The organism is Georgenia daeguensis (assembly GCF_039537705.1).
GTDB classification, from domain to species: domain Bacteria; phylum Actinomycetota; class Actinomycetes; order Actinomycetales; family Actinomycetaceae; genus Georgenia; species Georgenia daeguensis.
Genome location: NZ_BAABBA010000001.1, coordinates 110,754 through 339,211, shown reverse-complemented (window position 1 = coordinate 339,211; position 228,458 = coordinate 110,754). Strand labels below are relative to the sequence as shown.

Here is a 228,458-nt window from a genome sequence, read left to right as displayed (position 1 = left end):
GCCGTCGTGGCGCACTTGAAGTGGATGCGCTCCATGATGCCCTCGAGCTTGCTGGTCACCTCGGAGAAGGTCAGCGGCTCCCGGGAGGCGTTCTGCGCCATCTCCAGCGCGGAGGTCGCCACGCCGCCGGCGTTCGCGGCCTTGCCGGGCCCGAAGAGCACGTGCGAGGACTGGAAGATCTCGACGGCGTCCGGCGTGCTGGGCATGTTCGCCCCCTCGGCGACGACAGCGACCCCGTTCTTCACGAGGGCCTCCGCGCCGTGGTGGTCGAGCTCGTTCTGGGTGGCGCACGGGAGCGCGACGGTGCACGGCACGTCCCACACGCGCCCGCCCTGCACCAGGCGGGAGCCGGGGCGGCGCTCGACGTAGTCGGACACGCGGCCGCGCTCGACCTCCTTGACCTGCTTGAGCAGCTCGAGGTCGATGCCCGCCTCGTCGACGACGTAGCCGGAGGAGTCGGAGACGGTCACCACGGTGGCGCCGAGCTCCTGCGCCTTCTCGACGGCGTAGATGGCCACGTTGCCGCTGCCGGAGACGACGACCCGCTGGCCCTCCATCGCCTGCCCGGCCGTCTGCAGCATGCGGTCGGCGAAGATCACGACGCCGTACCCGGTGGCCTCGGTGCGGCCGCGGGAGCCGCCCCACGGCACGCCCTTGCCGGTGAGGACGCCCATCTCGGCCCGGTTGGTCAGGCGCTTGTACTGGCCGTAGAGGTAGCCGATCTCGCGCCCGCCGACGCCGATGTCCCCGGCGGGGACGTCGGTGTGCTCGCCGATGTGGCGGTGCAGCTCGCTCATGAACGCCTGGCAGAACCGCATGATCTCGCCGTCGCTGCGGCCGTGCGGGTCGAAGTCGGAGCCGCCCTTGCCGCCGCCGATGCCGCGGCCGGTGAGGGAGTTCTTGAAGATCTGCTCGAAGCCGAGGAACTTGATGATCCCCAGGTTCACGCTCGGGTGGAAGCGCAGGCCGCCCTTGTACGGGCCGAGCGCGGAGTTGAACTGCACCCGGAAGCCGCGGTTGACCTGGACGCTGCCGGAGTCGTCGACCCAGGGAACCCGGAACATGATCTGGCGCTCGGGCTCCACGATCCGGCTGATGATGGCGTGCTCGCGGTACTCGGGGTGCTTCTCGATCACGGGGTCGAGGGACTCGAAGACCTCGCGGACGGCCTGGTGGAACTCCGGCTCGCCGTGGTTGCGGCGGATGACCCGGTCGTAGACATCCTGAAGCTCAGGCAGCATGGTGATCTCTCTCGTGAGTGCCCGGCGGTCAGCCGAAGTAGGCGGGCAGGGTGGCGGACGAGGCCTGCCGGAGCTCGTCCACGGGCAGGGTGAAGGCGCCGGCGACGGCGAGCGCGGCCGAGCCGGTGGTGCCGAGCAGCGCGGCGGGCACGCCGTGGTCGGCGGCGAGCTGCTCCAGGCGGGCCGCGTCCGCGGGGGCGACGGCGACGATCGCCCGCGCCCCGGACTCGGCGAACAGCAGGGTGGCGAGGTCGACGCCGTCACGCTCGGCGACCCCGGTCAGGTCCAGGTCGGCGCCGACGCCGAAGCGGGTGACGGCGTCGACGAGGGCCTGGGCCAGCCCCCCGGTGGACAGGTCGTGCGCGGCGCGGGCGGTCCCGTCCGCGGCCGCGAGGAGCACCTCGGCCAGCGCACGCTCGGCGTCGAGGTCCACCCGCGGCGGCAGGCCGCCGAGGTGGTGGTGCACGACGTCGGCCCAGGCCGAGCCGTCCAGCTCGAGCGCTGTCGTGCCGAGGAGGTAGACGGCGAGGCCCTCCTCGGTCCAGCCCGACGGCGTGGCGCGGGCGACGTCGTCGAGGACGCCGAGCACGCCCACCACGGGGGTGGGGTTGATGGAGGAGTCGATCCGGCCGGGCTCGCCCGTGCCGTTGTACAGCGAGACGTTGCCGCCGGTGACGGGCACGCCGAGCTCCCGGCAGGCGTCGGCCAGACCGGTGACGGCCTCGACGAGCTGCCACATCGAGTCGGGGTCCTCGGGCGAGCCGAAGTTGAGGCAGTCGGTCACCGCGAGGGGACGGGCGCCGACGGTGGCGACGTTGCGGTACGCCTCCGCGAGCGCCTGCCTCGCACCGGTGCGCGGGTCGAGCTTGGTGAAGCGGCCGTTGGCGTCGGTGGACAGCGCGACCCCGAGGCCGGTGGTCTCGTCGACGCGGACCACGCCGGCGTCGTCGGGCTGCGCCAGCGCGGTGTTGCCCTGGACGTAGCGGTCGTACTGGTCCGTGACCCACGACTTGGACGCGAGGTTCGGGGAGGCGACCAGCTGCAGGACCTGCTCGCGCAGGGTCTCGCCGTCGGCGGGGCGGGGCAGGTGCCGGGCGGAGGCGGCGTCGTCGTTGAGCTCGTCCTGCCACGCGGGGCGGGCGTACGGGCGGTCGTAGACCGGGCCCTCGTGGGCGACGGTGCGCGGGTCGACGTCGACGATGCGGTGGCCGTGGTGGTCGATCGTGAGCCGGCCGGTGCCGGTGACCTCGCCGATGACGGCCGTCTCGACGTCCCACTTCGCGGTGATCTCGAGGAACCGGTCGAGCTTGTCGGGAGCGACGACGGCCATCATCCGCTCCTGCGACTCGCTCATGAGGATCTCGCCGGCGGTCAGGGTCGGGTCGCGCAGCAGCACCTTCTCGAGGTCGACGTGCATGCCGCCGTCGCCGTTGGAGGCCAGCTCCGAGGTGGCGCAGGAGATCCCGGCGGCCCCCAGGTCCTGGATGCCCTCGACGACGTCGGCCGCGTACAGCTCGAGGCAGCACTCGATGAGGACCTTCTCCATGAAGGGGTCGCCCACCTGCACGCTGGGGCGCTTGCTCGGCATCCCGCCCTCGAAGGTCTCCGAGGCGAGGATGGAGGCGCCCCCGATGCCGTCGCCGCCGGTGCGGGCACCGAAGAGCACCACCTTGTTGCCGGCGCCGGAGGCGTTGGCGAGGTGGATGTCCTCGTGGCGCAGCACACCGAGGCACAGCGCGTTGACAAGCGGGTTGCCCTGGTAGGAGGGGTCGAACTCGGTCTCGCCGCCGATGTTGGGCAGGCCGAGGCAGTTGCCGTAGCCGCCGACGCCGGCGACGACGCCGTGCACCACGCGGGCCGTGTCCGGGTGGTCGACGGCGCCGAAGCGGAGCTGGTCCATGACCGCCACCGGGCGGGCGCCCATGGAGATGATGTCGCGGACGATGCCGCCGACGCCGGTGGCCGCGCCCTGGTACGGCTCGACGTAGCTCGGGTGGTTGTGGGACTCGACCTTGAAGGTCACGGCCCAGCCCTGACCGATGTCGACGACGCCGGCGTTCTCGCCGATGCCGACGAGCAGGTGCTCGCGCATGGCGTCGGTGGTCTTCTCGCCGAACTGGCGCAGATGGGTCTTGGAGGACTTGTACGAGCAGTGCTCGGACCACATCACCGAGTACATCGCGAGCTCGGCCGCGGTCGGGCGCCGCCCGAGGAGGTCGACGATGCGCCGGTACTCGTCGGGCTTGAGCCCGAGCTCACGGAACGGCAGCGCGACGTCCGGCGTCGATGCGGCGTGCTCGACGGTGTCCGGCAGGTGCTCGGCCACGTCAGTCATGTCTCCTCCGCGTTCTCGTCCCACTTCCTGCCCGCACAGGCTACCTACGTCGCGAACACGGTCCCTCCGGCGTCCAGACGGAGAACGCTCCGCACCGGCAGGCTCGGGGCGGGCCGCGGGCGCGCGACGTCGTCCGTCGGCCCGAGCAAGAAGCCTTGTGCCGGCCAACCGTGTTTGAACCTTATTGCTGGGCACAGGACCGCTTGCTCGGCGGGGGCGGGCCGGCGCGGGGGCAGGGCGCGGCGCACCGGCAGGCCCGCCCGGCGCCCGCCCGCGCGGCCGTGGGAAGCGCGCGTGCCGGCGCGAAATGTGACCAACGTATCCCGCACGATCCACGCCGGTTGTCGGGTTACGTTGGGCGGGTGCTGCCCGAGATCACCGCGCCGGTGGACCTGTGCCTGCCGTCCGGTGCGCTCAACCCCGCGGCGGTGGGCTGGTCGCGGCGGCCGCTGCACCGGGCGAACCTCCGGGTGCGTGCCGACCAGCGCGGCATGCTCGGGGACCCGCTGGGGCGGGCGACGATGTGGAGCCGCACGAAACGGTGGGAGTACTGGTGCGTCATCACGCCCAGCCACGTCGTCAGCGTGAACGTCTCCTCCCTCAACTACGCGGGCGTGCACCAGGTCTGGGTGCTCGACCGCGCCACGGGCGAGGAGGTCGACTGCTGGGCCACCGCGCCGCTCGGGCGGGACGTGCGCATGCCCAGCTCCTGCGGCGGGGGCCCGGTCCGCGCCCGGGCGGGACGGGTCGCGATCGCGCTCGACCCGGTCGACGGGGACGGCCAGCGCCCGGGTGCCCGGCTCCGGGGCGTGACCCCGCGGGTGCGGTTCGACCTGACCGTCGAGGCCCCGCCCGGCCACGAGTGCCTCGCCGTCGTGGTGCCGTGGAACGAGCGCCAGTTCCAGTACACGGTCAAGGACGTGGCCCTGCCGGTCTCCGGCACGCTGTGGGTCGACGACGTCGAGATCGCCGTCGACGCCGAGGCGCCGTCCTGGGCGGTGCAGGACTTCGGGCGCGGGCGCTGGCCCTACTCGGTGACGTGGAACTGGGGCACGGGCTCCGGCGTCGTCGACGGCGTCGTCACGGGCCTCCAGCTCGGCGGCAAGTGGACCGACGGGACCGGCGCGACCGAGAACGCCCTCACCCTCGACGGGCGGGTGCACTACCTGGGCGAGGACCTCTCGTGGGCGTACGACGTCAGCGACCGGACGGCCCCGTGGTTCGTCACCGGCCCGCGCGTGCAGGTGCGGCTCCAGCCCTTCCACGAGCGCGTCTCCAGCATGCGCCTGGGCGTGATCTCCTCCCAGACGCACCAGTGCTTCGGGACGTGGTCGGGCTGGGTGGTGGACGACGGCGGCACCCGCCGGGCCGTCGACGGCCTGGTCGGCTTCGCCGAGGACGTCGTGAACCGCTGGTGACGGACGTCGCCCGCCTGTGACGGCATCTTCCGCCGCTGACCCCGCGGTTCGGCTTTCGCCGCGTGGCCGGGCGGAGTTTGATCGGGGCATGAGGACGGTCGACATCGTTCCGAACCCGCTCTCGAGGCTCGCCGCGGCCCTGGACGAGGTCTCCGCCCGGCGCCTGGAGGCGGGCGCCGGGCGTATTCGCCGGGTCCTGGGCGAGCGCACGGTGTGGAACGTCTCCGCCACGGACACCGGAGGGGTCGGCGAGCTGCTCCACGCGATCCTTCCCTACGCCGCCGGCGCCAGGGTCCGTGTCGGCTGGTTCACGCTCGACGGCGACGCCGACTTCTTCGCCCTCGCCACCCGGCTGGGTCACGCGCTGCACGGACGGGCCCGCCACGGCGACGGGATCGGGCCCGACGAGCGCGGCGCCTACGAGCGGTGCCTGGCCGCGAACCTCGCCGAGGTGGCGGACCAGCTGAGCCCGGGCGACGTCGTCGTCCTGCACGACCCGGCGACCGCGGGCCTGGCCCCCGAGCTGCGGCGCCACGGGGTGCACGTGGTGTGGCGCTGCCACGTGGGCGCGGACGTGCCCGGGGAGATCTCGGAGCGGGCGTGGGCGTTCGTCGAGCCCTACCTCGACCAGGCCGAACGGGTGGTGCTGACGCGCGCGGTGTACCGGCCCGGGTTCCTGGCGCCGGACGGTGTCCGCGTCATCTCACCCTCCATCGACCCGCTCTCACCGAAGAACCGCGACCTCGACCGCCAGCAGGTCGAGGAGCTCCTCCGCAGCCGGGGCATCCACGGGGACGACGGGCCGGCCGGCGCCGAGGCGGAGGACGTCATGCTCGCCGGCGGGCCCGTGCCCGCCTCGGCCCGCGTGGTCCTCCAGCTCTCCCGCTGGGACCGGCTCAAGGACATGAACGGGCTGCTCGTGGCCTTCGACGAGGCGTTCGAGGAGCTGCCCGAGGACGTCCACCTCCTGCTGGCCGGGGCCGAGGTCGACGAGCGCGACGCCGAGGGCGCGGAGGTCCTGAGCGACTGCCTGGAGATCTGGCGCGGGCTGGGCGAGGACGTACGGAGGCGGACCCACCTCGCCTGCCTGCCCACGACCCGCCCCGGCGACGCGCTGCTGGTCAACGCCGTCCAGCGCCGGGCCACGGTGGTGGTGCAGAAGAGCCTGGCGGAGGGGTTCGGGCTCAGCGTCGCCGAGGCGCTGTGGAAGGGGCGTCCGGTGGTCGCCACGGCGGTCGGTGGCATCCAGGACCAGATCACCCACGAGGAGAACGGGCTGCTCGTGCCGGATCCGACCGACCTCGACGGGCTGATGCGGCACGTCTCGCGGCTCCTCGCGGAGCCGGCCTACGCGGAGCAGCTGGGCGCCGAGGCCCACGACCGGGTGCGCCGCGAGGGCCTGTCCGACCGGCACCTCCTGGACTGGGGCGACCTGCTGGCCGACCTGATCGACTGACGCTCAGGCCGCGGGCGCCGCGCCGACGCTCAGGCCGCGGGCACCTCGACGGAGGCTCCGGCCGCGCGCGGCGCCCGCTCCGCACGCCTGGCCCGCTCGTTGAGGGCGAGGACCGCGAGGAACGGCACGACGCAGCCGACGACCATGGAGAGCACCATGCCCACCGTGTCGGTGGCCACGAAGGGGGCGACGACGGCCGGCAGGTAGGCGGTGGCCTCGGCCCCGGTGGCGCCCACCACGAGGCCGCCGAGGGCGGACGAGCCGAGCGCGACGGCGAAGACCTTCCGGTCCGCGAAGATGAACGGGTAGGAGGCCTCCACGAACGTGCCGAAGCCGAAGTTGACAGCGGCCCCGGACGCCGCGAGCGCCCGCTCCCCGGAGGTCCGGGGGCGCACGACGTTGGCGAGGGTGATCCCCAGGCTGACCATCACCAGGGACACCATGTCGACGGCGCCGAAGAAGCTGTGCCCCTTCTCGCCCATCTCCAGGAGCACGAGCGGCAGGATCGCCGCGTGGTACACCCCGCCCATGATGGCCGGCCACATCACCAGCCCGGCCACCGCGCCGGCGAGCAGCGGGTTGAAGGCCACGAGCGCCTCGATCCCGCCCTTGACGCCCTCGCCGACGGCGTTGGTCACCGGGGCGAGCAGCAGGAACACCACCAGCCCGCCGACCAGCCCGGAGACGCCGCCGGCCACGATGTTCGCCGTCGTGACGGGGAAGCGGTGCGCGAGCGTCCAGCGCAGCAGGTACGCCACGACGACACCGGCCAGGATGCCGCCGACGAGCCCGCCGACGATGCCGCCCTCCGTGGACAGCACGCCGGCGACGGCGCCCGCGACCAGCCCGACCTCGCCGAGCCCGGACACCCGCCGGGCCGCCACGGCGGCCACGACGACCGGCAGGCCCGCGATGAGCGCGTCGAAGACGGGTCCCAGGGCCTCCAGGCCGGGGATCTTGCCGATGGCGAGCAGGAGCGCGAGCGCGATGAAGGCGGGCAGGGAGCCGACCATGATGCCGCGCAGCGAGATGCGCCGCCAGGGCGAGCCCCCGCCGTCGGAGGTCTCGGCCGTCCCGAGCACGGGGCGGTAGCGCACGCCCCAGTGACGGGCGAGGCCGGCCACGTAGGAGACCGCTCGCGTGGTGCTGGTGGACCCGGTGGTCCCGGAGGCGGCGACGAGCCGCAGCCCGAGCGCCTGCGCGGCGGCGATGGAGGTGCCGCCGGTGCCGGCAGCGGGGAGGCTGGCCTCGACCGCGGCGCGCGTGACGGCGGCGTTGACGCCCTCGGGATCGGCGCTGACGAGCACCAGCGCGTCGAGGCCGCCACCGGCGACGGTCCGGGCGAGCTCGGCGTCCAGGGCGCGGGCCGCCTCGTTCACCTCGGCGAGGGTTCCCGTGGCCGTGACCGCGACGGTGCCGTCCTGCAGCGTGTAGAGGCGGGCCGGGGTGTCCTGCCCGGCGCCGTCCATCGACGTGCCGACCGCGACCAGCTGGACCGCCGTCACCTCCATGCCGGCCGCGGCCGCCTGGCGCCGCACCTGCTCGACGAGCGCCACCGGGTCGTCGCCGCCGTGGCTGTACAGGTTGCCCCCCGAGGAACCGACGACGGCGATCCGTCGGGTGGTCGTGGGCGCGGCGGCGGGGCGGGGAGGCATGCGGGCTCCAGCGGGCGGAGGGGCGTGGACCCGCGAAGGGTAGACGCCCGGCCGGAGTGCGTGCCGTCCGGGCCCACCGTGGGCGTGAGCGGGACCACTCGCAGCACAACCCCCCGCCGCGTGGGGAGCCCCCTAACGGAGGCCCGGCACCCCCCTCACCTGCCCCCGCGCGCGCCACCCCCATTGACCCCTCCCGCGCCGCGCTCCGATACTTTTTTCGCCGCAGGCCGCGACGACGCGCGCCTCCCATCCCTCCCGACCCGCCCGGCGCGCCAGCCAGGGTCGACCCGCGGTCGGAGGTGCACGTCGTGAGACCCACCCGACTGGCTCTGCCGGGCGCCGCAGCGGCGCTCCTGATCGTTCCCCTCGTCGGAGTCGGCCCGAGCGTCGCGGACGGCCACGACGACGACCACGACGAGGTCACGCTCGAGGACCGCACGGTCCTGGTGAGGACCCTCGACAACCCCCGGGGCATCACCGTCGACCGCAGCGGCGACGTCTTCGTCGCCCAGGCCGGCGAGGGCCGTGGCAGGGACGGACGCGCACCCTGCTTCCCCGGCCCGGAGGGGGACGTCGTCTGCCTCGGCGCGACCGGAGAGATCACCGAGCTCCACATGCGCGGCCACACCGGGCGGCTGAGGACCACCACGGACGTCGTCAAGGGCCTCCCGTCGATCGCCGCCAGGGCGGACGGCAGCGCGGCGATCGGGCCCTCCGACGTCGACTTCGACCGGAACCGCCTCTTCGCCACCATCGGGCTCGGCGCCGACCCGGCCGTGCGCGACCGGATGCCGGCCGCCTACCGGGACCTGGCGGACAAGCTCGCCACGGTGCACAGGTTCGACCTCAGGCGCGGCACCGCCACGAAGGTGGCCGACATCGGCGACTACGAGCGCACCACGAACCCCGAGAAGGACGACTTCGACACCAACCCGAACTCGCTCGTCTCCGACCGACGCGGGCACGTGGTGGTCGACGCGGGCGGCAACGCGCTGCTCCACGTCGACAACGACGGCGACATCTCCACGACCTTCGTCTTCCCGAAGGAGGCCGCGGTCAGCTCGCCCATGGGCCGCATCAGGCCCGACGCCGTGCCGACCACCGTGGTCAAGGGTCCGGACGACGCGTACTACGTCAGCCAGCTCACGGGCTTCCCGTTCGTCAAGGGGACCGCGACGGTCTGGCGCTTCGAGCGCGGGGAGGACCCAGAGGTCTTCGCCGACGGGTTCACGAACGTGATCGACCTCGCGTTCACCGACGACGAGGACCTGCTGGTGCTCGAGATCGCCACGAACGGCCTGGCCTCCGGTGACCCGAAGGGTGCGCTGCACTGGGTCGACGGCGACGACACCGACGACCGCAAGGTCCTCACCACCAACCTGACGCTGCCCGGCGGTCTCGCCCTCGACGGCGACCACGTGTACGTCTCGAACAAGTCCGCCATGGCGAACGTCGGGGAGGTGCTCCGCTTCACGCTCGACGACTGAGGAGGGACCGGGCGCCCGACGCCTGGCGACGGCGGCGGCCGCGCCGCCGCCGTCCTCCGCACCCGGTACCGCGGCGCGGCAGCCACCGAGGCATCCCCGCCGCGGTGCCGGCCTTTCCGCGACGCGGACCTCGCGTCAGGACGACGCCCTCCCCCGGGCGACCTGCCGGACGTCACGAGCTCGTCAGCGAGCGCGGTCCGTCTCGAGCAGGCGCAGCCAGACCTCGCTCGTCGTCGGGTAGGCGGGCACCGCGTGCCACAGCCGCGCGAGCGGGACCTCGCCGACGACGGCGATGGTGGCGGCGTGCAGCAGTTCGGAGACGCCCTGGCCGACGAACGTGGCGCCCAGGACCACGTCGCGCTCGTCGTCGAGAACCAGCTCCGCCCAGCCGGCGTAGTCGTCGGCGAGCAGCGACGCGCCCGCGATCTCGCCGAGGTCCTGATGGACCACGCGCACCGGCCTGCCGCGGCCACGGGCCTCGTCCGCGCGCAGCCCCACCTGCGCCACCTGCGGGTCGGTGAAGACCACCTGCGGGACGGCCACGTGGTCGGCGGTCGCGGCGTAGCGGCTCCACGGCTCCGCCGGACCGGGCAGGTGGCCGGCCGCCCGCGCGGCGAGGGCGTCGCCGACCACCCGGCCCGCGTACTTGCCCTGGTGGGTGAGCGGCGCGCGCCCGGTGACGTCCCCCGCGGCGTAGAGCCAGCCCCCGGCGACGGCGAGGACGCGGCCGGAGTCGTCGACCTCCAGGGCCTCGCCGTCGCCGACCCCCAGGGTGGTGAGGCCCAGGCCGGCGGTCCGGGGACGCCGGCCGGCGGCGACGAGGAGCTCGTCGGCAGCCAGGGTGGTGCCGTCGTCGAGCTCGACCCGCACCTCGCCGTCCGGCCCGTCCGGCCGGTCCACGGCGACCGCGCTCACGCCGCTGCGCACGTCCACGCCGGCGTCCGCGAGCCCTGACCCGACGAGCTCGGCCACGGGCTCGGGGAACGCGCCCAGCACCCGGCTGCGAGCCAGCAGCACGACCTGGGCGCCGAGCCGGGCGTACGCCTGGGAGAGCTCCGAGCCGGCGACGCCGGCACCCAGCACGATCAGCCGGCCCGGCACCTCGCGGGCGCTCGTCGCGTCGCGCGTGGTCCAGTGCCGGGTGGTGCCCAGCCCCTCCACGGGCGGGGTCGCCGGCTCCGAGCCGGTGGCGATGACGACGCCGTGGCGGGCCCTGAGGACCCGCTCGCCGCCGTCGGGCAGGGTGATCGTCACCTGCCGCTCCCCCGCGACCCGGCCGGCGCCGCGGACCAGCTCCAGCCCGGCACCGTCCGCCCACTCGACCTGGCTGGAGTCGTCCCAGCCGTGGGTGAAGGTCGTCCGCCGGCGCAGCACCGCGGCGGGGTCGAGGGTGCCCGTCACCGCCTGGGCCGCGCCGTCGACGCGGCGTGCGGCGGCGACCGCCTGCCCGGGGCGCAGCAGCGCCTTGGACGGCATGCAGGCGTAGTAGGAGCACTCCCCGCCCACCAGGCCGGACTCGACGAGCACCACCTCCAGCCCGCCGCGGTGCGCGTAGTCGGCGGCGTTCTCCCCGGTGGACCCGCCGCCGATCACGACGACGTCCACCTCCTGCGTGGTTGCCATGGGGTGAGCCTCGCCCGGGGTGATGCTCGCCGCAACCGAGCCCGCAGCGGCCGCGCGCCCGGGGTCTGCCGCGCCGGGCGTGAGACGATCACCGCGGGCCGCGCCCGGCGCACCACCCGCGCGGCGGCGGCCGAACCCCACTGACGCTAGGACCGCCGTGCCGTACGAGACCATCACCGCGAACCCGCTGCGCCGGGCGGACCGAGCCCCCGCCCCGCGGACCCTGGTCGACGTCTTCGCGGCCACCGTGGCGGCGCACCCGGACGCGATCGCGATGGACGACGGCGACGAGGAGCTGACCTACGCGGCCCTGGCGCAGAACGTGCACGCGCGGGCGGCGCGCCTCGCCGCCGCCGGGGTGGGCCGCGGGGACCGGGTGGGCGTGCGCGTCACCTCGGGCACGGTCGACCTCTACCTGTCCATCCTCGCCGTCCTGCACGCCGGCGCGGCCTACGTCCCGGTCGACGCCGACGACCCCGACGAGCGGGCCGACCTGGTGTTCGGCGAGGCGCAGGTCCGCCTCGTCGTCGGCGACGACGGAGCCCTCGCCCGTCCCGACGGCACCCCGGCGAACCCGCCCGGCCCGTTCCCCGCCCAGGCCCCGCCCGCGCCGGAGCTCGACGACGACGCCTGGATCATCTTCACCTCCGGCTCCACGGGCAGGCCCAAGGGCGTGGCCGTCTCCCACCGCAGCGCCGCCGCCCTCGTCGACGCCGAGCACCGGCTCTTCCTCCAGCACGCCCCGCTCGGCCCCGACGACCGCGTCCTCGCCGGCCTGTCCGTCGCCTTCGACGCCTCCTGCGAGGAGATGTGGCTCGCCTGGCGCAACGGCGCCACCCTCGTCCCCGCGCCGCGCGCGCTCGTGCGCTCCGGCACCGACCTCGGCCCCTGGCTGGTGGAGCGGGACCTCACCGTCGTCTCGACCGTGCCCACCCTGGCCGGGATGTGGCCGGTGGAGACCCTCGACTCGGTGCGGCTGCTGATCTTCGGCGGCGAGGCGGTCCCGCCCGAGCTCGCCACCCGCCTGTGGCGCCCGGGGCGCGAGCTGTGGAACACCTACGGCCCCACCGAGGCGACCGTCATCGCGTGCGGCGCCCAGCTCCTCCCCGGCGAGCCCGTGCGGATCGGGCTGCCGATCGACGGCTGGGACCTCGCCGTCGTCGGCCCGGACGGCCGGGAGGTGCCGGACGGCGCCACCGGCGAGCTGATCATCGGCGGGGTGGGCCTGGCCCGGTACCTCGACCCGGAGCTCGACGCCACCAAGTTCGCGCCCATGCCCACGCTCGGCTGGGAGCGCGCGTACCGCTCCGGCGACCTCGTGGTGCGTGACGAGGCGGGCCTGCTCTTCGTCGGGCGCGCCGACGACCAGGTCAAGGTCAACGGGCGGCGCATCGAGCTCGGCGAGGTCGACGCGGCGCTGCTGGGCCTCGACGGGGTGGCCGCGGCGGCCTCCGCGGTGCGGCGCACCGAGTCCGGCAGCACGCTCCTGGTCGGCTACGTCGTGCCCGCCGACCCCGACGGGGCGGACACCACCGCCCTGGCGGACGCCCTGCGCGAGGCGCTGCCGGAGTCGATGGTCCCGCTGCTCGCCGTCGTCGACCACATCCCGACCCGGACCTCCGGCAAGGTCGACCGCGACGCGCTGCCCTGGCCGCTGCCCGGCCTGCAGGAGCAGGCGTCCACGCTGACCGGGACCGCGGCCTGGGTGGGCGAGCAGTGGCAGCGGGTCATCGGGGTGCGCCCCACCGACCCCGCAGACGACTTCTTCGCCCGCGGCGGCAGCTCGCTGACCGCGGCCCAGCTCGTCTCGGCGGTGCGCTCGCTGTACCCCGAGGTCACGGTCGCGCAGGTCTACGGGCACCCGACCGTCGGCGCGCTCGCGGCGTACCTCGACGAGCGCTGGCCGGACGTCGCCCGTGCGCGTGAGGCGGGTACCGGCGACGGCGCGGGCACCGGCGGAAGGGGCCCCGAAGGCGCCCCCACCGGTGCGGCCGGCCGCCCCGGCCCGGCGGGTGCCGCCCGGCGCACCGTCCGGCCGGTCCCGGCCCGGAGCCAGCTCGTGCAGCTGCTCGCCCTCGTGCCCCTGCGCACCGCCGTCGCGCTGCGCTGGCTCACGGCGCTGGCCGCCGTCAACAACGTCCTCGCCGCCGCGTGGGGGGTGCCGTGGGCGGCCCCGGTGCCCTGGTGGTGGGTCCTCGCGGGCTGGGTGCTCACCGTCTCGCCGGTGGGCCGGATGGGCCTCAGCGCCCTCGTGGCGCGGGTGCTGCTCGCCGGGCTGCGACCCGGCACCTACCCCCGCGGCGGCGGCGTGCACCTCCGGCTGTGGGCGGCCGAGCGGTTCGCCGACGGCTTCGGCGCCGTGACCCCCGCGACCGCGCCCTACATCGGCCTGTACGCCCGGGCGCTGGGGGCGAAGGTGGGCCGCGAGGTCGAGCTGCACGCCGCCCCGCCCGTCACCGGGATGCTCACGCTCGGCCGCGGCTGCGCCGTCGAGCCGGAGGTGGACCTCTCCGGCCACTGGGTTGACGGCGACGTCGTCCACGTCGGCCGCGTCACCGTCGGCCCCGGCGCGACGGTCGGCGCGCGCAGCGTGCTCTACCCCGGCGCCCGGGTGGGCGCCGGCACGGACGTCGCGGCCGGCTCCGCGGTCCACGGCCGCACCGACGAGGACGCGTACTGGGCCGGCTCGCCAGCCCGCCGCGTCCACGCGGCCCGCCACCCGTGGCCGGCCGAGCGGCCCGCGAGGCCCGGACGCTGGACGTTCGCCTTCGGCGTCGCCGGGGCCGTGACCGGCGCGCTGCCGGTCCTCGTCGTCGCCGCCGCGATGGTCGTGGTCGGCCTGGCTGTGCGCGAGGCGCCGACCTTCGGCTCCGCCGTCGCGCCCGCGCTGGCTGCGGGGCTGGCGGCCACGGTTCTGGCGTTCGTCGGTTACGCCGCGGTGGTCGTCGTGGTGGTCCGGCTGCTCGGCCTCGGGCTGCGCGACGGCTACCACCCCGTGCACTCCCGCGTCGGCTGGCAGGCGTGGTGCACCGAGCGTGTCATGGACTCGGCCCGCACCGTGCTCTTCCCGATCTACTCCTCCGTGCTCACGCCCGCCTGGCTGCGGCTGCTCGGCGCGCAGGTGGGCCGGGACGTCGAGGCCTCCACCGTCGTCGGGATCCCGAAGATGATGCGGATCAAGGACGGGGCGTTCCTCGCCGACGACACCATGGTCGGCGGCTACGAGCTGGGCGGCGGATGGCTGCGGGTGGCCCGCGCGAAGGTCGGCCGCCGGGCCTTCCTCGGCAACTCGGGCATGACCGCACCGGGACGCACCGTGCCGAAGAACGGCCTCGTCGCCGTGCTCTCCGCCGCCCCGCACAAGGTCCGGGCCGGGTCGAGCTACATCGGCAGCCCGCCGGTCCTGCTGCCGCGGGCCGCCACGCTGGACGACGGCGAGCGCACCTACTCCCCGCCCGCGCGGCTGCGCCGGGCGCGGGCGTTCGTCGAGGCCTGCCGGGTGGTGCCGGTGCTCGTGCTGGGCACCCTGGCGCTGGCCGCGTTCCTCGGCCTGCAGGCGCTCGTCCTCGCGCTCGGCTGGGGGGCCGCGGCCGCGCTGGGCGGCGTCGTGCTGCTGGCGACCGGGGCGGTCGCCGGGATCGTCACCATCGTGGCGAAGTGGCTGCTCGTGGGGCGCATCCGGGCGGGCGAGCACCCGCTGTGGAGCTCGTTCGTGTGGCGCGGGGAGCTGGCCGACACCTTCACCGAGTACGTCGCGGCCCCGCTGCTGGCGGACGCCGTCGCCGGTACCGTCGCCCTGGTGTGGTGGCTGCGGGGGATGGGGGCGCGCATCGGGCGCGGCGTGTGGTGCCAGACGTACTGGCTGCCCGAGGCGGATCTCGTCCGGCTGGGCGACGGCGCCTCCGTGGGCCCGGGCTGCGTGGTCCAGACGCACCTCTTCCACGACCGCATCATGAGCCTGGACACCGTCACGCTCGGCGACGGCGCCACCCTCGGCCCGCACGGGGTGATCCTCCCCGCGGCCTCGCTCGGCGAGCACAGCGTCGTCGGCCCGTCCTCGCTCGTCATGCGCGGGGAGGCCGTGCCCGCGGGCACCCGGTGGGTGGGCAACCCGATCTCCCCGTGGCGCGAGACCGCCGCGGCGGGCGCCGCTTCCGCCGACGGGCGGGCCACCTCGTGAGGGCGCGCGACCCGTACCGGCCCGCGCACGGCAGCGACGCGTTCCACGTCGAGCACTACGACCTCGACCTGACCTACCGGGTGGCCGCGAACCGGCTCTCCGGCACCGCGACCCTGCGGCTGCGCACCCTCGAGCAGCTCTCCGAGATCTCCCTGGACCTCAACGGCTTCACGGTGGAGAGCGTCGCCGTGGCCGGCGCCCGGCTGGGGCGGTACCGCCACCGCGCCCGCAAGCTCGTGGTCAAGCTGGCCGAGGACGCAGCCGCCGGGGCCGAGCTGCAGGTGAGCGTGCGCTACAGCGGCAACCCCAGGCCGGTGCCCAGCCCGTGGGGCCCGCTCGGCTGGGAGGAGCTCGAGGACGGGGCGCTGGTCGCCAGCCAGCCCACCGGGGCGTCGTCGTGGTTCCCGTGCAACGACCACCCGGCCGACAAGGCGACGTACCGCACGTGCCTGACCGTCGACTCCCCCTACTTCGTGCTCGCCCACGGCGAGCTGACGGGCCGGCGGGTCCGGGCCGCGACCACCACGTGGGTCTACGAGGAGCGTCACCCCACCTCGGCCTACCTGGCCACCGTGCAGGTCGGCCCGTACGAGGAGCTGTCCCTGGGTGCCTCCCCCGTGCCCCAGCGCGCGGTGCTGCCGCCGTCGCTGAAGAAGCTGGCCCGGCGGCGGCTGGCCCACCACGGGAAGATCATGCGGACCTTCACCAGGCTGTTCGGCCCGTACCCGTTCGCCGGCTACGCGCTCGTGGTCACGGCCGACGACCTCGAGATCCCGGTGGAGGCGCAGGGCGTCTCGATCTTCGGGGCGAACCACCTCACGGACGACGACGGCGAGCGGCTCGTCCCGCACGAGCTCGCCCACCAGTGGTTCGGCAACTCCGTCTCGGTGAGCTCCTGGCAGCACATCTGGCTCAACGAGGGGTTCGCCTGCTACGCCGAGTGGCTGTGGTCCGAGGCAGCCGGTGAGGCGAGCGCCGCCGACCTCGCCCGCACCTGGCACGCCCGGCTGACCACGCTCGCGCAGGACCTCGTGCTCGCCGACCCGGGGCCGGAGAACATCTTCGACGACCGCGTGTACAAGCGCGGAGCGCTCACCCTGCACGCCCTGCGCTCCGCCCTCGGCGACGAGACGTTCTTCGACCTCGTGCGCGACTGGACCGCCCGGCACCGCTACGGCGCCGTGGACACCGACGACTTCCGGGACCTGGTGGAGGAGCACGCCGCACGCGCGGGCGGCGAGCCGCTCGCCGCCCGGTCGGCGGCCCTGCTCACCCGCTGGCTCGACTCGGCCGAGCTGCCCGCCCTGTAGGTCGGTCACGCTGCGAGTCGGCAGCGCGGGTCAGCCGCCCGGGGTCGGCAGCACGGGGCCGGCCGCCCGCGTCGGCACCACGGGGTCGGCAGCACGGGTCGGCCGCACCCTCAGCAGCACCCGTCCGAGCCGGCCCTTCGCCGGAGCGCCCGGAGCACCGGTCCGGGCGCCAGCCCGGCGCGTCGTCCGGCCGCCCGCGGCGCCGTGACCGCCGCCCCTCGAGCCAGCGCCTGCAGGGCGCGGGCGGTCCCGAGGGCCAGCGGTCGCCCGTGCCCCGGCGCCAGCACCCGGGGGTTCAGGGCCGCGAGCGCCTCCACCGACCGCTGCGCCGCCGCACGGTCCCACGTGGTCAGCCAGGGCGGCCCCGCGAGGCGCCGTCGGCCGGTGACAGCCCCCACCACGGAGCTCAGGTCCACGGTCAGCACCGCGTCGCCGGAGATCAGGACGCCGTCGCCCCGGCGCAGGTACGCGACGTGGCCGGGGGTGTGACCGGGCGTGGGGACGTACTCCCAGTCCGGCAGCCCTGGCACCGCACCGGAGGCGGCCAGCGGGCGCACGACGTCGGTGATGTCGCCGGCCGCCTCGACGGCCGCACGCCGCCGCGCGGGCAGCACGTTCATCAGCGGGACGACCACCCACCTGTCCAGCGGCATCGAGCGCTCCGGCAGGTACCGTCCCGCCGCCATCACGACCTCGTCGGCGTGGGCGTAGACCGGCACCTCCCAGCTGCGGGCGAGCGCCCCAGCCGCGCCGGAGTGGTCGGGGTGCAGGTGGGTCAGGAGGATCGCCGTCGGCCTCACGTCCGGCCCGAGCAACCGCCCGGCCGCCGCCTCGATCGCCGGTGCGCTGGCGCGCCAGCCGGCGTCGACCAGCACCCAGGTGCCGCCGCCCGAGCGCACGAGGTAGGCGTTCGAGGCCGCGACGCCCCGCCCGAGGGTGAGCATGTGGACCCCGGGGGCGATCTCCCGCGGGACGTGCCGGGCCATGGCACCACCTCCCCGCACCATGGTGCGTGCGGCGCGGGCTCACGACCAGGGGCGAACGTCCTCCCCGCTGCCGGCCGGGCCTGAGCCGGCCCCGGCGAGCACGGCCGCACCGTCGTGGACGCGCACCGCGAGGCCGGCGACGCCGACGACCGCCACCGCACCCACCGCACCCACTTCACCGTCCCCCAGGTCGGCGACGGCGACGGCAACGCCGCCGTCGGACGCACCCACGGCGGGGGCGTCGAGGGGTGCGCCCACCGTGGTCACGGGGACGGTCAGGGTGAAAGACGAGGGGGCGAGCTCGAGGCCGGCACCGAGCGCCTTGAGCACGGCCTCCTTGCGCGCCCACGTCCGGGCCAGGTCCGCGGGCCGCTCCCCCGCCCGCAAGCGCGAGTGCCGTTCCCGCTCGGCCGCCGAGAGGACGACGTCGGCCACCGGCGCCGCGCCGACGGCAGCGACCGACTCGACGTCCACCCCGACCGGCAGCTCCGCCGTCGCCACCGCGACCAGCGGCCCGGACCTGCTGACGCTGACGTGCCACGGGGCGCCCGCGAGCACCCGTACCTGCCCGTGCGGGTCGCCGCACCGGGGGCAGCGGGCAACGAGGGGCACCTGGTCCGGGGGAAGACCGAGCCGCTGGCCGAGCACCGCACGCAGCAGCCGGCGTCCCGCGACGAACTCGGCCGCCCGTCCGGGCGGGAGCGTGGCCGCCCGGGTCCGTTCGGCGTCGTCGAGCCAGGCGAGCGGCGGCAGGACTGTGGGCCGCGGGAGCAGCCACACGTCGACCTCCGCCCGTCCCATGCCTCCATCCTGCCGGTCCACGTCGCCGGCGACTGCGCCAGCGCTGCCAGCGGCGGCGGCAGCAGCGGCGGCGGCAGCGGCCGCAGCACCGGCGGCGGCCGCACGCCCCCACCGGTAAGTGCTCCTGGGCAGACGAAGTGGTTCCAGGCCCACTCGATCTGCTCAGGAGCACTTATGGCTCACCTCCGACTCGGCGCCCCGCGCCCAGGCAGCTGCTCGGCGGGGACCGACCGAGGCGTGCGCCGGCCGGGCCGAGGGTGACCCTCAGTCCGCCGAGGCAGGCTCCGCGAGCCCCGCACGCTGCTGCCCGGCGTGCAGCACCTTCTCGTTGATCGGCTCCTGCCCGACCGCGCGGCGCCGCCGGAAGTACTCGCGGGCCTCGTCCTGGCGCTCCTTCTCCACGCCGGTGGCGATGGTCGCGCGCAGGTGGCCTGCGGAGTATCCGAAGGCGTCGACGAGGTCCACCGCGTGCGGGCGCAGCCGCACCAGCAGCCGGTCGACGTAGCTCGTCACCGTCCGGGCCCGCTGGGCGGAGATGCGCCCGTTCATGAGGTACCAGGCCAGGTTCTTCTCGATCAGGGTCAGGCCGAACAGGTCGCGCAGGGTGGTGAGCACCTCGCGGGTCCGCTCGTCGCGCACCTGGGGCAGGGCGGCGGTGAAGGCCTCCCACTGCAGCAGCTCCGCGTGGGCGCGTGCGGCCTCGATGAGATCGTGCTGGTGGGCGTTGAACAGCGCGGCCGCCTCCACGGGCGAGGCCTTGCGGGCGGGCCGCAGCGCGCCGGCGATCTCCTCGACCATGGCCTCGACGCGGTCCTCGAGCAGCTCGCGCTGGGTGTCGGCCGCACGCAAGTGCCCGGCCGAGCGGGCCCGGGAGCCGGTGTCCCGGATGGACTGCGCGGCGCGGCGCAGCGGAGTGCGGTGCAGCGTCATGTCCGCGGCGCGGGCGGCGACGTACCGGGCGGCGCCGGCGATGTCGACCTTCGCCATCTCCTTGCCGTAGTCGGTGAGCAGCCGCTTGCCGACGAGCTGGAGCAGCACGTTGTTGTCGCCCTCGAACGTGACGTAGACGTCCATGTCCTGACGCAGGCCCACGAGCCGGTTCTCGGCCATGAAGCCGGCGCCGCCGCAGGCCTCGCGCGCCTCCTGGAGCGTCTCGAGCGCCAGCCAGGTCGTCAGCGGCTTGGCGGCCGCGGCGAGCGTCTCGAGGTCCTGGCGGTCCTCGTCGGTGTCGTGGTGCCCGGCGAAGATGCCGTGGAAGCGCTCGAGGAGCTCGGCCTGCGCGAACGTGGCGGCGTACGTCCGGGCGAGCAGGGGCAGCAGGCGGCGCTGGTGCTGCTGGTAGTCCAGCAGCACCACCTCGGCGTGCTCGTCGGCGCCGGTGAACTGCCGCCGTTCGTCGCCGTAGCGGACCGCGATCGCGAGCGCCATCTTCGAGACGCCGACGGCGGCGCCGGAGAGGGACACCCGGCCCTGGACGAGCGTGCCGAGCATGGTGAAGAACCGCCGGCCGGGGCTCTCGATCGGCGAGGAGTAGGTGCCGTCCGCCGCGACGTCGCCGTACCGGTTGAGCAGGTTGGTCCGCGGCACCCGCACGTGGTCGAACCACAAGCGGCCGTTGTCGACGCCGTTGAGGCCGCCCTTGTGGCCGTCGTCCTCCCCCGCCACGCCCGGCAGGAAGCGCAGCCCGCCGTCGCCGTCGTCCTCGCGCAGCGGGACGTAGAAGGCGTGGACCCCGTGGTTGACGCCCCGCGTGATTAGCTGGGCGAAGACGACGGCGGCGCGCCCGTGCAGGGCGGCGTTGCCGATGTACTCCTTGCGCGCGGCCGTGATCGGCGTGTGGACCACGAACTCCTCGGTCTGCGCGTCATACGTCGCCGTGGTGGCGATCGAGGAGACGTCGGAGCCGTGACCGATCTCCGTCATCGCGAAGCAGCCGGGCACGGACAGGTCCATGATCCCGGGCAGGAAGCGGCGGTGGTGCTCCTCGCTGCCGAGGTGCAGCACGGCGGCGCCGAACAGCCCCCACTGGACGCCGCCCTTGATCTGCAGCGAGGGGTCCGCCACCGCGAGCTCCTCGAAGCCGGCGATGTTCCCGCCCGGGTCGTCCTGGCCGCCGAGCTCGGCCGGGAAGGCGCGCAGCACCTCGCCGGTCTCCACGAGCCGGTGCAGCTGGCGCAGAACGCGCTCGCGGTGCTCCGCCGTCGGCAGCCCCTCGATCTTCTGCAGCTCGGGGTCGAGGGCGAGGTCACGGGCCCGGCGGCGCAGCTCCCACCAGCGCCCGTCGAGCAGGCGCCCAAGGGCGTTGACGTCGAGGCGCTCGGCCGGGGTGCGGACAGCGCCCGGGCTGGGCACCGGTGCCGACGGCGCCGCGGGGGTGACGGGGCCGGGGCGGCGGGCGGGCGAGGTCGTGGTCATCGGGGTCTCCGTCTCACGTCGTCGTGCTCGGTCTGTGGTGGTCGTGGTGGTCGGCCGGTCGTGGTGGTCGGCCGGTCGTGGGGTCAGCCGCCCCGGCTCTGCCGTGCCCTGCGCAGGACGCCGACGGCGCCGTCCCAGAGCCAGTCGGACAGGTGCATGGCCAGCGCCTGGCGCGGCACCCGGCCGACGCCGCGCGCGTCGGCGGCGTCGGCCTCGTCGGGGCGGTCCCCCAGCCAGAGGTCGACGGCACCGCGGACGAGACCGACCACGCCGGCGGCCCACAGGCGGGCGGCGACCAGCGTCGACTCCTCCACCGGGCCGGCGTCGCGGTCCTCGCCCCGCAGGGCCGGCAGCACGGCCTCGGCGACGAGGTCGGCCACCTCGGCGACGAACCCGCGCACCTCGCCCGCGGTTGCCTCGGGCCGGGTCACGAAGGCGTAGACGTGCGGGGAGGCGTCGACCATCTCCAGGTAGACGCCGACCATGGCGGAGATCCGCTCCCGCGGTCCGCCGGCCCGCGCGGCCGCCTCCTCGAGCGCGTCCCGCATGCGGCCGAGGACCGCCTGCCCCACCGCCACCTGGAGGCCGGTCTTGTCGACGAAGTACCGGTAGAGGATCGACTTCGAGGTCCCGATCTCCGTGGCGAGGTCGTCCATGGACAGGTCCGGCCCGCGGTGGTGCACGGCGCGGCGGGCCGCGCGGACGAGCTCGTCACGCCGGGCCGCCCGGTGGTCCGCCCACCGGGTGGCGCGACCGTCCGGGGCGGCGTCGATGTCCGGGGCATCGCCCGGGGAGGTGACTGACATCACGATACCGACGGTATCAGGTACTCTGAGTATCGCAATGACCGTTCCGCCCAGAGACCTTGGTCCCGAGCGGGCCGGCAGACATCCTTCCGCCGAGCAGGAAGAGGACGACGACGTGACCTCCACCCCCACCACCCCCGGCGCCCGCGCCGCGATCATCGGGTCCAACCGGATCCCGTTCGCGCGGGCCGGCAGCGCCTACGCCGGCGCCTCCAACAAGGACATGCTCACCGCCACCCTCGAGGGCCTCGTGGCCCGCTTCGGCCTGGCCGGCGAGCGGCTCGACGAGGTCGCGGCCGGGGCGGTGCTGAAGCACTCGCGGGACTTCAACCTCACCCGCGAGAGCGTCCTGGGCTCCTCCCTCGACCCCCGCACGCCCGCCTACGACGTGCAGCGCGCCTGCGGCACCGGCCTCGAGGCGATCATCGGCGTCGCCAACAAGATCGCGCTGGGCCAGGCCCAGGTCGGCGTCGGCGGCGGCGTGGACTCGACGTCGGACGCCCCGATCGTCGTCTCCGACCGGCTCCGCAAGGCGCTGATCCAGGCCAGCCGGGCCAAGACCCTGCCGGACCGCGTCAAGGCCTTCGCGTCGCTGCGCCCGCGCGACCTCGCCCCCGTGGCACCCGACGTGGCCGAGCCGCGCACCGGGCTCAGCATGGGCGAGCACCAGGCGCTGACCACCGCGCGCTGGGGCATCACCCGGGAGGACCAGGACGCCCTGGCGCTCGCCTCCCACCAGAACCTCGCCGCCGCGTACGAGCGCGGCTTCTTCGAGGACCTCATGACCCCGTACCGGCGCCTGACCCGCGACGAGTCGCTGCGCGCGGACACCTCGCTGGAGAAGCTCGCCAAGCTCAAGCCGGTCTTCGGCAAGAACGCCGCCCCGGGCGGCCCGGCACCCTCGATGACCGCGGGGAACTCCACGCCGCTGTCCGACGGCGCCTCCGCGGTGCTCCTCGCCTCCGACGAGTGGGCCGCCGAGCGTGGGCTCCCCGTGCTCGCGCACGTCGTCGACGCCCAGGTGGCGGCGACCGACTTCGTCGGCGGCCAGGAGGGTCTGCTCATGGCCGGCGCCTACGCGATCCCCACGCTGCTGCGGCGCAACGGCATGAGCCTGGCCGACTTCGACCTCGTGGAGATCCACGAGGCCTTCGCGGCCACCGTGCTCGCGACCCTGGCCGCGCTCGAGGACGAGGACTTCTGCCGGACCCGCCTCGGCCTCGACGGCGCCCTCGGCAGCGTGGACCGCGCCCGCCTGAACGTCACGGGCTCCTCGCTCGCCGCGGGCCACCCCTTCGCCGCCACCGGCGGCCGCATCGCCGGCACCCTGGCCAAGCTCCTCTGCGAGCGCGGCGGCTCCGAGGTCCGGCCCGGGCAGAAGGCGCGCGGCCTCATCTCGGTCTGTGCGGCGGGCGGCCAGGCCGTCACGATGATCCTGGAGGCGGCGTGAGCGACACCTACCTCGAGCTGGTCAACGGCGGCCTGCCCGCCACGGTCGCCAAGAAGCTCGGCCTGCCCCGGCCCGCACGCCTACGGCGGACCGACCCCTCCGCCGTCGACAGGCCCCTGACGCCCGGACCGGTCCTCGTCCTCTCGGACGCCGGCGCCGCCGCCGAGGCGGACACCGTCGCGCAGGACCTGCTCGCCTGGGACCTGGACGTGCGGCGCGACCCGCGCCTGAGCGACCACGAGCGGTGGGGCGCCGTCGTCGTCGTCCTGACCGGCGTGACGCATCCCACCGACCTTGCGACACCGACCCTCGAGCTCGGCTCGGTGCTGCGCGGGCTCGCCCCGGGCGGGCGGGTCGTGACCCTCTCGCGCACCGCGCCGGCCGCCGTCGCGAGCCCTTCCGGCGACGCCGGCACCGACGTTCCGGCGGCGCTCGCCGCCGCACGGCTCGGCGTGGACGGCCTCGTCCGGTCCGTGGCCAAGGAGCTCCGGGCGGGCGCCACCGCGAACGGGCTCGTGCTGGGCGACGACGTGGGCGTCGGGGCGCCGTCCGTGCGCGGCGGGCTGCGGTTCCTCCTCTCCGCCCGCTCGGCGTTCGTCGACGGCCAGCTCCTGCAGGTCGGCACCGACGGCGGCAGCGAGCCCGCCGACTGGGAACGCCCGCTGGCCGGGGCGGTCGCCGTCGTCACGGGCGCCGCCCGCGGCATCGGCGCGGCCGTCGCCCGGGTGCTGGCCCGCGACGGCGCCCACGTCCTCGGCGTGGACGTGCCCGCCGCCGGGGACGCGCTCAGCGCCGTCATGAACGAGGTGGCCGGTGTGGCGCTGCAGCTCGACATCACCGCGGAGGACGCCGCCGAGCGCATCCTCGCCGTCGCTCGCACCCGCTACGGGCACCTGGACATCGTGGTGCACAACGCCGGCATCCTGCGGGACAAGCTGCTCGCCAACATGACGGCGGACCGCTTCGACGACCTGCTCGCCGTCAACATCGCCGCCCCGCTGCGGATGAACGAGACGTTCGCGGAGCCTGGCGTCCTGGGCGGGGACGGCGCCGCGCCCCGGATCATCTCGCTCGCGTCGACCTCGGGGATCGCGGGAAACCGCGGCCAGACCAACTACGCCGCCGCGAAGGCCGGGATCATCGGCATGACCCGCGCGCTCGCCGGGCCGGTCGGCCGGTCGGGCGGCACGGTCAACGCCGTCGCGCCGGGCTTCATCGAGACGGACATGACGGCGAAGATCCCGCCGGTGCCGCGGCAGATCGCCCGCTGGGGCAGCTCGCTGCAGCAGGGCGGCAAGCCGGTGGACGTCGCCGAGGCGATCGCATTCCTCGCCTCCCCGCAGGCCGGGGGCATCAACGGGCAGACCCTTCGGGTGTGCGGCCAGATGCTGGTGGGGCAGTGACGGCGGGCCCGCGCAAGGGTACGCCGATCGTCCGCCGCGCGGGCGCCGACCTGGCGCACACCGAGCCCGCCGGCGGCCCGCCGTCGGGCTACCGCGAGGAGGTCGTGCACGCGATGCCGTCCCTCCGGCGGCTCTACGCGAAGGCCCTGGGCCGCCTGCGCACCATGGTGATGGCGCGGCCGGTCGCGCGCGGTCTGCCCCAGGTCGTCCTGCGCGTCGACGGGGTCCGCGGCGACCCCGCCGGGCTGTCGGAGTACCAGCACCTCGTGGGCGAGCCCGGGACGGACGCGCTCCCGGCCGGGTACGTCCACGTGCTCGCCTTCCCGCTGGCGATGGCCGTGATGGTGCGCGAGGACTTCCCGCTCCCGGTGCTCGGTCTGGTCCACGTGGGCAACCGTGTGGACTGCCAGCGGCAGCTCACGCTCGACGACGCCGTCACGGTCCGGGCGTGGGCGCAGGACGCCCGCGAGCACGCGAGAGGGACGACGGTCGACCTCGTGGTCGAGGTGACCGACGCGTCCGGCCGGCTGGCGTGGCGGGGGGTGTCCACCTACCTGGCCAAGGGCCGCCCGCCGCGCGGGCTGGCCGTGGCGCCCGCCCGCGAGCGCGGCGACCGGCCCGATCCGCCGACGGTGCCGACGGCGGTCTGGCGCCTCGCCGGCGACGTCGGGGTGCGCTACGCGGAGGTGTCCGGGGACCGCAACCCGATCCACGTCTCGCGGGTGGGCGCGCGGCTCTTCGGGTTCCGCCGGCCCATCGCGCACGGGATGTACACGGCCGCGCGGGCGCTGGCCGCCGCGCCGCCCGCGCTGCGGCAGGCGCCGTTCACCTGGTCGGTGGAGTTCGCCAAGCCGGTTCTCCTGCCGGCCACGGTCGCGTTCGCGGCGTCCCCCGTCGGGACCGGCACGGGCGCGGGCGCGGTCACCGGCACCGGCACCGGCACCGGCACCGGCACGACCTTCGCGGTCTGGAGCCCGCGCTCGGGAGCGGTCCACCTGACGGGCACGGTCGTCGCCCGCTGACGGGCCCGGTTCCGGCGGCACGAGGGCTGGGGCCGCGTCCTCGTACCACGCCCGTGGACGCTCGCTCCCGGCGCGGTCGGCGGCGTTCCACCGTCGTGCCGCCGGACTTATCCACCGGCGTTACCCACAGGGTTGTGCACATACGCACAACTGCGCCGATACACCTGTGGACGCGGCACGCGCCGGGACTTTCGTACCTGGGCGCCGTCACCGGCCGCGCGTGACGATGATCTCCAGCGCCGAGAGAGCGATCTCCACGGCTGAGGGTGCGCGCCGCGCGAGGGAGCGGACGGAGGAGCCATGACCGCCGTCGTCGACAGGCGGATCGTCCAGGACGACGTGCGGCAGTGGCGCGGTCTGGTCGTCGTCGGCGCCTGGGCGGCGCTGGCGAGCGTGGTCCTGATCGTCGTGCAGATCGTCGTCTACCTGCTGTGGCCGCCCCCGGAGACGACAGTGGGGTTCTTCGAGCTGCTCGCCGACGCCCCGCTCCTGGGGGTGCTCTCGCTCGACGCGCTGTACATCGTGAGCAACCTCCTCGCCTACCTGATCTACCTCGCGCTCGCCGTCCCGCTCTGGCGGGTCAGCCGGTCCGCCGTCGTGGTGGCGCTGGCGTTCGGCACGCTCGGCATGGCGGCGTACATGTCCTCCCCGCGCCCGGTCGAGATGCTGACGCTCGCGCAGGCCTATGCGACCGCCGACCCGGCCGAGCAGACGGCGCTGCTCGCCACCGGCGACGGCATGGTGGCGACGTGGACGGGCACCGCGTTCGACGTCTACTACTTCTTCAACCTCGTGACGCTGCTCGTCCTGGCCCTGCTGATGTACCGCAGCACGGTGTTCACCCGCGCCACCGCGGTCTGGGGCCTGGTCGCGGCGGCCCTCATGGCCGTGCCGTCGAACTTCGGCGTCGTCGGCCTGGCGTTTGCCCTCGCGTCGCTGGTGCCGTGGGCCGTCTTCGCGGTGCTGGTCGCCCGCCGCCTGACCCGGCTGGCGGGCGAGCGGCAGCGTCCGTCGCGCCGGGCGGCAGCGCTCAGAGGCAGGTAAGAATCCGGCGCCGCAGGGTCTTGCGCTTGACGCAGCGTCAACTGCCAGGCTGGTCCTGCCCGCGACGGACGGAGGACACCGTGGAGTGGACGATCCACCAGGTCACCCGGATCACCGGCACGACCAGCCGGACGCTGCGCCACTACGGGCAGATCGGACTGCTGGAGCCCTCCCGCACTGGTCACGGCGGCCTGCGGTACTACGACGAGGACGCGCTCGTGCGGCTGCAGCGCATCCTGCTGCTGCGCGAGCTCGGGCTCGGCCTGCCCACCATCGGGGAGGTCCTCGCCGGCGGGCAGGGCGTCGCCGAGGCCCTGCGCACCCACCTGGCGCTGCTGGAACAGCAGCGGGACCGGGTGGAGCGCCAGCTCGCCTCGGTCAGAAGCACCATCGAGAAGAAGGAGAGAGGTGAACCGCTCGTGGCGGAGGAGATGTTCGACGGTTTCGACCACACCCGGTACAAGGCCGAGGTGGAGGAGCGCTGGGGCGCGGACGCGTACGCGGCGGGCGACCACTGGTGGCGCGGAATGAGCGAGGACGAGCGCCGGGCGTGGCAGAACCGCGCCGCGGGGCTGGGCGCCGGCTGGACGGCCGCCGCGGCCGGTGGGCTCGCCCCCGACGGCGACGAGGCGCAGGCACTCGCGCGGCGTCACGTCGAGTGGCTCGCCGGCATCCCCGGCACGCCGCGCAACGGCTCCGGCGGGCCGGCGAGGGAGTACGTCGTCGGTCTCGGCGAGATGTACGTCGCCGACCCCCGGTTCGGCGCGAACTACGGCGGCGCCGAGGGGGCGGCCTTCGTGCGGGACGCGCTCCGGGTCTACGCCGACCGCCACCTGTAGGCAGCGGCGACCCGCCGGCCTCAGGCGTCGCCCGCCCGCCCGCTGACCGCTGTCACCCGGGGCGGGGCACGCGGCACGGGCGGGGCCGGCAGGAACGTACGCTCGCTCCATGCCGGCCTCCCTGCACGTCTCGGGGTTCGGCGCGTCCCACGGGGTGCGCCGGCTCTTCTCCGACCTCACCGTGACCATCGCCCCCGGTGACGTGTGGGGGCTCGTCGGCGCGAACGGCGCCGGCAAGTCCACCCTGCTCACCGCGCTGGCCGGCCTGCCCTCGCAGGCCGACCTCGAGGGCAGCGCCACGCTCGCGCCCCCGCACGCGAGCGTCGGCTACCTCGCGCAGGAGCCGGAGCGGCGCCCGGGCGAGACCGTGCTGGAGCTGCTGCACCGGCGGACCGGGGTCGGTGCGGCGACGGCGGAGCTCGACCGCGCCGCGACGGCGATGGCCGAGCGGCACGACGACGCCGCGGTGGCCGACGCCTACGCCGTCGCCCTCGAGCGTTGGCTGGCCCTCGGCGGCGCCGACCTGGACGACCGGGCCGCGGCCGCGGCGGCGGACGTCGGGCTGGGCGTCCCGCTCGACGCGCTGACCACCACGCTCTCCGGCGGGGAGGCCGCCCGCGTCGGCCTCGCCGCCCTCGTGCTCTCCCGGTTCGACGTCCTCCTGCTCGACGAGCCGACCAACGACCTCGACCTGGCGGGCCTGGACCGTCTCGAGCGGTTCGTCGCCGAGACCCGCGCGCCGCTCGTCGTCGTCAGCCACGACCGGGAGTTCCTCGCCCGCACGGTCACCGGGATCATCGAGCTGGACCTCGCCCAGCAGCAGGTCGCCGTCTACGACGGCGGGTACGACGCCTACCTCGCCGAGCGCGAGCTGGCCCGGCTCCGGGCCCGGGAGGCCTACGAGGAGTACGCGGGCAAGGTCGCGGGCCTCAAGGACCGCGTGCAGACGCAGAAGTCCTGGGTGGACAAGGGCGTGCGCAACGCCCGCAAGAAGGCCGCCCGGGAGCCGGACAAGCACATCAAGGCCCACGCCGTCGCCGTCTCGGAGAAGCAGGCCGCCAAGGTCAGCCAGTCGCGGCGGGCGATCGAACGCCTCGAGAGGGAGCAGGTCGAGGAGCCCCGCAAGGAGTGGGAGCTGCAGATGTCGATCGCCCGGGCGCCCCGCTCGGGCACGGTGGTGGCGGTGCTCGACGGCGCGGTCGTGCGCCGCGGCGGCTTCACGCTCGGGCCGGTCACCACGCAGGTCGGCTACGGCGACCGCGTGGTCGTCACCGGCGCGAACGGCTCGGGCAAGTCCACGCTGCTCGCCCTGCTGCTGGAGCGGCTCGCGCCCGACGAGGGGCGGGCGGCGCTGGGAGCCGGCGTCGCCGTCGGCGAGGTCGACCAGGCGCGGGCGATGTTCGACGAGCCGGTGCCGGTGGCCGCGACCTTCGGTCGGCTGCTGCCGGACTGGAGCGAGGCGGACGTGCGCACCCTGCTCGCGAAGTTCGGGCTCGGCGGCGAGCACGCCGTGCGCCCGGCGGCGTCCCTCTCCCCCGGCGAGCGGACCCGGGCGGCCCTGGCGCTGCTGCAGGCGCGCGGCACGAACCTGCTGGTGCTCGACGAGCCGACCAACCATCTCGACCTGCCCGCGATCCTCCAGCTCGAGCAGGCGATCGAGTCTTTCCCGGGCACCGTCCTGCTCGTCACGCACGACCGGCGCATGCTCGCCGGGGTGCGCGCGACCCGCCGCTGGCAGCTGGCCGGCGGGCAGCTCACCGAGCGTCCGGTGTGACGGGTCGCCCTCGCGCACGCGTCACATCCGTGCGGCCTCCGTCGTGAGGTGTCGGTCAGCGCGGTAGCGCCGTCAGTCCTCCACCTTCACCGCGGAGATCTCGAACTCGAGGTTGATCTTCTCCGAGACGAGCACACCGCCGGTGTCGAGCGCGACCTGCCACTCCAGGCCCCAGTCACGGCGGTTGACCCGCCGCGTGCCCTCGAAGCCCGCGCGCAGCCTGCCCTCGGCGTCACGGTGCACGCCCGTGGCCTCCAGCGGGATGGCGACCTGCTTGGTCACGTCGCGGATCGTCAGGTCCCCCACCACCATGTAGGCGTTGTCCTCGACCTCGTCGATGGTGGTGCTGCGGAAGACGATGTCCGGGAACCGCTCGGCGTCGAAGAAGTCAGGGCTGCGCAGGTGCTCGTCACGCTGGGCGTTGCGGGTGTCGACGCTGGCGGCCTTCAGCGTCACCACGACGGAGGACTTCGAGGGGTCTCCCGCCTCGACGTGGATGCGACCGTCGACGTCGTTGAACGCCCCTCGGACCTTGGTCACCATCGCGTGCCGTGCGGAGAAGCCGATCCGTGTGTGGCTGGGGTCGAAGACCCACTCACCGCTCAGGGACGTGTCGAGATCGGTCATCGTTGCTCCTTCTCGGGGCCGGGGGCGCCCGCCTGCGGGAATTCTTGCACGCAGATGCGGCCGACGAAGGACGGTTGGCGACCGTAGACTGCCGTGCGCAGGGCGACCACCGGTCGCCGCCCACCACCACAAGGACGTGGTCACCATGCGGATCTCCGTTCCCCGCGAGGTCAAGGACACCGAGCTGCGCGTCGCCATGACCCCTTCCGGCGTCGACCAGCTGGTCCGGGCGGGGCACGAGGTGTACGTCGAGGCCGGCGCCGGCACGGGCTCCGCGATCCCCGACGGGGACTACACCGCCGCGGGCGCCACGGTGCTGCCGGGCCCGGACGAGACGTGGGAGGCCGCCGACCTGGTCCTGAAGGTCAAGGAGCCGGTGCCGGAGGAGTACCACCGCATGCGGGAGGGGCAGACCCTCTTCACGTTCCTCCACCTGGCGGCGGACCGGCGCCTGACGGAGGAGCTGCTCACCCGCAAGGTCACGGCGGTCGCCTACGAGACGGTCGAGCTGCCCGACGGCAGCCTGCCGCTGCTGGCGCCCATGAGCGAGGTCGCCGGCCGGCTGGCGCCCATGGTGGGCGCCCACACCCTGCTGAGCTCCGAGGGCGGGCGCGGGGTGCTCCTGGGCGGCGTCTCGGGCGTCTACGCCGCGAAGGTGGTCGTCATCGGCGCCGGGGTGGCCGGGATGAATGCGGCCGCGATCGCGATCGGCATGCAGGCGGAGGTGCTGCTGCTGGACAAGGACCTCGCCAAGCTCCGCCACGCCGACGCGATCTACCAGGGCCACTGCCAGACCGTCGCGTCCAACGCCTACGAGATCGACCGGGCGATCGCGGACGCCGACCTCGTCATCGGCGCGGTCCTCGTGCGCGGGGCGCGGGCGCCGAAGCTGGTCACGGACGAGCAGGTGAGCCGGATGAGGCCGGGGGCCGTGGTGGTCGACATCGCGATCGACCAGGGCGGGTGCTTCGAGGGCGCGCGGCCCACCACGCACAGCGACCCCACGTACCGGGTGCACGACGTCGTGTACTACTGCGTGGCCAACATGCCGGGCGCCGTGCCGCACACCTCGACCTACGCCCTGACCAACGTCACGGTGCCCTACGCTCTCGAGCTCGCCGGGCGCGGGTGGCGCGACGCCATGCGCGCGGACCCGGCGCTCGCCCGGGGGCTGAACACCCATGACGGGACGGTCGTGTGCGCGCCGGTCGCCGCGGCGCACGGGCTGGACGCGACGCCGCTGGCGGAGGTGCTGGACCGGCCCCCCGTGCGCGCCACGAACTCCGGTCAGCGGTCCGCGTGACCGGCCCGGTCAGGCGTTGACGAGGGAGCCGATCACCGAGGTGAACAGCTTCAGGCCGTCGGTCCCGGCGCGCGGCGCCCCGCCCATGTCCGGGCCGAAGCCCGGCTCGACGGCGTGCTCCGGGTGCGGCATGAGGCCCACGACGTTGCCGCGCTCGTTGCTCACGCCGGCGATGTCGCGCAGCGACCCGTTGGGGTTGAGCCCCTCGTAGCGGAAGACGACCTGCCCCTCGCCCTCGAGGCGGTCGAGCGTGGCGTCGTCGGCGACGAAGCCGCCCTCGCCGTTCTTGAGCGGGACGGTGATGACCTGGCCGGCCTTGAGGTCCGAGGTCCAGGCCGTGGAGTCGTTGACCACGCGCAGCTGCTGGTCGCGGCAGATGAAGCGCTGGTGGTCGTTGCGGATCAGCGCGCCGGGCAGCAGGTGCGCCTCGCACAGGATCTGGAAGCCGTTGCAGATGCCGAGCACCGGCAGGCCGCCGCGGGCCGCGTCGACCACCTCGGTCATCACGGGGGCGAAGCGAGCGATGGCGCCGCAGCGCAGGTAGTCGCCGTAGGAGAAGCCGCCGGGCAGGATGACCGCGTCGACGCCGTGCAGGTCCGCGTCCGCGTGCCAGAGCGAGACCGGCTCGGCGCCCGCGAGACGCACCGCGCGGGCGGCGTCGCGGTCGTCGAGGGTGCCGGGGAAGGTGACGACGCCGATCCGGGCGCCCGCGGCGGACATCAGCGGGCCCCGTCCGCGTCGTAGACGCCCACGACGTCCTCGATGATCGGGTTCGACAGGGCGGTCTCGGCCGCCTGCCGCGCCGCGGCGAGCAGCTCGTCGGTGACCTCGCCCTCGACGCTCAGCTCGAAGCGCTTGCCCTGACGCACCCCGGTGAACTGCTCCAGGCCGAGACGGGGCAGCGCCCCGGCGACCGCCTTGCCCTGGGGGTCGAGGATCTCCGGCTTGGGCATGACCTCGACGACGATGCGTCCCATGTGTGAACTCCTCGGGGTGGACGACGGCGATGCCAGGGTAGCCGCTGCGGGCGCGGTCCTGCCGGGGGCGTCCGCCGCCCGGGCGGCGTCCGCCGGGCCGCCCGCTATCCCTCGCGCCGGCGGTTTCACGCGTCAGGGCAGGCGGGCGACGGCGCCCGTGACCAGGTCCCAGAACCGCCGCACGTCGAGGTCGGTGGCCACGAGGTGGTCGAGATCACGCCCCTGGCGGCCCTGCAGGTCGGTCACCGTCATGCCGCGGGTGTGCTGCCCGTGCAGCTCGACGTCCACGTGGCCGGGACGGACGGTGACGAGGTCCGGGGCGACCGCCCGCACGAGGGCGCAGACGTCGTGGACGGGCGGGGAGTCGAAGCCCTGCTTGGCGCGGTACGCGGGCCCGAAGAAGTTCAGCATGTCGACGACGAACCCGCCGGCCCGCGTCCCCATGGCCCGGAACCGCTCGTGGACGTCGGGGGTGGCGAGCGCCTGGTGCGTCAGGTCGAGGCCGACCATGGTCACCCGCCACGGGGCCGAGAACACGACGTGCGCCGCCTCGGGGTCGGTGTAGATGTTGAACTCGGCGGCCGGCGTGACGTTGCCCTTGGTGTACCCGCCGCCCATGAGCACCACCTCCGCCACCCGCTCCGCGATGGCCGGCTCGCGCCGCAGAGCGGTGGCGATGTTGGTCAGCGGCCCGGTGGGCACCAGCGTCAGGGTGCCGGGCTCGGCCGCCATGACCGTCTCGACGATGACGTCGACCCCGTGCCGCGGGTCCAGCGGCAGCGTCGGCTCGGGCAGCACCGGCCCGTCGAGTCCGCTCGCCCCGTGGGTCTCGGGATCGGTGATCACCGCGCCCGTCACCAGGGGCCGGTCGCAGCCGGCCGCCACCACGGTGCCCTCCAGGCCGGCGACCGTGGCGACCGCGAGCGCGTTGCGGGTGACCTTCTCCAGGGTCTGGTTGCCGCCGACCGTGGTGATCGCGGCGATCTCGACGCCCGGCAGACCGGCGGCGACGAGGATGGCGAGGGCGTCGTCGTGGCCGGGGTCGACGTCCAGCAGCACCCGCACGGGCGCCTCGCCGCCGTCGGTCCGCAGCGCGGGGACGGGGGTCATGCGAGCACCTCGTCGGTCGTGGTGAGGCGGATCTGCGGGGCGTAGAGGGCCATCGCGTCCAGGGCCCGGCGGTGGTTCTCCTCGCTCGACCCGGCGCAGGCGTCCGTCACGACCTCGACCTCGGCGCCACCGTCGGCCGCGGCGAGGGCGGTCGAGAGCACGCAGCAGTCGGTGGCGGCGCCGGCGAGCAGCAGGCGGGGCGTGGGGCCGGTGACCGCGCGCAGACCCTCGGTCCACTTGCCGAAGGTGGGTTCGGTGACGACGGCGGCGGGCAGGTCACGCAGCGCCGGGACCACCTCGTAGAGGGGGTCGGCGTCGGGCACGCGGGCGAAGGGCCACAGGCGGTAGTACTCCGCCCAGGAGCCGGCCGGCCGCGCGGGGGCCACGAACCGGGTCACCACCACCCGGCCGGCGTGCGCCGCGGCGAGGCGGCGGACCGGCTCGACGATCGCGTCGAAGTCTGGGGCGGCCCAGGGGCTCGGCGGCTCGGCGAAGATGCGCTGGGGGTCGATCACGACCAGCCAGGGCCGGCCGGCGTCGTCGGTCGTCACCGTCCGACGCTACCGCGGCAGGCACGCCCGACGACGGTCGCGACCCGCCCGCCGGACGACGGCGAGGCCGGCTCGCCGGACGCCGAGGACCGCCCTCCGCAGGGGTCAGACGCGGTACTGGGTGGCCAGGGGGCAGGCCCACACGTCCAGGCCGGCGCGGCCGACGTTGTTGATGTACTTCGTGACGGCCACGTAGGACTGCCCGATGGAGGTCTCCGTGTAGCGGACCCCGAGCTTCTCGCAGTACTCGCGGACGATCGGCGCCACCTTGCGCAGGTGCGGGCGCGCCATGGACGGGAAGAGGTGGTGCTCCACCTGGAAGTTCAGGCCGCCCATGAAGGTGTCGACCCAGCGGCCGCCGGTGACGTTGCGGCTCATCAGCACCTGGCGCCGGAGGAAGTCGATCTTGACGTCGGGCGGGACGATGGGCATGCCGATGTGGTTGGGGGCGAAGGACAGGCCCATGTACATCCCGAAGACGGCCAGCTGGATACCGATGAACGCGGCCGCCTTGCCCGGGGACAGGACGAGGAAGACCAGCGCGAAGTAGCTGACGAGGCGCACGGTGATGAAGGACAGCTCCACCCAGCGGCGCTTGACCTCACCGCGGGAGACCACGCGCTTGACGCCCTGGACGTGGAGGTTGACGCCCTCGAGGAGCAGCAGCGGGTAGAAGAAGTACCCCTGCTTGGTCGCCAGCCAGCGGGTCACCGGGTTGGTGCGGGCCTGCGCGGCCTGCGGGGTGAACGCGAGGACGCCCGGCGCGATGTCGGGGTCGGCGTCGAGCTTGTTCGGGGCGGCGTGGTGCTTGTTGTGCTTGCGGTTCCACCAGCCGTGGCCCATGCCGGCGAAGAGGTTGATGACGATGAGGGAGACCCACTCGTTCCACTTCCCGGACACGAAGATCTGCCGGTGTGCGGCGTCGTGGCCGAGGAAGGCGATCTGGGTCATCAGGAGCGCGAGGACGACGGCGGTCACCATCTGCCACCACGAGTTCCCGATCCAGACGAACACGGCCGCCAGTGCCAGCCCGGCGAGGGTGAGCCCGATCAGCTTGGACCAGTAGTAGCCGTAGCGGCGCCGCATCAGGCCGGCCTGCTGGACGATCGCGGTCAGCGCCGTGAAGTCGCTGAGCTGCCGCTCACGGGCGGCCCCGGGGCGACGGCGGGGGCTGTCGTCGTCGCGGCGTTCGCCGGCCTGGCGCACTGCTGGTCCGGGGGTGGGCGAGGAGTGGTCGAGGGTCTGGCTCATGGCCGCCACCTGGGGTCTGGAGGGGGCACGACCGGGGGCCGTACTGGAGACCTGACGTGGTCACCGTTCGTCAGTGTGGCACGGATGCCGTGAGGGCGACACCCGAAACCTACGGTTTCGTAGGTTCCACCGCGTGTCGTCGGTGTGTCGCCGCTCCGCGGCCGTCGCGGCGTGCCGCGGACGGGCGGGTCGCTCAGGCGGCGAAGGAGCTTCCCGTGAGCTGCTCGTACGCCTCGACGTACCGGTCGCGGGTGCGCCGGACCACCTCGTCGGGCAGCGGCGGCGGGGGCACGTCCGCCTGACGGTCCCAGCCCGACTCGGGCGAGGTGAGCCAGTCGCGGACGAACTGCTTGTCGTAGCTGACCTGGGCGCGGCCCGGCTCCCAGTCGTCCGCCGGCCAGAAGCGCGAGGAGTCGGGGGTGAGGACCTCGTCGCCGAGGACCACGGCCGGCTCCCCCGGCAGCGGCGACGCGCCGAACTCGAGCTTGGTGTCGGCCAGGATGATGCCGCGGTCGGCGGCGATCGCGGCGGCCCTGTCGTAGACCGCCAGGGTGCGGTCCCGCAGCTGGGCGGCGAGGTCGGCGCCCACCCGGGAGGCCATCTCCTCGAACGTGATGTTCTCGTCGTGCTCGCCCACCTCGGCCTTGGCCGCCGGGGTGAACAGCGGCTCGGGCAGGCGGTCCCCGTCCCGCAGCCCCGGGGGCAGCGGCTGGGCGGCGACGGCGGAGGTCGCGCGGTACTCCTGGAGGCCGGAGCCGGTGAGGTAGCCGCGGACCACGCACTCGATCGGGTACATGCGCAGCTGGCGGCACACCATCGCCCGGCCGGCCACCTCGGCCGGGACGTCGGTGGAGACCACGTGGTTGGGGACGATGTCGGCGAGCTGGTCGAACCACCACAGGCTCATGGCCGTGAGGATCTTCCCCTTGTCGGGGATGGTCGTGGGCAGCACGTGGTCGTAGGCGCTGATGCGGTCGGACGCCACGACGAGGACGACGTCGCCGCCCGCGGCGGCCCTGGCGTCCGCGGGGACGTAGAGGTCACGAACCTTGCCGGAGTAGGTGTGCGTCCAGCCCGCGAGGTAGGGGGCCGAGCCGTCGTGGGTGCTCATGGCGCTCATCCTCGCAGGAGCCGCGGCCGGTCGGGGGGTGCCGTCCCACCGGGCGGTACATGATGTGCGCCATGGCCGAGGAGCTGCACGTCGAGGAGTTCGTCCACCTGGTCGACCTGTCCCACGACCGCGTGCTGATCGCCTGGGGCGGCTTCGCCTTCCGCCGCCCGGAGGGCGGTCGCTGGCGGATCGCCGACGACGAGGAGCTCCCCGCGCTGGTAGGGCGGCGCACCTCCATCGGCAGCGGCGCCGAGCCGTTCGGCCCGGCCACGGTCCAGGTGCTCGCCGGCGGCTCCGTCGTCGCCGAGGCCTCGACGGCGGATCGCACGTGGGTGTGGCTCACCGGGCTCCAGCCCGACACCGAGTACCGCTACCGCGTCGTCGTCGACGGCCGGGAGTGGGCCGCCGGGGAGCGTCGGGACTGGGTGCCCAGCGGCCGCGGCGGGTACGACCTCGCCGCGGCCGGGCGCAGCTACGACCTGCGCTTCCGCACCTGGCCGGACCCGGAGGCGGAGACGCCGCCCGTCCGCTTCGTCGCGATCGGGGACTTCGGCGTCGGGATCCGCTCGGACTCCGAGTCCAGCCGCCGGCAGCGGCGGGTCGCGGAGGTCCTCGACCGGCTCGTCGAGGCCCACGACGTCCGCTTCGTCGTCTCCCTCGGCGACAACATCTACCGCGGCGAGCAGGGGCAGGTCGACGAGGAGGGCGGCGGCGAGGACGACGAGTGGTACTCGAGCTTCTTCCAGCCGTACCGCTACGCGATCGCCCGGGTGCCCGTCTTCCCCGCGATCGGGAACCACGACACCGCCGACACCGAGAGCAGCGACGACCGCAGGCAGATGGAGGACAACTTCCACGTCCACGAGCGGTTCCGCGACGAGGCCGGCCGGGCGTCCGTCGGACCGGGGCTCTTCTACCGGCTGCGCTACGGCCGGGACCTCGAGCTCGTCTGCCTCGACACCTCGCACGACGGCGAGGACCCCGCGGTGCACCGGTACTTCCAGGCGGCCGACCACAGCGAGTTCCTCCGTGCCTCCTTCGCCGGCCCCCACCGGCGGTGGGTCGTGCCCTTCTCGCACCACCCCGTGTACTGCGCGGGACCGTCGCACACCAACGACGAGGAGATGCGCCGGGACCTGCTGCCGTACTTCGACGCGGCCGGGGTGCGGCTGGTGCTGGCCGGTCACGAGCACAACTTCCAGGTCAGCGAGATGGACGGCCGGACCTACGTGATCTCCGGCGCGGGCGGCCAGCTCCGCGAGGGCGTGCCCGGGGACTTCACCGGCGCCGGCACCACCGCGTGGGCCGCGCAGGCGCACCTGGTGCTGGTCGAGATCGACGGCGCCGAGGCCCGGCTCACACCGATCGCCGCCCTCCTCCCGGACGGCACGCCGCACGCGATGACGGCGCTGGACCCCCACGACCAGCTGGTCGAGCCGCCGTTCGTGGTGCGTGCCGACCCCGCGTAGGCGCGGCAACTGGTGGCACGGGGAAGCCACAGCAAGGGGCGAGCGCGTACCGTTCTGGCGTCACAGACCCGCGCCCCCGGCTACTGGAGGAAGAAAGCATGGCAAGCGAGAAGCCCGTCGGCACCGCCGACATCGGCGTGACCGGCCTGGCGGTCATGGGCTCGAACCTGGCCCGGAACTTCGCCCGCCACGGCTACAAGGTGGCCGTCCACAACCGCTCCTACGCCAAGACCGAGAAGCTCGTCGCCGACCACGGCGACGACGGCGTGTTCGTCCCCTCCGAGTCGGTCGAGGACTTCGTCGCGTCCCTCTCGAAGCCGCGCGTCGCCGTGATCATGGTCAAGGCCGGCGCCGGCACCGACGCCGTCATCGACCAGCTCGCCGAGCACATGGAGCCCGGCGACATCATCGTCGACGCCGGCAACGCGCACTTCCCCGACACCATCCGGCGCGAGAACGCGCTGCGGGAGCGGGGCCTGCACTTCGTCGGCTCCGGCGTCTCCGGCGGCGAGGAGGGCGCCCTGAACGGGCCGTCCATCATGCCCGGCGGCACCAAGGAGTCCTACGACCGCCTCGGCCCCATGCTCGAGGACATCTCCGCCAAGGTCGACGGCGTGCCCTGCTGCACGTACGTCGGGCCCGACGGCGCCGGCCACTTCGTGAAGATGGTGCACAACGGCATCGAGTACGCCGACATGCAGCTCATCGCCGAGGCCTACGACCTCCTCCGGCAGGGCCTCGGCGCCTCCGCCGAGGAGATCGGCGACATCTTCGCCGAGTGGAACAAGGGCGACCTCGAGTCCTTCCTCATCGAGATCTCCGCGGACGTGCTCAGGCACAAGGACCCGCAGACCGGCAAGGCGTTCGTCGACATCGTGCTCGACCGCGCCGAGCAGAAGGGCACCGGCCGCTGGACCGTGCAGAACGCGCTCGACCTGGGCGTGCCGGTTACCGGCATCGCCGAGGCCACGTTCGCCCGCGCCCTCTCCGGCTCCGTCCCCCAGCGCGAGGCCGCCCGCGGCGTCCTGCCCGCGGAGGCCGGCACCTGGAACGTCACGGACCGCGACGCCTTCGTCGAGGACGTGCGCCAGGCCCTGTACGCCTCGAAGGTGGTGGCCTACTCGCAGGGGTTCGACCAGATCACCGCGGCCAGCGAGGAGAACGGCTGGGGCATCGACCGTGGCGCCATGGCCCGGATCTGGCGCGGTGGCTGCATCATCCGCGCCCGTTTCCTCAACCGCATCACCGAGGCCTACGAGCGCACGCCTGACCTGCCGCTGCTGCTGGCCGACCCGTACTTCACCGAGGCCGTGGGCAACGGCGTGGCCGCGTGGCGGCGCATCGTCTCCCAGGCGGCGCTCAACGGCGTCCCGACGCCGGTGTTCGCCTCGTCGCTGAGCTACTACGACGGGATCCGGGCCGAGCGCCTGCCCGCCGCGCTCATCCAGGGCCAGCGCGACTTCTTCGGCGCGCACACCTACCAGCGCGTCGACGGCGAGGGCGTCTTCCACACCCTGTGGTCCGGGGACCGCTCGGAGGAGAAGCAGTCCTGACACCAGCGTCACCCGCCGGGCGGTAGCGCCCGGGCACGACGGCGGCCGGTCACCCTCGCGGGTGGCCGGCCGCCGTCGTCGTCGTCAGCGGCCCGCGGCGATGTCCGTGCGGTGCTGGGAGCCCGGCAGGTCGATGCGCCCGACGCCGGCGTAGGCCGCGTCGCGGGCGGCGGGGAGGTCGGCCCCGACGCCGACGACGCTCAGCACCCGGCCGCCGGAGCTGACCAGGGTCCCCTCGCCGTCCAGCGCGGTGCCGGCGTGCAGCACGTGGACGCCCGGAAGCTCCTCGGCCGCGTCGACCCCGGAGATGGGGTCGCCCTTGCGGACCTGCCCGGGGTAGCCGTGGGCCGCGACGACGACGGTCACGGCGGCGTCGGAGCTCCACCGCGGCGGCTCCACCTCGCCCAGCCGCCCGGTGGCGGCCGCGTGGAGAAGCTCCCCGAGCGGGGACGCGAGCCGGGCCAGGACCACCTGGGTCTCGGGGTCGCCGAACCGGACGTTGAACTCGATGACGCGCAGGCCGCGCGAGGTGAGCGCGAGCCCGCAGTAGAGCACGCCCGTGAACGGCGTGCCGAGCCGGGCCATCTCGCGCACGACGGGGCGCGCCACGCGCTCGAGCACCTGCTCGGTGAGGTCCTGCGGCGCCCACGGCAGCGGCGAGTAGGCGCCCATCCCGCCGGTGTTGGGGCCGGCGTCGCCGTCGGCCAGGCGCTTGAAGTCCTGCGCCGGCTCGAGCGGCAGGACGTCGGTTCCGTCCGAGAGGCAGAACAGGGAGATCTCGGGGCCGTCGAGGAACTCCTCGACGACGACGGCCGGGGCGCCGTGCGTCACCGCGTCGCCGCCGTCCTTGGTGAGGCACGCCCGGGCGTGGGCGAGGGCGGCGTCCCGGTCGTCGGTGACGACGACGCCCTTGCCGGCGGCCAGGCCGTCGTCCTTGATGACGTAGGGCGGCCCGAACGCGTCGACCGCGGCGGCGACCTCCTCGAGCGTCGTGCAGACGTGAGCCAGCGCCGTCGGCACCTCGGCCGCGGCCATGACCTCCTTCGCGAAGGCCTTGGACCCCTCGAGGCGCGCCGCCGCGCGGGTGGGCCCGAAGCACGGGACCCCGGCCTCGCGCACGGCGTCGACCACCCCCGCGACGAGCGGCGCCTCCGGCCCGACGACGACGAGGTCGGCACCGGTCTCGCGCGCCGCCGCCGCCACCGCGGCGCCGTCGAGGATGTCGAGGGGCAGCGCACGCCCGAGGTGCGCCGTGCCCGGGTTGCCGGGGGCGACCACCAGCTCGGTCGCCGGGTCCAGGGTCAGGGCACGGGCCAGGGCGTGCTCGCGCGCACCGGAGCCGATCAGCAGGATCCTCACGCGCAGAGGGTAACCACCCGCGGCCCGCTCCTCCCGCCCCGCCCACCCGCCGGGCACCTGCCTGCCCCGACGCCGGCATGCCACCGGCGACCGATCGTCTTTTTCACGGAATTGTCCTCGCCTAATCTGGTGAGGGAGCATTCCTACCGAACGAAGGGCACCACCATGGCCGTCGAGGACGTCACGATCACCAGCACGAAGGCCGACGCGGGCGGTGGCTGCGCCTGCGGCTGCGGGCACGACGAGTCCGTCCCGGCGCTGGACGTGCGGGCAGTGCCGCACGCCATCCGTCACGCCACCGTCTTCGGGGCGCTGGGCGCGATCGCCCCCGGCTTCGCGCTCGACCTCGTGGCCCCGCACGACCCGAAGCCGCTGCTGGCCCAGATCGAGCAGCGTGAGCCCGGCGCCTTCGATGTGCGCTACCTCGAGAGCGGCCCGGAGGCCTGGACGCTGCGGCTCACCCGCCGCTGACAGACCGGCGGGCCCACCAACCGGCGGGCGACGATCAGACGCAGCGAGGTCGAGGAGATGGCGCGGATCGCGACCATCTCCTCGACCTCGTTGCGCGCTGCGACGGTCTCGCGCTCGCCCGCACACACCCGACGAGGCGCCGTCACCGGCCGCGCCCCCGCCCGCCCGCAGCAGGTAGGGGCGCGGTCGGTTCTGCTACTTCCCGAGTCGCTCGCGCAGCGCGGCGAGCTGGTCGGTCATCGCGTCGGGCAGGCGCGCGCCGAACTGGCTGAAGTACTCCTCGGTGAGGTCGGCCTCGGCGGACCAGCTCTCCGGGTCGACGGCGAAGAGCTCGCGCAGTTGGGTGTCGGTGACATCCAGCCCGTCCAGGTTGAGGTCCTCGGCGCGCGGCAGGCGGCCGGTCGGGGCGTCGACGGCGTCGATCTCACCGTTGACGCGGCGCAGCGCCCACTCCAGCACGCGCGAGTTCTCGCCGAAGCCCGGCCAGAGGTACGACCCGTCGGAACCCTTGCGGAACCAGTTCACCTGGAAGATGCGCGGCGCCTTGTCGCCGAGCTTCTCCCCCATCTCGAGCCAGTGGCCCCAGTAGTCGGCCATGTTGTAGCCGCAGAACGGGAGCATCGCGAACGGGTCGCGCCGGAGCGCGCCGACGGCACCCTCGGCCGCGGCGGTCTGCTCGGAGGACACCGTGGCGCCGATGAACACGCCGTGCTCCCAGTCGTAGGCCTCGGAGACCAGCGGGACGTTGGAGGCGCGGCGGCCGCCGAAGAGGATGACGTCGATCGGCACGCCGCCGAGGGCCTCCCACTCCGGGGCGATCGAGGGCGCCTGGTCGGCCCGGACGGTGAAGCGCGAGTTCGGGTGGGCGGCCGGCGTCTCGCTCTCCGGCGTCCAGTCGTTGCCGCGCCAGTCGACGAGGTGGTCGGGCACCTCGTCGGTCAGGCCCTCCCACCACACGTCGCCGTCGTCGGTCAGGGCGACGTTGGTGAAGATGACGTCGTGACCCAGGGCCGCGATCGCCGTCGGGTTGGTGGACTCACCGGTCCCCGGGGCGACGCCGAAGAAGCCGGCCTCGGGGTTGATGGCGTACAGGCGCCCGTCCGGGCCGGGGCGCATCCAGGCGATGTCGTCGCCGATCGTCTCGACCTTCCAGCCCGGGATGGTCGGGCGGAGCATGGCGAGGTTCGTCTTGCCGCAGGCGGAGGGGAACGCGGCAGCGAGGTGGTAGACGCGCTCGTCCGGGCCGGTCAGCTTGAGGATCAGCATGTGCTCGGCCATCCAGCCCTCGTCCCGCCCCAGGACGGAGGCGATGCGCAGGGCGTAGCACTTCTTGCCCAGCAGGGCGTTGCCGCCGTAGCCAGAGCCGTAGGACCAGATCTCGCGGGTCTCGGGGAAGTGCACGATGTACTTCTCGTCGTTGCACGGCCAGGCGACGTCGTCGCGGGCGTTCCCCTGGGCGTCCACGAGCGGGTAGCCCACCGAGTGCACGGCCGGCACCCAGTCGGCACCGGCGTCGATCTGCGCGAGGGCCTCGGCACCCATGCGGGTCATGACGCGCATGGAGACGACGACGTACGGGGAGTCGGTCAGCTCGACGCCCACGCGGGAGATCGGGCCGCCGACCGGGCCCATCGAGAAAGGCACCACGTACATGGTGCGGCCACGCATGGAGCCGTCGAAGACGCCGCGCAGCTCGGCGCGCATGGCGCCCGGCTCGGCCCAGTTGTTCGTCGGGCCGGCGTCGATCTCCTTCTCCGAGCAGATGAACGTGCGGGACTCCACGCGGGCGACGTCGGAGGGCTCGGAGCGCGCGAGGTAGCTGTTCGGCCGCTTCTCCTCGTTCAGCCTGATGAAGGTGCCGGCCTCGACCAGCTCGGCCGCGAAACGGTCGTACTCCTCCTGGGAGCCGTCGCAGACGTAGATGCGCTCGGGCTTGGTGAGTGCGGCGGTCTCCTGGACCCAGCCGTACAGGGCGGGGTCGTCGATCTCCAGGCCGTCGATCTTCACAGTGGCGCGCGCGGTGTCCGTCATCGTCATCCTGCTGTCCTCCGAGGTGTCCTGCGGGCGCTGCTCCACGCCCTGTTTCCACTCTGCGCCCATCGGAGGACTCCTCTCAAGCCAAGATAGATGTAAAAAGTGCGAAAGTTTCGCTACTGTCAATCCATGTCGCTGGAGAACTCCGACCAGACAACCAGACCGGCAGCAGATCCGCTCGTTCTCGGGCGTCGCATCCGCCACGCCCGTACCGCGCGGGGCATGACGCTGCGCGAGCTCGCGTCCGCCGTCGGCTCCACGACCAGCCAGCTCTCCCTGGTGGAGAACGGACGCCGGGAGCCGCGGCTCTCCCTCCTCACGGCCATCGCGGAGACCCTCGGGACCACCGCCGCGGACCTCCTCACGCCCGCTCCGCCGCCGGACCGCCGCGCCGCCCTGGAGATCGCCCTCGAGCAGGCGCAGCGGGGTCCGCTGTTCGCCTCTCTGGGCGCGCCCGCGGTGCGTCCGGGTCGTCGGCTGCCGCTGGACGCGCTGGAGTCGCTCGTGGCCCTGCACGCCGAGCTGGAGCGCCGGGCGCGGGCGACGATCGCGACGCCCGAGGAGGCGCGCCGGATCAACACCGAGCTGCGCCTGGAGATGCAGTCGCACGACAACTACGTGCCCGAGATCGAGACGCTCGCCGAGGAGCAGGTCCGCGCGGTCGGGTACACGGGCGGGGCGCTGACGCACCACATGGTGGCGCAGATGGCCGAGCGGCTCGGGTTCACGATCATCCACGTCGACGACCTGCCGCACTCCACCCGCACCGTCACCGACCTGGAGAACGGGCGGATCTACCTGCCGCCCGCGTCGATCCCTGGCGGGTACGGGCTGCGCTCGCTCGCGCTGCAGGCGATGGCCCACCGGCTGTTCGGGCACCAACGTCCCGCCTCCTACGGTGACTTCCTCCGTCAGCGCCAGCAGATCGCCTACTTCACGGCGTGCTGCCTGGTCCCGCGGTTCGCGGCCCAGACCTTCCTCGAGGGCAAGAAGGCGGAGAAGGACCTGGCGATGGAGGACTTCCGCGACGCGTTCGGCATCACGCACCACTCGGCGGCGCAGCGCTTCACCAACCTCGCCACCGCGCTGATGGGCATCCCCACCCACTTCATCCGGGCCAACGACGACGGCGCGATGTACCGCGGCTACGCCAACGACGGCGTGCCCCTGCCGGCCGACGCCACGGGCGCGATCGAGGGCCAGCCCCTGTGCCGGCGCTGGGCCGCCCGCTCGGCGTTCGCGCGGCGCAACCGCTCCACGGAGTACTTCCAGTACACGGACACCCCCGCGGGCACCTACTGGTGCAGCACGCAGACCGGGTCGGGCCGGGACAGCGAGTTCTCCATCACCCTCGGCGTGCCCTTCGCCCACGCGAAATGGTTCCGTGGACGCGAGACGACCCGGCGGGCTGCGTCCTCGTGCCCGGACGAGTCGTGCTGCCGGCGGCCCGCGGAGGCCGTGGCCGCCCGCTGGCAGGACAGGTCCTGGCCGAGCGCGGCGATGCACGCCCACGTCCTGAGCCCCTTGCCCGCCGGGACGTTCCCCGGGGTGGACGACGTCGAGCTCTACGACTTCCTGGAGCGCCACGCCCCGACGGCGGACTGAGCGTCAGCCGCGCTGGGTCCGGGCGATCCGGTCCAGCAGCTCCTCCAGCGCGCTCTCGAACTCCTCGTCGGAGCGGTCCTGCGACAGCTCCGGCTCGAGCCGCCTGATGGTCGGGTAGTCCGCGAGCTCGAGGTCGGAGCTGCTGGCGTTCGGGTCCCCCTCGTCGAGCGGCTCGCCGGGCACCGTGGAGCCGCCGAGCTGGCTCGCCTCCAGGAGCAGGTGGCCGATGAGGAAGCTGGAGAACGCCCGGTACGCCGCCGCGGCCGCCTCGTCACCGAAGCCCTGCCGGGTCAGCACGGCGAGGAAGTCCTCCACCACGTCGAGGCTGCGCAGAGGCGGACGCAGCCAGGGGGCGGCCGGGTGCCGGGTGGCGATGAGGGGGAAGACCTGCGGGTGGGCGTGCGCCACGCGGCGGACCTCATGCGCGAGCCACTGCAGGTAGGCCTGCCAGCCGTCGACGGCCGACACGGGCGTCTGGGGCGTGAGGCGCAGCCCGTCGGTGAGGTGTTCCACGATCGCCTCGAGGAGGTCCTCCCGGCCGTTGACGTACCGGTAGAGGGACATCGCCTCCACCCCCAGCAGCGATCCGAGGCGGCGCATGCTCAGCGCCTGCAGGCCCTCGTCGTCGACGACGCGCAGCGCCTCGAGGACGATGCGCTCGCGGCTGAGCCGCGGCCGGGAACCCAGGTCGGTGGGAGCCGTGTCCTTCATGGGTGGTGTCGTCTCTGTTGGGAGCGTGCCCGAGCTCCCAGTCTAGGCGGCGCTCCCGGGCCCCGCCCGGCGGCCCTGGGCCCCCGCGAACGCCTGGCGATCACCCGTTCCCCCGGGGGCACCCATGCCCTTACACTGTAAACAGTGCGACCACCGCGCGACATCGAGGCCAGTCGGTGTGAATTCTCCGGGAGTGACCCATGGACGACCGAACTTTGAGCATCGGTTCCGACCGTGCGTCCTCGGCCGCCCGCGGTCAGGGGGCGACGTCGTTCGCGGAGTCGGTGCCTCCCGCGCTGACCCCGCCGGACGGGATGTCGCTCGAGCCGACCGTCGTCCTCGCCTCGACCGGCGAGGAGCAGCAGGCATGGTCCGGCTCCGCCGCCGTGCTGACCACGGGCGAGCGCACACGCCTCGTCCTGGCCGGTGAGGTCGACGCGAGCATGAACGACGAGCTGGCGACCTGCACCACCGAGATCACCCGGCTCAACGGGCCGCTCGACGTCGACGTCCGGAACGTCACCTTCATGGACTCCTCCGTGCTCGCCGTCCTCGCCCGCCTGACGCAGCGGCTCAGCGCGCCCGTGCGTGTGATCGGGGCGTCCGAGTCGGTGCGGTTCCTGCTCGAGCTCACCCACCTGAGCGAGGTCGTCGAGCTGCACGACGACTTCCCGGAGGCCGACGGCGCCGCCGACGGACCGCGGGAGACCGGCAGCCCCGCCTGACGCAGGCTAACCCGCGCCGGCCCGGCGCGCGCGGCGCTGGAGCCGACGACGAGGCGCCGCCGGCGAACCGGCGGCGCCTCCACGCGCTGAGGGACGCGCTCGTCTCAGCCGATCTCAGTCAAGAAGGTCGTGGCGGACGATGGTGGCGTCCCGGTCGGGCCCGACGCCGACCGAGGAGATCCGGCACCCGCTCATCTCCTCGATCGCGAGCACGTAGCGCTGGGCGCTCGGCGGCAGGTCCTCGAAGGTGCGGGCGCCGCTGATGTCCTCGGTCCAGCCCTCGAGCTCCTCGTAGATCGGAACCGCGTGGTGGAACGAGGACTGGTCGGCCGGCATCTCGTCGTGGCGGACGCCGTCGACGTCGTAGGCGACGCAGACCGGGATCCTCTCGAGGCCGGTGAGGACGTCGAGCTTGGTCATGACCAGGTCGGTGAGCCCGTTGACCCGCGAGGCGTAGCGGGCGACGACGGCGTCGTACCAGCCCGTGCGGCGCGGCCGCCCGGTCGTGGTGCCGTACTCCCCGCCGACCGAGCGCAGCCGCTCGCCCATGTCGTCGTGCAGCTCGGTGGGGAACGGACCCTCGCCCACGCGGGTGGTGTAGGCCTTGAGGACGCCGACCACCCGGTCGATGCGCGTGGGCCCGATGCCGGAGCCGGTGCAGGCCCCGGCCGCCGTCGCGGAGGAGGAGGTGACGAACGGGTAGGTGCCGTGGTCGACGTCGAGCATCGTGGCCTGCCCGGCCTCGAAGACGATGGTCTGCCCCTCGTCGAGGGCCCGGTTGAGCACGAGGGAGGAGTCGGCGACCATCGGGCGCACGCGCTCGGCGTAGGAGAGCAGCTCCTCGGTGATCTCGTCGACGTCGACCGCCCGGCGGTTGAAGACCTTCACGAGGAGCTGGTTCTTCTGCGCGAGGGCGCCCTCGACCTTCTGGCGCAGGATCGAGGCGTCGAAGAGGTCCTGGATCCGCAGGCCCACCCGGCTCATCTTGTCCGCGTACGTCGGCCCGATCCCGCGGCCGGTGGTGCCGATCTGCCGCTTGCCGAGGAAGCGCTCGGTGACCTTGTCGAGCGTGCGGTTGTAGGACGGGATGATGTGCGCGTTTGCCGAGACGAGCAGCTTGGAGGTGTCCACGCCGCGCGCCTCGAGGCCGTCGATCTCCTGGAAGAGGACCTCGAGGTCCACGACGACGCCGTTGCCGATCACGGGCACGCACCCGGGCGAGAGGATCCCCGAGGGCAGGAGGTGCAGCGCGTACTTCTCGTCCCCGACCACCACCGTGTGACCGGCGTTGTTCCCGCCGTTGAACTTCACGACGTAGTCGACGCGCGAGCTGAGCTGGTCGGTCGCCTTGCCCTTGCCCTCGTCGCCCCACTGCGCCCCGACGACCACCACGGCTGGCATCTCGCTGAATCCTCTCGCTGCTCCCGACGCCGGTCGGCGCCCCCACGAGGCTACAGCGCGCCCGCGGAACGAGCCCTTTCGTCCACGACCGGGCCGGACGCCACGCGCTCCGGCCCGCGTCCGGGCCGTGGCCGTCTCCGGGGGCCGTGCCCGTGCGCGGGCCGTGTCCGTGTCCGTGTCCGCGCCGTGTACTGGATCGCGGTCGTCGTCCCGATTTGTCTGAATTGTGACGCCGGGGTGCGCCCGCGTTCGTCCCGGGTTACCGTCGGACACGTCCGAAGCCGCCCGTCCGAAGCGCCGCGGCACCCCCGGAGGAAGACACGCATGATCGAGATCTCGGCATCCGCAACCTCGGCGGCCGTGACCATAGAGGGAGATCTCGATCTCGCCGAACGAGAGCGGTTCCCCGAGGTCACCGCCCGGGTCAGCGGCCTGCGCCGTCAGCTGCTCGTTCTGGACCTGTGCCGGGTGACGTTCATGGACTCGACCGGTGCGGCCTTCCTCATGGCGTTGGCGGACGCGTCCGCCAGGCGCGGCGGGGCGACGGTGCTGCGCGGGGCGAGCGAGCGGGAGCTGTTCGTGCTCGAGGTGTGCGGGGCGCTCGACATGTTCCGCATCGACGACCAGCACCGGTGCAACGTCCAGAGGGGCAAGCTCTCCGCCTGACCCGCCTCGGTCGGGTGGACCGCGAGAGCCCAGGCTGGGCCGGCCGGGGCCTGCCGACGCGAGCGTCGGAGGGGTCAGTCCCCCGACGCCTCCGCGCCCGGGTTCCCCGGCCTGCCGTTCTCTGACCTGACACCCTCGACCTTGCCGGGCTCCAGGCGCAGGCGCGCCCAGACAACCTTCCCGCCGCCGGCGGGCCGCCATCCCCAGTCCGCCAGCCGGTCGACGATGTGCATGCCGAACCCACCGACGCGCGAGGCGTGGTGCTCACGGGTCACCGGAGGTGCCGGGTTCGCGTCCTCGACCTCCATGCGCAGGCCGTCGCCGGTGGCCTGCAGCCGCAGCCCGATCCGCCCCCAGCCGTGCATGACCGCGTTGGCCATCAGCTCCGAGATGACGAGCTCGGCCGCGCCGACGTCGGTGATGCCCCAGGCCTCGCAGGCCCGGCGCACGGCGTGGCGGGCGCGACCGATGGAGGCGGCGTCGGCCGGCAGCTGCCAGCGACGACGACGGGGGGCTGCGCCGTCGTGGTTCTCGTCATGGCCGCCGGGGACGCGGATGACGACGACGGCGACGTCGTCCTCGGGCGCGTCGGCCAGCTGGAGGAGCTCCTCCCCCACGCCGGCCGCGTCGGGGGCGTGCACGGCGGAGGAGAGCTCGACCAGCGCCTCGAGGCCCTCGCGCATGCCACGGTCGCGTCGCTCGACCAGGCCGTCGGTGTAGAAGACGAGGACGTCACCGGGCAGCACCTCGGCCCGGGCGGTGGCGCGGCCGCTTCCGCCGAACCCGATGAGAGGGCCGCCCGCGCCGTCGAGCGTGGTGACCTCCTCGCCGCGGACCAGCAGGGCGGGCAGGTGGCCAGCGCGGGAGTAGGCCAGGTCCCACGCGTCCTCGCCCCGCCGGGACAGGGTGGCGTAGACCAGGGAGGCGGTGCGGGGGATGCGCATGCCCGTGACGAGGCTGTCCACCCGACCCAGCACGGTGCCCGGGTCCACCAGCTCCTGGGCGTAGGCGCGCACGACGGAGCGGAGCTGCCCCATGGCGGCGGCCGCCTCCACGTCGTGACCGACGACGTCGCCGATGACCACCGCGACGGTCTCCTCGTCGAGGTGCACCACGTCGTACCAGTCGCCGCCCACCTGGGCGTGCTCGACGTTGGGCGCGTAGTACGTCCAGACGTCCAGGCCCGGCACGTCCGCCTGCTCGGGCAGCATCGAGCGCTGGAGCGTCTCGGCCAGGGTGTGCTCGCGCACGTACAGCTGGGCGTTGTCCATGGCCATGCCGACCCGGCGCGCCACCAGCTCGAGGACGGTCCCGACCTCGTCGGGCAGGATCGCGATCGCCTCCTCCCCCACCCCGAGGTCCGGCACGCCGGAGATGCGCGCGGCCGTGGGCCCGCGGTGCGGGAGGGCGACGAACAGCGCGAGCGTGCGCTGACGCCCGAGGACCGGCAGGACCAGGACGCTGCCCTCGGCGCTGGGCATCTCGTCAAGCCGGGGGCGCAGCCGCTCCAGGAGCTCGGCGGTGACGGTGCCCGGCACCCCGGTCTCGCCCGGCTCGAGCCGCACCGTGCGCATCGTGGTGCCCTCGAGGAGGTCGAGCACGGGGTCCTGGGCGAGATCCTCGGCGGAGACGCGGCGACGGCGGACGTCGGGGTGGTCGACGATCGCCTCGACCTCCTCGAGCTCGCGCCCGAGGACGAAGAAGCCGCTCCACGCCACCACCTGGCGGGTGACGAGGTCGGCGATGGCACGCAGCACGTCGGCGGAGTCGGGCTCCTGGAGGAGGTCCGAGACCCGGGCGACGATGCTCAGGGCCAGCCGTGCCCGACGTTCGATGTCGAGGCGGACCTGCTCGAGCTTGGCGTTCTCGACCTGGGCCGAGACGTCGCGGACGACCGCGGCCCACAGCTTCCAGTCCGAGGCCGGCACGTCCAGCGGGCTCAGGTCGAGCTCGGCCCACAGCCGCCTGCCGTCCGCCCTGCCCACCAGGGCCGTCACCCGCGTCGCGCGGCCGCCGGCGAACGCCTCCGCGAGCTCGCGGGCGCCCTTCTCGTCGATGCCGGTGAGCCGGAGAAGCTCCGATCCGCCCTGGAGGAGGCGGGTGCGGCTGATGCCCGACAGCTCCACGGCGGCGTCGTTCGCCATCAGCACCCGCCAGGACCCGTCGGCGTGCTGGGCGACGACGATCACGCCGTCGGGGAGCTGGCGCAGCACGGTCAGGGCTGCGTTGGCGGCCAGCAGGTCACCCGTCGGTTCGGGGGCAGGCAGAACGAGGGCGTCGTCCTCTCCGACACCTGCGGTCGGTGGGGCGGAATTGCCCATCAGCGTCTCCGATCGTCTAGCGTTCCCTACGATGCCCCGCGAACCGGCGGGACGCACATGTTGACCGTCATGCGGCGAGAGGATGAGCGGTGCACGAGGTGACGCAGGAACCACCCCGCCCGGAGAAGGGTGCCGGCACCACCCCGGTGACGTCCGAGACCGGGTCGGTCCACGTGATGGTCTCACGGGAACGGACACGACTCGTCCTCTCGGGCGAGGTCGACGCCACCCTCGGCGCGGACCTGTCGGAGGCGGTGACCGACGCGGAGCGGGTCGGCCTGCCCGTCGAGATCGACGCGCGCCACGTCACGTTCATGGACTCCTCCGGGGTCTCGATGCTGGCCCGCCTCGCCCACCGCACGCCCGGGCGCCTGACGCTCATCCAGCCGCCCGACGTCGTGCGGTTCCTCCTCGAGGTCACCCGTATCGGCGAGGTCGTCGACGTGCTCGACGCCGACCCCGGCTTCCCGGCCGAGTCGACCCCGGAGCCCGACCCGGCCGCCTGACCTGCGCCCCGCCGTCGTCGCGCGGCCGTGACGGCTCTCCTCCCGCGGAGGTGAGCGAAGGGCCCGGCTCCCTCGCGGGATGCCGGGCCCTCGCCCTTCGCCTCTGGCGTCAGGCCATCTTCTGGCCGGCCGAGCGCAGCTGCTGGCACGCCTCGACGACGCGCTGGGCCATGCCGGCCTCAGCGGCCTTGCCCCAGGCGCGGGGGTCGTACTGCTTCTTGTTGCCGACCTCGCCGTCGATCTTCAGCACGCCGTCGTAGTTCTTGAACATGTGGTCCACCACCGGGCGGGTGAAGGCGTACTGCGTGTCGGTGTCGATGTTCATCTTGATGACGCCGTTGTCGACGGCGAGAGCGATCTCCTCGGCGGTCGAGCCCGAGCCGCCGTGGAAGACGAGGTCGAACGGGCTGTCCTTGCCGACCTCCTTGCCCACGACCTCCTGGATCTGGCCCAGGAGCTCCGGGCGCAGCTTGACAGCGCCGGGCTTGTAGACGCCGTGGACGTTGCCGAAGGTCAGGGCGGTGAGGTAACGGCCCTTCTCGCCCGTGCCGAGGGCGCGCACGGTGGCGAGGCCGTCCTCGGGCGTGGTGTAGAGCTTCTCGTTGATCTCGGCCTCGTGGCCGTCCTCCTCGCCGCCGACGACGCCGATCTCGATCTCGAGGATCGTGCGCGCCTTCTGGGAGAGCTCGAGGAGCTCCTCGGCGATGACGAGGTTCTCGTCCAGCGGCACGGTGGAGCCGTCGAACATGTGCGACTGGAAGGTGGGGAGCTGGCCGGCGGCGACCTCCTCGGCCTCCAGGGCGAGGAGCGGCTTCACCCAGGAGTCGAGGTTCTCCTTGACGCAGTGGTCGGTGTGGAGCGCGACGGTGATCCCGTAGCCGTTCGCGACCTCCTTGGCGTAGGCGGCCAGCGCGCGCGTGCCCGCGACGCGGTCCTTCACGGTGGAGCCGGAGGCGTACTCGCCGCCACCGACGGAGACCTGGAGGATGCCGTCGCTCTCGGCCTCGGCGAAGCCGCGCAGCGCCGCGGTGATCGTCTGCGACGAGGTGATGTTGATGGCGGGGTACGCGAAGCGGCCGGCCTTCGCGCGGTCGATCATCTCGGCGTAGGACTCGGGGGTTGCGATGGGCACGTGGGTCTCCTGTGCTCGACGAATCGGTACGGGCTCGATCATTCCATCTCCCCCGGCCGTTACCTAAGCCTGTCGTCCCGGGTGAGCGCCCTCACACCACGGGCTCAGAGAGCCTGTCGTCCCGGGTGAGCGCCCGCACACCGTGGCTCAGATCGGGTTCCCCGCCGAGTCGGTCGGCCGGGCGTGCTGGAGCATCCAGGCGTGCATGGCGACGGCGGCCGCCGCGCCGGCGTTGATGGAGCGGGTGGAGCCGTGCTGGCTGATGTGGAGGATCGCCTCGCAGCCGGCCCGCGCCTCGGCGGACAGCCCGGTGGACTCCGACCCGAACACCATGAGCGCCTCGCGGGGCAGCTCACGCCCCTCGATCGGCACGGAGCCGGGAACGTTGTCGATGCCGAGCACCGGCAGCCCGCGCTCGGCGGCCCAGGCGAGCAGGGCGGCGACGTCGCCGTGGTGGCGCAGATGCTGGTACCGGTCGGTGACCATGGCGCCGCGCCGGTTCCAGCGGCGCCGCCCGACGATGTGCACCTCGGCGACGGCGAAGGCGTTGGCCGTGCGCACCACGGAGCCGATGTTCATGTCGTGCGCGAAGTTCTCGATCGCGACGTGCAACGGGTGCCGCCGGGTGTCGATGTCCGCGACGATCGCCTCGACGGTCCAGTACCGGTAGCGGTCGACCACGTTACGGCGGTCGCCGTCGCGCAGGAGCTCGGGGTCGTAACGCGGGTCGTCGGGCCAGGCGTCCGGGCCTCCGGGCCACGGCCCGACGCCGACCTCCCCCACTCCGTCGGCGCTCGTCCCGTCGGCCTTGGCGGCCGTCACTGGTTCATGAGCTGTCACTGGTTCATGAGGACGACGGCGACGCCCGCCACGACCACCACCGCGGCCGTGATGAGAAGGGCGACCGGCATCGGGTGCCGCTGGGCGAACGGGATCGTGCCGGGGAAGGCAGCCTCGACCTCGCGGGGCGAGAGCGGGCGCTCAGTGCGGGTGGGGGTGATGCCGAGCGAGCCGGCGAGCGCCGCCACGTCCTGCGGGTCCCAAATGTCCGAGCGGACCAGCAGGAGCCGGCGGCCGGCGCGGTCGCGCACCAGCGTGGTGAGGTAGGTGCCGCGGTCCGCGCCGCCGACCGGCCGGAACGGGAACAGCAGCACCTGCCCCACGTCCGCGAGGGCGAAGGAAGTTCTGCCGAGGAGGCGAGTGCGTTCCAGGCGAAGCGGGGTGACCACGATCCTCGACCGGCGCAGGTGCAGTGCCAGGACCAGCGCGCACAGCGCCAGCAGGACGCCCACGACCGCCAGGCCGGGCAGTCCCCGGCGCAGGACCGAGAACGCGGCCGCGGCCAGGAAGACCGGCGAGATGGCACCGGCCGAGCGCCACAGCTGGCTCCGGCTCGGCCGGAGCACCGCTGTGCCGTCCGGTCCGCGCCGCAGCTGCGTCACCTGCTGGGCACGGCCGGAACCCGCGAACGGACCGGCGCCGGGGAACTGCTGCCCGGCGTAGCCGTAGTGGTGCTGCTGCGCGGCGTACCCGTAGGACTCCCCCGCGAGTGGGCCGACGGGGTCGTACGACGCCGCCGGGCCGTGCTCCCCCGCGGGCCGGCCGCTGCGACCGGGCACGTAGGCCCCGTAGCCGGACGGCGGCTGCGCCGTCGGGTCCGGCGTTCCGGCACCACTCATCATTTTCCTCCCTCGGCGGTCCGGTGAACGGTAGCGCGACGTGAACTCTTCCTGCGGGGAAATCGGCTTCGTTCCGCAGCTGCCACGGTTGCATCAGTTGACGCGCGGCTCCGTCTTCGGCCGTGCAGGCGCCGCCGACCGCCCTGGGGCCGTTCCAGCCACGCTCGGTAAGGTCAGGCCCTGGAAGGCCCGGGTGCGACGCCCGGACCGAGCGGACCGGGAGATGCGATGAGCGGGCAGATCGAGAACTGGTTGACGGACATGGACGGGGTGCTCGTCCACGAGGGGCTGGCGCTGCCCGGTGCCGCCGACTTCATCGCGCGGCTCACCGAGCTCGAGCGTCCGTACCTGGTGCTGACCAACAACTCGATCTTCACCCCGCGGGACCTCTCGGCCCGCCTCGCAGCCTCCGGCTTCAGCGTCCCGGAGGAGCGCATCTGGACGTCGGCGCTCGCCACGGCGACGTTCGTGTCCCAGCAGATGCCGGGCGGACGGGCCTACGTGATCGGCGAGGCCGGCCTGACGACGGCGCTGCACGAGAGCGGCTACATCCTCACCGACACGAACCCCGACTACGTGATTCTCGGCGAGACCCGTACCTACTCCTTCTCCGCGATAACCCGGGCCATCCGGCTGATCCGCGACGGTGCGCGCTTCATCGCGACGAACCCCGACCCGACCGGCCCCTCCAGCGAGGGGCCGCTCCCGGCGACGGGCGCCGTCGCCGCCATGATCACCAAGGCGACCGGGCGCAATCCTTACTTCATCGGGAAGCCGAACCCGGTGATGATCCGGGCCGCCCTCAACCGCATCGACGCCCACTCGGAGAACACGGCGATGGTCGGGGACCGCATGGACACCGACATCCTGGCCGGCATGGAGGCCGGGCTGCGCACCTACCTCGTGCTGACCGGCTCGACGACGGAGTCCGACGTCGAGAAGTACCCCTTCCGTCCCAGCGAGGTGCGAGCGTCCATCGCGGACCTGGTCGACCTCGTCTGACACGGGACCGCGCGACCCAGCCCGTCGGCACAACGCGGCCCAGCCCGCCGGCACAACGCGGCCCAGCCCGCCAGCACAACGCGGCCCGGCGCGGCCCGGCGCGGCCCGGCGCGGCCCAGTGCGCCGAGCGCCAGGCGTGCCGGGACCTGGGCTCGCCGTGGCGTGCCGCCCCGCGTCAGTCCAGGCCGAGGTCGGCGAGCCCGAGGGCGGCCAGGTAGGGCACGCCTGCCGCGGACTCGATGGCCTCGCGCGCGCCGGTGTCACGGTCGACGACGACCGCGACGGCCGCGACCTCCGCGCCCGCCTCGCGCAGCGCCTCGATGGCCGTCAGCGGGCTGCCTCCGGTGGTGGAGGTGTCCTCGAGCACGACGACCCGTCGGCCTGCGACGTCGGGCCCCTCGACCCGCCGGCGCATGCCGTGGCCCTTGGCCTCCTTGCGCACGACGAAGGCGTCGACGTCCAGGCCGCGCGACGCGGCGGCGTGGAGGATCGCCGTCGCCACAGGGTCCGCCCCCATGGTCAACCCGCCGACGGCGTCGATCTCACCGGCACCGAAGCCGGCCTCCTCGAGCATGTCCAGCATCACGTGCCCGATCAGCGGAGCGGCCGCGTGGTGCAGGGTCGCGCGGCGCATGTCCACGTAGAAGTCGGAGGTCAGGCCGGAGGCGAGCGTCACCTCGCCGCGGACGACGGCCAGCTCGCGGACCAGCTGCGCCAGGTGGGCGCGCGGGGTGTCGTTGGGGGTGCTCACGGCCGCCAGCCTAACGGCGCCGAAGAGCCGGGCCAGCACCGGGATCGGTCAGAACGGCGGTTCGTCGGCGCACTCCCATCCCTCTCGAGGCAGGGCAGTCACTCGCCCGTCAGGAGTCCGGCGGTACCGATGCCCGCTGGGGGTGGTCCAGATCAGCTCGCCGGGGGCGGGCTGCTCGACCCGAAAAGCCCCGCTGGACTTCCCTGAGTGATCCCGCTCGCACATGGACGCCAGGTTCCACGCCGCGGTGGGGCCGCCGTTGAGCCAGGACAGCGTGTGGTCCAGCTGGCAGGACCGGGCGGGAACTGAGCACCCGGGCGCCACGCAGGTGCCGTCTCGTTCGCGCACCAGGCGGGCCAGATCTGCCGGGGGCCGGTAGACGGTCCGCCCCACGTCCAGCACCGTATCCGTGAACGGGTCGACGACGATCCGCCGCCAGGTCCCGCCCGCTGCGAGTGCGCGGGCGACCTCCGGGGTGACCGGACCGACGCCGTCGATGTACGCCACCGGTTCGTCCGGCTCGTCACCGAAGGTGTCCATCGGGTGCGGCGCTCGGACCGGGGCTCCGCACGAGCCCCCGTCCTCGCCCAACCCGCCGGCGCCGCCCAGCCCGCCGACTCCGCCCAGCCCACCGGCACCACCCTGGCCCCGGGCCCCAGCCTCCCCGACGCCAGCGGTGCCGCTGGTGCCGTGCCGGTCAGCGCCGACCGCCACGAGGGAGGCCCCGCAGCAGCCCGTCCGCGCTGCCTCGGGGTCAACGTCCGCCGGGAGTGCCACAGCGAGCGGGACGGTGACGTTGATCTTGACCCGGTCGGACAGGGCAAAGGTGCCCGTCGGCCCCGAGGGGCCAGGCGCCGGGCCGATCCGTCCTGCCGCCAGCGTCGCGGCCGACATCGCGATCAGGGCGTCGAACCGTAGCTGGTCCGCGGATCGCGCGTCGCCGGCGGCGCGCCCCGCCACCGCAGCGGCCTGCAGGGTCGCGTCCAGGACCACGAGCTCGTGTGCCGGCCCGACAACGTGGACCGAGGCCGTCCCGTCCACCCCCGGCTGCAGGTGCGTCACGTGCCGCTTCACCGCCGCCCGCCGCTCCCGGTCGCGCGCATCCTGCGGCGACGCCTGGACCAGCGCGGCGTTGATGTCGCGCTGCAGCTGCGGATGTGTGCGCCGCGGCGCCCCCGGCAGCACCGCGTCCTGCACTCCCCACGCCACCGGACCGGGCTGACCCGACAGCGCAGTGACGATCATCGCGGCCTTGCGCGCATCGATCTGGCCGGCCGCCAGCGCCTCGCCTGTCGGGGCCAGCACCCCGGTGAACGCCTCCCCCAGGTCAACCAGCTTGGCCGCCTCGGCGCGCGTCACCCCGAGCCGCATCGCGAGCTCGTCCGCCGCGAAGTCGAGCTCCTTCACCGAACGACGAGTCACGAGGCGGCCGTGCATCGAGTCGCGCCCGGCCAGCGCGGCAGCTGCTCGCGCCGCGCCCGCCGCCGCGGCCGCCTCGACCCGCTTGAATGCGGCGACGACCTCTACCGCGGCGTAGTCATCGACCTCTCCGGGGTCCACCGACAGCAGCAGCTCCATCAGCTCACCGTCCGGCAAAGCCCCGCCGAGCAGCCCCGCAGTCTCCTCCTCCCGGGACAACGCCGCGCCGACAGGCCCCTCGGCCGCCGCACCGACGCTTCCGTGCCGACCGCACCCGGCACCCAGCCGACACCACAGGCACCGCTCCGGGCCTGGACCTACGTCGTCCTCCTGGCCAGTCCCGCCAGCCACCGAATCATCTTCGATCATGTGTTCGAACATAGACGTGGCCGCTGACATTCGCCGTCCCACCTCCCCGCGGTGTGGACCGGGCGTCATCCGGCGCACGTGTGGACGACGACGAACGGCCGTCGAGGCAGCAGCCGGGATCAGGCGATCGCGCGCCCGCTGGTGGCGGGCCCGGCCACCGCGCGCACGAGCCGGCGCGGCGCGAGCCGCAGCGCCACGCCCGCCGCGGCGTAGCGCAGCGACGGCGTGACGATGACCTGCCCTCGCCGGACCGCGCGCAGGGCGTCCGAGGCGACCTTGTCGACGCCGACCCAGGCGGCGCGCGGCCACGTCGAGGCGTCGAGGCCGGCGTTGGCGTGGAACTCGGTACGCACCAGCCCGGGGCACAGCACGGTGGCGGTCACCCCCGTGCCGTCGAGCTCGCCCGCGAGCGCCTCGGTGAAGGTCACGACCCACGCCTTGTGGGCCGCGTAGGTGCCCATCGTGGTGAAGGCGGACATCGAGGAGACGTTCAGGAGGGCACCCCGGCCGCGGCCGACCATTGCCTCGGCGGCGGCCTTCGAGAGCACGAGCACCGAGCGGACCATGACGTCCAACGCCCGCTCCTCGCGGGCCAGGTCCCCGCCCAGCATGTGCTGCCCCAGCCCGAAGCCCGCGTTGTTGACCAGCAGTCCCACGGGCCGGCGCTCCTGGCGGAGCCGGGCCACGACGTCGTCACACCCCTCCGGCGTCGCCAGGTCGGCGGGCAGCACCTCGACGTCCACCCCCGCCGCCGAGCGGATCTGGTGCGCGACCTTCTCGAGCCGGTCGGCGGTGCGGGCGACGAGCACGAGGTGGTGCCGGGCGGCGGCGAGCTGCCACGCCAGCTCGAGTCCGATCCCCGAGGTAGCGCCGGTGACGAGGGCTGTTCCCATGCGGCCAGGGTAGGGGCCGCCACCGGTAGCGTTCTCGTCCATGAGGCTGGCGACGTGGAACGTGAACTCCATCCGGACGAGGGTCGACCGGGTGCTGGCGTTCCTCGAGCGGTCCGGGACCGACGTGCTCGCCATGCAGGAGACCAAGTGCCGGGAGGACCAGTTCCCCCACCTCGCCTTCCAGGCAGCCGGTTACGAGGTGGTCCACCACGGGTTCAACCAGTGGAACGGCGTCGCCGTCGCCTCCCGCGTGGGAATCTCCGACGTCCAGACCGCCTTCGAGGGCATGCCCACCTGGGGCGACCCGGCCGGCGCCGAGGCCCGGGCGCTCGGCGTCACCTGCGACGGCGTGCGCGTGTGGAGCCTGTACGTGCCCAACGGCCGGGTGCTGCACGACCCGCACTACGAGTACAAGCTCCAGTGGCTCGCCGCGCTGCGCGAGGCCGCGGGGACGTGGCTGCGGTCCGACCCCGACGCGCGGATCGCGCTGGTGGGCGACTGGAACATCGCGCCGCGGGACGAGGACGTCTGGGACATGTCCGTCTTCGACGGCGCCACGCACGTCTCCCCGCCCGAGCGCGAGGCCTTCCGTGCGTTCGAGGACGTGGGGTTCATCGAGGTGACGCGGCCGTACGTGGACCAGTACACGTACTGGGACTACCAGCGGCTGCGCTTCCCGCGGAACGAGGGCATGCGGATCGACTTCGTGCAGGCGTCCCCGCAGCTCGCCGCGAACGTTGTGGGCGCGCGGATCGACCGCGACGAACGCAAGGGCAAGGGCGCCTCCGACCACGTGCCGGTGATCGTGGACGTCGACTGAGATGAGCGGCAACCAGCTCCCCGACGCTCCCCCACCGGCCGACCGGCCCCAGGGCCCGTGGCCGGTGGAGGCTCCGTGGGCCGCGCCGGGCGGAGCGGCGCACGCCCCGCACACGGTCCCGGACAGCGGCGACGACCCGCACGCGCTCACGGGGAGCGGCCCCGGCCCGCGCGCGCTCCCCGACGGCGCGTACGCCCCGCGCACCTGGCATGCCCCGCCCGCGGACCCCGGCCACGCCGCGCGCAACGGCCGTGCCGGGCGCGCGCTCCCGAGCACTGGGTATGCCGCACGCACGGGCCGCCCCGCCGCCGGCCTCACCCGCACCGATCCGGTCAGCGTGGCCGCGCTGATCACCGGGGTGCTGCCCACCGGCCCGGTGGCGGCGGTGCTCGGCGTCCTCGGCATCCGCCGGACCGGCCGCGGCCGTCGTCCCGGGCGGCCGCTCGCCGTCGTCGGCCTCGTCCTGGGGCTCGCCTGGACGGTGGTCGCCGTGGCGGCAGGCGCGAGCCTGCTGCGCGGGCCGGCGCTCGACGGCGACGTCCCCGACCCCGTCGGGATGGCGTCGGCGCACCTGCGGGAGGGCAACTGCGTGCGCAACCTGCCCGCGAGCGGAGAGGTGCGCCGCGTGAGCCTCGTGCCGTGCGCCGACCCGCACACGGCCCAGGTCATCCATGTGGGCGCGCTGACCCAGGAGGCCGCCCGGCCGGAGGACGGGTACGAGGAGGGCCGCCTGCTGTGCCAGGACGCCTCGGCGGCGAGGGACACACAGGGGGCCGACGTCGACGTCGTCACCCTCGTGCCGGCGTCCGGCACCACGCCGGTGGTGTGCCTGGTCGAGTGGCCGACGCCGGTGCAGACGGACCTGGTGAACTGACCGCGGAGGTCCGTGACCGGCGCGGGAGCCGCACGAGAGAGGCGTCGGTAGGGTTTCCGGCATGACGTCTTCGTGGGGACAGGGCGGACCGGGCGGTCCGCAGCACATGCCCGGACCCGCGCAGACGGCACTGCCCTTCGGGCAGTACTTCGGTTCCGGCCAGCCGCACAACTCCCTGCCGCCGCGCCCCGTCTCGACGACGGCGGGCCGTGCCGTCGGCATCGCGGGGATCCCGGTCGGGGTGTTCCTCGGGCCGATGGGCGTCGCGCTGGGGATCATCTCGTTCCTGCAGGCTCGACGCGGCAACGGTCCGACCGGCTACGGCATCGCCGCGATGATCGTGGGCGGGCTGTCCACGCTGGCCCTGACGCTGTTCATCCTCGCCGCCACGGCGGCCGCGCTGTCCACCGTCGGCCCGGACCAGCGCCCCGAGGGCTCGGGGAGCGGGAGCGAGGTGCCGATCGGCTCCATGGCGGTGGGTGAGTGCGCCCTCGAGGCCGACGCCGCCCAGCCCGTCGTCACGCTGATCGACTGCGCCGAGTGGCACCAGGCCGAGGTGTACGCCGAGGTCGACCTCGGCGACGGCCCTTACCCCGGCGAGGACGCCGTCGTCGAGGCATCCGAGACGCTCTGCGTCGACGCGGCCAACGCCTTGATCCCGCCCTCCGCCGACGTCACGGACATCGCCGTGTCCGTCGTGGTGCCCGACTCCGCCGCCTGGGACGAGGGCGTCACGTTCGCCCGGTGCGTCGCGCTGGATCTCTCCGGACGCAACATGGTGGGCAGCATCACCGAGGGCACGCTGCAGACCCGCTGACCACCCGCCGCACCGCCCCGCGCCGGTGAGACGTCACCTCGAAGCTGGCAGCTCACCGGCTGGGGCGGCGGGTCACCGGGAGGGGCGGTGCCTCACCGCGAGGCGCGGTGACTCACCGCGAGGCGCCGGCGGCGAGGATGTCGTCGGTCAGCCGCGGCCACACCTGGGCCGCCCACTCGCCGAAGGGCTTAGCTCCGAGGAACGCGGTGGCCAGCCCGGCGTCGGGATCGACCCACAAGAAGCTGCCGCGCTGACCGAAATGGCCGAACGTGCGCGGGGAGGAGGTCGACCCCGTCCAGTGCGGCGACTTGTGGTCGCGGATCTCGAAGCCGAGCCCCCAGTCGTTGTTCTCCTGGCGTCCGAAGCCTGGGAGCACGCCGGAGAGCCCGGCGAAGACGACGGTGGTCGCCTCGGCGAAGAGCTCTGGTCCGACAAGGGTCGGCCGCAGCAGCTCGCGCCCGAGCACGCCGAGGTCGTCGGCGCTGCCGGTGGCCCCGGCGGCGGGCGAGCCCTCCATGAGGACCGTCGACATGCCGAGCGGCTCGATCACGGTCTCCTCCACCCACACGCCGAAGTCCCGTCCGACGGCGTCCTCGACGTGCTCGGCGAGGAGCTCGATCCCGAGGTTGGAGTACACGCGGCGCCGCCCGGGCGCGGACAGCGTGGCGCCCGAGTCGAACGGGACGCCCGAGGCGTGGGCGAGGAGATGGCGGACGGTGGCCCCCTCGGGGCCGGCCGGGTCGTCGAGGCGGACCATGCCGCGCTCGACGGCGACCAGGGTCGCCGTCGCCGAGAGCAGCTTGGTCACCGACGCCCAGGCGAACGACGTCGCGGTCTCGCCGTAGGTGTTGAGGACGCCGTCCGCGTCGCTCACCACCACGCCGACGGGGAAGTCCAGGTCCTGCAGCGATCGGAAGATGTCCACCGATCCAGCCTGCCACGGACGGGTGAACGGGTCGGCGAGTGGTCATCGCCGCGCTTCCGTGTGGCCACCACGGCCGCCGTCCAGTAACCGGACGGGCGGTTCGGTGAGCCGCTCTCCTGCAGCGGCCGATGGCGTGACTCCGTCAGGGTCTGCCGGACGAAGGCACGCCACTGCCGGGCGGACCGGGGCAGGGGAGCCCGCGCGCGTGGGCGAGCGCCCGACGCCGGCCGCCGCACCCCGGTCCAGCCACCACGGCTCAGCCACCGCGGTGCAGCCACCGCCGGCTCAGCCGACCGGCTGCTCCGCCCGGACCGTGAGCACGAGGCCCTGCTCCGCGTGACCGCCCTCGCCGAACGCCGCGGCGGCCTCGAGCTCGGGCCGGTCGACCACGACGGTGTCGCCGTCGTGCACCTGCGCGCCGAGCAGCATCTTCGCCAGCTGGTCGCCGATCTCGCGCTGGACGAGGCGGCGCAGCGGCCGGGCACCGTACGCAGGGTCGAACCCCTCGAGCGCCAGCCACTCGCGAGCCGCGTCGGTGACCTCCAGGCGCACCCGGCGGTCGGAGAGCCGGCGGGCCAGCCGGTCCACCTGCAGGTCGACGATCGAGCCGAGCTCGTCCACCGTGAGCGCGTCGAAGAGGACGATGTCGTCCAGGCGGTTGAGGAACTCCGGCTTGAAGTTCGCCCGCACCGCCTGCATGACCGCCTCCCGCTTCGCCTCCTCCGGCAGCGACTGGTCCACGAGGAACTGCGAGCCGAGGTTCGAGGTCAGCACGAGGATGGTGTTGCGGAAGTCCACCGTGCGGCCCTGGCCGTCGGTGAGGCGGCCGTCGTCGAGCACCTGGAGGAGGATGTCGAAGACCTCGGGGTGGGCCTTCTCCACCTCGTCCAGCAGCACCACCGAGTAGGGCCGGCGACGCACGGACTCCGTGAGCTGGCCGCCCTCCTCGTAGCCGACGTACCCCGGAGGGGCTCCGACGAGCCGGGCCACCGAGTGCTTCTCGGAGTACTCCGACATGTCGATGCGGATCATCGCCCGCTCGTCGTCGAAGAGGAAGTCCGCCAGGGACTTCGCCAGCTCGGTCTTGCCCACGCCGGTGGGCCCGAGGAACAGGAACGACCCGGTCGGCCGGTCGGGGTCGGAGACGCCGGCACGGCTGCGCCGGACCGCGTCCGAGACGGACCGCACGGCGTTGCGCTGGCCGATGAGGCGCTGGCCGATGACGTCCTCCATGTGCAGCAGCTTCTCCGTCTCGCCCTGGAGCAGGCGCCCCACGGGGATGCCGGTCCACGCGCCCACGACCTCGGCGACCTCCTCCGCGGAGACGCGGTCGGCGATCATCGGGGCCTGCCGCTCGCTCTCCTTGGCCTGCGCCTCGGCGGCCTCGGCCTCGGCGATCTCCCGCTCGACCGCGGGGATCTCGCCGTAGAGCAGCCGGGAGGCGCGCTCGAGGTCGGCCTCGCGCTGGGCCTTCTCGGCCTCGGTGCGCAGGGCGTCCAGGCGGGACTTCAGGTCACCGACGCGGTTGTGGCCGGCCTTCTCCTGCTCCCACCGCGCGGTGAGCGAGGCGAGCGCCTCCGAGCGGTCGGCCAGCTCGGCGCGGAGCTTCTCGAGCCGCTCCTGGGCGGCGTCGTCGTCGGCGTCCTCGGACTCGGTGAGGTAGGCCTCCTCCATCTTCAGGCGGTCCACCTGCCGTCGCAGCACGTCGATCTCCTCCGGGGAGGAGTCGAGCTCCATGCGCAGCCGCGAGGCGGCCTCGTCCACGAGGTCGATGGCCTTGTCGGGCAGCTGACGGCCGGTGATGTAGCGGTCCGAGAGCGTCGCGGCGGCCACCAGGGCGCCGTCGGAGATCGTCACCTGGTGGTGCGCCTCGTACTTCGGGGCGATGCCGCGCAGGATCGCGACCGTGTCCTCCACCGAGGGCTCGCCGACGAAGACCTGCTGGAAGCGGCGCTCGAGCGCCGGGTCCTTCTCGATGCGCTCGCGGTACTCGTCCAGGGTGGTGGCGCCGACCAGGCGCAGCTCGCCGCGCGCGAGCATGGGCTTGAGCATGTTGCCGGCGTCCATGGAGCCCTCGGCCGCGCCGGCGCCGACGACGGTGTGCAGCTCGTCAATGAAGGTGACAATCTCGCCGTCGGAGTCCTTGATCTCCTGCAGTACGGCCTTGAGGCGCTCCTCGAACTCGCCGCGGTACTTCGCGCCGGCCACCATGCCGGCGAGGTCGAGCGCGATGAGGCGCTTGCCGCGGAGGGACTCGGGGACGTCGCCGTCGACGATGCGCTGGGCGAGACCCTCGACGACGGCGGTCTTGCCGACGCCGGGCTCGCCGATGAGGACCGGGTTGTTCTTGGTGCGCCGGGACAGCACCTGGACGACGCGGCGGATCTCGGCGTCACGGCCGATGACGGGGTCGAGCTTGCCGTCGCGGGCCGCCGCGGTGAGGTCGTTGCCGTACTTCTCCAGGGCCTTGAACGTCCCCTCCGGGTCCGGCGAGGTGACCTTGGCGGAGCCACGGACGCTCGGCAGCGCGGCGAGCAGGCCCTCCCGGTCAGCGCCGGCGGAGCGCAGGATCTCCCCGGCAGGGCTGGTCGAGGACGCGAGCGCGATCAGCAGGTGCTCGGTGGAGACGTACTCGTCGCCGAGCGCCTTGGCCTCGTTCCCGGCGTCGGTGATCATCGTCATCGTCGGGCGGGAGGTCTGCGGCTGGGCGACGGAGGCTCCCGACGCGCCGGGCAGGGTGGCGAGCGCGGCCTTCACCCGCTGCGTGATCGCGGCGCGGTCCGCGCCGACGGCGTCGAGCAGGGCGACGGCGACCCCGCCCTCCTGCTCGAGCAGGGCGGCGAGGACGTGGACCGGCTCGAGCTGCGGGTTGCCCGCGGTCGAGGCGGCCTGGATCGCGGAGGCGATCGCCTCCTGCGACTTGGTGGTCAGCTTGGTGTCCATGGGACCTCCGGGGTTGGTTCAAGGGTGCTGCCGATCTCAACCGCGACAAAGTTGAGTCTATTCCGCTCAAGGCTGGTGTCCACCGCACGAGCAGCTGAGTCACCGACCGGCGGGGGCCGGCCGCCGGACCGGGACGTTCGCCCCTGTCGGGCGCCGTGCCGGGCGTGCTCCACTGGGAGCGGAGGCCTCTGCGATGGGCGTCGGCACGCGTCACGAGCGGCGGGGCACCCGCCCTGCGACGCGTCCGCGCGGCCCGGAGCGGCGCGGCCCGGAGCTGCCCGGCCCGGACCTGCGCGGCCCGGAGCTGCGCGGCCCGGCGGCCGGCCGCGCACAGCGCGATCGCCCCGCAGGCGAGCGCGGCCGCGACGCCTGGGCCGACAACCTCAAGACCCTGCTGGTGGCCGGGGTCATCCTGGCCCACGCGATCATCGCCTGGACCGGCGTGGGCAACTGGGTCCTCACGGTGACGCCGGTGCGCGACCCGCTCCTGACGCTCCTCCTGCTCGTCTCGCTGGTCGGCAACCTCTTCGGCATGGCGACCTTCTTCTGGATCGCCGGCATGTACTCCCCACCGTCGCTGCGGCGCAAGGGGCCACGCAGGTTCGTCGCCGACCGCGCCGTCCGGCTCGGCGTCCCGCTGGTGTTCTTCGTCATCGTCCTCGCACCCTTCGTCGAGTACGTCGACTCCTCCAACGCCGACTGGAGCGGCGGGTTCTGGGCGCTGGCGCTGACCGTGGTCTGGGTCCCGCCGCTGAGCGGCCAGCTGCTGCCGCCCGCCTGGGGGCCCACGTGGTTCCTCGCCGTGCTGCTGCTGCTCTCCGCGGCCTACGCCCTGGTTCGTCGCGTCGTCCCGGCTCCTCACCGCGCCTCGGATGCACCGCCGGCTCCCGCCCTGCGCGGGCGGTACCTGGCCGCGGCGGCGGTGGTCGTCGCGGCGGCGAGCTACCTGGTCCGCCTGGCGGTGCCGCTCGGTGACGAGTGGTTCCGGCTGCCTGTCGCCCAGGCGCCGGCCTGGGTGGTCGGCTTCACCCTGGGCGTGCTCGGCGCCGAGCGCGGCTGGTTCCACGACGGCGCGCTCGCCCGCCGCGCCGGCCGGGTCGCGTGGGCCACCGCCGGGGCGACGGCGCTCATGGTCGCCGCCGCCTCTGCCGCCGGGTCCAACCTGGCGCTCTTCGCGGGCGGCGGCACCTGGCAGTCGCTCCTCGCCGCGACGCTCGAGGGCGTCCTGACCGTGACGGTGCCGGTCTGGCTCGTCGACGTGTTCCGGCGGCGGCTCGACCACCAGGGCCCGGTCGCGCGGCGGGCGGGCCGCGCCGCCTTCGCCGCGTTCGTCCTGCACCAGCCGATCCTCGTGGCTCTGGCGCTCGGCTCGGAACGGCTGGCATGGCCGCCGGAGCTCGCGTTCGCGGCCGTCGCGGCGACCGCGGTGGTCGCCTCCTTCGGCCTCGGCGCGCTCGCCGTGCGCCTGCCGGGCGTCTCGAGGGTCGTGTGACGCCGCCCGGCGGGCCGAAGGTCTCGGTTCTCGGGCGCGGGCCGGTCGTAGCGTCGGAGATGGACGACGACGTCGGCGACCTCCGGCGTCGAGGCACCGACTGCGAGGTCATCGTGAACGCAGGGCCGTGGAGCAGCGGGGGGTCGAGGACTCTCTCGACGACCGGCAGACGCCCCGGGGGCGCCCCGCCCGGCACGCTGCGACGCCTGCGGGTGCCGGCCACCGCCGTCGGCCTCCTCACCCTGCTCACCGGGTGCGCGAACGCCACCTCCGCCGGCGGGGCGGGCCCGGACCACCGGGGCGAGATCGACCTCGTCCTGCCCGACCTCGGCGCCACCACCGTCCTCGGCATCCCCGGCACCACGGTGCTCTGGCTCGGCCTCGTGGTGTGCGCGCTGGGCCTCGCCTCGGGGCTGGTCGCCTCCGTCCAGCTGCGCCGCCTGCCGGACCACCCGTCCATGCGCGAGATCGCCGATCTGATCTACACCACGTGCAAGGCCTACCTCGTCCAGCAGGGACGCTTCCTCGTCCTGCTGTGGACGTTCATCGCCGCGGTGATCGTCACCTACTTCGGCGTCCTGGTCGCCATGCCGTGGGGCAAGGTGGCGATCGTCGTCGCGTTCAGCCTCGTGGGGATGGCGGGGTCCTACTCGGTGGCCTGGTTCGGGATCCGGGTGAACACCCTCGCCAACTCGCGCACCGCGTTCGCCTCCCTCGCCGGACGGCCGCTGCCCGTGCACCGCATCCCGATGAAGTCCGGCATGTCGATCGGCATGGTCCTCATCAGCCTCGAGCTCGGCACGATGCTGATCATCCTGCTGCTCCTGCCCGCCGACGTCGCCGGGGCCTGCTTCATCGGGTTCGCCATCGGCGAGTCCCTCGGCGCGGCGGTCCTGCGCATCGCCGGCGGGATCTTCACCAAGATCGCCGACATCGGTTCGGACCTGATGAAGATCGCGTTCAAGATCAAGGAGGACGACGCCCGCAACCCCGGCGTGATCGCCGACTGCACCGGCGACAACGCCGGCGACTCCGTGGGTCCGAGCGCCGACGGCTTCGAGACGTACGGCGTCACGGGCGTCGCCCTGGTGACGTTCGTGCTGCTGGCCGTGGAGGACCCGGCGCTGCAGGCGAGCCTGCTGGTGTGGATCTTCACCGTGCGGATCGCCATGGTCGTCACCTCCGGCCTCGCCTACCTCGTCAACGACGCCGTCACCCGGGCGAAGTTCTTCCGCGCCGACCGGCTCAACTTCGAGACACCGCTCACCGCCCTGATGCGGCTGACCTCGGTGCTGTCGGTGGCCGCGACGTTCGCGGTGGCCTGGGCGGTCCTGGCGCAGAGCACCCCTGACGGCCTGTGGTGGAAGCTCGCGACCATCGTCTCCTTCGGCACCGTGGCCGGAGCGCTCATCCCCGACCTGGTGCGGGCGTTCACCTCCACCGGCAGCCGGCATGTGCGCGAGATCGTCAAGAGCTCGCGCCAGGGCGGGGCGTCGCTGAACATCCTCTCCGGCCTCGTCGCCGGCAACTTCTCCGCGTTCTGGCTCGGGATCGTCGTCGTCGCGCTCACCGGCGGCGCGTACCTGGTGAGCCTGCAGGGCCTGGACGCGCTCATGCTGGCCCCCGCGGTCTTCGCGTTCGGGCTGGTGGCGTTCGGCTTCCTGAGCCTGGGCCCGGTGACCATCGCGGTCGACTCCTACGGGCCCGTCACCGACAACGCCCAGAGCGTCTACGAGCTGTCGATGATCGAGGAGATCGACGGCGTCGAGGAGGAGATCCGCCGCGAGCACGGGTTCGAGGTCCGGTGGGAGCGCGGCAAGCAGATGCTCGAGGAGAACGACGGCGCCGGCAACACCTTCAAGGCCACCGCCAAGCCCGTCCTGATCGGCACGGCCGTCGTCGGCGCCACGACGATGATCTTCTCCATCATCATGGCGCTCACGGACGGCCTGACCAGGGACCTGGACAAGCTCTCCCTCATGCACCCGCCGTTCCTGCTCGGGATCGTCACCGGAGGCTCGGTCATCTACTGGTTCACCGGCGCCTCCATCCAGGCCGTGACCACCGGGGCCTACCGGGCGCTGGAGTTCATCCGCCGCACCATCCGGATCGACGAGGGCGCCACCCGGGCGTCCGCCGAGGACTCGCGCCGCGTGGTGGAGATCTGCACCCAGTACGCCCAGAAGGGCATGCTCAACATGTTCCTCGGGGTGTTCTTCGCGACGCTGGCCTTCGCGTTCGTCGAGCCCTACTTCTTCATCGGCTACCTCATCTCGATCGCCGTCTTCGGCCTGTACCAGGCGATCTTCATGGCCAACGCGGGCGGGGCGTGGGACAACGCCAAGAAGATCGTCGAGGTCGACCTGCACGCCAAGGGCACGGCGCTGCACGACGCGACCATCGTGGGGGACACGGTCGGTGACCCGTTCAAGGACACCTCCTCGGTGGCGCTGAACCCGGTCATCAAGTTCACGACCCTGTTCGGGCTGCTCGCCGTCGAGCTGGCCGTCTCGCTGACCGCGCAGGGCCGGCAGACCCTGGTGCTGGCGCTCGCCGCGGTCTTCTTCGCGATCATGGTGGTCTTCGTGCTGCGCTCCTTCTACGGCATGCGCATCCGCACCTCCCTCGCCGACGACGCGGGACCGGCGGTCGAGGAGACGGACGGTGCCTCCCCCGGCGCGGGGCACGCCGCGCCGGCCGACATCAGCACGCGGCCCGGGACCGAGGCGGGGGACGTCCCCGCCGTGGAGGCGGGCGAGCCGTCAGGGCGGGAGGTCCGCACGCGCCGCGAGCGGACCGGCGCAGGAAAGGGTGAGCAGCGATGAACGTGGCCGTGCGTCTCGGCGACATCCAGCTCGAGGGCGGGGGCGTCGGCGGGCACGACGCCGGCGCGACGCTGGTGCGCCGGCTGCTGCGCGTCTTCCCCGGGGCGCAGGTGATCGGGCCCGAGCGACGCTCGGGAGCGGTCGACGTCGTCCCGCTCGACCAGGTCGACGGCTCGCGCACCGTGGTGGTGAACATGGACGTGATCGACTCCGTCGCGGTGTGGCAGGAGCTCGCGGGCCGCTGCGAGCGCCCGCAGGTGATGAACCTCGTGTGGTGGAACCCCTCGCGGTACACGCGCACCGTCGACGTCGCAGCGCTCGCGCTGTCCTGCGCGCTCTTCCCCACGTTCTGCAACTCCGAGCGCACGGCCACCGAGGTGCGCGAGCTGGTCGCCTCCTGGACGGTCCCTCGCCTCGCCGAGCGCGCGCGGATCGCGTGGGTGAACCTGGGCGTGCGGCTCGACCACGTCCGCCCGCGGCAGGAGCCGCCGGTGCCGGTGGTCCTCTACCCGGCCATCTACCTCTCCGACCGGAAGCGTCCCGACCTGTTCCTCCGGGTGGTCGAGCGGGTCGCCGCCCGGACGCCGATCCGGGTGGAGGCCCGCCTGCACGAGTCGCACCTCGTCACCGAGCGGGCGATGGCCCTGTCCCGCAAGGAGTGGGCCTGGATCAGCCCGCTCACCGCGAGCCGCGAGAGCTACTGGGACGCGCTGGCCCGGACGACGGCGTTCCTCGCCACGGCCGAGGAGGAGTCCTACGGCCTGGAGTACGTCGAGGCGCTCGTCGCAGGAGCCGTCGGGATCTTCCCCGACCGCCCGTGGGTGCGCGGCATCGTGCCGGAGGGCTACCCGTTCGTCTACCGCACCGCCGACGAGGCGGAGTCGATGCTCCTGCGTGCCGTGTCCTCCCCCGCGGCGTGCCGCGCGGAGATGGACCGGGCCGCCGGCGGCGACTTCGCCGCGTGGCTCCGGGCCCGGCACGACGACGACACGTTCGACCACGCGATCACGGCCCGGATGATGGAGTGGTTCGGCGTGGGCGCCCCCGTCCCGGCGGCCTGAGGACCCCGGGGGCCTGGGGAGTCCACCCGCCCCGAGGAGCACCCGCGCCGCGGCGACGAACCGGGCCGGCGCGGGGGCGTTGCCCGGGGGGCCGGGCGTCCGGCGTGCGCCCCGGGGCGCGAGGCGCGACGATCGTGGCAGCGCGCGACCGCGCGCACGATTCGGAGGTCCTCATGAGCACGTCCGACAGCCCCGGCCCGGTCCACCACGACCCGGCGCGCGACCGCGCGTCGGTCTCGTCGCCGTCGGCCGACTCGCCCGACGAGGTGCCGGCCAGCCCCGGCCCGCCGCCGGGGTCGATCCCCGGCCAGCACGACGAGGTCGTCGAGCCCGCCACGCACGGCCGCCACGCCGCCGACCGCAGGATCGACCGCACGGTCGACCGCGAGCCGGGCGAGGTCAGCTCGCCCGACGAGCCGAAGAGCCCGGGTCCCACGCCCGGGACGGTCCCGGGCAACATCTGATGGGTCTGGACGACCTGGCGCGCAAGGCGCGGGAGGCCTGGCAGGTCGAGAAGGAGCAGCGCCTGCGCTCGGGGAACGGCCCGACGGCGGACACCGAGCCGCCGTCGACGCCGGACCCCTCCACGCCCGACCCCGAGCCCGAGCGCAACCCGGAGCCCGGGACGGTGCCTGAGCCGGGGACCGTACCGGGGGCCCCGGCGGACCCCACGGTCCCGCCCACCACTCCCCCGACCGACCCGCCGGCCCGCCCGACCGGGCCCGTCGGCGCCTCTCGGGCCACCTGAGCCCTCGATGTGCTGATCTGGTCGCTGTCAGCAGCCACATCGGCACACTGAGGAGCGCTCCCTCGGTGTGCTGATCTGGTCGCTGTCAGCAGCCACATCGGCACACTGAGGAGCGCGCCCTCGATGTGCTGATGTGGTCGCTGTCAGCAGCCACATCGGCAACCTCGTGCGGCGTCGGGCGGCTCGCCCGCTCCCTCAGGCGGGCAGGCCCGGTGCGAACGCGGGCCACGGGTCCGCGGCCTCGAGCTGGGCCGCGAGCGCCAGCAGGGTCTCCTCCTGGCCGGTGCGCGCCCCGAGCATGACCCCGAAGGACAGCTCGGTGCCGTCCACCGTCGCGCGGTGCAGCGGCAGACTGATCGCCGGCGCCCCGATGATGTTCCACGCCGACGTCCAGGGCGTGAACGCCTTCTGCGCCTGGAAGTCGGCGGCCGGGTCGACGTCGTCGCGCATGGAGCCGATCCGGACGGGCGGCTGGGCGAGCGTCGGGCTGAGGATCACGTCGAAGGCCGACCACGCCAGCGCCGTCTGCCGTGTCAGCCGCTGCCCCCCCGACACCGCGTCGGCGTACTGGGCGCCGGTGACGGACCGGCCGGTCTCGCGCATCCACCGGGTCAGCGGGACCAGCCTCTCCTCGCCGCCGGGCGGCAGCGGCGCGAGCAGCGCGCCGACCGACCACAGCGGCATGAAGGCGTCCCACTCCGACTCCCCGAAGGGCAGCGGTGCCCGGTCCACGTGGTGCCCGAGGCCCTCGAGCAGGCGCACGGCCCGGTCGACGGCCGCGAGCGCCTCGGGGTGCACCGGGGCGTCGGCCATGTTGATCGGCTCCGTCAGCACGCCGACCCGCAGCCTGCCGGGCTCGCGCCCGCACGCGCCGAGGAAGGTGCCGCGCGGGGCGGGCAGGAGGTAGGTGTCGCCGGGCCACGGCTCGGCGAGCACGTCGAGGAAGGCGGCGGTGTCGCGCACCGTCCGCGTCAGCACGCCGTCGGTGCCCAGGCCCGAGCCGTCCACCCCGTGGGGCCCTCTCGAGACCCGGCCGCGGGAGGGCTTCAGGCCCACGAGGCCGCAGGCGGCGGCGGGGATGCGGATCGAGCCGCCGCCGTCGCTGCCGTGCGCGGCCGGCACGATCCCGGCGGCCACCGCGGCTGCGGCCCCGCCGCTGGAGCCGCCGGCGGTGCGGCCCAGGTCCCAGGGGCTCCGGGCGGGGGGCGCCACGTCCGGCTCCGTGTAGGGCGGCAGGCCGAGCTCGGGGGTCGTGGTCTTGCCGACCATGAGGGTGCCGGCCGCCCGGAGGAGCGTGGTGACGCCGTCGTCGACCGGCGCGACGAAGCCGGCGAGGGCCGCCGAGCCGGCCTCGAACGGCAGCCCGGCCACCATCGTCAGGTCCTTCACCGGAACCGGCACGCCGAGGAAGGGCGGGAGCGCGCCGTCGTCCCCCGCCGCGGAGCCGACGCCGGCGAGCAGCTCCTCCGCCTCGGCGGCCTGGGCCCGGGCGCGCGCGTCGGCGACGTGGACGAACGCCCCGACGCCCGGCCCCAGCCGGTGCGCGCGTTCGAGCGTGTGCTCGGCGACCTCGCCCGGGGAGACATCCCCCGCCCGCACCGCGGCGGCGAGGTCGAGGGCGGACAGCTCGTGGATCTGCGTCATGCCCCGACCGTAGCCCGGTCCGGCGCGAGCCCGGCCGGACCGGTGCGGGTCCTGCCGGACCGGTGCGGGTCCTGCCGGACCGGTGCGGGTCCTGCCGGACGGCCCCTACCGGATGCCGGCCAGCCGCGCCTCGAGGTCCAGCAGGGGCTCCGGAACGGCCGGCACCTCGGCGGGCACGGGCTGCGGCGCGGCGAACGGCACCTCCTGCTGGCAGACCAGGCCCTCGGCGGGCAGGGTCAGGTCGACGAGGTAGGCGTCGACGGCGGTGCGCACGCAGGCCGAGCCGTCCGGGTAGGCCCCGTGGCCGTCGCCGTGCATCGTCACCAGCCGCGCGTTGCCGAGCGCCCGCACCGTCCGCAGCGCCCCCTGGTAGGGCGTCGCCGGGTCGTAGGTGGTGGCGATGACCAGCGGCGTCGGCGAGGACTCCTCGACGGCGAAGGGCCCCTCGTACGTGTCCTCGTCGTGCACCGGCCACAGGCCGTAGCTGATCTCGGAGTACCCGGTGTTGATCCAGAAGTGCGGGAATGACGACCACGACTCGGCACCCCGGTCGAGGTACGTCTCGACACCCCGCGGCCACTGCCGCTCACCGGCGCCGATGGTGAAGAACTGGTCCGATCCTGGCCCGTAGGACCCGTCCTCCAACCGGTCGTAGCTGAGGTTGGTGACCAGGCGGAGCAGCGAGGCGTCGCCGGCGGCGGCCTGCGCCAGGGCGGCGGCGAGGATGCCCCAGAACTGCTTGGAGTACAGCAGCGTGGTGGTTGCCACGCGGATGTCGTCGCCGTCCACCGGCCGGGGGTCCGCGGTGTAGCGCGGGGCGGGGATCGGTGTGGCGTCGGCCCTGGCGAGCAGTCCGTCGTAGGCGGAGGACGGCTGCCCGCCGCCGAACCCGGAGCACGCCACCTGGTCTGCCGCGCAGGCCTCGAAGAAGCGGTGGAGAGCACGCTCGAAGGCGGCAGTCTGCGCCGCGCTGTTCGAGAGCGGGTCGGAGATGTACTCCTGGACGTCCACCGGGGAGTCCAGCACGAGCGCGCGGTAGCCGTCGGGGAAGAGGGCGGCGAACGTCGCCCCGAGGAAGGTCCCGTAGGAGTACCCCAGGTAGCTCAGCTTCTCGTCCCCGACGGCGGCACGCAGGACCTCCATGTCCCGCGCGACGTTCGCGGTGGAGACATGGGCGAGGATGTCGCCGTTGTTGGCCAGGCAGGCGTCCACGTAGGCCTGGTGCTTCGCGACGAAGGCGTCGACGTCGATGTCGAGGGGCGTGGGGAACGGCTGCGAGGAGTTGCCCAGCTCCTCGGGGTCGACCTGGCAGTCGATGGCCGGCGTGGACTGCCCGACGCCGCGCGGGTCGAAGCCGACGAGGTCGAACCGCTGGTTCAGCGTGGGCCAGATCGTCCCGCCGTTCTCCTGGAGCACGTCCACGATGGTGCCGCTCGGTCCGCCCAGGTTGATGAAGAGGGACCCGATCCGGTTCGCGGTGTCGGTCGCGGGCACACGGGCGACCGCGAGGCGGACCTGGTCGCCGTCCGGGTCGTCGTAGTCCATCGGCAGCTCGGCGGTGGCGCACTGGACGCCGGCCTCGGTGCCGGCCGGGGTGGTGCCGCAGCTGGTCCAGGTCAGCTCCGGGACCTCGACACCGTCGGCGTCGGGGTCGACCGTGCGGGCGGCCGCGGCGGGCGCCAGCAGCGCGAGCAGGGCACCGAGCAGCGCGGCGAGCAGCGGCGCCGAGGGTCGTGGTCGTGGAGAGCTCATCGTTCCGCCTCACGGTCCCCGGGCCACGCCCGAGGAGCTCCGTCGCCAGCCCGGCGTCCCGGGCGAGATTGAAGGAACCTGGCCGCGCACCCTCGCGCGGGGGTCCGGACTCGAACCAGTGCCCAGCGAGTGTGGCACCCGCTCCGTCACCCGGGTGTGACGGGAGGTTTACGGCCGCGTGCGGAGAGAACCGCGGAGCACGGCCGGCACGGTCCGGCCGTGCGCCACACGTCCGGCACGGTTCGGCCGTGCTCCAGGCACGTCCGGACGGGTGTGGCACGGAAACACACGGCCGCCCGGGACTATGGTCCCGTTCCCCATCGACGCAGCACCGGACGACCGTCGACCCTGTTACCTGAATCACCTCTCAGGTTGGGAGGTCCCAGAACCTCAGAAAGGCGGTCCCATGCGAGTCACGAAGAAGTCCCTCGCGCTGACCTTCGGCGTCGCGACCATGATGGCCGTCGCCGCGTGCGCACCCTCGACCGGCGACGGCGGAGCCGACCCGGCCGCGTCGGGCGGCTCCAGCGAGTCGGCGGAGGCGTCGGGCGACCCGATCGACGTCGCGCTCATCACCTCGACCACCGGCCCGCTGGCCGCCTACGGCAAGACCTTCATCGAGGGCTTCGAGGCCGGCCTCGACTACGCCACCGACGGCACGGGCGAGGTGGGCGGCAGCGAGATCGTCGTCGAGACCATCGACGACGGCGGCGACACCGACAAGGCCGTGGCCGCGGCGCGCGACGCGATCGGGCAGGGGCACAAGATCCTCACGGGCACCGCCTCCTCCGGCATCGCCCTCTCGCTCGCCGAGCAGGCCGAGCAGAACAAGGTGCTCTACATCTCCGGCCCGGCCGCCGCCGACGCGGTCACCGGCATCAACGACTACACGTTCCGCTCCGGTCGCCAGTCCCTCCAGGACGTCGCCACCGCGGGCTCGTTCATCGACGTCGACGGCCAGAAGGTCCTCGTCTTCGCGCAGGACAACGCGTTCGGCCAGGGCAACCTCGCCGCCGTCGAGGGGCTGCTCGGGGCGCAGGGCGCGGAGGTCACCTCCGTGATGGTCCCCGAGGACGTCACCGAGTTCACGCCGTTCGCCGCCCAGGTGCTCGACGCCGCCCCGCAGATGGTCTTCGTCGCCTGGGCCGGTGCCACCTCGGGCGCCATGTGGCAGTCGCTGGACCAGCAGGGCGTCCTCGACGACATCACCGTGGTGACCGGGCTCGGCGACACCTCCACGTACAACGCCTACGGAGCGGCGTCGGAGAAGATCGACTTCCTCAACCACTACTTCCCGGGCGCGGCGGGCAACGACGTCGAGGCCGCGATGATCGAGCACGTGGAGGGGGCCGGCGGCACGCCGGACCTGTTCACCCCGGACGGTTTCACCGCCGCCCAGATGGTCGTCCGCGCGATCGAGGAGGCCGGCGGCGCCGACGACGTCGACGCCATGGTCGCCGCGCTCGAGGGCTGGAGCTTCGACGGCCCCAAGGGCAGCTACACGATCCGCGAGTCCGACCACGCGCTGATCCAGCCGATGTTCCAGGCCAAGCTCGTCTCCGACGGCAACGGCGGCTGGAAGCCCGAGCTCGTCAGCCAGGTGGCGGCCGAGGACGTCGCGCCGCCCGAGGCCGGCTGACCGGCTCACCGGCTCACCGGCTCACCGGCTCACCGGCTCACCGACGCAAGCCCGCACACCCACGGCAGGCCCCGGCCCCAGACGCTCGGGCCGGGGCCTGCCGCACCCAGGAAGAGGCCACCATGCCCCCCACCTCAGCCGCACTCACGGTCGAGAACCTCAGCTTCGCCGTCGGCGGCGCGAAGATCCTCACCGACGTGAACCTCGAGGTCCCCTCGGGCGAGATCATCGGCGTCATCGGCCCCAACGGGGCCGGCAAGACGACCCTGTTCAACATGATCTCCGGGATCCACGCCCCGACGGCGGGCCGGATCCTGCTCGACGGCAAGGACATCACCCACGAGCGCATCCACCGCCGCGCGCGGGCGGGACTGGGCCGGACCTTCCAGACCTCCAACCTCTTCCCGGGGCTGAGCGTCCTGGAGAACGTCCGTCTCGCGGCCCAGCGCCGGCTCGGCGGGAACCTCTCGGTCCTCCGCTTCCCTCGGCGCTCCGACGACGCCACCTCCGTCGCGCTGGACCACCTCGCGGAGGTCGGGCTCGCCGACCGGGTCGACGTCCTGGCCGGTGGCCTGAGCCACGGCGACAAGCGCAAGCTGGAGATCGCCGTCCTGCTGGCCATGGACCCCAGCGTCATCCTGCTCGACGAGCCGATGGCCGGGGTCGCCCGGGCGGACGTGCCCGGACTGAGCGAGGTCATCCGCGGCATGCACCGCGACCACGGCTGCACCGTCCTGATGGTCGAGCACCACATCGACGTGGTGATGGGGCTCGTCGACCGCGTCGCGGTCCTGCACCAGGGCACCATCCTCGCGCTGGACGAGCCCGGGAAGATCATGGCCGACCCGCTCGTGCAGAGCGCCTACCTGGGAGCCGCCGCGTGAGCGCGATCCTCGAGGTCGAGCACCTCTCCGCCACCATCAACGGCCAGCTGGTCGTCGAGGACGTCACGTTCTCCGTCCCGGGGACGGGCGTGACCGCCGTCCTGGGGCGCAACGGCGTCGGCAAGACATCCACGATGAAGGCCGTCATGGGGCTGATCGGCCGCGCCGGCCGGGTCGAGTTCGACGGTCACCGCATCGACCGCGAGGACACCCACCGGATCGTGCGCCGCGGCATCGGGTACGTGCCCGAGGACCGCGAGGTCTTCGCGGGCCTGACCGTCGCCGAGAACCTGCGCCTGGCCGAGCGCGACGCGGCGCCGCGCCGCGAGCTCGTCGAGCAGCTCTTCCCCGACCTCGTGCGCCGCGCCGGCCAGCGGGCCGGCACCCTCTCCGGCGGGCAGCAGCAGATGCTGTCCCTCGCGCGGGCCCTCCTGAACACGAACCGGCTGCTGCTGGTGGACGAGCCCACCAAGGGCCTGGCCCCCAAGATCGTCACCGAGGTCGCCGAGGCCCTCGAGGAGGCCGCCCGCACCGTGCCGATCCTCCTGGTGGAGCAGAACCTGCCGGTCATCGAGCGCCTGGCCCAGGACGTCGTCGTCATCGACGCCGGCACCGTGGTCCACACCGGCGACGCCCGTTCCCTGCTCGACGACGACGAGGCCGTCCACCGGCTCCTCGGCGTCCACGCCGAGACCACCCCGGCCCCGGAGGGAGCCAAGTGAGCACCGTCGTCCTGCTGCTGGTCACCGGCCTCGGCCTGGGAGCCCTGTACTTCCTGGTCGCCTCCGGCCTGTCGCTCATCTACGGCCTGATGGGCGTCCTCAACTTCGCCCACGGCGTCTTCCTCTCCCTCGGCGCCTTCATCGGCTGGGAGGTGGCCCGCCGGCTCGACCCGAGCACCTGGACCGGGTTCCTCCTCGCCATGGTGATCGGCGCCCTGGCCGGGGCCGCCGTCGCCGCCCTGACCGAGCTGCTGCTCATCCGGCCGCTGTACAACCGGCACATCGAGCAGGTGCTCGTCACCGTGGGTCTCGGCCTGGTCGGCGTGGCGCTCTTCGAGGGCTTCTGGGGCACCGACGCCATCTTCATCTCCGGGCCGGCGTGGATGGCGCAGACGACGGAGATCGCCGGGGCCCGCATCCCCAACAACAGGTTCCTCGCCATCGCCGTCGCCGCCGCCGTCCTCGCCGCCCTGGTGCTCTTCCTCAAGCACACCCGCTACGGCCTGATCATCCGGGCCGGGGTCGAGAACCGGTCGATGGTGACCGCGCTGGGGATCGACGTGCGCCGGTCCTTCACGCTGGTGTTCTCCATCGGCGGCGCGGCCGCCGGCCTGGGCGGTGTGCTCGCGTCGCAGTACTACGGCTACGTCTCCGCCCACCTCGGGCAGACGCTGCTCATCTTCGCGTTCATCGTCACCGTGATCGGCGGCCTGGGCTCCCTCGGCGGCGCCGCCGTCGCCGCGGTGCTCGTCGCGATCCCGCAGCAGCTCGCCAACTACTACCTCAACGGAGTCGGCGACCTCGTCGCGGTCCTCGCCCTCGCCGTCGTCCTGCTCGTCCGCCCGTCCGGACTGATGGGAGCCAAGGCAGCATGACCTCCCCCACCTCCACGAGGCCGCCCGTGACCGAGCGGGCCGTCCCGGCGCCGCAGCAGCCCCCGCGCGCCCGCCGCCGGGTGCCCGGCTGGCTCCTCGGCGCGGTCGCCGTCGTCGTCGCCGCGTGCCTGCCGCTGCTCAACCTGCCGCTGCCCGGCGTCCTGCCCGGGCCGACGTACATGCCGGGCAGCCTGCACCTGATGGCGCTGTGCATGATCTTCGCCGCGCTGGCCCTGAGCTATCACCTGCTCTACGGCGTCGCCGGCATGCTCAGCTTCGGGCACGCCCTGTACTTCGCGGCCGGCGCGTACGGCCTGGCGATCCTGCTCGACCGCACCGACATGCCCCTCCTGGTCGCCGGCGCCCTCGCCCTGGTGGCCGCCATCGTGCTCGCGACGGTCGTCGGCGCCGTGTCCCTGCGGGTCTCCGGCGTCTCATTCGCGATGGTCACCCTCGCGTTCGCCCAGGCAGGCAACGTGATGGCGCGGCGCAACCCCTCCGGGTTGACGGGCGGCGAGGAGGGCATCGGCCTGACCACCACCAACGTGCCCGACGCGCTCGTCGGCGTGGTCAACACCCGCAACATGTTCTGGCTCGCCCTCGCCACCCTCGTGCTGGTGTACGTGGTGGTCACCTGGGTGCAGCGCTCGCGGGCCGGCCACGTGGTGGAGGCCACGCGCGAGAACGAGATGCGCGTGCGGGTCATCGGGCAGCCGCCCTACCTGATCCGCCTGCTGACCTTCGTCATCGCCGGCGCGCTCGCCGCGGCGGTCGGCATGGTCTATCTGCTGCTGCAGTCCCAGGCGGTGCCGACCATCACCTCGGCCGACTTCACCATCCAGGCCCTGATCATGGTGGTGCTCGGCGGGGTGGGCTCGCGCTGGGGCGCCGTGGTGGGCGCGATCGTCTACACGCTGCTCGACCAGCGCCTCAGCGTGCTCGCCGGCTCCGACCTCGTCGAGTCCCTCCCCACGCTGCTCCACGTGCCGCTCAGCGAGCCCGCGTTCATCCTCGGCGTGCTGTTCATCCTCGTGGTGCTGTTCATGCCCGGCGGCATCGCGGGCGGTGCGTCGCGGCTCACCGGCCGCCGCCGCGGCCCGGCCCGTGCCGCCGGCTCGCACACCGAGACCGCCGCGGAGGCCGCCGAGCGGCGCCGCCTCGAGGAGCTGGCGTGAGCCTGCTGCCTCCTCCCGACGACGAGCCCGGGCGTCACACGCTGGGCCGCTGGACGAGCGACCGGGCGCGCCTGACGCCGGGCAAGGTCGCCGTCGAGCACGAGGGGGTCGCGACCACCTACGCCGAGCTGGACGCGCGGGCGACGGCGCTCGCGGAGCGGCTGGTCCGGGCCGGGTACGTGCCCGGTGACCGCATCGCCACGCTGACCCGCAACTCCACGGACCACGTGGTGCTCCTCTTCGCCTGCGCCAAGGCGGGGCTGGTCCTCGCGCCGATGTCCTGGCGCCTCACGGCCGAGGAGCTCGCCTACCAGCTCCGCCACGCCCGGCCGGCGCTGGTCGCGGTCCAGGCCGCGCTCGCCGGGGACGCCCGCGCCGCGCTCGCCCAGCTCGACGTGGCCCCGCCGGTGGAGCTGCTCGGCCCCGACGGCGTCGAGCAGCACGTGCCCGGCCCCGCCCGGCCGGACGGGACCCCGCCCGGACCGGCGCGCTGCGTGCGCGACGACGACCCGCTGCTGCTCATCTACACCTCCGGCACCGCCCGGGCGCCGCGCGGCGCGCTGCTCACGCACGAGAACTGCTTCTGGACCAACCTCTCCCTCGCCGGCGCCACCGGCATGACCGGCCAGGACGTGGTCCTGTCGGTGCTCCCCCAGTTCCACGTCGGCGGCTGGAACGTCCAGCCGCTGCTGGCGTGGTGGTCGGGCGCCACCGTCGTCCTCCAGTCCGACTTCGACCCGCCGGCCGTCCTCGAGCTTCTCGCCGGCCGCCGGGTCACCACGATGATGGGCGTCCCGACGACGTACCAGCGCCTGGCGGAGCTGCCCGCCTTCGCGGACGCGGACCTGACCGGCCTGACCCACGCGATCGTCGGCGGCGCGCCGATGCCCGAGCCGCTGCTGCGCACCTGGCACGACCGCGGTGTGCGGATCGTCCAGGGCTACGGCCTGACCGAGGCCTCCCCCAACGTCCTCGCCCTGCCCTCGGCGCACGCCCTCGACCACGTCGGCTCGGTGGGCAAGCCCTACCCTCATGTCGACGTCGCCGTGGCGGATCCGGTCAGCGGGCACCTGCTCCACGGGCCGGCGCGCGGTGAGCTGCTGGTGCGCGGCCCGGCCGTCTTCGCCGGGTACTTCCGCGACCCCGACGCCACCGCGGAGGCGGTCCAGGACGGCTGGCTGCGCACCGGCGACCTCGTCGAGCGCGACGCCGACGGCTACTTCCGCGTGGTCGACCGGCTCACCGACATGTACATCAGCGGCGGCGAGAACATCTCCCCCGCGGAGGTCGAGGCCGCGCTGGCCACCCACCCGGAGGTCGTCGACGTCGCCGTCGTCGGCGTCCCCGACCCGCGCTGGGGCGAGGTGGGCCACGCCTTCGTCGTCCGGGCCGCCGGGTCCGGCGTCGACGCCGACGGGCTGCTCGCCCACGCCCGCCGGCACCTGGCCAGCTTCAAGACCCCGCGCAGCGTCACCTTCGTCGAGTCCCTCCCCCGCACCGCCCTGCACAAGGTGCGCCGGGGCGCCCTTCGGGAGGTGCGGCCGTGAGCGCCGCGCCCCGCACCGAGCGCGGCACGCGCACCCGGGCCCGGCTGCTCGCCGTGGCCACCGACGTCTTCGCCGAGCGTGGCTACCACGACGCCTCGATCGTGAAGATCACCGAGGCGGCCGAGGTCGGCCAGGGCACGTTCTACCTCTACTTCGACTCCAAGCAGGCGATCTTCGAGGAGGTCGTCCGCGACCTCAACAGCCGGGTCCGGCGGGCCATGTTCGAGGCCTCCAGCGTCGAGACCGCCCGACTGGAGGCCGAGCGCGCCGGGTTCCGGGCGTTCTTCCGGTTCACCGCGGAGAACCCCGCGCTGTACCGGATCATGCGCCAGGCCGAGTTCGTGGCGCCGGACGTGCTGCACATGCACTACGAGACCATCGCGCGGGGCTACGTGGCCGGCCTGGTCGCCGCGAAGGAGCGCGGCGAGCTCGCCGACGAGGTCGATCCCGAGGTCGCGGCCTGGGCGCTCATGGGCATCGGCGAGCTCGTCGGCATGCGCTGGGTCCTGTGGGACCGCGACGGCGGTGCCGCCTCGGGCAGTGCGGCGCCCGGCAGTGCGGGCCCCGGCAGCCCGTCCCGTACCCCGGGCCTGCCGCCCGACGTCTTCGACGCCACCATGCGCCTGGTCGAACGCGCCCTGTCCCCCGGAGGAGAACGACGATGAGCCCAGAACCAACCCTCGCCGGCCGACGCGCGGTGGTCACCGGCGGCGGGAACGGCATCGGCGCCGCGTGCGCGCGCGAGCTCGCCGCCCGCGGCGCCCACGTGGTCGTGGCGGACCGCGACGAGGCCGCCGCCTCCGCCGTCGCCGAGGAGACCGGCGGCGAGGCCTGGGTGGTCGACCTCGACGACACGGCCGGGCTGGACGACCTCGCCCTCGAGGCGGACGTCCTGGTCAACAACGCAGGCATCCAGGTGGTCCGGCCCATCGAGGAGTTCGACCCGGCCGACTTCCGCCGGATCCAGCGGATCATGGTCGAGGCCCCGTTCCTCCTGGTGCGCGCGGCGCTGCCGCACATGTACGCCCGCGGCTGGGGCCGCGTCGTCAACATCTCCTCGGTGCACGGGCTCATCGCCTCGCCGTACAAGTCGGCCTACGTGACGGCCAAGCACGCGCTCGAGGGGCTGAGCAAGGTCACCGCCCTGGAGGGAGCGGCGCGCGGGGTCACCAGCAACTGCGTGAATCCCGGCTACGTGCGCACCGCCCTCGTGGAGCGCCAGATCGCCGACCAGGCGCGCGCCCACGGCATCAGCGAGGAGGAGGTCCTGGAGAAGGTCCTCCTCACCGAGCAGTCGGTCAAGCGGATGGTCGAGCCGGGCGAGGTCGCCTCCCTGGTCGGCTGGCTGACCGGCCCCGACGCCGGCATGGCGACCGGTTCCTCCTACACCCTGGACGGGGGGTGGCACGCGCGATGAGCACGCACACCTACGGCACGGTCGACGTCCCCGTCGACGGCGGCACGCTGCGGGCGGGGGTCTGGGAGCCGGTGGACCCGGCACCCGGGGCGCCCACCGTCCTGGCGGTCCACGGCATCACCGCCACGCACCTGGCCTGGACCTACCTCGTGGACGCCCTCCCGGGCGTCCGGGTGGTGGCGCCGGACCTGCGCGGGCGCGGGCGGAGCAACGCCCTGCCCGGCCCGTTCGGGATGGCGCGGCACGCGGACGACCTGGCGGCCGTCCTGCGTCACCTCGGCACGGGGCCGGTCGTCGTCGTCGGCCACTCGATGGGCGCCTTCGCCTCCGCCGTGCTGGCGCACCGGCACGGCGGGCTGGTGGAGTCCCTGGTGCTCGTCGACGGGGGCCTGCCGCTGGAGGTGCCCGCGGGCGCCGACCCGGACGAGCTCATGCGGGCGGTGCTCGGGCCGGCGGCCGCACGGCTGGCGATGACGTTCCGGGACCACGAGGCCTACCGCGACTTCTGGCGCCGCCACCCCGCGTTCGCCGGCCAGGTCTCCGAGCGGCTCGGCGAGTACTTCGACTACGACCTCGAGCCGGCCGACGGCGCCTGGCGGCCGTCGTCGCGCCTCGAGGCCGTCACGGGTGACCAGCGCGAGCTCGTCACGGGCGAGTCCCTGCTCCCGGCCCTCGAGGCGCTTCAGACCCCGACGCTGTTCCTGCGGGCCCCCCGCGGCCTGCTCGACGGCGAGCCGCTCTACACCGCCGAGCACGTGGCCCGGTGGGCGGCGCGCCTGCCCGTCGCCACCGCCGAGGTGCCGGACGTCAACCACTACACGATCGTCATGGGGCCCGCGGGCGCGGCCGCCGTCGCCGACCGGGTCAGGGCCGCCCGCGCGGAGGTGTCGCCGTCGTGACAGATATACGACCAGACCGGCCGAATCTGGTAGGAACGGGACCGACCGCGTCGCGCGGGGCCCGACCGGCGCCCCGCCGCCCTACTTCAACGGTGTAGCAAGGGGAAGTTCTTTCATGTCGTCAGTCAGCCAGAAGTCACGCGAGACCGAGGGCCGGCCGCAGTCGCGCAACCCGTTCACCCGCGTCATGCGGCCCGTCAACACGCTGGTCGAGCGGTTCATCCCCAGCGCGCTGGTGTTCGCCATCGTCCTGACGGTCATCGTGGCCCTTATGGCGCTCGTGCTCACGGACGCCGGCCCGGTGGACGTCCTGGTCGGCTGGGGCGACGGCCTCGCCGGCCTGCTGGCGTTCATGACCCAGATGGCGCTGATCCTGCTGCTCGGCCACATGCTGGCCAACACCCGCCCGATGCGCCGCCTGCTCGCCCGGCTCGGCGGTCTGCCCCGCACGCCGCTGCAGGCCTACGTCTTCGTCTTCCTCGTCGCCGCCGTCGCCTCGCTCCTGCAGTGGGGGCTCGGGCTCGTCGTCGGCGCCCTGCTGGCCAAGGAGGTCGCGGCGCAGGCGCGGGAGAAGGGGATGCGGCTGCACTTCCCGATGCTCGTGGCGGCCGGCTTCTCCGGCTTCGTCGTCTGGCACATGGGGTACTCCGGCTCCGGCCCGCTCACCGCGGCGACCGAGGGCTCGTTCATCGCCGAGCAGCTGGGCCGGACCATCCCCGTCAGTGAGACGACCTTCTCCACCTGGAACGTCGTCGGCGCGGTCACGACGGTCCTCGCCGTCGCCGTCGCCCTCGCGCTGGTGGCGCCCCGCCGGGGCGACAAGATCGTCGAGCTGGAGGTGGACGCGCGGGACCAGGGCGTCGTCGTCGACGACGAGGTCCTCACCCCGGCCGACCGGCTCGACGCGAGCCGCTTCCTCACCACGCTCGTCGGGCTCGCCCTCACGGCCTACCTGGTGGTCTACGTCGTCCGGGGCGGCACGCCCACCCTCGACTTCGTCAACTGGTCGTTCCTCGCCCTGATCCTGCTGCTCGTGCGCAGTCCGTTCGAGCTGACGGCCCTGGTCAAGGACGCCGCGTCCAACGTCGGCGACATCCTGCTCCAGTTCCCGCTCTACGCGGGCATCCTGGGCATGATGACGGCCACCGGGCTCATCGCGGTGCTCTCGGACTGGTTCGTCAGCATCTCGACCCCGCAGACCTTCGGGGTCCTGGCGCTGCTGTCCGCGGGCCTCGTGAACTTCTTCGTCCCCTCCGGCGGCGGGCAGTTCGCGGTCCAGGCACCGATCCTGCTCGACGCCGCCGCGCGCCTGGGCGTCGACCCGGCCGTGCCGATCATGGCCGTCGCCTACGGTGACCAGTGGACGAACATGATCCAGCCCTTCTGGGCCCTGCCGCTCCTGGCCATCGCCGGCCTGAAGATGAGGGACATCCTGGGGTACACGACCGTCACGCTCGTCGCCTCCGGCGTCGTCTTCTCCGCCGTCCTGCTCGTCGTCGGCGCCGGCTGAGCCACACCCGGAACCACCCACCGACCCAGAGATCCACCCGAAGGAGAGACCATGACCAGCGGAACAGTGAACACCACGAGCCGGGCCGGGACATCGCCCGGCCTGGACAAGGTGGTGGCCTCGGCGGCCGAGGCGGTGGCGGACATCCCCGACGGCGCCTCGCTGGCGGTGGGCGGGTTCGGGCTGTCGGGCAACCCGATGGCGCTGATCGAGGCGCTGCTGGCGCAGGGCGCGACGGACCTGTCGGTGGTGTCGAACAACTGCGGGGTGGACGACTGGGGGCTGGGGATCCTGCTGCGCGCCGGCCGGCTGGCGAAGATGACCGCCTCCTACGTGGGCGAGAACAAGGAGTTCGAGCGGCAGTTCCTCTCCGGGGAGCTCGAGGTCGAGCTGACCCCGCAGGGCACGCTGGCCGAGAAGCTGCGCGCCGGGGGGTCGGGGATCGCGGCGTTCTTCACCACTACCGGGGTGGGCACGCAGGTGGCCGAGGGCGGGCTCCCGCGCCGGTACGACGGCGCGGGCGGGGTGGCCAAGGCCTCCCCGGTCAAGGAGGTGCGCACCTTCTCGGTGCGCGGGCAGGACCGCGAGTTCGTGCTCGAGGAGGCCATCGCCACCGACTTCGCCCTGGTCCACGCCCTCAAGGGGGACCGGCACGGGAACCTGGTGTTCAACAAGGCGGCGCGCAACTTCAACCCGCTGGCCGCGATGGCCGGCCGGGTCTGCATCGCCCAGGTCGAGGAGCTCGTCGAGCCCGGGGAGATCGACCCGGACCAGGTGCACCTGCCGGGGATCTACGTCCACCGCGTCGTCGAGGTGGGTGGCGGCATCGAGAAGCGGATCGAGAAGCGCACCGTGCGCTCGGAGGGGAGCAACTGATGGCTCTGACCCGGCAGGAGATGGCCGCCCGGGCGGCCCTGGAGCTGGCCGACGGCTCCTACGTCAACCTCGGCATCGGGCTGCCCACGATGGTGCCCAACTACGTGCCCGAGGGCCGCCAGGTGGTGCTGCAGTCCGAGAACGGCATCCTCGGGGTGGGGCCGTACCCGACCGAGACGGCCGTGGACCCGGACCTGATCAACGCGGGCAAGGAGACCGTGACCACCCTGCCCGGGGCGGCGTTCTTCGACTCGGCCCTGTCCTTCGGGATGATCCGCGGCGGGAAGATCGACGTCGCGATCCTGGGCGGCATGCAGGTCTCGGCGGCCGGGGACCTGGCCAACTGGATGATCCCGGGCAAGATGGTCAAGGGACCGGGCGGGGCGATGGACCTCGTCCACGGCGCCGGGAAGGTGATCGTCCTGATGGAGCACAACGCCAAGAACGGCGACGCCAAGATCGTCACCGAGTGCTCCCTGCCGCTGACCGGCCGGGGCGTGGTGGACCGCATCATCACCGACCTGGCCGTCATCGACGTCCGCGAAGAGGGGCTCGTGCTGATCGAGCTCGCCCCCGGTGTCAGCGTCGACGAGGTCAAGGACCGCACCGAGCCCGACCTGATCGTCTCCGAGCACGTCCACGCCGTGGAGGTCGACGCATGAGCACCACACCCACCACCCCCGCCACGAGCCCGGACGACGTCGTCATCGTCGGCGCCGCCCGCACCCCGCAGGGCAAGCTCAAGGGCCAGCTCGCCACCCTGACCGGGGTGCAGCTCGGCACGGTCGCCATCAAGGGCGCCCTGGAGCAGGGCGGGGTCCCCGCCGAGGCGGTCGAGGCCGTCTACATGGGCCAGGTCCTCCAGGCCGGGGCGGGGCAGGCGCCCGCCCGCCAGGCCGCCGTCGGCGCCGGGATCCCGTGGTCCGCGCACGCCACCACCGTGAACAAGGTCTGCCTGTCCGGGCTGACCGCGATCATCGACGCCGCCCGGCTGGTCCGGGCCGGGGAGGCCGGCGTCGTCGTCGCCGGCGGCATGGAGTCCATGACAGGCGCCCCGCACCTGCTCATGGGGTCCCGGGTCGGCTGGGGGTACGGCAACGTCGAGGCCGTGGACCACATGGCCCACGACGGCCTGACCGACGCCTACGACCGCGAGGCCATGGGCCTGGCCACCGACAAGAAGACCGCCAGCACCTACCCCCTCACCCGCGAGCAGCAGGACGAGGTCGCCGCCCGCTCCCACCAGCGCGCCGCCAAGGCCTGGGCCGACGGCGTCTTCGACGGCGAGATCGTCCCGGTCACCGTCAAGGGCCGCAAGGGCGAGACGGAGGTCACCACCGACGAGGGCATCCGCCCCGACACCACCGTGGAGTCCCTCGCCAAGCTGCGCCCGGCCTTCACCCCGACCGGGTCGATCACCGCCGGGAACGCCTCCCAGATCTCCGACGGCGCCGCCGCCGTGGTCCTGACGACCCGCGCCCGGGCCGACCAGCAGGGCTGGACGGTGCTCGCCACCCTCCGCGCACCCGGGCAGGTCGCCGGCCCCGACGCATCCCTGCACGCCCAGCCCGCCCGCGCCATCGAGCAGGCGCTGAAGCGGCAGGGCTGGGACGTCGCCGACCTCGACCTCATCGAGATCAACGAGGCCTTCGGCGCCGTCGTGGCCCACTCCACCGCCGAGCTCGGTGCCGACCCGGAGAAGGTCAACCCCCACGGGGGCGGCATCGCCGTCGGCCACCCCATCGGCGCCTCCGGCGCCCGGCTCGTGGTCCACGCCGCCCACCAGCTCGCCCACAACGGCGGCGGGAAGGCCGCCGTCGGCCTGTGCGGCGGCGGCGGCCAGGGCGAGGCCCTGCTCCTCGAAGGGTGAGCGAACGCCGGCGGCGGCCTCGGGCCGCCGCCGGCAGTCATGGTGGCGAGGCACCGATCGACCCGGCGGGACCGCCGTCGGGAGGCACGGCGGCGAGGCCGCCGGGGCCGGAGGCAGGGCGACGGCGCAGGCCGACGCCGGGAGACGAAGGGGTTTTCCATGGGCCAGGTCACCGAGCACGACGTCGAGACGTCCCGGGCGCGCATGCACGTGCGGGACACCGACCCAGGCGGCGCGTCGTCGCCGGCGGGCACGGTGATCCTCGTGCACGGCAACTGCTCGTCCTCCGCGTTCTTCCACCGCCTGCTCACGGCGCTGCCGGAGGGCTGGCGCGGCATCGCCCCGGACCTGCGCGGCTACGGCGACACCGAGCCGCTGCCGATCGACGCGACGCGCGGCATGCGTGACTTCTCGGACGACCTCGTGGCGCTGATGGATGCGCTCGGCGTCGAGCGCGCCGCGTTCGTCGCCCACTCGGCGGGCGCGGGCGCCGTCATGCAGCTGGCGATCGACCACCCGGAGAAGGTCGGGGCGCTCCTGCTGGAGGCTCCGGCGTCGCCGTTCGGCTTCGGCGGGACCGCGGACGCCGAGGGCACCCCGGTGTGGCCCGACCACGCCGGCTCGGGCGGCGGCACCGCCAACCCTGACTTCGCCGCGGCGATCGCCGCCGGCGACCGCTCGGCGGACCACCCGCACTCGCCGCGGAACGTCTTCCGGGCGCTCTACGTCGCCCCGGGGACCGACCTCGAGGACGAGGAGCTGCTGCTCGACTCGGTGCTGTCCACGCGGATCGGCCCCGACCACTACCCGGGTGGGACCGAGCCCAGCGAGAACTGGCCCGGTTCCGGGCCCGGGACCCACGGGCATCAACAACGCGCTCTCGCCGCGGTACTACAACCTCGGCGCCTTCGCCGACGTGCCGGAGGTCGGGCCGGTGCTGTGGGTGCGGGGCGACGCCGACGCGATCGTCTCGGACACCTCGCTGCTGGACCTGGGGAACCTGGGGGCCGTCGGGGCGATCCCCGGCTGGCCCGGAGCGGACGTCTACCCGCCGCAGCCGATGGTCAGCCAGATGCGCACGGTGCTGGACCGGTTCGCCGCGGCGGGCGGGAGCTACGAGGAGGTCGTCCTCGAGGGCGTCGGGCACAGCCCGCACCTGGAGGAGCCGGACCGCTTCTCGGAGCTGCTCGCCGGCCTGCTGGCGCGTGACAGCGAGCACGTCCGGCCCGCATCCTGAGCGGGGCGCGGCGCAGGGCGCAGGCCACTTCGGACGATAACCCTCCCGATCTCTGGGACGGACGTCACAGGTGCGTGGTGAGATAGGCGGATGACGAGGATGACCGAGATGACCGGCCGCGTGGCCGCGCCCGAGACCCGGGACGAGCACGCCTGGCTGGAGGACGTCGAGGGCCAGGAGCAGCTGGCGTGGGTGCGTGAGCGCAACGCCCACGCGGAGTCGGTGCTGGCCAGCGGCGAGCGCTTCGACCGGATGCGACGCGGCATCCTCGAGGTGCTGGACTCCACCGACAAGATCCCCGGCGTGGTCCAGCGCGGGGAGCACCTGTACAACTTCTGGACCGACGCGGAGCACGAGCGCGGCTTGTGGCGGCGCACCACCTGGGAGTCCTACCGCACGGACGCCCCGGAGTGGGAGGTGCTGATCGACGTCGACGCCCTCAACGCCGCCGAGGGCGCCAACTGGGTCTGGCACGGCGCCCGGGTGCTGCGCCCGTCCTACTCCCGTGCGCTCGTCCAGCTCTCCCGCGGCGGCGCCGACGCCGACGTCACGCGCGAGTTCGACCTCACCACGAGGACCTGGGTGGAGGACGGTTTCACCCGCGAGGAGTCGAAGGGCGGCATCGCCTGGGCGGACGCCTCGGGCGACTCGGTGTTCGTCTACACCGACTTCGGCGAGGGGTCGATGACCACCTCCGGCTACCCCCGGACGGTGCGCCGCTGGCGTCGCGGGACGCCGCTGTCCGACGCGACGGAGATCTACGCCGGCGAGCCCACCGACATGCTCATCGGCGCGGGCCACGACTCCACGCCCGGCTACGAGCGGGACGTGGTGTTCCGCCACCTGGCCTTCTACGACTCCCAGATGTACCTGCTCGGCCCGGACGACTCCCTCACGCTCCTCGAGGTCCCGCGTTCCGCCGACCCGGACCTCTACCGGGACTGGCTCACCGTGGAGCTGCGCGAGGACTGGACGGTCGGCGGCCGCACCTACCCGGGCGGCGCGCTGCTCGCCGTCCCGCTGGAGCACTTCCTCGCCGGCGACCGCCGCTTCGAGGTGCTCTACGCGCCGACCCCGACGACGTCGCTCGCCGGCGCGTCGTGGACGCGCCACCACCTCGTGCTCAACATCCTCGACGACGTGAGCAACCGGCTGGAGGTCCTCACGCCCCCGGCCGCCGGCTCGGGCCGGCCGTGGCGACGCCGACCGCTCGACCTCACCGCGGGCGGGACCGCGGCCGGCGAGGTGCCCGAGCTGGCGACGATCGCCGTCGGCGCCGTCGACCCGGACGAGGAGGACGCGCTGTGGCTGACGACCACCGGGTTCCTCACGCCCACGACGCTCTCCCGCCTTGACCTGGACGAGGACGGCGCGACCACCGCGATCGAGCGCCTCAAGGCGCTGCCCGCGTACTTCGACACTTCCGGCCTGCACGTGGAGCAGCACTTCGTCGCCTCCGCGGACGGCACCCGGGTGCCGTACTTCCAGGTGTCCCGCGACCCGGTGACGCACGACGGCGGGAACCGGCCCGCCCCGACGCTGCTCTACGGCTACGGGGGCTTCGAGGTCTCCCGCGTCCCGGCGTACTCGGGCGGGATCGGGCGGGCCTGGCTGGAGCGCGGCGGGGTCTACGTGGTGGCCAACATCCGCGGCGGCGGCGAGTACGGCCCCCGCTGGCACCAGGCCGCGCTGAAGCAGAACCGGCACAAGGCGTACGAGGACTTCGCCGCGGTGGCGCGCGACCTCGTGGCGCGCGGCGTGACGGACCGCGCGCACCTGGGCGCGCAGGGCGGCTCCAACGGCGGCCTGCTGATGGGCAACATGCTCACCCAGTACCCGGAGCTGTTCGGCGCCATCGTGTGCCAGGTGCCGCTCCTGGACATGAGGCGCTACTCGCACCTGCTCGCCGGCGCGTCGTGGATGGCCGAGTACGGCGATCCCGACGACCCGGAGCAGTGGGAATACATCAAGGAGTTCTCGGCGTACCACCTGTTCGACCCGGCCCGCGACTACCCCCCGGTGCTGTTCACGACCTCCACGCGCGACGACCGCGTTCACCCCGGGCACGCCCGCAAGATGGCGGCGCAGATGATCGAGGCCGGCAAGGACGTCACGTACTTCGAGAACATCGAGGGCGGTCACGGCGGGGCGGCGACGAACGCCCAGGCCGCGTTCATGCAGGCGCTGGCGTTCGAGTTCCTGTGGCAGCGGATCGGTTGAGCGGTGCCGCCGGCGGAGCCGAAGCCGCCGGCGGGCCTGCAGCCACCGGCGGGTCGACGCCGGCCGACCCGGGGTGCCTCTTCTGCGCCATCGTCGCCGGTGACGCTCCGGCGAGCCTCGTGCACGCCGACGACGACGTCGTCGCCTTCCTCGACGCCGTGCCGGTGAACACCGGGCACGTGCTCGTCGTGCCGCGGCGGCACGCGGTGGGCCTCGTGGACCTCCCGGTCCCGGCGGGCGAGGCGGTGTGGCGCGCGGCGCACCGGATCGCCGCCGTCATGCGCGCCGACCCCGCGTGGTCCGAGGGCGTCAACCTGCACCTGTCCGACGGTGAGGCGGCCGGGCAGCGCGTCGGCCACGTGCACCTCCACGTGATCCCCCGCCGGAGGGACGACGGACTGCGGATCGTGGAGGACAACGCCCCCGCCCGCCCGTCGCGGGCGGAGCTCGACTCCGTGGCCGCAAGCCTGGTGCGGGCCCTCAGGTCTGAGCCGTAGTCCCACCGGCCGCGGCCGTGCGCCTGGTGCGCGCACTCAGGCCTGAGCCGTGATCCCGCCGACCACGGAGATCCGGACCTCGACGCCGTCGACGTCCGCGGGCACCTCGCCGGCCGCGTCCGCGTCCGCGACGTTGACCGTGATGCAGTACCCGCCCGCCGACCGGGCGATCCCGACCCCGACCACACCCGCGCGGTCGCGGAGCCTCTCGCGCAGGTGCTCCTTGGCGGCGCGGGCCTGCGGCAGGTCGGTCATCGGGACGCACCTCCGTGTGCCTCCGGCCGGGCCCTACACGAGCGTGGCGCCCAGCGCGGTCAGCACCTCGTCGACGGGGTTGAGGTAGGTCAGCCCTCGGCCATTCTCACCCCCGGTCTCGCTGCCGGCAAAGAGGAGCCCGACGGCCCGGCGGTCGGAGGGCCGGTAGACGAGCGCCCCGCTGTCGCCGCCGGCGGAGAACGGCTGCTCGCCGCTGCCCTCCACCTCGATCTGGTTGTCGAATCTCAGCTCGCCGACGTCGGACCCGTAGCCGACCACCAGGCCGTCGAGCTCGATGGCGGTGACGCGCCCGTCGGTGACCCCGGTGGTGCGCCCGATCTTCTGCACGGCATCGTCTCCGACGACCTCGGCCACACCCGCCAGCGCCCCGACCGGGTATGTCGGGTCCGTCTCGACACCCGCGTCCAGGCGGGCGAGCGCGGCGTCGGCCAGCGCCGGCTCGCCGCCGGTGAGCGGGACGAAGGCGGTGAGGGTGCCGACCCGGTCCTCCGCGCTGCCGCCGTCGGCGGGCGCCGGCTGGAGGACCGGGTCGCCCGTGCGGCCGGACGGACCGACCAGGACGTGGTGGTTGGAGAGGAGGAAGGTCCCCGGGTCGCCCGCGACCGTGACGAACCCGCCGAGGGTGCCCGCGGTGACCGCCTGGTTCGCCACCGAGACCCCGGGACGCAGCGGCCGCACGCGCCGGGTCTCGCCGACGGCACGCGCGGTCGGGACCGGCGCCCGCGTGGCCCGGACGACGAACGGCCGCACCCTCCCGGTGCGGCGGACGTCCACCACGGGCCCTGCCTCCGCCCGGAGGCGTCGGGCGACCATGCGGGCGGTGGAGGTGCCGAGCGGGTAACGCACGGCGACGCCGAACGAGCCGTCCGGACGTGGGGCGAGACCGATCGCGACCCCGGCCCGCACGGCGGCGGCGGTGGCGCTGACCCGTCCGGCGAGGAGCTCGCCCGCGTAGGCGGCGAGCTGGCTCTTGACCGTCCTGGCCTCGTCCACGTCCACGTCGCCCAGTGTGGCGGGTGGCACCGACATCGGTGCGGGCGCGGGTGGGGAGAGGCGGGTGGACGGGCGGTGGGGCGCGCCCGACGCCGGGGGAAGCGTCGGGCGCGCCCGGCTCTAGGCCGTGCGCCGGTGGGCGCGACGGCGTGCCGCGTCGCGGCGGGCCCGCTCGCGACCGGCGGCCGTGTCACGGCCGCGGTCGAGACGGTGCCGGCCCACGCCGTCGGCGATCCGGCCGGCCAGCGAGCGGACGGCGAGGAGAGCTGCCCCGGCGGCTCCGGCGACGACGGCCGCCGCGAGAAGACCGGTGGTGGCGCCCGTCGTCGGCAGCGTCGCGACGGTGGCCTTCGACGCCGCGGCGTTCGTCCCGGCGGGTGCGTCGACGCCAGCGGCCACGAGCCGTACGGGCACCGCGGTGCCCGCCCGTCCGCCCGCACCACCGCCACCGGCACCGGCACCCGGCGCGGCGCAGGTGACCCCGGGGTCGATCATGCGGTTCTCGTACTCGGCGGGGTGGTGCACCTCCTCGGTCCACGCCGCCTCGACCTGGACCTGACGCGTCGCCCCGGTGTCCTCCCAGCCCTCCCCGGGCGAGGTGGCGGCCCACCGCTCCTCGAGGTGCCCGACCTCCTCGACCTCCGGCTCCGCCTCCTGCGTCACGACCACCCGGACGTACTCCCGCACGGTGTGGCCCTGCTCCGGGACGGCCGGGACGGCCGGCTGGTAGGGCACCACGACGACCCACTCGTAGGTCGGGGCGACGAACTCCTGGCCCGGCTCGACGAGGACGTCCTCCACCCAGGCCTCCTTGACGAGCACCTGCTCGTCCCAGGCCTCCTTCACGAGCACCTGCTCGTCCCAGGCCTCCTCGACCAGCACCTGCTCGTCCCGCTCGGCCTCCAGCACGCGGCTGGCGCCCGTCGCGGTCCAGCCCTGGCTGTTCTCGTTCCCCTGGGCGTTCCACTCCGGGTCGGTGCTCCAGTACGTCCTGCCGGTCGGGTTCTGCCGGAACTCGTACTCGACGACGGCGGGGTGGTGGATCGTCTCGTACACCGCGGGGTGGTTCAGGGTGCTCCAGACCGCCTCGTGGTGGACCGTCCGGTAGACGGCGTCGTGGTGGACCTGCTCGTAGGTCGGCGGCACGTAGGGCTGTCCCGGGTCGACGAGACGCTCCTCGGTCTGCTCCTGCACCTCGGGCGTCCCGGGGACCGCGGGCTGCGTGACGACGTACCGGGACTCCCCGGTCTCCGTCCAGCCCTCGAGCGGCTCGCTCGACCACTCGCGCTCCACGTGCGAGATCTCCGGCACGCCCGCGCGGTACGGCTGGTCGACCACCCAGCGCGTCCAGCGTGCCTCGGTCACCCAGGTGGCCGGGTGCTCGATCGTCTCCGTCCGGGCGGCGCGCACCAGGACGTCCGCGTAAGTGGGCGCCACCCCGATGCACTGCGTCGCCGCGGCGCCCGGCGCCGCTGCGGTGCCGGTGAAGGTGCCAGCCGACGCCGGCGTGGCGATCAGCATGCCCGCGCCGAGCGCGACGGCTCCCAGTACTCCCGATGCCCTGACTGCAACCACGGTCCAGCTCCTCGCGTCCGACCCCTGTCGCGGTCGCCGTCGGGTCCGGGGGGCCGCAGACTGTGCGGCTCCCGCCCGCGCCCGGCGGGTCTCGCTCGGCGGCGGCCCGGCGGGCCTCCGCGGGTCCGGGCGTGCGCCGCGGCGTCCGTCCGAATCCCTGGTGGAAGCACACCGCCCCACCCGCGTGGACACGGGGAATCGGACGGGTGAAGACCGCCCGAACCGGAGGGTGTACGCGGAGGGTGGGCGAGGGTGACCCGGCAGGGTCGGTCGAGGGTGAGCCTCAGGGTGAGGAAGGGTGAGCCTCAGGGTGAGGAAGGGTGAGGAGCGGGGTGAGGAAGGGTGACCCGGACGCCGGTCGTCACGGCGTCAGGAGGTCAGCGCGCCCCGTCACCGCCGACCGAGCAGGCGTCAGCGCGCCCGCGGCCGCCGACCCCAGCAGGCGTCAGCGCGCCGGGGGCCGCCAGAGCACCAGCGCACCGGCGGTCGTGGTCGAGACCCGCCGCACCCTTGTGCCGAGCGGGACGGCGACGACGTCGCCGGAGGGTCCGGCGGCGAAGATGCGCCGGCCGGGGTCGGCGATGAGCCGGAGACGTTCGTTCTCGGACCGGACCTGCACGAGCTCGTCCTCGAGCTCCAGGATCCGCTTGATGCCGGCGAGGTTGACGCCCTCCTCCTGGCTGAGGCGCTGCACCTCGCGCAGCTTCACCACGTCACGCATGGAGTACCGGCGCCCGCGACCGCGGGTCCGGCGCGGCTCCACGAGCCCGAGCCGGTCGTACTGCCGCAGCGTCTGCGGGTGCATGCCGGCGAGCTCCGCGGCCACCGAGATGGGCAGCACGGGCGCGTCCTCACGCCGCTCGGTCGTCGTCATCCTCCGCCTCCCTTCTCTGCCTCGTCCGTGCCGGGGGGACGCGCCCGCCGGGCGGGCGAGGGCCCGCCCGGCGGAGGCGTCAGCGCGCGGCCTGCTCCAGCAGCCCGTCGCGGGGGTTGACGCCCTCGTTGGCCGCGGCGAACGCCTTCACGGCGTCCTTCGCGGCTCCTGAGAGGCGGCTCGGGACCACCACGTTGACGGTGACCAGGAGGTCGCCGTCGGGGCCCATCGGGACGCTGAGCCCCTTGCGGCGCACCCGCAGCGTCCGGCCGGACGGCGTGCCCGCCGGGACCTTCACCTTCACGGGGCGGCCGTCGAGGGTCGGCACCTCGATCGTCGCACCGAGCGCGGCCTCGTCGAAGGTGATGGGCACGGTGATCCGCACATTCTTCCCGTCGAGGGAGAACAGCGGGTGGGGCTCGACGTGCACGGTGACGATGAGGTCCCCGGGCTCGCCGCCGTTCTGGCCCGGCCGGCCCTTGCCGCGCAGCCGGATCTTCTGGCCGTCGTGGACGCCGGGCGGGATGCGGGTGGTCATGGTCCGCCCGTCGACCGTGAGCTGGACGGTCGAGCCGGACACGGCCTGGCGGAACGGCAGCGTGGCGGAGGTGGTCACGTCCGCGCCGCGCTGGGGTCGCCGTCGCGAGCCGAAGCCCGCGCCGGCCCCGCCGAACATGCCGGAGAGGATGTCCTCGAAGCCGGGGGGCTGCTGGCCCTGGGTGGTGTAGCGGACCCGCGGGCCGCCCGCGGTGCTCGCCCCGGCCCCGAACATGTCGCCGAAGAGGTCCTCGAACCCGGCACCGCCCGCGCCGCCGCGACCGGCGGAGAAACGGGCGCCGCCGCCGGCCATCGCGCGCAGCGCGTCGTACTGCTTGCGCTGCTCCGGGTCGGAGAGCACCGCATACGCCTCGCCGACCGACTTGAACCTCTCCTCGGCCGCCGCGTCACCCGGGTTGTGGTCCGGGTGGTGCGTCCGGGCGAGCTTGCGGTAGGCCTTCTTGATCGCGTCGGCGTCGGCGTCCTTCGGGACGCCGAGGGCGGCGTAGAAGTCCTTCTCGAGCCAGTCCTGTCCGGTCATCCCGCCTCACCTCCTCGATCGCGAGGTGCCGCGGCGGGAAGCCCGCCGCGGCACCGAGCCCTGCTCTGCTTCCTCATTCGGGGCTGCTGACCGCCACCCGGGCGGCGCGCAGCACCCGCTCCCCGGCACGGTAGCCGGGCTGGAGCACCTGGGTGACCGTCGTCGCCGTGGCCTCCGGGTCGGTGCTGTGCATCAGCGCCTCGTGGACGGCGGGGTCGAACTCCTCCCCCACCGCGCCGTAGCGCACGACCTCGAAGCGCTGGGCGAGCGTGCCCTCCAGCTTCTCCGCGATCGCCGCGAACGGCCCGGTCAGGTCGCCGTGCTGACGGGCGAGCTCGATCTCGTCGAGCACCCCCAGCAGCGCCTCGGCGACGTCCTGGGCCCCGGCCTGACGCTGCGCGGCAGCGTCGGCCTTCGAGCGCCGGACGTAGTTGTTGTACTCCTGCTGGACGTTGTACAGCTCCGCCTTGCGGCGGGCGAGCTGGTCCTGCAGGTCCAGCACCTCGGCCGTCGCCCGGGCGAGCTCGTCGCTCGCCTCGGACGACGCCGGAGCTGCCTCCGCCGTCGCCGGGTCGCCCAGGGGCGCCTCGCCCGGGGCGGGGGCGCCGCCGTCGGCGGACGACGGCGCCTCCTGGCTCGCGGGCTCACGCACCTTCCCGGTCTCGGGGTCGATCCGCCGTCGGTCGTGCACGACCGGCTTCTCGTACCCCTCCTCGGGACGGTCGTTGTCGGCCGTCACTTGGCCTCCTCGTCGTCCACGATCTCGGCGTCGACGACCTCGTCGTCGGAGGTGGAGCGGCCGGCCTGGCCGTCGCCCTCCTCGAAGCCGGGCGCGCCCTGCGGGCCGGCGGTGGCGCCGTCGGCCTGCTGCTGGGCGTAGAGCGCCTCGCCGATCTTCTGGCTCTTCGTGGTCACCTCGGACTGGGCGGTCTTGATCGCCTCGATGTCGTCGCCCTCGAGCGCCTTCTTGAGGTTGTCGACGGCGCCGCGGACCTCGGAGGTCACGTTCTCCGGCAGCTTCTCGGCGTTGTCCGTGAGGAGCTTCTCGGTGGAGTAGACGAGCTGCTCGGCGGTGTTGCGGGTCTCCGCCTCCTCGCGACGCTTGGCGTCCTCGGCGGCGTGGGCCTCGGCCTCCTTGATCATGCGGTCGATCTCGTCCTTGGGCAGGGCCGAGCCGCCGGTGATCGTCATCGACTGCTCCTTGCCCGTGCCGCGGTCCTTGGCGGAGACGTGCACGATGCCGTTGGCGTCGATGTCGAAGGTGACCTCGATCTGCGGCATGCCGCGGGGGGCCGGGGCGATGCCGGTGAGCTCGAAGGTCCCGAGCGGCTTGTTGTCGCGGGCGAAGTCGCGCTCCCCCTGGAAGACCTGGATCAGCACGCTCGGCTGGTTGTCCTCGGCGGTGGAGAAGACCTCGGACCGCTTGGTGGGGATGGCCGTGTTGCGCTCGATGAGCTTGGTCATCACGCCACCCTTGGTCTCGATGCCGAGGGACAGCGGGGTGACGTCGATCAGCAGGACGTCCTTGCGGTCACCCTTGATGACGCCGGCCTGCAGGGCGGCGCCGACGGCGACGACCTCGTCCGGGTTCACGCCCTTGTTGGGCTCCTTGCCGCCGGTGAGCTCGCGCACGACCTCGGTCACGGCCGGCATACGGGTCGAGCCACCGACGAGGACCACGTGGTCGATGTCGCTGAGCTGGATGCCCGCGTCCTTGATGACGTTGTGGAACGGGGTCTTGGTGCGCTCGAGGAGGTCCTTGGTCATCTCCTCGAAGGCGGCCCGGGTGAGCTTCTCGTCCAGGTGGATCGGGCCCGACTCGCTCATGGAGAGGTACTGCAGCGAGATGTTGGTGCTCGTCGTCGAGGAGAGCTCCTTCTTGGCCTGCTCGGCCGCCTCACGCAGACGCTGGAGGGCGATCTTGTCCTTGGAGAGGTCGACGCCGTCCTTGTTCTTGACCTGCTTGACCAGCCAGTCGACGATCCGCTGGTCCCAGTCGTCACCACCGAGACGGTTGTCGCCGTTGGTGGCGCGCACCTGGATCGTGGAGAAGTCGTCCTCGTCCTTGCCGACCTCGAGGAGGGAGACGTCGAAGGTTCCGCCACCGAGGTCGAAGACCAGGATGAGCTCGTCCTCCTTGCCCTTCTCCAGGCCGTAGGCGAGCGCCGCCGCGGTGGGCTCGTTCACGATGCGCAGGACGTTCAGGCCCGCGATCTGGCCGGCGTCCTTGGTCGCCTGGCGCTCGGCGTCGTTGAAGTACGCGGGCACGGTGATGACCGCGTCGGTGACGGGCTCGCCGAGGTAGGACTCGGCGTCCTTCTTCAGCTTGCCGAGCACGCGCGCGGAGATCTCCTGCGCGGTGTAGGTCTTGTCGTCGATGTCCACCTTCCAGTCGGTGCCCATGTGGCGCTTGACGGAGGTGATGGTGCGGTCCACGTTGGTGACGGCCTGACGCTTGGCGACCTCACCGACCAGGACCTCGCCAGACTTGCTGAAGGCCACCACCGACGGAGTGGTGCGGGCACCCTCGGCGTTGGCGATGACGGTGGGCTCGCCACCCTCCAGGACGGCGACCACCGAGTTGGTGGTTCCCAGGTCGATCCCGACAGCTCGTGCCATGTGCGTTGCTCCTTCGTCGCGGCCCGACGCTGACCGCCGGACGCTGTGTTGAGTCGTATGCACTCAAGTCTGAACCGGGCGGGTGACCCCGTCAACTCGGCCGGGTCAAACTTGAGTCTGTACGGCTCAACCTCAAGGCGCAGGAAATCATTCCCCTGAGCACGGTGAGCTGTGGTGGGGCACGCTGAAGCTCCACTCTTCCACGGGCTCGACTGACACCCGGACGCTCGGTCACGCGCTCGGTGGTCATCGCCCAGCCGGCGCTCGCGACGCCGCACGAGGTCGCAGGGCGCAGGGGGTCAGTCGCGTGCCGCCCGCACGATCACGGCGACCACCGCCAGCACGGCGACCACACTCACGGCCGTGCGCGCCGGGTGGCGTGCCGCCATCCCCACGAACGCCGCCACCGCGGTCCCGACACCTTCGATCGGTCTCGAGCCGCTGGAGACCTCCTCGACGTAGACACCCGGGCCGCGCCGGCCACGCCTCCGCCTGCCCCTCTTCGCCTCGGCCATGCCGTCCCTCCGATCAGACACACGCCCGGCCCGACGCCGGGCGCCCCTCTCAGGCGCCGACCCCTCATCCCGCAGCGCCGGGCGGCCCGGTGAGCACGGTGGGGACGTACTCGAGCAGCTGGAGCCGGCCGTCGAACGTCCGGCTGGCAGTCATGTCGAGCGCGACATCGGGATACCCGTCGAAGATCCGTTCGCGACCGGTCCTCCCGGTGATCACCGGGAAGACGACCAGCCGGAACCGGTCCACCAGGCCCGCCGCGAGGAGCGACCGGCACAGGCTGACACTGCCCAGCGTCCGCATGGGGCTGGCGCCGTCCCGCTTCATCTCCGCCACCGCCTCGACGGCGTCCCCACCCACCAGGCGGGTGTTCGGCCAGGAGAGCGGCTCCTGGAGCGTCGAGGAGAAGACGACCTTGGGCACAGCTGCGAGACCGGTCAGGCTCGCCGCCTCGTCGGTCGAGTAGTCCGCCTCCGACGCACCGGCCGCCATGGACATCGCCGACATCAACCGGTAGGTGTTCGCCCCCATCAGGAGGGTGTGCGCGCCCTCCTCCTGGTGGTCGAGCCAGCTGAGGTACTCGGGGCCCTCGAGCCCCCACCACCCGGGCCAGCCCTCCGCCGACGCGTAGCCGTCCAGCGAGACGATGAAGTCCACCAGCAGTTCCTGCATCGGGTCCCCTCCTTGGGCCGAGCGAGGTCAACGGGACGAGACAACGATGGCCGCCTTATCCACCGTCCGCGAGCGCGACGACCCTCCGGACCGCAGGGGTGAACCAACGGACCCAGGCGTCGTCCTCCCCCGGCGCGAGCAGGTGGTCGGCCACGGCCCGGAAGAGCAGCGCCCGTACGAGCATCTGCGGGAACCCCACGCCCTCGTCGGCGCAGACCTGCTCGACCAGGTCGAGACCCGCGCCGCGGAAGACGACCGCGTCCGCGACCACGATCGCCGTCGCGTACGACGGCGGCCGCCAGTACGGCGAGAAGTCCAGCACAAGCGGCGGCAGGGTCGGGTGGAGGTGGACGTTGTCGGTCAGGTCGGCGTGGACCAGCTGCGCCGGGGCATCCACCGGTCGCCGCACACCGAGCAGCGCCTCGACGTGCGGCAGGCGCGCCGCGTCTCCGGTGCTCTCCTCGCCCCAGGCGACCCGGTCCGCCCGGGCCCACGGGTGGTCGCGACGGTCCAGGAACGCGGGTCGCGGGCTGCCGTCGAGGTGTCGGTGGAACGCGCGCCCTGCGGCCATGACCTCGCGGTACCGATCCGCCGTCGGCGGGGACCCGGCCTCGAAGCGCCAGGCGGTCCAGCCCTCGACGACGAGGCGGCCCTCCGGGGACCGGACAGGTGGAGCGACGCGGACGTCCCGGGCACCGTCGACCGCTGCGAGGACCCTCGCCTGCCACTCGAGCTCCGCCACGGACATGTCGAGCGGCTTGAGCACGACGGCACCCGCCCGCCACACCGTGGCGCGCCCGCCGTCCAACGGCACGAGGTTCCCGGACAGGCCGAACGCGTCGAGCACACCCGGTGACGGTGGTTCAGTGCTCGCTCCCCGCGCCGGCCGGGGGGCCGGGTTCCGCGGTACGGCACGTCTCCCGGCGGTCAAGGGGCGTCCTCCCCGACGACGACGACCTCCTCCCCCTCGCCGCGCGGCACCTCGAAGCCGGCGAGAAACCGGGCGAGGAGCTCGTCGGGGACGGGGAAGGCGTCGGCGTCGTCGCGGGCGCGGCGGGCGAGGAGGCGACGGCGGAGCACGTCGTGCGGGACGTCGAGGTAGACCAGGCGCCACCGCCCGCCGGCGGCCTCGACGATCGCCTTGTACGTGTCGCGGTCGGCCTTGCGCCAGAAGGAGAGGTCCACGACGACGTCCCGGCCCTGGTGCAGCAGCTCGGCGAGCCTTTCCTTCACCAGCGGGCGCACGGCGTCGTTGTACTCCTCGAACCGGTCGGCCGGGATGTCGACGCCGTAGCGGCCGAACCGGCGTCGCACCTCGACGTCGTGCGAGAGCCGCACGTACCCCTGCCGCTCGAGCCCCTGGGCGTAGGTGGTCTTGCCCGCCCCGGCCGGTCCGCAGGTCAGCACCGCGACCGGGCGGCCGTCGTCGGCCCGCTCGGTCGCTCGCGGCTCCTCGCGCTCCCCCATGGGAGCAGCCTGCCGGTCAGGTGCGTCACGGCACCAGGGGTGAGGGGCTGGTCGCCTCTTCGGGCGGCCTCGCGGCCCGCTCGCGTCGGACCCGCTTGTCGAGGGCGTCGACGGCGAGCGTCACGCCGGCCGCGGCGACCGCGACCGCCCAGCCGGCGACGGGCGGGACCGCCTGGCCGAGCGCCCGCGCCAGCTGCGGGACGCACACGAGCACCAGCGCGAGCACGAGCGAGGCCGCGACCGCCGGCGGAAGCAGCCGGTTGGTCCACCATCCCAGCCGCCGTGGCACCTCGGTGAAGCTCCGGCACGCGAACGCGTTGGCGGCCTGCGAGAAGGCGACGGCGAGGAACGTCGCCCCGGAGGCGGCCGCCAGGGTCGCGGCCGGCACCGTCGTGCCCGGCCGCCACCCGGCCACGAGCAGGGACACGGTGAACGCGAGCATCGACGTCGCGGCCACGGCCGGGCCCAGCACGCCGAACGCCCGGCGTGCGACGCTGCGGTCGAACAGGCTGCCGCCGACCGGGGGGCCGCTCAGCAGGCGTCGTGACGGCGGCTCGGCGCCCAGGGCGACCGCCGAGATGGTGTCGGTGCCCAGGTCGATCGCCAGGATCTGCAGCACGCCCAGGGCGAGCGGGAACTGGCCCGAGCTGAGCGCCCACACCACGAACGGCGTCAGCTCGGCGACGTTGTCGGTGAGGTGGTAGGTCAGGAACCGCCGGATGTTGACGTACGTGGCCCGCCCCTGCTCCACGCCGGCGACGATCGAGGCGAAGTGGTCGTCCAGCAGCACGAGGTCCGCGGCCTCGCGGGCGACGTCCGTGCCCGACGCCCCCATCGCGATACCGATGTCCGCCTCGTGCAGGGCGGGGCCGTCGTTGACGCCGTCACCCGTCATCGCGACGACGTGCCCGCGCGCCCGGAGCACGCGCGCGATCCGCAGCTTCTGCTCGGGCGAGACCCGGGCGACGACGACGCCGGGGCGTTCGAGCAGCGCGCCGAGCGCGTCGTCGTCCGCCGGCAGCCCGGCGCCGGTGAGCACGGGGTCCCCCGGCTGCCGCAGCCCGACCTGGTCGGCGACCGCGGCCGCCGTCGCCGGATGGTCGCCGGTGACCATGGCGACGGCGATCCCCGCGCGCCGGCAGGCGGCGAGCGCGTCCGAGACGTCGGTGCGGGGCGGGTCCTCCAGGCCGAGGACGCCGTAGAGCGTCAGGTCGTGCTCGGCCTGCGCCGGGCTTGCCGGGGTCTCGTCCCGGGCCGGCCGGCCGGCGACCGCCATGACCCGCAGACCCCGGTCGGTGAATGCCGCGACGGCGGCAGCCGCACCGTCGTCGCCCGTGCTCCCGCACAGCGGCAGGACGGCGTCCGGCGCGCCCTTGACGAGCACGCAGTCGTCGTCCACGACGGACATGCGGCGGCGCCGCGGGTCGAAGGGGAAGCGGCTCCGGACGGGGCGGCCTGACCGCTCGGCGTCCGTGTCGACGCCGAGGCGGCGGGCGAGCACGTCCATCGCCACCTCCATCGGGTCGCCGTGAGAGACCCACCGCCCGTCCTGCGCGCGCAGGTGGCCGTCAGAGCACCTCGCCGCGGTGCGCGCCGCGAGCGTGACGGCGTCGCGGGCTCCGGGTGCGACGTCGACCCTGGCCCCGGGGTCGTACCCGGCCCCCGCCCGGGCGGTCCCCTGCGGCGTCCACACCTCGACGACGGTCATCTGGTTCTGCGTGAGCGTGCCGGTCTTGTCGGTGCAGATGTGGGTGACGGACCCGAGCGTCTCGACCGCGTCGAGGTTGCGCACGAGGACCTGACGGTGCGCCATCTGCTCCGCGCCCCACGCGAGCGCCAGGGTCACGGTGGGGAGCAGCCCCTCCGGCACCAGCGCGACCGTGACACCGATGCCCAGGAGGAACCCGTCCACGGCCGTCAGTCCGAGGGCGAGGGCGACGAGGTAGAAGCCGAGCCCGGCGGCGACGGCGATCAGCGCCACGATCCTGACCAGCCGGTGCAGCTCCCGCGTCAGCGGGGTCACCGGCTCCGTGGCGGCGGTGGTGAGGCGGGTGATCTGCGCGAGACGGGTGCGCTCACCGGTCGTCGTCACCACGGCGGCGCCGTCGCCCTCGACGACAAAGGTGCCCGCGTAGAGAACGTCACCGGTCCCGGGCGCGGCGGGCTCGCTCTCACCGGTGAGCATCGACGTGTCGACCAGCAGCGAGCTGACGGTGCGCAGGTCGGCGTCCGCGGGCACCCGGTCCCCGGCGGAGAGGACGAGGAGGTCGCCGCGCACCACGTCTGCGGCGTCGACCGCCAGGTCGTGGCCCCCGCGCCGCACCGTGACCTGCGTCGGGAGCAGCGCCCGCAGCCGCTCGGCGGCGCGGTCCGCCCGGGCCTCCTGCAGGAAGGAGAAGACGGCGTTCAGGACCACGACGGCGACGATCGCGAGCGCGAGCTGAGGCATGCCGCCGAGCCACGCGAGCCCGGCGGCGGCCCAGAGCAGCAGGGCGAAGACGTGGACGAGCTGGGCGACGACGCGCCGGGCGAGCGAGCGCCGCCGGGGCGCGGGCAGGGCGTTCGGGCCGTCGGCCGCGAGCCGGCGGGCGGCCTCGGCCGGGTCGAGGCCGTCGCGCTCGAGGTCGGTGGTGCTCATCACGGCACCAGGACGGCGGCGCCCTCGTAGGCGTCGGCGGCCAGGTCGGCCAGCGTGCCGGCCGCCGCGGCGAGCGGCCGGGCGGTCGTGGTGGGACGCAGGTCCAGCGCGGCCGCGAGCCGGAGGAACTCCTCGCCGTCCGCCCGGGTGTTGGCCGTGACGCTCCGGATCTCCCGCTCGTAGAAAAGTTCACGCTCGTAGTCGAGGCCGGGGACGTCGGTGAGGTGGATCCCGGCGATGACGCAGACGCCGCCGCGGTCCAGCGCCCGCAGCGCGGGCGGGACGAGCGTTCCCACCGGGGCGAAGAGGATGGCCGCGTCCAGCGGCTCGGGCGGCTGCGCCGTGGCGCCGGACGCGGAGGCCGCGCCGAGCTCGAGCGCGAGGCGCTGCGCGGCGGGCGACCGGGTCATGACGTGCACGGTGGCGCCCTGCCGGACGGCGACCTGGGCCACCAGGTGTGCGGAGGCGCCGAAACCGTAGAGGCCGAGCCGGCCGCCGGGGGGCAGCGTGGCCCGCTTCAGGGCCCGGTACCCCACGATGCCCGAGCACAGCAGCGGTGCGGCGGCGGTGGCGGGGAGGTCGTCCGGCAGCCGGTAGGCGAAGCGCTCGTCGACGAGGGTGAGCTCGGCGAACCCGCCGTCGGCGTCCCAGCCGGTGAAGGTGGCGCGCGGGCAGAGGTTCTCCCGTCCCGACCGGCACCACCGGCACCGACCGCACGTGCCCCTCAGCCACGCCACCCCGACCCGGTCCCCCACGGCGAACCGGTCGCAGGACGGCCCGACGGCGTCGACGCGGCCGACCACCTCGTGGCCCGGGACCGTCCGGGGGCGGTGCGGGGCGAGGTCGCCCTCCGCCAGGTGCAGGTCGGTGCGGCAGACCCCGCACGCCTCGACGGCGAGGCGGACCTGCCCGGCTCCGGGCACCGGGTCCGGCAGCTCGGTCCACTCCAGCGGGTGCCCGGCAGCCGGCCCCGGCTCGGCCACGACCCAGGCGCGCATCCCTCAGCCCCACCGGCCGCCCGGCGCCGGCGGCGGGACACGGCTGCTGCCGTCGTGGACCACCGTGTCGGGGCCCGGGAAGAAGAGCGAGACGTGCCCGGTGTCCGACCAGCGCACGAGGAAGGGCGGCGTGCCGCCCGGCCCGCGGGCCTCGAGCACCTCGCCGTCGCGGTCGTGCCCGCCGACCGACCCCGACTGGACGATGACCCGGTCGCCCGGCACGGCCCGGGTCACGGCGAGCCTCCGCCGGCCCGCCCGGCACGGCTCTCGTCGACGACGGCGACGTCCATGGCCCACCTCCGCTGACGACCGGCGCCGGCGCCTGTCGTCCCCCTCATCGTCCGCCGGACCGTGCGGCGCGGGAAGGGCCCTCCGGCCCAGGAAGGAGAAACAGCTCGACGGCGCCCCGCCGCGGCGACACGATGTCGTGAAGGGCTGTCGACGGAGGGGCGAGGTCTCGTGCACGACGGCGGAGAGGACGACCTCAGGGCGGCCGTCCGGGCGGCGGGCGACTACGTGCCCGACCCCGGGCGCGCGCCCGTGCCGCTGGCCCTGCCGTTCCAGGGCACCTGGATCGTCCAGAACAGCCCTGCGACGCGGGTTCCCAGCCACGGCACCCACGTCCTCGGCGAGACGTACGCGATCGACTTCGTCGCCGTCGACCGGCGCGGGCGCACGGCCCCGGTGCGGGACTGGCGCACGGTGGCCGGCACCGAGCCGCCCGAGCGGTTCTTCGCGTTCGACCGGCCCATCCTCGCCCCGGCGTCGGGGAGGGTCGTCGCCGTGCACGACGGCGAGCCCGACCATCCCGCCAGGCGCTCGCCGCTGACCCTGGTGCCGTACATGCTCACGCAGGCCGGCCGGCTGAGGCAGGGCCTGGGCGCCGTCGCGGGCAACTACGTCATTCTCTCGCTGGGGGCGTCCGGCCCGTACGCCGGTCTGGTGCACCTGCGGCGCGGCTCCTTGCTGGTCCGGCCCGGCGACGAGGTCACCGCAGGCCGCCCGCTCGCCCGGTGCGGCAACTCCGGGAACTCCACGCAGCCGCACGTGCACGTGCAGGTGATGGACTCCTCGGAGCTGCTGCGGGCGCGCGGCCTGCCGATGGCGTTCAGCCACTACCGCTTGTTCCGCCGCCGCGACGGGCAGTCGGAGGACGTCGCGCTGGGCATGCCGCGGGACGGCGACATCGTCGAGCCGCTGCGGGCCGAATGAGCCCGGTGTGGACGAGCCCGCGGTGGAGCGGCTCATCCCGGTCAGACCGCGAGGTGGCGACCACCTGGCTCGGTCTGCCGAATCCCCACGGCTTCCGTCAGCCCGCGGGAGACTCGCCCGACGGCCCGGTGGCCGCCCGGGCCGCTGTCCGATCCGAAGCGAGGTGCTGATGACCAGGTTTGTCGTCGACGCCGCCGCCGCGCTCCGGCTGGCGGCGGAAGGCGCCGAGGTGCCGGACACGCATGAGCTGCTGGCTCCGACCCTGCTGCGTTCTCAGGCGTTGTCGATGATGCACGAGGCCGTGCACCGCGCGGACCTGTCGGCCGAGGTGGCGCAGGAGCGTCTCGCCCGGATGGGCGCCATGCGGATCAGACTGCTCGGCGACGCCGTGCTCCGCCGCCGGGCATGGGAGCTGGCGGACCGTCTCGGCTGGGCCTCCACATACGACGCCGAGTACGTGGCTCTCACCCAGCTGCAGGGAGACGCTCTCGTGACGCTGAGCGCCGACCTGGCGCTGGCGGTGACCGGCATCGTGAGGACCGCACCGTTCGCCGCGATGCTCGACCCCTCCGCGTAGGAGTGCGAAGCAGGAAGCAGCGCACGGGAGGCTCACCTCCTGACGACGCGGGGCACGGGTGGCTGAGCCGGAAATCCACTCAGCCACGCACAGCGCCAGCGCCGCCACGGTGGCTCCGCTCGCTGTCGGTCGACCGCCTGTCGCCACAAATCGCGCCCCTCCCCACCACAGGTCGCGCCCCTCCCGCGCGGTGCGAACCGTAGGTACGGCCGCCATCCGGCCCTCCACAGGTGGCTGAGATGCCTCGTCGTCCACAGATTTGGCGGAATCTCGCCGATCCCCTTGATCGGTCGAACGTACGTTCGATAGTGTTGGGGTGTTCCGGAACGGCCCGGAGTCACTGGAGTGAGGGGGCGAGATGACGACTCTGCAGCCAGCCCCTGCGTCCACCGCCGACTCGGTCACCGGTCACCTCGCCGCTGCCCGCGCGCACGTGACCGCCCTGGAGGAGATAGACCTGCAGGCCCTTCCCTCAGCCAGGATCCTCGAGATGGTCGACGCGATCGAGGGCTTGCACCGCCAGGTCGAGGCCCTCACCGCTCGGACCCTTGTCGCGACCGAGACCGACGGCCTGTGGGCGACCTCCGGCGCCCGCTCCTTCGCGGCCTGGTACCGCGCCCGCACCGGCCGCCACCACGCCCGCGCCGGCAAGGCGGTCACCACCGCCCGCCGGCTGCGCGACCACCTGCCCGCCACCGCCGCCGCCCTGGCCGCCGGCGAGATCAGCGCCGACCACGTCACCGCGCTGACCACCCACGCCGCCGCCACCCCCGCCGCCCGTGTCCAGCTCAAGGACCCCCACGTCGGGGAGGACTTCCTCCTCACCCATGCCCGGAACCTGGGCGCGACCGAGTTCACCCACCTCGTCAAGCACTGGGCCGACCGTGCCGACCCCGCCGCCGCGGACCGCACCTACCAGGAGGAGACCGACCGGGAGCACCTCACCCTCGCTCCCACGACCGACGGCTATCACCTCTCCGGCTGGCTGACCCTCGCCAACGGCCAGGCCGTCCAGGAGGCGCTCGACGCCCGGATAGGCACCCCGGCCGCCACCGACACCCGCACCCCCGGGCAACGGCGCGCCGCCGCCCTGACCTCCCTGGCCCGGCTCGTGCTGGACGCCGGCATCCTCAGGCCCGGTGCCCGCATCCGCCCCCATCTTTCCGTCCACGTCCCCCACGACACCCTCACCCGCCTCGTCCAGGCCAGCCGTACTCACCACCCCCGCTGCCGCCTCGCCACCGGACCGGACGAGCCCGGCATCACGCCTGGTCTCGCGGGCGACGGCGACGCCGGCTGCGCCTGTCCCGGCGGGCGGGACGGCGGGGGCGTGCCCGGACCGGGCGAGGACTTCGTCATCCCCGGCACCCTCGACCACCGGGCCCTGGTCGGGGCCGCGGGCGCCACTCTCGCCGACGGCTCCCCCATCGCCCCCGCGCTCCTGGCCCGCCTCGCCTGCGGTGCCGCCTTCCGCCGCATCATCTTCGGCCCCGACTCCGAGATTCTTGACGTCGGACGGGAGGAGCGGCTCTTCACGTCCGCCCAGACCGCCGCGATCATCGCCAGAGACCGCACCTGCCGATTCCCCGACTGCCACGCCCCGCCGGGCGAGGGCGAGATCCACCACTCCCTGGCCTGGTACGACCAGTACGGTGACACCGCCGCCCACCTCGGCGTCCTGCTCTGCTGGCACCACCACGACTACGTCCACGCCCGCCACATCGCGATCGAGCGCACTGGCGACCGCTGGACCTTCACCCGTCCCGATGGCACCACCATCACCACCATCCGCACCTGACCTCGCACCTGAGGAGCGGGTCGTCGAACGTCCAAGCAGGCACGACGGCCCGCTCACCGTGGCGACGCGGAGCCGCGTGCACGGCGACGGCGACGGCCACGGCGACGGCCACGGCGACGGCCACGGTGGCAGCCTGTTGAGCGCGAACGTAGCCTCGAACCAACAGCCCCTACAGGAAGGAGTCACCACCATGACGGACCTGAACGGCAAGCGCATCGCCTTCCTCGCGACGAACGGTTACGAGGACTCCGAGCTCACGTCCCCGTGGGAGGCCGTGACCTCGAGCGGTGCCGAGGCTGTCCTGATCTCGCCGGAGACCGGCTCGATCACTGGCAAGAAGGGGCACGAGGCGACCGTCGACCTGGCGGTGGCCGACGCCAGGGCCAGCGACTTCGACGGCCTGGTCCTCCCCGGCGGCGTCGCGAACGGCGACAAACTCCGCATGGACGAGAAGGCCGTCGCGCTCACCCGCGACTTCTTCGACCAGCACAAGCCGGTCGGGGTCATCTGCCACGGCGGGTGGATCCTCACCGACGCCGACGTGGTGCGCGGCCGCACGCTCACGTCCTACCCCAGCCTGAAGACCGACCTCCGCAACGCCGGTGCCACCTGGGTCGACGAGGAGGTCGTGGTCGATGCCGGCCTCGTGAGCAGCCGGACCCCCGACGACCTGCCCGCCTTCAACGCGAAGCTCGTGGAGGAGATCTCCGAGGGTAAGCACGCCGAGCAGACGGTCTGAGCTCCCCGCGGGGGGGCGCCCCGCAGCCCGGCGATCGGCCCCGGTCCGTCATGGACCGGGGCCGACCCGTGCGACCCGCCCTCCAACAGGCCACACCCGTCCGACGGTCAGTCGATCGTGAACGACTGCGCCAGACGGACGACGTCCGCGAACTCCTGGGACGCCAGATACTGGGCCCGCTCCTCCTCCGAGCCGAACTGGTACTCCGCGCCGCTGAGCCGGACGACGACGTCCCCGACGGCGTGCTCACGAGGAAGGTCGCACCACTGCCCCGTCCCGGGGGCCGAGGCCGGTACGAGCATCGTCAAGGTCACCTCGGGCCCCAGAACCTCCGGGGCGGTCACCAGCGCAACGGCCAGGGGCCCGTCGGACGACTCCAACGACGTGGCAGCGCGACCCTCCATGCGATAGGTGACGTCGGGCACCTCGCAGGCGAGGTCCTCGCCGTCCGGCGAGACCATCAGAGTCGCCACACGCTTGCTGCGCGGGTCGTAGAACTCGATGACGTCCATCGCGGTCGCCGCACCCGAGGACGACTCCGATGACGACGACGGGAGCGTCCCGTCCGCCGTGTAGGCCCGGTGGGCCCACGCCGCGTCGTCACGCCAGGAGAACTCGACCGGCCCCGCCGCACCTGGGGTCCAGGCCTGCGCCGGGGTGGGGTAGGTCCAGGCGACCTCCTGCCGGCCGAGCAGGCGCTCACCGGTCACCTGGTCGACGCCGAGCTCCGCGTACTGGGCGGCCATCCGCTCCTCCGGGGACGGGTCGCCGGGAAGGTGATAGCGGGCGAGCATGGGCCATGACTGGTACGGGGTGACTGTCGCGCCGCCGTCCTGGTCACGTGCCCCCTCCAGGGCCCACATGTCGCCGTCCCAACGCGCCACGAGGATGCCGAGCACGGCGTCGTCGATGCCGGACTCGAAGAACCACCGGTCGGACAGCAGGAGCCCGGCCATGTCGTCGACGCACCCCGTCACGGGGAACTGCCACGGTTCGCCCTCCAGGTAGCCCGCCGGCCGCCCGTCCGACCCAGGCCCGACGACGGAGCCCACCTCGAGCGCACGGCAGGCCGCCGAATCGTCGAACCAGACGTCGTCGTGGGCGGGGACCAGCCCGTTCGGCAGCTCCGTCGTCGGCGCCACGGACCCGCTGGGAGTGGGCGTCGGCGACGGCGTCTCCTCGCTCGCCCCGTCCGACGTGGTGGAGGCCGGCGGTGCGGGCAGCTGCGGAGTCGCCCGCCACTGGTGGGCAAGCAGGAGGCCTCCCCCGAGCGCGGCGGCGACTCCCACCGCCGCACCCCACACGGCGAGGTGATCGCGACGCGCCCCGCGCCGTCGCGCCTCGGACGCCGGCCGGCGCAGCACGTCGGCGCGGCGGAAGGGCGGGGTCGCCGGCGCCTCACGGGCCGGGTCGGCAGCCCTCATGAGCTCCTCGATGCGGTCCATCAGCGCTGACCTCCCAGAACGATCTCAGGCCCGGCCAGTTCCGGCGGAGCCAGTCGGGCGAACGCCTTGCGGGCCCGGAAGAGGCGCGACGCCGCGGTCGCCGCCGGACACCCGAGGACGGCTGCGAGGTCAGCCCCGAGGAAACCGTCCCAGTAGGCGAGCATGAGGATCTCGCGGTCCTGATCGCGCATCCTCGCCAGCACCGCCATCACACTGTCGCGGACGGCGCTCGGGACGTGCGCGTCGTCGACGACGGCCGTGTCCCGCAGCCGGGTTCTGAGACGTTCGCGACGACCCCGCGCCCGGACCTCGTTCAGCACCAGGTTCTTGGCCGTGCCGACCAACCACGGCAGGTCCACCTCTCGCCCCTTGCCGAGTCGTTGCCAGGCGATGCGAAAGACGTCGTTGGTGAGCTCGTGGGCGGCACCGTCATCGAGGAGCCGCCGGTACACGTAGCGGTGGACGGTGGCCGCATGCTGCCGGTACAGGGCCTCGACGGCGGTGTCGTGGTCGATCGGCACGTCGCCTCCTCGCTTCTCCCGGCCGCCGTGGGCGACCGCGCCTCCTACCCCGTACATGTCCGGCCGGGGCGGGACGATTTCACGACCACGCCTATCTCATCGCGTCGGTGCGGGGCCTGTGGCAGGCGCGCCGAGCGCTGAACCGCCGCCGCCCGGCGCGGGCGGCCGTACGATCGAGACGCCGCCCGGACCCGCCGGGTGGGCACGCACGCCGAGGTGCTCATGCTCAGCCCGTCGTCCCCTGCGCCCATCACCCGGCTGCCCGACGGGACCGTCAAGCAGTTCAACCCGCTCACGGGCACCGAGGTGTGGACCGTCCCGGGCCGGGGCCGCCGCCCGCTGGCCGCCCCGTCCGTCACCGATCCTCTCGACCCCGGCGAGCTCGGCCGGTGGTGCGCCTTCTGCGAGAAGCGCTACCTGGACACCCCGCCGGAGAAGTCCCGCCTCGTGCGCTCACCCGGCGGCACGTGGCAGACGCTGGAACGCCTCCCCGCGGAGTCGCTCGACCAGACCGTCGCGGAGTTCCGCCGGATCCCGAACCTCTTCGAGATCCTCTCCTTCGACTACTGGCGTCTGAACCACGGCTACGCCCCGCCCGACCACGTGCTCGCGCACGAGCGTGACTACCTCGCCTCACCTGCCGGTCGCACCCATGTGGAGCGGGTGCTGCGCCGGCGGGCAGAGGCGAACGGGACGAGCGCGGCGGAGTGGGACGCGCTCGGCCCCGACGCCCGCCTCGCGGGGGCGCGAGGGCTCTTCGCCGGAGGGCACGACGTCGTCGTCGCCCGCCGCCACCTCGCCGGCGAGGCGGTCCCGCACGACGCCGGACCGAACCACGGCCCCGCGGCCGACGCGCCGCTGCCGGCGTCGTCCGGCACCCTCAGCCCGGAGGAGCACCACCAGTACCTGGCCTTCACCGTCGAGGCGATGCGCGCGCTGTACGCCGACATCCCCCAGGCCCGCTACGTCGCGGTCTTCCAGAACTGGCTGCGCCCGGCCGGGGCGTCCTTCGACCACCTGCACAAGCAGCTCGTCGCCATCGACGAACGTGGCCGCCAGACGGACCGCGAGCTCGGGCGACTGCGCCTCGAGCCGGACCTGTACAACGAGGCCGTGCTGCAGGTGGCCCTGGACGAGGGCCTGCTGCTGGCGGAGACGGACCACGCCGTGGCCCTCGCGGGGATCGGTCACCGCTATCCCACCCTCGAGGTGTGGTCCAAGTCCGCCGCCGCCGTCCCGTGGGAGCTGACGACGGCGGAGCTGCGCGACTTCTCCGACCTCCTCCACGCCTGTCACGCCGCCACCGGCCCTCTGGTACCGACGAACGAGGAGTGGCACCACCGGCCGCCAGGATCGGGCCGACCCATGCCGCTGCGGGCGATGCTCAAGTGGCGGGTGTCCACCCTGGCCGGCTTCGAGGGCGGGACGAAGATCAATGTCAACACGATCTCCCCCGACGACCTGCGCGACCGGGTGGTCCGCCGCCTTCACGAGCTGCGCGACGACGGCCGGATCGCCGCGATGCCCCTGGGGCGCGAGTGCGCCGGGCGGCCCGCCTCGCTGCGCTACCGGGACGCGACCTAGTGGCCCTCGCCGTCTGCCTCCTCTTCGACGCCGCCGCGGATCGTGCCCTGCGGACGCTGTGGACCCGCCTCGAGGAGGCCGGTGTGCCGACGCTGCTCAGCCACACCCACGGCCGCCATGTGCCACACCTGTCCTACGCCGTCCTGCGCACCTACGAGGTGGACGCGGTGCGGGACGCAGTCACGGCGCTACCGGACGGCGGTCCGGTCACGCTTCACGCCGACGCCCTCGGCCTCTTCCGCCGCGGCCGCGCCTCGCTGGTGCCGTCGCTGACGTCGCAGCTCGCCGCGCGGCAGGAGCGGGTGGTCGAGGCCTCCGTGGCCACGGGCGCCGACCTCCACCGGAACTACCGCCCGGGAGCATGGGTGCCGCACGTCAGTCTCGCCACCCGCGCCCGCCTCGGGGACCTGCCCGCCGTCGCCGCCCTCGCGTACACGGTGCTGCCGATGCGCCTGCACGTGAGCCACGCGGCGCTGATCGACAGCTCCACCGGTGAGCGATGGCCCCTGCCGGAGATCCCCTGACCCACAACCGAGTGGCCCGAGATCGAGTCCGGCACACCCACCCGGTACGTCACCGGCACAGGGCCGACGGCGCGTCGACGTTCTCCACGCCGACGAGGGTCGGCGCGTCGGCACGAGTCCTGCCGGTAGCGTCGGGCCGGTGACCCCTCCCCGCGTCCTCGTCGCCGGGCCGACCTCGTGGAACCTGCTCGTTCACCTCGACCGCCTCCCTCAGCCGCACCCCGGCACCCACGTCGCGCGCAGCTTCCACGAGACCGTCGGCGGGACGTCCGCGGGCAAGGCCATGAACCTGACCCGCCTCGGCGCGGACGTGACGCTGCGGACCGTGCTCGGCGCCGACGACGAGGCCACGCGCGTCCGCGCCGCGCTCGACCGCTACGGCGTGCGGCTCCTCGCCGAGCCCGCACTGGACGGGCGCACGGAGCGGCACGCCAACCTCATGGCGGACGGGGACCGGGTCTCTGTCTACCTCACCGCGCCGCAGCCGGGCGAGGAGCAGCACGCCGAGGCGACGCAGGCGGCGCTGGCGGGGGCGGACGCCGTCGTCGTCGACCTCGCCGACCACGCCCGCCCGGTCCTGCGCGCCGCGGTCGCCGCCGGGAGGCCGGTGTGGACGGATCTCCACGACTACGACGGCGAGGCGGAGTACCACCGCGAGTTCGCGACGTCGGCGCGGTACGTCTTCCTCAGCTCCGACCGGCTGGCCGACCCGGCGTCGTACATGCGATCGCTCGTCGACGGCGGGGCCGAGCTGGTGGTCTGCACGCACGGCGCCGCGGGTGCCAGCGCGCTGCAGGCCGACGGCACGTCGACCGACGTGCCGGCGGTGCGCGCCCCGCGGGTGGTCGACACCAACGGCGCGGGCGACGCCTTCTTCGCCGGGTTCCTCACGGCGCACCTCGACGGTTGCGACGTGCCGACGGCGCTGCGCCGGGGCGCCGAGGTGGCTGCGGAGTGCGTGGCCTCGCCGGACCTCGCGCCGCCACCGCTCAGCGGCGCGCGGCGCGAGCGGTGACCACGGCGGCCGGCACGAGCACGCCGATCCAGGGCAGCGCCCAGGCCCACAGGCCCATGCCCAGCAGCGCCGTGTGGAACACCGCGATGCCGCCTAGCCCGGCCGCGCGCCGGCGTGGGTCCCGGGAGAGCGCGAGCACGCCGATCGCCGCCTCGAATCCGACGCCGACGACCGGCACGACCACGCGGGGATGCTCGCCGAACGTCGCCTCCCACAGCTCGGGGAGCGGCCCGAGGTCCCACGGAGAGACCCGCTGGAACCAGCGGCCCATCCCGGCGTAGGCCCCGGGGCGGGCGATGACGTTGTAGGTGTTCAGGCCGGCACCCCCGACCATCATCGCTCCGGCGACGACGGCGACCCGGCGCGCCCAGGGCGGTCCCGGATCGGCGAACGTCTCACCGGCCGACGCCTGACCGGCCGGCGCCTCGCCCGCCCGCGCATCACCGGCCGAGGGCTCCGCGACCGTCCGGCGCTGCTCGGTGTCTCGCTCCTGCCCGGAGCGGGACTCGGTAGTCGTCATGACGCACCTCCGCCGTCGTCCCCTCCTTCCTACCGGAGACGACGGCGGAGCCGCCAGAGACCTAGGTCCGCTCCTGCACCTGGCTCAGGCCCGCGCGGGGGTGAGCTCGGGCAGATCGTCGAGGCGGGCGAAGAGCCGGTCGAACACGTTGGCCCGGTCGAACTGCAGGCCGTGCGCCCGGGCGCGCTCTTCCCAGGCGCGCCGCTCCGCGGCGGGCATCCCGACCGCACGGTCGAGGGCGGCTGCGATCGCGGCCGGGTCCTCGACCGGGACGACGATCGCGCAGTCACCCACGGCCTCGCCGATCCCGCCGGTGTCGGTGGTGATCACCGGCCCACCGCCGGCCAGCATCTTCTCCACGAGCGCGATGCCGAACGTCTCCGTGAACTCCGGCAGCGGCTTGCTCGGCAGCGCGTAGGCGGCGCTGCCCGCCATGAGGTGCGGCTTCTCGGCGTCGTCGACGTCGTCGAGGAAGACGATCCGGTCAGCGACCGGCGAGGCGGCGGCCCGCTCTCGCAGCGTTCCGGCGGCCGGTCCGCTGCCGGCGACGACGAGCCGCACCGAGTCGTGCACCGAGCTCGCGGCGAAGCCCTCGATCAGGTCGTCGACGCCCTTGGCGGGGCTGAGGCGGGAGAGGAAGAGCACGTACCCGTCGCGCTCGAGCCCCCGGGCGGCCAGGACCCGCTCGGTCTCGGCGTCGTCCAGGTCGAGGTAGGCGCTGGTGTCGATGGCCGGGTAGGAGATCGCCACCCGCTCGCGGCACTGGTCCGCGAAGGTCGTGCCGTGAAGGGCGTCGATCGCGGCGGCCTCGGCGACGATGAGATCGCGGGTGTACTCCGAGACGGCCACGCACACGTCGGAGGAGAGGTAGCTCGAGAGCACGTGCGCGGCGGCGCCGAAGCGTCCCTCGTCCACGCACGAGCGCACCACGTTGGTCACGTCCGAGCCGACCGCCTCGGCGATGGTCGTGACGTTGACGGGCAGGCCGGTGCTGCGGGCGGCACGGACGGCGTCCGCGACGGCCACGGTGTGCGGGCTCAGGTACAGCGACATGCACACGGTGGGCACGCCGTCGGTGAACAGCTCGATCAGCCGGCCGGTGATCCCGGCGAGGTACCGGCCGTCCGGCACCTTGTAGTCCCCGACCGGACCGGGCCGCTCGACGACGATGCCCTCGCTGTAGGGCAGCACGTGGTCCAGCGGCTTGAGCGGCAGCCCGGTGGCCTGCAGCCGCTCGATCGGCCAGGTGACGATCCGGACCTCGTCGAAGCCACGGGTGAGGGCCGCCTCGGCGAGGTTGCGGGCCTCGCCCGAGTGCCCGCAGATCACCGGGTCGGCCCGGACGACGATCACCAGACGGCGGTCAGGGGTGCTCATGGGCGCGGTACCTCCACGGTGGTCTCAGGGGTTCGTGCGGCGGGCGGCGGCCAGGCACGGGGTACGGGCGGTTCGCTGGTACGTCTCACCGAGCTGGTGACGTGCCGGCAGGAGGGGTGGGCCCGGGCGACGACGGCGGCCGGTGGGCCACGGCAGTGCCCAAGTCCGACGGCGTGGCCGCGAGCTCGAGGAGAAGTGTGCCACCCCCGTGGAGCTCGTTCCCGCTCAGCCAGGTGCGCTCGAGCGGCACCCCGTCGAGCCGGGCGGAGCGCACGTACTGCGCGGGGCCGCCGGGCTCCGGTTCCACGAACCCGCTGGTGGCGATCTCGAGCGCGTTGCCGCCGACGTCGATCCGCGCCTCACGGAACGACGGCGCGTTGAGCAGGAACAGGTTCTGCCCCGCCACCGGGAACAGGCCCAGGGACGCCCACACGTACCAGGAGCTCAGCCCGCCGGAGTCGTCGTTGCCGGGCAGGCCGCCGCGGCCGGTGCCGAACTGGTGGTGCACGGCGGCGTGGACGATGTCGGCGGTCCGGTCGGGGCGGCCGGCGTACTGGTACGCCCAGGGAGCCTCCATGTCCGGCTCGTTGTTCAGCCCCTCGAACCGGCCGAGCGCGTACCCGCGCGCCATCTCCTCGACCGTGGGCCGCACGCCCGGCTGGGTGACCGGCGCGGCACCGACCCCGAAGAAGCGGTCGAGCAGGCCGACGAACGGCTCGTCCCCGCCCGCGAGCGCGATGCGCGCCGCCATGTCGTGGACCAGGCGGAAGGAGTAGTTCCACCGACCACCCTCGTAGAACGTGGAGTCCTTGAGCAGACCGGTGGCGGGGTCGAAGGCGTTGCGCCACTGCTGCGCCAGCTCTGCGAACTCCGCCACCAGGGCCCGGTCCCCCACCTGGGCGGCGATCTTCGCCGTGCACCAGTACCCGAACGCGAGGTCCAGGGTGTGGCTGATCGGGTGCGCCTCCCCGCGCAGGAGGAAGTCCTCGCCGTACATCCGGCGCAGGTCGTTGTGCATGTGGACCAGCGCCCACTCCCAGTCCATGCCGGGCAGGCCCAGCTGGCACAGGTCGGCCAGGAAGGTGTGGGCCAGGGCCGAGCCCTGCCGCGAGAACTGGTCGGCGCCACGGGACATGCGGTACCCGATGGGCAGGTTGCCCTCCTCCTCGCAGATGTGGAGGAGGGCCTCGGCGAGCTCGACGGCCCGGTCGGGAACGAGCGTGGTCAGCAGCGGCAGCTGGGTGCGGTAGATGTCCCACATCGTGCTGATGTCGAACGCGAACGGGCCGCTGGTGGGCCAGAACGGGCTCTCGCCCCGGGCCAGGCACGGCTTGAGGAACGAGTGGTAGAGCGCCGTCGAGAAGACCGTCTCACGCTCGGGCGAGGGCGTGTCGACGGCGATCGTGCCCAGGTGCTCGCGCCAGGTGCGCGCCGTGGCCTCGCGGCGCGCGGCGAAGCTGTGTGATCCGGGGCCGCAGTCCCGGTAGAGGTTCTCGCGCGCCTGCTCCTCCCCGCGCAGCGAGAAGCCCATGCGCAGCTCCACCACCTGGCCGGCCTCGGCGGGGCCGGCCCACATCAGCCCGAAGGGGCGCAGCGTCGTCGGGCGGATGTAGTCGAAGTCCAACCGGGTGCCGCCGGGCATGAGGCGACGGTCGTACCAGAGCATCTGGCGCCACTGGTCGGCGTCGCACTCCATGTGCACGGCCAGCGGGGCGCCCTCCATCACGATCTCGCCCTCGGCGACCCCGGGCCCGAGCGACTGCAGGTGCGCGCGCAGGGGGATGGTGCTGCCGTACGGGATGGACAGGCCCCCGAGCGAGAGGTCGATGACGAGGCGGGCGTTGCGGTGTGCCGGGAAGGTGTACCGGTGCACCGCGCTCTTGGGGCCGACGGTGACCTCGCAGCGGATGCCTGAGGAGAGGGTCGCGGCGTACCAGCCGGGCTCGGCCTCCTCGTCCTCGACGTCCCACAGCGTCCCCAGCGCGTCCAGCGGCTCGAGCATCGGGGTGACGCGGAAGTAGTTGTAGTACTTGCGGATAGCCCCCGTCCCGGACTGCTGGAAGTGGGTGAAGCCGGAGGCCACCTGGCGGTCGTGCATGGTGCGCGGGACGCCCTCGGTGCTCAGCTCGTAGCGCCCGTAGCCGGTGGGGTACGCGCCGGAGTACGCGCAGGCGGACACCATGCCGAGCGGGTAGGCGGCGCCCGGGTGGGTGTTGCCGACCTGCGGCTTGGGCCACCACCACGTGGCCGCCAGGCCGGACGGCGCCGGCAGGTCGGTCACCTCGGTGCCGATGAACGGGTCCACGCGCTCGAACACGTCCGGCCCCCTCCCTTGCCCCAGCACGTCCGGCCGGTGCTCCGCGACGACGATATGCACCGGACGGTAGAGCGTCCACGCGTGCCGACGGTGCCCGACACGTCGTGGCGGCGTGTCCGCCGCCCGACCGTCCCCCGCGCCGCTGCGCCGTCGCCCCGGTTCCTGCCTTCGCCGTCGGGGAGGCTCCTAGAGTGGTGACGGCGACTGCGGGCGACGCCCGGCGGGTCCGACGACGATGCGGAGATGACGATGTCGAGCAGCGAGCCGGCACCGGTCAAGCCGGTGGTCACCCTCTTCGAGACGTACGGCGCGGGCGCGAGCTACGTCGGCCCCCGCGTGGCCCAGGCGCTCGGCCTGCCCTTCCACCGGCAGGCGTTCAGCTCCGAGCAGCTCGAGGCCGAGGAGGAGCGCCGCGAGAAGGAGAGCCTGCTCTCGCGCGTCTTCAGCGCCATGGGGCCCGGTTACGCGGGCCCGGAGGGGGGTGCGGTGCCGGTGGCGCAGCAGGACCGCTACGAGCTGGCCGTCGAGAACACCCGCATCGTCCAGGAGGAGGCCGCGCAGGGCGGCGTCGTCATGGGCCGCAACGGCGCCGTCATTCTCGCCGGGCGGCCCGCGAGCCTGCACGTCCTGCTCGACGGACCGGTCGAGCAGCGGGTCGCCCGGGCGGCTGAGGAGACCGGCATCGCCCGCGAGCGCGCGGCCAGGCGTCAGAAGCGGGAGGACGAGGTCCGTGCGCAGATGTCCCAGGACCTCTACGGCTGGGACCCGCGCCAGCCCCATCGTTACGACATGGTGCTGAACACCGGCTCGCTCTCCCTCGACGAGTGCGTCGCCATCATCGTGGACGCGGTCCGCGTCCGCGCCGGTCAGGTGCCGGGTCCGGCAGCTGCGGCTCCGGCCGCCGCGCCGCCGGGCTAGCGACCGTCACCCGCGTTCTGCAATGTGCACGGCCGTTTTCGAGTGCGCAAGAGGGCGTGTCGAGCGAGCTGCCGTGCTAAGAACGGACTCCCGGGGAACCGACACGTCCATATCTCGAAGGGACCCCGACCCATGCGTGCACACAGATTCCTCACGACCCTGGCCGGACTGACCGCCGGTCTCGGGGCGCTCTCCTCCCCAGCGGCGGCCGTCGTCGACTCGTCGATATGCGGTCGGCCCATCACCGACGACGTCACGCTCACCGCCGATGTGGAGTGTGGTCTGTCGGTGACCGGGGACGGCGTGACCGTCGACCTGGCCGGGTACAGCATCGGCCTCATGAGCATCGACGGGCGCGACGTCACCGTGCGTGACGGGTCGGCCCGGGGGTTCTTCGTCAGCGGCAGCCGCGCCCTCCTCGAAGACCTCACCGTGGCCGGTGGCGAGGGCTTCGTCGTCGAGGCCGGGCCATACACGACCATCAGCCGCAGCCGGTTCGTGGGCAACGATTCTGCCGTGTCGCAGTACTTCGGCTCCCCGCTCCTCGTGGAGGACAGCGTCTTCGAGGACAACTCCGTCGGAGTCACGATCCAGAGCGGGAGCGGTGCCGTCATCCGGAACAGCACGTTCGTCGGCAACACGACGGGCGTGAACGTGTGGGACGAGGACTGGCACGGGGCGGACGCCACCGAGGTGGAGCACAACTTCTTCGACCGGAATCAGGTCGGCGTCATGGTCCGCGGGGTGAGCGCCGCCAGCGACACCGTCATCCGGGGCAACACGATCAAGAACTCGGCGGCCTCGGGCGTGCTCGTCGTCTCTGAGGGCAGGACGCTCCCGCCGGCAGGGGGACCCGGGGGTGCGGTCGGCACCGTCATCACGGAGAACACGGTGCTCAGGAGTGGCAGCGACCCGGTGACGGCGAACGGCTGCTTGGACGAGGCGACCGAGCGCTACGAGTGTTCTACCGTCGCCGACGACGGGATCACCGTCCTCGCCCGGCCTGAGATCGCCGCAACCATGACGGTGTCGAAGAACCGGACGATGTGGAACGCGGGGCACGGTATCGAGGCGCCTCGGGTGACTGACGGTGGCCAGAACATCGCCAACAAGAACGGGGAGGCTCCCTGCATCGGCGTCGTCTGCCGCTGAGACCTGTCAGTGGCGTGCCGTGCCGGCGTCACCGAGCGCGCCGACGGCGACCCCTGTCGTCGGCGCGCCGGCAGTTCCTCAGGGGGCCGGGAACGATGGCGGGCCGAGGCGGCGAGACACCGGACGGCGTCGCAAGGGCCCCGTGCCTCCGGCGGCGGTTCGTTCGCGGCTGCGCCGGCTCGGAAGCGGCGGCATAGTGGCACGTACCCGACCGAGGAGGAAGCCGTGGCCGACCTGTCCCAGCTCGCCGCATCCCATCTTGCGGCCGCCAAGGCCGACGAGCGCGGCCGTAGCCCCGAGCTTCTCGTGCACGACGGCCCGCTGCGACAGACGATCATCGCGCTCGTCGCGGGCACCGAGCTGGGTGAGCACAACTCGCCCGACGCGGCCAGCATCCAGGTGCTGCTCGGCCGCGTGACGGTCACCGGCAGCGAGACGGTGGAGCTCGGCGCCGGCCGGCTCGCCGTCCTCACCCACGACCGGCACTCGGTGCGCGCGCTCGAGGACTCGGTGTTCCTGCTGACCACGGTCACGAGCGTCGGGCAGACCGCGGAGCCGCAGCGCGCGCGGTAGAGCCTCAGAAGGCGGACGGTCGGGCGACGTAGCCCGCCCGGCCGATCGCGGCGACCAGGTCGTCGACGCTCGCCCGGGCCGAGTCGTGGTCGACCTCCACGCGCCCGCTGGCGAAGTGCACGGTCACGGCCTCGACGCCGTCGAGACGGCCCACCTGCTTCTCGATCTTGGAGACGCACGAGGGGCAGGAGAACCCCTCGGCGCGCAGCACGGTGCGGATGGTGACGGGGGCTTCGGTGCTCATGGCTCGTCCTCTCTGTGGTTGCTCCACCCCGGTCCTCCAGGGTGCTGATCGCCACGCTAGGAGCCTGCCCCGGACGCCACCATGACGTGCGTCAATCAACGGCAGGGCCCGCTCCCTGCTGCGCCCGCAGGGGCCTTGGGTGTGCAATGTCGGGGGAGGAGGAGGCTCGCCGTGGAGTGGTTCGCCGCCGAAGACTACGACGCCGCCCGGTTCGTGCTGCAGCGGGGCATCGCCCTGCTCTACCTCGTCGCCTTCGTCGCGGTGCAGCGGCAGTTCCGCCCGCTGCTCGGCGAGCACGGCCTGCTGCCGGTCCCCGTCTACCTCGAACGGGTGGGCGCCCGGACGGGGCCGACGCTCTTCCGCCGTCGTTACTCCGACCGGCTGCTGCTGGCGGTGGGGTGGGCCGGCGCGGTGCTGGCGCTGAGCGTCGTGGTCGGCCTGCCCCAGAGCGGGCCGCCGTGGGTACCGATGCTCGTCTTCCTCGCGATGTACGGGCTGTACCTCTCGGTGGTCAACGTGGGCCAGGTGTTCTACGGCTTCGGCTGGGAGTCGCTGCTCCTGGAGGCGGGCTTCCTGGCCGCGTTCCTCGGCTCGGACGAGATGGCGCCGCCGGTCGTCGTGATCTTCCTGTTCCGGTGGCTCGTGTTCCGGGTCGAGTTCGGCGCGGGGATGATCAAGATGCGCGGGGACGTCGTGTGGCGGGACCTCACGGCGCTGTACTACCACCACGAGACCCAGCCGATGCCGGGCCCGCTCTCCTGGTTCTTCCACCACCTGCCCAGGCCGCTGCACAAGGTGGAGGTGGCGGCCAACCACGTGACCCAGCTGGTGGTCCCGTGGCTGCTGTTCCTGCCGCAGCCGATGGCCTCGGCGGCTGCCGCGGTGGTCGTCGTGACGCAGGGCTGGCTGGTGCTCTCGGGCAACTTCGCCTGGCTCAACTGGCTCACCATGGTGCTCGCGTTCTCCGCGGTCTCCGACGACGTGCTCGCCCGGTTCCTGCCTCTCGCGGACACCGGGCACGCACCGTCGCCCGTGTGGTTCGTGGTCGTGGTGCTGGCGGTGACCCTGCTGCTCGTGGTGCTGAGCTGGTGGCCGGCCAGGAACCTGGTCTCGAAGCACCAGGCGATGAACGCCTCGTTCAACCGGTGGCACCTGGTGGGCGCCTACGGCGCGTTCGGCTCGATCACCCGGCGCCGCTCGGAGGTGGTCGTGGAGGGCACGGAGGACGACGACCCGTTCACCAGCGACTGGCACGAGTACGAGTTCAAGGGCAAGCCGGGCAGCACGGGCCGCTGGCCCCGCCAGTACGCCCCCTACCACCTGCGGCTGGACTGGGGGATGTGGTTCCTGGCGCTGGGCTCGCCGTCGCAGTTCCGGTGGTTCACCAGGCTGCTGGGCCGGCTGCTCGAGTCGGACCGCCCCACGCTGCGACTCCTCGCGCACGACCCGTTCGAGGGGCGACGCCCCAGGTACGTGCGCGCCCGCGTCTTTCGGTACCGGTACTCGACCTTCGAGGAGCTGCGCCGCACCCGTCAGTGGTGGGTGCGCCACGAGGAGGGCATGCTCGTCGCGCCGCAGGACCTGGCGTCCATGCGGCGTCTCGGCTGAGCTCGCCTCGCTGGTTACGCGCGGGCCTCGACTTACGCGCGCGCCTCGACGAGGTCGCCGTCCGCCTCGGTGGCCGGGTCGACCGCGTCGGCGTACTCGTCGTGGCGCCCCACGTACGCGTTGACGTAGGAGCACACCGGCACGATCCGCCGGCCCTCCTTGCGGGTCTCGTCGAGCGCGTGCCCGACGAGGCGCCCGGCGAGGCCCTTGCCCGCCATGGCGTCGTCGACGCGCGTGTGGTGGAAGATGCGCCGGCCGCCGTCGTCCAGGAACTCGGCGACGCCGACGACGTCACCCTCCACAAGGATCTCGAACCGGTTCTCGCCGGCGCGCAGTGAGGTCTCCATGCGGGCGGCAACAACGGACCGGGCCGCCCCATTCCGGAACCGTCGGCGACCCCGGGGCAACGGCGCGGTGGCGGGTCGGTGAATCCTTGGCGCCGGCCCGCCGGCGCAGCCCTCGGGGCCCGTCCGGATCGCCATGATGAGGGTCGTGGCCACGCTCGCAGCAGCCCCTCGCCCCGTTCCCAGCACCCGACCCGTCACGTTCGACCGTCACGCTCCCCGACCCGTCGGCACCTACGGCTCACACCCCGGCCCCTGGGCGTTCGCGCACCGCGGCGGCATGGAGCTGGCGCCGGAGAACACCCTGGCGGCCTTCGGCCGCGCCGTCGGCCTGGGGGTGAACTACCTCGAGACGGACGTCCGCACCACCGCCGACGGCGTGCCCCTCGCCTTCCACGACCGGACCCTCGACCGGGTCACCGGGCTCCGCGGCCCGGTGGCCGCGCGGACCTGGGCGGAGATCAGCCGCACCCGAGTGCTCGGGACCGAGCCGGTCCTGCGCCTGGAGGACCTCCTCGCCGCCTTCCCCGACGCCTGCGTCACGATCGACGTCAAGGAGGAGCGCGCCGTCCTCCCCACCATCGAGGCGATCCGGCGCACCGCCTCCGCCGGCAGGGTCTGCGTGGCCGGCGGGTGGGACCCCTGGCTGGCGGCGATCCGCCGGGCGTGCGGGGTCTCGCTGACGACGGCGCTGGGCTGGCGGGCCCTGACGGCCCTCATCGTCGCCGCGCGGACGGGCGTGCGGCCGGGGCGCGGCGTCGCCACCGGTTCCTTCGCCCACGTGAGCCTGCGCTACGGCCGGGTGCCGGTCCTCGCCGACCCCCGCACCACCGACCGGCTGGTGCAGATGGCCGCGGACCTCGGGCTCGGCGTCGTCGCGTGGACCGTCAACGACGTCCCCACCATCAAGCGGCTCGCCGACGCCGGGGTCGCCGGGCTCATCACCGACCGGCCCGACGTGCTGCACGAGACTCTCACCGCGCGGCGGGCCCGGGCGTGACGCGCGCCACCTCCAGATGCCCCGTGACTGACCCGGCAATACGTTGGCACAATCCAACTACTACTGCCGAGGAGGCCGTATGACCACGACACCGACCCCGATCCCGTCGAGCCCGGCCGGCACCACGAGCGACTACCGGCCGCTCGTCGAGCTGGACAGCTACACCGAGGCGCAGAGCCTCGTCGACCATCTTTCCGACCACGGCTTCCCCGTCGGTCAGGTGCGCATCATCGGCACGGGCCTGCACTCGGTGGAGCAGGTGACGAAGCGGGTCACCAACGGGTCCGCCGCCCTGCGCGGCGCCGGCAGCGGAGCCTGGTTCGGGCTGCTGATGGGCCTGCTGCTCGGCATCTTCCTGCCGGGAGCCGCCTGGCTCACCGTGCTGCTCACGGCCGTCGTCCTGGGCGCGGTGTGGGGCGCCGTCCTCGGCTTCATCGCCCACTGGTCGACGCGGGGCACCCGCGACTTCGCCTCGGTGAAGGGGCTCCAGGCCTCCCGCTACGAGGTGCAGGTCGCTGCGGCCGAACTGGCCCACGCCCGGAAGATCGCCCAGCTCTGACCGACCGCGCACCCGGCGGCCGCGGGCATGGCGTGAGCGCCACGGGCGGGGGCGTGCGGGAGCGGCCGGCATGGCGTGAGCGCCACCCGCAGCCCGGGCGGCGTGCGGCAGCGGTCGGCAGGCGGGATGCTCGGGTCATGACAGCGACCATCGCCGCCCTGGCCCTCGACGCGCACGACCCGCGCCGGGTGGCCGACTTCTGGCTCGCCGCGCTCGACTGGGCCGAGCTCGACGTCGACGACTCCGTCATCAGCATCGGGCCCCGCGACGGCGGCCCGGGCATCGACGTGATACGGGTGCCAGAGCCCAAGACGGTGAAGAACCGCCTGCACCCGGACCTGCGCGCCGACGGCTCGACCCAGGCCGAGGAGGTCGAGCGCCTCATCTCGCTCGGCGCCGTCCGGGCGGACGTCGGGCAGGGGACGGACGTGAGCTGGGTGGTGCTGGCCGACCCGGAGGGCAACGAGTTCTGCGTGCTGTCCCGCTCGGTGCAGGACCTCCCGGGCTCGTGAGCGCCGCGGCCCCGCACGGGGCGGATGCACGCAGCGATAGCGCGCCGCAGCCCGGGCGCGCCCCCTACGGTGAGGCCATGACCTACGGCCTCTTCGGCAAGTTCACCGCGCAGGTCGGCCGCCGCGACGAGCTCGTCGCCATGCTGCGGCGGGCGGCCGACGCCCTGGGCGACGACCCGGGCTGCCTGCACTACGTGGTGGCCACGTCCGACGAGCCGGACGCGATCTGGGTCTGGGAGGCCTGGACGGACAAGGCCGCGCACGACGCCTCCCTCGAGCCGCCCGAGGTGCGTGAGCTCATCACGAGCGCGATGCCGTTGATCGCCGCGATCTCGGACCAGAAGGAGCTCGCCGTCGTCGGCGGCAAGGGACTGCCGGAGGTGCACGCATGAACACCACCCCCACCGGATCGCTCGTCGCGACCGCCGAGGGCCGGGACCTGAGGCTCGCACGGACGCTGGACGTGCCCGTCGAGGAGCTGTGGGCCTGGCTGACCGAGCCGGAGAAGACGGCCCGCTGGATCGGTGGCTGGTCCGGCACGCCGGGTGCCGGCAGCACGGTGCGGTTCACCCTCAACATCGAGGAGGGGACCCCCACGTCCGACCTGGCGATCATCGCGTGCGAACCACCCCGTCACCTCGCCGTCAGGCTGAGCGACGAGGCCGGCGGGTGGCCGCTCGAGGTGTTCGTGGCGGAGGCCGGCGGCGGCAGCACCGTCACCCTGGTCCACCACCTCGACCTGTCGGCCGACCCGGCCGACGTCGGGCCGGGCTGGGAGTACTACCTCGACAACCTGCTCGCGGCGCAGGCCGGCGCGGCGCCGGTGAAGTTCGAGGACTACTTCCCCGCGCAGTCCAGCTACTACGCGGGCCTGGCCGCGCAGCCGGAGGACTGAGACGCCGCCCTCTGCTCCCCGGAGCCGCGACGGCGGCACGCGAGCGGGCGGCGACGGCGGCACGCGAGCGGGCGGCGACGACGGCACGCACCATCGGTGTGGGCGCCCCGCACTACGCTGCGGCGGTGAGGATCGTGGTCTCGGCCGTCGACGGCGGCGCGGCGCATCTGAGGGTGCTCGCCGACGGCGCGGAGGCGGGCCGCGCGGGTGCCGGGGACCACACGCGTGCCAGGAACCACGCGGGTGCCGGGGACCAGGCGGGCGGTGACGTCGTCGCCGCCGCCGACCTGCCCGGCCGGGTCCGCCGGCTCGAGGAGGACCACCGCCCGCGCTGGGTGTGGGCGGACACCGCCACCACCTACCCCCCGCTGCTGCGAGCCGGGGTCCGCGTGGAGCGCTGCCAGGACCTGCGGCTGTGCCACGTGATCCTCCGGAACGCGGCCGCCAGCGCGGCCTCGGCACTCGCCACCGCGCCGGACGGCCCGTGGGACCGGGCCACCGACCCCGCGCACGAGCCGACGCTGCTCGACGCGGTGGACCCGGCGCTCGGGCCCGAGGAGGTCCGTGCCGAGCACGACCGCCAGACGGCAGCCGTCGACGGCTCCTCCGACCCCGGCCGGCTACGGCTGCTGCTCGCGGCCGAGTCCGCGGGCGCGCTGCTGGCCGCCGAGATGGCGCACGACGGACTTCCGTGGGACCGCGAGGTCCACGACCGCCTGCTGACGGAGCTGCTCGGCCCGCGGCCGCCGGCCGGGGCGCGGCCGGCGCGCCTCGAGGCGCTCGCCGCCCAGATCCGCGACCGCCTCGGAGCCCCCGCCCTCAACCCCGACTCCCCCGCCGAGCTCCTGCGCGCGCTCCACTCCGCCGGCGTCGAGGTGAGCACGACCCGGAAGTGGGAGCTGGCCCGCTACGACCACCCCGTGATCGCGCCCCTGCTGGAGTACAAGAAGCTCGCGCGCCTCCTCGGCGCCAACGGCTGGGCCTGGATGGACGCGTGGATCCGTCCGCGCGCGAGCGACGGCCGCGCCCGCTTCCATCCCGACTACGTCCCCGGCGGGGTGGTCACCGGCCGGTGGGCCACCAGCGGCGGCGGCGCCCTGCAGCTGCCCAAGCAGGTGCGGGCCGCCGTCGCGGCCGACCCGGGGTGGCGGCTCGTCGTCGCCGACGCCGCCCAGCTCGAGCCGCGGGTGCTCGCCGCGTTGTCCCGCGACACGGCGATGGCCCAGGCCGGGCGCGGCGCGGACCTCTATCAGGGCCTCGTGGACGACGGCGTCGTGGACACCCGCGCCCGCGCCAAGGTGGCGATGCTGGGCGCGCTGTACGGCGCCACCACCGGGGAGTCGGGGCAGCTCATGCCCCGGCTGGTGCGCGCCTACCCACGCGCGACCGCCGTCGTGGAGGGAGCCGCCCGGACCGGCGAGCGCGGCGGGGTGGTGAGCACCTGGCTCGGCCGCACGTCACCGCCGCCCCCGGCGCCCTGGCACGAGGCGCAGCGCCGCGCGAGCGAGCCCGACGCGACCGACGCCGACACCCGCCGCGCGCGGCAGCTCGCCCGCGACTGGGGCCGCTTCACCCGCAACTTCGTGGTCCAGGGCACGGCGGCGGAGTGGGCGCTGTGCTGGCTGGCCGAGCTGCGGCTGCGGTTGCGGGCGCTGGGCCCGGGCCCGGACCGCCCGGAAGGTGGGGCGCTCCCGGCGCCCGGCCGGACGCCCGGCGGGACCGCGACCGGGCCGCACCTGGTCTTCTTCCTTCACGACGAGGTCATCGTGCACACCCCGGCCGAGCTCGCGGGTGACGTCGCTGCGGCGGTGCGGGAGTCCGCCGCCCGGGCGGGCCGGCTGCTCTTCGGGGATTTCCCGGTCGAGTTCGCCCTCGACGTCGCCGTCGTGGAGAACTTCGCGCAGGCCGGCTGAGCCCGCCCGGCGTCGTGAGGACGTCCCAGCTGGCGTGAGGACGTCTTAGCTGGCCGGGCCCTCGGCAGGGACGACGACGGCCCCGTCCGGGTCCAGCCGCACCTGCACCAGCGACCCCACCTCGACCGCGCCCGGCGCCACCGCGGAGGCGCGCAGGCCGCCCGGCAGCTCGACGTCGACCTCCGTGCGGCCGCGGACGAACCGGCTCGCGGCCACCGGCACCTCGAGGTCGTGCCCACCGGCCCACCCCTCGCCGGTGACCACCTGGAGCGCACCGGGCCCCAGGCCGACCACGACGGCGCCTGACTCGCCGAGCACCGCCCGCCCCTTCCCGCGCACGGGCACCTCCCCCAGCACCGTGGCGGCCACGTCGCCGCGGCGCTCGGCGGGCAGGAACGGCCCGTAGCCGAGGAAGGCGGCCACGGCGCGGTCCACAGGCGCCCGCCACAGCCGGCCCGGCCGGTCCACCTGGGCGAAGCGCCCGTCGATCATCACGGCCACGCGGTCGGCCACCGTGAACGCCTCGTCGTGGTCGTGGGTGACGTACAGGGCCGTGGTGCCGGTGCGGCGCAGGATGTCGTGCAGCTCGCCGGTGAGGCGCTCGCGCAGCCCCCGGTCCAGCGCCGAGAGCGGCTCGTCGAGCAGCAGCAGCTGGGGCGCCGGGGCGAGCGAGCGCGCCAGCGCCACGCGCTGCGCCTGCCCGCCCGAGAGGGTGCTGACGGCGCGCGGGCCGTAGCCGGCCAGCCCGACGAGCTCGAGCAGCTCCGCCACCCGCGCGTCCCGGGCCGCCCGCCGGAGCCCCGCCGTCGCCAGGCCGTAGCCGACGTTGCCCGCCACCGACCGGTGCGGGAAGAGCTGGCCGTCCTGGAACATCAGCCCGAAGCCCCGCCGGTGCACGGGCACGCCGGTGACGTCGCGGCCGTCCCAGGTCACCGCGCCGGCGGCCACCGGCTCCAGGCCCGCGACGGCGCGCAGCAGCGAGGACTTGCCGGAGCCGGACGGCCCGAGCAGGGCGACCACCTCCCCGACGCCGACGTCGAGGTCCACCCCCGCCACCGCCGTCGTCCCGGCCCTGCCGGGCCCCTCGTAGCGCACCACGAGGCCGCGCACGGCCAGCCCCGTGCGCGGGCCGTCGTGCGGCGGCGGGCCGGCGCTCGGGGACGACGGCGCAGCCGCCGCGACGCGGTCGGCCGCGGGGTCAGCGGGTGCCGGGTCGGACGTCGGCCGGTCGGTGCCGGGGCGCGCGCTCACCACTCGGAGGCCTCCTTCGTGCGCAGCTTCTCCGCGAGGCCCATCACCGTCGCGGTCAGGAGCGCCAGCACGACGGCGGCCGCCATGGCCATGCCGTAGTTCTCGGCGCCGGGGCGGCCGATGAGCCGGAAGACGACCACCGGCAGCGTGGGCCGGTCGGGCCGGGCGAGGAACGACGTCGCGCCGAACTCCCCCAGCGAGACGGCGAACGCGAAGCCGATCGCCAGGCCCAGGCCGCGCACGAGGAACGGACCGTCGACCGTGGCGAGCACCCGCCCGGGCGAGGCGCCGAGGGTCGCAGCGACCTCGCGGAGGCGGGGGTCGATCGCGCGCAGCACCGGCAGCACCGTGCGCACCACCATCGGGGTGGCCACGACCGCCTGGGCGATCGGCACCAGGACCGGGGAGCTGCGCAGGTCCAGCGGCGGGCGGTCCAGGGTGATGAGGAACCCGAAGCCCACGGTGACCGCGGAGACGCCGAGCGGCAGCATGAACAGCGCGTCGAGCAGGTTCACCGCACGGCGGGCGGCGCGGCGGCGCGGGCGGCGGGAGACGACCAGCGCCACCAGGGTGCCCACCGTGACGGCGATGACGGTGGCGTCGACGGCCACGCGCAGGGAGTTCGCCGTGGCCTCCCACACCGTCACGGTCAGCGCGTTGGCGCCGCCGGTGGTCCCCAGGTTCGTGTAGTTGTCCAGGCCCCAGCCGCCGTCGGGGGTGCGGAAGGACCGCACCACCAGGCCCGCGAGCGGCAGGCCGAGCAGCCCGACGACGACGGCGGCGGTCACGAGGGCCGGGCCGAGGTCCGGCCCGGGGCGAAGCCCCCGCCGAGAATGCCCTAGGTCCCCGTTCGCAGGCGCAGACGAGACGTCAGGGCATTCTCGGCGGGTGGGGCGGTCCCGGACGACGAGGCGCAGCCGGTCGCCGGCGACGTCGTCGGTCCGCAGCCGCAGGGCGCGCTCCTGGCGCCGGCGGCTGCGCCCGGCCAGGGTCAGCGCGGCGGCGACCACCACCAGCTGGACCACGGAGAGAACGGCGGCGGCGCGCAGGTCGAGGAACTGGGTGGTCTGGATCCAGATCTCGGTCTCGATGGTGCCGAAGCGGAGCCCGCCCAGGACGAGGACCACCCCGAAGGCGGTGGAGCAGAAGAGGAAGACCATCGACGCCGCGGAGGCGATCGCGGGGCCGAGCGCGGGGAGCGTCACGGTGCGGAAGGCGCGGGCGGGCGAGGCGCCGAGCGCGCGGGCGGCCTGCTCGGCGCGGGGGTCCAGCCGCGCCCAGAGCCCGCCGACGGTGCGGACCACGAGGGCGTAGTTGAAAAACACCAGCGCCGCGACGATGGCGGCGAAGGTCCCGTCCAGCCCGAGGAAGCCGAGCATCCCGCCCTCCGCGAGCAGGGCCCGGAACGCGACGCCGACGACCACGGTGGGCAGCACGAACGGGACCGTGACGAACGCGCGCACGAGCCCGCGGCCGCGGAAGCGGCACCGGTAGAGCACGTACGCGCCGGGCACGCCGAGCAGCACCGCCAGGGCGGTGCCGGCCACGGCCTGCGCGAGCGTGAGCCCGACGATGCGCCAGGTCCTCGGCCGGGAGAAGACGTCGGCGACGGCGGAGAGGTCGAGCGCGCCGTCGGGGAGGAAGCCCTGGCCGACGATGGCCAGGACGGGCCAGGCGAAGAAGGTGCCGAGGAAGACCAGCGGCACCGCCGTCGCCAGCGCCCATCCCAGCCGCCGGGCCATCAGCCGATCACGATCTCGGACCAGGTGGAGATCCAGTCCTCGCGGTTGGCGCTGATCGTCGCCGGGTCGACGGCGAAGGGCTCCTCGGCGAGCGGGGCGTGCCGGGCCCACGCCTCGGGCAGCTCCACCGTGTCGTCGACGGGGTACATGTACATCTGGCCCGGGATGTCGGCCTGGACCTCCGGCGAGAGGAGGAAGTCCACGAAGGCGCGGGCGCCCTCGGGGTTCTCCGCCCCGGCCAGCACGCCGGCGTACTCGACCTGCCGGAAGCAGGTGTCGAGCATCGCGCCGGTGCGCGGCTCGCCGCCGCCCTCGGGGACCTCCGCCGCGGGCGAGGAGGCGTAGGACAGCACGATCGGGCGCGGCCCGGCGCCCTCGGAGCCGGAGAAGTCGACGTAGTACGCGTCGGACCAGCCCTCGACGACCTTCACGCCGTTGGCCTTGAGGTCCTCCCAGTACTGCTGCCAGCCGTCCTCGCCGAAGGCGCCGACGGTGGCCAGCAGGAAGGACAGGCCGGGCGAGGACGTCGCGGGGTTGGTGACGACGAGGAGGTCCTTGTACGCCGGGTCGGTGAGGTCCTCGAGGCTGGTGGGCTCGGGGACGCCGTTCTCGGTGAACCACTGGTGGTCGACGTTGAGGCACACGTCGCCCATGTCGACCGGGGTGAGCGAGCCGGCGTCGTCCGCGGCGTACTGCCCGGCGGAGGCGGGCAGGTCCGCGGGGGTGTACGGCTCGAGCACGCCCGCGTCGATCGCCCGCGCGGCGAAGGAGTTGTCGATGCCGTGGACCACGTCGCCCAGGGGCGAGTCCTTGGTGAGGACGAGCTGGTTGACCAGCGCGCCGCCGTCACCCGGCGCGACCATCTCGAGCTGGTAGCCGGTGTCCGCCTCGAACTGGTCGAGGAGCTCCTGGCTGAGGGCGAAGGAGTCGTGGGTGACGACGGTGAGCTTGCCGCCGCCGTCCGCGGTGCCACCGGTCCCGCTCGCGTCGTCGGCCGCGCCGCCGCCGTCCCCGCCCGTCAGGCTGCAGCCCGCCAGGACGAGGGCTGCGACGGCGGTGGCTGCGGCGGCCCCTGCAGCGCGGCGCCGCGGGCCGAGCCGGTGGCGGGTGGTGGTGCTGGTCATCGTGTCCTCCCGAGGTGCAGGAGGGCCCGCGGCCGGGCGCGGGTGCGCGACGGCCACGGGGAGAGATTTCCCGACTTCCTTCGCCGGTGCTAACCGGTGCAGGTTCGAGGGTCTGCGGCTGTCCGCACTCTCAGCGCCCGGTCGGCGCTCCCCTGTCGTATCACCGGCACCTTAGCACCGCCGGGGTCACACCTTGTCGATGCGCTTCTCCACCGGACCGCCGTAGAACTTGGTCGCACCACGCAGCGCGAAGTGGCGGGCCAGGCCGAGGAGCGCGCCGGAGACCACGGTGAACGCGATGACCTCCCACCACTCGACCTCGGGGTCGTCCTCGTCCACGGGCGCGTCCTTGCCCGTGACGGCCTTCCAGCCGGCGGTGACCGCCTTGGTGGTCAGCACTGTGGCGGCGAGCGTCGCCCCCGAGCTCACGACTCTCCAGCCGATGTCCATGCGGTACTCCCCTGATCGTTGCGTGCGCCGTCCACGGGCGGCTCGTGCGTGCCCCTCGATCATGCCCGACCCCGCCGCCGCCTGCATACGGGCCCGCGCGTCGGGCGGGTGCGCCGGATCGCACCGGCCTGCGGGCCGGGTGAGCCGGGCACGCACCGACCGGCCGGCCGGGTGAGCCGGCCCATGCCGGTCAGCGCGCGTCCGGTCCCGTACCCGCGGGCCCGTCGCCGGAACGCCCGTCGCCGGCGCGGGCGTTCTCCGACCGTGCGAGATCCCGGTCGAGCACCGCGATCCGCCGCTCGACCTCCTCGTCGGAGAGGTTCTCGGAGGCCTCGAGGTCCTGCGTGAGCTCGTCGACCACGAGGGCGTCGGAGTTCACCTTTCCCGTGCGGTAGCCGGCGCGGCCGACCATGTGCGCGGAGATCGGCGCGGTGATCAGCTGGAAGGCGACCACCAGCACCAGCGTCCACACGACCACGGGGTTGCGCACGGAGAGGGCGAGCCCCGCCATCATCAGGGTCAGGCCCAGGACCTGCGGCTTGGTGGCCGCGTGCATGCGGGAGAGCAGGTCGTTGAACCGCAGGACGGCGATCGCGGCGACGAGCGTGAGGGTGGAGCCGAGCACCAGGAGCACCGTTCCGGCGACGTCGGCGATGTCGGTGGCGGTCATCGGCCCCCCTCCGGCGCGTCGCGGTCGAGGCGGGCGTCCACCGACCGCGCCTCGGCCTCGTCGTCCGAGCCGTCGTCGGGGCCTTCGTCGGCGTCGGGGTCGTGGACCGGGGCGTCCTCGTCCGTGAGCGCGTGCTGCTGGGCGAGCACCTCGGCTAGCTCCTCCTTGGTCAGGATGCGGGCCTCCTCAGGTGCCTCGACGGCGGCGAAGCGTGCGATGGTCACCGACCCGACGAACCCGACGATGGCGAGCACCACGAGCACCGGGACGAGGTCGGTGCGGCCGGAGCGCGCGCTGATGAGGGCGACCGCACCCAGGACCGCGGCGGTGACGACGTCGAGCGCCACCACCCGGTCCAGCATGGTCGGGCCCTTCTCCATCCGGACGAGGGCCACCAGCGCGGCGAGGCCGATCACGACCAGGCAGTACGCGAACATCACCGTCGCCGTCATCGCCGTACCTCCCCGGTTGGCTGCGTGAGGCGGCCGGCGCGGCGGGAGGAGCCGGGCACGTACCCGGCGTCGATGAGCTCCGCCTTGGAGGCCACCGCGCGCAGGATGCGCTCCTCCTGCTCGAGGACGGTCCGGTGCGCCGCGTCGAGGCCGCCGTGCATCTCGACGTCGAACACGTGCAGGTAGAGGGTGCCGGTGACCCGGTGCGCCTCGACCACGATCGACCCCGGCACCAGGGACGAGAAGCCCGCGGTCGCGGTGAGGTAGGTGTCCGAGTGCGAGCGCAGCCGCACGCGGATGACGGCGCCGCGCGGCTGGCGCCCGGACAGCGCCATGGCGGAGATCTGCAGCGACGCCACGACGACGTCGTACGCGAAGCGCACCATCAGGACCACCACGCCCCACGGCCGGAACCGGCCGTCGAACGGCGTCCGCGGCAACGGGGCGACCGTGGTGACGAGCAGCGCCACCCCCAGGCCCGCCACGACGTTGGCAAGCGTGATGTCCCCCCACAGCAGCACCCACACGGCGGTCAGCCAGGCGAGCATGCCCCAGGACGCGCGGGGCCAGCGGGCCCTGCGCCGGTCGGGCTGCGGAGCCCCCGCGGGGTCCTCAGCGGGTGCGCCCGTGGGTCGGGGCGCGGGTGCGCCCGTGGCTCCGGTCATCGGCCCTCACCCCCGTCCGTCTCGCTCGTGCCCTCCGGCGTGCCGCGCTCGCCCTCCTCGGTCACCTCGGGCGACTGCCCGGTGCCGCGGCCGCCCTCGGGCAGCACGGAGACGATGTACGGCACGCGTGCCCGCAGGTCGCGCGCGGCCCGGTCGGTGTAGTCGTACAGCGGGCCGGCGAGCGCCGCCAGCAGCAGGGAGAAGACGACGAGACCGGCGGCCGGGCCCACCATGCCGCGCGGCGTCGTCGTCTCGGGCAGGGGCTCCGGGGCCTCCTGCCAGAACGCCATGTTCCACGTCTTGACGATCGCGTAGAGCGTCAGCAGCGACGTCACCAGCCCCCCGGCGATGAGCGTGTAGGACAGGCCCGAGCCGTCCTGCGCCGCCGCCTCGATCAGGCCCGCCTTGCCGAGGAACCCGCTCATGGGCGGGATGCCCGCGAGGTTCATGGCGGGCACGAAGAAGAGGACGGCCAGGAACGGTGCGAGGCGGGCGAGCGAGCCGAGCCGCACGAGCGACGTCGTCCCGCCGCGGCGCTCGATCAGCCCCGCGACGAGGAACAGGGCCGTCTGCACGGTGATGTGGTGGGCGACGTAGAAGATCGCCGCCGACAGGCCCGCCTCCGAGGCGGTGCCGATGCCCCAGATCATGAAGCCGATGTGGCTCACCAGGGTGAAGGACAGCAGACGCTTGATGTCCTCCTGCGCCACGGCGCCGAGGATGCCGACCACCATCGTGGCCAGCGCGACCACCTTGAGCAGGTCGTCGAGCCGTCCGTCCGGGAAGAGGAGCACCTGGGTGCGGATGATCGCGTAGACGCCGACCTTCGTCAGCAGGCCGGCGAACACCGCCGTCACCGGGGCGGGCGCCGTCGGGTAGGAGTCCGGCAGCCACGCCGAGAGCGGGAAGACGGCCGCCTTGATGCCGAACGCGACCAGCAGCATGAGCTGGAGGATCAGCTGCATGCCCGGGTCGATCTCCGGCAGCCGCATGGCCAGCTGGGCCAGGTTCACCGTGCCGGTGGCCGCGTAGATCAGCGCGATGCCGACGAGGAAGACGACGGAGCTGATCAGCGAGACCACCACGTAGATCGTCCCGGACCGGATGCGGTCGCGCGTGCCGCCGAGCGTGATGAGCACGAAGCTCGCCGCCAGCAGGATCTCGAAGCCGACGTAAAGGTTGAACAGGTCGCCGGAGACGAAGGTGTTCGAGACCCCGGCGGAGAGGACCAGGAACGTCGGGTGGTACACCGCCAGCGGGGCGCCCTCGTCCCCGTCCGCCACGCCCTGGGCGAGCGAGTACAGCAGGACCGCGAGGGTCACCGTCACGGAGACGACCAGCATGAGCGCGGCGAGCCGGTCCACCACGAGGGTGATGCCTACGGGCGAGGCCCAGCCGCCGACGTCGAGGACCATCGGCCCCGAGTTCACCCGCACCAGCAGCACCACGGAGACGGCCAGCACGACGGAGAGCACCGAGACCGACACGACGCCCTGCACCCGCGGGTAGCGGGCGAGCGCGAGGGCGGCCCCCGCGCCGATCAACGGCAGGACGACGGGCAGCGCGACGAGCCAGGTCACGGCTTGGCCTCCTCGTCGTCGGCGCCGATGGCGGCGGGGTGGTGCCCGGCACGGGCGTGCTCGTCCTCGCCGCGGGCCGTCTCGTCGCGGGTGCTGGCGGCGTCCTCGGCGAGGGTCGCGCCGGAGTCGTCGGTGACGCGCTCGGACAGCTCGTCGCGGGCCGCGCGGCGGGCGATGCGGCGGTCCTCGAGGTCGTCCTGCACCTCGTCGTGGCCGTTGAGCTGCCAGGAGCGGTACGCCATCGCGAGCAGGAAGGCGGTCATGCCGAGGGTGATGACGATGGCGGTGAGCACCATGGCCTGCGGGAGCGGGTCGGACATGTCCTCCGGCGCCGACTCCCCGAGGATCGGAGGCCCGCCGGCGCTGCCGCCGGCGACGAGCATGAGCACGTTGACCCCGTTGCCGATCAGGGCGATGCCGATGATGACCCGGCTCAGCGACCGCTCGAGGAGCAGGTAGACGCCGGTCGCGACCAGGACGGCGACGAGCACGACCAGCGTGATGCTGGGAGCCATGTCGATGTTCACCGGGCACCTCCTCGCGGGATCAGGGCCTCGTCCTCGCGGCGCGCGTCGGGCGCCGGGGCGGCGTCGTCGCGGATGCGGGCGGGGTCGTCGTAGGCGACGTCGGGGGCCTGGTTGCCCTCGATCTCGCCGTGGCGGTCCACCTCGGCCCCGAGCGAGCGCAGGATGTCGAGCACGAGCCCGATCACCACGAGGTAGACGCCCATGTCGAAGAACAGGGCGGTCGCCAGGTGGACGTCGCCGAAGATCGGCATGGTCAGGTCCACGACGGTCGACTGCAGGATCGTCCCGCCGAAGAGCACGGGCACGACGCCGGCCCCGGCCGAGAGGAAGAGCCCGCTGCCGAGCAGGTGCCCCGGGTGGACCGGGGCGGCCTCACCGAGCTCGTAGCGCCCGCCCGCCAGGTACCGCACGGTGAGCGCGACGCCGGCCACGAGGCCGCCGGAGAACCCGCCGCCGGGTGCGTTGTGGCCGGAGAACAGGAGGAAGACCGAGAAGACCAGCATGGTGTGGAACACCATCCGGGTGCCGACCTCGAAGATCACGGAGCGCCGCTGGGGCGGGACCGTGGACCCGGCGCTGAGCCAGGTGCGACCGCGGCCGGGGACCCGGCCGGGGCTCGGCCGGTCGAGCATGCCGCGGCGCAGGCGGGCACCGCCGTCGCTCTCCCCGGCGCCCCGGGTCCAGACCGGGCTCCGGCGGGCATCGGCCGCGCGGTCGATGTGGCCGATGCGGGTGCGCAGGAAGACGAGGGACGCGACGCCGGTGGCCGCCACGAGGATCACCGAGATCTCGCCCATGGTGTCCCAGGCGCGGATGTCGACGAGGGTGACGTTGACGATGTTCTTGCCGTAGCCGTACTGGTACGCCTCGTCGGGGTAGGCGACGGAGACCGGCGCGTGCACGCGCGCGCCGGCGGCCAGGACGCCGAGCAGCGCGGCGGTCAGACCGACGACGACGCCCAGGATGGCCCGCCACCAGCGGGACGTGGCCAGGGGCCGGTTGGAGAAGTACGCGGGCAGGCGGCGCAGCACGAGGACGAAGACGACGAGCGTGACCGTCTCGACCAGCACCTGCGTCAGCGCCAGGTCGGGCGCGCCGTGCAGCTCGTACAGCAGGGCGACGCCGTAGCCGGAGACGCCGAGCAGGAGCACCGCCTTGAGGCGGCGGCGGGCGCGGGCGGCGAGGACGGCGGCCACGGCGATGACGACGGCGGTGGCCAGCTGCGCCGGGCTGTCCCAGACGCGGAACCGCTCGGGCCAGGCGACCCCGCCGACCGACACGGCACCGAGGGCCACGACCAGGACGGTGATGAGGATCGTGGAGAGGTACGCGGGCAGCGAGCCGCGCTGGGTGAGCGCGGTGACGTCGGCGGAGACGTTGTCCAACGCGCGCAGGGACCTGCGGTACAGGCCCTCGGCGCCCTCGACGTCGCGGAAGGAGCGCTGGAACCGCTCGACCGGCCGGCGCCAGACGAACATGGCCGAGCCGAGCACGAGGACGGCAGCGGTGATCGCCAGCGGGACCCCGAACCCGCCCCAGAGCGTGAGGTGGCCGGCCTCGCCCGGGTAGGTGTCGGCGTAGGGCGCGAGGGAACGCTCGACCGTGCCGGGGACGAGCCCGGCGGCGAGGCTGAGGACGGCGAGCACCACCGGGGACGCCATGATCAGCCGGGAGGTGCGCTGGGCCTCCCGCTGCTCCACGCCGGGCTTGTCCCAGAACGCGCCCCACCACAGGCGCAGGCCGTAGGCGAGTGTCAGGACCGAGCCCACGGCCACGGCCGCGAGGGTCCACAGGTCGGTGCCGGTGCCCAGGTGCACCAGGGACTCGAGCGCCGCCTCCTTGGCGACGTACCCCAGCGTGGGCGGCACGCCGGCCATCGAGGCGACGGCGAGCGCGGCCGCCGCCGCAGCCACCGGCATCCGCCGCCCCAGGCCGGAGAGCTGGCGCAGGTCGCGGGTGCCGACGGACCAGTCGATGACACCGACCAGCAGGAACAGGCACGCCTTGAACAGGGCGTGCGAGAGCAGCATGGCGAGGCCGGCGAGGGCGACGGCGCGGTCGCCGTGCCCGACGAGCACGGTGATCAGGCCCAGCTGGGAGACCGTGCCGAAGGCGAGGATCAGCTTGAGGTCGTGCTGGCGCAGCGCGCGGTAGCCGCCGACGAGCATGGTGAGCACGCCGAGGCCGATCACCATCCAGCGCCACACCGCCTGGTCCGCGAGGCCGGGGGCCAGGCGCGCGACCAGGTAGACGCCGGCCTTGACCATGGCGGCGGCGTGCAGGTAGGCGCTGACCGGCGTCGGGGCGGCCATCGCGGCCGGCAGCCAGAAGTGGAACGGGACCTGGGCGGACTTGCTCAGCGCCCCGAGGAGCACGGCGCCGACGGCGACCGGGACCAGCGCCGGGTGGGCGCCGGCTCCGAGCTGGTCGGCGGCGGCCGAGGCGACGAGCTCGCTGAGCAGGTAGGAGCCGCCGTCGATCTCGCCCAGGACGATGAGCCCGCCCAGCATGGCCAGACCGCCGAGGGTGGTGACGATGATCGCCTGCATGGCCGCGCGCCGGGAGGACTGGCGCTCGTGGTAATGGCCGATGAGCAGGTAGGAGAAGACGGTCGTGAGCTCCCAGAACACGTACAGCATCAGGGAGTTGTCCGTGATCACCAGGCCGAGCATCGCCCCGGCGAACGCCACGAACACCCCGGCGAACCGGCCGAGGGCGGTGGCGGAGGCGGAGAAGTAGGCGGCGCAGTAGACCAGGACCAGCGCGCCGATGCCGCCGACGACCAGCACCATCAGCCAGGACAGGACGTCGAGCCGGAAGACCAGGTCGAGGTTCAGCGCGGGGACCCACGGCACCGACTGGACGGGGTGGTCCCCGGCGAGCACGCGGGGCGTCTGCGTCGCCGCCCACACCGCCGCGGAGGCCGGCACCGCGGCGAGGCCGATGAACGCCCGACGGCCGAAGCGGCCGACGACCACGGGCGCGAGCAGGGCCGCCACCACGTGGATCGCCAGCAGCTGTAGCACGGGCCGCTCCAGGAGCTCGGTATGCGGTCAGGTCAGTACGCCCCCGAACAACCCGGTGGACGAGAAGGCCCAGGCACCGAGCACGGTGCGGACAAGGGGATCTGGGCCAGTTTAACAACGGAGTGCCGGGCGGCCCTGGGGTGTTCGTCACCGTCGCAGGGCGGACCTGCGGCTGGTCCGGGCGTCGGCGCGCGGCGGTACCGTGTGCCGTGCCCCGAGCGAGGGGCCCCACCGGCCGGAAGGATCGCCGTGCTGCAGACCGTTCTGCTCGTGATCGTCGCGCTCGCGACGGTGGCCGCGCTCGCCGTGTTCGTCCGGGGGGCGGCGGCGATCGTGCGGCAGGTCCGCGTCGGGCGCCCGGCACCCGGTCGGCTCGCGCCGGCGGGGCGGCGCACCCTGACCCTGGTCTCGGAGGTCCTCGGGCACGGGCGGTTCCAGCACCGGCCGGCGGTCCGCGTGGCGCACTGGGCCGTGATGGTGTCCTTCCCGGTGCTGTTCCTCACCCTCGTGACCGGGTACGGCCAGCTGGTCGACCCGGGCTTCACGCTGCCGCTGGTCGGGCACCTCCCGCCGTGGGAGTGGCTGACGGAGACCATCGCGTGGCTGGGCCTGGCGGGCATCCTGTGGCTGATCCTGCTGCGCCTGCGGACGCAGCCGGACCGCGACGAGCCCGTCGAGGGAGCCCGGCGCTCGCGGTTCTTCGGCTCCACCCGCTGGCAGGCCTACGTCGTCGAGGCGGTCATCCTCGCCGTCGTCGTGTGCGTGCTGGCGCTGCGCGCCCTCGAGCACGCGTGGCTCTCGGGGGGCGGCCCGGCCGAGGCGGCCCTCGCGACGCCGCTGCACTTCCCGCTCACCGCCTGGCTCGGGGAGCTGCTGGCCGGCACCGACCGTGGTGTCCTCGCGGGCGCCATCGCCGCGGTGGCGGCCGTGAAGATCCTCGTCTCCTTGGCCTGGCTCGCCGTCGTCGGGCTCCAGCCCACGATGGGCGTGGCCTGGCACCGCTTCCTGGCCGTCGTCAACGTCTACGCCCGCCGGGAGCCCGACGGCGCACCCGCCCTCGGTCCGCTCCGGCCCGTCGTCGTCGACGGCCAGGAGCTGGACGTGGCGGCGCTCGAGGACCTGCCGGAGGACGCCACGCTCGGCGTCGGCCGCATCGAGGACTTCACCTGGAAGGGGCTGCTCGACTTCTCCACCTGCACCGAGTGTGGCCGCTGCCAGGAGCAGTGCCCGGCCTGGAACACCGGCAAGCCGCTCTCCCCCAAGCTCTTCACGCTCGCGCTGCGCGACCACGCGGCCGCCTCGGCACCGTTCCTGCGGGCGGCTCGCGCTTCCGGCGGGTCCTCCGGCCCGGACGGGCCGGGGGCCGCCGGCTCCGGCGTCGCCGCGGGCTCTCACGCCGCGGGCTCTCGCGCCGCCGGTCCCGACGCGGCCGGCTCCGGCGTCGCCGCCGCCCTCGCCGGGCACGACCGCTTCCGCCCGCACACCGGGGACGTCCTCGGCGCGCTCGTCGCCGCCGGCGCGACCGGGCCGGACGGGGTCGCCGCCGTCCCCTCCGCACTGGTGCCGGACGTCATCGACCCCGACGTGCTGTGGGCCTGCACCACCTGCGGGGCGTGCGTGCAGCAGTGCCCGGTGGACATCGAGCACGTCGACCACATCCTCGACCTGCGCCGGCACGAGGTCCTCATGGCCTCCGCGTTCCCGGCCGAGCTGGGCCAGATGTTCAAGAAGCTCGAGTCCAAGGGCAACCCCTGGGGCATGGCGCCGCGCAAGCGCCTCGACTGGGCCAAGGACCTGGAGTTCGAGGTGCCCGTGGTGGGGGCCGACGTCGAGTCCGCCGCCGAGGTGGACTACCTGTTCTGGGTGGGCTGCGCCGGTGCCTTCGAGGACCGCGCGAGGCGCACGACCCGCGCCGTCGCCGAGCTGCTGCACACGGCGGGCGTGACCTTCGCCGTCCTCGGCGACGGGGAGTCCTGCACCGGCGACCCGGCGCGCCGGTCCGGCAACGAGCTGCTCTTCCAGATGCTCGCCGCTCAGAACGTCGAGACCCTCGCCGAGGCCGGCGCCACGAGGATCGTCGTCACGTGCGCCCACTGCTTCAACACCCTCGCGCGGGAGTACCCCCAGCTCGGCGGGCGCTACGAGGTGCTCCACCACACCCAGCTCCTCAACCGCCTCGTGCGCGAGGGACGGCTCCGCCCGGTCCCGCCCCCGCCCGGGGCCGACGACGCTCGCACCGTCACCTACCACGACCCCTGCTACCTCGGCCGCCACAACCAGGTCTACGCCCCGCCGCGCGAGCTGCTCGGCGCGCTGGAGGGCGTGCAGGTGGCCGAGATGCCCCGGTCGGGCGTGGACGCCATGTGCTGCGGGGGCGGCGGGGCGCGGGTGTGGATGGAGGAGAAGATCGGCACCCGCGTCAACGTCGAGCGCGCCCGCGAGGCGGCGGGGACGGGCGCCTCGGCCGTGGCCACCGCGTGCCCGTTCTGCACCACGATGCTCTCCGACGGCGTGGCCGCCAACGGCGACGACGTCGAGGTCCTCGACGTGGCCCAGCTGCTCCTCGCCGGCGTCCGGCGCGGCGAGGAGCGCGCGTGAGCGACCCGGAGCCGCGCGGCGCGTGGCTGGAGCTGCCCGAGGTCGTCAGCGCGCGCCGTCGCACGCTGACCACCCTGCTGGTCGCGCAGGTGCTCGGCACCCTCGGGATCGGCGCGGCCCCCTCGGTGGGGGTGCTCCTGGCCGAGCAGGTCACGCAGTCGGAGACGTGGGCCGGGATCGCCCGGTCCTCGACGACGGTGGGTGCCGCCCTCGCGGCCTTCCCCCTCGGCGCCCTCGCGGCGCGGTGGGGGCGTGCCGGGTCGCTGACCCTCGCGTGGACGGTGGCCGCCCTCGGCACCGTCCTGCTGGTGGGGGCGGCCCAGACCGGCTCCACGGTGCTCCTCGTGCTCGGCATGCTCGGGACCGGCGCCGGGACGGCGGCCGGCCTGCAGTCGAGGTTCGCCGCCACCGACCTCGCGGAGCCGGCGCACCGGGCGCGCAGCCTCGCGCTGGTGGTCTGGATCGGCACGCTCGGGGCCGTGGTCGGGCCCAACCTCGGGGTGCCCGGCGAGTGGGTCGAGGAGCGGCTCGGGCTCGCTCCGTTGGCGGGGGCCTTCGCGATCGGCGCGGTGCTGCTGGCCGTGACGGCCGCTGTCGTCACGCTCGGGCTGCGGCCCGACCCGCTCCTGACGGCGCAGCGGCACACCGCCGTCGACGCCGTTCCCGGGGGCGGTCCCCCGGTCCCCGGCAAGGCCGGCGTGGCGGCGGCGATGCGGGAGGTGCGCGCCTCGCCCGCCGGGACGCTGGCGCTGGCGTCGCTGGTGCTGGCGCACGTGGCGATGGTCTCCGTGATGACGATGACGCCGGTGCACCTGGCCCACCTCGGGCACGGCGTCGGCGTGGTCGGGCTGACCATCAGCCTGCACGTGCTGGGCATGTTCGCGCTCGCGCCGGTGGTCGGCGCCGCGGCGGACCGCTTCGGCCAGGTGCCGACCATCGTGGCCGGCCAGCTCGTCCTGATGCTCGCCGCGGCGGTCAACCTGCTCGGCGCCTCCTCCACCACCGCCGTGGCCACCGGCCTGTTCCTGCTCGGCCTCGGCTGGTCGGTGGTGACGGTGCCCGCCTCCGCGCTGCTGTCGCAGTCGGTGCCGGCCCGCTCGCGCCCGCTCGTGCAGGGCACCGGTGACGCGCTGATGAACGCGGCCGCGGCGGTCGGCGCCATCGTCTCCGGCCCGCTGCTGGCGGTCGCGGACTTCCCCGGCCTCGCCGTCGTCTCCGGGCTGTGCGTGGTGCCGGTGCTGATCCTCGTGGCCAGGGCGAGGCGCGCCCTGCCTCAGCGCCGCTGACGCGCGGCGAGGGCCCGGCCGGTGGCCGGGCCCTCGCTCTCAGACCGTGCCGCTCGGTGGCGGCTCTCGGGTCAGGCGTCTCGTCAGATGCGGTCGCGGCGGTCGCGGTCCAGGTCGCGGTCGGCGTCGATGTCGGCGTCGACCCGCTCCTTGCGGACCTCCTCGCTCACCTGGCGGTCCTCCACCACGGTGTCCTTGTCGAGGCTGACGCGCTCGACCGGCACGGTCTCCTTGTCCACGACGACCTCGTCCTCGTGCAGCGTCACCTCGGCCTCGTCGTCGCCGAAGGCGCCGGCGGTGGTGTCCCCGGGGCGGATCGGCTCACGCTCGACGCGGACCTCCTCGCGGGTGACCGGGACCGTCTTGGTGACGTGCTCGGTGACGGTGTACTTGCGCAGCCGGGCCTTGCCGGCCTCGCGGCGCCGGGTGCCGATGTCGACCTGCTCCTCGGAGCGAACCACGGAGGCGTCGCGGTCGCGGTCCAGGTCAGCGGTGCCCCGGGTGCCGGCGACGCCGGTCGTGGCGTCGTAGTCGGCCGTGCGGGTGGTGTCGTAGTCGGTCGTGCGGGTGGTGTCGTAGCCGGCCGTCCCGTACGCGGAGCCGGTCTCGAGCCCGTAGTAGCGGTAGAGCTCGTCCTCCTCCTCGACGCTCAGGTGCTGGTCGACGTCGATCCGGGGCGCGTCCTTGACCTGGTCCTTGGTGTAGGGCACATGGACGTCGTCGCCCTGGACGGTCGCGCGGTCCAGCGGCACGAAGGTCTCCGACGTGCCGAAGAGGCCGGTCTTGACGGTGACCCAGTTCGGGGTGTTGGTCTCGTCGTCCAGGAAGACCTGGCCCACGGTGCCGATCTTGTCGCCGTCCTGCGCGTACACGGTGGCCTTGCGGTCGATGAGGTTCTGAACCTGCTCAGTGGTAACCATCAGCTGATGCACTCCTTCTGGTTCGGAAGTTCACAACGCTTGCTGCACCGTTCTCGGGTGAAGTGCGCTCGAGGTTGGCCTCGGACTAGACGGTAGGCACCGCTCCACGAACCGCGCCACCCGAACGCGCCACAATCGCTTCACCGTGCGTGGGGCACGCGACGTCCAGTGACCTTTCGGCGACTTCTCAGCGGTCCACTGGTACGCCGCTCACCTGCGACGACACCCGCCAATCGCGCCACGATCGCGTCACCCGACGGCGGCGCAAGCGTCAGGACAGATTTTCAGCGCTCGGGCGTGTCGCCTTGGGCGTGTCGGTCCTGCGACTCAGCCGTCGAGGTCCGCAGGGTCCACGAGGAAGCCGTCGTCGTCGCTGATCTCGCCGCCGACGACGGCGTGGAGCGCGACGGCGGCCCGCTCGATCAGGTCGGCGGCCTCGGCCCGGGCACGACGCTGCCCGAGCGGCGGGCGCGCGGCGAAGGCCGTCTCCGGGTGGGCCGGGCGCCAGCGCAGCTCGTAGGTGACGACGCCGTCGGCCGCCCACTCCTCGCCGCGCAGCACCGTGGGCGTGCGGGCGGAGCCGGAGGCGATGAGCTCCACCAGATCACCGCCGGCGAGCTCCGAGACGATCCCGTAGCCCTGGAGGTCCGCGGCCGCGGCGTCGGGAACGTCGTCGAGGAGGGAGCGCACGTGCGGGAGGGACTGCTGAAGCACCTGGAGGCAGGCGTCGTGGTCGAGCCAGACCGGGGCCAGCACGGTGAGGTCGGTGGCCGCCTCCGGGTCGGGCACGACGACGGCGCCCGAGCCGGCCAGGCGCAGCGCCCCGCCGAGGCGGCGGGCGAAGGCGCGCAGGTGGTCGAGCGACTCCTGCTCGACGCCCACGGGGACGCCCTCCGGGAAGGCGTCCAGCAGCGGGTCGATCCCGCGCAGCTCGGCCGGGAGCGGTCCGCCGCGCTGGACGGGGCACCGGAGGAGATAGGCGTCTGCCGACCAGGCGGGCAGGTCGAAGGCCGCGCGGAGGTCGGCGTCCAGAGACCAAGGCCCGGTCAGGTGCACACCGGGGGCGAGCCGCAGGTCGGCGTCGCCCGCCCACGACGCCGTCTCGCTGCGGGAGACGGCGAGCGCCTCCAGCTCGTCGGGGTGAATGTCGGCGGGCAGCACCAGCAGGTGGTGCGGCTCGGCGAGCGTGCGGACGAGCGGCGCGCTCACTCGACCGGCGTCCGGTGGAAGTTGAGGTACGAGCGCGAGGCGGTGGGGCCGCGCTGGCCCTGGTAGCGCGAGCCCTTCGCGCCGGAGCCGTACGGGTGCTCGGCCGCCGAGGAGAGCTGGAAGAAGCACAGCTGCCCGATCTTCATCCCGGGCCACAGCATGATCGGCATGGTCGCCGTGTTCGAGAGCTCGAGGGTCACGTGCCCGGTGAAGCCGGGGTCGATGAAGCCGGCCGTGGAGTGGGTGAGGAGGCCCAGGCGGCCCAGGGAGGACTTGCCCTCCAGGCGCGCCGCGATGTCGTCGGGCAGCGTCACCTGCTCGTAGGTGGCCCCGAGCACGAACTCGCCCGGGTGAAGGATCAGCGGGTCGTCCGGTCCGGCGTCGACCAGGCGGGTCAGCTCTGGCTGGTCCTGGGACGGGTCGATGACCGGGTACCGGTGGTTGTCGAACAGCCGGAAGTAGCGGTCGAGGCGCACGTCGAGGCTCGCGGGCTGGATCATCTCGGGCTCGTACGGGTCCAGCCGGACGCGGCCGGAGTCGAGCTGAGCACGGATGTCACGGTCGGAGAGCAGCACGGCGACCATCCTGCCACCGCCCGGCGGCCCGTCCGGCGACCGTCCGGGCCGACGTCGCGGCGCACGGTCACGTCCTCGCGGGGCGTCGGCCGGTCCGTTGCGGCGCAGGTCACGCCGCGCCCCGGGGCCGGATTTCGTACTTCGCACCCGTCGTTGGGTATAGTGGCGGCGCGCTCACGAGGCGCGCTGCGGGTGTAGTTCAATGGTAGAACATCAGCTTCCCAAGCTGATAGCGCGGGTTCGATTCCCGTCACCCGCTCTCGAGCAGAGGCAGGAGCCGCACCGGACGATCGGTGCGGCTCCTCTCGTCTCCGGGCCCCAACCCTCTCCGGCCCCGGCCGCCCCACCGACCGTCGACCGTGGTCCCGCGCTGCCGGCCCCCGTCAGCAGGCCGGGCACGGCACCGCCGACGCGTCACGCTCGCGCAGCGCGTCCGCCACCCGCGCCTCGCGACCGCGCAGCGCGCCGGCCACCCGGGCCCAGGCGGCGCGTCGCGGGAGCTCCCGCTCGCGACGCCGCAGCTCGCCGGCCGCTCGCCGGTGCATCGCGCGGCGCGCCTCCTCCTCCAGGTCCCGCGCACGGACGTCGTGCAGATAGAGCCAGATGTCGTTCATCGGAGCTGCTCCTTGGTGCTGTCGGTGGTGAGTGGCTTGCGGGCGCGGACGATCGCGCCGTGCATCTGCGGGGCGGCCTCGTGGGTGAAGGTGACCTCGGCGTCGACGAAGCCGGCGGCGCGCAGGCCGTCGAGGTACTCCGCGCGGGAGAGCGCGCCGGCGATGCAGCCGACGTCACTGCCCCGCTCGGCCCGCTGGGCCGGGGTGAGGTGGTCCTCGGCGACGACGTCGCTGACGCCGATCCGGCCGCCGGGGACGAGCACGCGGAACATCTCGGCGAGCACGGCCGGCTTGTCGCCGGACAGGTTGACGACGCAGTTCGAGATGACCACGTCAACGGCCGCGTCGGGCAGCGGCACGTCCTCGATCGTGCCGGCGAGGAACTCGACGTTCGTCGCGCCGGCCTCGGCGGCGTTGGCTCGCGCGAGCTCGAGCATCTCCTCGGTCATGTCGACGCCGTACGCGAAGCCCTCCGGGCCGACGCGGCGGGCGGAGAGCAGCACGTCGATGCCACCGCCCGAGCCGAGGTCCAGCACCCGTTCGCCGGGGCGGAGGTCGGCGACCGCCACCGGGTTGCCGCACCCGAGGGAGGCGAGCACGGCCGGCTCGGGGAGCGCGGCGCGGTCCCGTGCGTCGTAGAGCCGCGCACCGAAGGTCTCGTCCGTGCCGGTGGCGTCCTGGGTGCAGCACCCGGAGCCGCCCGTGGCGGTGTCGCCACAACATCCGGACCCGCCCGCGGCGGTGTCGCCGCAGCACCCGGCCCCCGTGGCGCGCACCGCCGTCGCCGCGGCCGCGTACCTGGTCCTGACCCGCTCGCGCAGGTCGTCCGTCCCATCCATCGAGAGATCCTTCCATCCATCGTCGTCGATGTATGGACGATGGCACAGGTATCGACACTCGTCAATATCGACAGCGATCAATCTTGACGCGTATCGTGACGCCCATGAGCACCCTCCCATCCCTGCCGCTGGCCGCGGAGCCCTGCTGCGCGCCGCTCGTCCACGAACCGATCGCCGACGACGCCGCCCTCCAGCTCGCCGCGCGCCTCAAGGCACTCGCCGAGCCGACCCGTCTTCGCCTGCTCTCCCTCATCGCGGCCGCCCCGGACGGCGAGATGTGCGTGTGCGACCTGACCGAACCGGTCCAGCTCAGCCAGCCGACGGTGTCCCACCACCTCAAGGTGCTCGTCGACGCCGGCATCCTCACGCGGGACAAGCGCGGCGTGAACGTGCACTACGCCCTGGTCCCGGGCGCGCTGGACTCCCTCGCGACCGTCCTCGCGACGCCGGCGCGCGGCTGAGGTCGGGTTCGGCTCTCGCGAGCGGCCAGGCGTTCGGACGCTGACCGTGGGTCGGAACTGTCAGACGTCTGACGGTTCCAGGCGGCCTCCGCCCGGACTCAGGCGAGACCGGCGAGCGCCAGCGACGGGGCCAGCGCGAACCACGTCGCGAGCCCGAGGACGACGGCGAAGCTGAGGATCCAGCACCAGCGCGGCACCCGCGTCAGGCCGGCGAGGACGGTGGCGTCCGACCCGGGCGACCGGCTGCCCAGGAGCGCCCCGAGGTGGCGCCACGCCCCGACCAGCAGGAACAGGCCCACGCCGAGGAGCAGGGCCGCCTGCAGCGGCGCGCTCCCCCACCACCAGAGCGCGCCCGTGCCGGCCGTCAGCAACACCATGACCAGGGCGGTGTACCAGGACCGCACCCGCAGGATCGAGACCAGGAGCACGAGGGCGGCAACCCCGAGCAGGGTGGGCGCCCAGCCCGTGCCGGCGGCGCGCACCAGCACCGCCCCGACCAGAGCCGGGGCCGGGTAGCCGGCCCAGGTCGAGGCCACCCGCCCCGCCCCGCGGGCCCGCCCGACCGTGACCGCGTGGCCCGACATGTCGGCGCGGAGCACCAGGCCCGTGAAGCGGCGCCCGAGCAGGACGCCGACGAGCCCGTGGCCGAGCTCGTGCACCACCGTGACCACCACCCGCAGGTGGCGCCACAGCGGGGGCAGCGCGACGGCCGCGACGACGGCGGCCAGCACCACCGCGAGGACCACCGGGCTCTCGGCCGGGACCGGGCCGGGCTGGAGGCGGGACCAGGCCTGCGCGAGCCAGGCCCCGACGTCGTCCATGGTCTCTCCCACGGGTCCCATCCTCCCCCGGAGGAGCGGCGATCCCGCGCACCGGCGGGCGCTCGGGAGGCGGACCTGCCCGGTTGGCAATAGACAAGGGGCCGTGACCACCTACGGCTTCCACTGCTCGCACGAACAGATAGCGCCGAGCCAGCTGCTCGCTGACGTCCAGGCCGCGGAGCGCGCCGGCTTCGACATGGCGATGTCCTCGGACCATTTCTTCCCGTGGAGCTCCCGGCAGGGCCACTCGGGCTTCACGCTGTCCTGGCTCGGCGCGGCCCTGGCGACGACGTCGCTGCGTATCGGCTCGGTCAACGCGCCCGGCCAGCGCTACCACCCGGCCATCGTCGCCCAGGCGACCGCCACCCTCGGGGAGATGTTTCCCGGAAGGTACTGGGTGGCGCTCGGGTCCGGGCAGGCGATGAACGAGCACATCACCGGCGACCGCTGGCCCGACAAGGAGACCCGTGTGCGGCGCCTGGAGGAGTGCGTGGACGTGATCCGGCGCCTCCACGCCGGGGAGGACGTCAGCCACGACGGCCTGGTGCGGGTGGACCGGGCCCGCCTGTACGACGTGCCCGCCGAGCCCGTGCCGCTGCTGGCGACGGCGATCACCGCGCCCACCGCGGCGCGCGCGGCCGCGTGGGCGGACGGGATGATCACGATCAACCAGCCCCACGAGAAGCTGCGCGAGGTGGTCGCCGCCTACCGCGACAACGGCGGCCGCGGGCCCCTCGCGCTCCAGCTGCACCTGTCGTGGGCGCCGACCCGCTCGGAGGCCGAGGCGATCGCCCACGACCAGTGGCGCTCGAACGTCTTCGACGCCCCGCTCAGCCTGGACGCCGACACCCCTGAGCACTTCGACGCCGCGAGCCGCGACGTCACGGTGGCCACGGTCGAGGGCGCGGTGCGCGTCTCGGCCGAGCCGGCGCAGCACGTGGAGTGGATCCGCGAGTACGCCGCCCTCGGCTTCGACGAGATCTACCTGCACTTCGTCGGCCAGCAGCAGGCCCGGTGGCTCGACGTTGCCGCCACCGAGGTCCTCCCCGCCCTCAAGGAGTCCTGACCGTGCGCATCACCGACACCTCCGACCTGTGGTGGAAGAACGCCGTCATCTACTGCCTCGACGTCGAGACGTTCTTCGACTCCGACGGCGACGGCGTGGGCGACTTCGCCGGCCTCGCCCAGCGCGTGGACTACCTGTCCGAGCTCGGGGTCACGTGCCTGTGGCTCATGCCCTTCTACCCGACTCCGGGCAAGGACGACGGCTACGACGTCTCCGACTTCTACGGCGTCGACCCCCGCCTCGGCACCCACGGCGAGGTGGTCGAGCTGGTCCGCACCGCCAAGGACCGCGGCCTTCGGGTCATCGTCGACCTCCTCGTGAACCACACCTCGGACCAGCACCCGTGGTTCAAGGAGGCCCGGAAGAGCAAGGACAACCCCTACCGCGACTACTACGTGTGGCGCTCCGACCCGCCGCCCGACACCTCCGACCAGGTGGTCTTCCCCGACCAGGAGGACTCCATCTGGGAGAAGGACGAGAAGACCGGCGAGTGGTACCTGCACCACTTCTACAAGCACCAGCCCGACCTCAACATCGCCAACCGCAAGGTCCAGGACGCCATCGCCAAGGTCATGGGGTTCTGGCTCCAGCTCGGCATCGACGGCTTCCGGGTGGACGCGGTGCCGTTCTTCCTCAACGACCTCGGGATGTCCGAGCGGGAGAAGCACGACTTCTCCGAGCCGCACGAGTACCTGCGCGCCCTGCGTCAGTTCCTCCAGCGCCGCAGCGGCGACGCGATCCTGCTCGGGGAGGTCAACGTCCCGTTCGAGGACCAGGTGGCGTTCTTCGGCGGCACCAACGGCGACGAGCTCACCATGATGTTCGACTTTGTCGGCATGCAGGCCATCTACCTGTCCATGGCGCGGGCCGACGCCCGGCCGCTGGCCGAGGCGCTGCGGCAGCGCCCCCTGGACCGGATCTCGCCGGACTCGCAGTACGCGAACTTTCTGCGCAACCACGACGAGCTCACCCTCGACAAGCTCTCCGAGGACGAGCGCCAGGAGGTCTTCGCCGCCTTCGGCCCGGAGCCGGAGATGCAGCTCTTCGGCCGGGGCCTCAAGCGCCGGCTGCCGACCATGCTCGAGGGCGACCCGCGACGCCTCAAGATGGCCTACTCGCTGCTCTTCGCGCTCCCGGGCACCCCCGTGCTCTTCTACGGCGAGGAGATCGGCATGGGCGAGAACCTGGAGCTGCCGGGCCGCATGGCCGTGCGCACGCCGATGCAGTGGACCGCCGAGCCGGACGCCGGTTTCTCCACCGCCCCCGCGCGCAAGCTCGTCGCCCCGATCGTCACGGGCGGCTTCGGGCCCGAGCACGTCAACGTCGCGTCGGCGCGGCACGACCCGGACTCGCTGCTGCGGCACATCACGCTCATGGCCCAGCGGTACCGGGAGTGCCCGGAGCTGGGGTGGGGCGACTTCCGTGTCCTCGAGCAGCCGGTGACCGCCGTGCTGGCGCACCGGTGCACGTGGGACGAGGCATCCATGGTGCTGCTGCACAACCTCGACCCCGAGTCGGTGGTGGTGCCCCTGACCCTCGACGACGACGAGGAGGGCACCCTGCTCGTCGACCTGCTCCAGGAGGGCGAGTGCCGCCTCGACGAGCGCCGCCGCGTGGAGCTGGCGCTGGACGGGTACGGCTACCGGTGGCTGCGCGTGCAGCGCCCCGGTGACCGCCGCCTGCCGTAGTTCGGCACGCCCGGTCTCCGTCGTCCGGTGCCCCACCACCACCCGCCGCGCGTCATCACCCGCCGCGTGCCGGCACCCGCCGCGCCGTCATCACCCACCGCGCCGTCATCACCCACCGGGCAAGAGGTTCTGCGCCCAGACTGCCTGTTTGAACCTTCTGGCTCGACACGGGAGCTCTTGCTCGGCGCGATGGCCGGCGCGCCACCGTCGGCCCGGCGTCGGAGGGTGGCGACGGCGCAGTTCCGGCCGGTGGTCCACGTCCGTGGGACTCGGACCTCAGGGGCCGGCGGCGCGGCACCTTAGGGGGAGACCCCTACGACCGGGGCAGCAGAGGATCAGGGTTCTTTCATCCCAAAAGGTGATGCACCGGCCCGATCCCGCACGGCACGCTTGGCGTGTCGGGCGGCTCGCGCCGCGGCACGGGATGAGGAGGCACACATGGGCGGCGCCACGTCGGTCCGGCTTCCCCGTCGTCTGCGGACCGCCCTCTTCGTCGGCCACCCCACCGCCGGGCTGCTGCTCGGCCTGCTGGCCGGCCTGGGCCTGGAGTGGCTGGCGCAGGCCAGCACCGGCTTCGACGGCCTGCTCGGCGCCGGCACCCACGTGGGCGAGCCGGTGGCGCTCGGCGTCATGGCAGGCCTCGGGTGCCTGGTGGGAGTCCTGCTCGCGGTGACGATCTACGGCGAGTCCCTGCGGGCCCGGGTCAGCCGCCGCTCCCTCACCCTGGAGTGGGACGACGCCCGGGTCAGCGTGCCGCGCCACCTCGTCTCCGCCGTCGTGCTGGCCGAGGACCTCGTGCTGATCGGCCCCGGCACCGTCGAGCTGGCCCGGGTCCGGCTCGACGTGGACCGCGCCGCGCTGCGCCGCGCGCTCGACGCGCACGGGTACCCAGAGCCGCTCACCGAGGACCCGCACGAGGAGGCGTTCGCCCCCGTGTGCCCGGCGAGCGGGCTCACCACCTCCGACCTGCGCCTCCTCGAGGCACGCTCCGCCGCCCTGACCGACGGCGCCCACGGCGACGCCGAGCTGCTCCGCCGCCAGCTCGCCGCGCGCGGGATCATGGTCCGCGACCTCCACCGCCCCGGCCGGCGCAGCGCCGGTCAGCAGTGGCGTGCCGTCGAGAGCCTGCTGGCGCCCCACGCCGCCGCCGCGTAGCACGCCGCCGCCCAGAACGCCGCCACCGCGTCACGCGGGAGCCCCTCGCCGCGTCACGCGGGAGCCCCGCGACCGATCTGGACCCATCTGCGCGACGGAGGCGGTGTCCCAGCCCCGTTAGGCTCCGGAGTCATGGCCAGGAAGATCGCGACCGCGACCACCGTCTCGCGCGAGGAGATGCAGGAGTTCGTCGCCGCGCGGCACCACGCCGTGCTGCTCACCCACCGTGCGGGCGGCGGCGTACAGCTCAGCCCGGTCACGTGCGGGCTCGACGACGCGGGCCGCGTGGTCGTGTCCACCTACCCCGAGCGAGCCAAGGCGGTGAACCTCCGGCGCGACCCGCACGCCTCCCTGTGCGTGCTCTCGGACGACTTCGACGGGCCCTGGATCCAGCTGGACGGCACGGCGGAGGTGCTGGACCTGCCGGAGGCGCTCGAGCCGCTCGTGGAGTACTACCGCTCGATCGCCGGCGAGCACCCCGACTGGGACGAGTACCGGCGAGCCATGCAGCAGCAGGGCAAGTCCCTCGTGCGGGTCACCGTGGAGTCGTGGGGCCCGGTCGCCACCGGCGGCTTCCCCGCGAGGCTGGTGTGAGCGGGGCCGCACCCGACGCCGAAGCCGCCGACGGCACCGCCGCGCAGCCCCGGCGGCTCGTGGTCGCCGCGGCGATCGTCGACTCGCTCGACCGGCCGACGTCGATGCTGTGCGCCCGCCGCTCCGCCCCCGCCGCGCTGGCCGGCAAGTGGGAGCTGCCTGGCGGCAAGGTCGAGCCGGAGGAGAGTCCGGTGGCCGCGCTGCACCGCGAGCTAGCGGAGGAGCTGGGGGTCCAGGTTCGCCTCGGCCCGCAGGTGCCGGCCGACGACGGCGCCGACTGGCCGATCCTGGACCACCTGAGGATGCGGGTCTGGCTGGCGGAGATCACCGACGGCGCGGCCGCGCCCCTGCAGGACCACGCCGAGCTGCGCTGGGTGGGTCGCGAGGCCCTCGAGGATCTCGACTGGCTGGAGCCGGACCGTCCGATCGTCAGGGCGCTGCGGGACGCGACGGCCTGAGCCGTCGCGCCACACGGTCACATCAGCTCGGTGCAGTACTCGTCCGTCCCCGGGAAGCGCCCACCGCAGGAGCCGCCGAACTCCTCGTACTCGGACCCGAGGGGCGAGTCCATGTAGAGGTCGTCGCAGGCCTGCGCGTCGCCCGCCTCGCAGGCGTCCCACAGGGCGTCGAGCGCCGGGTCGTCGCCGTACGCGTCGCCTCCGAGGGTGGACAGCGCGACGATGCCGGCGACGACGAGCGCAATGACCACCACGGCCCCGGCGATGATCCACTTCACCGCCGACCCCGACCTGTTCGGCTGCGCGGTGGTCCAGGGGCCGGCCACCGGCCCGCCCGGCAAGCCGTACGCGGCCTGCTGGCCGTACCCGCCCGGCTGCTGGCCGTACGGCTGACCGTAGGCGCCGGGCTGCGGCTGACCGAAGGGCTGCTGACCGTAAGCGCCCGGCTGCTGGCCGTACGGCCGACCGGAGGCGCCGGGCTGCGGCTGACCGAAGGGCTGATGAGCGAAGGGCTGCTGGGCGTCCCCCGGCTGCTGGCCGTAGCCGCTCGCGAACGTGCTGGGCTGGCCGTACGCCACCTGCGGCCCGGCGTCAGGCTGCTGCCACCGATCCGCCTCGCCAGGGCCACCTGCCACGTCGCCGCTCCCCTCCGAGGGCCCGGCGAAGGAGTGGTCGCCCGCTCGACGACGCAGCGCCGCGTCCACCGCGACGTCGCCGAGCCCGCCCAGCCACTGCGCGACAGGCTCCGGCGTCGACGGGTTCGCCGCCACCAGGGCACGCAGCTCGGGACGGTGCTCGGCGATCTGCGCGAGGACCTCGGGGGCGGTCGCCGGGCTGCTCGCGTCGTAGGCGGAGTAATGGTCGGGGGCGGTCATGCGATTCCTTTTTTCGGGCGGTCCTGATCGGAGATTAGGGCATGACGGGCGACGCGCGGGAAAGGCGGGCCTCCCGGGTCCTGTGACGACAGGCTGACAGGTCGTTCACGACAGTCCCGGTGACTTCTTCACGACGATTCGTACATCTTCGTCAGCAAGTGGCATGATCTGTCCCATGCCCAAGATCATCGGCGGCTCCCTCGCGGAGCACCGCGAGCGCACCCGCGCGGCGCTCTTCGCAGCGCTGTCGGAACTCATGACCGAGCGCGGTTTCGACGCCATCTCGCTCGCGGACATCGCGGGGCGGGCCGGCGTGGGCCGTACGGCCGTCTACAACCACTTCCCCGACAAGGAGTCTCTGCTCCTGGCCTTCATCGAGCACGAGACGTCGTCCTACGTCCGCTCGCTCGAGTCCTCGCTCGGTGAGGTCGCCGAACCGGTGGAGCAGCTGCGCGTCTACGTCCGCCAGCAGCTGGCCCTCGCCCCGTCCTACCACTTCGCCCCCGGGCCGGACCTGCGTGAGGTGGTCTCCCACGGGGCGGCCCGCGACCTGCGCGCGCACGTCCGTCAGGTCGAGAGCCTGCTGCGCAACATCCTCACCCGCGCGATCGAGGCCGGGGCCATCCCGGCCCAGGACCTCGACGCCGTCGTGCCGCTCGTGCACGCCTGCCTGAGCGGGCGCCGCGGACCGCAGGAGGAGCCGGGCCGCTCGGCGTTCATCGCCGCGACCGAGGAGTTCGTGCTGCGCGCTGTGGGCGCCACGGTCGCTGGTCCTGCCGCGCTACGGTCGGCCGAGGCCGAGGTCGCGTGACCTCGGCTCACCAGTTCTGACCGCCGCCGAACCCGCCGCCCTCCTGCTGCTCCTGCTCCTGGCGGTCGCGCTCTGCCTCCCGGTTGCGCTCTTCCAGCTCCCGCTGCTTGGGGTCGGTGGGCTCCTGGGTTCCCTCACCGCCGCCGGACGGCGCATCCTCCTCGCCTGAGTCCTGGCCGCCCTGCGGGTCGTCCTGCCCCTGACCGCCCTGCTGGTCCTGGGGGTCGCCGCTCCGGCCGCCCTCGGCGTCCTGCTGGGACTGATCGGCCTTCTGCCGCTGGCGCTGCTCGGTCTCATCGGGGGTACTGCCGCCAGGCTGCTGGTTCGGGTCCTGGCTGGGCTGCTGGCTCTGGTCGTCGCCGGGCTGCTGACCCGGTTGCTGGCTGGGGTTCTGGCCCGGTTGCTGACTCGGGTCCTCGCCCGGCGTCTGCGAGGGGTTCTCGCCGGGGTTCTGCGTCTCACCCTGGCTCGGCTGGTCGGAGGGCTGGTCGGACGGCTGGTCGGACGGCTGGTCGGACGGCTGGTCGGAGGGCTGGTCGGACGGCTGGTGCGAGGGGTCCTCCTCGCTGGGATCCTGCGACGGGTCCTGGGACGGCTCCTCGGACTCGGACTCCCCGTCCGAGGTGCACGGGCCGATCATGTCCATCGCCTCGTTGTAGTGCACGACGGCCATGGCGGGGTCGCCCGCCTCCTGCGCGTCGTCGCCCATCGCCTCCAGGGCCAGGGAGAGGTTGGTGCGGACGCGGCACTCCGGGGTCGTGGGATCCGGGTTGCCGTCGCGGTCCGTTGTGCCCGGCGGCACGAGCCGGTGCGCCTCGCGCAGATCCTCCACCGCCCGGAAGTTCTCCTCCGCCCGGAAGTCGGCGGTCCCGCTGTTGAACCAGGCCTTCCAGGGTTCGACCACCTTCGAGGTGAACGGCTCCTGGTAGGAGTACCGGTCCGCTGCCGTGGCGTAGCGGCCGTCATCGTAGGCGGCGCGGGCGTGGAGGTTCCCGAAGGTGACGCCGAGCAGGAGGCTGCCCGCCAGGAGCAGGACCAGGACGAGCGGGGAGGACACCGCCAGCATCCGCCGCCGCAGTCTCAGGTGCTCCGGCAGGGGCGGGCGCGGCCTGCTCCGGCCGCTGGCGAGCCACGGCCCACGCTGCTGGCTGCTCATGCGGCCACCTCCCGCAGTCGTCGCCAGCGTGCGGCCAGCTCGAACGCCTCCCAGGCCGTGAGCACCGCGAGGAGGGTCGCCGCCGGCCAGTACACGTCCCGGTAGGTGTCGATCTCGCGGCGGCCGTCGGCGGCGATCTCCTCGACGTCGATGCCGGCGACGAGCTCGTCCACGGGGCCGGGCTCGATGCGGTGGACGTACTCCACGCCGAGGTCCTCGGCCAGGCGGCGCAGGTTCGTCTCGTCGATGCGGGAGACCGCCGGCGGGGAGCCGGGCTGGGTCTCGTCGGTGATCCAGGGCGCGTCGGTGCCCGGACCGGAGGCGTCGGTGCCGTCGTAGGAGCGCATCTGACCGCCCTGCGCGGTGCCGTAGCCGAGCACCGCGCCGCCGTCGACGAGCGGGGCGAGGTGGGCGTAGGCGCCCTCCTGCGGCGCGGTGGAGGAGTTGTCGCCGTCGGTGTTCTCGCCGTCGGAGAGGAAGAAGACCAGCCGCACGTTGGCCGGGTTGCGCTCCGCGGCCGCCTCGAGGGTCTGGGTGAGCGTGGCCGCGGGACGGTCGATCGTCGAGCCGGCCGAGTACCAGGTGATCTCCTGGCGCAGCGTCTCCGTCCAGGAGCGGACGGCCCGCGAGTCGGTGGTCAGCGGGAGCTGGCGCGTGGCCTGGGAGTCGAACCCGATGACGGAGTACCGAGCGCCGGGCAGGGACTCCATGACGGCGACGACGTCGTGACGCACGCCCTCCAGCCGGGCCTGGCCGCCGTCGTAGTCCTCCGCCGCCATCGACCCGGTCCGGTCGACGACGAAGAACACCTCGGCGTTCGTCTCCACGGTCTCGGTCTCGGCGGGCACCGCGGGGGCGAGCCCGATGGCCAGGGTCGCCAGGACCATGCCCGTCCGGCGCAGCCAGGCCCGCTCGGTGCCGTCCTGGGTGCGCCGCGCGCGCCACCACGCCAGCACGCACAGCGCCAGCATCGGGCCCACGACGATGACGAGCGCCCACACGGGCCAGACCATCCGGAGGATCATGTGCGCACCCTCCAGACCACAAGGAGGAAGGCCGCGAGACCGGCGACCAGCCAGCCGTACCAGCGGTCCGGGCGGTCGGTAACGACCAGCTGGGGGTCGGCGTCGAGGTCGACCGCCTGCTGCGCCTCGATGTCCTCGATGATGCCGGCCACCGCGGCCGGGTCGTCGGCCTCCAGGAACAGGCCGCCGTGGCCGGTGATGACCTCCTGCATCTCGGCCTTCGCGCGGGCCGAGTCCGCGTCGGTGAGGGAGGCGTACATGCCGTGGACGGTGATGTCCCGCTCGGCCGCGAAGCTCGCCGCCTCCGGCAGGGTGTAGATGGGCGTGCCGAGCACGAGGTTGTCGGTGGCGAGGATGATCGTGCGCGAGCGCTCGGTGTCGGAGGCGTCGAACGCGAGCGCGCAGGTGGCCAGGCCGTCCCCCACCAGCGAGGAGGACTCGTTGTCGAGGGAGACGGTGCCGACGAGGAAGTTCTCCAGGTTCTCCAGCGCCTCCTGGTCGTACACCCAGGCGTCGAGGTCGAAGTCCAGGGCCGTGGCCGCCGCGTCGAGCTCCTCCTTCACGAGGGCGTAGTCGTCGGTGAGCGGGAAGACGGTGCGGGAGGTGTTGTTCCAGACGCTCAGCGCGATCCGCTCGCCCTCGAAGGACTCCACCATCTCGGAGAACTTCTGCACGATCTCGGTGTCCAGCTCGATCATGGAGCCCGAGGCGTCCAGGCAGAGCACGATGTCGCGGGTGGCGAGGACCTCCGAGCGCACGTCACGGTCCACCGGGCGCGCGGTGAGGGACGCCGTCGCCAACGAGGTCAGTGCCAGGGCCGCGGCGCCGAGCGCCAGGCCGCCGCGCAGCACGCGCATCCGGCGGCGGTAGCTGGTCAGGGACCGCAGGTACCCCGAGTTCGCCACCCAGGTCACGGCGCCCGCCCGCCGCTCCGGCCGATGCAGGAACCAGCCCGCGGCGGCGGCGGCGGCGATGACCACCAGGACGACGGGCACGAGCCAGGGCGTCACCACTGGGCGATCACCTCCTTGGCGTGCTGGGCGGACTCGGCCGCCTCGGCGTCGGAGCGGGCGGCGAAGCTGGGCTCCTCCCACTGGGCGAGGAGGCCGCCGATCCGGCGCGTGGGGTCGTAGCCGGCGACGTCGCCGCGCGTCCAGGCGCGCACGTCCGTGCCGATCCGCTCGGACGCGAACTCGCGCATGGTCCGGGACAGCTCCAGGTGCAGCTCCCGCAGGTCGTACTCACCCTCGCGGTAGCGCCCGTGGTGCTCGTCCACCTCGGCGGCGAAGCGCTGGCGGAGGTTGTTGCTCATCGCCACCGGGGCGCGCCGCCGTCGGGCCCGCTCCGCCACCCGGGCGGGGTCGGTCCAGCGGTGGACGAAGACGTACCAGGCGGCGACGAGCAGCAGGAGGAGCACCCCGAGGGCGGGCACCCACCAGGTGTAGGCCTCCGGCGGCAGCAGGTCAGCGTCGGGCGACACGGCGCTGCCTCCCCAGCAGGTCGATGAGGCGGTCCACCAGGTCGTCCTCGCCGGCCACCGTCACGGCCTCGATGCCGCGACGGCGCAGCACGGCCCGGACCTCGCCCTTGCGCGCCTCGACGGCGGCGAGCGCCTCCTCGTGGAGCTTCTGGTCGTCCCGGAGGAACGCCGGGAGCGGGGCGGCGCCGTCGACGTCCGCCGTCGGCCCGACCCCCGGCGCGGTGGGCAGCGCGTCCGCGACGGCGATGACCATCACCTCGTGCCGGGTGCGCAGCCGGCGCAGGGCGTCCTCGTGCTCGGGGCCGGGCCGCGCCTCGTCCGTGATGAGCACGACGAGGGAGCGCCGGGTGAACCAGGTCAGCACCCGGTCCAGGACGCGGCCGAGGTCCGACGGCGGGGCGTCGAGGCTGAGGGCCCGCTCGATGGTGCGCAGCAGCATCTCGAGGTGCGCGGTGCCGCCGCGGCCGGGCAGCTGGACCATTCGTTCCGCGTCCCCGGCGACGAGCGCGACGAGGTCGCCGCGGGCGCGCGCCAGGTAGGCCACGACGTCGGCGGCGAACATCGCGACCGCCGACTTGGGCTCGCCCGAGGGCGCGGTGGCCGCCATGTTCCGGCCCGTGTCGACGGCGAGCACCATCGCCAGGTTCGACTCGCGCACGAACCGCCGGATGATCGGGTGACCGGCGCGGGCGGAGGACTTCCAGTCGATGTCCCCGATGTCGTCGCCCGGGCGGTACTCCACCTGGTCGTCGAAGTCCTGCCCGTGGCCGGAGAAGACCGACCGGTGGCGCCCCTCCAGCATGCCCGCGGCGCGGCGGACCGTGGGCAGGTCCAGCCGGGCGCGGACCTTCGCGAGGCGGGAGGTGGTGGAGGACATCCGGCGGGTCCCGGGTTTCTCAGGGGGTGGGGACGGTGGCGAAGACGGCGTCGACCAGCGACTCCGGGGCGACGTTGTTGGCCAGCGCGTCGTACGTGCGCACGAGCCGGTGGCGCAGCACCGGGTGACGCAACTTCTTGACGTCGTCTGGCACCACGTAGGTGCGGCCCTCCTGGAGGGCGACGGCCTGCGCCACGCGCATGAGGGCGATGCCACCGCGCGGCGAGGCGCCCACGCGCACGTGCTGGTGGAAGTTGGGCAGCGGGCGCGGGCCACCGCCGCGCGTGGTGTTGATGAGCGCCACGATGTACTGCTTGATCGACAGGTCGACGTAGACCCGGCCCGCCAGCCCCTGGAGGAAGTGGACGTCGTCGAGGGTGATCGGTTCGTGGTCGATCGGCTCGTCGAAGGCGCCCGCCGAGGTCAGCTCGAGGATCTCGACCTCCTCGTTCGGGGTCGGGTAGGTGAGCACCTCCTTCATGAGGAAGCGGTCCATCTGCGCCTCGGGAAGGACGTAGGTGCCCTCCTCCTCGATGGGGTTCTGCGTGGCCAGCACCATGAACGGCCTGGGGAGCGGGTAGACCTCGCCGCCGATGGAGGTCTGCTTCTCCTGCATCGCCTCGAGCATCGCCGACTGGGTCTTGGCGGAGGAGCGGTTGATCTCGTCCAGCAGGACGAAGTTGGCGTGCACGGGCCCGAGCTGGGTGGAGAAGTCGTTGGTGGCGTAGTTGAAGATCTGCGTGCCCACGATGTCGTTGGGCATGAGGTCCGGGGTGCACTGGATCCGGTGGAACGTGCCGGAGACGGCGCCCGCGAGAGTCTGGGCGGCGGTGGTCTTGGCCAGGCCGGGCACGGACTCGAGCAGCACGTGGCCGCCCGCCAGCAGCGTGGAGATCAGCGCCACCCGCAGGCCGTCCTGACCCACGACGCGCTCGCCGAAGATGGCAGAGACCCGCGCGACGAGGCGCGTGGCACGCTCCGTCTCCGACTCGGTGATCACCTGGTGCTGTCGCACCGCCGACTCGCTCATCCCGCCCCCATTTTGTCCCGGTACGCGGTCGAGCGTATGGCACCGGACCCACACCCCGTGAGCAGGTCCACACGCCCCGCGTGAGACCCGTCACCGGACGTGAGTGGCGCAGCAGGCGACGCCTACCCTGGACAGGTGCTTGACACGACCACCAGAACCGTCCCCGACCGCACCTGGGCGTGGGCGCTGGGCGCCCTGCCCGCCGCCCTCCTGGCGGTGGTCGCGGGGCTGGTGGTCACCGGCGCGGCGGCCCCGTCCCCGCTGTTCGACCCGGGCCCGTTGGTGCGCTGGGGGCTGCCGGCCGTCACCGTGCTGAGCCACGCCGGCGCGGCGATCACCGTGGGCGCGTTCGCGCTGTGCGCGCTGGTGCTGCCCGCACCGCCGAGCGCCACGCCGCCGGGGCGGGGCGCCCGCGGGGCCGGGGACTCGGGCCCGCGTGCCGCCCGGCCCTCCCGGGCGACGCCCGGCGACGGTCGGGCCTGGTCCAGGTCGGCCCGCGTGGGCGCCGTCGCGTCCGTGGTCTGGGCGCTGGCGCAGCTGGCCCACGTGATCCTGACGTACGCGTCCGTCGTCGGCACGCTCGGCGGCCCGGACTTCGGGGCGCAGCTCCTGCAGTTCGTCACCGAGATCGAGCTGGGCCGCAACCTCATGTGGGCCACGGTCATCACCGCGCTGGTGGCGCTGCTCGCCGCCGGGGTCGCCGGCTACGCCTCCGCCGCCTGGGCCGGCGTGCTCGCGCTCGTCGCGCTGGTCCCCACGGCCCTGACCGGCCACGCCGCCGGCGCCGCCAGCCATGAGATCGCCGTGTCCTCGTGGTGGATGCACGTGGCCGCGGTGTGCGTCTGGGCGGGCGGGCTCGCCGTCCTGTGCGTCGTGGCGGCCCGGCTGGGCCGGGACCTGGCGGACGCGGCCGAGCGCTACTCCGCCCTCGCCCTGTGGTGCTTCGTGATCGTGGCGTACTCCGGGGTGGTCAACTCGGCCATCCGGCTGGGCTCCCCGTCCGACCTCCTCACCCATCCCTACGGCCGGCTGCTGCTCCTGAAGATCGTGCTCACCGCGGCGCTGGGCCTCGCCGGCTGGGCGCACCGCCGGGCCACCATCCCGGCCCTGCGCGCCGGCGCCGACGGCGGCCCCCGCCCCGGCGCGGCGTTCTGGCGGCTGGCGGGCGGCGAGGTGCTGCTCATGGGCGTGGTCATCGGCGTCGCCGTCGCGCTGGGCTCGTCCGCACCCCCCGTCCCGCAGGAGCCCGTCACCGACGCCAGCCCCGCCTACCTGCTGACCGGTAACCCCGTGCCGCCCTTCCCGACGGCGCTGACCTACCTCACGCAGTGGCGCCTCGAGCCGCTGCTCGCCCTCGCCGCGGTCACCGCGGTCCTGGTCTACCTCCGCTGGGCGGTCCGGCTGCGCCGCCGCGGCGACAGCTGGTCCGCCGCCCGCACCGTCGCGTGGGTCGCCGGGCTGGTCCTGTTCGTCTGGGTGACGAACGGCGGACCGACGGTCTACGGCTCCGTCCTCTTCAGCGCGCACATGCTCGAGCACATGCTGCTGGCGATGGTGGTGCCGGTGTTCGTCGTGCTCGGGGCGCCGGTCACGCTGGCGGTCCGGGCGCTGCCGCACCGCCGGGACGGCTCACGCGGCCCGCGCGAGTGGCTGCTGGCCCTCGTGCACTCGCGGTGGGCCGGGTTCTTCTCCCACCCCGTGGTGGCGGGCGTGAACTTCGCCGGCTCGCTCGTGGTGTTCTACTACACGCCCCTGTTCGAGCTGGCGCTGACCACCCACGTGGGCCACATCCTGATGGTCGTCCACTTCACGCTCGCCGGGTACCTCTTCGCCAACGCCCTCGTCGGCATCGACCCCGGCCCCTCGCGGCCGTCCTACCCCCTGCGGCTGCTCCTGCTGCTGGCCACGATGGGATTCCACGCGTTCTTCGGGATCTCGATCATCTCCCAGACCTCGCTGCTCGCCGCGGACTACTTCGGCTGGCTCGGCCTCCCGTGGGGCGTGGACGCCCTCGCGGACCAGGAGAAGGGCGGCGCCATCACCTGGGGCATCGGCGAGCTGCCCACGCTGGCGCTCGCCATCGGCGTCGCTGTCGCCTGGGCGCAGGACGACACCCGCGTCGCACGCCGCTCGGACCGCGCGGCCGACCGGGACGACGACGCCGAGCTGCGCGCCTACAACGCCATGCTCGCCGCCATGGCCGCGCAGGACGCCCGGCCTGCCGGCCCGGCGGCCGGCGGTGCCGCCGACGGCGGTGCGACCGGCGGTGCGGCCCGCGGCGGTGCGACCCACGGCGGAGCGACCGAGAGCGGTGCGACCGACGGCGGTGGGCGCCACAGCGGTACGACCGACGGCGTCGAACGCGCCGACCGCAGCGAGCAGGCGAGACCCGCCCCGGAGTCCTGACCTCCACCTCTTCCCGGGCGGACTGTTCCCGTACGGGACGCTTGCCCTTACCCTGCGGGCATGAGGACCGAGCCGGACCACGGGCACCGGCACCTGGTCCACGTGGTCGCCGGCCTCGTCGGGATCGGCGGGCTCGCGTTCTCGCTCACCGTGGTCCACCTGCCGGGGACCCATCGCGAGGGCCTGGAGCCCTGGTGGGCCGCGACGGCGGCCATCCTCGTCGGCGGGCTGGTGGTCCTCGCAGCGCTCGGCCCCCTCAGCCGGGTGCCGGCTGGCGTGGTGCAGACGGTGGCCGGCGCCTGGGCCCTGCTCTTTCTCGCGGTGGTCGCGAGCGTCCCCCTGCTCGGCAGCGGCTCGGCGGGCGAGCAGACGCAGTGGATCTCGGGCTTCATCGGCGCGGCCGTGTCCGCCGCCGCGCTCGCCTGGCGGGCGCGGACGTCGGTGGCCTACCTGCTCGTGCTGTGCACGCTGTGGGGGGTGGCCCGGTGGTGGGACACCGGCCGGCGCCTTCCGCTGCTCGCCGTGCAGGACGGGGTGTACGCCGTCACGTCGGGGCTGATCGTGATGTCCGTCGTCTGGCTGGTGCTCCGCGCCGCCCGGGCGGTCGACGCCGCTGCGGCGGCGGACGCGGAGCACGCCGTCTCCGAGGCCCGCTCGCAGTCCCGGGACGCCGAGCGCCACCGGCTGGCCGCCATCGTCCACGACGGCGTCCTCGCCGCCCTCCTCGCCGGGTCGTCCGGGACCGCCCCGCCCGCCGCCGTCGCCCTGGAGGCGCGCCGGGCCCTCGACGACCTCGACGAGCTGCGCCAGCCCAGCACTGCCAGCGGGGAGGTGGAGGCCGGTGACCTGGTGCTGCGGCTCCGGCTCCGCGCCGCCGTGATCGGCGACGGCGCCGCGGTCCGGGCCGACGTCGAGCCCACACGGATCCCCGAGCTCGTCGCCGTGAAGCTCGTGGCCGCCGCGGCCGAGGCGCTGCGCAACAGCGTGCGCCACGCCGGGCCGGGCGCCACCCGCACGGTGACCGTGACGGTGCGGCCCGGGCGGGCCGAGGTCCGGGTCCGCGACGACGGCGCCGGGTTCGACCCCGCGTCGGTCCCCGCCGCACGCCTCGGTGTGCGCGGGAGCATCGAGGGCCGCATGTCGCGGCTGCCCGGCGGGTACGCCGAGGTGCGCTCCACGCCCGGCGCCGGGACGGAGGTGGTCGTGGGATGGCGGGCATGAGCGCGGCGGAGGAGATGGCAGCGGACCTCCGGCTCGCAGGCCCGCTGGGCTGGACGGTGGTGCTCAGCTACGTCGCCTGCAACGTCTTCCTCGTCGCCACCACGTCGGCGGACCGCGGTTCGTTGTGGCCGCACGTCGCCGGGCTCGCGATCTTCGCGGCCGCGGCGGCGGCCGCCGGGCTCGCGCCGCGCCGCCGGCTCACGCGCCCCGTCACGGCCGTCCTCGCCGTCGTGCCCGGGCTGCTGGCGCTGCTGGTGTCCTGGGACCTGCCCACCGACCGGTTCCCCGGCTACTCGGCGTGGCACCTCGGGGCGGGCACCTTCGTCCTGTTCTTCCTCGCCACCCGCGGCCATCTCGTCTCCGCCTGGTGCGGGATGGCGGGCCTGGTCGCGGTCACGCTCGCCTGGGTCGGCACGACCGGTCAGGACTGGCGGGGGCTGCCGGACCTGCTGCTGACCCACCTGAGCCTGCTGGGCGTCGGCACGATCACGGGCGTGGTCCTGCACCGGGCCGCCCGGCAGATCAACGCCGTCGCGGCACGCGCCCGCTCCCGCCGGACGGCCCACGCGGCACGCCTCGCCGAGGCCGCCGAGCGGCACCGCCGCCTGGCCTGGCTCGAGCAGAACGTGCGCCCGGCGCTGGAGCGGCTGGCCGAGGGCCACGTCCCGGGCCCCGAGGAGCGCGTGCGGCTCGCGGTGCTCGAGGCCGAGGTGCGCGACCGGCTCCGCGGCGGCGCGCTCGACGTCCCTGGGGTCGTCGCCGCCGTGCGCGCGGCCCGGCTGCGTGGGGTGGCCGTGGAGGTCATGGACGACGGCGCGCTGTCCGGCGTGCCCGATGCCGCGGCCGTGCTGGCCCCGATCCCGGGCCTTCTCGACGGCGTGACCGCCGGGCGGGTGGTGATCCGTATCCTGCCCCCGGGCCGGGCTGCGGTGGCCTCGGTCGTCGTCGAGACGGCGGAGGGGACCCGCCGCTCGACGATCGGTCCCGACGGCGCGGTGGACTCCCCGGATACGCCGTCGTCACGGGGCGGCGAGCACCACGTCCTCGCCCGTCAGCGACAGTCGCAGCCCGCCGTCGGCCGGGACGACGTCGACGAGCTGCAGCCCGAGCGGTAGGTCTGGCACGTCGAGCTGGAGCTCGAGCAGGTCCTCGCCCACCAGGGGTGCGAGGTCGTCCGTGTCGAGCTCGGCGCCACCCAGCCGCACCGACGTCACGCGCACGCTGATGCCGCCGTCGGCCACCTCGGGCGCGGCGACGAGCGCGAGGTCGAGCCCGAGCACCTCGGTGGACAGGTGCACGCCGTCCGCGGCGGAGGCGACCGTCACGCCGTCCACCTCCTCGTCCACGAGCTGCTGCAGCTCCTCGTCGGGCAGCGTCCCGTCGAGGTCGAGCCGGCCGGCGGTCGCGGGCTCCTCGACGGTCACGCCCCGGGCGTGCGCCGTGACGTCGAGCAGCCGGACACCCTCCGTGGCCACCGCGTCCGCCCGGGCCCGCACGCTGTCGAGCTCGCCGGCCGCGAGCTGGGTGAGGAAGGGGAAGCCCTCCACGGTGACGTCCGGCGCGCCGTCGACCTCCACCGCCGCGGCGAGCTCGTCCGCCACCCGGTCCTCGGCGCTCGCGCGCAGCAGTCGGTCGATCAGCAGGGCCGCCGCCACCAGGACGACGGCGGCGACGAGCAGGGCGAGGAGACGACGCATGCGGCCAACGTAGGTCACCCATCGGTTTGATCCGCCCGGCATGTGGGCTTTCCGGCCCGAAACACTGCACCCCTCTCCCGTCTTCTGCGACCATGGCGGCCCTGGGGGAAGGAGGACGCGACGTGACAGTGCGTGTGGGAATCGTGGACGATCACGAGTCCGTGGTGCTCGGTCTCGGCGTGGCGCTGGGCCAGCATGCCGCGGTGGAGGTGGTCGGGTCCGCGAACACCGTGGACGGGCTCCTGGCACTCGGTCGGCCGATCGACGTCGCCGTGCTGGACCTCCGCCTCGGCGATGGCTCTGACCCCGGCGAGAACGTCCGCGCCCTGCGGGCCGCGGGCATCAAGGTGCTCGTCTTCACCGCCGGGGACGACCCGCACGCCATCCGGCGCGCCGCCGGCGCGGGGGCGGTGGGCGTCCTGCAGAAGGCGGCCCCGGTGGAGACGCTGACCACCGCGGTGCTCGCCGCCACCAACGACGAGACGGTCCCGTCCGCCACGTGGGCGGCGGCGATCGACGGCGACCCGGACCTCAACTCCGCCGCCCTGTCCCCGCGCGAGGCCGAGGTGCTGGCGCTGTACGCCGCCGGAGAGAAGACCGTGCGGGTGGCTCACACCCTCGGGATCAGCGAGCACACCGTCATCGAGCACCTGCGCTCCATCCGCGCCAAGTACGCCCGCGACGGCCGGGAGGCGCCCACCAAGGTGGATCTGTACCGCAGGGCCGTCGAGGACGGCTTCCTGCCCGCCCCGCGCCGCCGGGAGCGATAGCCGCCGGACCACCGCCCGGACCGCCCGCAGCGCCTTGACGTGCGCGTTCTGTGTAGGGTCGGGTCGGATCGCGGAGGTGACTACATGGACGGCGAGAACGATCTGAGGCGCCAGGCTGCCGACCCCGGCACGCCTCTGACCACCCTGCAGCAGCTCGCGCAGCACCACCCGGAGCTGCGCGCGACCATCGCCGAGAACCCCTCGACCTACCCCGCGCTGCTGGACTGGCTGGGCCGGCTGCGCATGCCCGACGTCGACGCCGCCCTGGCCCGCCGGGCCGCCGGCTCCTCCGCCCCTGCGTTTCCTGCCCCTTCGGGGGCGCCCGTCGTGCCGTCGGTCGAGCCGCAGGAGCCGGAGATCGACACCTCCCCCACCGTCGTCGTGCCGCGGGTGACCGACGCGCGCCCGGCCGGACCTGCCGGCGTGGACGTGCCCACGTCCGCCGTCGTCGAGGAGCCGACGGCGGAACGCCCCGCCGCGGCCGAGCCCGCGGCCACCGACGCCGGGCAGCCCACCCAGGCGATACCCGCCGTCCCCGCGGCCGTCGAGGGCGGCGAACCCACCCAGGCGATGCCAGCCGTCCCCGCGGCCGCCAACGCCGGGCAGCCCACCCAGGCGATGCCCGCCGTCCCCGCGCAGGTGCAGCCCGAGCCCGGCCCCCACGACCGCGTGTCCTTCGACCCCGAGGCCACCGCCGTCTACACCGACCCGGACGTCACCGCGCGGGACGAAGGGGAACCCCCGACGTTCGCGCCGACGCAGCCGGTGGAGCGACCCGCTGTCGCCGAACCGACGGACTCCCCCACCGAGGCGATGCCTCGAGTCATTCCGGCCTGGACGCCCGCCCGGGCCGGCCGGCCCGAGAGCACCCCGCAGGGGCGCGCCGCCGACCGCGCTGTCCCGGTCCGCGACCGCAGCCGCGACAGGGACCGCGGCACGGGCGCGCCGGCCGCCGCCCCGGTCGAGGAGCGCGGCCGGCGCTCGTGGCTCCCGCTGGCGATCCTCGCCGCGGTGGCCCTGGCCCTGGTGCTTCTGGTCGTGTGGCAGCTCTCCGGCGGCGAGGACGAGGAGCGTCCGACCCCGGCCGCCACCACGGGCGAGGCTCAGCCCACGGCCTCGGCGAGCCCCACCCCCACCGCCACCGCCACCGACGGCGGTCAGGCCGCCCGGGACGCCCTGGTCGCCCTGCCAGGGGCCTCGACGTGCAACGACCCGGCGGCCGACGCCGGGACCTTCGCCGCCTTCGCGAGCTCCGCGGCGCCCGACGGCGCCTGGGCCGACCCGGCCTCGGGCGACCTGGTGATGACCACGCTGGACCAGCTGCAGGACTCCTGCGACAACGTCTACGCCGTCTCGGTGGCCTCGGCCATCACCGGTGATGACGCCGCCCCCGAGGCCCTGCGCACCACGGTGACCGAGGCGGGCACCGGGTGGGTCGACCTCGCCCGCGCCGCGCCGCCCGGCGCGCAGGAGCGCAGCAGCTTCGCGTCGCCGTCGCAGAACATCGCGTGCGACCTGGGCGACTCCGCCCGCTGCACGATCGGTGACTACGACTTCGCCGCGCCGGAGGGCTGCTCCGGCCCGACCACCCTGGCGGTGGGCCGCGACGGCGAGGCCGCCACCGACTGCGGTCAGCCCGCGGCCGCCGGCAACGGGGTGCTGGAGTACGGCCAGTCCGCGACGGCGGGCTTCTTCGCCTGCACGAGCGAGCAGAGCGGGATGACGTGCTGGTCCACACTCACGGGCCGTGGGTTCGCCGTCGCCCGCGCCGGCTTCCAGACGTTCTGACCGTCGCTGGCTCGCTGCGAGTGGTTGGCACGCCCTGACCGCAGCTAGCGAGCCGCCGCCCAGGTGCGCAGGCCGGCGGCGATCGCCTCGGCGTAGCGCTGGCGGCCCTCCTCGCTCTCGACGAGCGCGGCCTCCTCGGCGTTGCGCATCTCCGCGAGCTCGAGGATGACGGCGGGGCGCTCGGCCCAGTTCAACGTGCCGAGGTCGGCCCGCTCGCTCAGCGCCTCGGGGTAGGACCCGGAGGGCGTGAACCCGCCGTCGGCCAGCGCGGCGAGCAGGTGCGCGGCGAGGTCGCGCGAGGGCTCGCCCTGCGCGTCGTTGAGGGGCGGCGCGGAGACGATCGCGAAGTAGCCCTTCGCCTTGGTGTTCTCCGACCCGTTCGCGTGGATGGACACGAGCACGTCGGCGTCGACGTCGCCCGGGGTGCTGCCGCGCACGTCCACGCAGGGGCCGACGCTCTCGTCGTCCTGGCGCGTGAGCGTGACCTCGGCGCCGTCCGCCTCCAGCAGCTCCCGTGTCCGGCGGGCGACGTCCCACGTGAAGGCGTGCTCCGTGTACCCGCCGGAGGTCGAAGTGCCCACGGTGTTGCAGGCCTTTCTCCCGCCCCGGCCGTCACCCACGAGCGCGTTGACCTCGGCCGTGGCCTCGCCGTTGCCCCCGTTGTGGCCCGGGTCGAGCACGACGTGCACGCCCTGCAGCGGCTCTGCGTCGGGGCTCGCCGGCGTCGAGGGTGGCGGCGCCGCCGTCGGCGCCGGCTCCGCCGTCGGGCCCTCCGACGGCGATGCGGAGGGGCCCCCCGGCAACGGGCCCGAGCCAAGCAGCAGCCCGCCGACAGCCACGGCGAGGAGCAGGACGACGCCCAGGACGCGCAGCATCCGCACGGCGCGGGCGGGGCGAGTGGGCTCGGGCATGCGGCCCATCCTGACACCGGCGCGCCGCGGGTGCGGGCCGGGGCTCCTCCCGGACCGCCACCGTCCGTGATGGGATGGGCCCGTGACGGACACCACACCTCCCGCGACGCCCTTCCACGACCTCGACGCCTACGTCGCGCTGCCGCGCCTCGGGTCGCTCGCCCTGTCCCCGGACGGCACCCGCCTGGTCACCGGGGTCAGCACCCTCGACGACGACGGCACCCGCTACGTCACCGCCCTGTGGGAGCTCGACCCGGCCGGGCAGCGGCCCGCCCGGCGCCTGACCCGGGGGACGAAGGGCGAGTCGCAGGCGCGTTTCACGCCAGCCGGGGACCTCCTCTTCGTCGCCGCTCGGCCGGACGGCTCCGACGATAACGACGACGTCGCCGCCCTGTGGACGCTGCCCGCCGGCGGCGGCGAGGCGCACGTCCTGGCGCGCCACCCGGGCGGGGTCGAGGGTGCGCGGCCGGCCGAGACCGGCACGACGGTCGTCGTGGCGGCCTCGGCGCTGCCCCGCGCGGGCGACCTGGCGGAGGAGGAACGGCTGCGCAAGGAGCGCAAGGAGAAGAAGGTCTCCGCGATCCTCCACGCCGGGTACCCGGTGCGGTACTGGGACCACGACCTCGGCCCGGCCGCGCCCAAGCTCTACGCGATGACGCTCGGCGACGGCGGCGCCGTCGTCTCGGCCGACGCCGCCGCGGCCGAGGAGGAGCCTCTCGAGCTGCGTGACCTGACCCCGGACGCGCGCACCCACCTCGTCGAGGCGAGCCACGACGTCGCCCCCGACGGGTCGTTCCTCGTCACCGAGTGGGTCGTGCCCGAGGGACGCGGGTCGCAGCGCACGGACCTGGTCCGCATCGATCTCGCCACCGGCGAGCGGGTGACGCTCCTCGCGGCGGACGAGGCCGTCGAGTACTCCGCCCCGCGCATCAGCCCGGACGGGCTCTCGCTGGCGTACGTCCACGAGGAGCGCTCCACGACGGACCGCGCCCCGCGGCCGACGCTGCGGGTGCTCGACCTCGCCTCGGGCGAGAGCCGGCCGCTGGGCGCGGACTGGGACCGCTGGCCCGGCGAGGTGCGGTGGCTGCCCGACGGCACCGGCCTGCTCATGACCGCCGACGACGACGGCCGTGCGCCGGTCTTCCACGTCGACGCCCGGAGCGGGGCCGTGACCCGGCTGACCGGGGACGGGGCGTTCTCCGACCTGGTCGTGGCCTCCGACGGGGCGAGCGCCTACGCGCTGCGCGCCTCCTACGCCCACCCGGCAGAGGTCGTCCGCCTCGACCTGGCCTCCCCGCCCGACGGCGCAGCGGAGGTGAGCGCGCTGCGTGGCCCCGTCCCGCGGCCGGAGCTGCCGGGAACGCTCAGGGAGGTCGAGACGACGACCGCGGAGGGCGTGCGGGTGCGCTCCTGGCTGGCGCTGCCGCACGGGGCGTCCGCGCAGGCACCGGCGCCGCTGCTGCTGTGGATCCACGGCGGCCCGCTGGGCTCGTGGAACTCCTGGAGCTGGCGGTGGAACCCCTGGCTGATGGTCGCGCGGGGGTACGCGGTGCTGCTGCCCGACCCGGCCCTGTCCACGGGGTACGGGCAGGAGATGATCCAGCGCGGCTGGGGCAGGTGGGGCATGGAGCCGTTCACCGACCTCATGGCCGCGACGGACGCGGCCGTGGCGCTGCCGGAGATCGACGCGTCGCGGACGGCGGCGATGGGCGGCTCGTTCGGTGGCTACATGGCCAACTGGGTGGCCGGGCACACGGACCGGTTCCGCGCGATCGTCACCCACGCGAGCCTGTGGGCGCTCGACAGCTTCGGCCCCACGACGGACGCCTCCTACTACTGGGCCCGGGAGATGAGCCCCGAGATGCAGGGGGTGAACTCGCCGCACCGGTACGTGGCAGAGATCCGCACGCCGATGCTGGTGATCCACGGGGACAAGGACTACCGCGTCCCCGTCGGGGAGGGCCTTCGCCTCTGGTACGAGCTGCTCTCAGCGTCTGGTCTCCCGCAGGCCGAGGACGGCTCGACGGCGCACCGGTTCCTCTACTTCCCGGACGAGAACCACTGGGTGCTCACGCCGCAGCACGCGAAGATCTGGTACGAGGTGGTGCTGGGGTTCCTGGCCGAGCACGTGCTCGGCCAGGAACCTGGCGAACTCCCGGAACTGCTCGGGTGACCGAGCCGTCGCCGGGGCAGCGCCAAAGGGCGGTGCACCGTCAGACGCACCGCCCCGACCGCTGAGTCGTTACTTGTACGACTTCTCGGGCCAGCAGAACGTGCAGGCGGTCGACACCTTGTCGCCGCCGTCCTTTGGTGCCGCGGTGGCGGGCACCGCGGCAGCCGTCACGGTCAGCCCCACCGCGAGCACCGCGCTCGCCACAATCTTCCGAACCATGGTCGCCACCTCCTGATACGTTCGATGCCCGTTTGGCCATCTGCATCGATAATCGCCCGAGCGAGACCTAAAACAACCGGGATAGGCGTGCGCACTTCCTGCCATGGCAGCAAGTGCCAGTTGCCTGTTCAAATGAGTTGCGCGTGCCGTCCGGTAACGGTCGACTGGCTGTCGTCGTGGCGAGTCGTCGCCCACAGCGGTCGGCGATTAGCATCGGCACAGGTCCGAGACATGGGAGATAGATGTTCGAGCCGCTGGGGCTGAGCGCGGACGCCGTCGCGGCGTACCGCGTGCTTCTGGCGAACCCCGACATGTCACCTGACCAGCTTGCCGGCCATCTCTCCCGGGACGACCGCGAGGTCACTGAGATCCTGGGGCTGCTCGAGGAAAAGGGGTTCGTCCGGCGCTCCCACTCGGACCCGACGAATCTGCGGACGGAGTCGCCGCAGGTGGCTTTCGAGCGACTTGTGGGGCAGCACGAGATCGAGCTGCATCGCAAGCAGGAAGAGCTCAGCCAGGTCCGGTCCGGCGCAGCCGCCCTGGTGGACGAGTACCACCGGACCATCCAGAACGCGCGGCATGGTGAGTTCGAACGCCTCATCGGGACTGACCACATCGTTTCCCGCCTCCTGGAGCTGGGGCAGAACGTCGAGTCCTCGGTCGATTCGATCGTGACGAAGGCACCTCTCTCCCACGTGCTCAACCAGGCGAAGTCCGACGATGCCCTCGCCCTCGCGCGAGGTGTGCGCCTGCGGACGCTCTATCCGGCCGCGGCCCGCCATGACGATGGTGTTGTCGAGTACGCGGAGTGGTTCCGAGAGCTGGGCGGCCAGATCCGAACGGCGATCGCGTTGCCAGTTCGGGTGCTCATCTACGACGAGAAGATCGCGGTCGTCACCTCGGACCCCCAGGATTTCTCCAGGGGTGCAGTCGTGCTCAACACCCCAGGCGCCATCGCGGCCCTGCAGGCCCTCTTCGAGCTGCTGTGGGACTCGGGAGCCGACCTCCCCGCACGGCCGGCGAGCGAGAACGCGCTCCGCGCGGAGGAACGCGAGCTCCTCCAGCTGCTGTCGCGCGGGCTCAAGGACGAGGCGATCTCCCGCTCCCTGGGCATCTCCATCCGCACGGTCCGGCGCATGATCAACGTGCTCAGCAACCGGGTGGATGCCACGAGCCGCTTCGAGCTCGGCGCCCGCGCCGTTGAGCGGGGCTGGCTGTAGCCCGAAGATCTGTAGCCCGGAAATGACTCGGGGCCGCGCGTGCCCTGGACGCGCGACCCCGAAGCTCGAGGGGCTCACTGACTGAGCCGGTCGGTCACCTCACCAGAAGAACGGCACCCGACGGTCGCCCGAACCGAGCAGACCGGCCAGCGCCACGAGGTGCCCGGCCGCGCCGGTGCCCGTGTCGACAGTCACCTGGTTGGTGAGGTGGAGGTGCCGGCGCCCGCCGCACAGGTCGAGGCGTCCGAGGTGGAGGTGGACGAGCGCCACCCGCTCGTGCGCGGGCGTCCAGGGCTCAGAGTGCATGGTCTGGTACGCGAGCAGGGCCCCGGCGCGCGCCCGGAACAGGGCGGGCAGGTGCTCGAGGCGACGCCCGGAGAGCATGGCCGCCGACCGGTGGATCTCGTGGAGCCACGGCACGTCGAGGTGCTTGACCGCCTCGTGCAGCACCATGACGATGCCGTCCGTCCCGGTCCACACCGAGGAGTCCTCGGTGGTCGTGGACCAGCGGCGCCCGTCCGGGCCGAGGCCCAGGGCCGTCAGGTCCCGCTGGAGCGACCGCTCCACACCCACCAGCAGCGACTCGTCCTCCGTCAGCCCGTACAGGTGAAGGAGGTACAGCGCCGTTCCGGAGCCGCCGTGGAGCAGTCCCGGGCCCTCCGACCACGGGTCCTCGACGGCGAGGCGGTCCAGCAGCTCCGCGCCGATGGCGGCGGCGCGGGCGATCAGCGCCTCGACGTCGCGCACGGGAGCGCGCTCCAGCAGAGCCAGTCCGATGCCCGGAAGGCCGTCGGCGAGCCGGGTCCCGAGCTCCACGAGCGGCACCTGCTCGACCTGCCCCCACAGGCGAGCCGCCGCGTCCGTGCGCCCGAGCCGGTCGAGCGCCAGGGCGATCCCGCTGGCGCCGTCGAAGAGTCCGGGTCCAAGGCCGTCCGTCTCCTCGACCGCCCGCACCAGCCAGTCGACGAGCTCGTCGGGCACCTCGACCACCTCGGCGAGCGACCACAGAACGCCGGCCGCACCGTACCCGAAGGACACCGGGCCGGCGGCACCCCCAGGGCCGCCGGCCATCAGTGCCACGCTGTCCGGGAAGAGACGGTCCTGCCGCTCCGGCGTCGCCGTCGCGAGAATCGCCTGCCCGACCTCCGCGAGGAGGCCCGGGTAGTCGGTCGACTCGAGCGCGGACAGGTCCACCGCACCGCGGGCCGCCATGTCCACCAGCACCCGAGCAGGCACGGCGCCCCCCAGCGCCTCGCGTGCCGGACGCACGGCAGTCATCGCATGGACAGCCGTTCGCGCTTCGAACGGCAGCAGCATCGACGCCTCAGACATGACACCCCCCGGACTTTTCCCGGTCCCAGCGCACCCACCATGGGCACACTCAAGACGGTAGTCGGGCGCGCGCCCCGTCCACGACCTCCCAGCGGGTGCACTCTCTGCCATGGCAACAACGTGCCAACTCCGCAACTTCTGCGGCGGCGCCGCAGGTCATCACGCCCGGACCAGCAGCACGACCACGTCCACGACCGCGATGACCAGCGCGGCCCGGAAGGGTGCGCGGCCGCCGCGGAGGATGGCCCCGACGGCGAGGCCCGCGGCGGCCGCCAGCAGCACCCAGGCCCACGGACCCGTGCGTCCGGCCGGGGCGAGAAGGGCGACGGCGGAGCCGGCGGTCAGTGCCGCGACGGCGAGGATCCCGGTGGCCCGCGCGCCCAGGCGGTGCGGCAGGCCCCGCACCCCGGTCGCGGCGTCGTCGGCAAGGTCGGGAAGGACGTTCACCAGGTGCGCGCCGAGCCCGAGCAAGGCCCCGACGGCGACCATCCAGGCCGGCGGTCGGGCGGGCGGGTCGAGCGCCAGCCAGACCACGGCGGGCAGAGACCCGAAGGCGACGACGTAGGGCAGCCACGACAGCACCGTCCGCTTGAGCCACAGGTTGTACGCCCAGCCCGAGCCGACCAGCAGCACCAGGTGCGTCAGGCCGGCGGCCACCCCGAGCAGGGCCGAGGCGACCACGCACGCCACCGAGGCCGCGAGCAGGGCGCCGCGCAGCACGGGCACGGGCAGCTCGCCCGTCGCGACGGGCTTGTCGGCCCGGCCCACGGCGCGGTCGCGTGCGGCGTCCACGAGGTCGTTCGACCACCCGATCGTCAGCTGCCCCGCGAGCACCGCGAGCGCGACCAGCACCACGCCCCCCGGCGCGTGGCCGGCGACGACGGCGGCGAGCGTCGCGAGCACCGTGACCGCCGCCGTCGGGGCCGGGTGGCAGGCGCGCACCAGAGCGCCGGCACGGGCGGGCACGAGGGGACGAGGCGGCACCCGACGAGCGTAGGACCCGGCGGCCCGCCCAGGGCAGCATCGGATCGGGTGCCGTGCCCGCGGAGGAGAACGTACGCTCGCCGGATGACGCACCTCGTCGGCGTGGAGGCCGTGCTCCCGCAGCACCGGTACGGCCAGCGGGAGGTCACCGACGCCCTCGTCGGCGTGCTCCGTGCAGACCGGCGGACGGAGCTCCTGCTGCGGCGCATCCACGCCAGCGCCGGCGTCGACCACCGCCACCTCGTCCTTCCCCTCGACCGCTACGGCGCGCTCTCCGACTTCGGCGACGCCAACGACGAGTTCATCGCGGGCGCGGTCGAGCTGGGCGCGGCCGCCGTGGCGGGTGCGCTGGAGCGGGCCGGCCTGACGCCCCAGGAGGTCGACGTCTTCGTCTCCACCACGGTCACGGGCCTCGCCGTGCCCTCGCTGGAGGCCCGGATCGCCGCCCTGCTCGGGATGCGGGAGGACGTGGTGCGGGTCCCGCTCCTGGGCCTGGGCTGCATGGCCGGAGCGGCCGGCACGGCGCGCCTGCACGATCTCCTCGCCGGCAGGCCTGGCGGCGTGGGTGTCCTCGTCGCCGCCGAGCTGTGCTCGCTGACGGTCCAGCCCGGTGACGACTCGACGGCGAACCTCGTCGCCTCCGGCCTCTTCGGCGACGGCGCCGCCGCCGTCGTCGCGGTCGGGCCGGACCACCCGTCGGCCGGGGCGCCCGGCTCCCCCGCCGTGGTGGCGAGCCGCAGCCGCACCTACCCCGGCACCGAGGCCACCATGGGCTGGGACGTGCGATCCACCGGCCTGCGGATCGTGCTGGGCGTGGAGGTGCCCGAGCTCGTGCGCGACCACGTGGGCCGCGACGTCGCTGCGTTCCTCGCCGAGCACGGGCTCGAGGTGGACGACGTCGGGTGGTGGGTGTGTCACCCGGGCGGACCCAAGGTGATCGCCTCGATGGTCGACGCCATCGGGCTCGAGCCGGAGGACCTCGCCCTGACCACCGAGTCGCTGCGCGCCGTCGGCAACCTCTCCTCGGCGTCGGTGCTGCACATCCTGCGGGACACCCTCGACCGGCGGCCCCCCGAGCCCGGCTCGCACGGGCTCATGATGGCGATGGGGCCCGGGTTCAGCCTCGAGCTCGTGCTGCTGAGGGCCTGAGATGACGTCCGAGGCGCTCTTCACGGTGCTCGTGCTGGCCGTCGCGCTCGAGCGGCTCGCCAAGCTGGTCGTCGCCCGCCGCAACGCGGCCTGGAGCTTCGCCCGCGGGGGCGTGGAGTCGGGGGCCGGTCACTACCCGGTCATGGTCGTGCTGCACACGGGGCTGCTCGTCGGCGCGCTGGCCGAGGTGTGGCTGCTCGGCCGCGTCTTCCTGCCGGCGCTGGGCTGGCCGATGCTCGCGCTGGCCCTGGGGTCGCAGGCTCTGCGGTGGTGGTGCATCCGCACGCTCGGGCCGCGGTGGAACACCCGGGTGATCGTGGTGCCGGACCTGCCCCTGGTGGACGGCGGCCCCTACCGGTGGTTCCGCCACCCCAACTACGTGGCCGTCGTCGTCGAAGGTCTGGCGCTCCCGCTCGTGCACACGGCGTGGATCACCGCGACGGTCTTCACGGTGGCCAACGCGTTCCTCATGCGGGTGCGGATCCGGACCGAGAACCGCGCACTGGCGGCAGCGTCAGGGCCGGTGGCGGCGCACACCACCGCGCCGCCGGAAGCCATCCCGCCCACCGCGCGGCCATGACGGACCTCGTGGTCGCCGGCGGCGGGCCCGCGGGCCTGGCGACGGCGCTCCACGCCGCCCGGGCGGGGCTGTCCGTAGTGGTCCGCGAGCCACGACCCGCACCGATCGACAAGGCGTGCGGGGAGGGGCTCATGCCGGCCGCCGTCGCCCGCCTGGCCGCGCTCGGCGTCGACCCGGCGGGGCGCGAGCTGCGCGGCATCCGCTACCTCTCCGACGGCGCCGCGGCCGAGGCGCGGTTCGCCGTCGGACCCGGCCGCGGCGTGCGGCGCACCGTCCTGCAGGCGGCGCTGCGCGAGGCGGTCGACGCGGCCGGGGTACGGGTGGAGCCGGCCAAGGTGGTCGACGTCGTCCAGCACGCCTCGGGTGTGGAGGTGGACGGCACGCCGGCGGCGCACCTGGTGGTGGCCGACGGCCTGCACTCTCCGCTGCGTCACCGCCTGGGCCTGGGCGCCCCCGCCCGCGGGCCGCGCCGCTTCGGGCTGCGCCGGCACGTGCAGGTGGCGCCGTGGACCGACCTGGTGGAGGTGCACTGGGCCGACCGCGCGGAGGCGTACGTGACCCCGGTGGGGCCCGGGGAGGTGGGCGTCGCGCTGCTGACCTCGGACCGGCGGCCCTACGCCGACCAGCTCGCCGCGTTCCCCGCGCTGCTGGAGCGGATCGGCGGCGCCCCGGCGACCTCCACCGTGCGCGGGGCCGGCCCGCTGCGGCAGCGCACCCGCCGCCGGGTGTCCGGGCGCGTCCTGCTGGTCGGGGACGCGGGCGGCTACATCGACGCCCTCACCGGCGAGGGGGTCTCCCTCGCCCTGGCCCAGGCGGAGGCCGCGGTGGACGCCGTCGTCGCCGGACGGCCGGACGACTACGAGGCGCGGTGGCGCCAGATCGTGCGCCGCTACCGGCTCCTCACCGAGGCGCTGGTGCTGGCCGCGTCGGTGCCGCCGCTGCGGCGGGCGCTCGTGCCGACCGCCCGGGCCCTGCCGGGCGTGTTCGACGCGGCGGTGCAGCAGATCGGCCGCTAGCCGCACCCGCGCCACGCCGCGCCCCTCGCCTCACCGCGTCACCGCGTCATCGCGTCACCGCCTCACCGCCTCACCGCGTCACCGCGTCACCGCGTCACCGCCGAGAATGCCCTAACGCTCCGTTCAGGTGCAGAAACGGGCAGTTAGGGCATGCTCGGCGAGACACGACGGCGCCTCAGCTCCAGACGAGCGCCTGCGCCGGGTCCTCGAGCACCTTCGCGACATCGGCGAGCACCTTGGCGCCGAGACCGCCGTCGACGAGCCGGTGGTCCATGGACAGCGCGAGCTGGGTGACCCACCGGGGCTTGACCTGGCCCTTGTGCACCCAGGGCAGCCGGCGGATCGCGCCGAACGCGAGGATGACCGACTCGCCCGGGTTGAGGATCGGCGTGCCGGTGTCGATGCCGAACACCCCGACGTTGGTGATCGAGATGGTGCCGTCCGACATGTCCTGCGGCGTCGTCTTCCCGGCGCGGGCGCGGGCGGTGAGGTCGCCCAGCGCCACAGCGAGCTCGTGGAGCTTCATCCGGTTGGCGTTCTTGATGTTGGGCACCACCAGGCCCCGCGGGGTGGCGGCCGCGATGCCGAGGTTCATGTAGTGCTTGTAGACGATCTCGTTGGTCGCGTTGTCCCAGGAGGCATTGACCTCGGGGTGACGGCGCACCGCGTGGATGAACGCCTTCATGACGATGAGCAGCGGCGTGACGTGGACGTCCGCGAACTCCTTGTCCGCCTTGAGACGCTCGACGAGCTTCATGGTCTTCGTGACGTCGACCGTGTGGAAGACCGTGACGTGCGGGGCGGTGAACGCGGAGGCCACCATCGCCTCGGCGGTGCGCTTGCGCACCGACCGGGCGGGGACCCGCGTCTGCCGGCCGTCCTCGGAGACGGTGCCGCCCTCGAGCCAGGGCTCCTCGTCGCCGGCGTAGGTGGCGAGCGGCTGCGCCTCGGTCTTCTGCTGCTGGGCGAGCACGTCCTCGCGGGTGATGATCCCGCCGGGGCCGCTGCCGCCCACCGTGGTGAGGTCGACGCCCAGGTCCTTGGCCAGCTTGCGCACGGGCGGCTTGGCCAGGACCCGCACGCCGCCTCCCTGCGCGGCCGCGGGGCTGGGCGCGGAGGGCGACGGCGCAGCCGGCGCGGCGGGCGCCGGCGCGGCAGTCGTCGAGGCGGCGGCCGTGGGCGCGGCGGGGCCGCGGCGGGGCCGCCGACCGGTGGTGGCGGGCCGGGTGCCGTACCCGACCAGGACGCTGCCGGAAGAGTCGGCGGGGGCGGCTGCGCCGTCGTCGCGCGCTCTCTCCCCGTTCCCGACGGAGGCCCCGGCGCCGTCGGCCGCAGCCTGCGCGGAGCCGCCGCCCGGGGCCTCGGGGCCGCCCGGGTCGACGTCGATGACCACGATCGGGGCGCCGACCTCGACGGTGGCGCCCTCGGGGACGAGCAGCTCGTGCACCTGCCCGGCGTAGGGGCTGGGCAGCTCGACGACGGACTTGGCCGTCTCGATCTCGCACAGCTGCTGGTTGACGGCCACCGTGTCGCCCACCGCCACGGACCAGGTGACGATGTCGGCCTCGGTCAGGCCCTCGCCCACGTCCGGCAGACGGAACTGCTGGTAGCTCGGCACGGGTGCGGCTCCTTCTTTCGGTGCGGGCCGCGGTGCGGCCGGGTGCGGTGCGGTCAGTACGCGAGGACGCGGTCGACGGCGTCGAGCACGCGGTCGAGCGAGGGCAGGTAGTGCTCCTCGTGCTTCGCCGTCGGGTAGGGAGTGTGGAACCCGCCCACGCGCAGCACGGGCGCCTCCAGCTCGTAGAAGCAGCGCTCGGTGATGCGGGCCGCGATCTCCGCGCCGGGGCCGAAGAACACGGGGGCCTCGTGCGCGACGACGAGCCGGCCGGTGCGCCGGACGGACGCGGTGACGGCGTCGAAGTCGATCGGGGAGACCGAGCGCAGGTCGATGACCTCGACGTCGGTGCCCTCCCCTGCGGCGACCTCGGCCGCGGCGAGCAGCGTCTTGACCGTCGGGCCGTAGCCGACGACGGTCACGTCCGCGCCCGGGCGGACGGTGCGCGCGGAGTGCAGGCCCGTGGTCACGCCCGTCTCGGACAGGTCCACGTCGGCGCCCAGGTCCACCTCGGCCTTGTCCCAGTAGCGCGACTTCGGCTCGAGGAAGAGCACCGGGTCGGGCGAGGCGATCGCCTGCTGGATCATCGTGTAGCCGTCGGCGGCGGTCGCCGGCGTGACGATGCGCAGGCCCGCGGTGTGCGCGAACAGCGCCTCCGGGGACTCGCTGTGGTGCTCGATCGCGCCGATGCCGCCGCCGTAGGGCACGCGGATGACGACCGGCATCTGCAGGTCGCCCCGGGAGCGGTAGGTGAGCTTGGCGAGCTGGGTGGTGATCTGGTCGAAGGCCGGGAAGATGAAGCCGTCGAACTGGATCTCGCAGACCGGCCGGTAGCCGGCCATGGCGAGGCCGATGGCTGTCCCGACGATGCCGGACTCCGCCAGCGGGGTGTCGACCACCCGGTCGGGCCCGAAGTCCTTGTGCAGGCCGTCGGTGACCCGGAAGACGCCGCCGAGCGGGCCGATGTCCTCGCCCATGAGCAGGACCTTGTCGTCGCGCTCCATGGCGGCGCGCAGCCCGGCGTTGATGGCGCGGGCGAGAGCCGTGGCGGTCATCGTGCCTCCCCCTCGGCGTCGGCGAAGCCGGCCTCGAACGCGGTCATCTCTGCCCGTTCCTCGGCCACCAGCGGGTGGGGGGCCGTGTAGACGTGGTCGAAGAGCGTCTGGGGCGGCCCGGCCTCCAGCGCGCGGCAGTGGTCGCGCGCCGCCGCGGCGAGCTCGTCGGCCTCCTCGTCGACCCGGGCGAAGAACGCGTCGTCGGCCAGGGACTCGGCGGCGAGGTAGGTGCGCATCCGCGCGATCGGGTCCTTCGTGCGCCAGAGGTCCTCCTCGGCGCGGTCGCGGTAGCGCGTGGGGTCGTCGGAGGTGGTGTGCGCGCCCATGCGGTAGGTGACCGCCTCGACGAACGTGGGGCCCGAGCCGGAGCGGGCGCGCTCCAGCGCGGCCCGGGTCACGGCGTAGCAGGCCAGCGGGTCGTTGCCGTCCACCCGCACCGACGGGACGCCGAAGCCGGAGCCGCGCCGCACGAGCGGGACGCGGGACTGGGTGGTGGTGGGGACGGAGATCGCCCACTGGTTGTTCTGGACGAAGAAGACCACCGGCGCGTTCGCGGAGGCCGCGAAGACGAGCGCCTCGCTGACGTCGCCCTGGGAGGTGGCGCCGTCGCCGAAGTAGGCGACGACGGCGCGGTCGCGCTCCGGGTCCCCGGTCCCGACGTCGCCGTCGCGCTGGGCGCCCATGGCGTAGCCGACCGCGTGCAGCGTGTGGGAGCCGATGACGATCGAGTACAGGTGGAAGTTGTGCGCGTGCGGGTCCCAGCCGCCGTGGCGCGTGCCGCGGAAGAGCGGGAGCAGGTCACGCAGGTCCACGCCGCGGACGAGGGCGACGCCGTGCTCGCGGTAGGAGGGGAAGACGAAGTCCCGCGGGGCGAGAGCGTGGGCGGAGCCGATCTGGGCGCCCTCCTGCCCCAGGCACGGCGGCCACAGGCCCAGCTCGCCCTGCCGCTGCAGGGAGGTGGCCTGGGTGTCGAAGGCGCGCGTGAGGACCATGTCCCGGTACATCGCGCGGAGCGCGTCGGCATCGAGACTTTCGGCGAAGGGCCCGTACTCGGGGTGGTGGTGACGGCGACCTTCGGCGTCGAGGAGCTGGACCATCGTCGTGGGATCGGACGCAGTTCCCGGCGGGGCGGTGAGCGGCTCGGTCAAGCGTTCCTCCTCGGCATCGGCGCCTCGTGCGCCGCACGGTACCTCACGTGCTCCCGCCGCGCTCGTCACTTGGTGCGTGGCGAGCACGGCGGGGAGGCCGGGTCGCCAGGGGTGGCGGCGATCCCGAACCTACGCCAGCGTAGGCTACGGCACCGTAACCTCCGCTTCGTGGATTCCTCCAAAGAACTGCGGTGCGCGCGTCGGGAACCGGCCAGTGAGGTAGAGGATTCCACAGCCCCGCCGGCTCGAGCGGTGGTCGATGTGGCGTGTCAGTCCCGCCGCCCGGGACCTTCGCCCGGGTCACGCGGAGCAGGGTCCTGGTAGGCGTGGGAGGTGACCTCTCCAACCGCTCCTGGCGTGCGACGGCGTCGAGCCCCCGGCTGGGTGCCCGACCAGCACGGCGCGTGGGCGATGATCACGATCCCTCCGCTCGTGGGGATGGTCCTGTCCGGCCCGGCGCTCGCGCACGTCCCGTTGCTCGGGCTGTGGTGGGCCGGCTACCTGGCCTTCTTCGCCGTCGGTCTCTGGCTGCGTTCCCGGCGACGGCCGCGCTACCTGCCGGCCGCCCGGACGTACATGCTGGTGACGGCGGCCCTCGCGCTCGTGCTGCTCGTCGCGGCTCCGTCGCTGGCGGTGTGGGCGCTGCCCTACGCCCCGCTGGTCGTCGTGACGATGTGGTGCTCGGCCCACCGGAAGGACCGTTCGCTCCTCAACGACACCGTCACCGTCGTCGCCGCCGGTCTGATGACCGCCGTCGCCTACGACGCCGGGACGCCCGGTCTGTGGGGCGGTCCGGGCTCCGCCGTCGGGCCGCCCGGCGGCTCCGCGGACGGGGCGCTCGGCGGGTGGACCTGGACGTGGCTGGTGACGGCGTTGGTGACCGCGTACTTCCTGGGCACCGTGCTGTACGTCAAGACCAACATCCGCGAGCGCGGCAACCGTGCCTACCTCGTCGCCTCGGTGGCGTTCCACGGCGCCGGGGCCGCGGCGACGGCGGCGCTCGCCTCCGCGGGCCTGGTCACGCCGGCGCACGCGCTCGTCTGGGGTGCCCTCGCGGTGCGGGCGGCGGCGGTCCCGCTGGTGGCCGCGCGGCTCGGCCGACCCGTGCGGCCGCTGGTGATCGGCGTCGGCGAGATCGTCTTCTCGGTGCTCGTGGCGGCGACCCTGCTGGTCGGGTAGCCGGCACGCCGCGGCGGGTCCCGCGTCAGCTACGAGAGCGCGAGCCCGGAACGGTCACGGAGCCAGTCCGCCGCGACGTCGAGGAAGAGGTCGTTGCCCTCCCGCTCGCCGAACGAGACGCGCACGCCCTCGCCGGCGAAGGCCCGGACCAGCACCCCGCGGGCCTTGGCGGTCTCCGCGAACAGGGTGGCCCGCCGGCCGAGGTCGAGCCAGACGAAGTTGCCCTGGGCGTCGGGGACGTCCCAGCCCTGCTCGGCGAGCGCGGCGGTCACGCGGGTGCGCTCGGCGACCACCTGCTCGACGCGGTCGCGGACCTGGGTCTGACACCTGAGGGCGGCGACGGCGCCGGCGAGCCCCATCGCGTTGACCCCGAACGGCGTGGAGGTGGCGCGGAACCCGGCGGTGAGGCGGCGGCGGGCGACGGCGTAACCGACGCGGAGCCCGGCGAGACCGTAGGCCTTGGAGAAGGTGCGCAGCACCACGAGGTTCTTGTGCTCGTCCACCAGGGCGACGCCGTCCGTGGGGTCGTCCTGGCGGACGAACTCCAGGTAGGCCTCGTCGAGGATGACCAGCACGCCCGGCGGCACGGTCTCGAGGAAGCGGCGCACCTCGGTCTGGGTGAGCGCGGGCCCGGTGGGGTTGTTCGGGCTGCACAGCAGGATCGCGCGCGTGCGGTCGGTGACGGCGGCGGCCATGGCGTCGAGGTCGTGCCGCCCGGCGGCGTCGACGGGCACCTGGACCGCCCGGGCGCCGGCCACCTGCACCGCGATCGGGTAGGCCTCGAAGGACCGCCACGCCATCACGACCTCGTCGCCCGGCTCGCACACCGCGGTGAGCACGTGGGCCAGGACGGCCACCGAGCCGTTGCCGACGGTCACCCGGTCGGGCTTGGTGCCGTGGTGGTCCGCGAGCGCCTCCACCAGCTGGGTGGCGTACATGTCGGGGTAGCGGTTGAGGTCCGGGCCGACGTCCGCCAGAGCCGCGGCGACGGTCGGCAGCAGCGGGAAGGGCACCTCGTTGCTGGAGAGCTTGTAGACCTGCAGGCCCTTCGACGGCCGCTCGCCAGGGACGTAGGCGGGAAGGGAGGCGATGTCGGGCCGCAGGCTGACGGCGGTGCGCAAGTTGGCCATGGGTCCATGATCCACCTGCTCGGGAGGAGAGCCGTCAGGGCGTCCGCGCGGTGGGCCGCGACCGCAGGACGCCGCCTGCCCCGAGAAGGCACGACACCGAGCCGCTCCGCGGAAGGGCCGGACCACTCGGACGCGCGCCGGTGAAGCCGGGCGTCGGACGTGCGCCGGGAAAAGCCGGGGCCGTCGGGCGAGGTCGGTGGCAGGATCGGCGCCATGAGGTTCCTGGTGCAGCTTCTCGTCAACGCCGCGGCCATCTGGGTCGCCGACTGGCTGCTCGAGGGGATCTCGCTCGCCCCGACCTCGAGCACCGGGGCGACGCTGCTCGAGCTCGCCGTCGTCGCGGCCGTGTTCACGCTGGTGAACCTGATCGTGCGGCCGGTGGTCGCGCTGCTCTCGCTGCCGTTCTACATCCTCACGCTCGGGCTGTTCTTCCTGGTGGTCAACGCGCTGATGCTGATGCTGACCGGGTGGATCACGTCCTTCACGGACTACGGGCTGCGGGTGGACGGCTTCTGGACGGCGGTCCTGGGCGGCCTGGTCATCGCGATCGCCAGCTGGATCCTGCACCTGGTCATTCCCGGCGACCGCCGACGGGGTGACCGCAGATGAGCAGACGGGGCAACCGCAGATGAGCAGACACCGCGGCAGCGCCGACGCCCGGCGTCGCTCCCGCCGCACGAGGCCGCTCCCGTCATGACCGGTCTGAGCCTCTTCGACGACGGAGATCTCGCCCGGGTCCTGGCCGTCGTGGCGCACCCGGACGACATGGAGTACGGCGGCGCCGCGGCGGTGGCCGGCTGGCGGGCGCGCGGGGTCGACGTCGCGTACGTGATCGGGACCAGCGGCGAGGCCGGGATCGACTCCGTACCGCCGGAACGGGCGCGGCCGCTGCGGGAGCGCGAGCAGCGCGAGGCGTGCGCGCGGGTCGGCGTCGAGGACCTGCGGTTCCTCGGCTTCCCGGACGGCACCGTGGAGTACTCGCTGGAGCTGCGGCGCGCGATCGCGCGGGAGATCCGCCGGTTCCGCCCGGACACCCTGGTCACCGGCGGCTTCCGCGAGACGTGGCCCGGCGGGGTGCTGAACCAGGCCGACCACGTCGCGGTGGGCCGTGCGGTCGTGGACGCGGCCCGCGACGCCGGCAACCGGTGGGTCTTCCCCGAGCTGAACGAGGGCGGCCTCGAGCCGTGGGGTGGCGTGCGGACCGTGCTGGCGTTCGGCTCCCCGCTGTCCCAGCACGCCGTCGACGTCACCGACGGGTTCGCCGCGGGCGTGGCCTCCCTGGAGGCGCACGCGGAGTACCTTGCGGGCCTCGGCCCCTCCGCGCCGGTGCCCGCGGACATGCTCGAGGGGATGCTCGGGGCCACCGGGCGGCTCGTCGGGGTGCGGCACGCGGTCGCCGTCGAGGTCCTCCCCCTGTAGGCGGACGCCTCACCTGCGCCGGATCTCGAACACCATCGAGTCCGTCCGCACCCCCTCCGCGGGTGCGCCCATCGCCTCGCGGCTGCGCGCGAGCCACTGCTGGACCGAGGAGTCCTCTAGGTCCGGCAGCAGGACGGCGGCGGCGGTGTAGGCCGGCAGGCGGTGTCGCTCCCCGAGGGAGGACGGTTCCGCCCCTCCGCCCACGGCGACGGTCAGGTGGTTGGGCGCGGCGGTGTTGGGTGCCCCGTCGAGACCGACGACGGGGTCCTGAACGTGCTCGAGACTCAGGACCTCCACCCCGGGCGGGACCGTCATGGTGCCCACCGGGCTGCCCGCGGTGAGCACGGTCGAGATCCGGAACTCCTGCTTCAGCACGGGATCGGCGGCGAGCTGGGTCGCGACCAGCCCGCCCTGGCTGTGCCCCACGAGGGCGACCTGCTCGCCCCGGGCGATACCCGCCTGGTGCATCGCCGCGGCAACGCCGATCGTCATGTCGCTGCGCACGCCGGCGATGGTCAGCAGATTCGTCTCGTTGTCCATCGGGTTCTCCCCGCCGGCCCAGACGTCCTGCGTGCCCGGGATCACGACCGTCCAGTGCCGGCCGCCCTCCGCCGTGGTGGTGCGCAGGATCTCGACCGCGCCGTTCCCGCGCCGACCGATCTCCTCCTCGAGCGCCGGGATGCGTGCCAGTACGTCGGACTCCGAGCGGGGCGTCGGCACCCTCCGGCCCACGGTGGTGGCGAGCGCGCTCGCGACCCCCGGAGCGCGCACGGCGGAGCCGCCCGGCGGCACCGGCGAGACCACGCCGCGACGGGTCAGCCCGCCGGGGACGGGGAGCGCCGTCGGATCCACCCCCGTGGTGGGACCGCGCCGCATCGCGGTCGCCACGTCGGTGAGCGGCAGTGCGCGGTTGCCGACGACGGAGGCGCGCGCCAGCCAGGGCAGCGCCACGAGTGCCGACCGCTGCACCGGGGTCATCTCGCGGACGTCGACCTGATGGCCGTCCACCTCGACCGCGCCGTCGAGAATGTCTTTGTCCATGTACTGCATCTCCTCGGCGAGGGCACGGACGTGGCGCTGCGCGACGATCGCGTCCGGCAGCGGCGAGCTGTTGAGGCCGTCGTGCGTGGCAGCCAGGTGGGCGCCCACGCGCAGTGCGTCCGAGGCGCGTGCGGCGTTGATGGCCTGCCTGACCCTGGCCGGCAGCAGTCTCTTCGGGGCGTGGGCCACGACGTTGCGCCACGCGGGCGGACGGAAGACGGTGCTCGCCCGCACCTCTGCCTCCTCGTACCAGAGCCGCTGGAGCTCGAGGTCGGCGGCGAGGTCCTGGATGCGCCGAAGGAGGTTCTGCAGCCCGGTCGCCTGGATCCGGATGTCACGCACCTCCTCGAACGCGGTCCACGCCCACGGGACGCCCGGCATGTACTCGAGGGGGTTGATTACCGTGCTCGCGTCCGCGGCCGACACCACCTCCGCCGCCGCCCGGAGCCGCTCCCCCAGTGCCGCGAGCTCCGCCGTGTCCACGGCCATGGGCGTGCGGCCGCCGGTGACCGTGACCCGGAGCGCCCGTCCGGGCCAGCCGGTGAAGGTCCACCCGACGTCCGGCTCTCTGGTCAGCGCGCTCATCCCGTCCCTCCGGCGCGGTGGAGCTCGAGCGCGGCGTCCATACGGACGACCGTGCGGTCCGCCGTCCGCAGGGCCCGGTCAATCCCCTGCGCGTGGTGGAGGAGCCCCAGGACCGCAGTCGTGTAGGCGTTCGCTCCCGCACCGGTCCACCCGCTCGGGAACGCGGTGCGCAGCTGCGCCTGCGCGTCCGCCAGCAGGTCGATCGCGGCCAGGATGTTGGCCCGAGACGCCGACATGGCCGGCCCCCGTGCCGTGTGGCAGATCGGCGGATCGCTCACCAGGGCTCCTCCCTCGCCGGTCCGGTTCACCGTCCTGCCCCGCACGCTAGGCACGCCGCGGTGACGGCGGTCGCCGCGCTCGATGACACTGTGGACGAGGCGGCCCGGCGGGCCGCTGTGGAGCGGCGGGCGCGGCGGCCTACTGCGGAGCGACGTGCGCGGCGGGGCGGCTGCGGAGCGACGTGCGCGGCGGGCGGCTGCGGAGCGACGTGCGCGGCGGGCGGCAGGCCCTGAGGATGGCCCCATGGCGACCCACCGCAAGGGACACCACGGAGACCCGCGCGCGCTCCTCTACGAGGCGGCGGGGCTGCGCTGGCTGTCCGAGGCCTCGGCGGCCGGCGGGGCCGCCGTCGTGGAGATCGTGGCCGCGGAGCCCCAGGCGCTGGAGACCCGGGCCGTCGCGCACGGCGCGGCGGACGTGGCGTCGGCCGAGGCGTTCGGCCGGGCGCTCGCCCTGACCCATGCCGCGGGCGCCTCGCACCACGGCTGTCCGCCGCCCGGATTCACGGGCGAGGGGTTCATGGGCCGGGCTCCCCTGCCCTTGCGGGCGGCTCCGCCGTCGGGGAAGGACTCCTGGGGCGAGTTCTACGCGGCAGACCGGATCCTGCCCTACCTCGCCGACGCCGTCGCGAACGGCTCGATCGACGGCGTGGGCCCGCGGAAGGTCGAGCGCTGCGCCGCCCGCGTGGCGGCGGGGACCTTCGACGCGCCGCAGCCGGCGGCCGTGCACGGGGTGGCGCGGCTGCACGGGGACCTCTGGTCCGGCAACGTGCTGTGGGCACGCACGGACGCCGGGCCGGTCGCGACACTTATCGATCCGGCGGCCCAGGGCGGGCACGCGGAGTCCGACCTGGCCCAGCTGGCCGTGTTCGGCGCCCCCCACCTGGAGCGGATCGTCGCCGCCTACGACGAGTGCTCACCACTGGCGGAGGGCTGGCGCGAGCGGGTCGGGCTGCACCAGCTGCACATGCTCATCGTGCACGCGGCGCTGTTCGGCGGCTCCTACGGACCGCAGACGGTCGCCCTCGCGTCCCGGTACACGTAGGCCACCGGTGCCGGGGCGGCGACCCACGCCGTCCCGGCACCGGTGCGGCTCAGGCGCGCGGCTGGCGCTCCGCCCAGGCGGCGAGCTCCACGCGAGGGCCGGTGAAGAACGGGATCTCCTCACGCACGTGGCGGCGGGCGCCGACGGCGCGCAGCTCGCGCATCACGTCGACGATCCGGTGCAGCTCGCCCGCCTCGAAGGCGAGGATCCACTCGTAGTCACCCAGCGCGAAGGCGGAGACGGTGTTGGCGCGCACGTCCGGGTAGTCCTTAGCCGCCATGCCGTGCTCGCGAAGCATGGCGCTGCGCTCGTCGGCCGGGAGCAGGTACCACTCGTAGGAGCGCACGAACGGGTACACGCACAGGTAGTCGCCGGGCTCCTCCCCGGCGAGGTACGCGGGGACGTGCCGCTTGTTGAACTCGGCCTGGCGGTGGAGCCCGACGACGGACCAGACGGGCTCGAGGAACGCGCCGAGGTCCGAGGCGAGCAGGCGGTGGTAGGCGTCCTGGACCTCCTCGACGGTGGCCGCGTGCCACCACACCATGAGGTCGGCGTCGGCGCGCAGGCCCGCGACGTCGTACCAGCCGCGGACCACGACGCCGGAGCCGCCCACCGCCTCCTGGGCCGCCGCGACGAGGGCGGCGCGCGCGGCGGCGTCCCCGGGAAGCGGGGCCGCCGTGGCGAACACCGACCACATCGTGTAGTTGATCGTGGCGTTGATGCTCTCGACGTCGGCACCCTCGCCGATGCGGGGGACGGGCTGGCTCATGGACACTCCTTCATCTCTTCCGCTGACGCGGACGGTACTGGCGCGGTCTGACACTCCGGTGAGCTGTCACGAGCCGAGCCCCTGGGTGAGCTCGTGACACGCCGCCGGGCTCGAGACCTTCCGGCGAGCTCGCGACATGTCACTGCTGGTGGGGTCAGGCGAGGGCGGCCGCGGGCTGCTCGCAGGCGGCGGGGACGCCGGAGTCGACGCCGGCGCGCAGGCGGCAGCACCCGGGGGCGCACACGTCGCGCCAGGGACCGAGGGCTCCGGTGGTCACCTTCTCGGGGTGCTCGCCCCGTTCGGTGGCGGCGCGCTCGAGCAGCATGTCGACCAGGCCGCCCACGAACTCCGGCGCGGTGCCCGCGGTGGCGGCCCGCTCCATGCGCATGCCGAGCTCGTCGGCCGTCTCCCGCGCCTCGGTGTCGAGGTCGTAGATGACCTCCATGTGGTCGGAGACGAAGCCGATGGGAGCCAGGACCACCCGCTCCGCGCCGTCGGCGTGCAGCGCCGCGAGGGTCCGGTTGACGTCGGGCTCGAGCCACGGGGTGAAAGGCGTGCCGGAACGGGAGCAGTAGGCCAGCTCCCACGGGACCTTGTGGCCGAGCCGCTCGCCGGCGCGCTCCGCCACGACCGCGGCGACGTCGTGGTGCTGGGCCGAGTAGCTGCCGCGCGTCTCCGTGCCGGAGGCCACCTCCATCGGCGTGGGGATGGAGTGCGTGACGAAGACCAGCGGGGCCTGCGGCGACGGCGCCGCGCCGAGCCGCTCGTAGGCGGCGACGACCGCGTCCACGTTGGCCGCGACGAACCCGGGGTTGTTGAAGTAGGCGCGGATCTTGTCGATCTCGAGCTCACGCCCCTCGCCGGCGAGCGTCGTGAGCGCCGCGGCGAGGTTCTCCCGGTACTGCCGGCAGCCGGAGTACGACGCGTACGCGCTCGTCACCAGGGTCAGCACGCGGCGCGCGCCGGACTCGTGGAGCTCCCGCAGCACGTCCGTGAGGTACGGGTCCCAGTTGCGGTTGCCCCACACCACCGGGGCGTCGACGCCGCGGGCGGCCAGCTCGGTGCGCAGCTCGGCGAGCAGGGCCTTGTTCTGGTCGTTGATGGGGCTCTTGCCGCCGAACGCGTAGTAGTGCTCCCCCACCTCCTCCAGCCGGGAGTCGGGGATGCCCCGCCCGGCGGTGACGTTGCGCAGGAAGGGGACGACGTCCTCGGGCTTCTCCGGCCCGCCGAAGGAGAGGAGGAGGACGGCGTCGTACGGGCTGAGGCTGGTCATCGGTCTCGCTCTGTCTCGGCCGGCACCGTGGCCGGGTGCGGCGCCTCCGCGGAGGCGGGGACGGGGGCTGGGGCCGGCGCGGACGCCGGGGGGACCTGGTCGGGCTCGTCGGCCTCGTCGGGCGTGGCCACCCGGACGCCGAGCGCGATCTCGAGCGCACGCAGGTGCTCCTCGGTGCGCCCCTCGCGCCCGGCGGAGCGGGCGAGGACGGTGGGCTCGTGCACCAGGCGCGCCGCGAGCCGCCGCAGCGCCTGGGCGGCCCGCTCCGCGGAGATCGCACCATCGGCGGGAAGCCGGTCGAGCTCGGCGGCGACGGCGTCGGCCACCTTGCCCCGCAGGGCGACGACGGCCGCGTCCATCCGCCGCTCCGCCGTCGTCTCGGCGAGGGTGCGCACGCCCTCGGCCACGATCGTGCGGGCGCGCAGCACCTCGGCGGCGGTGGTGGCCGGGGCGTGCTCCCGCACGGTGGCCAGGTCGACCAGGATCACGCGCGCCAGGTCGGCCACGGCGGGGTCGACGTCGTTGTGCAGCGCGAGGTCCACGAGCACGAGCGGGCCGGCGGTCTCCGGGCGGCACGCCGCGGCGGCGGACACGGTCGCGACGTCGAGGACGGGGGTGCCGGTGCCGCGGCAGGTCACGACGAGGTCGGCGGCCGCGAGCGCCGTCGCCAGGTCGGCGTCGGCGACCGTCACGTCGTGGGTGGCGGCGAACGCCTCGGCGCGGCCGGAGGCGGACCACACGGCGACGTCCTGGGCGCCTCGCTCGCGCAGCGCGGCCAGCGAGGCACCGGCGTAGGAGCCGGTGCCCACGAGCAGCGTCCGGTGGCCGGCCCAGCTGCCGCGCGGCACCGGGCTCTCGTGCGGGTCCGCGGGCGGGGCGGCCACGTCCCGCTCGCAGCCGAGCGAGGCGAGCCGGGCTGCGGCCAGGTCCAGGGCGACGGAGACGACCGAGCGGCCCGCCCGGGCCAGGTCGGTGGCGACGGCGACCTGCCGGGAGGTGCGGGTGGCGTGCTGGAGCGTCTGCTCCAGCAGCGGCGAGGTGGTGCCCTCCGCACGGGCGGCGGACAGCGCCCGGCGCACCTGGCCGGTGATCTCGCGCTCGCCGACCACCATCGAGTCCAGGCCCGCCGCGACCTCGAAGAGGTGGGCCACCGCCTGCTCGCCGCTCGCGGGCCGCATCAGGCGGGCCACCTCGTCGACGTCGGCGCCGGACGTGCGGGCGACCGCGCGGTAGGCGGCCGCCGTGGCGTCGGCCTCGGCGCCCTCGCACTCGTCGGCGTCGAGGTAGACCTCGAAGCGGTTGCAGGTGGCCAGCACGACGGCCCCGTTGACGGCAGGGTGCTCCGCCACGACCTGGCGGCCGAGGTCGTGCGCGCCGGCGCTGAGCCGGTCGATGTCGACGAGATCCAGGTCGTGGTGGTTGGCAGAGAGCATCACGAGCACCACAAGGCCCATAGTCAACCATTTCCAGGACGGGCAGGCACAATGGCCCGCGTGACGAATTCGACGACCGCCCCCGACGTATCCGTGGAAATGCCCGCGCCCGCACTGATCCGGGCATTTCGGGGTGACCGACCCGACACCCTCCCGGTGTGGTTCATGCGACAGGCCGGCCGCTCCCTCCCGGAGTACCGAGAGCTGCGCGAGGGGGTCGCCATGCTCGACGCCTGCCTGCGCCCGGAGCTCGCGGCGGAGATCACCCTCCAGCCCGTGCGCCGCCACGGCGTGGACGCCGCGATCCTCTTCTCGGACATCGTCGTGCCGCTGCGGCTGGCCGGCGTGGACGTGGAGATCGCCCCCGGCGTCGGCCCCGTGGTGGCCGATCCGGTCCGCACCGCGAGCGACGTCGACCGGCTGGTCGCCCACCGCCCCGGCGACCCCTCCGCCGTCGTCGACGCGATCCGGATCATCCTCGACGAGCTCGGCTCCGCGACGCCGCTGATCGGCTTCGCCGGGGCGCCCTTCACCCTCGCCGCCTACCTCGTCGAGGGCCGCCCCTCCCGCGACCACCTCGCCGCCCGGACGCTCATGCACGCCGACCCGGCGACGTGGCGGCGCCTCATGCGCTGGACCGCGGACCTCACCGGCGAGTTCCTCCGCGCGCAGGTCGAGGCGGGCGCGCGCGCGGCCCAGCTGTTCGACTCCTGGGCGGGCTCGCTCTCCCTCGCCGACTACGAGGCGCACGCCGCGCCGTTCAGCGCCCGCGCCCTGGCCCGGATCGAGGACCTCGGCGTCCCCCGCGTGCACTTCGGCACCGGCACGGGCGAGCTGCTCGTGGCGATGCGCGACGCCGGCGCCGACGTGGTCGGCGTGGACTACCGGATCCCCCTGGACGAGGCGAACCGCCGCCTGGGCGGCCGGACCCCGCTGCAGGGCAACATCGATCCCGCCCTGCTCGCCGCGCCCTGGCCCGTGCTCGAGGCGCACGTGCGCGACGTCGTCGAGCGGGGCCGCACCGCCCCGGGGCACGTGGTCAACCTCGGGCACGGCGTCCCGCCGTCGACCGACCCCACGGTGCTGACCCGCGTCGTCGAGCTCGTGCACTCCCTGTGACCGCTGGGGACGAGGTCGCTTCCCGGGGCGGCTGGGACGCGACCGGCGGGGGTGACGACGGCGGGCGGGACGGGACCGGCGTCGCGGCCCGCGACGTCGTGGTGGTCGGGGCCGGCATGGCGGGGCTGGTCGCGGCCCGCACCCTCCTTCGGCACGGCCTGCGGCCGCTGGTCCTGGAGGCCTCCGCGCAGGTCGGCGGACTGGTGTCCGGCGGCGTGGTGGGCGGCCGGGAGGTGGACCTCGGCGCCGAGGCCTTCGCGCTGCGCCGGCCCGAGGTGCGCGCGCTGGCGGAGGCGCTGGGCCTCGCGGTAGAGGTGCCGGCGGGCGGGTCCTGGGTGTACTCCGACGGGCGCGCCTTCCCCATCCCGGCCGAGAGCATCCTCGGCATCCCGGCGGACCCGACCGCCCCGGACGTGGCCGGCGTCCTGGGCCCCGAGGGTGCCGCGCGCGCCGCGGCGGACGCCGGCCTCGCCCCGTCCGTGGGGGCGGACGCCGAGGACCTGGCGAGCCTCGTGCGCCTCCGGATGGGGGAGACGGTGCTGGACCGGCTCGTCCGCCCGGTCGCGGGCGGCATCCACGCCGCCGACCCGGCGGACCTGGCGGCCGACGCCGTCGTCCCCGGCCTGCGTGCCGCGCTCGCCGCGCACGGCGCGCTCGCCGCGGCGGTCCGCGCGCTGCGCGCCGCCGGGCCTCCGGGGTCCGCCGTCGCCACGACCACGGGCGGCCTGTTCCGCCTGCCGCGCGCGCTGGCCGGCGCGGTCACCGCCGCGGGCGGCGAGATCCACACGGGCACCGCGGTCCAGGCCCTGCGCCGCAACGGCGGCGCCTGGGAGCTCGTGCTCGACGACGGCGCCGTGCTCCGGGCGCGCCGAGTGGTCCTGGCCACGCCCGGACGCCCGGCGCTCGACCTGCTCGCGGGCGTGCTGGAGGGACCGCTTCCCGACCTGCCCGCGGGCGCCGCCCTCACGCACGTCACCCTCGCCGTCCGGGCCCCCGCCCTCGACGCGGCGCCGCGCGGCTCGGGCCTGCTCGTCGCCCCCGGGCCAGGGCCGGTGCGGGCCAAGGCCCTGACCCACGCGTCGGCGAAGTGGCAGTGGCTGGCCGCCGCGTCGGCACCCGGCGAGCACGTGCTGCGCCTCTCGTACGGGCGGCCGGGCGAGCCGCCCACCGGGGTCGACGCCGCCCTCGCGCACGCCGACGCGGAGCTGCTGCTCGGCGTGCGGCTCGAGGAGGTCACCGACGCCGTCGTCGTCGCCCGGGAGGGGGCGCTGGCGCCGAGCACACCCGCGCACCGGGAGGCGGTCACCACCCTGCAGGCGCGGGTCGCGGAGCTGCCCGGGCTGGCGGTCACGGGCACCTGGGTGGCGGGCACGGGCCTGGCCGCGGTGGTGCCCCACGCCGACGCCGCGGCCGAGGCGCTCGCGGGGCGCACCGTCGCCTGAGCGATGGCGTCCGGGTCTGCCGCACCGTCACCCGGGCGATGGCGCCGCGGGCACGGTGCAACGGCCGGCGTCAGGCGTCGCGTGAGACCGGCCACAAATGTGCTGACGTTCCGTCACGAAAATAGTCGGGACAATTCCGGCAGCCCTGTCGGCCGCATTCCTCCGTCCGTCCGAAAATGCTTTCTGACGGACCGTCACAAACGGTGCTGACGTGTTGTCACAAAGCCAGCTCAGACATTTCTCCGGTGCGTGCGACACTGGCCAGGTGAGCTCGTCGACCCCACCCCTGCGCATCGGAACCCGGGCCAGCGACCTTGCCCTGACCCAGACGCGGACGGTCGCCGCGGCCCTCGGCGCCGCGTCGGGCCGCGAGGTCGAGCTGGTCCGCATCCGCACCGAGGGAGACCGTTCGACCGCCTCTCTCTCCACCCTCGGCGGCACCGGCGTCTTCGCCGCCGCTCTTCGCGAGGCGCTGCTGGCCGGCGAGTGCGACGTGGCGGTGCACTCCCTCAAGGACCTGCCCACCGCACCGGTCGCCGGGCTGAGCATCGGCGCGTTCCCCTCCCGCGAGGACCACCGCGACGTGCTCTGCGCGCGCGAGGGCTGGACGCTCGCCACCCTGCCCGCCGGCGCGAAGGTCGGCACCGGCTCGCCGCGCCGCGCCGCCCAGCTGCGCCTGGCGCGGCCCGACATCGAGGTCGTGGACATCCGCGGCAACGTGGGCACCCGCCTGGGCCGGGTCGGGGCGGACCTCGACGCCGTCGTGCTCGCCGCCGCGGGCCTGACCCGGCTCGGGCTGCTCGAGCACGTGACCGACACCCTCGACGTGGACGTGATGATCCCCGCGCCCGGCCAGGGCGCCCTCGCGGTGGAGTGCCGCACCGACGACCTCCACGGCGGCGAGCTCGGCGAGTGGATGCGCCGCATCGACGACGTCCCCACCCGCCTGACGGTCCTCGCCGAGCGGGCCGTGCTGCGCACGCTCGAGGCCGGCTGCACCGCGCCCGTCGCGGCCCACGCCGAGCTCGTCCCCGGCGACGGCAGCACCCCGACCCGGCTCGAGCTGAACGCCGGGGTCTTCGACCCGGCCGGCACGCGCAGCGTGGTCGGCACCGCCGTCGAGGAGATGGACGGGCTGCCCGACGTGATGGAGGCCCGCGGCGTGGCGATCCAGCAGGACGTCTTCTTCAGCCTCGCCGTCGAGCTCGGCGTCTCCGCGGCCGAGCAGCTCCTGGACGACGGCGCCGCCGAGGTGGCCGGCCTGAGGCCGCGCGGCCCGGCGCTGGACGCCGAGGAGCCCGACGACGCCGGCCGTCGCGCCGGGCCCGGCGGACCGGTGGCATGACGGTCGACGCCGCCCGGGTGATCGTTCCGCGCACCCGCCCGGACGACCCGGTCGTCGCCGCCGTGCGCGACGCCGGGGCCACCCCGCTCCCGACGGCCCTGGTGACCACCGCCGTCGTCGACCCGCCCGACGAGCTCGACCGCTCGCTGCGGGCCCTGGCCGAGGGCGCGCACTCCTGGCTCGCGGTCACGAGCGCCACCACCGTGGAGGTGCTCCTCGGCCGCGCGGAGGCGCTCGGCACCACGCTCCCGGCGCTGGTAGGAGAGACGCCCGTGGCCGCCGTCGGCCCGGCGACCGCCGCCGCGCTGCACGACGCCGGCCTCGCCGTCGCGCTCGTGCCGCCCGGCCCCACCTCGTCCGCCGCGGACCTCGTTGCCGCGTGGCCCGTCTCGCCGCGCGGCGGGATCGTCCTGCTGCCCCGCTCCGCCATCGCCGCGCCCACCCTCGCCACGGGCCTGCGCGAGCGCGGCTGGCTGGTGGACGACGTCGTCGCCTACAGCACCGCGACGGCCCGGGTGGCCGACCCCACGGTGGCGGCCGACCTCGCCGCCGGCCGGGTCGACGCCGTCCTGCTGACCTCCGGCTCGACGGCGCGGGCACTCGTGGACCTCTACGGCCCCGTCCCCGGGGTCGCCGTCGTCGCCATCGGGCCCTCGACGGCGGAGGCGGCCGCACGAGCGGGCCTCACCGTTCATGCCGTCGCACGCGAGCAGACCCCCGCCGGGCTCATCACCGCACTCGACCGCGCACTCGCACACCGATCGGAGCAGCACCGATGACCACCTCGCCCACCTCTACCGGTACCGCGTCGGCCGGCCGTCCCGACGGCGCTGCCGGCCGCACCGCTGCCGGCCCCGCCGTGCGCCCCGCCACCGCGTCCGCCGGCCCCGCCGTGCGCCCCGCCGATCGGCCGCGGCGCCTGCGCGCGACCCCAGCCCTGCGCAGCCTCGTCAGCGAGAACCGCGTGCACCCGCGCGAGCTCGTGCTGCCGATGTTCGTCAAGGAGGGGGCGAGCGAGCCCGTCGCGCTCGGCTCTATGCCCGGGGTCGTCCAGCACACGATGGACTCCCTGCGCCGCGCCGCCGCCGAGGCGGCCGAGGCCGGGATCGGCGGACTCATGCTCTTCGGCGTGCCCGCCGTGCGCGACGCCGTCGGCACCGCCGCCACCGACCCGGACGGGATTCTCAACGCCGGCCTGCGGGCGCTCGTGGAGGAGGTCGGCGACGAGCTGGTGGTCATGTCCGACCTGTGCCTTGACGAGTTCACCGACCACGGCCACTGCGGCGTGCTCGACGCCGCGGGCCGCGTGGACAACGACGCCACGCTCGTGCGGTACCAGGACATGGCGCTCGCGCAGGCCGCGACCGGCGCCCACATGCTCGGGCTCAGCGGCATGATGGACGGCCAGGTCGCCGCGGTGCGTGAGGTCCTCGACCGCGAGGGGCACACCGACACGTCCGTGCTGGCCTACTCCGCGAAGTACGCCTCCGCGTTCTACGGGCCGTTCCGCGACGCCGTCGAGTCCCAGCTGCAGGGCGACCGCCGCACGTACCAGATGGACCCGGCGAACCGCCGGGAGGGCCTGCGCGAGGCGACCCTCGACCTCGCCGAGGGCGCCGACGTCGTCATGGTCAAGCCCGCCATGAGCTACCTCGACGTGCTCGCCGACGTCGCCGAGGTCTCCCCCGTCCCCGTCGCCGCCTACCAGGTGTCCGGCGAGTACGCGATGATCGAGGCGGCCGCCGCCCACGGCTGGATCGACCGGCGCCGCGCGATCGAGGAGTCCGTGCTCGGCATCCGGCGTGCGGGCGCCGACTTCGTCCTGACCTACTGGGCCACCGAGCTGGCCGGCTGGCTGCGCTGAGCGCGAGCCAGGCCGTCGGCGGCCAGGCATCGGGCACCGGCACGTCGCCCACAGGCACATCGGGCACCGGCACATCGGGCACGTCCGGGACGTCGGGCCCGTCGGCGAGGATCGGGGAACATTACTGTTCCCAGGGAGCAGCAATCTTCCCCGATCACCACCGGGCGACAGCCAGAACCCGGGACGCAGACCTACGACACGAGCACCCAGGCAGGACCGCGAGAGGTCCCCGTGAGCCGCACACCGAAACGAGGAGACCGATGACCGGCGCCGACACCATGCACGACCTCTTCACCCGCGCCCGCGCGGTCATCCCCGGCGGGGTCAACTCGCCCGTGCGCGCGTACGGCTCGGTCGGCGGCGACCCGCGCTTCGTCGCCTCGGCGTCCGGCCCCTACATCACCGACGTCACGGGCCGCCAGTACGTCGACCTGGTGATGAGCTGGGGCCCGGCGCTGCTCGGACACGCACATCCCGAGGTCGTCGAGGCGGTCGAGGCCGCCGCGCGCCGGGGGCTGTCCTTCGGCGCACCTACCGAGGCCGAGGTCGAGCTGGCCGAGGCCGTGCGCGAGCGGGTGCCCGCCGCGCAGAAGGTCCGCTTCGTCTCCACCGGCACCGAGGCCACGATGACGGCCATCAGGCTGGCCCGCGGTGCCACCGGCCGCGACATCGTCGTGAAGTTCTCCGGCTGCTACCACGGGCACGTCGACGCTCTCCTCGCGGAGGCGGGCTCCGGCGTCGCCACGTTCGGGCTGCCCGGCTCGGCGGGCGTCACGCCCGCCACCACGGCCGAGACCATCGTGGTGCGCTACAACGACGTCGCCGCGCTCGAGGCCGTCTTCGCCGAGCGGGGCGAGGAGATCGCCGCCGTGATCACCGAGGCCGCCCCGGCGAACATGGGCGTGGTCCCGCCCGAGGCAGGCTTCAACGCGGCGCTGCGCCGCCTCACCGCGGCCCACGGCGCCCTGCTGATCCTCGACGAGGTGCTCACGGGCTTCCGCGTCGGGCCCTCCGGGTGGTGGGGTCTCGACGGCGCGGCGGCCGGCGGCGACGTCACCGCGACCGGCTCCGAGTCCTGGACCCCGGACCTGTTCACCTTCGGCAAGGTGGTCGGCGGCGGGATGCCGCTCGCGGGGCTGGGCGGGCGCGCCGAGCTCATGGACCTCCTCGCGCCGTCCGGCCCGGTCTACCAGGCGGGGACACTGTCCGGGAACCCCCTGGCGACGGCGGCCGGGCTGGCCACCCTGCGCCTGGCCGACGCCGCCGTCTACCGCCACGTCGACCGGGTCGCCGGGACAGTGGCGGACGCCGTCGGGGCCGCGCTCGACGCGGCGGGCGTGGCGCACCGGGTGCAGCGGGCGGGCAACCTCTTCTCGGTCTTCTTCGGCGAGGCTGCCGCCCGCGACGGCGTGCGCAGCTACGCCGACGCCCAGGCGCAGGACACGTTCCGCCACCCGCCGTTCTTCCACGCCATGCTCGACGCCGGGGTGGCGCTGCCGCCGTCGGTCTTCGAGGCGTGGTTCCTCTCCTCCGCGCATGACGACGCCGCCGTCGAGGCGATCCTCGCGGCGCTGCCGAGGGCCGCACGGGCGGCTGCGGCCGCTCAGCCGGCCTGAGCCGGTCGGGCACCCGTGGCCGCCGAGCCCGCCTGAGCCGGACGGGCACCCGTGGCCGCCGAGCCCGCCTGTGCCGGACGGCAGGGCCCCGCGGCGCCTCCGCCGTCGGGTCAGTCCGGCTCGGGCGGGGCGGCCTCCCCTTCCGCCTCGTCCCGCTCGGCCCACTCCAGCAGCGGGGCGAGGTCGAAGACGGCGTCGTCGATGCCGGCGTGGAGGTCACCCAGCTTCGCGTACCGGGCCGGCATCGTCGCGAGCGTGAAGTCAGCCGGGTCGCAGTCCGGGACCTCGGCCCACGTCAGGGGCGCGGAGACGGTCGCCGTCGGCGTTCCCCGCACCGAGTACGCGCAGGCGATCGTGTGGTCGCGGGCGTTCTGGTTGAAGTCGACGAACACCTTCGACGGGTCCCGGTCCTTCCGCCACCACGTGGTCGTGGCGTCGTCGGGGATGCGCCGTTCGACCTCACGAGCGAAGGCGAGGGCGGCGCGGCGCACGTCGTGGAAGCCGTGCTCAGGCTTGATCCGCACGTACACGTGCAGCCCGTCGCCGCCGGTGGTCTTGGGAAAGCCGGTGGCGCCCAGCTCGTCGAGCACCTCGCGGGCCACGCCGGCCACGCGGCGGACGGTGGCGAAGTCCGTGGTGTCGCCCGGATCGAGGTCGATACGCCACTCGTCCGGCTTCTCGACGTCGGCCCGCCGGCTGTTCCACGGGTGGAACTCGACGGTCGACATCTGCACCGCCCAGACCACCTGGGCGAGCTCGGTGACGCACAGCTCGTCGGCGTCGCGGTCGTAGCGCGGGAAGTGCACGCGCACGGTCTGCACCCACTCGGGCGCGCCGTGCGGGAGCCGCTTCTGGTGGACCTTCTCCCCCTCGATGCCCTCGGGGAAGCGGTGCAGCATGCAGGGCCGCTCGCGCAGGGCGTTGACCACGCCGTCGCCGACGGCGATGTAGTAGCTGGCCAGGTCGAGCTTGGTGTGGCCGGGGCCGGGGAAGTAGACGCGATCGGGGTTGGAGATGCGCACGGTGCGCCCGCCCACCTCGAGCTCGGTCACGGGCGCCTTTGCCTTGGCCATGGGGCTACTTCACCACAGGACGCCTGCCGTCACACCCGCCACGGGGCTCGGGCGGGCTCAGGGCCCGACTCGACCAATCCCCAGGTGCGGGCACGCTGCGCACCGTCCCGCCACAGCCTGGCCATGAGCCATACCGCCGCCGCAGTGACGGCAAGACCGGCCGCGACGACGAGCACCGCCCGCGCGGGGCTTGCCGGGACCGCGGCTCCGAGCCACGTCACAGCGCCGCAGGCCACCGCGAGCGAGGGCATGAGCAGGGCACCGGCCCACTTCTGCCGGGTCGTCCACAACGGCGACGACGCCAGAAGAATCGTCGACACGAGCCAGGGCAGGCCGACCAGTCCGAGCGGGCCGAGCATGCTCCACACGATGTCGTAGGACGCCGGCAGCATCGGGTTCTGCGTCACCTCGGCCTGCACGAAATCGGCCGGCGCGGGTCCGTGGAAAGACCCCGCACCGTAGGCGGCCGTGCCGTACTGGGCCGCCACCGCCGGGGGGACCACCTCCGGCTGCTGCGTCAGCGCCAGCGCGACGGACGCGGCCAGCACCACCAGGTACAGGCCGGCCGACAGGACCGTGAGGAGCCCGACGGTGACCGGCACCCAGGGCTGCGTGAGCGCCGGCCGAGGCGCGGTCCCGATCGCCGCAGGGGCCTGCCGCGGCGACGGGCCGAGGTCGGACAGGGCGGCGGCCGCCACCCGGTCGGGCGGGCCCAGCTCGGCGAGGACCTGCTCCACGGCCTCGTCGTCGGCGGGCCGCGGCTGGCCTGTGACCGCGGCGTCGATGTGCTCGCGCAGCCCGGCGAGGATCTCCGCCCGGTCGGCCGGGTCGATGCTCCCCAGCATCCGTGCGACGTCGTCGAGGTAGGCGTGGACGCGGGCGTCATCGGCGCTCATGTCGGTTCTGCTCTCTGCTCGAGGGCCGCGTCGACCGCGTCCCGGAACGGGTGCCAGGCTCGGGTGAAGGTGGCGAGGGCGCGCTCACCGTCCTCGGTGAGGGCGTAGTAGCGGCGGGGCGGCCCGGCGGTGGACTCCTGCCAAGTGGTCTCGACCAGACCGGCCTTCCGGAGCCGGGCGAGGAGGGGGTACAGCGTTCCCTCGCCGCTCATGAGGATGCCGTCCGCTCCGAGCGCGCGGGCGATGTCGAGGCCGTACCGAGCGCCGGGGCGAAGGAGCGCGAGCACGCAGTACTCGAGAGCTCCCCGTCGCAGGTTCGAGAGGATGCTCTCCTCGCCCGGTACCATGCGGCACAAGGTAGTGCGATGGCGAACTTCCAGCAATGGACGTGCAGCACGCAGCACGCTCCGACCGAGGGTCAGGTCAGGCATTGCTCGCCTAGACAGCGTTCAGGCGTGGGGCATGCAACCGACGCGCCACCCGCCAGCCGCCCGCCGCGCGCCGCGCGCCGCGCGCCGGGCGACCGGGCGACCGGGCACCGGCCCCACTCGGTCGGCGATGACGAGTTGCCCGATATCCCACCACGTCTATCCACAGCGCTGACCTGCGACAACGCGCCACCCTGGCCCGATGTCGGACGGCGCCCGTAGTCTTTCGAACATCAGTTCACAGCGACGTGGGGAGGTGAGCGGGATGGTCGCACAGCAGGCGGGGCGCACCCCGAGTGCCGAGCCGACGCCAGTCTCCCTGCTCACTGCCGTTCGCTGCGCGGTCGAGGCCCTCCGTGCGGCGGCCCCGGACACCGGTGCGCGTGAATGGCCGCACGCGGACCGGGAGATCGTCATCACCTCGCTGGACCGCCTCATCCAGGATCTGACGCTCTACCGCGGCAAGGTGCTGCTGGCCCACCGCGATGACGGGCGGTGGGGCACCGCCCGAGACCGCGACTTCCAGGACTGGCGCTCGCGCACCACCGGCGCCGGGCGGGGAGCCGCCATCGGCGAGCTGCAGGTAGCTGAGGGCCTGGAGGCGATGCCCGAGGTCGACGCCGCGATAGCCGAGGGAGCTCTGACGCTCGAGCACGCGAAGACGCTCGCCCGCATCCGGGCCGGAGCCTCCGAGGAGGTCAAGGAGGCGCTGGCCAACGGGATGGCGGCCGAGCTCGTGGAGAAGGGCAAGAAGCTCACGGCTCCCGAGCTGGCCAAGGCTGCTAAGAAGGTGGCAGCAACGATCGACGCGCGAGCGGCGCAGGAATCGTTCGAGGTGACGTGGCGTCGTCGTTCGGTGACCACCGGGCGCACCGGCGGCGCGCGGACCGGCGCGTGGGTCCTGGACGACGTCTCAGGGACGCTGATCGAGACCGCCCTGGACGCCATTGCCGGTGCGCCGGCCCAGGATGACGACCGCACCCGGGAGCAGCGTCGCGCCGACGCCCTCGTGACGATGGCCTCCCGCACGTTGCAGGTCGGCTCCGACCTGAACGGCGCACAGATACGGCCCCACGTCGCGTTGATCGTCGACGAGGAGACGTGGGCCGCGGCCCGTCGCCACGGCGAGGCGCTCGCCGCGGCTGGTGAGTCCGAGGTCGACGCAGCGCACGGGCGTGGGGCCGCGTTCGGTCTCGGGCCGGACGGCCAGGTGCGCACCACCTCGGAGGTCGAGGCGGACCGTGGCGAGGGCCGTGCGGCAGACGGCTGCAGCCTGACGGGTGGGGGACGCGCGCCCACGCGGCCCGACTCCCACATCAGCACGGGCCTACCGGCGGCACCGGACCTTCCCGCGGTGGCACCCGCGGAACTCGAGGACGGCACGCTCGTCCCGCTGGGTGAGCTGATCCGGCTGATGTGCGACTGCGAGATGACCCGGGTCGTCATGGACGCCGACTCCCAGGTCCTCGACGTCGGGCTGACCCAGCGCACCTACGCCAAGGAACTACGCCGCGCGGTGACCACCCGGGACCGGCACTGCCAGTGGCCCGGCTGCCGGATCCGCGCCTCCTGGTCCGAGGTCCACCACATCACCTGGTACTCCCGCGGCGGGCCGACCTCCGTGGACAACGGCATCACCGCCTGCACCTACCACCACCACGTCATCCACCGCGACCACGTCCGCATCGTTCCCCTGGCCGACGGGTTCGCCTTCTACCGCTCCGACGGACAGCTGATCGGCACGTCTCGGCGAGAACCGCGGACGCGCCGCGGAAGTGCGGTCGGGGCACCCGTGTCGGTCAGCGGGCGGTCGTGTCCGGACGACGACCGGACTCCCATGGCAGGCGACGAACACGCGGATCTGCTCGCCGCCCGTGAGCAGTTCGCGTCGAGCAACGGTCGACCGTCAGCCATGGTGCTCGAAGCGCACGCAAGAAGGACGACGTTCGCACTGTCCGGCACCGCCGGGCCACCGGGCGGACCCGGGACTCAGGGGACAGGCCTGCCCGCCGCGGCCCCGCCCGGCACGGCCCCGCCCGATGCGGCCTCGCCCGCCACGGCGGCGCCCGGCACGGCCCCGCCCGGCACGTGCCCGCCTGATGCGGCCTCGCCCGCCACGGCCAGGCTCGGCACGGCCACGCCCGATGCATCCTCGCGCGGCGAGCCCGACAACTCTGGCAGGCGCCGCACGACGGCCACTACGTCACCACCACTGACACTCTGGGACGCGTCATTGCTGGACCAACCGGCCGGGCCTCCTTTCTGACCGATCCGGCAAGCCGCCGAGCAGGAGTTGGTCGGCGCCGTGGTCGACGTCGTGGAGCAGAACGTCCAGCGCACGATCCGGCCCGGATGCCCCCGCGACCTGGTCGCGGCTCTCACAATCATCGAGCCATCAGCGGCCGCTCGGTCAATGTGTGGGCGGCACGTTCCAGTACTTCACCACGGGCGTCCCTCGCTTGAAGGTCAGCACGCTGCGGTGCGCCGCGTCGAGGATGAACCCGCGGCCCGCCGAGGCGGGCAGGCCGAGCCACCGGGCGACGAGCACGCACAGCAGGTGGCTGTGAGCGACGACGAGCACGTCACCGCCGTCGTCGAGGACCGGTCGGAGTCGGGTGAGCACGCGGTCGACGCGGGCGCCCACCTCGTCTGCCGTCTCGCCGTTAGGGGCGCCGTCGTCCCACATGTCCCATGCCGGGAGCCCGGCCGCCTCCCGCTGGGCGAGGTAGTCCTTGGTGGTCATTCCCTCGATGTCGCCGTAGTTCCACTCGACAAGGTCGTTGTCGACCTCGAAGTCCTCGATGCCGGCGAGCTCGGCGGTGCGCCGGGCACGCTGCCGGGGGCTGGAGAGCACCTTCGCGAAGTCGTGCTCGCCAATGTTGTCGAGGAGCTTGCGTCCCTGCTCCTCGCCTCGAGGCGTGAGCGGGATGTCGGTGGTGCCGGTGTGCTGGCCGGACACGCTCCACTCCGTCTCGCCGTGACGGACGATGACGAGCTCGGACATCGGTCTTCCTCCCTGGGCCGGACGCCCTCCGAGCATGCCCGGCAAAGTGCCCTGCTGCACGGCAGGGGGACTGTCGACCGTGCGACCGTGCCCGCCCAGCTGCCCTCCCGGCGGGGCGACACCCGCGCCCGGACGCCGCCTGAACGCCCGCGACCGTCCGGACGGGCCAGTCCGATGCACGACGGGCGACGCCCGGACGCGTGGTCCGTGGCGCCGCCCGCCGAGGGCGTTGACCGTCAGTCGTGAGTGACCACGGTGCCACAGAGCTTGTCGGCGAAGGTCTGCTTCTTCTGGTCCCACAGCGGCCAGAGGTAGCCGATGTAGAAGAAGGCGTCGAGGATGTGCGCGAACTCGCGCCCGAAGGTCAGGCCCATGCCGGCCGGACCGCCGATGGCCTCCTTGACGAGGCGGATCTTGAGCAGGCTCTTACCGACCGACTGACCGGTCCGGCCCTGGCGCCACACGCGGTTCCAGAACCAGATGCCGAGCTGCGCCACGATGCCGATGAGGATCAGCACCGTGCCAAGGGCGGTGGGCGTGCTCGTCGGCGTACCGAAGGCGTCCACGGTCGTCTCGGAGGTGCCCGCGGCGATGCCGTAGCACAGTGCGGGCACAATGCCGGAGACGACGCCGTCGATCAGGGAGGCACCGACGCGGTAGGGCCAGCTGGCGAGTGTCCGCCTGGCGACGCCCGGCCCGCCCGCGGCTTCGCCGTACGCCGGCGCGCCGTACTGCGCGGCCTGTCCGTGCTGCGGAGCCTGCCCGTACTGCGGAGCCTGGCCGTATGCCGGCTCGGCCTGCGCGCCGTACTGCGGAGCCTGGCCGTACGCCGGCTCGGCCGGCGCGCCGTACTGCGGGGCCTGCCCGTACTGCGGAGCCTCGCCGTACTGCGGCACCTGGCCGTACTGGGGAGCGGCGGGCTGACCTGCGTTCTGACTGGGCGCGTAGGGGTTCTGGTCGTTGCTCATGGGTCTCCTCGGTGGGGGTATGAAGAGATTGATACCAGGCGGTACCAGTCCATAAACCCCGGCCGTATGGGGAGATGTCCCCTCGGCCCCGCGAGGATATGGGGACCTCTCCCCGGACCGCCGTCGATGCATCACCGGAGGTCACGCGGTCGCGCTCCGGCCGCCATCGAAGCCGCACCGGCCACGACACCTGCGCCGTCGCACCAGCCGGACACCGCCGACGTAGCCCGGCGCGCGGCTGGGATGATGTCGCACATGACCTCTCGCGTGGACCTCGCCGCCCTGACCCCGCCCGTCGCCCTGGGTGCGCTCGACGGGCGCTACCGCCGGACCGTCGCGCCGCTGGTCGACCACCTGTCGGAGGCCGCGCTCAACCGCGCCCGCCTCCTCGTCGAGGTCGAGTGGCTCATCCACCTCACCGACCACGGGGTGCTCCCCGGCGCCCCGCGCCTCACCGACGCCGACAAGGACTACCTGCGCGGCGTCGTCGCCACCTTCGGCGCGGACGAGATCGCCGAGCTCGCCGAGATCGAGCGCGAGACGCTCCACGACGTCAAGGCCGTCGAGTACTTCCTCAAGCGCCGCCTCGACGCCGCCCCGGCCACCCTCGGCGAGGGCACCGTGCTCCCGCGCGTGCACGAGATCGTCCACATCTTCTGCACCAGCGAGGACGTCAACAACCTCTCCTACGCCGTCACGGTCAAGGACGCCGTCGAGCGGGTGTGGCTACCGGCCGCCACTGCGATGACCGACGACGTCGCGGCCCTGGCCCGCGAGCACGCCGGCGCCGCCATGCTCGCCCGCACCCACGGGCAGCCGGCAACCCCCACCACGCTCGGCAAGGAGCTCGCCGTCCTCGCGCACCGCCTGCGCCGCCAGCTGCGGCGCGTGGCCGGCGCCGAGTACCTGGGCAAGATCAACGGCGCCACGGGCACCTACGGCGCGCACGCCGCGTCCGTCCCCGGCGCCGACTGGGAGGAGGTGGCGCGCACCTTTGTCGAGCACCTGGGCCTGACCTGGAACCCGCTGACCACCCAGATCGAGTCCCACGACTGGCAGGCCGAGCTCTACGCCGACGTCGCCCGCTTCAACCGCGTGCTGCACAACCTCGCCACGGACGTGTGGACCTACATCTCGCTCGGCTACTTCCGCCAGCGCCTCTCCGCGCAGGGCTCCACCGGCTCGTCGACCATGCCGCACAAGGTCAACCCCATCCGATTCGAGAATGCCGAGGCCAACCTCGAGATCTCCTGCGCGCTCCTGGACACGCTCGGGTCGACCCTGGTGACCTCGCGCCTGCAGCGCGACCTCACCGACTCCTCGACCCAGCGCAACATCGGCACCGCCTTCGGCCACTCGCTGCTCGCGATCGACAACGTCCGCCGCGGCCTCGCCGGCCTCGACGTCGACCACGACGCGCTCGCCCGCGACCTCGACGCCAACTGGGAGGTCCTCGGCGAGGCCGTCCAGCAGGCCATGCGGGCGGCCTCGATCGCGGGCGCGACCGGCATGGAGGACCCCTACGAGCGCCTCAAGGAGCTCACCCGCGGCCGCCGCGTGGACGGGCCGGGCATGCGCGAGTTCATCGCGGGCCTGGGGCTCCCTGACGACGTCGAGGCCCGGCTTCTGGCGCTCGAGCCGGGCACGTACACCGGGCTGGCGGCGTCCCTGGTGCGACACCTGGACGCCTGACCAGGAAGCAGCCGGGCGAGCGCGCCCGGCAGTCCACGAGCAAGAACCCTCGTGCCGAGCAACCAGGTTTCAACACACTTGCTCGGCACGGTCCTTCTTGCTCGCTGTCGGGCTCAGCCCTCGAGCACCTGGCGCAGCGACTCCCGGCCGACGGCGGCCAGCACGGGTGCGTCGTCGGAGTGGGCGGCCATCGCGGTGGCCATGCACAACGCCCAGCCGCGCCCGCGCCGCCAGGTCGCGTCGTCGTAGCGGCCCGCCAGGGCTGCCACCAAGCGGCGGCGACCGGCAGCCTCGAACGTCAGCCACGCCGTCGCCAGGTCCGTTGCGGGGTCCCCGGCAGCCATGTCGCCGAAGTCGATGACGGCGGCCAGGCCTCCGTCGTCGTCCAGGAGCAGGTTGGCGGGGTGGAGGTCACCGTGGATCCACGACGGCGGCCCCTCCCAGGGCGGTGTGCTCACCAGCTCCTTCCAGAGTGCCCCGACCCGGCCGGGGTCCGGCACCGCGCCGTCGGCGAGACGCTCGCGCACGGCGGCGTCGCGCGTCACCAGCGGGACGCCGCGCACAGGGTTGAGCGGGGCGCCCCGCGGTGCCGGGCGGTGAAGCTCGATCACGAACCTCGCCAGCATCTCGGCTGCCGCCCCGCGCTCCACGACCGGGACGTGCGCGGCGGGGGTGCCGGCCAGCCACGGCACGACGGACCAGTGCCACGGGTAGACCGCGGCCGGCCGGCCCGTCCGGACGGGGGCGGGGACCGGCACGGGCAGGTGCGGCGCCAGCTCGGGCAGCCACCGCTGCTCGTGCTCGACGAGCACGGCGGCCTGCCGGCGCCGGGGGACGCGCACGGCCAGGTCCGCGCCCAGGCGCCACAGGACGTTGTCCCAGCCGTTGGCCACGAGCTGCAGCGGCAGCGCCGCGAGGTCGGCGTGCTGCTCGGCAAGCAGGTGCCGGACGAGCGCCTCGTCCACGCGCACCTCGGCCACCGGCATCCGTGCCATGCATCCCTCCGGTCTCGGGTGCTCACACCTCGAGCTGACCTGGACGCGACATGGGGCCTTGGCCCGCAGTCTGTCGCGCCTCCGCCGAGTCTCGCACGGCCGGTGCTCCGGACCGCTACGGTGACGACCGTGCGCGCCGCCCACGGAGCCGGTATCGGCCTCCTTCTTGTCGTCGGTGGCCTCGCGCTCGCTCTCGCCCTGCGGACCGAGGCCTGGTTCGCGTGGACGGGTGACCGCTCCTACGAGGCCGCCGTCATCGCCGCGGGACGCGTCCTCGTCCTCGGGGTGCCGCAGTACGTCGGTCTGGCGGCCGCCCTCGTCGGCCTGGTCATGCTGGCAGCAGCAGGTGGGTACGAGCTCGCACGTCGGCGACTGCGGGACTGACCGCGGCTGCGAGCGTGGCTGGCCGACGTGGCCGACAACCGCCGTCGGACCACAACTGGGGCACCGCGGACCAGGGATGGCCGGCACCGCCGTCGGACCACGGCCGGGGCACCGCGGACCAGGGATGGCCGGCACCGCCGTCGGACCACGGCTGGGGCACCGCGGACTAGGGATGGCCGGAACCGTCGTCGGATCACGGGATGACACTGCCGGCCGCGGCTCCGACCGCGGGATGTGCAGGCTCACAGCTCGCGGCTGAGGCGCTCCACGCGCTCCGCCCGTACCGTGGTCTCTCGTGATCCCCGTGCTGCTGTCCGCCCAGACCGGCTCCGACGCGCCCCTGACCGGCATCGCCGCGTGGGCCGTGGGCGTCATGGAGACCCTCGGCGGCTTCGGCGCCGCCCTGCTCATCGGCCTCGAGAACCTCTTCCCGCCGCTGCCGAGCGAGGTCATCCTCCCGCTGGCCGGGTTCACCGCCTCCCAGGGAACCCTGGGCCTCGTCGAGGTCATCGCGTGGTGCACGGGCGGCTCGGTGGTGGGCGCGTGGGTGCTCTACGCCATCGGCGCCCTGCTCGGCCGCGACCGCACCCGCGCCATCATGAACTGGCTCCCGCTGGTCAAGATGGAGGACGTGGACAAGACCGAGGCCTGGTTCCACAAGCACGGCAAGGGCACCGTTTTCGTCGGGCGGATGATCCCGATCTTCCGGTCGCTGATCTCCATCCCTGCCGGCATCACCCACATGCCGCCCCTGCTGTTCACGGCGCTGACGCTGGCCGGCTCGCTGATCTGGAACACCGTGCTCATCGTCGCCGGCTACGCCCTCGGCGAGAACTGGCACATCGTTCAGGAGTACGTCGGCGTCTTCTCCAAGATCGTCATCGTCGCGGTGATCCTGTTCCTCGCGTGGTTCGTCGTCTCGCGGGTGCGGGCGATGCGCGTCGAGCACAGGACCGGCCACGGCACCGGCACCGCGGGTCGAGGCACGGCGACCGCGGGTGGAGGCACGGCGACCGCGGGTGGAGGCACGGCGACCGCGGGTGGAAGCACGGTCGCCGCGGAGGAGGGCCCGACTCCCGCCGAAAGAGGAACCGACCCCGCCGAGAAGCACGACCCGCGCCTGAGCTGACGGCCGCCGCGCGTCACCCGTGACCGCGCAGACCGGCGGGCGTGCGCAGACCGGCGGGCGTGTGAGATAAAGCGGATCCGACGCCGCCCGTCACCCGTCACCGCGCAGACCGGCGGGCGTGTGAGATCGAGCGCGATCCGCCGCCGCCCCTCCCGTTCGGACCGACGGGGCGCCTAACCTTGCCTGTCGCCTGCCGCGCAGCGCCGTTCCGCGCGCCCGATCTACCCGGGGGAAACCACACCCATGACCGAAGCCCCGACGTTCCTCTCCGTCGTGCCGCCGCTGCTGGCGATCCTCATGGTGGTGCTCACCAAGAAGGTGCTGCTGAGCCTCGGCGTCGGCGTCGTGAGTGCGGCCCTGGTCCTCGCGGGCGGGAGCCCGGCCGGCACGCTCGGCCTGGTGTGGGAGGCGTTCCTCGGCATCTTCTGGGCCGACGGCGCACCGAACACCTCGAACATCTACATCGTGCTGTTCCTGCTGATCCTCGGCGTGGTGGCGGCGTTCATCATGATGGCCGGGGGCAGCCGCGCGTTCGGCCGCTGGGCGATGGAGCGCGTGGGCAGCCGCCGCGGCTCCCAGCTCCTCGCCGCCGTGCTCGGCGTCGTCATCTTCATCGACGACTACTTCAACGCCCTCGCCGTCGGGCAGGTGGCCAAGCCCCTGACCGACCGGCACCGCGTCTCGCGCGCGAAGCTCAGCTACATCATCGACTCCACGTCCGCCCCGGTGTGCGTGATCGCCCCGTTCTCCAGCTGGGGGGCCAGCATCATCGGGATCATGGCGCCGATCGTCGTCGCCGCCGGACTCGTCGACGTCACCGCCTTCGAGGCCTTCCTCGCCACGATCCCGATGAACTACTACGCCTGGGCGACGCTCGCGCTGGTCTTCGCGACCGTCCTGCTGCGCGTGGACCTCGGCGCCATGCGCAAGGAGGAGCTGCGCACGCTGGCCGACGGCGAGCCGTACGCCCCCGGCAAGAAGGTGGCGGGCGAGCTGTCCAAGGAGCTCCCGGAGCACCGCCCCGGCTCGATCAGCGCGCTGGTCCTGCCGTTCCTCGCGCTCGTGGTCGGCGTCGTCGGCGCGATCGTCTGGACCGGGCACACCGAGTCGGGCTCCTGGGACGTCATGGAGATCTTCGCCAGCACGCTGGTGACGGAGTCGCTCCTGATGGGAGGCCTGCTCGGCCTGGTCGTCACCCTGGTGCTCTACCTCCGGGACACCCGCAGCAACGAGCGGTTCGGCGCCGGCACTTTCCGCGACGGGTGGACGCAGGGCATGTCCTCGATGCTGCCCGCCATCTACATCCTGCTGCTCGCGTGGATGCTCGTCGGGCTCATCGACCAGCTCGGGACCGGGCAGTACCTCGCGGGTCTCGTGGCCGCGGCCTCGCTGGACCCGCAGTGGCTCGTGCCCATCATGTTCGTCGTCGCCTCCGGCATGGCGTTCGCGACCGGCACCTCCTGGGGCTCCTTCGGCATCCTGCTCCCCATCGCCGGGCAGGTCATGTCCGGCGTGGGCGAGCCCGGACTGGTCATCCCCGCGATGGCGGCCGTGCTGGCGGGGTCGGTCTTCGGCGACCACTGCTCGCCGATCTCGGACACGACGATCCTGTCCTCCACCGGCGCGGGCGCCAACCACATCGACCACGTCATGACCCAACTGCCCTACGCGCTGACCGCGGCCGGGGCCTCCCTGGCCGGGTACGTCGCCCTGGCGCTGACCTCCAGCGCGTGGGCCGGCCTCTGCGTGACCGCGCTGGTGCTGGCGGGCGTCCTGGTGTGGGTCCGCCGCACCGTGCGGCCCGTCGAGGAGGAGGCGACGGCGCTCGAGACCGCCGTCGTCTGAGAGGCGTCCGGCAGGGTCACCGGCCTCGCGGCAGCTACGACGCCGGGGCGAGCTGGTCCAGCCGGCGCAGCAGGACCCCCTCGCGAAGCGCCCACGGGCAGATCTCCAGCTCCTCGACGCCCAGCGCCTTCATGGCCCGCTGCGCGACGATCGCCCCGGCCACGATCTGGTAGGTGCGCTCCGGGGTGATGCCGGGCAGCTCCATGCGCTGCTCGGCGGGGATCTTCGCCAGCCGCGGGGTCCAGTCCGCCAGGTCGGCCAGGCGCATCCGCCGTCGCTCCTCCGGGCCGACGACGGCCACCTGCTGGCCCGCCAGCCGGGCGAGCGAGCGGAACGTCTTCGACGTCGCCACCACGTGGTCGGGCGGCGGCAGCTCGGCGAGGTCGTCGGCAACCTCGGCGAGCGTCTTCTTGACGTAGGCCTTCAGCGCGTCGACCTCCTTCTCGCTGGGCGGGTCGGAGTGCAGGAACCGGCGCGTGAGGCGGCCCGCCCCGAGGGGGACGGAGACGGCGTACTCGGGCCGCTCGTCCAGCCCGGCGGCGATCTCCAGCGAGCCCCCGCCGATGTCGAGGACCAGGAGGCGCCCGGCGGCCCAGCCGTGCCAGCGCCGCGCGGCCAGGAACGTCAGCTCGGCCTCCTGCTTGCCGCTGAGCACCCGTAGCTCCACGCCGGCCAGCTCGGAGAGGTGAGCGAGCACCTCGGGACCGTTCGCCGCCTCCCGGATCGCCGACGTCGCGAGGCCGACCATCTCCTCGACCCCGAGCTTCCCCGCCGCCTTGACCGCCTTGCGCACCGCGAGCCCGAGGGTCTCGATCCCCTCGGCGTTGATCGCGCCGTCGTCGTCGAGGTAGCGCATCAGCCGCACGGTGCTGCCGACGTCGGCGGCCGGGTCCGGACGGGCGGCGGGCTCCGCGTCGACGGCCAGCAGGTGCACCGTGTTGGAGCCGATGTCCAGGACGCCCAGTCGCATGGGCCTACCGTACGGCCGTGTTCCCCGGCCGGGCGCCGCACCACCTATTGTGACGTGGACCTCGCACCCGACCGGAGACCTCATGGCCACCATCCTGCAGAAGGCGATCACGCCCCCGATGTCCGCCGCGTACCTCGAGCGAGGACTCGACCGGGTCGCCGGCTACGTGGTGCCCGCGGCCGACGTCGCCGGCGTGACCTCGACGGCGGACCTCTTCGAGCTTCACGGTCTCGGGTTTCCTGGGTCCCCCTTCTCCCCCGACGCCCCGATCGACGTCCTGCACCTGCCCGTCTCCCCGACGGCGGTCGTCCTCCCCGCCACCGGCGGCCAGGACGAGGAGGGCCGACGCCGGACGGGAGGGCCGTTCCTCGAGCGCCCGCCGTTCACGGGCACCGGCTTCACGTCGGCGGGCGACGTCGTCGCCCCGCTGTCCTGGGTCGAGCACACCCGCCTCACGCCCGGCGCCCGGCTGTGGCGCTTCACGCCCGGCGAGGCCGAGCCCGAGCTGATCGGCACCTACCACGGCGTCGCGTTCGGCTGGCAGAACCACCTCGACGGCGACAGCTTCCACGCGATCGTGCCCTCGAAGTACGTCGGGCACGTGGCGAAGATCGACGTCGGCACGTTCGCGGCCGACGTCGCGACCGACGAGGCCGGCAACCCCACGGTGCTGACCCTGGTCACCCCCTCGCGGGACGCCGAGCAGCACGGGTTCAGCCGCACCGAGGCGGGCATGTGGGCGCGCAAGGTCCCGGCCGCCGACGCCCTCGAGATCTTCGAGATCCACGCGAGCGCCCGCTGGCACGGCATCCCGGTGCGGATCGTCGACCAGGGCCCGAACAAGGAGGGCGAGCAGTTCTGCCGCGTCGCCTCCCTCGCGCACGACGCCGACATCGCCGAGCGCCTCCACATGGACAAGCTCGACGCGGGCGTCTACGAGACGACCGTCGCGCTGTCCGCGCTGACCGACGTGGTCTACGCCCAGCGGGTGCCGCGCGGCTGGGCGCGTGAGGGGCAGCTCAAGACGGCCGCGCAGCAGCCGGCGGCGACGACGACGCCCGCGCGCCGCGCCTCCGGTGCCACGCCGACGGTGGGGCGTCCCGTCGTCACCGTCGGGGCCGGCGCGGACGGCTCCGCCAGCCCGATGGCCAAGCACGCCGCGCACCTGCAGCGGGTGGCCCAGGGCCTGGTCTCCGTGGCGCCGACCGGGTGGACGCGCGCCCGGGTGCTGTGCCGCATGGTCGGCACGCGCGGCGAGCTGCTCGCCGCCTCGACCGGCCCCGACGGCAAGGAGGTCGGTCTGCCCGGCCTGCCCGGCGACGTCGGCAAGGCGCTGGCGGAGATGCGGCACGCCAGCTTCGAGCCGGGCAAGGGCACGTGGTTCGCCGCGCTGGTCACCCTCGAACCAGCCGGCAAGCTGACCCTGAACCTGGACTACACCCACGAGCAGAAGTGGTCCAAGCCGCTCGAGTCCGGGCAGTACGCCGAGGACCTGCGCCGGTACCCGCGCGACGAGGAGCACATCCCCGACTGGCTGCGCGAGCGCCTGGCGGAGGACGAGGCGTCCGACGCGCGGCCCGACGGCCCGCCCGCGGAGTCCGCGCCGCCCGCGCCGCCCGCGCCACTCGCGCCACCCGCGCCACCCGCGCCACCCGCGGAGGCGTAGGGGGCGACGTTCGCGCGGACTCCTCTCGCTCGCGCGTAGCGACCCTGGCGGTCGAGCCGGCCGGTCGAGCTCCGAGGCCGTCGATCGCTCGTCGGCCGGTCGAGCACTCCGGGCGAACGCTGCTGGGCAGGCGAAGTGCTCCCGGGCAGATGAAGTGCTTTCGGGACCACTTCGTCTGCCCAGGAGCACTGAGCCGTCGACCGCACCGTTCGCAGCAACGTCGACACAGGCAGAAGCCGGAAGGACCAAGGTCCCCTCGACACGGATACCCCCTAGGGGTACCGTTTCAGTCGGGCGCCGACCACAGGGGTCGGTGCACACGGACGGGGAGGGGCGTCATGGCCGGCTACAGCGGCACGAAGGACGACTACGCCCGGCGGCTGCGTCGCATCGAGGGCCAGGTGCGCGGCATCGCGCGCATGGTCGACGAGGACACGTACTGCATCGACGTGCTCACCCAGATCTCCGCGGTCACCAAGGCGTTGCAGGCGGTCGGCATCGGCCTGGTCGAGGACCATCTCGGCCACTGCGTCGTCGAGGCCGCTCGGTCCTCCGACGAGGAGGGCCAGGAGAAGGTCACCGAGGCCGCCGCGGCGATCGCCCGACTCGTCCGTTCCTGACCACCGCGCGAGGAGAACCCATGAGCACCACCGAGATCGACCGCACCACCGTCGTCGACGTCGAGGGCATGACCTGCGGCCACTGCGTCCAGCACGTGACCAGCGAGCTCGAGGCCCTGCCCGCCGTCAAGAACGTCTCCATCCAGCTCAACGCGGGCGGCGTCTCGCCCGTCACGGTCGTCTCCGACACCGTCCTCGACGACGACGCCCTCCGGGCCGCCGTGGACGAGGCCGGCTACACCGTGGCCGGGATCCGCCGCGACGCCTGAGCACGACACCGCAGGCGCCCGACGAGCACCCGCGCACCCGCGTCGCCCCGGGTTCCCCCTGGGCGGCAACCCGCAGGCGCCCAGACGGCGCTCCCAGTGACGGCTCCGGCCGGCGACGAGCCGGCCGGGCCACCGTCCACCCAGAAAGGTCTGGCGTGTCCACCTCCACCGATCCCCACGCACCGCTCGCACCCCTCGCCGAGGTCGACCTCGCCGTCGACGGCATGACGTGCTCGTCCTGCGTGGCGCGCGTGGAGAAGAAGCTCAACAAGGTGCCGGGCGTCGTCGCGACGGTGAACCTGGCGACCGAGTCGGCGCACGTCGAGCTCACCCAGGACGTCAGCGACGCCGACCTCGTCGGCGCGATCCAGGCGGCCGGGTACGCCGGCACCGTCACGCGCCGCCGCTCCACCGCGCCGGCCACGGGGACGACGGCGCAGACCGCAGGCTCCGGGGGGACGGCGCAGACCGCAGGCTCCGGGACGACGGCGCAGCCGGCCGCCCCGGCCGTCCTGCGCGAGGTGGACCTCGCCGTCGACGGCATGACCTGCTCCTCCTGCGTGGCGCGGGTGGAGAAGCGGCTCAACAAGGTCCCCGGCGCGACCGCCACGGTCAACCTCGCCACCGAGTCCGCGCACGTGACGCTGACCGAGGACGTCGACCCCGGCGACCTCGTCGCCGCGGTCGCGGCGGCGGGCTACACGGGCCGGGTGACCGGCTCCCGCGGCCCGGCCGGCGCGTCGGCCGGTGCCCCGTCGGCCAGCGCGACCACCCCGCAGCCGGACCGCCCGACCACGACCTCGCAGGCAGGCCGCCCGACCGGCACGACGCCGGCGGACGGCGGGACCGCCTCGGTCGCCGGCGACACGGTCGGCGCCAACGCCCACGACACCTCCTCCCCCGCCGAGCGCCGCGCGGAGGACCTCAGGCGCAGGCTCAGGATCTCCGCGGTCCTCACCCTCCCGGTCCTCCTGCTCTCGATGGTCCCGGCGCTGCAGTTCACCGGCTGGCAGTGGGTCGTCCTCCTCCTCGCGCTGCCGGTGGTCACCTGGGGCGCCTGGCCGTTCCACCTCTCCGCGTTCCGGGCCGCCCGCCACGGCGCGTCGACGATGGACACGCTCGTCTCCCTCGGCGTCACGGCGGCGACGCTGTGGTCGCTGTGGGCGATCACGCTCGGCGGCGCCGGCGAGATCGGCATGCGCATGGAGTTCACGCTCTTCCCCGCGCAGGGCGAGCACGGCATGACCCCGGAGCTGTACTTCGAGGTCGCGGCCGTGGTGACCACGTTCCTGCTCGCCGGCCGCTACGCCGAGTCCCGCTCGCGCCGTCGCGCCGGCGACGCCCTGCGCTCCCTGCTCTCCCTGGGCGCGAAGGACGTCGCCCGGGTCACGCTCGACGCCGACGGCCGCCGCTCGGAGGAGCGGGTGCCGATCGACACCCTCGCCGTGGGGGACCTCTTCGCCGTCCGGCCGGGCGAGAAGGTGGCCACCGACGGCGTCGTCGTCGAGGGCATCTCCGCCCTGGACACCTCGCTGCTGACCGGAGAGCCGGTCCCGGTCGACGCCGGACCGGGCGACGACGTCGTCGGTGCGACGGTCAACACGTCGGGCAACCTGCTCGTGCGCGCCACCCGCGTGGGCGAGGAGACCACCCTCGCCCAGATCGGCCGCCTGGTCAGCCAGGCGCAGACCGGCAAGGCGCCGGTGCAGCGGCTCGCCGACCGCATCTCCGCCGTCTTCGTGCCGATCGTGATCGCCCTGGCCGTCCTCACCTTCGCCGCCTGGCTGCTGCTCGACAACCCGCTGCAGGCGGCGTTCACGGCGGCCGTCGCGGTGCTGATCATCGCCTGCCCGTGCGCTCTGGGCCTCGCGACCCCGACGGCGCTGCTCGTCGGCACCGGCCGCGCCGCGCAGCTCGGCATCCTGATCAAGGGACCGGAGATCCTCGAGTCGACCCGTCGGGTCGACACGATGGTCCTGGACAAGACCGGCACCGTCACCGAGGGCCGTATGCAGCTGGCCGACGTGCTGGCTCCCTCCCTGGCGCCCACCCGGCACGTCGTGGGCGCGGCAGCGGACACCGGCGTCGACGACCTGCGCGCCCAGGTCCTGCACCTGGCCGGCGCCGTCGAGTCCGGCAGCGAGCACCCCATCGCCCGCGCCATCACCGAGGCGGCCCGCACCGGCGGCACCGCCCTCCCCCGCATCAGCGGCTTCTCCAACCACGCCGGCCGCGGCGTCTCCGCCACGGTCGACGACGGCGGCACGCCCCGCGAGGTGCTCGTCGGCCGCCCGTCGTGGCTCGCCGAGCAGGGAGTGGGCGGCGTCGGGGAGGACGACGAGGTGGCCCGGGCCCACCGCCACGCCGAGGGCGACGGCGCGACCGCCGTCGTCGTGGCCTGGGACGGCGAGGCACGCGGGGTGCTGGCGCTGCGGGACGAGGTCAAGCCGACCTCCGCCGAGGCGGTGGCGCAGCTGAAGGAGCTGGGCATCACGCCGCACCTGCTGACCGGGGACAACCGCGCCGCCGCCGAGCGCGTGGCCGCGCAGGTGGGCATCGCGCCCGAGAACGTCATCGCCGAGGTGCTGCCGGACCAGAAGCTCGACGTCGTCAAGGACCTTCAGGATCGCGGCCGGGTGGTCGGGGTGGTCGGCGACGGCGTGAACGACGCCGCCGCCCTGGCCCAGGCCGGCCAGCGCGGCCTCGGGCTCGCGATGGGCACCGGCACCGACGTGGCCATCGAGGCCTCGGACATCACGCTCGTGCGCGGCGACCTGCGATCGGCCCCGACGGCGATCCGCATCTCCCGCGGGACGCTGCGGATCATCAAGCAGAACTTGTTCTGGGCGTTCGCCTACAACGTGGCCGCGATCCCGCTGGCCGCGCTCGGGCTGCTCAACCCGATGATCGCGGGGGCGGCGATGGCGGCGAGCTCGGTCATCGTCGTCGGGAACTCGCTGCGGCTGCGCCGCGCGGGCTGAGGCATCGCCGGGGCGACGGCGCCCAACCGGCCGAGGCGACGGACTCAAAATCCGTTCAATGAGGGGGCGGCGCGCACGCTGCGCGCCGCCGTCGTCCTAGCGCCCTGTGCCGACGAGTCCCTCCACGAGCTCGACCGTCACCTCGTGGAGGCTGCCGACCACGGCCGCGGCGAGCGCTAGGGCGTCGTCGGCGGGCGGGAACGCCTCGTGCGGCACGGCGATGACCTTCATGCCGGCGGCCGCCGCCGAGCGCAGCCCGTTGCTGGAGTCCTCGATGGCCACGGCCCGCGCGGGGTCCACGCCGAGCAGCTCACAGACCTTCGCGTAACCGTCCGGGGCCGGCTTGCCCGCCGCGACCTCCTCGGTCGAGACCGTGGCCCGGAACCGCTCGGTGAGCCCGAGCTCGCGCAGGACGGCGTCGATCAGGCGGCGGGGCGAGGACGAAGCCAGGCCCAGCGGCCAGCGCTCCGAGAGCCGCTCGACGGCCTCGACCGCGCCCGGCAGGGTGGGCAGGTGCTCGTGGTAGCGCGCCGCCATGGCGCCGATCGTGCGCTCGGCGACCGCCGCCGCGTCCCCGTCGACGCCGACGGTGCTGGCCATGTACTCGGACCACTCCGGCGTGGACATGCCCATCATCGCGTGGGTGGCCTCCTCGGGCCACGGCACGCCGTCCCGCGCGGCGAGGCCGCGGCGGACCTCGTCCCAGATGGTCTCGGTGTCGGTCAGGATCCCGTCCATGTCGAAGACGACGGCGGAGACGGCGGACTCGTTCATGCCCCCATGGTGCCTCACCACCGCGTCACGCCTTCCGTCCCTCGCCAGGCGTCCGGGCCGCCACGTCCCCGCAGCGGCCCGGGGCCCGGCATCGCCGGCGCCTCAGTGCCTGAGGTGCTCCTCCAGGACGTCGACGGCCAACCCGTCGAGGGCCGAGACGACGGCGGAGATCTCCCGCAGGACCACGGCGCGCTCCTCACCCCGTCGAACCATGCGACGGATGCGCCGCACCTGACCCTCGATATCCTCGAGGCGCGCGCCGGGCCTCGACCCGTGGGCGCGGGGCCGGGCTCTCTCGCGCTGCCCGATCTCCCGGAGCCGCCGTGCGTTCTCCGCCTCGCCGACCAGGTCGCGAGCCCTCAGCTCGTGCAGATCAAGCCACATGTCCATGTTGTGCCCTCGCCCTTCCGGGATCGCCCTGTCACCAGTGCAGGCGGTACGGGTAGGAGCGGACGAGGACGCCCGCGACGACGGCGACCGCCAGCAGCGCGGCCAGCGCCGGCAGGACGCCGCCGAGCAGGAAGACCCACTCGGTGCCCTGCAGGCCGACCATCGCCGCCCCGGCCGCCGCGGGCGGGTGGGAGACGCGGGCCACGGCGGTGACCAGCACGGCGAGGCCCGCGGCGACGACCGCGGCGGCGGTCGAGCTGCCCCACGTGTCCACGATCGCCAGGGCGACGACCAGCGAGAGGCCGTAGGCGAGCACGACGGTCCGCGTCCTGGCCAGCGGGCTGCCCGGGGCGGTGGCGAGGATGGTGGCCGTCGCGACGAACGGGATGGCGAACGTCGGCAGCCCGAGCAGCTCCAGGCCGGCCAGCGCCGCGAGCATCGCAGTGGCGATCGCGCCGGGGACGAGGAGCCGCGACACCCCTACGGGCGCCTCCACGGCCGTCACGGCTGATCACCGAGAGCGTCACGGAGGAACTCCCGCACCAGCCGGCTGATCTCGGGCAGGTGCGTCTCGAGGGCGAAGTGCCCGGCGTCGAGGAGGTGGATCCGGGCGTCAGGGAGGTCACGGGCGAAGGCCCGCGCTCCCTCGGGCCCGAAGATCTCGTCGCCCCGGCCCCAGACGGCGAGCAGGGGCGGGCGGTGCTCGCGGAACATCGCCTGGAACGCGGGGTACTCGTCGAGGTTGAAGAGGTAGTCGGCGAACAGGTCCAGCTGGAGCTCCGCGTTGCCCGGGCGGTCGAGCCTGGCCTGGTCCAGGGTCCAGGTGTCCGGGGAGATGCGCTCGAGCCGGTCGGCCGGGACGCCGTGCGTGTACTGCCAGCGGGTCGCCTCCAGCGTCAGGAGCGCACGAACGGCGGTGTCGTCGGGGCGCTCGCCGGCGGCCCGGGCGGTCGCGTAGGTCACGAGCGGCTCCCAGAACGAGGTGAACCCCTCCTCGTAGGCGTTGCCCGACTGGCTGATGATCGCGGTGACCCGCTCGGGCTGGCGCGCCGCGATGCGCAGGCCAATCGGGGCGCCGTAGTCCTGGACGTAGAGGGCGAACCTGCCGAGGCCCAGCTGGTCGAGCAGGCCCAGCGTCAGCTCCGTGAGGAGCTCGAACGTGTAGCGCACCTGGTCGGCGGGCGGGGCGTCGCTCGCGCCGAAGCCCAGGTGGTCGGGGGCGAGGACGTGGTACTCCCCGGCCAGCTCCGCCATCAGGCCCCGGTACATGTGCGAGCTGGTCGGGAAGCCGTGGAGCAGAACCAGGGTGGGCCGGGCCGGGTCCCCCGCCTCCCGGTAGGCGAGCGTGTGGCCGCCGACGACGGCGGTGCGGTAGCGGACGGCCCCGCCGGTGGCGGAGCGGGGGGCCAGGGCTGTGGTCGACATGGTGACTCCTCGTGGACGGGCGACGTGGCCGAGAACGCTCGTTCTCTCGTGCGTCGCTACACTAGGAGAACCATCGTTCTCGGTCAAGGAGGTTTTCGACGTGGCAACCCCGGACCCCGGTTCCGACCGTGAGGCGCTCGTCGGTGCGGCGTCGTCGCTCTACTACGAGCACGGCATCCAGGCCGTGGGGATGGACGCCGTGCGGGCCGCCGCCGGCGTGCCCCTCAAGCGGCTGTACCGCACCTTCCGCTCCAAGGACGATCTGATCGAGGCCACGTTGCGGGAGCGCGACGCCGCGATCTTGACGTCCGTCCGTCAGTACGTCGACGAGCGGCGCCCGGCTGGCGCGGAGGAGGCCGTCCTGGCGGTCTTCGACTGGATGTCCTCATGGTTCGCGGAGGAGACGTTCCGGGGCTGCGCCTTCATCAACGCGTTCGGGGAGCTCGGGGACGACGCTCCCCGCGTGGCGACGGCGGTCCGTGACCACAAGCGCGCGTTCCGCTCGGCGCTCGCCGAGCTGGTGTCGGGGCTCGAGCTACCGCCGGAGCGGGCGGAGGCGCTCACGGAGCAGCTCTACATCGTCGCGAACGGTGCGATGGCGACCGCGCCGATCACCGGCTCGCCGCAGACCGCCCTCGACGCCAAGGCCATCGCCCGCGCGCTCATCGCCGGCGCCCGCCGCGAGCCCGCCTGACGCACCCGCCCTGCAGGGTTGCCCGCGGCCTGCTCTCCCGGCAGGGTCGCCCGCCTGACGCACGTCCGGCACGGCCGGCCACCTGACGCACCGCGTCTGGCGACGTCGTCCCGGCAGGTTCGTGAGGGACACTGAGCCGGTGGACGACAGGACGATCCCCGCCGGCACGACGCCCACCACGGCGGCGCAGTCCGTGGCCGCCGCCCAGTCCGGGGCCGCCACCCAGACCGGGGCCGCCACCCAGACCGGGGCCGCCCGGACCGCTGCGCCACAGCCCGCCGAAGCACAGTCCGTGGCCGCCGCCCAGTCCGGGGCCGCCGCACCAGGGCCCGCGGAAACGTCGACCGCCACGGCGGCGCAGATCCCGGCAGGGGTCGCTCTCGGTCCCCTGCGCTCCCGCCTGCGCAGCGAGGTGCTCATCGTCCTGGGGCTCTCCCTGGGCCAGTCGGCGGTCTACGCCCTCGTCAACATCGTGGCCCGGCTCACCCTCGTGACCCCGCTGGGCCAGCAGAGCACGGCGATGAACCCCTCGCGCTCGCCGCGCCCGTACCTCGACCTCACCTACCAGCTGCTGTCGATCGGCTTCGCACTGGTCCCGGTCGCCCTCGCCCTCTACCTGCTCTCCGAGCCGGGTCGCCGGGCCACCGCACGCATCGGGCTGGACTGGCGGCGCCCCGGGCGCAACCTCGCCGCCGGCGTGGGCCTCGCGGCGCTCATCGGCGTCCCGGGCCTGGGCCTGTATCTCGCCGGGCGGGCGCTGGGCATCACGGTCGAGGTCCAGGCAGCCACCCTGAACGACCACTGGTGGACCGTGCCGGTGCTCGTCCTCGCCGCGCTGCAGAACGCCCTGCTCGAGGAGGTGGTGGTCGCGGGGTACCTCATCGAACGCCTCGAGCAGCTGGGCTGGCGACCCCCGGCCGTCCTGGCCGCGAGCGCGGTCACGCGCGGCGCCTACCACCTGTACCAGGGGTTCGGGCCGTTCCTCGGCAACGTGGTGATGGGCCTGATCTTCGGCCAGTACTACCGCCGACGACGCCGCACCATGCCGCTCGTCGTGGCGCACACCCTCATCGACGTGGTCGCCTTCGTCGGCTACGCGCTGCTCCCACCCGGGGCGCTCGCGGCGCTCGGCCTGGGCTGAGCACCGACCCCCGACGGCCGACGCTCAGGCGGCGCGGTCGAGCTCCCGCCACGCCCGTCGCAGCCGCCAGCCGTGGGCGATCAGCGCGGCGCCGGCGACCAGCGACCCGATCCCGACGACGACCGTGACCAGCAGCAGCGCCGCCGTCGGGAAGAGCATGAGCAGAACCCCGAGCAGCGCGAGAAGGACCCCGGCGACCACGCCGCCCGACCAGGTGCCCGGCGCGAGGGCCCGGGTCTGCACGGAGACGGCGAGCATCACCATGCCGGTGACGAGGGCGGCGGCGCCGGTCAGCACCATGAAGCTGTTCGCGGTGATGGACGGCTGCCACACCAGGAAGAGCCCGGCGAGCACCCCGGCGACGCCGCGGACGAGCCGCCAGGACGACCCCCACTGGCCGCGCGCGAGAACTCCCTGCACGACCGACACGACCCCGTCGGCCAGCACCCCGACGCCGAGCACGGTGACGACCGCCGCGAGGGAGGTCAGCGGGGCCAGGAGGAGCGCCACCCCCACCAGCAGCGTCACCACGCCGCGTCCGAGGGGCACCCGCCACGAACGGGCGGTGTAGCGCGCGAGCTCCCCGCGCAACCGCGAGCGCGGGTCGGTCCAGGACATCGCTCCTCCTCGCGGCACGGCCGCCCACCCCCGTACTTGGTTTTACCCAGCCAACCATACCGTGCTGCGCGCCTCGCCCGGACGCCCGGAACCGCGGCGCACCGCGCCCGGCAGGGTCCGCCGTCGGCCCGGGGCGCCCGCCGTAGACTCGCCAGCATGAGCCTGCATCCGGGGGACGGCGGCGCCACGATGCCCGCGACAGCCCCGGTGGAGGACGTGCCGCCGAGGCGTGAGGTGCTGCTGGTCGACGCCCCGCAGACGCGCGTGCGCCGGCCGGGCGACCTGCTCGCCCTCGTCGCCTCGCTGCTCGGCATCGGCTTCGTCCTCGTGCTGGCGGTCTACGCCCACGCCACCACGCAGGGGGTGACCGAGGACGTCCAGTCCGCCGTCGCGAACGTGCTGCGCCAGGTGCTCCTCATCCCGGTCACCGTCCTCGAGGGCCTGGTCTCCTTCTTCGTCCCGCTCGTCGTGCTCGTGGACCGGGTGGTGCGGCGCAGCTGGCGCTCCGCGCTGGAGGCGCTCGCCACGGGCGTCGCGGCCGTCCTGCTCGCCGTCGGGGCGCTCTGGCTGCTCGACACCGTCGCGCCGGCCTCCCTCACCCAGGGCCTGACGATCACCTCCGAGGGCGACACCGTCATCGGCCTGAACGTCTACGCCGCCGGCATCGCCGGCGTGCTCACCGCCGTGGGCGACCGCTCGCACAGCCGCATGCTGAAGTGGTCGTGGAACCTGCTGTGGATCGTGCTGGCGCTGTCGGTGGTGCAGGGGGACCAGACGCTGCCCGGCGCGTTCGTCGCCGTCCTGCTGGGCCGCGCGGCCGGGCTGGCCATGCGGTACGCCTCGGGGGTCGCGCACGAGCGGGCCACCGGCGTGCACCTGGTGCGCGGGCTGCGGCGGGCCGGGCTGGACCCCGTCAAGGTGGTGCGCATGGACCCGGTGCTGACCGGCACCCACGCGCAGGCCTGGACCGTGACCACCTCCTCGCCGATCGGCTACACCGAACGGCTCCGCGAGCCGTCGGGGGTCGCGGCGGACGACGACGTGGGACGCCACCGTCCCGGCGCCGTCCCGCCGGAGCCGGCCACCCCGGCGGACCTGCTCGCAGCCGTCGACCAGGAGGGCTCGACCGGGGACACGATCGTCCCGGACCCGCTCACCGACCCGGGTCAGATCCTGCAGGAGGTCTCCTCCTCGGCGGTGCTGACCCTCGACGTCGAGTCGGCGCACCGGCTCTACGCCATCTGGGACGCCGAGGGGCTCCGCCACGACGTCACGGTGCTCGACGGCGACCGGCACGTGGTGGGCGTGCTGGCCTCGATGTGGGAGAGCATCCGCCTGCGCGGCATCGACCGGCGCCCCGCCACCACCCTGCGCGAGGCGGCCAACCGGGCCGCGCTCATGGCGTTCGCCACCCAGGCGGCCGGGGTCAGGACGCCCGAGCTCGTCGGCATCACCGAGTCCCGCGACTCGGTCCTCATCGTCCACGAGCACGTGCCGGGCGCCCGCCGCCTCGACGAGCTCGCCCCCGACGAGCTCGACGACGACCTGCTCGAGCAGATCTGGGCCCAGCTCCGGGCCGCGCACGCCAAGGGGCTGGCCCACCGCGACCTGAGCGCCGACGCGGTGCTCGTCGACCGGGCCGGCCTGGTGCGGATCATCTCCTGGGAGAACGGCGAGATCGTCTCCTCCGAGCTGTCCCGCCGCATCGACCTGGCGCAGCTGCTCGCCATGCTCGCCGTCCTGGTGGGCACCGAGCGCGCGCTGGCGTCCGCCGCCCGCGTGCTGACCCGCGACCAGCTCGCGTCGATGGCTCCGCTCCTGCAGCCGGTGGCCCTGCCCGCCACCACCCGCGCCGCCGCCTCGAACCTCAAGGACCTGCTGGCCACCCTGCGCGAGGAGCTGGTCGAGCTCATCCCCCGCGCCGACGTCGCGCCGCTGCAGCTCAACCGGTTCTCCGTGCGCACGGTCGTCACGCTGACCGTGGCGGTGGTGGCGGTGTGGGCGCTGCTGTCCTGGCTGAACATCGAGGAGGTCACCGCGGCCGTCGCGGCGGCCAACCCGGTCTGGATCTTCGTGGCGTTCGGCATGGGGCTGCTCACCTACGTCGGGTCGGCGATGGGGCTCGCGGCGTTCGCGCCCGAGCGCCTCGGCCTGTGGCGCACGACCCTGGTGCAGGTGGCGGCCTCGGTGGTGTCGCTCGTCGCCCCCGCGGGCATCGGACCGGCCGCCCTGAACCTGCGCTTCCTGAACAAGGCGCGCATCTCCACGCCGCTCGCGGTCGCCACCGTCGGCCTGGTGCAGCTCTCGCAGTTCATCACCACGGTGCTGCTGCTCGCGGCGGTCGCGCTGCTGACGGGCTCGGCGGGCACGCTGAGCGCGCCGTCGGGCTCGGTGATCCTCGCCGTCGCGATGGTGCTGGTGACGATCGTCGTGGTCCTCCTCGTCCCGGCGGTGCGCGCGTGGGTGTGGGAGAAGGTCGCGCCGACGCTGCAGCAGGTCTGGCCCCGCGTGGTGTGGGTGGTGTCGAACCCGCGCCGGCTCGTCATGGGGATCGCCGGCAACCTCATCATGACCGCCGGGTACGTCGCCGCCTTCGGGGCGTCGCTGGCGGCCTTCGGGTACACGCTCCCGCTCACCAACCTCGCCATCACCTACCTCGCGTCGAACTCCATCGGCGCGGTGGTTCCCTCCCCCGGCGGCATCGGCCCGGTCGAGGCGGCCCTTACGGCCGGGCTGACGCTGGCCGGCATCCCGGCCGCAACGGCCGTGTCCGTGGCGATCCTCTTCCGCCTCCTGACCTTCTGGGGCCGCGTCCCGCTGGGCTGGGCGGCACTGCGCTACCTCCAGCACAAGGACGCCCTGTGACTCCGGACGCCGCGTGAGCGGGCCGCGCCCACCCTGGTTCCCCGGCCAGTTCGGACGCGCCGACGGCGAGGCGGCCGTCTTCACCGGCGACCCCTACACCGACACCCCCACCGAGGCGGAGCCGTACGCCCCGGCGTCGCTGCCCGGCCACGTCACCAATCCGTACGGCGAGGTCCCCGCACCACCGCCCTCCGCACCGGACGCTGGTTCGTGGCTCGCCGACGGCGGAACCGGCGGAGCGCCTGGGCGCGCCGGGGTCGAGGCCGTGGCTGGCCCCGTCGCAGCGCCGCCGGCTGGCCCGACCACGGGCTACGAGGACTTCTACGAGCCGGGCAGCGTGGACCGGTCCCGTCTGCGGCGGCCGGGGCGCCGGAGTCTCTCCGGTCGTCGGCACGGCCCCCGCGGGGAGAGTCGCAGGAAGGGGCGGCGCTCGGGAGCGGGCGGCGCCCAGCCGCCGGGCGACGGCGCAGCTGCGGCTGCGGCTGCCGCAGGGGCTGGCGCGGGGCGCGGGATCACCGTGGTCCCGGGCGGGACAGGAGGCTTCGGCGTCGCGGGCGGCTCAGCCGGCGGGGGCGCGTCACCGAGCTCCGCCGGCCTCGCCGGCCGCACGGGGAGCGAAGGCTCGCGCTCCCAGCGAGGACGCCGGGCGGCGGCATACGGCCATAGGGGGAGCGACGGCTCGCCCTCCCAGCGACGACGGCGGACGGCGGCGTGGCTCGCGGCGCTCGTGGTGGTGGGAGTCGGCGTCGTCGTCGGCACGCAGCACGCGCGCGACGACGGCCCGACGACGGCGGATCCCGGCCCGACCGTCCCGCCCCGCCCGGCCGCGCCCGGGACGCCCGGGCCGACACCCGACCCGCTCCCCTCCCCCACCGCCGTGACGCCGCCGCCCGGCGAGGTCGCGGTGGGCACGACGGTGTCCGAGGGGCCGTTCGAGGTGGAGGTGCTCGGGGTGTCGGCGGGCCTCGGCGAGCTGGCGGGAGCGACCGCGGCGGCGACGGCGGAGGGCGAGTTCGTCGTCGTGCGCCTGCGCGTGACGGCCACGCAGCCGGGACCGTCCTACTTCCTCGACATCGACCAGCGGCTGCTCGACCCCACCGGGGGCGCCCACGAGCCCGACGCCCGGGCGGCCATGGCGGTCGACGGCAACCGGCTGTGGTTCGCCGAGCTCGACGCGGGCGAGAGCGCGGAGGGCGTGATCGTCTTCGACGTTCCCCCGGGGAC

Annotated in this window: 203 protein-coding genes, 1 tRNA gene, 1 pseudogene and 1 riboswitch (2 of these 206 cut by a window edge); of the genes and pseudogenes, 105 read left to right on the top strand and 100 right to left on the bottom strand. The window is 74.1% G+C overall.

The window, feature by feature from the left end:
* Positions 1-1,241, bottom strand: partial view of an NADP-specific glutamate dehydrogenase gene (gene gdhA, locus ABD774_RS01580; protein WP_345036861.1) — the 5' portion only. It extends 97 nt beyond the left edge of the window; the window shows 1,241 of its 1,338 coding nt (coding positions 1-1,241); it begins with the start codon at positions 1,239-1,241; its stop codon lies off the left edge, out of view.
* A gap of 28 nt (positions 1,242-1,269) precedes the next feature.
* The gene (gene purL, locus ABD774_RS01575; RefSeq protein ID WP_345036858.1) at positions 1,270-3,576 is read right to left on the bottom strand and encodes a phosphoribosylformylglycinamidine synthase subunit PurL; all 2,307 of its coding nucleotides are present in this window, start codon (positions 3,574-3,576) and stop codon (positions 1,270-1,272) included.
* A 362-nt stretch (positions 3,577-3,938) separates the two neighbouring features.
* Between purL and ABD774_RS01570 the strand changes: the two genes are divergently transcribed.
* Both ABD774_RS01570 and ABD774_RS01565 read left to right on the top strand, forming a co-directional pair.
* Positions 3,939-4,994, top strand: a complete 1,056-nt coding sequence (locus ABD774_RS01570) for a DUF2804 domain-containing protein (RefSeq protein ID WP_345036856.1) — start codon at positions 3,939-3,941, stop codon at positions 4,992-4,994.
* Between the two features lie 88 nt (positions 4,995-5,082).
* Positions 5,083-6,450 (top strand): glycosyltransferase, encoded by a 1,368-nt coding sequence (locus ABD774_RS01565; RefSeq protein WP_345036853.1) that lies wholly within the window; start codon positions 5,083-5,085, stop codon positions 6,448-6,450.
* A 29-nt stretch (positions 6,451-6,479) separates the two neighbouring features.
* On the opposite strand, the gene ABD774_RS01560 is transcribed toward ABD774_RS01565, so the two are convergent.
* Positions 6,480-8,105, bottom strand: a complete 1,626-nt coding sequence (locus tag ABD774_RS01560; protein ID WP_345036851.1) for a hypothetical protein — start codon at positions 8,103-8,105, stop codon at positions 6,480-6,482.
* A gap of 308 nt (positions 8,106-8,413) precedes the next feature.
* On the opposite strand from ABD774_RS01560, the gene ABD774_RS01555 reads away from it, so the two are divergent.
* Positions 8,414-9,592 carry a ScyD/ScyE family protein gene (locus tag ABD774_RS01555; RefSeq protein WP_345036850.1) on the top strand — a complete coding sequence of 393 codons (1,179 nt, stop codon included), beginning with the start codon at positions 8,414-8,416 and terminating at the stop codon, positions 9,590-9,592.
* Between the two features lie 183 nt (positions 9,593-9,775).
* Here the strand turns inward: ABD774_RS01555 and ABD774_RS01550 are convergent, their stop codons facing one another.
* Positions 9,776-11,215 carry a dihydrolipoyl dehydrogenase family protein gene (locus ABD774_RS01550; RefSeq protein WP_345036849.1) on the bottom strand — a complete coding sequence of 480 codons (1,440 nt, stop codon included), beginning with the start codon at positions 11,213-11,215 and terminating at the stop codon, positions 9,776-9,778.
* Between the two features lie 22 nt (positions 11,216-11,237).
* Here ABD774_RS01550 and ABD774_RS01545 point away from each other — a divergent pair, with 22 nt between their 5' ends.
* Both ABD774_RS01545 and ABD774_RS01540 read left to right on the top strand, forming a co-directional pair.
* Positions 11,238-15,395, top strand: coding sequence for a Pls/PosA family non-ribosomal peptide synthetase (locus ABD774_RS01545; RefSeq protein ID WP_486327249.1), 4,158 nt, complete (start codon positions 11,238-11,240; stop codon positions 15,393-15,395).
* A complete protein-coding gene (locus ABD774_RS01540; RefSeq protein ID WP_345036845.1) occupies positions 15,338-16,705 on the top strand; it encodes a M1 family metallopeptidase in 1,368 nt (455 codons plus the stop codon). The genes ABD774_RS01545 and ABD774_RS01540 overlap by 58 nt, the downstream gene beginning before the upstream one ends.
* Positions 16,706-16,815: 110 nt before the next feature.
* Here the strand turns inward: ABD774_RS01540 and ABD774_RS01535 are convergent, their stop codons facing one another.
* From ABD774_RS01535 to ABD774_RS01520, 4 genes are all read right to left on the bottom strand, one after another.
* Positions 16,816-17,691 (bottom strand): MBL fold metallo-hydrolase, encoded by an 876-nt coding sequence (locus ABD774_RS01535; RefSeq protein ID WP_345036843.1) that lies wholly within the window; start codon positions 17,689-17,691, stop codon positions 16,816-16,818.
* A 39-nt stretch (positions 17,692-17,730) separates the two neighbouring features.
* Complete coding sequence (locus ABD774_RS01530; RefSeq protein WP_345036841.1) at positions 17,731-18,492, bottom strand: 4'-phosphopantetheinyl transferase family protein; 762 nt, start codon at positions 18,490-18,492, stop codon at positions 17,731-17,733.
* Positions 18,493-18,756: 264 nt separating this feature from the next.
* Positions 18,757-20,907, bottom strand: a complete 2,151-nt coding sequence (locus ABD774_RS01525; protein ID WP_345036839.1) for an acyl-CoA dehydrogenase family protein — start codon at positions 20,905-20,907, stop codon at positions 18,757-18,759.
* 83 nt (positions 20,908-20,990) lie between these two features.
* A complete protein-coding gene (locus tag ABD774_RS01520) occupies positions 20,991-21,713 on the bottom strand; it encodes a TetR/AcrR family transcriptional regulator (RefSeq protein WP_345036965.1) in 723 nt (240 codons plus the stop codon).
* Between the two features lie 115 nt (positions 21,714-21,828).
* Between ABD774_RS01520 and ABD774_RS01515 the strand changes: the two genes are divergently transcribed.
* The 6 genes from ABD774_RS01515 (at position 21,829) to ABD774_RS01490 (ending at position 29,245) form a co-directional block, all read left to right on the top strand.
* A complete protein-coding gene (locus tag ABD774_RS01515) occupies positions 21,829-23,163 on the top strand; it encodes an acetyl-CoA C-acetyltransferase (protein ID WP_345036837.1) in 1,335 nt (444 codons plus the stop codon).
* Positions 23,160-24,566, top strand: a complete 1,407-nt coding sequence (locus ABD774_RS01510; RefSeq protein ID WP_345036835.1) for a 3-oxoacyl-ACP reductase — start codon at positions 23,160-23,162, stop codon at positions 24,564-24,566. Before ABD774_RS01515 ends, ABD774_RS01510 begins: the two co-directional genes overlap by 4 nt.
* Positions 24,563-25,588 carry a MaoC/PaaZ C-terminal domain-containing protein gene (locus ABD774_RS01505; protein ID WP_345036833.1) on the top strand — a complete coding sequence of 342 codons (1,026 nt, stop codon included), beginning with the start codon at positions 24,563-24,565 and terminating at the stop codon, positions 25,586-25,588. Before ABD774_RS01510 ends, ABD774_RS01505 begins: the two co-directional genes overlap by 4 nt.
* 300 nt (positions 25,589-25,888) lie before the next feature.
* A complete protein-coding gene (locus ABD774_RS01500; protein ID WP_345036832.1) occupies positions 25,889-26,632 on the top strand; it encodes a hypothetical protein in 744 nt (247 codons plus the stop codon).
* A gap of 80 nt (positions 26,633-26,712) precedes the next feature.
* Positions 26,713-27,471 carry a MerR family transcriptional regulator gene (locus tag ABD774_RS01495; protein ID WP_345036829.1) on the top strand — a complete coding sequence of 253 codons (759 nt, stop codon included), beginning with the start codon at positions 26,713-26,715 and terminating at the stop codon, positions 27,469-27,471.
* 109 nt (positions 27,472-27,580) lie between these two features.
* Positions 27,581-29,245, top strand: a complete 1,665-nt coding sequence (locus ABD774_RS01490; RefSeq protein ID WP_345036827.1) for an ABC-F family ATP-binding cassette domain-containing protein — start codon at positions 27,581-27,583, stop codon at positions 29,243-29,245.
* A 72-nt stretch (positions 29,246-29,317) separates the two neighbouring features.
* Here the strand turns inward: ABD774_RS01490 and ABD774_RS01485 are convergent, their stop codons facing one another.
* Entirely contained in the window at positions 29,318-29,872 is a 555-nt protein-coding gene (locus tag ABD774_RS01485; protein ID WP_345036825.1) for a YceI family protein, read from the bottom strand.
* Between the two features lie 145 nt (positions 29,873-30,017).
* Between ABD774_RS01485 and ald the strand changes: the two genes are divergently transcribed.
* On the top strand, positions 30,018-31,175 hold the full coding sequence (gene ald, locus ABD774_RS01480) for an alanine dehydrogenase (RefSeq protein WP_345036822.1): 1,158 nt from the start codon (positions 30,018-30,020) through the stop codon (positions 31,173-31,175).
* A 9-nt stretch (positions 31,176-31,184) separates the two neighbouring features.
* On the opposite strand, the gene purQ is transcribed toward ald, so the two are convergent.
* The 6 genes from purQ to ABD774_RS01450 all read right to left on the bottom strand — a co-directional run bounded on the left by purQ (position 31,185) and on the right by ABD774_RS01450 (position 36,175).
* Positions 31,185-31,895: a phosphoribosylformylglycinamidine synthase subunit PurQ gene (purQ, locus tag ABD774_RS01475; protein WP_345036820.1), complete on the bottom strand. Its 711-nt coding sequence runs from the start codon at positions 31,893-31,895 to the stop codon at positions 31,185-31,187.
* The gene (locus tag ABD774_RS01470) at positions 31,895-32,152 is read right to left on the bottom strand and encodes a phosphoribosylformylglycinamidine synthase subunit PurS (RefSeq protein ID WP_345036817.1); all 258 of its coding nucleotides are present in this window, start codon (positions 32,150-32,152) and stop codon (positions 31,895-31,897) included. The genes purQ and ABD774_RS01470 overlap by 1 nt, the downstream gene beginning before the upstream one ends.
* 132 nt (positions 32,153-32,284) lie before the next feature.
* Positions 32,285-33,262 (bottom strand): nucleoside hydrolase, encoded by a 978-nt coding sequence (locus ABD774_RS01465; RefSeq protein ID WP_345036815.1) that lies wholly within the window; start codon positions 33,260-33,262, stop codon positions 32,285-32,287.
* On the bottom strand, positions 33,259-33,813 hold the full coding sequence (locus ABD774_RS01460) for a cysteine hydrolase family protein (RefSeq protein ID WP_345036813.1): 555 nt from the start codon (positions 33,811-33,813) through the stop codon (positions 33,259-33,261). The genes ABD774_RS01465 and ABD774_RS01460 overlap by 4 nt, the downstream gene beginning before the upstream one ends.
* A gap of 105 nt (positions 33,814-33,918) precedes the next feature.
* Entirely contained in the window at positions 33,919-35,064 is a 1,146-nt protein-coding gene (locus ABD774_RS01455) for a fatty acid desaturase family protein (RefSeq protein WP_345036810.1), read from the bottom strand.
* A gap of 193 nt (positions 35,065-35,257) precedes the next feature.
* Positions 35,258-36,175 carry a phosphoribosylaminoimidazolesuccinocarboxamide synthase gene (locus ABD774_RS01450; RefSeq protein ID WP_345036808.1) on the bottom strand — a complete coding sequence of 306 codons (918 nt, stop codon included), beginning with the start codon at positions 36,173-36,175 and terminating at the stop codon, positions 35,258-35,260.
* A gap of 71 nt (positions 36,176-36,246) precedes the next feature.
* Here ABD774_RS01450 and ABD774_RS01445 point away from each other — a divergent pair, with 71 nt between their 5' ends.
* Together ABD774_RS01445 and gndA are read left to right on the top strand one after the other, a co-directional pair.
* Positions 36,247-37,644: a purple acid phosphatase family protein gene (locus ABD774_RS01445; RefSeq protein ID WP_345036806.1), complete on the top strand. Its 1,398-nt coding sequence runs from the start codon at positions 36,247-36,249 to the stop codon at positions 37,642-37,644.
* 98 nt (positions 37,645-37,742) lie between these two features.
* Positions 37,743-39,197 (top strand): NADP-dependent phosphogluconate dehydrogenase, encoded by a 1,455-nt coding sequence (gene gndA / locus ABD774_RS01440; RefSeq protein WP_345036804.1) that lies wholly within the window; start codon positions 37,743-37,745, stop codon positions 39,195-39,197.
* Between the two features lie 84 nt (positions 39,198-39,281).
* On the opposite strand, the gene purD is transcribed toward gndA, so the two are convergent.
* Positions 39,282-40,556 carry a phosphoribosylamine--glycine ligase gene (gene purD, locus ABD774_RS01435; protein WP_345036801.1) on the bottom strand — a complete coding sequence of 425 codons (1,275 nt, stop codon included), beginning with the start codon at positions 40,554-40,556 and terminating at the stop codon, positions 39,282-39,284.
* A 129-nt stretch (positions 40,557-40,685) separates the two neighbouring features.
* Between purD and ABD774_RS01430 the strand changes: the two genes are divergently transcribed.
* Entirely contained in the window at positions 40,686-41,027 is a 342-nt protein-coding gene (locus ABD774_RS01430; protein WP_345036799.1) for a DUF2249 domain-containing protein, read from the top strand.
* A gap of 195 nt (positions 41,028-41,222) precedes the next feature.
* On the opposite strand, the gene ABD774_RS01425 is transcribed toward ABD774_RS01430, so the two are convergent.
* Positions 41,223-43,058, bottom strand: coding sequence for a phosphoenolpyruvate carboxykinase (GTP) (locus ABD774_RS01425; protein ID WP_345036963.1), 1,836 nt, complete (start codon positions 43,056-43,058; stop codon positions 41,223-41,225).
* Between the two features lie 132 nt (positions 43,059-43,190).
* Between ABD774_RS01425 and ABD774_RS01420 the strand changes: the two genes are divergently transcribed.
* Positions 43,191-44,666, top strand: coding sequence for a helix-turn-helix domain-containing protein (locus ABD774_RS01420; RefSeq protein ID WP_345036797.1), 1,476 nt, complete (start codon positions 43,191-43,193; stop codon positions 44,664-44,666).
* Between the two features lie 3 nt (positions 44,667-44,669).
* On the opposite strand, the gene ABD774_RS01415 is transcribed toward ABD774_RS01420, so the two are convergent.
* Positions 44,670-45,377 carry a TetR/AcrR family transcriptional regulator gene (locus ABD774_RS01415; protein WP_345036795.1) on the bottom strand — a complete coding sequence of 236 codons (708 nt, stop codon included), beginning with the start codon at positions 45,375-45,377 and terminating at the stop codon, positions 44,670-44,672.
* 200 nt (positions 45,378-45,577) lie between these two features.
* Here ABD774_RS01415 and ABD774_RS01410 point away from each other — a divergent pair, with 200 nt between their 5' ends.
* The gene (locus ABD774_RS01410; protein WP_345036792.1) at positions 45,578-46,102 is read left to right on the top strand and encodes an STAS domain-containing protein; all 525 of its coding nucleotides are present in this window, start codon (positions 45,578-45,580) and stop codon (positions 46,100-46,102) included.
* Positions 46,103-46,216: 114 nt separating this feature from the next.
* Here ABD774_RS01410 and ABD774_RS01405 read toward each other — a convergent pair whose 3' ends face one another.
* Positions 46,217-47,503 (bottom strand): adenylosuccinate synthase, encoded by a 1,287-nt coding sequence (locus tag ABD774_RS01405; protein ID WP_345036789.1) that lies wholly within the window; start codon positions 47,501-47,503, stop codon positions 46,217-46,219.
* 324 nt (positions 47,504-47,827) lie between these two features.
* Here ABD774_RS01405 and ABD774_RS01400 point away from each other — a divergent pair, with 324 nt between their 5' ends.
* The gene (locus ABD774_RS01400; RefSeq protein ID WP_345036788.1) at positions 47,828-48,169 is read left to right on the top strand and encodes an STAS domain-containing protein; all 342 of its coding nucleotides are present in this window, start codon (positions 47,828-47,830) and stop codon (positions 48,167-48,169) included.
* Positions 48,170-48,243: 74 nt separating this feature from the next.
* Here ABD774_RS01400 and ABD774_RS01395 read toward each other — a convergent pair whose 3' ends face one another.
* Positions 48,244-50,490 carry an ATP-binding SpoIIE family protein phosphatase gene (locus tag ABD774_RS01395; RefSeq protein ID WP_345036787.1) on the bottom strand — a complete coding sequence of 749 codons (2,247 nt, stop codon included), beginning with the start codon at positions 50,488-50,490 and terminating at the stop codon, positions 48,244-48,246.
* A gap of 89 nt (positions 50,491-50,579) precedes the next feature.
* Here ABD774_RS01395 and ABD774_RS01390 point away from each other — a divergent pair, with 89 nt between their 5' ends.
* Positions 50,580-50,996, top strand: a complete 417-nt coding sequence (locus ABD774_RS01390) for an STAS domain-containing protein (protein WP_345036786.1) — start codon at positions 50,580-50,582, stop codon at positions 50,994-50,996.
* Between the two features lie 109 nt (positions 50,997-51,105).
* On the opposite strand, the gene fbaA is transcribed toward ABD774_RS01390, so the two are convergent.
* The 3 genes from fbaA to ABD774_RS01375 form a co-directional block, all read right to left on the bottom strand.
* On the bottom strand, positions 51,106-52,128 hold the full coding sequence (gene fbaA, locus ABD774_RS01385) for a class II fructose-bisphosphate aldolase (RefSeq protein WP_345036784.1): 1,023 nt from the start codon (positions 52,126-52,128) through the stop codon (positions 51,106-51,108).
* Positions 52,129-52,275: 147 nt separating this feature from the next.
* Positions 52,276-52,950: a TrmH family RNA methyltransferase gene (locus tag ABD774_RS01380; protein ID WP_345036781.1), complete on the bottom strand. Its 675-nt coding sequence runs from the start codon at positions 52,948-52,950 to the stop codon at positions 52,276-52,278.
* Positions 52,951-52,964: 14 nt separating this feature from the next.
* On the bottom strand, positions 52,965-53,807 hold the full coding sequence (locus tag ABD774_RS01375; protein WP_345036779.1) for a hypothetical protein: 843 nt from the start codon (positions 53,805-53,807) through the stop codon (positions 52,965-52,967).
* Positions 53,808-54,035: 228 nt separating this feature from the next.
* On the opposite strand from ABD774_RS01375, the gene ABD774_RS01370 reads away from it, so the two are divergent.
* Positions 54,036-54,809 (top strand): HAD-IIA family hydrolase, encoded by a 774-nt coding sequence (locus ABD774_RS01370; protein ID WP_345036777.1) that lies wholly within the window; start codon positions 54,036-54,038, stop codon positions 54,807-54,809.
* A 175-nt stretch (positions 54,810-54,984) separates the two neighbouring features.
* Here ABD774_RS01370 and pyrE read toward each other — a convergent pair whose 3' ends face one another.
* The 3 genes from pyrE to ABD774_RS01355 all read right to left on the bottom strand — a co-directional run bounded on the left by pyrE (position 54,985) and on the right by ABD774_RS01355 (position 58,241).
* Positions 54,985-55,560 (bottom strand): orotate phosphoribosyltransferase, encoded by a 576-nt coding sequence (gene pyrE / locus ABD774_RS01365; RefSeq protein ID WP_345036775.1) that lies wholly within the window; start codon positions 55,558-55,560, stop codon positions 54,985-54,987.
* 48 nt (positions 55,561-55,608) lie between these two features.
* Positions 55,609-57,138 carry an HNH endonuclease signature motif containing protein gene (locus ABD774_RS01360; protein WP_345036773.1) on the bottom strand — a complete coding sequence of 510 codons (1,530 nt, stop codon included), beginning with the start codon at positions 57,136-57,138 and terminating at the stop codon, positions 55,609-55,611.
* A 329-nt stretch (positions 57,139-57,467) separates the two neighbouring features.
* Positions 57,468-58,241: an SDR family NAD(P)-dependent oxidoreductase gene (locus ABD774_RS01355; RefSeq protein ID WP_345036770.1), complete on the bottom strand. Its 774-nt coding sequence runs from the start codon at positions 58,239-58,241 to the stop codon at positions 57,468-57,470.
* Between the two features lie 40 nt (positions 58,242-58,281).
* Here ABD774_RS01355 and ABD774_RS01350 point away from each other — a divergent pair, with 40 nt between their 5' ends.
* The 3 genes from ABD774_RS01350 (at position 58,282) to ABD774_RS01340 (ending at position 60,752) form a co-directional block, all read left to right on the top strand.
* Positions 58,282-59,061, top strand: a complete 780-nt coding sequence (locus ABD774_RS01350) for an exodeoxyribonuclease III (protein WP_345036768.1) — start codon at positions 58,282-58,284, stop codon at positions 59,059-59,061.
* Position 59,062: 1 nt separating this feature from the next.
* Positions 59,063-59,935, top strand: a complete 873-nt coding sequence (locus ABD774_RS01345; protein ID WP_345036765.1) for a hypothetical protein — start codon at positions 59,063-59,065, stop codon at positions 59,933-59,935.
* Positions 59,936-59,996: 61 nt separating this feature from the next.
* Positions 59,997-60,752: a DUF4190 domain-containing protein gene (locus tag ABD774_RS01340; protein ID WP_345036763.1), complete on the top strand. Its 756-nt coding sequence runs from the start codon at positions 59,997-59,999 to the stop codon at positions 60,750-60,752.
* 112 nt (positions 60,753-60,864) lie between these two features.
* Here ABD774_RS01340 and ABD774_RS01335 read toward each other — a convergent pair whose 3' ends face one another.
* Positions 60,865-61,677, bottom strand: a complete 813-nt coding sequence (locus ABD774_RS01335; protein WP_345036760.1) for a serine hydrolase domain-containing protein — start codon at positions 61,675-61,677, stop codon at positions 60,865-60,867.
* A gap of 285 nt (positions 61,678-61,962) precedes the next feature.
* Entirely contained in the window at positions 61,963-64,620 is a 2,658-nt protein-coding gene (gene clpB, locus ABD774_RS01330) for an ATP-dependent chaperone ClpB (protein WP_345036758.1), read from the bottom strand.
* A gap of 193 nt (positions 64,621-64,813) precedes the next feature.
* Between clpB and ABD774_RS01325 the strand changes: the two genes are divergently transcribed.
* From ABD774_RS01325 to ABD774_RS01305, 5 genes are all read left to right on the top strand, one after another.
* Entirely contained in the window at positions 64,814-66,112 is a 1,299-nt protein-coding gene (locus ABD774_RS01325) for an acyltransferase family protein (RefSeq protein ID WP_345036756.1), read from the top strand.
* Between the two features lie 59 nt (positions 66,113-66,171).
* A complete protein-coding gene (locus ABD774_RS01320) occupies positions 66,172-68,937 on the top strand; it encodes a sodium-translocating pyrophosphatase (protein ID WP_345036754.1) in 2,766 nt (921 codons plus the stop codon).
* The gene (locus tag ABD774_RS01315; protein ID WP_345036752.1) at positions 68,934-69,998 is read left to right on the top strand and encodes a glycosyltransferase family protein; all 1,065 of its coding nucleotides are present in this window, start codon (positions 68,934-68,936) and stop codon (positions 69,996-69,998) included. The genes ABD774_RS01320 and ABD774_RS01315 overlap by 4 nt, the downstream gene beginning before the upstream one ends.
* Before the next feature lie 173 nt (positions 69,999-70,171).
* Positions 70,172-70,462, top strand: a complete 291-nt coding sequence (locus tag ABD774_RS01310) for a hypothetical protein (protein WP_345036749.1) — start codon at positions 70,172-70,174, stop codon at positions 70,460-70,462.
* Positions 70,462-70,746 (top strand): hypothetical protein, encoded by a 285-nt coding sequence (locus ABD774_RS01305; RefSeq protein WP_345036747.1) that lies wholly within the window; start codon positions 70,462-70,464, stop codon positions 70,744-70,746. Before ABD774_RS01310 ends, ABD774_RS01305 begins: the two co-directional genes overlap by 1 nt.
* 195 nt (positions 70,747-70,941) lie before the next feature.
* On the opposite strand, the gene ABD774_RS01300 is transcribed toward ABD774_RS01305, so the two are convergent.
* Complete coding sequence (locus ABD774_RS01300) at positions 70,942-72,390, bottom strand: amidase (protein ID WP_345036745.1); 1,449 nt, start codon at positions 72,388-72,390, stop codon at positions 70,942-70,944.
* 105 nt (positions 72,391-72,495) lie between these two features.
* Entirely contained in the window at positions 72,496-74,142 is a 1,647-nt protein-coding gene (locus tag ABD774_RS01295) for an alpha/beta hydrolase (RefSeq protein WP_345036743.1), read from the bottom strand.
* A gap of 406 nt (positions 74,143-74,548) precedes the next feature.
* Here ABD774_RS01295 and ABD774_RS01290 point away from each other — a divergent pair, with 406 nt between their 5' ends.
* From ABD774_RS01290 to ABD774_RS01215, 17 genes and pseudogenes are all read left to right on the top strand, one after another.
* The gene (locus ABD774_RS01290; protein ID WP_345036741.1) at positions 74,549-75,781 is read left to right on the top strand and encodes a substrate-binding domain-containing protein; all 1,233 of its coding nucleotides are present in this window, start codon (positions 74,549-74,551) and stop codon (positions 75,779-75,781) included.
* A gap of 122 nt (positions 75,782-75,903) precedes the next feature.
* Positions 75,904-76,665 carry an ABC transporter ATP-binding protein gene (locus ABD774_RS01285; RefSeq protein WP_345036739.1) on the top strand — a complete coding sequence of 254 codons (762 nt, stop codon included), beginning with the start codon at positions 75,904-75,906 and terminating at the stop codon, positions 76,663-76,665.
* Positions 76,662-77,387: an ABC transporter ATP-binding protein gene (locus ABD774_RS01280; RefSeq protein ID WP_345036737.1), complete on the top strand. Its 726-nt coding sequence runs from the start codon at positions 76,662-76,664 to the stop codon at positions 77,385-77,387. The genes ABD774_RS01285 and ABD774_RS01280 overlap by 4 nt, the downstream gene beginning before the upstream one ends.
* On the top strand, positions 77,384-78,262 hold the full coding sequence (locus tag ABD774_RS01275) for a branched-chain amino acid ABC transporter permease (RefSeq protein ID WP_345036734.1): 879 nt from the start codon (positions 77,384-77,386) through the stop codon (positions 78,260-78,262). Before ABD774_RS01280 ends, ABD774_RS01275 begins: the two co-directional genes overlap by 4 nt.
* Positions 78,259-79,437, top strand: coding sequence for a branched-chain amino acid ABC transporter permease (locus ABD774_RS01270; protein WP_345036732.1), 1,179 nt, complete (start codon positions 78,259-78,261; stop codon positions 79,435-79,437). Before ABD774_RS01275 ends, ABD774_RS01270 begins: the two co-directional genes overlap by 4 nt.
* Complete coding sequence (locus ABD774_RS01265; protein ID WP_345036730.1) at positions 79,434-80,984, top strand: class I adenylate-forming enzyme family protein; 1,551 nt, start codon at positions 79,434-79,436, stop codon at positions 80,982-80,984. Before ABD774_RS01270 ends, ABD774_RS01265 begins: the two co-directional genes overlap by 4 nt.
* A complete protein-coding gene (locus tag ABD774_RS01260) occupies positions 80,981-81,649 on the top strand; it encodes a TetR/AcrR family transcriptional regulator (protein ID WP_345036728.1) in 669 nt (222 codons plus the stop codon). The genes ABD774_RS01265 and ABD774_RS01260 overlap by 4 nt, the downstream gene beginning before the upstream one ends.
* A complete protein-coding gene (locus ABD774_RS01255; protein WP_345036726.1) occupies positions 81,646-82,401 on the top strand; it encodes a 3-hydroxybutyrate dehydrogenase in 756 nt (251 codons plus the stop codon). The genes ABD774_RS01260 and ABD774_RS01255 overlap by 4 nt, the downstream gene beginning before the upstream one ends.
* Positions 82,398-83,300, top strand: coding sequence for an alpha/beta fold hydrolase (locus ABD774_RS01250; protein WP_345036724.1), 903 nt, complete (start codon positions 82,398-82,400; stop codon positions 83,298-83,300). Before ABD774_RS01255 ends, ABD774_RS01250 begins: the two co-directional genes overlap by 4 nt.
* A gap of 187 nt (positions 83,301-83,487) precedes the next feature.
* Positions 83,488-84,810, top strand: coding sequence for a short-chain fatty acid transporter (locus ABD774_RS01245; protein WP_345036961.1), 1,323 nt, complete (start codon positions 83,488-83,490; stop codon positions 84,808-84,810).
* Positions 84,811-84,861: 51 nt separating this feature from the next.
* Positions 84,862-85,686 (top strand): CoA transferase subunit A, encoded by an 825-nt coding sequence (locus ABD774_RS01240; RefSeq protein ID WP_345036721.1) that lies wholly within the window; start codon positions 84,862-84,864, stop codon positions 85,684-85,686.
* Positions 85,686-86,348: a CoA transferase subunit B gene (locus tag ABD774_RS01235; RefSeq protein WP_345036719.1), complete on the top strand. Its 663-nt coding sequence runs from the start codon at positions 85,686-85,688 to the stop codon at positions 86,346-86,348. Before ABD774_RS01240 ends, ABD774_RS01235 begins: the two co-directional genes overlap by 1 nt.
* Entirely contained in the window at positions 86,345-87,556 is a 1,212-nt protein-coding gene (locus ABD774_RS01230; RefSeq protein ID WP_345036716.1) for an acetyl-CoA C-acetyltransferase, read from the top strand. The genes ABD774_RS01235 and ABD774_RS01230 overlap by 4 nt, the downstream gene beginning before the upstream one ends.
* 39 nt (positions 87,557-87,595) lie before the next feature.
* A pseudogene (locus tag ABD774_RS21650) lies at positions 87,596-88,063 on the top strand (alpha/beta fold hydrolase); the annotation flags it as partial.
* Between the two features lie 304 nt (positions 88,064-88,367).
* Positions 88,368-88,793: an alpha/beta fold hydrolase gene (locus ABD774_RS01225; protein WP_345036714.1), complete on the top strand. Its 426-nt coding sequence runs from the start codon at positions 88,368-88,370 to the stop codon at positions 88,791-88,793.
* Positions 88,794-88,892: 99 nt separating this feature from the next.
* On the top strand, positions 88,893-91,013 hold the full coding sequence (locus tag ABD774_RS01220) for a prolyl oligopeptidase family serine peptidase (RefSeq protein WP_345036712.1): 2,121 nt from the start codon (positions 88,893-88,895) through the stop codon (positions 91,011-91,013).
* Positions 91,010-91,510 (top strand): HIT family protein, encoded by a 501-nt coding sequence (locus ABD774_RS01215; protein WP_345036710.1) that lies wholly within the window; start codon positions 91,010-91,012, stop codon positions 91,508-91,510. Before ABD774_RS01220 ends, ABD774_RS01215 begins: the two co-directional genes overlap by 4 nt.
* 36 nt (positions 91,511-91,546) lie before the next feature.
* Here the strand turns inward: ABD774_RS01215 and ABD774_RS01210 are convergent, their stop codons facing one another.
* The 14 genes from ABD774_RS01210 to ABD774_RS01145 form a co-directional block, all read right to left on the bottom strand.
* Positions 91,547-91,765, bottom strand: coding sequence for a hypothetical protein (locus ABD774_RS01210; RefSeq protein ID WP_345036708.1), 219 nt, complete (start codon positions 91,763-91,765; stop codon positions 91,547-91,549).
* 33 nt (positions 91,766-91,798) lie between these two features.
* The gene (locus ABD774_RS01205; RefSeq protein WP_345036705.1) at positions 91,799-92,785 is read right to left on the bottom strand and encodes a chymotrypsin family serine protease; all 987 of its coding nucleotides are present in this window, start codon (positions 92,783-92,785) and stop codon (positions 91,799-91,801) included.
* 114 nt (positions 92,786-92,899) lie between these two features.
* Complete coding sequence (locus ABD774_RS01200) at positions 92,900-94,354, bottom strand: hypothetical protein (RefSeq protein ID WP_345036703.1); 1,455 nt, start codon at positions 94,352-94,354, stop codon at positions 92,900-92,902.
* Positions 94,355-94,799: 445 nt separating this feature from the next.
* Positions 94,800-95,228, bottom strand: a complete 429-nt coding sequence (locus ABD774_RS01195) for a heat shock protein transcriptional repressor HspR (protein WP_345036701.1) — start codon at positions 95,226-95,228, stop codon at positions 94,800-94,802.
* Between the two features lie 79 nt (positions 95,229-95,307).
* The gene (locus ABD774_RS01190; RefSeq protein ID WP_345036700.1) at positions 95,308-96,306 is read right to left on the bottom strand and encodes a DnaJ C-terminal domain-containing protein; all 999 of its coding nucleotides are present in this window, start codon (positions 96,304-96,306) and stop codon (positions 95,308-95,310) included.
* 73 nt (positions 96,307-96,379) lie between these two features.
* Positions 96,380-97,045 carry a nucleotide exchange factor GrpE gene (locus ABD774_RS01185; RefSeq protein WP_345036697.1) on the bottom strand — a complete coding sequence of 222 codons (666 nt, stop codon included), beginning with the start codon at positions 97,043-97,045 and terminating at the stop codon, positions 96,380-96,382.
* On the bottom strand, positions 97,042-98,925 hold the full coding sequence (gene dnaK / locus ABD774_RS01180) for a molecular chaperone DnaK (RefSeq protein WP_345036695.1): 1,884 nt from the start codon (positions 98,923-98,925) through the stop codon (positions 97,042-97,044). Before dnaK ends, ABD774_RS01185 begins: the two co-directional genes overlap by 4 nt.
* Positions 98,926-99,224: 299 nt before the next feature.
* A complete protein-coding gene (locus ABD774_RS01175; protein ID WP_345036693.1) occupies positions 99,225-99,440 on the bottom strand; it encodes a hypothetical protein in 216 nt (71 codons plus the stop codon).
* 64 nt (positions 99,441-99,504) lie between these two features.
* A complete protein-coding gene (locus tag ABD774_RS01170) occupies positions 99,505-100,110 on the bottom strand; it encodes a dihydrofolate reductase family protein (protein ID WP_345036691.1) in 606 nt (201 codons plus the stop codon).
* A gap of 55 nt (positions 100,111-100,165) precedes the next feature.
* Positions 100,166-100,957: a TIGR02569 family protein gene (locus ABD774_RS01165; protein WP_345036688.1), complete on the bottom strand. Its 792-nt coding sequence runs from the start codon at positions 100,955-100,957 to the stop codon at positions 100,166-100,168.
* A gap of 80 nt (positions 100,958-101,037) precedes the next feature.
* Positions 101,038-101,577 carry a P-loop nucleotide/nucleoside kinase family protein gene (locus tag ABD774_RS01160; RefSeq protein WP_345036686.1) on the bottom strand — a complete coding sequence of 180 codons (540 nt, stop codon included), beginning with the start codon at positions 101,575-101,577 and terminating at the stop codon, positions 101,038-101,040.
* A 25-nt stretch (positions 101,578-101,602) separates the two neighbouring features.
* Positions 101,603-104,215 carry a cation-translocating P-type ATPase gene (locus ABD774_RS01155; RefSeq protein WP_345036683.1) on the bottom strand — a complete coding sequence of 871 codons (2,613 nt, stop codon included), beginning with the start codon at positions 104,213-104,215 and terminating at the stop codon, positions 101,603-101,605.
* Entirely contained in the window at positions 104,215-105,213 is a 999-nt protein-coding gene (locus ABD774_RS01150; RefSeq protein WP_345036681.1) for a zinc-dependent alcohol dehydrogenase family protein, read from the bottom strand. Before ABD774_RS01150 ends, ABD774_RS01155 begins: the two co-directional genes overlap by 1 nt.
* Before the next feature lie 3 nt (positions 105,214-105,216).
* Positions 105,217-105,447 (bottom strand): DUF1918 domain-containing protein, encoded by a 231-nt coding sequence (locus ABD774_RS01145; RefSeq protein ID WP_345036679.1) that lies wholly within the window; start codon positions 105,445-105,447, stop codon positions 105,217-105,219.
* Between the two features lie 225 nt (positions 105,448-105,672).
* Between ABD774_RS01145 and ABD774_RS01140 the strand changes: the two genes are divergently transcribed.
* The 4 genes from ABD774_RS01140 (at position 105,673) to ABD774_RS01125 (ending at position 109,539) form a co-directional block, all read left to right on the top strand.
* Positions 105,673-106,425 (top strand): M23 family metallopeptidase, encoded by a 753-nt coding sequence (locus ABD774_RS01140; protein WP_345036677.1) that lies wholly within the window; start codon positions 105,673-105,675, stop codon positions 106,423-106,425.
* A 169-nt stretch (positions 106,426-106,594) separates the two neighbouring features.
* Entirely contained in the window at positions 106,595-107,002 is a 408-nt protein-coding gene (locus ABD774_RS01135; protein WP_345036674.1) for a type II toxin-antitoxin system VapC family toxin, read from the top strand.
* Between the two features lie 358 nt (positions 107,003-107,360).
* Entirely contained in the window at positions 107,361-108,800 is a 1,440-nt protein-coding gene (locus tag ABD774_RS01130; RefSeq protein WP_345036672.1) for an HNH endonuclease signature motif containing protein, read from the top strand.
* Positions 108,801-108,990: 190 nt separating this feature from the next.
* Complete coding sequence (locus ABD774_RS01125; protein ID WP_345036671.1) at positions 108,991-109,539, top strand: type 1 glutamine amidotransferase domain-containing protein; 549 nt, start codon at positions 108,991-108,993, stop codon at positions 109,537-109,539.
* A gap of 107 nt (positions 109,540-109,646) precedes the next feature.
* Here ABD774_RS01125 and ABD774_RS01120 read toward each other — a convergent pair whose 3' ends face one another.
* Both ABD774_RS01120 and ABD774_RS01115 read right to left on the bottom strand, forming a co-directional pair.
* The gene (locus tag ABD774_RS01120; RefSeq protein WP_345036669.1) at positions 109,647-110,984 is read right to left on the bottom strand and encodes a hypothetical protein; all 1,338 of its coding nucleotides are present in this window, start codon (positions 110,982-110,984) and stop codon (positions 109,647-109,649) included.
* Positions 110,984-111,505, bottom strand: a complete 522-nt coding sequence (locus ABD774_RS01115) for an RNA polymerase sigma factor (RefSeq protein ID WP_345036667.1) — start codon at positions 111,503-111,505, stop codon at positions 110,984-110,986. Before ABD774_RS01115 ends, ABD774_RS01120 begins: the two co-directional genes overlap by 1 nt.
* Before the next feature lie 222 nt (positions 111,506-111,727).
* On the opposite strand from ABD774_RS01115, the gene ABD774_RS01110 reads away from it, so the two are divergent.
* The 3 genes from ABD774_RS01110 (at position 111,728) to ABD774_RS01100 (ending at position 114,628) form a co-directional block, all read left to right on the top strand.
* Positions 111,728-113,089, top strand: coding sequence for a DUF4921 family protein (locus ABD774_RS01110; protein WP_486327248.1), 1,362 nt, complete (start codon positions 111,728-111,730; stop codon positions 113,087-113,089).
* Entirely contained in the window at positions 113,089-113,613 is a 525-nt protein-coding gene (locus ABD774_RS01105; protein ID WP_345036663.1) for a 2'-5' RNA ligase family protein, read from the top strand. Before ABD774_RS01110 ends, ABD774_RS01105 begins: the two co-directional genes overlap by 1 nt.
* Positions 113,614-113,752: 139 nt before the next feature.
* The gene (locus ABD774_RS01100; RefSeq protein ID WP_345036661.1) at positions 113,753-114,628 is read left to right on the top strand and encodes a carbohydrate kinase family protein; all 876 of its coding nucleotides are present in this window, start codon (positions 113,753-113,755) and stop codon (positions 114,626-114,628) included.
* On the opposite strand, the gene ABD774_RS01095 is transcribed toward ABD774_RS01100, so the two are convergent.
* From ABD774_RS01095 to ABD774_RS01085, 3 genes are all read right to left on the bottom strand, one after another.
* Complete coding sequence (locus ABD774_RS01095; RefSeq protein ID WP_345036659.1) at positions 114,603-115,148, bottom strand: hypothetical protein; 546 nt, start codon at positions 115,146-115,148, stop codon at positions 114,603-114,605. The genes ABD774_RS01100 and ABD774_RS01095 overlap by 26 nt on opposite strands.
* An 84-nt stretch (positions 115,149-115,232) precedes the next feature.
* A complete protein-coding gene (locus ABD774_RS01090) occupies positions 115,233-116,525 on the bottom strand; it encodes a glycosyltransferase (RefSeq protein ID WP_345036657.1) in 1,293 nt (430 codons plus the stop codon).
* 85 nt (positions 116,526-116,610) lie between these two features.
* Positions 116,611-118,842 (bottom strand): glycoside hydrolase domain-containing protein, encoded by a 2,232-nt coding sequence (locus ABD774_RS01085; RefSeq protein WP_486327247.1) that lies wholly within the window; start codon positions 118,840-118,842, stop codon positions 116,611-116,613.
* A 243-nt stretch (positions 118,843-119,085) separates the two neighbouring features.
* Between ABD774_RS01085 and ABD774_RS01080 the strand changes: the two genes are divergently transcribed.
* The 3 genes from ABD774_RS01080 to ABD774_RS01070 all read left to right on the top strand — a co-directional run bounded on the left by ABD774_RS01080 (position 119,086) and on the right by ABD774_RS01070 (position 121,485).
* Complete coding sequence (locus ABD774_RS01080) at positions 119,086-119,760, top strand: cytidylate kinase-like family protein (RefSeq protein WP_345036652.1); 675 nt, start codon at positions 119,086-119,088, stop codon at positions 119,758-119,760.
* A gap of 132 nt (positions 119,761-119,892) precedes the next feature.
* A complete protein-coding gene (locus tag ABD774_RS01075; protein WP_345036650.1) occupies positions 119,893-120,912 on the top strand; it encodes a right-handed parallel beta-helix repeat-containing protein in 1,020 nt (339 codons plus the stop codon).
* A gap of 225 nt (positions 120,913-121,137) precedes the next feature.
* Positions 121,138-121,485: a cupin domain-containing protein gene (locus tag ABD774_RS01070; RefSeq protein WP_345036647.1), complete on the top strand. Its 348-nt coding sequence runs from the start codon at positions 121,138-121,140 to the stop codon at positions 121,483-121,485.
* Between the two features lie 4 nt (positions 121,486-121,489).
* On the opposite strand, the gene ABD774_RS01065 is transcribed toward ABD774_RS01070, so the two are convergent.
* Positions 121,490-121,729, bottom strand: coding sequence for a heavy-metal-associated domain-containing protein (locus tag ABD774_RS01065; protein ID WP_345036645.1), 240 nt, complete (start codon positions 121,727-121,729; stop codon positions 121,490-121,492).
* Between the two features lie 171 nt (positions 121,730-121,900).
* Between ABD774_RS01065 and ABD774_RS01060 the strand changes: the two genes are divergently transcribed.
* A complete protein-coding gene (locus ABD774_RS01060; RefSeq protein WP_345036643.1) occupies positions 121,901-123,337 on the top strand; it encodes a lipase maturation factor family protein in 1,437 nt (478 codons plus the stop codon).
* Between the two features lie 32 nt (positions 123,338-123,369).
* Here the strand turns inward: ABD774_RS01060 and ABD774_RS01055 are convergent, their stop codons facing one another.
* Complete coding sequence (locus ABD774_RS01055) at positions 123,370-123,684, bottom strand: GNAT family N-acetyltransferase (RefSeq protein WP_345036641.1); 315 nt, start codon at positions 123,682-123,684, stop codon at positions 123,370-123,372.
* Between the two features lie 145 nt (positions 123,685-123,829).
* Here ABD774_RS01055 and ABD774_RS01050 point away from each other — a divergent pair, with 145 nt between their 5' ends.
* From ABD774_RS01050 to ABD774_RS01025, 6 genes are all read left to right on the top strand, one after another.
* On the top strand, positions 123,830-124,681 hold the full coding sequence (locus ABD774_RS01050; RefSeq protein WP_345036639.1) for a glycerophosphodiester phosphodiesterase family protein: 852 nt from the start codon (positions 123,830-123,832) through the stop codon (positions 124,679-124,681).
* A 79-nt stretch (positions 124,682-124,760) separates the two neighbouring features.
* Positions 124,761-125,240, top strand: coding sequence for a YflT domain-containing protein (locus ABD774_RS01045; protein ID WP_345036637.1), 480 nt, complete (start codon positions 124,761-124,763; stop codon positions 125,238-125,240).
* A gap of 137 nt (positions 125,241-125,377) precedes the next feature.
* A complete protein-coding gene (locus ABD774_RS01040) occupies positions 125,378-125,752 on the top strand; it encodes a VOC family protein (RefSeq protein WP_345036635.1) in 375 nt (124 codons plus the stop codon).
* Between the two features lie 77 nt (positions 125,753-125,829).
* Positions 125,830-126,144: a putative quinol monooxygenase gene (locus ABD774_RS01035; RefSeq protein ID WP_345036633.1), complete on the top strand. Its 315-nt coding sequence runs from the start codon at positions 125,830-125,832 to the stop codon at positions 126,142-126,144.
* On the top strand, positions 126,141-126,647 hold the full coding sequence (locus tag ABD774_RS01030; protein WP_345036631.1) for an SRPBCC family protein: 507 nt from the start codon (positions 126,141-126,143) through the stop codon (positions 126,645-126,647). Before ABD774_RS01035 ends, ABD774_RS01030 begins: the two co-directional genes overlap by 4 nt.
* A 125-nt stretch (positions 126,648-126,772) precedes the next feature.
* The gene (locus tag ABD774_RS01025) at positions 126,773-128,560 is read left to right on the top strand and encodes a bifunctional 3'-5' exonuclease/DNA polymerase (RefSeq protein ID WP_345036628.1); all 1,788 of its coding nucleotides are present in this window, start codon (positions 126,773-126,775) and stop codon (positions 128,558-128,560) included.
* A gap of 45 nt (positions 128,561-128,605) precedes the next feature.
* Here the strand turns inward: ABD774_RS01025 and ABD774_RS01020 are convergent, their stop codons facing one another.
* The 10 genes from ABD774_RS01020 to ABD774_RS00975 all read right to left on the bottom strand — a co-directional run bounded on the left by ABD774_RS01020 (position 128,606) and on the right by ABD774_RS00975 (position 140,047).
* On the bottom strand, positions 128,606-129,676 hold the full coding sequence (locus tag ABD774_RS01020) for an ABC transporter ATP-binding protein (protein WP_345036959.1): 1,071 nt from the start codon (positions 129,674-129,676) through the stop codon (positions 128,606-128,608).
* A gap of 131 nt (positions 129,677-129,807) precedes the next feature.
* Positions 129,808-131,553, bottom strand: coding sequence for an ABC transporter permease (locus ABD774_RS01015; RefSeq protein ID WP_345036626.1), 1,746 nt, complete (start codon positions 131,551-131,553; stop codon positions 129,808-129,810).
* Positions 131,553-132,677, bottom strand: a complete 1,125-nt coding sequence (locus tag ABD774_RS01010) for a thiamine ABC transporter substrate-binding protein (protein WP_345036624.1) — start codon at positions 132,675-132,677, stop codon at positions 131,553-131,555. The genes ABD774_RS01015 and ABD774_RS01010 overlap by 1 nt, the downstream gene beginning before the upstream one ends.
* 58 nt (positions 132,678-132,735) lie before the next feature.
* A riboswitch (TPP riboswitch) is annotated at positions 132,736-132,841 on the bottom strand.
* 22 nt (positions 132,842-132,863) lie between these two features.
* On the bottom strand, positions 132,864-133,127 hold the full coding sequence (locus ABD774_RS01005) for a DUF4235 domain-containing protein (protein ID WP_345036621.1): 264 nt from the start codon (positions 133,125-133,127) through the stop codon (positions 132,864-132,866).
* A gap of 190 nt (positions 133,128-133,317) precedes the next feature.
* Positions 133,318-133,797: a monovalent cation/H(+) antiporter subunit G gene (gene mnhG / locus ABD774_RS01000; RefSeq protein WP_345036619.1), complete on the bottom strand. Its 480-nt coding sequence runs from the start codon at positions 133,795-133,797 to the stop codon at positions 133,318-133,320.
* Positions 133,794-134,249 (bottom strand): MrpF/PhaF family protein, encoded by a 456-nt coding sequence (locus ABD774_RS00995; RefSeq protein WP_345036617.1) that lies wholly within the window; start codon positions 134,247-134,249, stop codon positions 133,794-133,796. Before ABD774_RS00995 ends, mnhG begins: the two co-directional genes overlap by 4 nt.
* On the bottom strand, positions 134,246-134,914 hold the full coding sequence (locus ABD774_RS00990; RefSeq protein WP_345036615.1) for a Na+/H+ antiporter subunit E: 669 nt from the start codon (positions 134,912-134,914) through the stop codon (positions 134,246-134,248). Before ABD774_RS00990 ends, ABD774_RS00995 begins: the two co-directional genes overlap by 4 nt.
* Positions 134,911-136,494, bottom strand: coding sequence for a Na+/H+ antiporter subunit D (locus ABD774_RS00985; RefSeq protein ID WP_345036613.1), 1,584 nt, complete (start codon positions 136,492-136,494; stop codon positions 134,911-134,913). Before ABD774_RS00985 ends, ABD774_RS00990 begins: the two co-directional genes overlap by 4 nt.
* Complete coding sequence (locus ABD774_RS00980; RefSeq protein ID WP_345036957.1) at positions 136,491-137,009, bottom strand: Na(+)/H(+) antiporter subunit C; 519 nt, start codon at positions 137,007-137,009, stop codon at positions 136,491-136,493. The genes ABD774_RS00985 and ABD774_RS00980 overlap by 4 nt, the downstream gene beginning before the upstream one ends.
* Positions 137,010-137,017: 8 nt before the next feature.
* Entirely contained in the window at positions 137,018-140,047 is a 3,030-nt protein-coding gene (locus ABD774_RS00975; RefSeq protein ID WP_345036611.1) for a Na+/H+ antiporter subunit A, read from the bottom strand.
* A gap of 243 nt (positions 140,048-140,290) precedes the next feature.
* Between ABD774_RS00975 and ABD774_RS00970 the strand changes: the two genes are divergently transcribed.
* Positions 140,291-142,645: a heterodisulfide reductase-related iron-sulfur binding cluster gene (locus ABD774_RS00970; RefSeq protein ID WP_345036955.1), complete on the top strand. Its 2,355-nt coding sequence runs from the start codon at positions 140,291-140,293 to the stop codon at positions 142,643-142,645.
* Complete coding sequence (locus ABD774_RS00965) at positions 142,642-143,931, top strand: MFS transporter (RefSeq protein ID WP_345036609.1); 1,290 nt, start codon at positions 142,642-142,644, stop codon at positions 143,929-143,931. Before ABD774_RS00970 ends, ABD774_RS00965 begins: the two co-directional genes overlap by 4 nt.
* 83 nt (positions 143,932-144,014) lie before the next feature.
* On the opposite strand, the gene ABD774_RS00960 is transcribed toward ABD774_RS00965, so the two are convergent.
* From ABD774_RS00960 to dcd, 3 genes are all read right to left on the bottom strand, one after another.
* Positions 144,015-144,851 (bottom strand): DUF2382 domain-containing protein, encoded by an 837-nt coding sequence (locus tag ABD774_RS00960; protein WP_345036605.1) that lies wholly within the window; start codon positions 144,849-144,851, stop codon positions 144,015-144,017.
* 327 nt (positions 144,852-145,178) lie between these two features.
* The gene (locus ABD774_RS00955; RefSeq protein WP_345036603.1) at positions 145,179-146,060 is read right to left on the bottom strand and encodes a hypothetical protein; all 882 of its coding nucleotides are present in this window, start codon (positions 146,058-146,060) and stop codon (positions 145,179-145,181) included.
* Positions 146,057-146,635: a dCTP deaminase gene (dcd, locus tag ABD774_RS00950; RefSeq protein ID WP_345036952.1), complete on the bottom strand. Its 579-nt coding sequence runs from the start codon at positions 146,633-146,635 to the stop codon at positions 146,057-146,059. Before dcd ends, ABD774_RS00955 begins: the two co-directional genes overlap by 4 nt.
* Positions 146,636-146,823: 188 nt before the next feature.
* On the opposite strand from dcd, the gene ABD774_RS00945 reads away from it, so the two are divergent.
* Positions 146,824-146,894 (top strand) — tRNA-Gly (locus ABD774_RS00945).
* Positions 146,895-147,018: 124 nt separating this feature from the next.
* Here the strand turns inward: ABD774_RS00945 and ABD774_RS00940 are convergent.
* Positions 147,019-147,249 (bottom strand): hypothetical protein, encoded by a 231-nt coding sequence (locus ABD774_RS00940; RefSeq protein WP_345036601.1) that lies wholly within the window; start codon positions 147,247-147,249, stop codon positions 147,019-147,021.
* Positions 147,246-148,088 carry an arsenite methyltransferase gene (gene arsM, locus ABD774_RS00935; protein WP_345036598.1) on the bottom strand — a complete coding sequence of 281 codons (843 nt, stop codon included), beginning with the start codon at positions 148,086-148,088 and terminating at the stop codon, positions 147,246-147,248. The genes ABD774_RS00940 and arsM overlap by 4 nt, the downstream gene beginning before the upstream one ends.
* A gap of 104 nt (positions 148,089-148,192) precedes the next feature.
* Here arsM and ABD774_RS00930 point away from each other — a divergent pair, with 104 nt between their 5' ends.
* Positions 148,193-148,549, top strand: a complete 357-nt coding sequence (locus tag ABD774_RS00930) for an ArsR/SmtB family transcription factor (RefSeq protein WP_345036596.1) — start codon at positions 148,193-148,195, stop codon at positions 148,547-148,549.
* 98 nt (positions 148,550-148,647) lie between these two features.
* On the opposite strand, the gene ABD774_RS00925 is transcribed toward ABD774_RS00930, so the two are convergent.
* Positions 148,648-149,382: a M50 family metallopeptidase gene (locus ABD774_RS00925; protein ID WP_345036594.1), complete on the bottom strand. Its 735-nt coding sequence runs from the start codon at positions 149,380-149,382 to the stop codon at positions 148,648-148,650.
* A gap of 91 nt (positions 149,383-149,473) precedes the next feature.
* Between ABD774_RS00925 and ABD774_RS00920 the strand changes: the two genes are divergently transcribed.
* From ABD774_RS00920 to ABD774_RS00900, 5 genes are all read left to right on the top strand, one after another.
* Entirely contained in the window at positions 149,474-150,436 is a 963-nt protein-coding gene (locus ABD774_RS00920; protein WP_345036591.1) for a TIGR03885 family FMN-dependent LLM class oxidoreductase, read from the top strand.
* Positions 150,437-150,438: 2 nt separating this feature from the next.
* Positions 150,439-152,124, top strand: a complete 1,686-nt coding sequence (locus ABD774_RS00915) for an alpha-amylase family protein (RefSeq protein WP_345036589.1) — start codon at positions 150,439-150,441, stop codon at positions 152,122-152,124.
* Between the two features lie 438 nt (positions 152,125-152,562).
* Complete coding sequence (locus ABD774_RS00910; RefSeq protein WP_345036587.1) at positions 152,563-153,279, top strand: YqeB family protein; 717 nt, start codon at positions 152,563-152,565, stop codon at positions 153,277-153,279.
* Between the two features lie 132 nt (positions 153,280-153,411).
* Positions 153,412-153,873, top strand: a complete 462-nt coding sequence (locus ABD774_RS00905) for a PPOX class F420-dependent oxidoreductase (protein WP_345036583.1) — start codon at positions 153,412-153,414, stop codon at positions 153,871-153,873.
* Complete coding sequence (locus ABD774_RS00900) at positions 153,870-154,331, top strand: (deoxy)nucleoside triphosphate pyrophosphohydrolase (protein ID WP_345036581.1); 462 nt, start codon at positions 153,870-153,872, stop codon at positions 154,329-154,331. Before ABD774_RS00905 ends, ABD774_RS00900 begins: the two co-directional genes overlap by 4 nt.
* A 17-nt stretch (positions 154,332-154,348) precedes the next feature.
* Here the strand turns inward: ABD774_RS00900 and ABD774_RS00895 are convergent, their stop codons facing one another.
* Positions 154,349-155,206, bottom strand: coding sequence for a variant leucine-rich repeat-containing protein (locus ABD774_RS00895; RefSeq protein WP_345036579.1), 858 nt, complete (start codon positions 155,204-155,206; stop codon positions 154,349-154,351).
* Between the two features lie 175 nt (positions 155,207-155,381).
* Between ABD774_RS00895 and ABD774_RS00890 the strand changes: the two genes are divergently transcribed.
* Positions 155,382-156,017, top strand: a complete 636-nt coding sequence (locus tag ABD774_RS00890; protein WP_345036577.1) for a TetR/AcrR family transcriptional regulator — start codon at positions 155,382-155,384, stop codon at positions 156,015-156,017.
* 7 nt (positions 156,018-156,024) lie between these two features.
* Here the strand turns inward: ABD774_RS00890 and ABD774_RS00885 are convergent, their stop codons facing one another.
* From ABD774_RS00885 to ABD774_RS00860, 6 genes are read right to left on the bottom strand one after another with little or no spacing between them, the layout of a single operon-like run.
* Positions 156,025-157,173, bottom strand: coding sequence for a hypothetical protein (locus tag ABD774_RS00885; protein ID WP_345036575.1), 1,149 nt, complete (start codon positions 157,171-157,173; stop codon positions 156,025-156,027).
* Complete coding sequence (locus ABD774_RS00880; RefSeq protein WP_345036572.1) at positions 157,170-158,198, bottom strand: vWA domain-containing protein; 1,029 nt, start codon at positions 158,196-158,198, stop codon at positions 157,170-157,172. The genes ABD774_RS00885 and ABD774_RS00880 overlap by 4 nt, the downstream gene beginning before the upstream one ends.
* Entirely contained in the window at positions 158,195-159,208 is a 1,014-nt protein-coding gene (locus tag ABD774_RS00875) for a vWA domain-containing protein (protein ID WP_345036570.1), read from the bottom strand. Before ABD774_RS00875 ends, ABD774_RS00880 begins: the two co-directional genes overlap by 4 nt.
* Entirely contained in the window at positions 159,205-159,678 is a 474-nt protein-coding gene (locus tag ABD774_RS00870; RefSeq protein ID WP_345036568.1) for a hypothetical protein, read from the bottom strand. The genes ABD774_RS00875 and ABD774_RS00870 overlap by 4 nt, the downstream gene beginning before the upstream one ends.
* Positions 159,662-160,555, bottom strand: a complete 894-nt coding sequence (locus ABD774_RS00865) for a DUF58 domain-containing protein (RefSeq protein ID WP_345036566.1) — start codon at positions 160,553-160,555, stop codon at positions 159,662-159,664. Before ABD774_RS00865 ends, ABD774_RS00870 begins: the two co-directional genes overlap by 17 nt.
* Positions 160,556-160,574: 19 nt before the next feature.
* A complete protein-coding gene (locus ABD774_RS00860) occupies positions 160,575-161,585 on the bottom strand; it encodes an AAA family ATPase (protein WP_345036564.1) in 1,011 nt (336 codons plus the stop codon).
* Between the two features lie 135 nt (positions 161,586-161,720).
* On the opposite strand from ABD774_RS00860, the gene ABD774_RS00855 reads away from it, so the two are divergent.
* From ABD774_RS00855 to ABD774_RS00845, 3 genes are read left to right on the top strand one after another with little or no spacing between them, the layout of a single operon-like run.
* A complete protein-coding gene (locus ABD774_RS00855; protein WP_345036562.1) occupies positions 161,721-163,991 on the top strand; it encodes a bifunctional copper resistance protein CopD/cytochrome c oxidase assembly protein in 2,271 nt (756 codons plus the stop codon).
* A 60-nt stretch (positions 163,992-164,051) separates the two neighbouring features.
* Complete coding sequence (locus tag ABD774_RS00850; protein WP_345036560.1) at positions 164,052-165,212, top strand: sensor histidine kinase; 1,161 nt, start codon at positions 164,052-164,054, stop codon at positions 165,210-165,212.
* Positions 165,209-166,327 carry a hypothetical protein gene (locus ABD774_RS00845; protein WP_345036558.1) on the top strand — a complete coding sequence of 373 codons (1,119 nt, stop codon included), beginning with the start codon at positions 165,209-165,211 and terminating at the stop codon, positions 166,325-166,327. The genes ABD774_RS00850 and ABD774_RS00845 overlap by 4 nt, the downstream gene beginning before the upstream one ends.
* On the opposite strand, the gene ABD774_RS00840 is transcribed toward ABD774_RS00845, so the two are convergent.
* On the bottom strand, positions 166,232-166,909 hold the full coding sequence (locus ABD774_RS00840; RefSeq protein ID WP_345036555.1) for an LmeA family phospholipid-binding protein: 678 nt from the start codon (positions 166,907-166,909) through the stop codon (positions 166,232-166,234). The genes ABD774_RS00845 and ABD774_RS00840 overlap by 96 nt on opposite strands.
* A 122-nt stretch (positions 166,910-167,031) precedes the next feature.
* On the opposite strand from ABD774_RS00840, the gene ABD774_RS00835 reads away from it, so the two are divergent.
* Both ABD774_RS00835 and ABD774_RS00830 read left to right on the top strand, forming a co-directional pair.
* Positions 167,032-167,679, top strand: coding sequence for a response regulator transcription factor (locus ABD774_RS00835; RefSeq protein WP_345036553.1), 648 nt, complete (start codon positions 167,032-167,034; stop codon positions 167,677-167,679).
* Between the two features lie 84 nt (positions 167,680-167,763).
* Positions 167,764-169,467 carry a variant leucine-rich repeat-containing protein gene (locus ABD774_RS00830; RefSeq protein ID WP_345036551.1) on the top strand — a complete coding sequence of 568 codons (1,704 nt, stop codon included), beginning with the start codon at positions 167,764-167,766 and terminating at the stop codon, positions 169,465-169,467.
* 44 nt (positions 169,468-169,511) lie between these two features.
* Here the strand turns inward: ABD774_RS00830 and ABD774_RS00825 are convergent, their stop codons facing one another.
* Positions 169,512-170,378 (bottom strand): N-acetylmuramoyl-L-alanine amidase, encoded by an 867-nt coding sequence (locus ABD774_RS00825; protein ID WP_345036548.1) that lies wholly within the window; start codon positions 170,376-170,378, stop codon positions 169,512-169,514.
* Between the two features lie 82 nt (positions 170,379-170,460).
* On the opposite strand from ABD774_RS00825, the gene ABD774_RS00820 reads away from it, so the two are divergent.
* A complete protein-coding gene (locus ABD774_RS00820) occupies positions 170,461-172,551 on the top strand; it encodes a S9 family peptidase (RefSeq protein WP_345036546.1) in 2,091 nt (696 codons plus the stop codon).
* A gap of 69 nt (positions 172,552-172,620) precedes the next feature.
* Here ABD774_RS00820 and ABD774_RS00815 read toward each other — a convergent pair whose 3' ends face one another.
* Positions 172,621-172,770: a hypothetical protein gene (locus tag ABD774_RS00815; RefSeq protein ID WP_345036544.1), complete on the bottom strand. Its 150-nt coding sequence runs from the start codon at positions 172,768-172,770 to the stop codon at positions 172,621-172,623.
* A 242-nt stretch (positions 172,771-173,012) separates the two neighbouring features.
* Between ABD774_RS00815 and ABD774_RS00810 the strand changes: the two genes are divergently transcribed.
* Positions 173,013-173,990, top strand: a complete 978-nt coding sequence (locus tag ABD774_RS00810) for a helix-turn-helix domain-containing protein (protein ID WP_345036541.1) — start codon at positions 173,013-173,015, stop codon at positions 173,988-173,990.
* A gap of 99 nt (positions 173,991-174,089) precedes the next feature.
* Here ABD774_RS00810 and ABD774_RS00805 read toward each other — a convergent pair whose 3' ends face one another.
* Together ABD774_RS00805 and ABD774_RS00800 are read right to left on the bottom strand one after the other, a co-directional pair.
* Complete coding sequence (locus tag ABD774_RS00805) at positions 174,090-175,259, bottom strand: lanthionine synthetase C family protein (RefSeq protein WP_345036539.1); 1,170 nt, start codon at positions 175,257-175,259, stop codon at positions 174,090-174,092.
* Between the two features lie 222 nt (positions 175,260-175,481).
* Positions 175,482-176,306, bottom strand: a complete 825-nt coding sequence (locus tag ABD774_RS00800) for a UbiA family prenyltransferase (protein WP_345036537.1) — start codon at positions 176,304-176,306, stop codon at positions 175,482-175,484.
* Positions 176,307-176,354: 48 nt separating this feature from the next.
* On the opposite strand from ABD774_RS00800, the gene ABD774_RS00795 reads away from it, so the two are divergent.
* Genes ABD774_RS00795 through ABD774_RS00785 form a run of 3 tightly spaced genes read left to right on the top strand, consistent with a single transcriptional unit; the run spans position 176,355 to position 179,051 of the window.
* Positions 176,355-177,455 (top strand): type III polyketide synthase, encoded by a 1,101-nt coding sequence (locus ABD774_RS00795; protein WP_425554425.1) that lies wholly within the window; start codon positions 176,355-176,357, stop codon positions 177,453-177,455.
* A gap of 1 nt (position 177,456) precedes the next feature.
* Complete coding sequence (locus tag ABD774_RS00790; protein ID WP_345036533.1) at positions 177,457-178,035, top strand: isoprenylcysteine carboxyl methyltransferase family protein; 579 nt, start codon at positions 177,457-177,459, stop codon at positions 178,033-178,035.
* A complete protein-coding gene (locus tag ABD774_RS00785) occupies positions 178,032-179,051 on the top strand; it encodes an NAD(P)/FAD-dependent oxidoreductase (RefSeq protein ID WP_345036531.1) in 1,020 nt (339 codons plus the stop codon). The genes ABD774_RS00790 and ABD774_RS00785 overlap by 4 nt, the downstream gene beginning before the upstream one ends.
* 175 nt (positions 179,052-179,226) lie before the next feature.
* On the opposite strand, the gene ABD774_RS00780 is transcribed toward ABD774_RS00785, so the two are convergent.
* From ABD774_RS00780 to pdhA, 3 genes are read right to left on the bottom strand one after another with little or no spacing between them, the layout of a single operon-like run.
* Positions 179,227-180,669 carry a dihydrolipoamide acetyltransferase family protein gene (locus ABD774_RS00780; RefSeq protein ID WP_345036528.1) on the bottom strand — a complete coding sequence of 481 codons (1,443 nt, stop codon included), beginning with the start codon at positions 180,667-180,669 and terminating at the stop codon, positions 179,227-179,229.
* A 53-nt stretch (positions 180,670-180,722) separates the two neighbouring features.
* Complete coding sequence (locus ABD774_RS00775) at positions 180,723-181,721, bottom strand: alpha-ketoacid dehydrogenase subunit beta (protein WP_345036526.1); 999 nt, start codon at positions 181,719-181,721, stop codon at positions 180,723-180,725.
* A complete protein-coding gene (gene pdhA / locus ABD774_RS00770) occupies positions 181,718-182,818 on the bottom strand; it encodes a pyruvate dehydrogenase (acetyl-transferring) E1 component subunit alpha (protein WP_345036950.1) in 1,101 nt (366 codons plus the stop codon). The genes ABD774_RS00775 and pdhA overlap by 4 nt, the downstream gene beginning before the upstream one ends.
* 384 nt (positions 182,819-183,202) lie before the next feature.
* On the opposite strand from pdhA, the gene ABD774_RS00765 reads away from it, so the two are divergent.
* A complete protein-coding gene (locus ABD774_RS00765) occupies positions 183,203-184,048 on the top strand; it encodes a YwiC-like family protein (RefSeq protein ID WP_345036524.1) in 846 nt (281 codons plus the stop codon).
* Positions 184,049-184,077: 29 nt separating this feature from the next.
* Here ABD774_RS00765 and hisC read toward each other — a convergent pair whose 3' ends face one another.
* Complete coding sequence (gene hisC / locus ABD774_RS00760; protein WP_345036522.1) at positions 184,078-185,178, bottom strand: histidinol-phosphate transaminase; 1,101 nt, start codon at positions 185,176-185,178, stop codon at positions 184,078-184,080.
* A gap of 213 nt (positions 185,179-185,391) precedes the next feature.
* Here hisC and ABD774_RS00755 point away from each other — a divergent pair, with 213 nt between their 5' ends.
* Positions 185,392-185,787, top strand: coding sequence for a phage holin family protein (locus ABD774_RS00755; protein WP_345036520.1), 396 nt, complete (start codon positions 185,392-185,394; stop codon positions 185,785-185,787).
* Between the two features lie 84 nt (positions 185,788-185,871).
* Positions 185,872-186,597, top strand: coding sequence for a PIG-L deacetylase family protein (locus tag ABD774_RS00750; protein ID WP_345036518.1), 726 nt, complete (start codon positions 185,872-185,874; stop codon positions 186,595-186,597).
* A 9-nt stretch (positions 186,598-186,606) separates the two neighbouring features.
* On the opposite strand, the gene ABD774_RS00745 is transcribed toward ABD774_RS00750, so the two are convergent.
* Positions 186,607-188,223, bottom strand: coding sequence for a hypothetical protein (locus ABD774_RS00745; protein WP_345036516.1), 1,617 nt, complete (start codon positions 188,221-188,223; stop codon positions 186,607-186,609).
* Positions 188,220-188,501 (bottom strand): hypothetical protein, encoded by a 282-nt coding sequence (locus ABD774_RS00740; RefSeq protein ID WP_345036514.1) that lies wholly within the window; start codon positions 188,499-188,501, stop codon positions 188,220-188,222. The genes ABD774_RS00745 and ABD774_RS00740 overlap by 4 nt, the downstream gene beginning before the upstream one ends.
* Positions 188,502-188,745: 244 nt before the next feature.
* Here ABD774_RS00740 and ABD774_RS00735 point away from each other — a divergent pair, with 244 nt between their 5' ends.
* Complete coding sequence (locus ABD774_RS00735) at positions 188,746-189,546, top strand: fructosamine kinase family protein (protein WP_345036512.1); 801 nt, start codon at positions 188,746-188,748, stop codon at positions 189,544-189,546.
* Between the two features lie 49 nt (positions 189,547-189,595).
* Here ABD774_RS00735 and hemQ read toward each other — a convergent pair whose 3' ends face one another.
* From hemQ to ABD774_RS00720, 3 genes are all read right to left on the bottom strand, one after another.
* Positions 189,596-190,315, bottom strand: a complete 720-nt coding sequence (gene hemQ, locus ABD774_RS00730; protein WP_345036509.1) for a hydrogen peroxide-dependent heme synthase — start codon at positions 190,313-190,315, stop codon at positions 189,596-189,598.
* 154 nt (positions 190,316-190,469) lie between these two features.
* The gene (locus tag ABD774_RS00725) at positions 190,470-191,588 is read right to left on the bottom strand and encodes a ferrochelatase (protein ID WP_345036507.1); all 1,119 of its coding nucleotides are present in this window, start codon (positions 191,586-191,588) and stop codon (positions 190,470-190,472) included.
* Entirely contained in the window at positions 191,585-193,021 is a 1,437-nt protein-coding gene (locus ABD774_RS00720) for a glutamyl-tRNA reductase (protein WP_345036505.1), read from the bottom strand. The genes ABD774_RS00725 and ABD774_RS00720 overlap by 4 nt, the downstream gene beginning before the upstream one ends.
* Positions 193,022-193,120: 99 nt before the next feature.
* On the opposite strand from ABD774_RS00720, the gene hemE reads away from it, so the two are divergent.
* The 6 genes from hemE to hemL all read left to right on the top strand — a co-directional run bounded on the left by hemE (position 193,121) and on the right by hemL (position 200,407).
* Positions 193,121-194,140, top strand: coding sequence for a uroporphyrinogen decarboxylase (gene hemE / locus ABD774_RS00715; RefSeq protein ID WP_345036947.1), 1,020 nt, complete (start codon positions 193,121-193,123; stop codon positions 194,138-194,140).
* Positions 194,137-195,582, top strand: coding sequence for a protoporphyrinogen/coproporphyrinogen oxidase (locus ABD774_RS00710; protein WP_345036503.1), 1,446 nt, complete (start codon positions 194,137-194,139; stop codon positions 195,580-195,582). The genes hemE and ABD774_RS00710 overlap by 4 nt, the downstream gene beginning before the upstream one ends.
* Before the next feature lie 265 nt (positions 195,583-195,847).
* Positions 195,848-196,927, top strand: a complete 1,080-nt coding sequence (gene hemC / locus ABD774_RS00705; protein ID WP_345036501.1) for a hydroxymethylbilane synthase — start codon at positions 195,848-195,850, stop codon at positions 196,925-196,927.
* Entirely contained in the window at positions 196,924-197,706 is a 783-nt protein-coding gene (locus tag ABD774_RS00700; protein ID WP_345036499.1) for a uroporphyrinogen-III synthase, read from the top strand. Before hemC ends, ABD774_RS00700 begins: the two co-directional genes overlap by 4 nt.
* Positions 197,703-198,791: a porphobilinogen synthase gene (gene hemB / locus ABD774_RS00695; RefSeq protein ID WP_345036496.1), complete on the top strand. Its 1,089-nt coding sequence runs from the start codon at positions 197,703-197,705 to the stop codon at positions 198,789-198,791. The genes ABD774_RS00700 and hemB overlap by 4 nt, the downstream gene beginning before the upstream one ends.
* A gap of 260 nt (positions 198,792-199,051) precedes the next feature.
* Positions 199,052-200,407 carry a glutamate-1-semialdehyde 2,1-aminomutase gene (gene hemL, locus ABD774_RS00690; protein ID WP_345036494.1) on the top strand — a complete coding sequence of 452 codons (1,356 nt, stop codon included), beginning with the start codon at positions 199,052-199,054 and terminating at the stop codon, positions 200,405-200,407.
* Positions 200,408-200,517: 110 nt separating this feature from the next.
* Here hemL and ligD read toward each other — a convergent pair whose 3' ends face one another.
* Genes ligD through ABD774_RS00675 form a run of 3 tightly spaced genes read right to left on the bottom strand, consistent with a single transcriptional unit; the run spans position 200,518 to position 202,723 of the window.
* Entirely contained in the window at positions 200,518-201,480 is a 963-nt protein-coding gene (ligD, locus tag ABD774_RS00685) for a non-homologous end-joining DNA ligase (protein WP_345036491.1), read from the bottom strand.
* A 29-nt stretch (positions 201,481-201,509) separates the two neighbouring features.
* Complete coding sequence (locus ABD774_RS00680; RefSeq protein WP_345036489.1) at positions 201,510-202,376, bottom strand: HAAS signaling domain-containing protein; 867 nt, start codon at positions 202,374-202,376, stop codon at positions 201,510-201,512.
* Complete coding sequence (locus ABD774_RS00675) at positions 202,373-202,723, bottom strand: PadR family transcriptional regulator (protein ID WP_345036487.1); 351 nt, start codon at positions 202,721-202,723, stop codon at positions 202,373-202,375. Before ABD774_RS00675 ends, ABD774_RS00680 begins: the two co-directional genes overlap by 4 nt.
* A 346-nt stretch (positions 202,724-203,069) precedes the next feature.
* On the opposite strand from ABD774_RS00675, the gene ABD774_RS00670 reads away from it, so the two are divergent.
* Positions 203,070-205,070: a DUF222 domain-containing protein gene (locus tag ABD774_RS00670; protein ID WP_345036485.1), complete on the top strand. Its 2,001-nt coding sequence runs from the start codon at positions 203,070-203,072 to the stop codon at positions 205,068-205,070.
* Positions 205,071-205,214: 144 nt separating this feature from the next.
* Here the strand turns inward: ABD774_RS00670 and ABD774_RS00665 are convergent, their stop codons facing one another.
* A complete protein-coding gene (locus tag ABD774_RS00665; protein WP_345036482.1) occupies positions 205,215-205,808 on the bottom strand; it encodes a histidine phosphatase family protein in 594 nt (197 codons plus the stop codon).
* 236 nt (positions 205,809-206,044) lie between these two features.
* On the bottom strand, positions 206,045-206,776 hold the full coding sequence (locus tag ABD774_RS00660) for an RDD family protein (RefSeq protein ID WP_345036480.1): 732 nt from the start codon (positions 206,774-206,776) through the stop codon (positions 206,045-206,047).
* 255 nt (positions 206,777-207,031) lie between these two features.
* On the opposite strand from ABD774_RS00660, the gene purB reads away from it, so the two are divergent.
* On the top strand, positions 207,032-208,468 hold the full coding sequence (gene purB, locus ABD774_RS00655) for an adenylosuccinate lyase (RefSeq protein WP_345036478.1): 1,437 nt from the start codon (positions 207,032-207,034) through the stop codon (positions 208,466-208,468).
* 113 nt (positions 208,469-208,581) lie between these two features.
* Here purB and ABD774_RS00650 read toward each other — a convergent pair whose 3' ends face one another.
* Positions 208,582-209,463 carry an aminoglycoside phosphotransferase family protein gene (locus ABD774_RS00650; RefSeq protein WP_345036476.1) on the bottom strand — a complete coding sequence of 294 codons (882 nt, stop codon included), beginning with the start codon at positions 209,461-209,463 and terminating at the stop codon, positions 208,582-208,584.
* A gap of 129 nt (positions 209,464-209,592) precedes the next feature.
* On the opposite strand from ABD774_RS00650, the gene ABD774_RS00645 reads away from it, so the two are divergent.
* From ABD774_RS00645 to ABD774_RS00635, 3 genes are all read left to right on the top strand, one after another.
* Positions 209,593-209,847 carry a hypothetical protein gene (locus ABD774_RS00645; protein ID WP_345036474.1) on the top strand — a complete coding sequence of 85 codons (255 nt, stop codon included), beginning with the start codon at positions 209,593-209,595 and terminating at the stop codon, positions 209,845-209,847.
* 295 nt (positions 209,848-210,142) lie between these two features.
* Complete coding sequence (locus tag ABD774_RS00640; protein WP_345036472.1) at positions 210,143-210,976, top strand: DedA family protein; 834 nt, start codon at positions 210,143-210,145, stop codon at positions 210,974-210,976.
* A gap of 243 nt (positions 210,977-211,219) precedes the next feature.
* Positions 211,220-212,821 carry a Na+/H+ antiporter NhaC family protein gene (locus tag ABD774_RS00635; protein WP_345036470.1) on the top strand — a complete coding sequence of 534 codons (1,602 nt, stop codon included), beginning with the start codon at positions 211,220-211,222 and terminating at the stop codon, positions 212,819-212,821.
* Between the two features lie 34 nt (positions 212,822-212,855).
* Here the strand turns inward: ABD774_RS00635 and ABD774_RS00630 are convergent, their stop codons facing one another.
* A complete protein-coding gene (locus ABD774_RS00630) occupies positions 212,856-213,791 on the bottom strand; it encodes a Ppx/GppA family phosphatase (protein WP_345036467.1) in 936 nt (311 codons plus the stop codon).
* 82 nt (positions 213,792-213,873) lie between these two features.
* On the opposite strand from ABD774_RS00630, the gene ABD774_RS00625 reads away from it, so the two are divergent.
* The 4 genes from ABD774_RS00625 (at position 213,874) to ABD774_RS00610 (ending at position 219,327) form a co-directional block, all read left to right on the top strand.
* Positions 213,874-215,457, top strand: a complete 1,584-nt coding sequence (locus tag ABD774_RS00625; RefSeq protein ID WP_345036465.1) for a hypothetical protein — start codon at positions 213,874-213,876, stop codon at positions 215,455-215,457.
* A gap of 338 nt (positions 215,458-215,795) precedes the next feature.
* Positions 215,796-216,077: a metal-sensitive transcriptional regulator gene (locus ABD774_RS00620; RefSeq protein WP_345036463.1), complete on the top strand. Its 282-nt coding sequence runs from the start codon at positions 215,796-215,798 to the stop codon at positions 216,075-216,077.
* Between the two features lie 20 nt (positions 216,078-216,097).
* Complete coding sequence (locus ABD774_RS00615; RefSeq protein ID WP_345036461.1) at positions 216,098-216,346, top strand: heavy-metal-associated domain-containing protein; 249 nt, start codon at positions 216,098-216,100, stop codon at positions 216,344-216,346.
* Between the two features lie 155 nt (positions 216,347-216,501).
* Positions 216,502-219,327: a heavy metal translocating P-type ATPase gene (locus ABD774_RS00610; RefSeq protein WP_345036459.1), complete on the top strand. Its 2,826-nt coding sequence runs from the start codon at positions 216,502-216,504 to the stop codon at positions 219,325-219,327.
* Positions 219,328-219,423: 96 nt separating this feature from the next.
* Here ABD774_RS00610 and ABD774_RS00605 read toward each other — a convergent pair whose 3' ends face one another.
* From ABD774_RS00605 to ABD774_RS00590, 4 genes are all read right to left on the bottom strand, one after another.
* Positions 219,424-220,101, bottom strand: coding sequence for an HAD family hydrolase (locus tag ABD774_RS00605; RefSeq protein WP_345036457.1), 678 nt, complete (start codon positions 220,099-220,101; stop codon positions 219,424-219,426).
* Positions 220,102-220,203: 102 nt separating this feature from the next.
* On the bottom strand, positions 220,204-220,491 hold the full coding sequence (locus ABD774_RS00600; protein ID WP_345036455.1) for a metal-sensing transcriptional repressor: 288 nt from the start codon (positions 220,489-220,491) through the stop codon (positions 220,204-220,206).
* A 31-nt stretch (positions 220,492-220,522) separates the two neighbouring features.
* Positions 220,523-220,996, bottom strand: coding sequence for an HPP family protein (locus ABD774_RS00595; RefSeq protein WP_345036453.1), 474 nt, complete (start codon positions 220,994-220,996; stop codon positions 220,523-220,525).
* The gene (locus ABD774_RS00590; RefSeq protein WP_345036451.1) at positions 220,993-221,916 is read right to left on the bottom strand and encodes an alpha/beta fold hydrolase; all 924 of its coding nucleotides are present in this window, start codon (positions 221,914-221,916) and stop codon (positions 220,993-220,995) included. The genes ABD774_RS00595 and ABD774_RS00590 overlap by 4 nt, the downstream gene beginning before the upstream one ends.
* Positions 221,917-222,016: 100 nt before the next feature.
* On the opposite strand from ABD774_RS00590, the gene ABD774_RS00585 reads away from it, so the two are divergent.
* Complete coding sequence (locus ABD774_RS00585; RefSeq protein ID WP_345036448.1) at positions 222,017-222,610, top strand: TetR/AcrR family transcriptional regulator; 594 nt, start codon at positions 222,017-222,019, stop codon at positions 222,608-222,610.
* A 361-nt stretch (positions 222,611-222,971) separates the two neighbouring features.
* Entirely contained in the window at positions 222,972-223,751 is a 780-nt protein-coding gene (locus tag ABD774_RS00580) for a CPBP family intramembrane glutamic endopeptidase (RefSeq protein WP_345036945.1), read from the top strand.
* A 24-nt stretch (positions 223,752-223,775) separates the two neighbouring features.
* On the opposite strand, the gene ABD774_RS00575 is transcribed toward ABD774_RS00580, so the two are convergent.
* A complete protein-coding gene (locus tag ABD774_RS00575) occupies positions 223,776-224,369 on the bottom strand; it encodes an HdeD family acid-resistance protein (protein ID WP_345036446.1) in 594 nt (197 codons plus the stop codon).
* A gap of 156 nt (positions 224,370-224,525) precedes the next feature.
* Between ABD774_RS00575 and ABD774_RS00570 the strand changes: the two genes are divergently transcribed.
* Positions 224,526-227,234, top strand: a complete 2,709-nt coding sequence (locus ABD774_RS00570; RefSeq protein ID WP_345036444.1) for a lysylphosphatidylglycerol synthase domain-containing protein — start codon at positions 224,526-224,528, stop codon at positions 227,232-227,234.
* 13 nt (positions 227,235-227,247) lie between these two features.
* Positions 227,248-228,458, top strand: the 5' portion of a protein-coding gene (locus tag ABD774_RS00565) for a DUF4352 domain-containing protein (protein ID WP_345036442.1). Its footprint extends 73 nt past the window's final position; 1,211 of the gene's 1,284 nt are visible here — the first part of the coding sequence; its start codon is at positions 227,248-227,250; the stop codon falls past the right edge of the window.

Coding starts and splice junctions, on each gene's coding strand:
- ABD774_RS00660 (WP_345036480.1), bottom strand. CDS start 206,776: ATGAGCAACGACCAGAACCCCTACGCGCCCAGTCAGAACGCAGGTCAG.
- hisC (WP_345036522.1), bottom strand. CDS start 185,178: ATGGCCAACTTGCGCACCGCCGTCAGCCTGCGGCCCGACATCGCCTCC.
- ABD774_RS00700 (WP_345036499.1), top strand. CDS start 196,924: ATGACGGTCGACGCCGCCCGGGTGATCGTTCCGCGCACCCGCCCGGAC.
- ABD774_RS00745 (WP_345036516.1), bottom strand. CDS start 188,223: ATGAGCGCGCTGACCAGAGAGCCGGACGTCGGGTGGACCTTCACCGGC.
- ABD774_RS00865 (WP_345036566.1), bottom strand. CDS start 160,555: ATGTCCTCCACCACCTCCCGCCTCGCGAAGGTCCGCGCCCGGCTGGAC.
- hemE (WP_345036947.1), top strand. CDS start 193,121: ATGCCCGCGCCCGCACTGATCCGGGCATTTCGGGGTGACCGACCCGAC.
- ABD774_RS00885 (WP_345036575.1), bottom strand. CDS start 157,173: ATGAGCAGCCAGCAGCGTGGGCCGTGGCTCGCCAGCGGCCGGAGCAGG.
- ABD774_RS01410 (WP_345036792.1), top strand. CDS start 45,578: ATGGACGACCGAACTTTGAGCATCGGTTCCGACCGTGCGTCCTCGGCC.
- ABD774_RS01175 (WP_345036693.1), bottom strand. CDS start 99,440: ATGGCCGAGGCGAAGAGGGGCAGGCGGAGGCGTGGCCGGCGCGGCCCG.
- ABD774_RS00960 (WP_345036605.1), bottom strand. CDS start 144,851: ATGGTTACCACTGAGCAGGTTCAGAACCTCATCGACCGCAAGGCCACC.
- ABD774_RS01125 (WP_345036671.1), top strand. CDS start 108,991: ATGACGGACCTGAACGGCAAGCGCATCGCCTTCCTCGCGACGAACGGT.
- ABD774_RS01195 (WP_345036701.1), bottom strand. CDS start 95,228: ATGACGACGACCGAGCGGCGTGAGGACGCGCCCGTGCTGCCCATCTCG.
- ABD774_RS01110 (WP_486327248.1), top strand. CDS start 111,728: ATGCTCAGCCCGTCGTCCCCTGCGCCCATCACCCGGCTGCCCGACGGG.
- ABD774_RS00995 (WP_345036617.1), bottom strand. CDS start 134,249: ATGACGGCGACGGTGATGTTCGCGTACTGCCTGGTCGTGATCGGCCTC.
- ABD774_RS01565 (WP_345036853.1), top strand. CDS start 5,083: ATGAGGACGGTCGACATCGTTCCGAACCCGCTCTCGAGGCTCGCCGCG.
- ABD774_RS00575 (WP_345036446.1), bottom strand. CDS start 224,369: ATGTCCTGGACCGACCCGCGCTCGCGGTTGCGCGGGGAGCTCGCGCGC.
- ABD774_RS00630 (WP_345036467.1), bottom strand. CDS start 213,791: ATGCGACTGGGCGTCCTGGACATCGGCTCCAACACGGTGCACCTGCTG.
- ABD774_RS00680 (WP_345036489.1), bottom strand. CDS start 202,376: ATGAGCGCCGATGACGCCCGCGTCCACGCCTACCTCGACGACGTCGCA.
- ABD774_RS01405 (WP_345036789.1), bottom strand. CDS start 47,503: ATGCCAGCCGTGGTGGTCGTCGGGGCGCAGTGGGGCGACGAGGGCAAG.
- ABD774_RS01415 (WP_345036795.1), bottom strand. CDS start 45,377: ATGAAGGACACGGCTCCCACCGACCTGGGTTCCCGGCCGCGGCTCAGC.
- ABD774_RS01035 (WP_345036633.1), top strand. CDS start 125,830: ATGACCTACGGCCTCTTCGGCAAGTTCACCGCGCAGGTCGGCCGCCGC.
- ABD774_RS01545 (WP_486327249.1), top strand. CDS start 11,238: ATGCTCGCCGCAACCGAGCCCGCAGCGGCCGCGCGCCCGGGGTCTGCC.
- ABD774_RS01360 (WP_345036773.1), bottom strand. CDS start 57,138: ATGGAGCTGCTGCTGTCGGTGGACCCCGGAGAGGTCGATGACTACGCC.
- ABD774_RS01300 (WP_345036745.1), bottom strand. CDS start 72,390: ATGACGCAGATCCACGAGCTGTCCGCCCTCGACCTCGCCGCCGCGGTG.
- ABD774_RS00930 (WP_345036596.1), top strand. CDS start 148,193: ATGAGCACCCTCCCATCCCTGCCGCTGGCCGCGGAGCCCTGCTGCGCG.
- ABD774_RS00755 (WP_345036520.1), top strand. CDS start 185,392: ATGAGGTTCCTGGTGCAGCTTCTCGTCAACGCCGCGGCCATCTGGGTC.
- hemL (WP_345036494.1), top strand. CDS start 199,052: ATGACCGGCGCCGACACCATGCACGACCTCTTCACCCGCGCCCGCGCG.
- ABD774_RS00750 (WP_345036518.1), top strand. CDS start 185,872: ATGACCGGTCTGAGCCTCTTCGACGACGGAGATCTCGCCCGGGTCCTG.
- ABD774_RS01500 (WP_345036832.1), top strand. CDS start 25,889: ATGACCGCCGTCGTCGACAGGCGGATCGTCCAGGACGACGTGCGGCAG.
- ABD774_RS01245 (WP_345036961.1), top strand. CDS start 83,488: ATGCGGCCCGTCAACACGCTGGTCGAGCGGTTCATCCCCAGCGCGCTG.
- ABD774_RS01190 (WP_345036700.1), bottom strand. CDS start 96,306: ATGACCGGACAGGACTGGCTCGAGAAGGACTTCTACGCCGCCCTCGGC.
- ABD774_RS01320 (WP_345036754.1), top strand. CDS start 66,172: ATGGACGACGACGTCGGCGACCTCCGGCGTCGAGGCACCGACTGCGAG.
- ABD774_RS01250 (WP_345036724.1), top strand. CDS start 82,398: ATGAGCACGCACACCTACGGCACGGTCGACGTCCCCGTCGACGGCGGC.
- ABD774_RS00620 (WP_345036463.1), top strand. CDS start 215,796: ATGGCCGGCTACAGCGGCACGAAGGACGACTACGCCCGGCGGCTGCGT.
- ABD774_RS01220 (WP_345036712.1), top strand. CDS start 88,893: ATGACCGAGATGACCGGCCGCGTGGCCGCGCCCGAGACCCGGGACGAG.
- purQ (WP_345036820.1), bottom strand. CDS start 31,895: ATGTCCGCCGCGGGCGCCCGGATCGGCGTCGTCACCTTCCCCGGCACC.
- ABD774_RS01370 (WP_345036777.1), top strand. CDS start 54,036: ATGAGCGGGCAGATCGAGAACTGGTTGACGGACATGGACGGGGTGCTC.
- ABD774_RS01530 (WP_345036841.1), bottom strand. CDS start 18,492: ATGGGACGGGCGGAGGTCGACGTGTGGCTGCTCCCGCGGCCCACAGTC.
- ABD774_RS00910 (WP_345036587.1), top strand. CDS start 152,563: ATGGGCGGCGCCACGTCGGTCCGGCTTCCCCGTCGTCTGCGGACCGCC.
- ABD774_RS00850 (WP_345036560.1), top strand. CDS start 164,052: ATGAGGACCGAGCCGGACCACGGGCACCGGCACCTGGTCCACGTGGTC.
- ABD774_RS01350 (WP_345036768.1), top strand. CDS start 58,282: ATGAGGCTGGCGACGTGGAACGTGAACTCCATCCGGACGAGGGTCGAC.
- ABD774_RS00860 (WP_345036564.1), bottom strand. CDS start 161,585: ATGAGCGAGTCGGCGGTGCGACAGCACCAGGTGATCACCGAGTCGGAG.
- ABD774_RS00810 (WP_345036541.1), top strand. CDS start 173,013: ATGTTCGAGCCGCTGGGGCTGAGCGCGGACGCCGTCGCGGCGTACCGC.
- ABD774_RS00720 (WP_345036505.1), bottom strand. CDS start 193,021: ATGCTCTCTGCCAACCACCACGACCTGGATCTCGTCGACATCGACCGG.
- ABD774_RS00990 (WP_345036615.1), bottom strand. CDS start 134,914: ATGACCGGAGCCACGGGCGCACCCGCGCCCCGACCCACGGGCGCACCC.
- mnhG (WP_345036619.1), bottom strand. CDS start 133,797: ATGACCGCCACCGACATCGCCGACGTCGCCGGAACGGTGCTCCTGGTG.
- ABD774_RS01465 (WP_345036815.1), bottom strand. CDS start 33,262: ATGACCCCCGTCCCCGCGCTGCGGACCGACGGCGGCGAGGCGCCCGTG.
- gndA (WP_345036804.1), top strand. CDS start 37,743: ATGGCAAGCGAGAAGCCCGTCGGCACCGCCGACATCGGCGTGACCGGC.
- ABD774_RS01305 (WP_345036747.1), top strand. CDS start 70,462: ATGGGTCTGGACGACCTGGCGCGCAAGGCGCGGGAGGCCTGGCAGGTC.
- ABD774_RS01240 (WP_345036721.1), top strand. CDS start 84,862: ATGACCAGCGGAACAGTGAACACCACGAGCCGGGCCGGGACATCGCCC.
- ABD774_RS00670 (WP_345036485.1), top strand. CDS start 203,070: ATGGTCGCACAGCAGGCGGGGCGCACCCCGAGTGCCGAGCCGACGCCA.
- ABD774_RS00980 (WP_345036957.1), bottom strand. CDS start 137,009: ATGGCTCCCAGCATCACGCTGGTCGTGCTCGTCGCCGTCCTGGTCGCG.
- ABD774_RS01030 (WP_345036631.1), top strand. CDS start 126,141: ATGAACACCACCCCCACCGGATCGCTCGTCGCGACCGCCGAGGGCCGG.
- ABD774_RS01485 (WP_345036825.1), bottom strand. CDS start 29,872: ATGACCGATCTCGACACGTCCCTGAGCGGTGAGTGGGTCTTCGACCCC.
- ABD774_RS01285 (WP_345036739.1), top strand. CDS start 75,904: ATGCCCCCCACCTCAGCCGCACTCACGGTCGAGAACCTCAGCTTCGCC.
- ABD774_RS01520 (WP_345036965.1), bottom strand. CDS start 21,713: ATGTCAGTCACCTCCCCGGGCGATGCCCCGGACATCGACGCCGCCCCG.
- ABD774_RS01535 (WP_345036843.1), bottom strand. CDS start 17,691: ATGGCCCGGCACGTCCCGCGGGAGATCGCCCCCGGGGTCCACATGCTC.
- ABD774_RS01490 (WP_345036827.1), top strand. CDS start 27,581: ATGCCGGCCTCCCTGCACGTCTCGGGGTTCGGCGCGTCCCACGGGGTG.
- ABD774_RS01015 (WP_345036626.1), bottom strand. CDS start 131,553: ATGGCCCGGCGGCTGGGATGGGCGCTGGCGACGGCGGTGCCGCTGGTC.
- ald (WP_345036822.1), top strand. CDS start 30,018: ATGCGGATCTCCGTTCCCCGCGAGGTCAAGGACACCGAGCTGCGCGTC.
- ABD774_RS00600 (WP_345036455.1), bottom strand. CDS start 220,491: ATGGACATGTGGCTTGATCTGCACGAGCTGAGGGCTCGCGACCTGGTC.
- ABD774_RS01315 (WP_345036752.1), top strand. CDS start 68,934: ATGAACGTGGCCGTGCGTCTCGGCGACATCCAGCTCGAGGGCGGGGGC.
- ABD774_RS01065 (WP_345036645.1), bottom strand. CDS start 121,729: ATGAGCACCGAAGCCCCCGTCACCATCCGCACCGTGCTGCGCGCCGAG.
- pdhA (WP_345036950.1), bottom strand. CDS start 182,818: ATGGTCCAGCTCCTCGACGCCGAAGGTCGCCGTCACCACCACCCCGAG.
- ABD774_RS00570 (WP_345036444.1), top strand. CDS start 224,526: ATGAGCCTGCATCCGGGGGACGGCGGCGCCACGATGCCCGCGACAGCC.
- ABD774_RS01525 (WP_345036839.1), bottom strand. CDS start 20,907: ATGACCACGACCTCGCCCGCCCGCCGCCCCGGCCCCGTCACCCCCGCG.
- hemB (WP_345036496.1), top strand. CDS start 197,703: ATGACCACCTCGCCCACCTCTACCGGTACCGCGTCGGCCGGCCGTCCC.
- ABD774_RS01120 (WP_345036669.1), bottom strand. CDS start 110,984: ATGGACCGCATCGAGGAGCTCATGAGGGCTGCCGACCCGGCCCGTGAG.
- ABD774_RS00940 (WP_345036601.1), bottom strand. CDS start 147,249: ATGAACGACATCTGGCTCTATCTGCACGACGTCCGTGCGCGGGACCTG.
- ABD774_RS00905 (WP_345036583.1), top strand. CDS start 153,412: ATGGCCAGGAAGATCGCGACCGCGACCACCGTCTCGCGCGAGGAGATG.
- ABD774_RS01095 (WP_345036659.1), bottom strand. CDS start 115,148: ATGACGACTACCGAGTCCCGCTCCGGGCAGGAGCGAGACACCGAGCAG.
- ABD774_RS01310 (WP_345036749.1), top strand. CDS start 70,172: ATGAGCACGTCCGACAGCCCCGGCCCGGTCCACCACGACCCGGCGCGC.
- ABD774_RS01075 (WP_345036650.1), top strand. CDS start 119,893: ATGCGTGCACACAGATTCCTCACGACCCTGGCCGGACTGACCGCCGGT.
- ABD774_RS01135 (WP_345036674.1), top strand. CDS start 106,595: ATGACCAGGTTTGTCGTCGACGCCGCCGCCGCGCTCCGGCTGGCGGCG.
- ABD774_RS00665 (WP_345036482.1), bottom strand. CDS start 205,808: ATGTCCGAGCTCGTCATCGTCCGTCACGGCGAGACGGAGTGGAGCGTG.
- ABD774_RS01040 (WP_345036635.1), top strand. CDS start 125,378: ATGACAGCGACCATCGCCGCCCTGGCCCTCGACGCGCACGACCCGCGC.
- ABD774_RS01445 (WP_345036806.1), top strand. CDS start 36,247: ATGGCCGAGGAGCTGCACGTCGAGGAGTTCGTCCACCTGGTCGACCTG.
- ABD774_RS00635 (WP_345036470.1), top strand. CDS start 211,220: ATGACCGAAGCCCCGACGTTCCTCTCCGTCGTGCCGCCGCTGCTGGCG.
- ABD774_RS00775 (WP_345036526.1), bottom strand. CDS start 181,721: ATGACCGCCACGGCTCTCGCCCGCGCCATCAACGCCGGGCTGCGCGCC.
- ABD774_RS00615 (WP_345036461.1), top strand. CDS start 216,098: ATGAGCACCACCGAGATCGACCGCACCACCGTCGTCGACGTCGAGGGC.
- ABD774_RS00675 (WP_345036487.1), bottom strand. CDS start 202,723: ATGGTACCGGGCGAGGAGAGCATCCTCTCGAACCTGCGACGGGGAGCT.
- ABD774_RS00650 (WP_345036476.1), bottom strand. CDS start 209,463: ATGGCACGGATGCCGGTGGCCGAGGTGCGCGTGGACGAGGCGCTCGTC.
- ABD774_RS01130 (WP_345036672.1), top strand. CDS start 107,361: ATGACGACTCTGCAGCCAGCCCCTGCGTCCACCGCCGACTCGGTCACC.
- ABD774_RS01550 (WP_345036849.1), bottom strand. CDS start 11,215: ATGGCAACCACGCAGGAGGTGGACGTCGTCGTGATCGGCGGCGGGTCC.
- purB (WP_345036478.1), top strand. CDS start 207,032: ATGACCTCTCGCGTGGACCTCGCCGCCCTGACCCCGCCCGTCGCCCTG.
- ABD774_RS00785 (WP_345036531.1), top strand. CDS start 178,032: ATGACGGACCTCGTGGTCGCCGGCGGCGGGCCCGCGGGCCTGGCGACG.
- ABD774_RS01295 (WP_345036743.1), bottom strand. CDS start 74,142: ATGAGCTCTCCACGACCACGACCCTCGGCGCCGCTGCTCGCCGCGCTG.
- ABD774_RS01150 (WP_345036681.1), bottom strand. CDS start 105,213: ATGCGCGCCTGGGTCGTGGCCGAGCCGGGGCCGGCTGCCGGGCACCCG.
- ABD774_RS00590 (WP_345036451.1), bottom strand. CDS start 221,916: ATGTCGACCACAGCCCTGGCCCCCCGCTCCGCCACCGGCGGGGCCGTC.
- ABD774_RS01375 (WP_345036779.1), bottom strand. CDS start 53,807: ATGAGTGGTGCCGGAACGCCGGACCCGACGGCGCAGCCGCCGTCCGGC.
- ABD774_RS01560 (WP_345036851.1), bottom strand. CDS start 8,105: ATGCCTCCCCGCCCCGCCGCCGCGCCCACGACCACCCGACGGATCGCC.
- ABD774_RS01290 (WP_345036741.1), top strand. CDS start 74,549: ATGCGAGTCACGAAGAAGTCCCTCGCGCTGACCTTCGGCGTCGCGACC.
- ABD774_RS00735 (WP_345036512.1), top strand. CDS start 188,746: ATGGCGACCCACCGCAAGGGACACCACGGAGACCCGCGCGCGCTCCTC.
- ABD774_RS01230 (WP_345036716.1), top strand. CDS start 86,345: ATGAGCACCACACCCACCACCCCCGCCACGAGCCCGGACGACGTCGTC.
- ABD774_RS00895 (WP_345036579.1), bottom strand. CDS start 155,206: ATGACCGCCCCCGACCATTACTCCGCCTACGACGCGAGCAGCCCGGCG.
- ABD774_RS00880 (WP_345036572.1), bottom strand. CDS start 158,198: ATGATCCTCCGGATGGTCTGGCCCGTGTGGGCGCTCGTCATCGTCGTG.
- ABD774_RS01395 (WP_345036787.1), bottom strand. CDS start 50,490: ATGGGCAATTCCGCCCCACCGACCGCAGGTGTCGGAGAGGACGACGCC.
- ABD774_RS01270 (WP_345036732.1), top strand. CDS start 78,259: ATGACCTCCCCCACCTCCACGAGGCCGCCCGTGACCGAGCGGGCCGTC.
- ABD774_RS01045 (WP_345036637.1), top strand. CDS start 124,761: ATGACCACGACACCGACCCCGATCCCGTCGAGCCCGGCCGGCACCACG.
- dnaK (WP_345036695.1), bottom strand. CDS start 98,925: ATGGCACGAGCTGTCGGGATCGACCTGGGAACCACCAACTCGGTGGTC.
- ABD774_RS01340 (WP_345036763.1), top strand. CDS start 59,997: ATGACGTCTTCGTGGGGACAGGGCGGACCGGGCGGTCCGCAGCACATG.
- ABD774_RS01155 (WP_345036683.1), bottom strand. CDS start 104,215: ATGAGCACCACCGACCTCGAGCGCGACGGCCTCGACCCGGCCGAGGCC.
- ABD774_RS00815 (WP_345036544.1), bottom strand. CDS start 172,770: ATGGTTCGGAAGATTGTGGCGAGCGCGGTGCTCGCGGTGGGGCTGACC.
- ABD774_RS01170 (WP_345036691.1), bottom strand. CDS start 100,110: ATGCAGGAACTGCTGGTGGACTTCATCGTCTCGCTGGACGGCTACGCG.
- ABD774_RS01425 (WP_345036963.1), bottom strand. CDS start 43,058: ATGACGGACACCGCGCGCGCCACTGTGAAGATCGACGGCCTGGAGATC.
- ABD774_RS01450 (WP_345036808.1), bottom strand. CDS start 36,175: ATGAGCACCCACGACGGCTCGGCCCCCTACCTCGCGGGCTGGACGCAC.
- ABD774_RS01235 (WP_345036719.1), top strand. CDS start 85,686: ATGGCTCTGACCCGGCAGGAGATGGCCGCCCGGGCGGCCCTGGAGCTG.
- ABD774_RS00790 (WP_345036533.1), top strand. CDS start 177,457: ATGACGTCCGAGGCGCTCTTCACGGTGCTCGTGCTGGCCGTCGCGCTC.
- ABD774_RS00890 (WP_345036577.1), top strand. CDS start 155,382: ATGCCCAAGATCATCGGCGGCTCCCTCGCGGAGCACCGCGAGCGCACC.
- ABD774_RS01090 (WP_345036657.1), bottom strand. CDS start 116,525: ATGAGCACCCCTGACCGCCGTCTGGTGATCGTCGTCCGGGCCGACCCG.
- purL (WP_345036858.1), bottom strand. CDS start 3,576: ATGACTGACGTGGCCGAGCACCTGCCGGACACCGTCGAGCACGCCGCA.
- ABD774_RS01470 (WP_345036817.1), bottom strand. CDS start 32,152: ATGGGACGCATCGTCGTCGAGGTCATGCCCAAGCCGGAGATCCTCGAC.
- ABD774_RS01210 (WP_345036708.1), bottom strand. CDS start 91,765: ATGACCGACCTGCCGCAGGCCCGCGCCGCCAAGGAGCACCTGCGCGAG.
- ABD774_RS01005 (WP_345036621.1), bottom strand. CDS start 133,127: ATGGACATCGGCTGGAGAGTCGTGAGCTCGGGGGCGACGCTCGCCGCC.
- ligD (WP_345036491.1), bottom strand. CDS start 201,480: ATGGCCAAGGCAAAGGCGCCCGTGACCGAGCTCGAGGTGGGCGGGCGC.
- ABD774_RS00840 (WP_345036555.1), bottom strand. CDS start 166,909: ATGCGTCGTCTCCTCGCCCTGCTCGTCGCCGCCGTCGTCCTGGTGGCG.
- ABD774_RS00625 (WP_345036465.1), top strand. CDS start 213,874: ATGGCCACCATCCTGCAGAAGGCGATCACGCCCCCGATGTCCGCCGCG.
- ABD774_RS01355 (WP_345036770.1), bottom strand. CDS start 58,241: ATGGGAACAGCCCTCGTCACCGGCGCTACCTCGGGGATCGGACTCGAG.
- ABD774_RS01420 (WP_345036797.1), top strand. CDS start 43,191: ATGTCGCTGGAGAACTCCGACCAGACAACCAGACCGGCAGCAGATCCG.
- ABD774_RS01455 (WP_345036810.1), bottom strand. CDS start 35,064: ATGAGCCAGACCCTCGACCACTCCTCGCCCACCCCCGGACCAGCAGTG.
- ABD774_RS01325 (WP_345036756.1), top strand. CDS start 64,814: ATGGGCGTCGGCACGCGTCACGAGCGGCGGGGCACCCGCCCTGCGACG.
- clpB (WP_345036758.1), bottom strand. CDS start 64,620: ATGGACACCAAGCTGACCACCAAGTCGCAGGAGGCGATCGCCTCCGCG.
- ABD774_RS01345 (WP_345036765.1), top strand. CDS start 59,063: ATGAGCGGCAACCAGCTCCCCGACGCTCCCCCACCGGCCGACCGGCCC.
- ABD774_RS01055 (WP_345036641.1), bottom strand. CDS start 123,684: ATGGAGACCTCACTGCGCGCCGGCGAGAACCGGTTCGAGATCCTTGTG.
- ABD774_RS01160 (WP_345036686.1), bottom strand. CDS start 101,577: ATGGGGGAGCGCGAGGAGCCGCGAGCGACCGAGCGGGCCGACGACGGC.
- ABD774_RS00845 (WP_345036558.1), top strand. CDS start 165,209: ATGAGCGCGGCGGAGGAGATGGCAGCGGACCTCCGGCTCGCAGGCCCG.
- ABD774_RS00830 (WP_345036551.1), top strand. CDS start 167,764: ATGGACGGCGAGAACGATCTGAGGCGCCAGGCTGCCGACCCCGGCACG.
- hemQ (WP_345036509.1), bottom strand. CDS start 190,315: ATGAGCCAGCCCGTCCCCCGCATCGGCGAGGGTGCCGACGTCGAGAGC.
- ABD774_RS01255 (WP_345036726.1), top strand. CDS start 81,646: ATGAGCCCAGAACCAACCCTCGCCGGCCGACGCGCGGTGGTCACCGGC.
- ABD774_RS00825 (WP_345036548.1), bottom strand. CDS start 170,378: ATGCCCGAGCCCACTCGCCCCGCCCGCGCCGTGCGGATGCTGCGCGTC.
- ABD774_RS00605 (WP_345036457.1), bottom strand. CDS start 220,101: ATGAACGAGTCCGCCGTCTCCGCCGTCGTCTTCGACATGGACGGGATC.
- arsM (WP_345036598.1), bottom strand. CDS start 148,088: ATGGATGGGACGGACGACCTGCGCGAGCGGGTCAGGACCAGGTACGCG.
- ABD774_RS01080 (WP_345036652.1), top strand. CDS start 119,086: ATGACGATGTCGAGCAGCGAGCCGGCACCGGTCAAGCCGGTGGTCACC.
- ABD774_RS01010 (WP_345036624.1), bottom strand. CDS start 132,677: ATGACCAGCACCACCACCCGCCACCGGCTCGGCCCGCGGCGCCGCGCT.
- ABD774_RS01400 (WP_345036788.1), top strand. CDS start 47,828: ATGATCGAGATCTCGGCATCCGCAACCTCGGCGGCCGTGACCATAGAG.
- ABD774_RS00725 (WP_345036507.1), bottom strand. CDS start 191,588: ATGACCAGCCTCAGCCCGTACGACGCCGTCCTCCTCCTCTCCTTCGGC.